General features: G+C 70.1%; 194 protein-coding genes, 1 pseudogene and 1 riboswitch. Of the genes and pseudogenes, 86 read left to right on the forward strand and 109 right to left on the reverse strand.

The window, feature by feature from the left end; translation table 11 throughout:
• Positions 1–96: 96 nt before the first annotated feature.
• From ACFWNN_RS22075 to ACFWNN_RS22100, 6 genes are all read right to left on the reverse strand, one after another.
• Positions 97–1,125, reverse strand: a complete 1,029-nt coding sequence (locus ACFWNN_RS22075; protein WP_382441792.1) for a ribonucleotide-diphosphate reductase subunit beta — start codon at positions 1,123–1,125, stop codon at positions 97–99.
• Entirely contained in the window at positions 1,122–3,464 is a 2,343-nt protein-coding gene (locus tag ACFWNN_RS22080) for a ribonucleoside-diphosphate reductase subunit alpha (RefSeq protein ID WP_382441793.1), read from the reverse strand. The genes ACFWNN_RS22075 and ACFWNN_RS22080 overlap by 4 nt, the downstream gene beginning before the upstream one ends.
• 108 nt (positions 3,465–3,572) lie before the next feature.
• Positions 3,573–3,794, reverse strand: a riboswitch (cobalamin riboswitch).
• 182 nt (positions 3,795–3,976) lie between these two features.
• Entirely contained in the window at positions 3,977–5,017 is a 1,041-nt protein-coding gene (locus ACFWNN_RS22085; RefSeq protein ID WP_382441794.1) for an aldo/keto reductase, read from the reverse strand.
• A 102-nt stretch (positions 5,018–5,119) separates the two neighbouring features.
• The gene (locus ACFWNN_RS22090) at positions 5,120–5,728 is read right to left on the reverse strand and encodes a TetR/AcrR family transcriptional regulator (RefSeq protein WP_382441795.1); all 609 of its coding nucleotides are present in this window, start codon (positions 5,726–5,728) and stop codon (positions 5,120–5,122) included.
• A gap of 46 nt (positions 5,729–5,774) precedes the next feature.
• Positions 5,775–6,176, reverse strand: coding sequence for an ATP-binding protein (locus tag ACFWNN_RS22095; protein ID WP_382441796.1), 402 nt, complete (start codon positions 6,174–6,176; stop codon positions 5,775–5,777).
• A gap of 95 nt (positions 6,177–6,271) precedes the next feature.
• Positions 6,272–7,327: a GAF domain-containing protein gene (locus tag ACFWNN_RS22100; protein ID WP_382441797.1), complete on the reverse strand. Its 1,056-nt coding sequence runs from the start codon at positions 7,325–7,327 to the stop codon at positions 6,272–6,274.
• 199 nt (positions 7,328–7,526) lie between these two features.
• Here ACFWNN_RS22100 and ACFWNN_RS22105 point away from each other — a divergent pair, with 199 nt between their 5' ends.
• Together ACFWNN_RS22105 and ACFWNN_RS22110 are read left to right on the forward strand one after the other, a co-directional pair.
• A complete protein-coding gene (locus ACFWNN_RS22105) occupies positions 7,527–8,816 on the forward strand; it encodes a cation:proton antiporter (protein ID WP_382441798.1) in 1,290 nt (429 codons plus the stop codon).
• Between the two features lie 38 nt (positions 8,817–8,854).
• Complete coding sequence (locus tag ACFWNN_RS22110) at positions 8,855–9,874, forward strand: TerC/Alx family metal homeostasis membrane protein (protein ID WP_382441799.1); 1,020 nt, start codon at positions 8,855–8,857, stop codon at positions 9,872–9,874.
• 3 nt (positions 9,875–9,877) lie between these two features.
• Here ACFWNN_RS22110 and ACFWNN_RS22115 read toward each other — a convergent pair whose 3' ends face one another.
• From ACFWNN_RS22115 to ACFWNN_RS22130, 4 genes are all read right to left on the reverse strand, one after another.
• Complete coding sequence (locus tag ACFWNN_RS22115; RefSeq protein ID WP_382441800.1) at positions 9,878–10,846, reverse strand: MsnO8 family LLM class oxidoreductase; 969 nt, start codon at positions 10,844–10,846, stop codon at positions 9,878–9,880.
• A 10-nt stretch (positions 10,847–10,856) separates the two neighbouring features.
• Positions 10,857–12,071: an MFS transporter gene (locus tag ACFWNN_RS22120; protein ID WP_382441801.1), complete on the reverse strand. Its 1,215-nt coding sequence runs from the start codon at positions 12,069–12,071 to the stop codon at positions 10,857–10,859.
• Complete coding sequence (gene lanKC, locus ACFWNN_RS22125) at positions 12,068–14,794, reverse strand: class III lanthionine synthetase LanKC (protein WP_382441802.1); 2,727 nt, start codon at positions 14,792–14,794, stop codon at positions 12,068–12,070. Before lanKC ends, ACFWNN_RS22120 begins: the two co-directional genes overlap by 4 nt.
• A 79-nt stretch (positions 14,795–14,873) precedes the next feature.
• Positions 14,874–15,038 (reverse strand): hypothetical protein, encoded by a 165-nt coding sequence (locus ACFWNN_RS22130; RefSeq protein WP_382441803.1) that lies wholly within the window; start codon positions 15,036–15,038, stop codon positions 14,874–14,876.
• 260 nt (positions 15,039–15,298) lie between these two features.
• On the opposite strand from ACFWNN_RS22130, the gene ACFWNN_RS22135 reads away from it, so the two are divergent.
• Genes ACFWNN_RS22135 through ACFWNN_RS22160 form a run of 6 tightly spaced genes read left to right on the forward strand, consistent with a single transcriptional unit; the run spans position 15,299 to position 21,508 of the window.
• Positions 15,299–16,432, forward strand: a complete 1,134-nt coding sequence (locus tag ACFWNN_RS22135; RefSeq protein WP_382441804.1) for a radical SAM protein — start codon at positions 15,299–15,301, stop codon at positions 16,430–16,432.
• Positions 16,429–17,094 carry an iron-containing redox enzyme family protein gene (locus ACFWNN_RS22140; protein ID WP_382441805.1) on the forward strand — a complete coding sequence of 222 codons (666 nt, stop codon included), beginning with the start codon at positions 16,429–16,431 and terminating at the stop codon, positions 17,092–17,094. The genes ACFWNN_RS22135 and ACFWNN_RS22140 overlap by 4 nt, the downstream gene beginning before the upstream one ends.
• Positions 17,078–17,281 (forward strand): aroma-sacti cluster domain-containing protein, encoded by a 204-nt coding sequence (locus ACFWNN_RS22145; RefSeq protein WP_382441806.1) that lies wholly within the window; start codon positions 17,078–17,080, stop codon positions 17,279–17,281. The genes ACFWNN_RS22140 and ACFWNN_RS22145 overlap by 17 nt, the downstream gene beginning before the upstream one ends.
• 9 nt (positions 17,282–17,290) lie before the next feature.
• Entirely contained in the window at positions 17,291–20,125 is a 2,835-nt protein-coding gene (locus tag ACFWNN_RS22150; RefSeq protein ID WP_382441807.1) for an AAA family ATPase, read from the forward strand.
• Positions 20,122–20,934: a S8 family serine peptidase gene (locus ACFWNN_RS22155; RefSeq protein ID WP_382441808.1), complete on the forward strand. Its 813-nt coding sequence runs from the start codon at positions 20,122–20,124 to the stop codon at positions 20,932–20,934. Before ACFWNN_RS22150 ends, ACFWNN_RS22155 begins: the two co-directional genes overlap by 4 nt.
• A 10-nt stretch (positions 20,935–20,944) precedes the next feature.
• A complete protein-coding gene (locus tag ACFWNN_RS22160; RefSeq protein WP_382441809.1) occupies positions 20,945–21,508 on the forward strand; it encodes a GAF domain-containing protein in 564 nt (187 codons plus the stop codon).
• Here the strand turns inward: ACFWNN_RS22160 and ACFWNN_RS22165 are convergent.
• The 6 genes from ACFWNN_RS22165 to ACFWNN_RS22190 form a co-directional block, all read right to left on the reverse strand.
• A complete protein-coding gene (locus ACFWNN_RS22165) occupies positions 21,477–23,291 on the reverse strand; it encodes a BTAD domain-containing putative transcriptional regulator (RefSeq protein WP_382441810.1) in 1,815 nt (604 codons plus the stop codon). The genes ACFWNN_RS22160 and ACFWNN_RS22165 overlap by 32 nt on opposite strands.
• A gap of 140 nt (positions 23,292–23,431) precedes the next feature.
• Positions 23,432–26,746: a BTAD domain-containing putative transcriptional regulator gene (locus tag ACFWNN_RS22170; RefSeq protein WP_382441811.1), complete on the reverse strand. Its 3,315-nt coding sequence runs from the start codon at positions 26,744–26,746 to the stop codon at positions 23,432–23,434.
• A gap of 151 nt (positions 26,747–26,897) precedes the next feature.
• Entirely contained in the window at positions 26,898–27,392 is a 495-nt protein-coding gene (locus tag ACFWNN_RS22175; RefSeq protein WP_382441812.1) for a cupin domain-containing protein, read from the reverse strand.
• A 35-nt stretch (positions 27,393–27,427) separates the two neighbouring features.
• Positions 27,428–28,375, reverse strand: coding sequence for a cysteine synthase A (cysK, locus tag ACFWNN_RS22180; protein ID WP_382441813.1), 948 nt, complete (start codon positions 28,373–28,375; stop codon positions 27,428–27,430).
• Between the two features lie 26 nt (positions 28,376–28,401).
• Positions 28,402–29,037 (reverse strand): serine O-acetyltransferase EpsC, encoded by a 636-nt coding sequence (epsC, locus tag ACFWNN_RS22185; RefSeq protein WP_382441814.1) that lies wholly within the window; start codon positions 29,035–29,037, stop codon positions 28,402–28,404.
• A complete protein-coding gene (locus ACFWNN_RS22190) occupies positions 29,034–29,936 on the reverse strand; it encodes a DMT family transporter (RefSeq protein WP_382441815.1) in 903 nt (300 codons plus the stop codon). Before ACFWNN_RS22190 ends, epsC begins: the two co-directional genes overlap by 4 nt.
• A gap of 204 nt (positions 29,937–30,140) precedes the next feature.
• Between ACFWNN_RS22190 and ACFWNN_RS22195 the strand changes: the two genes are divergently transcribed.
• From ACFWNN_RS22195 to ACFWNN_RS22205, 3 genes are all read left to right on the forward strand, one after another.
• Entirely contained in the window at positions 30,141–31,316 is a 1,176-nt protein-coding gene (locus tag ACFWNN_RS22195; protein WP_382441816.1) for a sensor histidine kinase, read from the forward strand.
• On the forward strand, positions 31,307–31,957 hold the full coding sequence (locus tag ACFWNN_RS22200) for a response regulator (RefSeq protein WP_382441817.1): 651 nt from the start codon (positions 31,307–31,309) through the stop codon (positions 31,955–31,957). Before ACFWNN_RS22195 ends, ACFWNN_RS22200 begins: the two co-directional genes overlap by 10 nt.
• A gap of 87 nt (positions 31,958–32,044) precedes the next feature.
• Positions 32,045–32,476 (forward strand): hypothetical protein, encoded by a 432-nt coding sequence (locus ACFWNN_RS22205; protein ID WP_382441818.1) that lies wholly within the window; start codon positions 32,045–32,047, stop codon positions 32,474–32,476.
• A 60-nt stretch (positions 32,477–32,536) separates the two neighbouring features.
• On the opposite strand, the gene ACFWNN_RS22210 is transcribed toward ACFWNN_RS22205, so the two are convergent.
• The 3 genes from ACFWNN_RS22210 to ACFWNN_RS22220 are packed head-to-tail and all read right to left on the reverse strand — an operon-like array spanning position 32,537 to position 34,954.
• The gene (locus ACFWNN_RS22210) at positions 32,537–32,980 is read right to left on the reverse strand and encodes a YkvA family protein (protein WP_382441819.1); all 444 of its coding nucleotides are present in this window, start codon (positions 32,978–32,980) and stop codon (positions 32,537–32,539) included.
• Entirely contained in the window at positions 32,977–33,639 is a 663-nt protein-coding gene (locus tag ACFWNN_RS22215) for a potassium channel family protein (protein WP_382441820.1), read from the reverse strand. Before ACFWNN_RS22215 ends, ACFWNN_RS22210 begins: the two co-directional genes overlap by 4 nt.
• The gene (locus ACFWNN_RS22220) at positions 33,629–34,954 is read right to left on the reverse strand and encodes a TrkH family potassium uptake protein (protein ID WP_382441821.1); all 1,326 of its coding nucleotides are present in this window, start codon (positions 34,952–34,954) and stop codon (positions 33,629–33,631) included. The genes ACFWNN_RS22215 and ACFWNN_RS22220 overlap by 11 nt, the downstream gene beginning before the upstream one ends.
• Before the next feature lie 59 nt (positions 34,955–35,013).
• On the opposite strand from ACFWNN_RS22220, the gene ACFWNN_RS22225 reads away from it, so the two are divergent.
• From ACFWNN_RS22225 to ACFWNN_RS22235, 3 genes are all read left to right on the forward strand, one after another.
• Entirely contained in the window at positions 35,014–35,922 is a 909-nt protein-coding gene (locus ACFWNN_RS22225; protein ID WP_382441822.1) for a DUF6891 domain-containing protein, read from the forward strand.
• Between the two features lie 85 nt (positions 35,923–36,007).
• Positions 36,008–36,949, forward strand: coding sequence for a hypothetical protein (locus ACFWNN_RS22230; protein ID WP_382441823.1), 942 nt, complete (start codon positions 36,008–36,010; stop codon positions 36,947–36,949).
• Positions 36,950–37,010: 61 nt separating this feature from the next.
• The gene (locus tag ACFWNN_RS22235) at positions 37,011–37,421 is read left to right on the forward strand and encodes a Calx-beta domain-containing protein (RefSeq protein WP_382441824.1); all 411 of its coding nucleotides are present in this window, start codon (positions 37,011–37,013) and stop codon (positions 37,419–37,421) included.
• Here ACFWNN_RS22235 and ACFWNN_RS22240 read toward each other — a convergent pair.
• From ACFWNN_RS22240 to ACFWNN_RS22260, 5 genes are all read right to left on the reverse strand, one after another.
• Entirely contained in the window at positions 37,399–40,182 is a 2,784-nt protein-coding gene (locus ACFWNN_RS22240; protein WP_382441825.1) for a BTAD domain-containing putative transcriptional regulator, read from the reverse strand. The two genes, ACFWNN_RS22235 and ACFWNN_RS22240, sit on opposite strands and share 23 nt — an antisense overlap.
• A 65-nt stretch (positions 40,183–40,247) precedes the next feature.
• Positions 40,248–40,874 carry a cation diffusion facilitator family transporter gene (locus tag ACFWNN_RS22245; RefSeq protein WP_382441826.1) on the reverse strand — a complete coding sequence of 209 codons (627 nt, stop codon included), beginning with the start codon at positions 40,872–40,874 and terminating at the stop codon, positions 40,248–40,250.
• The gene (locus ACFWNN_RS22250) at positions 40,867–41,184 is read right to left on the reverse strand and encodes an ArsR/SmtB family transcription factor (protein WP_382441827.1); all 318 of its coding nucleotides are present in this window, start codon (positions 41,182–41,184) and stop codon (positions 40,867–40,869) included. Before ACFWNN_RS22250 ends, ACFWNN_RS22245 begins: the two co-directional genes overlap by 8 nt.
• A gap of 266 nt (positions 41,185–41,450) precedes the next feature.
• On the reverse strand, positions 41,451–42,887 hold the full coding sequence (locus ACFWNN_RS22255) for a hypothetical protein (protein WP_382441828.1): 1,437 nt from the start codon (positions 42,885–42,887) through the stop codon (positions 41,451–41,453).
• Positions 42,888–42,929: 42 nt separating this feature from the next.
• A complete protein-coding gene (locus tag ACFWNN_RS22260; protein WP_382441829.1) occupies positions 42,930–43,604 on the reverse strand; it encodes a TetR/AcrR family transcriptional regulator in 675 nt (224 codons plus the stop codon).
• A gap of 53 nt (positions 43,605–43,657) precedes the next feature.
• On the opposite strand from ACFWNN_RS22260, the gene ACFWNN_RS22265 reads away from it, so the two are divergent.
• Both ACFWNN_RS22265 and ACFWNN_RS22270 read left to right on the forward strand, forming a co-directional pair.
• On the forward strand, positions 43,658–45,085 hold the full coding sequence (locus ACFWNN_RS22265; RefSeq protein WP_382441830.1) for an MFS transporter: 1,428 nt from the start codon (positions 43,658–43,660) through the stop codon (positions 45,083–45,085).
• A gap of 89 nt (positions 45,086–45,174) precedes the next feature.
• Positions 45,175–46,536: an alpha-amylase family protein gene (locus ACFWNN_RS22270; RefSeq protein ID WP_382441831.1), complete on the forward strand. Its 1,362-nt coding sequence runs from the start codon at positions 45,175–45,177 to the stop codon at positions 46,534–46,536.
• Between the two features lie 49 nt (positions 46,537–46,585).
• On the opposite strand, the gene ACFWNN_RS22275 is transcribed toward ACFWNN_RS22270, so the two are convergent.
• From ACFWNN_RS22275 to ACFWNN_RS22290, 4 genes are all read right to left on the reverse strand, one after another.
• On the reverse strand, positions 46,586–47,719 hold the full coding sequence (locus ACFWNN_RS22275) for a S1 family peptidase (RefSeq protein WP_382441832.1): 1,134 nt from the start codon (positions 47,717–47,719) through the stop codon (positions 46,586–46,588).
• Between the two features lie 161 nt (positions 47,720–47,880).
• Positions 47,881–48,978, reverse strand: a complete 1,098-nt coding sequence (locus tag ACFWNN_RS22280) for a zinc-binding dehydrogenase (RefSeq protein WP_382441833.1) — start codon at positions 48,976–48,978, stop codon at positions 47,881–47,883.
• A complete protein-coding gene (locus ACFWNN_RS22285) occupies positions 48,975–49,406 on the reverse strand; it encodes an acyl-CoA thioesterase (RefSeq protein ID WP_382441834.1) in 432 nt (143 codons plus the stop codon). Before ACFWNN_RS22285 ends, ACFWNN_RS22280 begins: the two co-directional genes overlap by 4 nt.
• A complete protein-coding gene (locus ACFWNN_RS22290) occupies positions 49,399–51,768 on the reverse strand; it encodes a LuxR C-terminal-related transcriptional regulator (RefSeq protein WP_382441835.1) in 2,370 nt (789 codons plus the stop codon). Before ACFWNN_RS22290 ends, ACFWNN_RS22285 begins: the two co-directional genes overlap by 8 nt.
• A gap of 200 nt (positions 51,769–51,968) precedes the next feature.
• Between ACFWNN_RS22290 and ACFWNN_RS22295 the strand changes: the two genes are divergently transcribed.
• Positions 51,969–52,811 carry a dienelactone hydrolase family protein gene (locus ACFWNN_RS22295; protein ID WP_382441980.1) on the forward strand — a complete coding sequence of 281 codons (843 nt, stop codon included), beginning with the start codon at positions 51,969–51,971 and terminating at the stop codon, positions 52,809–52,811.
• 110 nt (positions 52,812–52,921) lie between these two features.
• Here ACFWNN_RS22295 and ACFWNN_RS22300 read toward each other — a convergent pair whose 3' ends face one another.
• From ACFWNN_RS22300 to ACFWNN_RS22315, 4 genes are all read right to left on the reverse strand, one after another.
• Entirely contained in the window at positions 52,922–58,420 is a 5,499-nt protein-coding gene (locus ACFWNN_RS22300; RefSeq protein WP_382441836.1) for a DEAD/DEAH box helicase, read from the reverse strand.
• Between the two features lie 19 nt (positions 58,421–58,439).
• Positions 58,440–59,327 (reverse strand): hypothetical protein, encoded by an 888-nt coding sequence (locus tag ACFWNN_RS22305; protein WP_382441837.1) that lies wholly within the window; start codon positions 59,325–59,327, stop codon positions 58,440–58,442.
• A gap of 16 nt (positions 59,328–59,343) precedes the next feature.
• Positions 59,344–61,443 (reverse strand): hypothetical protein, encoded by a 2,100-nt coding sequence (locus ACFWNN_RS22310; RefSeq protein ID WP_382441838.1) that lies wholly within the window; start codon positions 61,441–61,443, stop codon positions 59,344–59,346.
• Positions 61,444–61,793: 350 nt separating this feature from the next.
• A complete protein-coding gene (locus ACFWNN_RS22315; protein ID WP_382441839.1) occupies positions 61,794–62,963 on the reverse strand; it encodes a transcriptional regulator in 1,170 nt (389 codons plus the stop codon).
• A gap of 99 nt (positions 62,964–63,062) precedes the next feature.
• Between ACFWNN_RS22315 and ACFWNN_RS22320 the strand changes: the two genes are divergently transcribed.
• Positions 63,063–64,859: an NAD(P)/FAD-dependent oxidoreductase gene (locus tag ACFWNN_RS22320; protein WP_382441840.1), complete on the forward strand. Its 1,797-nt coding sequence runs from the start codon at positions 63,063–63,065 to the stop codon at positions 64,857–64,859.
• On the opposite strand, the gene ACFWNN_RS22325 is transcribed toward ACFWNN_RS22320, so the two are convergent.
• The 3 genes from ACFWNN_RS22325 to ACFWNN_RS22335 form a co-directional block, all read right to left on the reverse strand.
• Complete coding sequence (locus ACFWNN_RS22325) at positions 64,856–65,929, reverse strand: hypothetical protein (protein ID WP_382441841.1); 1,074 nt, start codon at positions 65,927–65,929, stop codon at positions 64,856–64,858. The genes ACFWNN_RS22320 and ACFWNN_RS22325 overlap by 4 nt on opposite strands.
• A gap of 43 nt (positions 65,930–65,972) precedes the next feature.
• Positions 65,973–69,560, reverse strand: a complete 3,588-nt coding sequence (locus ACFWNN_RS22330) for a S8 family serine peptidase (protein WP_382441842.1) — start codon at positions 69,558–69,560, stop codon at positions 65,973–65,975.
• A gap of 102 nt (positions 69,561–69,662) precedes the next feature.
• Complete coding sequence (locus ACFWNN_RS22335) at positions 69,663–71,516, reverse strand: acyltransferase family protein (protein ID WP_382441981.1); 1,854 nt, start codon at positions 71,514–71,516, stop codon at positions 69,663–69,665.
• A gap of 496 nt (positions 71,517–72,012) precedes the next feature.
• On the opposite strand from ACFWNN_RS22335, the gene ACFWNN_RS22340 reads away from it, so the two are divergent.
• Entirely contained in the window at positions 72,013–72,516 is a 504-nt protein-coding gene (locus ACFWNN_RS22340; RefSeq protein WP_382441843.1) for a CBS domain-containing protein, read from the forward strand.
• An 83-nt stretch (positions 72,517–72,599) separates the two neighbouring features.
• Positions 72,600–73,883 (forward strand): SLC13 family permease, encoded by a 1,284-nt coding sequence (locus ACFWNN_RS22345; RefSeq protein WP_382441844.1) that lies wholly within the window; start codon positions 72,600–72,602, stop codon positions 73,881–73,883.
• Here ACFWNN_RS22345 and ACFWNN_RS22350 read toward each other — a convergent pair whose 3' ends face one another.
• A complete protein-coding gene (locus tag ACFWNN_RS22350; protein WP_382441845.1) occupies positions 73,884–75,086 on the reverse strand; it encodes an MFS transporter in 1,203 nt (400 codons plus the stop codon).
• Complete coding sequence (locus ACFWNN_RS22355; protein WP_382441846.1) at positions 75,076–76,041, reverse strand: helix-turn-helix transcriptional regulator; 966 nt, start codon at positions 76,039–76,041, stop codon at positions 75,076–75,078. The genes ACFWNN_RS22350 and ACFWNN_RS22355 overlap by 11 nt, the downstream gene beginning before the upstream one ends.
• Before the next feature lie 92 nt (positions 76,042–76,133).
• Here ACFWNN_RS22355 and ACFWNN_RS22360 point away from each other — a divergent pair, with 92 nt between their 5' ends.
• Complete coding sequence (locus tag ACFWNN_RS22360) at positions 76,134–76,529, forward strand: RidA family protein (protein WP_382441982.1); 396 nt, start codon at positions 76,134–76,136, stop codon at positions 76,527–76,529.
• Positions 76,530–76,582: 53 nt separating this feature from the next.
• On the opposite strand, the gene ACFWNN_RS22365 is transcribed toward ACFWNN_RS22360, so the two are convergent.
• Positions 76,583–77,071: a hypothetical protein gene (locus ACFWNN_RS22365; RefSeq protein WP_382441847.1), complete on the reverse strand. Its 489-nt coding sequence runs from the start codon at positions 77,069–77,071 to the stop codon at positions 76,583–76,585.
• A 99-nt stretch (positions 77,072–77,170) separates the two neighbouring features.
• A complete protein-coding gene (locus ACFWNN_RS22370) occupies positions 77,171–77,851 on the reverse strand; it encodes a TetR/AcrR family transcriptional regulator (RefSeq protein WP_382441848.1) in 681 nt (226 codons plus the stop codon).
• A gap of 41 nt (positions 77,852–77,892) precedes the next feature.
• On the opposite strand from ACFWNN_RS22370, the gene ACFWNN_RS22375 reads away from it, so the two are divergent.
• Entirely contained in the window at positions 77,893–79,305 is a 1,413-nt protein-coding gene (locus ACFWNN_RS22375) for an MFS transporter (RefSeq protein WP_382441849.1), read from the forward strand.
• 15 nt (positions 79,306–79,320) lie between these two features.
• Complete coding sequence (locus tag ACFWNN_RS22380; RefSeq protein ID WP_382441850.1) at positions 79,321–79,941, forward strand: NAD(P)-dependent oxidoreductase; 621 nt, start codon at positions 79,321–79,323, stop codon at positions 79,939–79,941.
• Positions 79,942–79,962: 21 nt separating this feature from the next.
• Here the strand turns inward: ACFWNN_RS22380 and ACFWNN_RS22385 are convergent, their stop codons facing one another.
• From ACFWNN_RS22385 to ACFWNN_RS22405, 5 genes are all read right to left on the reverse strand, one after another.
• The gene (locus ACFWNN_RS22385; protein WP_382441851.1) at positions 79,963–80,241 is read right to left on the reverse strand and encodes an isoamylase; all 279 of its coding nucleotides are present in this window, start codon (positions 80,239–80,241) and stop codon (positions 79,963–79,965) included.
• Positions 80,242–80,399: 158 nt separating this feature from the next.
• Positions 80,400–80,579, reverse strand: coding sequence for a hypothetical protein (locus tag ACFWNN_RS22390; RefSeq protein WP_382441852.1), 180 nt, complete (start codon positions 80,577–80,579; stop codon positions 80,400–80,402).
• A 16-nt stretch (positions 80,580–80,595) separates the two neighbouring features.
• Positions 80,596–83,697, reverse strand: a complete 3,102-nt coding sequence (locus tag ACFWNN_RS22395) for an RHS repeat-associated core domain-containing protein (RefSeq protein WP_382441853.1) — start codon at positions 83,695–83,697, stop codon at positions 80,596–80,598.
• Positions 83,698–83,883: 186 nt separating this feature from the next.
• Positions 83,884–84,498: an ester cyclase gene (locus tag ACFWNN_RS22400; RefSeq protein WP_382441854.1), complete on the reverse strand. Its 615-nt coding sequence runs from the start codon at positions 84,496–84,498 to the stop codon at positions 83,884–83,886.
• An 82-nt stretch (positions 84,499–84,580) separates the two neighbouring features.
• Positions 84,581–85,363, reverse strand: coding sequence for a PaaX family transcriptional regulator C-terminal domain-containing protein (locus tag ACFWNN_RS22405; RefSeq protein ID WP_382441855.1), 783 nt, complete (start codon positions 85,361–85,363; stop codon positions 84,581–84,583).
• A 66-nt stretch (positions 85,364–85,429) separates the two neighbouring features.
• On the opposite strand from ACFWNN_RS22405, the gene ACFWNN_RS22410 reads away from it, so the two are divergent.
• Genes ACFWNN_RS22410 through ACFWNN_RS22430 form a run of 5 tightly spaced genes read left to right on the forward strand, consistent with a single transcriptional unit; the run spans position 85,430 to position 90,354 of the window.
• Complete coding sequence (locus ACFWNN_RS22410) at positions 85,430–86,308, forward strand: SDR family NAD(P)-dependent oxidoreductase (protein WP_382441856.1); 879 nt, start codon at positions 85,430–85,432, stop codon at positions 86,306–86,308.
• Between the two features lie 11 nt (positions 86,309–86,319).
• Complete coding sequence (locus ACFWNN_RS22415) at positions 86,320–87,195, forward strand: amidohydrolase family protein (RefSeq protein ID WP_382441983.1); 876 nt, start codon at positions 86,320–86,322, stop codon at positions 87,193–87,195.
• Positions 87,192–87,650: a MaoC family dehydratase gene (locus ACFWNN_RS22420; RefSeq protein ID WP_382441857.1), complete on the forward strand. Its 459-nt coding sequence runs from the start codon at positions 87,192–87,194 to the stop codon at positions 87,648–87,650. The genes ACFWNN_RS22415 and ACFWNN_RS22420 overlap by 4 nt, the downstream gene beginning before the upstream one ends.
• Before the next feature lie 12 nt (positions 87,651–87,662).
• Positions 87,663–88,979 (forward strand): MFS transporter, encoded by a 1,317-nt coding sequence (locus tag ACFWNN_RS22425; protein WP_382441858.1) that lies wholly within the window; start codon positions 87,663–87,665, stop codon positions 88,977–88,979.
• Entirely contained in the window at positions 88,918–90,354 is a 1,437-nt protein-coding gene (locus ACFWNN_RS22430) for a long-chain fatty acid--CoA ligase (RefSeq protein ID WP_382441859.1), read from the forward strand. The genes ACFWNN_RS22425 and ACFWNN_RS22430 overlap by 62 nt, the downstream gene beginning before the upstream one ends.
• Here the strand turns inward: ACFWNN_RS22430 and ACFWNN_RS22435 are convergent.
• Complete coding sequence (locus tag ACFWNN_RS22435; RefSeq protein ID WP_382441860.1) at positions 90,323–90,934, reverse strand: TetR/AcrR family transcriptional regulator; 612 nt, start codon at positions 90,932–90,934, stop codon at positions 90,323–90,325. The genes ACFWNN_RS22430 and ACFWNN_RS22435 overlap by 32 nt on opposite strands.
• A gap of 117 nt (positions 90,935–91,051) precedes the next feature.
• Between ACFWNN_RS22435 and ACFWNN_RS22440 the strand changes: the two genes are divergently transcribed.
• A complete protein-coding gene (locus ACFWNN_RS22440) occupies positions 91,052–91,819 on the forward strand; it encodes an SDR family NAD(P)-dependent oxidoreductase (RefSeq protein ID WP_382441861.1) in 768 nt (255 codons plus the stop codon).
• On the opposite strand, the gene ACFWNN_RS22445 is transcribed toward ACFWNN_RS22440, so the two are convergent.
• A complete protein-coding gene (locus ACFWNN_RS22445) occupies positions 91,808–94,765 on the reverse strand; it encodes a BTAD domain-containing putative transcriptional regulator (protein ID WP_382441862.1) in 2,958 nt (985 codons plus the stop codon). The genes ACFWNN_RS22440 and ACFWNN_RS22445 overlap by 12 nt on opposite strands.
• Positions 94,766–94,806: 41 nt before the next feature.
• Here ACFWNN_RS22445 and ACFWNN_RS22450 point away from each other — a divergent pair, with 41 nt between their 5' ends.
• Entirely contained in the window at positions 94,807–95,670 is an 864-nt protein-coding gene (locus ACFWNN_RS22450; RefSeq protein ID WP_382441863.1) for an alpha/beta fold hydrolase, read from the forward strand.
• 110 nt (positions 95,671–95,780) lie between these two features.
• Entirely contained in the window at positions 95,781–96,617 is an 837-nt protein-coding gene (locus ACFWNN_RS22455; protein ID WP_382441864.1) for a polysaccharide lyase, read from the forward strand.
• Positions 96,618–96,655: 38 nt separating this feature from the next.
• Here the strand turns inward: ACFWNN_RS22455 and ACFWNN_RS22460 are convergent, their stop codons facing one another.
• Positions 96,656–101,101, reverse strand: a complete 4,446-nt coding sequence (locus tag ACFWNN_RS22460; protein WP_382441865.1) for an alginate lyase family protein — start codon at positions 101,099–101,101, stop codon at positions 96,656–96,658.
• Between the two features lie 203 nt (positions 101,102–101,304).
• Here ACFWNN_RS22460 and ACFWNN_RS22465 point away from each other — a divergent pair, with 203 nt between their 5' ends.
• On the forward strand, positions 101,305–102,147 hold the full coding sequence (locus ACFWNN_RS22465; protein WP_382441866.1) for a polysaccharide lyase: 843 nt from the start codon (positions 101,305–101,307) through the stop codon (positions 102,145–102,147).
• 2 nt (positions 102,148–102,149) lie between these two features.
• On the opposite strand, the gene ACFWNN_RS22470 is transcribed toward ACFWNN_RS22465, so the two are convergent.
• The 5 genes from ACFWNN_RS22470 to ACFWNN_RS22490 are packed head-to-tail and all read right to left on the reverse strand — an operon-like array spanning position 102,150 to position 107,251.
• A complete protein-coding gene (locus ACFWNN_RS22470) occupies positions 102,150–102,977 on the reverse strand; it encodes a carbohydrate ABC transporter permease (protein WP_382441867.1) in 828 nt (275 codons plus the stop codon).
• Complete coding sequence (locus tag ACFWNN_RS22475) at positions 102,974–103,855, reverse strand: carbohydrate ABC transporter permease (protein ID WP_382441868.1); 882 nt, start codon at positions 103,853–103,855, stop codon at positions 102,974–102,976. Before ACFWNN_RS22475 ends, ACFWNN_RS22470 begins: the two co-directional genes overlap by 4 nt.
• Complete coding sequence (locus tag ACFWNN_RS22480) at positions 103,852–105,126, reverse strand: ABC transporter substrate-binding protein (protein ID WP_382441869.1); 1,275 nt, start codon at positions 105,124–105,126, stop codon at positions 103,852–103,854. Before ACFWNN_RS22480 ends, ACFWNN_RS22475 begins: the two co-directional genes overlap by 4 nt.
• Positions 105,123–106,124 (reverse strand): Gfo/Idh/MocA family protein, encoded by a 1,002-nt coding sequence (locus ACFWNN_RS22485; protein ID WP_382441870.1) that lies wholly within the window; start codon positions 106,122–106,124, stop codon positions 105,123–105,125. The genes ACFWNN_RS22480 and ACFWNN_RS22485 overlap by 4 nt, the downstream gene beginning before the upstream one ends.
• The gene (locus ACFWNN_RS22490) at positions 106,121–107,251 is read right to left on the reverse strand and encodes a GntR family transcriptional regulator (protein WP_382441871.1); all 1,131 of its coding nucleotides are present in this window, start codon (positions 107,249–107,251) and stop codon (positions 106,121–106,123) included. The genes ACFWNN_RS22485 and ACFWNN_RS22490 overlap by 4 nt, the downstream gene beginning before the upstream one ends.
• Positions 107,252–107,382: 131 nt before the next feature.
• Here ACFWNN_RS22490 and ACFWNN_RS22495 point away from each other — a divergent pair, with 131 nt between their 5' ends.
• Genes ACFWNN_RS22495 through ACFWNN_RS22505 form a run of 3 tightly spaced genes read left to right on the forward strand, consistent with a single transcriptional unit; the run spans position 107,383 to position 109,749 of the window.
• A complete protein-coding gene (locus tag ACFWNN_RS22495; protein WP_382441872.1) occupies positions 107,383–108,378 on the forward strand; it encodes an NAD-dependent epimerase/dehydratase family protein in 996 nt (331 codons plus the stop codon).
• Positions 108,378–109,361 carry a dihydrodipicolinate synthase family protein gene (locus tag ACFWNN_RS22500; RefSeq protein WP_382441873.1) on the forward strand — a complete coding sequence of 328 codons (984 nt, stop codon included), beginning with the start codon at positions 108,378–108,380 and terminating at the stop codon, positions 109,359–109,361. The genes ACFWNN_RS22495 and ACFWNN_RS22500 overlap by 1 nt, the downstream gene beginning before the upstream one ends.
• Before the next feature lies 1 nt (position 109,362).
• Positions 109,363–109,749, forward strand: coding sequence for a glycoside hydrolase family 20 zincin-like fold domain-containing protein (locus tag ACFWNN_RS22505; protein ID WP_382441874.1), 387 nt, complete (start codon positions 109,363–109,365; stop codon positions 109,747–109,749).
• On the opposite strand, the gene ACFWNN_RS22510 is transcribed toward ACFWNN_RS22505, so the two are convergent.
• Genes ACFWNN_RS22510 through ACFWNN_RS22525 form a run of 4 tightly spaced genes read right to left on the reverse strand, consistent with a single transcriptional unit; the run spans position 109,710 to position 113,885 of the window.
• Positions 109,710–110,525 (reverse strand): carbohydrate ABC transporter permease, encoded by an 816-nt coding sequence (locus ACFWNN_RS22510; RefSeq protein WP_382441875.1) that lies wholly within the window; start codon positions 110,523–110,525, stop codon positions 109,710–109,712. The genes ACFWNN_RS22505 and ACFWNN_RS22510 overlap by 40 nt on opposite strands.
• Positions 110,522–111,496 (reverse strand): carbohydrate ABC transporter permease, encoded by a 975-nt coding sequence (locus ACFWNN_RS22515; RefSeq protein ID WP_382441876.1) that lies wholly within the window; start codon positions 111,494–111,496, stop codon positions 110,522–110,524. Before ACFWNN_RS22515 ends, ACFWNN_RS22510 begins: the two co-directional genes overlap by 4 nt.
• Entirely contained in the window at positions 111,493–112,896 is a 1,404-nt protein-coding gene (gene ngcE / locus ACFWNN_RS22520) for an N-acetylglucosamine/diacetylchitobiose ABC transporter substrate-binding protein (RefSeq protein ID WP_382441877.1), read from the reverse strand. The genes ACFWNN_RS22515 and ngcE overlap by 4 nt, the downstream gene beginning before the upstream one ends.
• A gap of 26 nt (positions 112,897–112,922) precedes the next feature.
• On the reverse strand, positions 112,923–113,885 hold the full coding sequence (locus tag ACFWNN_RS22525; protein WP_382441878.1) for an acyltransferase domain-containing protein: 963 nt from the start codon (positions 113,883–113,885) through the stop codon (positions 112,923–112,925).
• Positions 113,886–114,138: 253 nt separating this feature from the next.
• Between ACFWNN_RS22525 and ACFWNN_RS22530 the strand changes: the two genes are divergently transcribed.
• Genes ACFWNN_RS22530 through ACFWNN_RS22545 form a run of 4 tightly spaced genes read left to right on the forward strand, consistent with a single transcriptional unit; the run spans position 114,139 to position 118,302 of the window.
• Positions 114,139–115,101, forward strand: a complete 963-nt coding sequence (locus ACFWNN_RS22530) for a Gfo/Idh/MocA family protein (protein ID WP_382441879.1) — start codon at positions 114,139–114,141, stop codon at positions 115,099–115,101.
• Positions 115,089–116,027 carry a Gfo/Idh/MocA family protein gene (locus tag ACFWNN_RS22535; RefSeq protein ID WP_382441880.1) on the forward strand — a complete coding sequence of 313 codons (939 nt, stop codon included), beginning with the start codon at positions 115,089–115,091 and terminating at the stop codon, positions 116,025–116,027. The genes ACFWNN_RS22530 and ACFWNN_RS22535 overlap by 13 nt, the downstream gene beginning before the upstream one ends.
• On the forward strand, positions 116,027–116,845 hold the full coding sequence (locus ACFWNN_RS22540) for a Gfo/Idh/MocA family oxidoreductase (RefSeq protein ID WP_382441881.1): 819 nt from the start codon (positions 116,027–116,029) through the stop codon (positions 116,843–116,845). The genes ACFWNN_RS22535 and ACFWNN_RS22540 overlap by 1 nt, the downstream gene beginning before the upstream one ends.
• Complete coding sequence (locus ACFWNN_RS22545) at positions 116,842–118,302, forward strand: beta-N-acetylhexosaminidase (RefSeq protein WP_382441882.1); 1,461 nt, start codon at positions 116,842–116,844, stop codon at positions 118,300–118,302. Before ACFWNN_RS22540 ends, ACFWNN_RS22545 begins: the two co-directional genes overlap by 4 nt.
• Here the strand turns inward: ACFWNN_RS22545 and ACFWNN_RS22550 are convergent.
• From ACFWNN_RS22550 to ACFWNN_RS22575, 6 genes are all read right to left on the reverse strand, one after another.
• Complete coding sequence (locus tag ACFWNN_RS22550) at positions 118,292–118,648, reverse strand: hypothetical protein (RefSeq protein WP_382441883.1); 357 nt, start codon at positions 118,646–118,648, stop codon at positions 118,292–118,294. The two genes, ACFWNN_RS22545 and ACFWNN_RS22550, sit on opposite strands and share 11 nt — an antisense overlap.
• Before the next feature lie 9 nt (positions 118,649–118,657).
• The gene (locus ACFWNN_RS22555) at positions 118,658–119,584 is read right to left on the reverse strand and encodes a hypothetical protein (protein ID WP_382441884.1); all 927 of its coding nucleotides are present in this window, start codon (positions 119,582–119,584) and stop codon (positions 118,658–118,660) included.
• A gap of 139 nt (positions 119,585–119,723) precedes the next feature.
• The gene (locus ACFWNN_RS22560; protein WP_382441885.1) at positions 119,724–120,242 is read right to left on the reverse strand and encodes a hypothetical protein; all 519 of its coding nucleotides are present in this window, start codon (positions 120,240–120,242) and stop codon (positions 119,724–119,726) included.
• Entirely contained in the window at positions 120,235–121,341 is a 1,107-nt protein-coding gene (locus ACFWNN_RS22565) for a hypothetical protein (RefSeq protein WP_382441886.1), read from the reverse strand. Before ACFWNN_RS22565 ends, ACFWNN_RS22560 begins: the two co-directional genes overlap by 8 nt.
• A 16-nt stretch (positions 121,342–121,357) precedes the next feature.
• A complete protein-coding gene (locus tag ACFWNN_RS22570; protein ID WP_382441887.1) occupies positions 121,358–121,744 on the reverse strand; it encodes a FixH family protein in 387 nt (128 codons plus the stop codon).
• Positions 121,741–123,075 carry a hypothetical protein gene (locus ACFWNN_RS22575; protein ID WP_382441888.1) on the reverse strand — a complete coding sequence of 445 codons (1,335 nt, stop codon included), beginning with the start codon at positions 123,073–123,075 and terminating at the stop codon, positions 121,741–121,743. Before ACFWNN_RS22575 ends, ACFWNN_RS22570 begins: the two co-directional genes overlap by 4 nt.
• Before the next feature lie 135 nt (positions 123,076–123,210).
• On the opposite strand from ACFWNN_RS22575, the gene ACFWNN_RS22580 reads away from it, so the two are divergent.
• Entirely contained in the window at positions 123,211–124,344 is a 1,134-nt protein-coding gene (locus ACFWNN_RS22580; protein WP_382441889.1) for a sensor histidine kinase, read from the forward strand.
• Entirely contained in the window at positions 124,341–124,997 is a 657-nt protein-coding gene (locus ACFWNN_RS22585) for a response regulator (RefSeq protein ID WP_382441890.1), read from the forward strand. The genes ACFWNN_RS22580 and ACFWNN_RS22585 overlap by 4 nt, the downstream gene beginning before the upstream one ends.
• Before the next feature lie 31 nt (positions 124,998–125,028).
• On the opposite strand, the gene ACFWNN_RS22590 is transcribed toward ACFWNN_RS22585, so the two are convergent.
• The 4 genes from ACFWNN_RS22590 to ACFWNN_RS22605 all read right to left on the reverse strand — a co-directional run bounded on the left by ACFWNN_RS22590 (position 125,029) and on the right by ACFWNN_RS22605 (position 128,541).
• Positions 125,029–125,661, reverse strand: coding sequence for a hypothetical protein (locus tag ACFWNN_RS22590; RefSeq protein WP_382441891.1), 633 nt, complete (start codon positions 125,659–125,661; stop codon positions 125,029–125,031).
• Positions 125,662–125,769: 108 nt separating this feature from the next.
• On the reverse strand, positions 125,770–126,414 hold the full coding sequence (locus ACFWNN_RS22595; protein WP_382441892.1) for a response regulator: 645 nt from the start codon (positions 126,412–126,414) through the stop codon (positions 125,770–125,772).
• Complete coding sequence (locus tag ACFWNN_RS22600; RefSeq protein WP_382441893.1) at positions 126,399–127,541, reverse strand: hypothetical protein; 1,143 nt, start codon at positions 127,539–127,541, stop codon at positions 126,399–126,401. The genes ACFWNN_RS22595 and ACFWNN_RS22600 overlap by 16 nt, the downstream gene beginning before the upstream one ends.
• Positions 127,534–128,541 (reverse strand): sensor histidine kinase, encoded by a 1,008-nt coding sequence (locus ACFWNN_RS22605; protein ID WP_382441894.1) that lies wholly within the window; start codon positions 128,539–128,541, stop codon positions 127,534–127,536. The genes ACFWNN_RS22600 and ACFWNN_RS22605 overlap by 8 nt, the downstream gene beginning before the upstream one ends.
• 102 nt (positions 128,542–128,643) lie before the next feature.
• On the opposite strand from ACFWNN_RS22605, the gene ACFWNN_RS22610 reads away from it, so the two are divergent.
• The 3 genes from ACFWNN_RS22610 to ACFWNN_RS22620 are packed head-to-tail and all read left to right on the forward strand — an operon-like array spanning position 128,644 to position 130,963.
• Positions 128,644–129,201, forward strand: a complete 558-nt coding sequence (locus ACFWNN_RS22610; RefSeq protein ID WP_382441895.1) for a VanZ family protein — start codon at positions 128,644–128,646, stop codon at positions 129,199–129,201.
• Between the two features lie 39 nt (positions 129,202–129,240).
• On the forward strand, positions 129,241–129,900 hold the full coding sequence (locus ACFWNN_RS22615; RefSeq protein ID WP_382441896.1) for a response regulator transcription factor: 660 nt from the start codon (positions 129,241–129,243) through the stop codon (positions 129,898–129,900).
• Positions 129,893–130,963, forward strand: a complete 1,071-nt coding sequence (locus tag ACFWNN_RS22620) for a sensor histidine kinase (protein WP_382441897.1) — start codon at positions 129,893–129,895, stop codon at positions 130,961–130,963. Before ACFWNN_RS22615 ends, ACFWNN_RS22620 begins: the two co-directional genes overlap by 8 nt.
• Here the strand turns inward: ACFWNN_RS22620 and ACFWNN_RS22625 are convergent.
• Positions 130,938–131,519 carry a GrpB family protein gene (locus tag ACFWNN_RS22625; RefSeq protein ID WP_382441898.1) on the reverse strand — a complete coding sequence of 194 codons (582 nt, stop codon included), beginning with the start codon at positions 131,517–131,519 and terminating at the stop codon, positions 130,938–130,940. The two genes, ACFWNN_RS22620 and ACFWNN_RS22625, sit on opposite strands and share 26 nt — an antisense overlap.
• A 168-nt stretch (positions 131,520–131,687) precedes the next feature.
• On the opposite strand from ACFWNN_RS22625, the gene ACFWNN_RS22630 reads away from it, so the two are divergent.
• The 4 genes from ACFWNN_RS22630 to ACFWNN_RS22645 are packed head-to-tail and all read left to right on the forward strand — an operon-like array spanning position 131,688 to position 133,476.
• Positions 131,688–132,743 carry a M12 family metallopeptidase gene (locus tag ACFWNN_RS22630; protein WP_382441899.1) on the forward strand — a complete coding sequence of 352 codons (1,056 nt, stop codon included), beginning with the start codon at positions 131,688–131,690 and terminating at the stop codon, positions 132,741–132,743.
• An 11-nt stretch (positions 132,744–132,754) separates the two neighbouring features.
• Positions 132,755–132,898 (forward strand): hypothetical protein, encoded by a 144-nt coding sequence (locus ACFWNN_RS22635; RefSeq protein ID WP_382441900.1) that lies wholly within the window; start codon positions 132,755–132,757, stop codon positions 132,896–132,898.
• Positions 132,899–132,911: 13 nt separating this feature from the next.
• The gene (locus ACFWNN_RS22640; RefSeq protein WP_382441901.1) at positions 132,912–133,169 is read left to right on the forward strand and encodes a hypothetical protein; all 258 of its coding nucleotides are present in this window, start codon (positions 132,912–132,914) and stop codon (positions 133,167–133,169) included.
• 4 nt (positions 133,170–133,173) lie between these two features.
• Positions 133,174–133,476, forward strand: coding sequence for a hypothetical protein (locus ACFWNN_RS22645; RefSeq protein ID WP_382441902.1), 303 nt, complete (start codon positions 133,174–133,176; stop codon positions 133,474–133,476).
• Here the strand turns inward: ACFWNN_RS22645 and ACFWNN_RS22650 are convergent.
• Positions 133,473–134,834: an oxygenase MpaB family protein gene (locus tag ACFWNN_RS22650; RefSeq protein WP_382441903.1), complete on the reverse strand. Its 1,362-nt coding sequence runs from the start codon at positions 134,832–134,834 to the stop codon at positions 133,473–133,475. The two genes, ACFWNN_RS22645 and ACFWNN_RS22650, sit on opposite strands and share 4 nt — an antisense overlap.
• 83 nt (positions 134,835–134,917) lie before the next feature.
• Positions 134,918–137,038: a discoidin domain-containing protein gene (locus ACFWNN_RS22655; RefSeq protein ID WP_382441904.1), complete on the reverse strand. Its 2,121-nt coding sequence runs from the start codon at positions 137,036–137,038 to the stop codon at positions 134,918–134,920.
• A gap of 183 nt (positions 137,039–137,221) precedes the next feature.
• On the opposite strand from ACFWNN_RS22655, the gene ACFWNN_RS22660 reads away from it, so the two are divergent.
• A complete protein-coding gene (locus tag ACFWNN_RS22660) occupies positions 137,222–138,130 on the forward strand; it encodes a DUF1996 domain-containing protein (RefSeq protein ID WP_382441905.1) in 909 nt (302 codons plus the stop codon).
• Here ACFWNN_RS22660 and ACFWNN_RS22665 read toward each other — a convergent pair.
• The 5 genes from ACFWNN_RS22665 to ACFWNN_RS22685 all read right to left on the reverse strand — a co-directional run bounded on the left by ACFWNN_RS22665 (position 138,112) and on the right by ACFWNN_RS22685 (position 146,052).
• Positions 138,112–138,873: a substrate-binding domain-containing protein gene (locus ACFWNN_RS22665; RefSeq protein WP_382441906.1), complete on the reverse strand. Its 762-nt coding sequence runs from the start codon at positions 138,871–138,873 to the stop codon at positions 138,112–138,114. The genes ACFWNN_RS22660 and ACFWNN_RS22665 overlap by 19 nt on opposite strands.
• Positions 138,870–141,011, reverse strand: a complete 2,142-nt coding sequence (locus ACFWNN_RS22670; protein ID WP_382441907.1) for a discoidin domain-containing protein — start codon at positions 141,009–141,011, stop codon at positions 138,870–138,872. Before ACFWNN_RS22670 ends, ACFWNN_RS22665 begins: the two co-directional genes overlap by 4 nt.
• 164 nt (positions 141,012–141,175) lie before the next feature.
• Positions 141,176–142,189 carry a LacI family DNA-binding transcriptional regulator gene (locus ACFWNN_RS22675; RefSeq protein WP_382441908.1) on the reverse strand — a complete coding sequence of 338 codons (1,014 nt, stop codon included), beginning with the start codon at positions 142,187–142,189 and terminating at the stop codon, positions 141,176–141,178.
• Positions 142,190–142,193: 4 nt separating this feature from the next.
• On the reverse strand, positions 142,194–144,770 hold the full coding sequence (locus tag ACFWNN_RS22680; RefSeq protein ID WP_382441909.1) for a glycoside hydrolase family 3 C-terminal domain-containing protein: 2,577 nt from the start codon (positions 144,768–144,770) through the stop codon (positions 142,194–142,196).
• Positions 144,771–144,846: 76 nt separating this feature from the next.
• The gene (locus ACFWNN_RS22685; protein ID WP_382441910.1) at positions 144,847–146,052 is read right to left on the reverse strand and encodes an ROK family protein; all 1,206 of its coding nucleotides are present in this window, start codon (positions 146,050–146,052) and stop codon (positions 144,847–144,849) included.
• Positions 146,053–146,256: 204 nt separating this feature from the next.
• On the opposite strand from ACFWNN_RS22685, the gene ACFWNN_RS22690 reads away from it, so the two are divergent.
• From ACFWNN_RS22690 to ACFWNN_RS22710, 5 genes are read left to right on the forward strand one after another with little or no spacing between them, the layout of a single operon-like run.
• Complete coding sequence (locus tag ACFWNN_RS22690) at positions 146,257–147,909, forward strand: ABC transporter substrate-binding protein (RefSeq protein ID WP_382441911.1); 1,653 nt, start codon at positions 146,257–146,259, stop codon at positions 147,907–147,909.
• Positions 147,906–148,940, forward strand: a complete 1,035-nt coding sequence (locus tag ACFWNN_RS22695; protein ID WP_382441912.1) for an ABC transporter ATP-binding protein — start codon at positions 147,906–147,908, stop codon at positions 148,938–148,940. Before ACFWNN_RS22690 ends, ACFWNN_RS22695 begins: the two co-directional genes overlap by 4 nt.
• Positions 148,937–149,917: an ABC transporter permease gene (locus tag ACFWNN_RS22700; protein WP_382441913.1), complete on the forward strand. Its 981-nt coding sequence runs from the start codon at positions 148,937–148,939 to the stop codon at positions 149,915–149,917. Before ACFWNN_RS22695 ends, ACFWNN_RS22700 begins: the two co-directional genes overlap by 4 nt.
• Positions 149,917–150,798 (forward strand): ABC transporter permease, encoded by an 882-nt coding sequence (locus ACFWNN_RS22705; RefSeq protein WP_382441914.1) that lies wholly within the window; start codon positions 149,917–149,919, stop codon positions 150,796–150,798. Before ACFWNN_RS22700 ends, ACFWNN_RS22705 begins: the two co-directional genes overlap by 1 nt.
• Positions 150,795–151,784: an ABC transporter ATP-binding protein gene (locus ACFWNN_RS22710; protein ID WP_382441915.1), complete on the forward strand. Its 990-nt coding sequence runs from the start codon at positions 150,795–150,797 to the stop codon at positions 151,782–151,784. Before ACFWNN_RS22705 ends, ACFWNN_RS22710 begins: the two co-directional genes overlap by 4 nt.
• Here the strand turns inward: ACFWNN_RS22710 and ACFWNN_RS22715 are convergent.
• Genes ACFWNN_RS22715 through ACFWNN_RS22725 form a run of 3 tightly spaced genes read right to left on the reverse strand, consistent with a single transcriptional unit; the run spans position 151,746 to position 154,668 of the window.
• Positions 151,746–152,321: a biliverdin-producing heme oxygenase gene (locus ACFWNN_RS22715; protein WP_382441916.1), complete on the reverse strand. Its 576-nt coding sequence runs from the start codon at positions 152,319–152,321 to the stop codon at positions 151,746–151,748. The genes ACFWNN_RS22710 and ACFWNN_RS22715 overlap by 39 nt on opposite strands.
• Positions 152,318–152,758 (reverse strand): response regulator, encoded by a 441-nt coding sequence (locus ACFWNN_RS22720; protein WP_382441917.1) that lies wholly within the window; start codon positions 152,756–152,758, stop codon positions 152,318–152,320. Before ACFWNN_RS22720 ends, ACFWNN_RS22715 begins: the two co-directional genes overlap by 4 nt.
• Positions 152,755–154,668, reverse strand: coding sequence for a PP2C family protein-serine/threonine phosphatase (locus tag ACFWNN_RS22725; protein WP_382441918.1), 1,914 nt, complete (start codon positions 154,666–154,668; stop codon positions 152,755–152,757). Before ACFWNN_RS22725 ends, ACFWNN_RS22720 begins: the two co-directional genes overlap by 4 nt.
• A 48-nt stretch (positions 154,669–154,716) precedes the next feature.
• Here ACFWNN_RS22725 and ACFWNN_RS22730 point away from each other — a divergent pair, with 48 nt between their 5' ends.
• Positions 154,717–157,002 carry an ATP-binding protein gene (locus ACFWNN_RS22730; protein WP_382441919.1) on the forward strand — a complete coding sequence of 762 codons (2,286 nt, stop codon included), beginning with the start codon at positions 154,717–154,719 and terminating at the stop codon, positions 157,000–157,002.
• Positions 157,003–157,054: 52 nt separating this feature from the next.
• Positions 157,055–157,399, forward strand: coding sequence for an MmcQ/YjbR family DNA-binding protein (locus ACFWNN_RS22735; RefSeq protein ID WP_382441920.1), 345 nt, complete (start codon positions 157,055–157,057; stop codon positions 157,397–157,399).
• Here ACFWNN_RS22735 and ACFWNN_RS22740 read toward each other — a convergent pair.
• Positions 157,396–157,683 carry a DUF3040 domain-containing protein gene (locus tag ACFWNN_RS22740; protein ID WP_382441921.1) on the reverse strand — a complete coding sequence of 96 codons (288 nt, stop codon included), beginning with the start codon at positions 157,681–157,683 and terminating at the stop codon, positions 157,396–157,398. The two genes, ACFWNN_RS22735 and ACFWNN_RS22740, sit on opposite strands and share 4 nt — an antisense overlap.
• A 71-nt stretch (positions 157,684–157,754) precedes the next feature.
• Positions 157,755–157,961 (reverse strand): hypothetical protein, encoded by a 207-nt coding sequence (locus ACFWNN_RS22745; protein WP_382441922.1) that lies wholly within the window; start codon positions 157,959–157,961, stop codon positions 157,755–157,757.
• A 524-nt stretch (positions 157,962–158,485) separates the two neighbouring features.
• On the opposite strand from ACFWNN_RS22745, the gene ACFWNN_RS22750 reads away from it, so the two are divergent.
• From ACFWNN_RS22750 to ACFWNN_RS22760, 3 genes are all read left to right on the forward strand, one after another.
• Entirely contained in the window at positions 158,486–159,580 is a 1,095-nt protein-coding gene (locus ACFWNN_RS22750; protein WP_382441923.1) for a hypothetical protein, read from the forward strand.
• Between the two features lie 46 nt (positions 159,581–159,626).
• Positions 159,627–160,394, forward strand: a complete 768-nt coding sequence (locus ACFWNN_RS22755) for a GAF domain-containing protein (protein WP_382441924.1) — start codon at positions 159,627–159,629, stop codon at positions 160,392–160,394.
• A 125-nt stretch (positions 160,395–160,519) separates the two neighbouring features.
• Positions 160,520–161,821 carry a glycosyltransferase gene (locus ACFWNN_RS22760; RefSeq protein WP_382441925.1) on the forward strand — a complete coding sequence of 434 codons (1,302 nt, stop codon included), beginning with the start codon at positions 160,520–160,522 and terminating at the stop codon, positions 161,819–161,821.
• Between the two features lie 39 nt (positions 161,822–161,860).
• Here the strand turns inward: ACFWNN_RS22760 and ACFWNN_RS22765 are convergent, their stop codons facing one another.
• The 11 genes and pseudogenes from ACFWNN_RS22765 to ACFWNN_RS22815 all read right to left on the reverse strand — a co-directional run bounded on the left by ACFWNN_RS22765 (position 161,861) and on the right by ACFWNN_RS22815 (position 173,952).
• Complete coding sequence (locus ACFWNN_RS22765; protein WP_382441926.1) at positions 161,861–162,013, reverse strand: RGCVC family protein; 153 nt, start codon at positions 162,011–162,013, stop codon at positions 161,861–161,863.
• Positions 162,014–162,110: 97 nt separating this feature from the next.
• Positions 162,111–162,545, reverse strand: a pseudogene (locus ACFWNN_RS22770) (transglutaminase family protein); the annotation flags it as partial.
• Positions 162,546–162,983: 438 nt separating this feature from the next.
• Positions 162,984–163,139, reverse strand: a complete 156-nt coding sequence (locus ACFWNN_RS22775; RefSeq protein ID WP_382441927.1) for a DUF6307 family protein — start codon at positions 163,137–163,139, stop codon at positions 162,984–162,986.
• Positions 163,136–163,456: a DUF5994 family protein gene (locus ACFWNN_RS22780; RefSeq protein ID WP_382441928.1), complete on the reverse strand. Its 321-nt coding sequence runs from the start codon at positions 163,454–163,456 to the stop codon at positions 163,136–163,138. The genes ACFWNN_RS22775 and ACFWNN_RS22780 overlap by 4 nt, the downstream gene beginning before the upstream one ends.
• A 287-nt stretch (positions 163,457–163,743) precedes the next feature.
• On the reverse strand, positions 163,744–164,427 hold the full coding sequence (locus ACFWNN_RS22785) for a response regulator (RefSeq protein WP_382441929.1): 684 nt from the start codon (positions 164,425–164,427) through the stop codon (positions 163,744–163,746).
• Entirely contained in the window at positions 164,424–166,994 is a 2,571-nt protein-coding gene (locus ACFWNN_RS22790) for a DUF4118 domain-containing protein (RefSeq protein WP_382441930.1), read from the reverse strand. The genes ACFWNN_RS22785 and ACFWNN_RS22790 overlap by 4 nt, the downstream gene beginning before the upstream one ends.
• Complete coding sequence (locus ACFWNN_RS22795; RefSeq protein WP_382441931.1) at positions 166,975–167,499, reverse strand: potassium-transporting ATPase subunit C; 525 nt, start codon at positions 167,497–167,499, stop codon at positions 166,975–166,977. Before ACFWNN_RS22795 ends, ACFWNN_RS22790 begins: the two co-directional genes overlap by 20 nt.
• A 3-nt stretch (positions 167,500–167,502) precedes the next feature.
• Positions 167,503–169,533: a potassium-transporting ATPase subunit KdpB gene (gene kdpB / locus ACFWNN_RS22800; RefSeq protein ID WP_382441932.1), complete on the reverse strand. Its 2,031-nt coding sequence runs from the start codon at positions 169,531–169,533 to the stop codon at positions 167,503–167,505.
• The gene (kdpA, locus tag ACFWNN_RS22805) at positions 169,530–171,167 is read right to left on the reverse strand and encodes a potassium-transporting ATPase subunit KdpA (protein ID WP_382441933.1); all 1,638 of its coding nucleotides are present in this window, start codon (positions 171,165–171,167) and stop codon (positions 169,530–169,532) included. The genes kdpB and kdpA overlap by 4 nt, the downstream gene beginning before the upstream one ends.
• A complete protein-coding gene (gene kdpF / locus ACFWNN_RS22810) occupies positions 171,167–171,265 on the reverse strand; it encodes a K(+)-transporting ATPase subunit F (protein WP_382441934.1) in 99 nt (32 codons plus the stop codon). Before kdpF ends, kdpA begins: the two co-directional genes overlap by 1 nt.
• Before the next feature lie 707 nt (positions 171,266–171,972).
• Positions 171,973–173,952, reverse strand: coding sequence for an amino acid transporter (locus ACFWNN_RS22815; RefSeq protein ID WP_382441935.1), 1,980 nt, complete (start codon positions 173,950–173,952; stop codon positions 171,973–171,975).
• Positions 173,953–174,126: 174 nt separating this feature from the next.
• Here ACFWNN_RS22815 and ACFWNN_RS22820 point away from each other — a divergent pair, with 174 nt between their 5' ends.
• Genes ACFWNN_RS22820 through ACFWNN_RS22845 form a run of 6 tightly spaced genes read left to right on the forward strand, consistent with a single transcriptional unit; the run spans position 174,127 to position 179,958 of the window.
• Positions 174,127–174,852 carry a GntR family transcriptional regulator gene (locus tag ACFWNN_RS22820; RefSeq protein WP_382441936.1) on the forward strand — a complete coding sequence of 242 codons (726 nt, stop codon included), beginning with the start codon at positions 174,127–174,129 and terminating at the stop codon, positions 174,850–174,852.
• Position 174,853: 1 nt separating this feature from the next.
• Positions 174,854–175,855, forward strand: coding sequence for an ADP-ribosylglycohydrolase family protein (locus ACFWNN_RS22825; RefSeq protein WP_382441937.1), 1,002 nt, complete (start codon positions 174,854–174,856; stop codon positions 175,853–175,855).
• Between the two features lie 32 nt (positions 175,856–175,887).
• Complete coding sequence (locus ACFWNN_RS22830; RefSeq protein WP_382441938.1) at positions 175,888–177,264, forward strand: purine-cytosine permease family protein; 1,377 nt, start codon at positions 175,888–175,890, stop codon at positions 177,262–177,264.
• Positions 177,257–178,216, forward strand: a complete 960-nt coding sequence (locus ACFWNN_RS22835) for a PfkB family carbohydrate kinase (protein ID WP_382441939.1) — start codon at positions 177,257–177,259, stop codon at positions 178,214–178,216. The genes ACFWNN_RS22830 and ACFWNN_RS22835 overlap by 8 nt, the downstream gene beginning before the upstream one ends.
• Before the next feature lie 48 nt (positions 178,217–178,264).
• On the forward strand, positions 178,265–179,212 hold the full coding sequence (locus tag ACFWNN_RS22840) for a helix-turn-helix transcriptional regulator (RefSeq protein WP_382441940.1): 948 nt from the start codon (positions 178,265–178,267) through the stop codon (positions 179,210–179,212).
• On the forward strand, positions 179,209–179,958 hold the full coding sequence (locus ACFWNN_RS22845; protein ID WP_382441941.1) for an SDR family oxidoreductase: 750 nt from the start codon (positions 179,209–179,211) through the stop codon (positions 179,956–179,958). The genes ACFWNN_RS22840 and ACFWNN_RS22845 overlap by 4 nt, the downstream gene beginning before the upstream one ends.
• Positions 179,959–180,001: 43 nt before the next feature.
• On the opposite strand, the gene ACFWNN_RS22850 is transcribed toward ACFWNN_RS22845, so the two are convergent.
• Positions 180,002–183,664 carry a S8 family serine peptidase gene (locus tag ACFWNN_RS22850; RefSeq protein WP_382441942.1) on the reverse strand — a complete coding sequence of 1,221 codons (3,663 nt, stop codon included), beginning with the start codon at positions 183,662–183,664 and terminating at the stop codon, positions 180,002–180,004.
• Positions 183,665–183,811: 147 nt separating this feature from the next.
• Between ACFWNN_RS22850 and ACFWNN_RS22855 the strand changes: the two genes are divergently transcribed.
• A complete protein-coding gene (locus ACFWNN_RS22855) occupies positions 183,812–184,789 on the forward strand; it encodes a helix-turn-helix domain-containing protein (RefSeq protein ID WP_382441943.1) in 978 nt (325 codons plus the stop codon).
• A 4-nt stretch (positions 184,790–184,793) separates the two neighbouring features.
• Here the strand turns inward: ACFWNN_RS22855 and ACFWNN_RS22860 are convergent, their stop codons facing one another.
• On the reverse strand, positions 184,794–185,684 hold the full coding sequence (locus ACFWNN_RS22860; protein WP_382441944.1) for an oxidoreductase: 891 nt from the start codon (positions 185,682–185,684) through the stop codon (positions 184,794–184,796).
• Between the two features lie 82 nt (positions 185,685–185,766).
• On the opposite strand from ACFWNN_RS22860, the gene ACFWNN_RS22865 reads away from it, so the two are divergent.
• The 6 genes from ACFWNN_RS22865 to ACFWNN_RS22890 all read left to right on the forward strand — a co-directional run bounded on the left by ACFWNN_RS22865 (position 185,767) and on the right by ACFWNN_RS22890 (position 193,585).
• Positions 185,767–186,339, forward strand: coding sequence for a dihydrofolate reductase family protein (locus ACFWNN_RS22865; RefSeq protein ID WP_382441945.1), 573 nt, complete (start codon positions 185,767–185,769; stop codon positions 186,337–186,339).
• Between the two features lie 85 nt (positions 186,340–186,424).
• Positions 186,425–186,994, forward strand: a complete 570-nt coding sequence (locus ACFWNN_RS22870) for a TetR/AcrR family transcriptional regulator (RefSeq protein WP_382441984.1) — start codon at positions 186,425–186,427, stop codon at positions 186,992–186,994.
• A 14-nt stretch (positions 186,995–187,008) separates the two neighbouring features.
• A complete protein-coding gene (locus ACFWNN_RS22875; protein ID WP_382441985.1) occupies positions 187,009–188,955 on the forward strand; it encodes an ABC transporter ATP-binding protein in 1,947 nt (648 codons plus the stop codon).
• A 75-nt stretch (positions 188,956–189,030) separates the two neighbouring features.
• Complete coding sequence (locus tag ACFWNN_RS22880; protein WP_382441946.1) at positions 189,031–190,683, forward strand: pentapeptide repeat-containing protein; 1,653 nt, start codon at positions 189,031–189,033, stop codon at positions 190,681–190,683.
• An 83-nt stretch (positions 190,684–190,766) separates the two neighbouring features.
• On the forward strand, positions 190,767–191,705 hold the full coding sequence (locus ACFWNN_RS22885) for an NmrA/HSCARG family protein (protein ID WP_382441947.1): 939 nt from the start codon (positions 190,767–190,769) through the stop codon (positions 191,703–191,705).
• 89 nt (positions 191,706–191,794) lie between these two features.
• Positions 191,795–193,585, forward strand: coding sequence for a BTAD domain-containing putative transcriptional regulator (locus tag ACFWNN_RS22890; protein WP_382441948.1), 1,791 nt, complete (start codon positions 191,795–191,797; stop codon positions 193,583–193,585).
• On the opposite strand, the gene ACFWNN_RS22895 is transcribed toward ACFWNN_RS22890, so the two are convergent.
• Positions 193,555–194,538 (reverse strand): helix-turn-helix transcriptional regulator, encoded by a 984-nt coding sequence (locus ACFWNN_RS22895; RefSeq protein WP_382441949.1) that lies wholly within the window; start codon positions 194,536–194,538, stop codon positions 193,555–193,557. The genes ACFWNN_RS22890 and ACFWNN_RS22895 overlap by 31 nt on opposite strands.
• 94 nt (positions 194,539–194,632) lie before the next feature.
• Here ACFWNN_RS22895 and ACFWNN_RS22900 point away from each other — a divergent pair, with 94 nt between their 5' ends.
• The 6 genes from ACFWNN_RS22900 to ACFWNN_RS22925 all read left to right on the forward strand — a co-directional run bounded on the left by ACFWNN_RS22900 (position 194,633) and on the right by ACFWNN_RS22925 (position 198,358).
• Positions 194,633–194,980, forward strand: coding sequence for a nuclear transport factor 2 family protein (locus ACFWNN_RS22900; RefSeq protein ID WP_382441950.1), 348 nt, complete (start codon positions 194,633–194,635; stop codon positions 194,978–194,980).
• Positions 194,981–195,082: 102 nt separating this feature from the next.
• The gene (locus ACFWNN_RS22905) at positions 195,083–195,439 is read left to right on the forward strand and encodes a hypothetical protein (protein ID WP_382441951.1); all 357 of its coding nucleotides are present in this window, start codon (positions 195,083–195,085) and stop codon (positions 195,437–195,439) included.
• On the forward strand, positions 195,436–196,317 hold the full coding sequence (locus ACFWNN_RS22910) for a WXG100 family type VII secretion target (RefSeq protein WP_382441952.1): 882 nt from the start codon (positions 195,436–195,438) through the stop codon (positions 196,315–196,317). Before ACFWNN_RS22905 ends, ACFWNN_RS22910 begins: the two co-directional genes overlap by 4 nt.
• On the forward strand, positions 196,314–196,757 hold the full coding sequence (locus ACFWNN_RS22915) for a hypothetical protein (protein ID WP_382441953.1): 444 nt from the start codon (positions 196,314–196,316) through the stop codon (positions 196,755–196,757). Before ACFWNN_RS22910 ends, ACFWNN_RS22915 begins: the two co-directional genes overlap by 4 nt.
• Positions 196,758–196,780: 23 nt before the next feature.
• Positions 196,781–197,737 (forward strand): acyltransferase domain-containing protein, encoded by a 957-nt coding sequence (locus ACFWNN_RS22920; protein ID WP_382441954.1) that lies wholly within the window; start codon positions 196,781–196,783, stop codon positions 197,735–197,737.
• Between the two features lie 45 nt (positions 197,738–197,782).
• The gene (locus ACFWNN_RS22925; protein ID WP_382441955.1) at positions 197,783–198,358 is read left to right on the forward strand and encodes a dihydrofolate reductase family protein; all 576 of its coding nucleotides are present in this window, start codon (positions 197,783–197,785) and stop codon (positions 198,356–198,358) included.
• Here the strand turns inward: ACFWNN_RS22925 and ACFWNN_RS22930 are convergent.
• The gene (locus ACFWNN_RS22930) at positions 198,345–199,298 is read right to left on the reverse strand and encodes a glycoside hydrolase family 6 protein (RefSeq protein ID WP_382441956.1); all 954 of its coding nucleotides are present in this window, start codon (positions 199,296–199,298) and stop codon (positions 198,345–198,347) included. The two genes, ACFWNN_RS22925 and ACFWNN_RS22930, sit on opposite strands and share 14 nt — an antisense overlap.
• A 94-nt stretch (positions 199,299–199,392) precedes the next feature.
• A complete protein-coding gene (locus ACFWNN_RS22935; protein WP_382441957.1) occupies positions 199,393–201,606 on the reverse strand; it encodes a glycoside hydrolase family 9 protein in 2,214 nt (737 codons plus the stop codon).
• Positions 201,607–201,916: 310 nt separating this feature from the next.
• Here ACFWNN_RS22935 and ACFWNN_RS22940 point away from each other — a divergent pair, with 310 nt between their 5' ends.
• Genes ACFWNN_RS22940 through ACFWNN_RS22960 form a run of 5 tightly spaced genes read left to right on the forward strand, consistent with a single transcriptional unit; the run spans position 201,917 to position 207,357 of the window.
• The gene (locus ACFWNN_RS22940; protein ID WP_382441958.1) at positions 201,917–203,200 is read left to right on the forward strand and encodes an ABC transporter substrate-binding protein; all 1,284 of its coding nucleotides are present in this window, start codon (positions 201,917–201,919) and stop codon (positions 203,198–203,200) included.
• Positions 203,200–204,162, forward strand: coding sequence for a carbohydrate ABC transporter permease (locus tag ACFWNN_RS22945; RefSeq protein WP_382441959.1), 963 nt, complete (start codon positions 203,200–203,202; stop codon positions 204,160–204,162). The genes ACFWNN_RS22940 and ACFWNN_RS22945 overlap by 1 nt, the downstream gene beginning before the upstream one ends.
• A 2-nt stretch (positions 204,163–204,164) precedes the next feature.
• The gene (locus tag ACFWNN_RS22950; protein WP_382441960.1) at positions 204,165–204,986 is read left to right on the forward strand and encodes a carbohydrate ABC transporter permease; all 822 of its coding nucleotides are present in this window, start codon (positions 204,165–204,167) and stop codon (positions 204,984–204,986) included.
• Complete coding sequence (locus ACFWNN_RS22955; RefSeq protein WP_382441961.1) at positions 204,983–206,302, forward strand: GH1 family beta-glucosidase; 1,320 nt, start codon at positions 204,983–204,985, stop codon at positions 206,300–206,302. The genes ACFWNN_RS22950 and ACFWNN_RS22955 overlap by 4 nt, the downstream gene beginning before the upstream one ends.
• A gap of 53 nt (positions 206,303–206,355) precedes the next feature.
• The gene (locus ACFWNN_RS22960) at positions 206,356–207,357 is read left to right on the forward strand and encodes a LacI family DNA-binding transcriptional regulator (RefSeq protein ID WP_382441962.1); all 1,002 of its coding nucleotides are present in this window, start codon (positions 206,356–206,358) and stop codon (positions 207,355–207,357) included.
• A gap of 18 nt (positions 207,358–207,375) precedes the next feature.
• Here ACFWNN_RS22960 and ACFWNN_RS22965 read toward each other — a convergent pair whose 3' ends face one another.
• The 4 genes from ACFWNN_RS22965 to ACFWNN_RS22980 all read right to left on the reverse strand — a co-directional run bounded on the left by ACFWNN_RS22965 (position 207,376) and on the right by ACFWNN_RS22980 (position 210,067).
• Entirely contained in the window at positions 207,376–207,990 is a 615-nt protein-coding gene (locus ACFWNN_RS22965; protein ID WP_382441963.1) for a cysteine hydrolase, read from the reverse strand.
• A gap of 56 nt (positions 207,991–208,046) precedes the next feature.
• A complete protein-coding gene (gene cynS, locus ACFWNN_RS22970; RefSeq protein WP_382441964.1) occupies positions 208,047–208,490 on the reverse strand; it encodes a cyanase in 444 nt (147 codons plus the stop codon).
• The gene (locus ACFWNN_RS22975; protein WP_382441965.1) at positions 208,490–209,650 is read right to left on the reverse strand and encodes an NAD-dependent formate dehydrogenase; all 1,161 of its coding nucleotides are present in this window, start codon (positions 209,648–209,650) and stop codon (positions 208,490–208,492) included. Before ACFWNN_RS22975 ends, cynS begins: the two co-directional genes overlap by 1 nt.
• 150 nt (positions 209,651–209,800) lie before the next feature.
• Positions 209,801–210,067 (reverse strand): UBP-type zinc finger domain-containing protein, encoded by a 267-nt coding sequence (locus ACFWNN_RS22980; RefSeq protein WP_382441966.1) that lies wholly within the window; start codon positions 210,065–210,067, stop codon positions 209,801–209,803.
• Positions 210,068–210,124: 57 nt separating this feature from the next.
• Here ACFWNN_RS22980 and ACFWNN_RS22985 point away from each other — a divergent pair, with 57 nt between their 5' ends.
• Together ACFWNN_RS22985 and ACFWNN_RS22990 are read left to right on the forward strand one after the other, a co-directional pair.
• Positions 210,125–211,792, forward strand: coding sequence for an FAD-dependent oxidoreductase (locus ACFWNN_RS22985; RefSeq protein ID WP_382441967.1), 1,668 nt, complete (start codon positions 210,125–210,127; stop codon positions 211,790–211,792).
• The gene (locus tag ACFWNN_RS22990; RefSeq protein WP_382441968.1) at positions 211,792–213,204 is read left to right on the forward strand and encodes an ATP-binding protein; all 1,413 of its coding nucleotides are present in this window, start codon (positions 211,792–211,794) and stop codon (positions 213,202–213,204) included. Before ACFWNN_RS22985 ends, ACFWNN_RS22990 begins: the two co-directional genes overlap by 1 nt.
• Before the next feature lie 4 nt (positions 213,205–213,208).
• Here ACFWNN_RS22990 and ACFWNN_RS22995 read toward each other — a convergent pair whose 3' ends face one another.
• Both ACFWNN_RS22995 and ACFWNN_RS23000 read right to left on the reverse strand, forming a co-directional pair.
• Complete coding sequence (locus ACFWNN_RS22995; protein WP_382441969.1) at positions 213,209–216,196, reverse strand: BTAD domain-containing putative transcriptional regulator; 2,988 nt, start codon at positions 216,194–216,196, stop codon at positions 213,209–213,211.
• Between the two features lie 65 nt (positions 216,197–216,261).
• Positions 216,262–216,825, reverse strand: a complete 564-nt coding sequence (locus ACFWNN_RS23000) for a M15 family metallopeptidase (protein WP_382441970.1) — start codon at positions 216,823–216,825, stop codon at positions 216,262–216,264.
• Between the two features lie 236 nt (positions 216,826–217,061).
• On the opposite strand from ACFWNN_RS23000, the gene ACFWNN_RS23005 reads away from it, so the two are divergent.
• On the forward strand, positions 217,062–218,405 hold the full coding sequence (locus ACFWNN_RS23005) for an FG-GAP-like repeat-containing protein (RefSeq protein WP_382441971.1): 1,344 nt from the start codon (positions 217,062–217,064) through the stop codon (positions 218,403–218,405).
• 51 nt (positions 218,406–218,456) lie between these two features.
• On the opposite strand, the gene ACFWNN_RS23010 is transcribed toward ACFWNN_RS23005, so the two are convergent.
• From ACFWNN_RS23010 to ACFWNN_RS23045, 8 genes are all read right to left on the reverse strand, one after another.
• Positions 218,457–219,062 carry a hypothetical protein gene (locus tag ACFWNN_RS23010; RefSeq protein ID WP_382441972.1) on the reverse strand — a complete coding sequence of 202 codons (606 nt, stop codon included), beginning with the start codon at positions 219,060–219,062 and terminating at the stop codon, positions 218,457–218,459.
• Between the two features lie 2 nt (positions 219,063–219,064).
• Positions 219,065–219,754: a hypothetical protein gene (locus ACFWNN_RS23015; RefSeq protein WP_382441973.1), complete on the reverse strand. Its 690-nt coding sequence runs from the start codon at positions 219,752–219,754 to the stop codon at positions 219,065–219,067.
• Positions 219,751–220,887, reverse strand: a complete 1,137-nt coding sequence (locus tag ACFWNN_RS23020; RefSeq protein WP_382441974.1) for a WXG100 family type VII secretion target — start codon at positions 220,885–220,887, stop codon at positions 219,751–219,753. The genes ACFWNN_RS23015 and ACFWNN_RS23020 overlap by 4 nt, the downstream gene beginning before the upstream one ends.
• Positions 220,884–221,207: a hypothetical protein gene (locus tag ACFWNN_RS23025; protein ID WP_382441975.1), complete on the reverse strand. Its 324-nt coding sequence runs from the start codon at positions 221,205–221,207 to the stop codon at positions 220,884–220,886. The genes ACFWNN_RS23020 and ACFWNN_RS23025 overlap by 4 nt, the downstream gene beginning before the upstream one ends.
• Before the next feature lie 10 nt (positions 221,208–221,217).
• Positions 221,218–221,694: a YbaB/EbfC family nucleoid-associated protein gene (locus tag ACFWNN_RS23030; protein ID WP_382441976.1), complete on the reverse strand. Its 477-nt coding sequence runs from the start codon at positions 221,692–221,694 to the stop codon at positions 221,218–221,220.
• 99 nt (positions 221,695–221,793) lie between these two features.
• A complete protein-coding gene (tatA, locus tag ACFWNN_RS23035; RefSeq protein ID WP_382441977.1) occupies positions 221,794–222,054 on the reverse strand; it encodes a Sec-independent protein translocase subunit TatA in 261 nt (86 codons plus the stop codon).
• A gap of 142 nt (positions 222,055–222,196) precedes the next feature.
• Entirely contained in the window at positions 222,197–223,360 is a 1,164-nt protein-coding gene (locus tag ACFWNN_RS23040; protein ID WP_382441978.1) for an LLM class flavin-dependent oxidoreductase, read from the reverse strand.
• A gap of 109 nt (positions 223,361–223,469) precedes the next feature.
• The gene (locus tag ACFWNN_RS23045) at positions 223,470–224,540 is read right to left on the reverse strand and encodes a lysyl oxidase family protein (RefSeq protein WP_382441979.1); all 1,071 of its coding nucleotides are present in this window, start codon (positions 224,538–224,540) and stop codon (positions 223,470–223,472) included.
• Positions 224,541–224,795: the final 255 nt, after the last annotated feature.

Genomic DNA, 224,795 nt, shown 5'->3' on the forward strand with positions numbered 1-224,795 from the left:
GGCCCGCCCCATTGGGGTCCGGGGCTGGGGGGGTGCTATCCGGTAGATCACCCCAATAGGCCGGGGGCCCCCGGCTGGGGCCCCCCCGCCGGACTCCTAGAAGTCCTCGTCGAACGCGACGGTGCCGGTCACGCCCACCTGGTAGGCGGAGACGCGGCGCTCGAAGAAGTTCGACAGCTCCTGCACGTCCTGCAGCTCCATGAACGCGAACGGGTTCTTGGAACCGTAGATCGGCTCGATGCCGAGCACCTGCAACCGCCGGTCGGCGACGTGCTCGAGGTACGAGCGCATGTCCGCCACCGACATGCCGGCCACGCCACCGCCGAGCAGGTCGTCGGCGAACTGCACCTCGGCGTCGACGGCCTCGCGCAGCATCTGCCGCACTTCCTCGTTCAGCGACTCGTCGAACAGGTCGGGCTCCTCGCGGCGGACGGTGTCCACCACGTCGAACGCGAACGCCATGTGCATCGACTCGTCGCGGAACACCCAGTTGGTGCCGGAGGCGAGGCCGTTGAGCAACCCGCGCGAACGCAGGAAGTACACGTAAGCGAAGGCGCCGTAGAAGAAGAGGCCCTCGATGCACGCGGCGAAGCAGATCAGGTTGAGCAGGAACGAGCGGCGGTCCTCGCGGGTGCGCAGCTCGGTCAGCGACGAGATCGAGTCGATCCACTTGTAGCAGAACTCGGCCTTGGCGCGGATCGACGGGATCGTCTCGACGGCGGCGAACGCGTCGGCGCGGTCGTTCTCGTCGGGGAGGTAGGTGTCGAGCAGCGTCAGGTAGAACTGGACGTGCACGGCCTCCTCGAACAGCTGCCGCGACAGGTAGAGCCGCGCCTCCGGGGCGTTGACGTGCTCGTACAGGTTGAGCACCAGGTTGTTCGCGACGATCGTGTCACCGGTCGCGAAGAACGCCACGAGCCGGTTGACCAGGTGGCGCTCGGCCTCCGAGAGCTTGTTCAGGTCGGCGAGGTCCGAGTGGAGGTCCACCTCCTCGACGGTCCAGGTGTTCTTGATGGCGTCGCGGAAGCGTTCGTAGAACAGCGGGTAGCGCATCGGCCGCAGCGTGAGGTCCATGCCGGGGTCGAGCAGGGCGTTCTTGCGGGCGGTGTTGGACAGGGCGGTCACTGGCAGGCCTCACACGATTCGGGGTTTTCGAGGGAGCAGGCGATGGCTTCTTCCGACGCGACGGTCGGGACGCTCACGGTCGCCTGCTGGATGCGCGTCGCCGGACGGGAGCGCAGGTAGTACGTGGTCTTCAGCCCGGCCTTCCAGGCGTACAGGTACATCGAGGAGAGCTTGCCGATCGTCGGCGAGGCGACGAACAGGTTCAGCGACTGGCTCTGGTCGATGTACGGGCCGCGCGCGGCGGCGAGTTCGATCAACGCCTTCTGTGGCAGTTCCCAGGCCGTGCGGAACAACGAGCGCACGTCCTCGGGCAGTTCGCCGAGGCCCTGCACCGAACCCTCGTCCTGCTTGAGCCGGTTGCGGATCGCGTCCGTCCACAGGCCGCGGGACTTCAGCTCGCGCACCAGGTAGGAGTTGATCTGCAGGAACTCGCCGGAGAGCGTCTCGCGCTTGAACGTGTTCGACACCTGCGGCTCGATGCACTCGAAGCAGCCGGCGATCGAGGCGATCGTCGCGGTGGGCGCGATCGCGATCAGCAGCGAGTTGCGCAGGCCGTGCTCGGAGATCCGCTCCCGCACGGAGGCCCAGCGCTCGGTCTGCGTGGGCGTGACGCCCCACAGGTCGGGCTGCAGGTCTCCCTTGGCGGCACGGGTCTCCGCGAACGCCGGGTGCGCGCCGGCCGACGAGGCCAGCTCCGCCGACGACTCCAGGGCCGTCAGGTAGATCTCCTCGGCGATGCGCGTCGACAGCTCACGCGCCTCAGCGGAGTCGAAAGGCAGGCGCAGCTTGAAGAACACGTCCTGCAGGCCCATGACACCGAGACCCACCGGGCGCCAGCGCGGGTTGGAGCGCGCCGCCTGCTCGGTCGGGTAGTAGTTGATGTCGATCACGCGGTCGAGGAACACCACGGCCGTGCGGACGGTCGAACGCAGGCGGTCCCAGTCGATGCCGGAGCCGACGACGTGGGCGCCGAGGTTGACCGAGCCGAGGTTGCAGACCGCGGTCTCGGAGTCGTTCGTGACCTCCAGGATCTCGGTGCACAGGTTCGACAGGTGCACCACGTTCTCCGGCGACGCCGTCTGGTTGCACGTGCGGTTCGCGGTGTCCTTGAACGTCATCCAGCCGTTGCCGGTCTGGGCGAGCGTGCGGATCATCCGGCCGTAGAGGTCGCGGGCCTTCACCGTGCGGACGGCGCGGCCGGCCTCCTCGGCGCCCCGGTAGGCGCGGTCGAACTCGTCGCCCCACAGGTCGACGAGCTCCGGCACCTCGTCCGGGTCGAACAACGACCAGTCGGCGTCCGCCTCGACGCGGCGCATGAACTCGTCCGGGATCCAGTTGGCCAGGTTGAGGTTGTGCGTGCGGCGCGCGTCCTCACCGGTGTTGTCGCGGAGCTCCAGGAACTCCTCGATGTCCGGGTGCCACGTCTCCAGGTACACGCAGGCGGCGCCCTTGCGGCGGCCACCCTGGTTCACGGCCGAGACCGACGCGTCCAAGGTGCGCAGCCACGGCACGATGCCGTTGGAGTGGCCGTTGGTGCCGCGGATCAACGCACCGCGCGAGCGCACCCGCGACCACTGCACGCCGATGCCGCCGGCGAACTTCGACAGCCGCGCGATCTGGGCGTAGCGCTCGTAGATCGACTCCAGCTCGTCCTTCGGCGAGTCGAGCAGGTAGCACGACGACATCTGGGTGTGCTGGGTGCCGGAGTTGAACAGCGTCGGCGAGCTGGGCAGGTACGCCAGCGACGACATCAGCCGGTAGAAGTCGATCGCCTCGGCCGCGGTGTGCGAGAGCCCGCACGCGACGCGCAGCAGCCAGTACTGCGGCTGCTCGATCACGAACCGCTTGGACGGGTGGCGCAGCAGGTAGCGGTCGTAGACGGTGCGCAGGCCGAAGTACTCGAACCGCCGGTCGCCGTCGAGGTCGATCGCGTCGTCGAGCTTGCGGGCGTTGGCGGCCACGAACTTCGCGGTCGCGTCGCCGATCAGGCCCTCGGCGTGCCCCAGCGCGATGCTCTGGCTGAAGGACTGCACGCCCTGACGGCGCACCTCCTTCTCGATGAACGCGGCCAGCAGGCCCGCGGCGAGCTTGGAGTACTCGGGTTCCTCGGCGACCAGGGCGGCCGCGGTCTGGATCGAGAGCTTGTCCAGCTCCTCCGTGGTCGCCCCGTCGTAGAGGCCGCTGATCGTCTTCGTCGCGACCCGCAGCGGGTCGACGTCGTGCAGACCGACCGTGCAGCGCTCCACCGCGCGCACGATCTTGTTCAAGTCGACCGGTTCGAGTGAACCGTTGCGTTTTTTGACGCGCATGGTGGTGGTGACTGTGTCGACCGCCGTCACAGCTCTCTCCTCGCGAGCTCGGTGGCCACGAGAGCAGCGAGGAGTGAACGGGCGCGCGCGACCGCCACGTCCTCCCGCCCTCCCTCGGGGCCTCGGACGCCCGCACGCAGGCGCGTGCGGGATGCTGGCAGGTCTTCGGACTCACGGGCGTGCCCGGTGATCGATCACCGAGGCGCCTACCGGCCGTCGCTTCCCAGACACCCTCGTCCAGTGCTTCCTGACGGCTTTCGTTCCCGTTCACCGCTGCGGGGCAGTCCCGGAATCGCACCGGGTTCCCTCTTGCGACGACCGATCTGGATGATCGGCCGAACCAGCTTCGCGACACAATACATGGGCGCGATCATGAGACGCACACCTACATGTAGTGGGCGTGTCGCCCGGTTGGAGCAGCGTCCCGGACGTGCCGGAATCGCCCCGCCGACGACGGTGGAGACGGCAGGGCGAACCCGGTTGATCAACGCAGGTGGCAGGCGTTGAACACGGTCCGCCCCACCCCGTCGCCCGCGCCGGCCTCAGCCCTGCGGGACCGGACCCCGCACGGCCGCGGAGTAGTCGTTGATCCACTTGGGGTACACCGGGGCCGGGGCGCTGATCGCGTCCAGCTCGGCGAGGTCCTTCTCCTGCAACGGGTTCTCGACGGCGGCGAGGTTGTCGCGCAGCTGCTCGACGGTGCGCGCGCCGATGGTGACGCTGGTGACCGCGGGCCGGGCGAGCAGCCACGCCAGCGCGACCTGCGGCATGCTCGTGCCGTTGCGCTCGGCCACCTCGCGGACGACGTGCACGATCGGCGCGGCGGCGGACGGGTCGACCGGTGGAATCGCCTGAGAACTCTTCGAACGTCGCGCGGAAGTCTCTTCGGTCTTGCCCTCGGCGTCGAACTTGCCGGTCAGGTATCCGGCGGCGAGCGGGCCCCAGACGATCAGGCCGATGTTCTCGCTCTCGACCATCGGCAGGATCTCGGCCTCCAGGTCGCGCACCAGCAGCGAGTAGTGCTCCTGCAGCGCGACGAACCCGGACAGCTGCTTGAGCGCCGAGATGCCGAGCGCCTTGGTGACCTGCCACGCGGGGAAGTTCGCGGCGCCGATGTGCCTGATCTTGCCCTGGCGCACGGCGTCGTCCACCGCGCTGAGCGTCTCCTCCAGCGGCGTGATCGGGTCGGTGTTGTGCAGCTGGAAGAGGTCGATGTGGTCGGTGCGCAACCGGCGCAGGCTCGCCTCGATGCTGCGGGTGAGGTGCACGCGGGTCGCCCCGAGGTCGTTGGGGCCGGGGCCGGACCGCGCCATCGCCTTCGTCGCGATCAGCACCTGGTCACGCCGCCCGGTGAGGATCTCGCCGAGGTGCTCCTCGGACTCCCCGTCGGCGTAGACGTCGGCGGTGTCGATCAGGTTCACGCCCGCGTCCAGCGCCTCGTCGACGAGGCGGCGCGACTGCGCCACGTCGAGCGCGCCGACGGCACCCCAGATCGGGTGGCCGGTGGCGCCGCCGAACGTCATGGCGCCCAGGGACACCTCCGAGACCCACAGGCCGGTCTTGCCGAGTGTGCGGTACCGCATCTGTCGCTCCTCCATTTTTCGGACACCGTGTCCGACAACATGTCCGACTTTACCCCCGAACGGAGCACACCAGCGGTGTGGAGGGCTTCGGAGCGTGAACTCTCAGGGGCGGCGGAACGCGCCGTACCACTGGTTGGCGGCGAGCTCGCGGGCCACGGCCAGGTCGGACTCGGGCCCGTGCGTGGCGACGTGGTGCGCGATCACCCGCATACCGCCCCACACGATGATCTCGGCGCACGTCTGCGGCACGAGGTCGGCGGACGTCCGGCCCGCCTCCCGCTCCTCTTCGAGCATCCGGGTGAGGTTGTCGGCGAACCGCTGCACGGCCGCGTTCCACACGTCCCGGATCTCCGGCTCGTACCCGGACACCTCGGTGACGGCGGCGAGCAGGTGCGCGCGTTCGCGGTAGAACGCGAACACCTCGACGTGCGCCCGCGTGACCGACGCCAGGTCCGGCGTGACGGTCCCGGACGCCGCGAACGCGTCCCGCCCGAGGTTCTCGGTGATCCGCCGCATGACGTCGGTCTTGTCCCGGAAGTACAGGTAGAACGTCGACCGCGCGATGCCGGCCGCGTCCGCGATGCGCTGCACCCCGAGCTCGGTGAACGCGGTGCCGTCGCGCAGCAGCCGTTCGGTCGCCCCCAGCACGGCGGCCTCGACCTCGGCCTGGCGTTCGGCCTTCCTGGACGGTCGGCGGGTGATGGAAGCCACCGGCCGATCGTAGTCAGTCCGGCTCGCGCCGCTGGTCAGAGGGTTGTCACGGGCACGGCACGACGGCGAACACCGTCTTGCCCCCGCCGGGGCGCAGGCTGGTGCCCCACTTGCTGGTGGCGCTCTCGACCATCACCATGCCCCGGCCGCGGTTCTCGCCCAGCCGCGAGTGGCCGTAGACCGGCTGGGTCGCGGAGTCGTCGTCGACCTCGACTGTGACGACGCACGGCTCATCGGTGCGGAACAGGCGCAGGCGGCCGCTGCCGGTCGTGTGGTCGAGAACGTTGCTCACCAGCTCCGTGACGACCAGCTGCACGTCATAGAGGTGGTCCTCGCCCAGGTCGGCCAGCAGCGCGGCGAGCTCGTGTCGCAGCCCGGTCAGCACGACGTCGCGCGGGACGTGCAGGTCCACGACCAGGCGCTGGGCGTGGTCACCGGCAAAGGTCACGTGCGTTCGGGCCTCTCACGACTGTCGCCTAGTGCGTTCGACGATAGCCGTTGCCCGATCTCGGGCGTGTCAAACATCTTTCTGCCGATGGAGTTTCAGCGGTGGACGTAGCCGGCGAGGCCGCCCAGCTCCTCGCTCGCGATGAACACCGACCGCACGTGGATCAGCGCCTCCTCGACGTGGGCCGGGCAGCCCCAGGCCGCGTCGCCCCACGAGTCGGCCACCTTGATCTCCGCCGGGGCGTCGCAGCCGCGCTGTCCGCCCAGCTCACAGCGTTCGGGGTGCGGGGTCCGGGACTGCGCGGCCGCCGCCGTCCGCAGCCGCTCCGTCTCGCTGTGGTGCCGTTCGATCGCCAGGGCCGCGGTGTCGGCGAAGACCTGGATCAACGCCCGGTCGGTGTCCTGCGGGCTGCGCGGGGTGCGGTGGTACATCGCGAACGTGCCCAGCAGGGCGCCGTCTCCGCCGAGGATCGGGGTGGACCAGCACGCGCGCAGGTCCGCCCGCTCGGCCAGGTGCCGGAAGTCGGTCCAGAGCGGGTCGGTGGTGATGTCCGCGGTGATGACCGGCTCGCGGCGGTGGGCCGCCGTGCCGCAGGAACCGTTGCCCTCCGCGGCGGCGATCCCGTCGATCGCCTCGTTGTAGAAGTCCGGGAGGCTGGGGGCGGCGCCGTGCCGGAGGACGCCGTCCGGGGTGGCGAGCAGGACGGAGGCGACCAGGTCCTCCGGCGCCAGGTCCTCGATGCAGCGGGCCATGCCGGCGAGGACGTCGGTCAACGGTGCTCGGCGGGCGATCTGCTCGAGCAACGCGCGATGCTCGGCCATCAGCCGTTGCGCGTGCCTGAACTGAGTGGTCTCCACGCCGATCACGCGCACACCGGCCCGGTCGGCACGGGGTGCGCAGGTGAGGTCGAAGACCTTCTCCCGCGCGTCCTGACCTTCCCCCACCACCACCCGGACGTCGTGGTCGGTGCGGGGCCTGCCAGTGCGGTGGACCTCGTCCACCAGATCGGCGAGCGCCGCGCCGTCACCGAACAAGGCGTTGAACGCCGGGTCCGCCGTCTCGATCCCGTCCGGTGTGAACGCCGCGAAGACGGTGGTGGTCTGCCCGAACAGGGCGCGCAGGTCGTACTCCCGCATGCCTGACGCACTCATGGCGTTGTTGCCTCTCGCCATGCGTCACGGGCACTCTGCTTGACCTGGACGCGGTCTCCTGTGCCCGCTCCTCGGCGGGTGCGCGCACATCGTACGCAGCCCCGGCGCACGACCGGCAGGCGACCACCCCGGTCCACAGTAGACGGTTAGGGCGGGGGTCCACCGGGTACCTCGGTCTGATCGGACTGAAAGGCGGACCGTGGATCCCGCTCCCCTGCTCTACACCGGCGCGGGTCTCGCAACGCTCGCCGCCGCGCTGCTGCCGCGCCTGCTCGACCGGGCACCGGTCTCGATGCCGATGCTCTTCCTCGGGGCGGGCGCGCTCACGTTCGCGGTCGTGGAACCGTTGCCCGACCCCGATCCCGTCGCGCACAGCGGTGTGCTGCTGCACCTGGCGGAGGCCTGCGTGATCATCTCGTTGATGGGCGCCGGGCTCGCCCTCAACCGCGCGGTCAGCCTGCGCGGGTGGGCGACGACGTGGCGGCTGCTGGCGATCACGATGCCGTTGTCGATGCTGCTGGTGGGACTGCTCGGCTGGGGCGCGCTCGGACTGGGGGTGGCGGGGTCGGTGCTGCTCGCCGCGGCACTCGCGCCCACCGATCCGGTGCTGGCGAGCGAGGTGCAGGTCGCGGAACCCGCCGAGCACCCCGAGTCCGACGAGGACGAGGCGCGGTTCGGGCTCACCTCCGAGGCGGGGCTGAACGACGGGCTCGCGTTCCCGTTCACCTACGCGGCCATCGCGATCAGCACGGCGGGTGCGTCGCCGTGGTTCGGGCACTGGGTCGCGGTGGACCTGCTGTGGCGGATCGGGTCGGCCGTGGCGATCGGCTGGGGTGCCGGGTGGTTGCTGGGCAAGCTGTTCTTCTCGGCGCCGTCGGCGAAGTTCCGGCTCGCCGAGCACGCCGAGGGGTTCGTGGCGATCGCCGCGACGTTCCTCGCCTACGGGCTCACCGAGCTGGCCGAGGGCTACGGGTTCATCGCGGTGTTCGTGTGCGCCTGCGCGATCAGGGCGGCCGAGCGGCACCACGGGTACCACCAGGTGCTGCACCGGTTCGTCGAGCAGATCGAGCGGATGCTGACGGTGCTGATCGTGTTCCTGCTCGGCGGCGCGGCCGTGACGGGGCTGCTGGCGGGCACGGGCTGGCGCGAGGTGCTGGTCGCGGCGGCGATCCTGCTGGTCGTGCGGCCGGTGACGGGCTGGATCGGCCAGCTCCGGGGCCGCACTGGACCGCGCGAACGGTCCGTCATCGCGTTCTTCGGCGTGCGCGGGATCGGGTCGCTGTTCTACGTCACCTACGCGCTGCAGAAGGGTGAGTTCGCCGAGCAGCAGCACGCGTTGTGGCGGGTCGTCGGGCTGGTCGTGATCGGGTCGATCGTGCTGCACGGGCTGTCGGCGTCGCCGGTGATGTGGCTGCTCGACCGGCGACGGGAGGAGAAGGCCGTGGCGCGGCACGGTGACAAGGGGAAGGCGAACCGCACGCCGGTATGAGACCGCGCCCGCCGGGTATCCCCCTGGCTGGAGGTGACATGAGCACCGAGCTCGACATCAGCCTGCTGACCTGGGCCTGCACCATCGGCTTCATCGTGGCGCTGCTGACCGTGGACCTCGTCGTCGCGGCGAAGCGGCCTCACCACGTCGGGCTCAAGGAAGCCGCCGTGTGGTCGGTGGTCTACGTGGCCATCGCACTCGGGTTCGGCGTGTGGTTCACGCTGCACTACGGGAGCGGGCCCGGCACCGAGTACTTCGTCGGCTACCTGGTCGAGAAGAGCCTCTCGGTCGACAACCTCTTCGTGTTCGTGATCATCATGACCACGTTCGCGGTGCCCGACGAGCACCGGCACAAGGTGCTCACGTTCGGGATCGTGCTGGCGTTGCTCATGCGGGCGATCTTCATCGCGCTCGGCGCGACGCTGCTCTCCTTGTTCTCCTTCGTGTTCCTGCTCTTCGGGTTGTTGCTGATCTTCACGGCGGTGCAGCTGTACCGGCACCGCGACGAGGACCCGGACATCGAGAACAACGTCGTCGTCCGGACGTCGCGCCGAGTGCTGCCGCTGACGGACGACTACCGGGACGGCAAGCTCCTCACGCACGACGACGGCAAGCGGGTCGCGACGCCGTTGTTCCTGGTGCTGGTGGCGATCGGGACGATCGACCTGCTGTTCGCGCTCGACTCCATCCCCGCGGTCTTCGGCATCACCGCCCAGCCGTACGTCGTGTTCAGCGTGAACGCGTTCGCGCTGCTGGGGTTGCGGGCGTTGTTCTTCCTCGTGCAGGGGCTGCTGGACCGGCTCGTGTACCTGTCGGCGGGGCTGTCGCTGATCCTCGCGTTCATCGGGGTGAAGCTGATCCTGCAGTGGCTGCACGAGGACGTGAGCCAGAGCGTGCCGGAGATCCCCACGCTGCTGAGCCTCGTGGTGATCGCTGTGGTGCTGGCGGTCGTGACGGTCGCGAGTCTCCTCAAGACCCGGCGCGACCCGAGTGCCAAGGCGCGGCCGGGGTCGTTGCGCACGCGCCGGAACGAGGAACGTTCCGAGTCGCGCCGGTGAGCGTCAGCCGACGGCCAGCCGGGCCCGCGCCACCGAGCGAAGGGTCCGGCTGCGGCCGATCCCGGTGTGCTCGAACGGCACCAGCATCATCTCGTCCGCGCCGAGCCGGTCCGCCAGCGCGTGGATCTCGCGCATCACGGTCTCCGGGCCGCCGCGGATCACCTGGGCGTCGTCGAGGGCCTGCCCGGCGAGGTGGCGCAGGCGGGTCTCGAGGACGTCGGCCCCTTCGCGCCGTTGCACCTCGCTCAGCGCCACGGCCATCGCCTCGTCCTCGGCGAGCTCGTCGGTGTCCGCGCAGACGACGTTGACCGAGGCGATGAGGTACGGCGTCTCGCCCTGGAACGCCGAGCGGTAGCGGTCGACGGACGCCGGACGTGCCTTGGTCGCGCCGAGGTGGTGGCCGTAGACGAACGGCAGCCCGCGTTCGGCGGCGATGCGCGCGCCGTTCTCGCTGGCGCCCAGCACGAACAGCTCCGGCGGGGCGCTGATCCGCGGTGACATCGGCAGCGCGGCGAACTCGTGGTCCTCGGCGAACGAGTGGTGCAGCCAGCGCGCGAGCTCGTCGATCAGCTCCGGGAAGTCGGCGGTGGCGCGCGGGCTGCGGCGCAGGGCCCGGTCCAGCGCGGTGCTCGCGGTGTTGCCGCCGGACGACCGGCCCACGCCGAGGTCGACCCGGCCGTTGTGCAGTGCCTGCAGGACCGCGAACTGCTCCGCGACGACGAGCGGTGCGTGGTTGGGCAGCATCACGCCGCCCGAGCCGACGCGCAACGACGTCGTGGCCGCGGCGATGTAGGCGAGCAGGACGGCCGGCGAGCTGCCCGCCGTCGCCGGGGCCGCGTGGTGTTCAGCGACCCAGAAGCGGTGGTAGCCGTGCTGTTCCGCGGTCCTGGCCACCTCGACGACGTCGCGCAGCGACTGCTCCGGCGTGCGGCCCGGACCGACCACGGCGAGGTCGAGCACCGACAGTTCCATGGCAGGTCTCCTAGTGGCTCGGCGTGGGCACGAGAAGGGCGATCAGGGCGAGGGCGCCCAGACAGACGGCGAAGAGTCCCGCGGTGGCGGAGAAGGTCAGGTGGGCCAGCACGAGTCCGGCCAGCCCCGGCCCGAGTGGTTGCAGCAGCTGGGAAGCGAAGCTGCTCGCGGCCGTCACCCGGCCGTAGACGTCCTCCGGCACGGCCTTGGCCATGATCGTCGCGAGCACCGCGCCGATCACCGGGGTGAGCAGGCACAGCGCGGAGAACGCCGCCACGAACGGCACGGTGCCGCCCCCGGACCAGGCGAGTACGAGCAACGCGGCGCTCAGCACCGGACCGGCCATCAGCACGACCCGCAACGAGACCCGCTTCGCGACGTACGGCGCCAGCAACGACCCGGCGAGGCCCGCCAGCGCGGCCGAGCTCATCGCCACGCCGACCGCCGCCGCGCCACCGGGTTGCGTGGCCGCGCCGAGGATCAGGGCGTAGCTGAGCGCGGAGAAGACCAGGTTCAACAGTGCGAAGTAGACGGACGACTGCCGCAGGAACCGGTCTCTGACCACGTATTTGAGCCCCGCGCTCACCTCGGGCCAGAACTTCTCGCGCGTCGCCGACGTCACCGGGGCCGGGGTGCGGGCCAGCAGGAAGATGCACCAGGCCGACACGGCGAACGTGACGGCGTTGGCAGCGAAGGGAATCCACGGCCCGAGCGCGATCAGCACACCGGCGACGGCGGGCGCGGCGATGCTCGCCCCGTACATCCGCGCCTGGTTGAGCGACACCGCGTGGCCGAGCTGATCGGCGGGCACGACCCGGCGCACGACCTTGTTCTGCGCGGGCCGGAACGCCTCCAGCGCGACGGCCGACACGACCACCACGAGCAGCGCCACCCACAACGGCAACCTGCCCGCCAGCAGCCACACCGCCGCGACGGCGACCACGGCGAGCCGCGCCAGGTCGCTGACCAGCATCAACGCCCGTGAGTCGGAGCGGTCGGCCAGGTAGCCCGACGGCACCCGGACGACCATGCCGACGACGAGCACCACCGTGCCGATCAGCCCCGCCTCCGCCGGACCGTACCCGGCGGCGAGCAGGACCAGCGGCAACGCGAGGCCCGCCATCGCCGAGCCGAAGTCCGACAGCGCCTGTCCGACCCACAGCAACCGGAACTCCCGGTTGCGCCGCAACGGCACCTCGGCGACGCCCTCCTCGACGGCGGTCATCGCGGGTCTCCGAGCAGGTCGTCGAGGACGAAGTTCAGGTTGGTGCGGGCGCCGGGCGCGGTGCGGCGGAACCGGTCGAGGAACAACGCCACCCCGGCCGAGCCGGTGGCGAGGTCCGCGCTCTCCCGCAGGGTCTGCTCGCCGGGGAACACGATGCCCTCGGGGCGTTCGGTGGCGCTGCACAGCACCGCCGCGGCCGCCCGTTCCGCTTCGCCCAGCAGGTCCGGGTCGCCGAGGAACTCGTAGGCGTCGAGCAGCGTGTTGCCCATGCCGGCGACGCCGTGGAACAGCTGCGGGAACACGACGTACTTGCGGCGCACGTCCGGCAGCAGCTGGTCGATCCGGTCGCGCCACCCGCCGGTGACGTGCTGGTAGCGCAACGCCGTGGTGAGGATGCCCGCGGTGCCCTCGTCCCAGTAGGAGCGCAGCACCTCGGTTGGGCTGTCCTCTGTGGACACGACCGGCGGGAACGTGAACAGGCCGCTGGGCGTGTACTCGCCCTGGGCCAGGTCGAACTCCAGCGCGGCCTCCCCCAGCGCGAGGACCTCGGCGTCGCCGGTGGCCTGGTGCAGCGCCAGCAGGAACATCGCGATGCCGGACGCGCCGTAGCCGTAGCCGATGGGGATGTCGCCCTCGGGGCCGGGCCAGTGCGCGTGGTCGTCGTCCCTGATCGCGGTGTCGGCGAGGTGTGCGCCGATGCTGACAGCGCGATCGAGGAACTCGTCCAGGCCGGTGTCGCGCCACAGCCGCAGGCACGCCATGCCGTGGCCGGCCGCGCCGATCAGCACGCCCGGTTCGGTCAGCAGCAACGGGTGGTCGGCGCTGCCCCGGAGCGTGGCGATCGCGAGGTCCTGGAACCCCATCGCCGACTGGGCCCAGGCGACCCCGGCCGTGCCGTAGTAGAGGCCGGGCGGGATCATCGGGTGCGCGGTGGAGCGTTGCAGCGTCCAGCCGAGCAGCTCGTCGGGGACCTCGCCGCGGATGGTGTGCAGCGCGAGGAGCGTGCCGTAAGCGCCGTGCGCCACCGAGAGCGGGTTGGTCTCGAACACCAGCAGGTCGCACGGGAAGAGCCGGTCGTCGCGCTGCGGGGTCGCGGTGTTCAGCACGTAGTCGGCGACGCCGTCGAGCGTCTCCTCGATCCGCTTGTGCAGCCTGACGCTCGCGGCCTTCTCCGGGACGGCGCGGACGGCCAACGGGGGCGGCTGGGTCCAGTTCGTGCCGAACGGGAGGTCCAGCAGGCGTTGGCGCACCACGGCCGGGTCGGGCAGTTCCGCGTTCTCGTCGTAGAGGTCGCTGATCAGCTCGACCAGCTCGACGGGCAGGTCGAGGTCGGCCGCGGCCTCGGCGAACAGCCTGCGCGGCACACCCTGGTCCATGACGTCGGCCTGCTGGCACATGAGCACGCAGGACAGGATCACGCCACCGAGCGCGTAGTAGTCGGTGCGCCGGTCGCCGCGACGGGCGGCGAGGCTCCGGCGCGTCACCATGCCGGGGGTGCTGAGCGCGGCCCCGGTGTCGATGCCCTCGTGGAACGCCGACTCCAGGTCGATGATGCCGATCCGGTCGCCCGGCCCGACGATGATGTTGGTCGGCGAGATGTCGCCGAGCACGATGCCGCGGTCGTGGCTCGCCGCGATGGCGTCGGCGATCTGCACCCACATGTCGCGGAACCGCGAGTAGTAGTCGGTGAGGCGGCCGGGCGTGAGGTCGAGGCCGTAGATCGGGTTCTCGACGATGCTGAACCGCCCGATCGGCGTGCCCGGCAGGTACTCCTCGACGAGGTAGGCGTGTTCCCACTCGGTGAAGTACGCGATGGGCTTCACGAACAGGCCGGTGTCGGCGAGGTCGGTCAGCAGGTCGTACTCGTGCTTGAGGAGCTGGACCGCGTCCACGCCGTTGGGGCCGACCTCGACGCCGGGGCGTGCCTCGCGCAGCACGATGTCCGCGCCGGTCTCGGTGTCGTAGCCCTTGTACACGCCGCCGCGGTTGCTCTGCAGGAAAGCGCTCTCGACGACGACCCGGCCGTTGGCGAGCGCGGTCTTCTTGTCCTTGGCGGGCTTGGCCTTGACCGGCTTGGCCTTCGGGCCCGGGAACGGGTCCTCCGCCCACTCCGGGACCGTCCAGTAAGGAGTGCGGACGTCCGGGACGCGGGTGCCGTCCGGAGCGTTGATCATCAGCTCCTTGACGCCGTGCGGCGTGAGCCGGAAGAAGCTGCGGAAGCCGCCGTAGCGGTAGTAGACGACCCTCGAGCCGGGGAACCTGCGGTCCGACAACAGGTACGGGCCCTCGAAGCCGTCGAGCGCGCGGGTGAGAGCCTCCCCGACGGCGTGGAACTCGGCGGCGTCCACCGGGTAGACGGTGATGAACTTGCCGCTGGAGCCGCGCGGGAACGACTTGCCGTTCGCCTCCTGGACCGCGGCCGGGTCCATCAGGAACTTGAACCGGACGCCGGCCTCCAGCAGGACGGGCAGCGCGGCCCGCAGCACCTCGGCGGAGTTGTGCGAGGTCGCTGAGGCGTGCAGCTTCCAGCCCTCGCCCGGCATCGGCACGTCCGGCGGCTCGGAGATGATCCAGTGCCCGCGCCTGCTGAGCTTCCACTCGGCGGGCATCACCGCGCGGTACTCGCGGAAGTGCTCCGCGGTCGGCGGACGTTGCGTGAAGTCCTCGAACCACCTGGGGTGGTGCATCATGTAGGACACCACCGTCTCCCAGCCGACCTGCATCGCGCTCCTCCGTCCGGTGGTGTTCTCGGGTGTTACCGCGTGGCCCGGGACGAGCCCGGGCCACGCGCGATGCCGTTCGTCAGCAGCTGGCGCCGCCGCAGGAGCTGCAGCTGAAGGCGGGGCTGCTGTAGCCCGGCGCCCCGTCTGCGTCCAGGGACTGCAGGCCCAGCACGTCCGCGCTGTGGGCCTCGACCTCGTCGGACTCGGTCTCTTCCGGCTGCGGGTTCGCGGTCTCGTCAGACATGGTTTCTCCCTGGTGCGATGGGGACTGGGTTTCGTCCCGGCCGCTCGGCGGTCGGCGACGGGGCAAACGCTAGGAACGCCCGCCACGAGTTCGGTATGCGAACGGTTAAACCGCTGTGGCGCATGGGTTTTCCTGTTTTCTTGAGGCTGTTTCCTTGTCCCTTGTGGACTCTTTGACAGCCCCCGCCTGCGCTTATACCGAACTCAAACCGCCCGGCAGGCGACCGCCCCAGACTCGGAGCAGGACGAGGAGGTGGGCGGATGCGGCTGGCCGAGATCATGGCGCTGCGCCAGGACGTCTGCGCGGGTGTCCTGGTGACCCTGACCGAGCGGTGTCCGCTGCACTGCGCGCACTGCTCGTTCGCCGCGGGCCTGCGCGGCCGCCACCTCGACGCCGAGCACCTGCTCCGGTTCGTCGGCACGTTCGACCAGCGCCGCCCGCCCCAGATCCTGATGCTGACCGGCGGTGAACCGTTGCTGCGCCCCGATCTCGTGACCCGGACGGCCTACGCGGCCAACGCGGCGGGCACCAGAACCGCCGTGCTGACCGGAGCCTTCTTCGCACGCGGCGGCGACCTCCCCGCCCCGATCCGCCGGGCCGCCCGCGCGGTGGACCACTTCTCGCTCAGCCTGGACGTGTTCCACGAACAGGAAGTGGCCCGCGCGGACGTGTTCGAGGTGCTGCGGGCGTTGCTGCGCGACGGCACCGCGACGAGCCTGCACGTCACCGGCAGCGGTGCGGACGACCCGTACCTGGCCGAGGTGACCGCGCAGGTGGAGGCGGAGTTCGGCGAGGACGTGCCGATGCTGGTGGCCGGCGTGCAACCGATCGGCCGGGCGGCCTCGTGGGCTCGGGCCGTCACGGCGGCCGACGACTCGGTGGCGCCCTGCGCGACGGCGGCGTGGCCGGTGATCGCGGTGGACGGCGTGGTGGTGGCGTGCTGCAACCAGGACGTGGTGGACGGGCGAACGCGGCCGGATCACCTGGTGCTGGGCGACATCGCGACCTCGGACTGGGCTTCCGTGCAGGAACGGGCGCAGGAACGGCCGATGCTGCGCATGGTCCGCACGGTGGGGCCGCTGCACATCGCCACCCGCGCGACGGCGAGCTGCGCCGCCTTCACACCCGCCAACGGCACCACCCTCACCCAGCCGACCCCCACCGGCACCCCCGTCCCGCCCGCGCTCACCTCGCTGGCGCCCACCGACTACTGCGGCACCTGCCACCTCCTCTCCGACTCCCCCGCCGCCCTCTCCTGGGCCAGCCGCACCGGCTCCGGTCCCGTCGGCGAGCTGCTCCAAGCCGCCGCCCTGCACGACTCCGGCGACCCCCAAGCCCTGCTGCGCCGGCACGGCATCCCCCGCTACGCCCATCTCGTAGGCGGTGAAGCATGAGCGTCGACCTGCACCCGATCCTCGAACTCGTCACTCCCACCCTGCGCCGTAGCGCGGCCGCCCTCTGGCAGCCAGAAGGGCTCCGCGAGCGCTACCGCCGGTACCTCTCCGAGATGCACGCGGTGATCAGGGCGTCGGTTCCGTTGATGGAACTGGCCTTCGCCCGCAGCACCGGCCCAGACCCGGTGAGCCAGCGGCTGCGCGCCTACCTCCCCGAGCACATCGAGGAGGAGCTGGGCCACGACGACTGGCTGCTCGACGACATGCTCGTCGCGGGCCTCGATCCGGAGGCCGAACGGCTGCGGGCGCCGTCGGTGCAGGTCGTGCGGCTGGTCGGGCCGCAGTACTACTGGATCAACCACGGCCATCCGGTCGCGCTGCTCGGGTACATGGCCGTACTGGAGGGCAACTCGCCGTCGCCCGGTCTCGCCGGACTGCTCGCCCACCACACCGGGCTGCCGCACGAGGCGTTCGACACGGTGCGGCACCACGCCGACGCAGACCCCGGCCACAGCGACGACATCTTCGCGGTGCTCGCGGAGCTCGACCTCGACGCCGCCCAGCGCGCGGCCGTCCGTGCCAGTGCGCTGCACACCGCTGCCGCGCTGATCGACCTCTTCGACCACCTGACCAGGGAGGCCCGCAGTGAGCTCCGAGTTTGACACCAACCTCGACGCGTTGGCAGCAGCAGGTTTCCCCGTCGACTCCTGCACCGACGAGCAGCGCGCCGTGTTCGGCGAGCTGTCCGGGCAGGAGCTGGAGCTGATCCTCGACATCAAGCGGCGGCTGGACGAGGTCGAGCCCGAGGTCCAGGCCCATTCGGTCGTCGCGGGCGCGGCGTTGTTCTAGGGGGATGACGTGGAACAACGCAAACTCGTGACGGTCCTGTTCTGCGACCTGGTCGGCTCCACCGAGCTGTCCGGCATCCTCGAACCCGAGCTGCTGCGGTCGGTCGTCCTGCGTTACTTCGACACCGCGCGCGAACGGATCGAAGGCCACGGCGGCACGGTCGAGAAGTTCATCGGCGACGCGGTCATGGCCGTCTTCGGCGTGCCGGTCGTGCACGAGGACGACGCCCGCCGCGGCACCGCGGCCGCCCTGGACATCATCGCGGGCCTGGACGAGCTCAACATCGACCTGGAGGAGAGCTTCGGCTGCCGCCTGGCCGTCCGGATCGGCGTCAACACCGGCGAGGTCGTCGCCACCTCCGCGGTGGGCGCCAACGAGAACCTCGTCGCCGGCGAGGTCGTCAACGTGGCCGCGCGCCTGGAGCAGAACGCGGGCCCCGGCCAGGTGCTGATCGGACCGGTCACGCGCGCCCTGCTCGGCTCGGCGGCGGACGTCGAGGAGGTCGGCGCGCTGGCGTTGAAGGGAAAGCGCGACCCGGTCACCGCCTACCGCGTGCACGCCGTGCAGACCCACGCCGACCGCACGCTGCCGTCGGACGTGCCGTTCGTCGGCAGGACGGCCGAGCTCGCGCTGCTCGCCGACCGGTGGGCCGAGGTGCTGGACGGGCGCGGCCGGCACCTGACGATCAGCGGTGAGGCGGGGATCGGCAAGACGCGGCTGATCCGGGAGTGGTTGCCCGCCAACGCCTTCGTCGGGGCCGGGCGGTGCCACCCGTACCGCGACCAGGCCAGCCTCGCGCCGCTCGCGCAGGCCCTGCAGGGGATCCTGGACGCGGCGGAGGTGAGAAGCGGCGAGGCGCAAGAAGGCGTGACCGGCACCGGCCCCACCCACCAAGATGCGCGAGGCGGCGCGTCCGGCATTGGTCCCAGCCCCGCGCTCCAGGTCCTCCGGTCCGGCCTCCTCAAGGACGGCGCACCCGGCCTCTCCGCCGACGCCACCTTCCACGCCGTCGCCACCGTCCTCACCGACCTCGCCACGAAGCACCCCGTCGTGCTGGTCATCGACGACCTCCAGTGGGCCGACCGCACCCTCCTCGACGCCGTCACCCACCTCGCCGAAGCCCTCAAGGCCACCAGGGTCATGCTCGTCTGCGCCGGCCGCGGCCTCACCGACGCCGCCGTCACCCTGCACGTCACTCCCCTCACCCCCGACGAGTCGGCCCGCCTGGCCGCCGAACTGGTGCCGGTGCAGGCTCACGGCCCCTCGGTGCTGGACCGCGTGATCGACCGCGCCGAAGGCAACCCGCTCTACCTCGAACAGCTCGTCGCCATGCTCGAAGACGGCGCCGACCCCGACACGTTGCCGGTCACCGTGACCGCGGTGCTCGCCGCCCGCATCGACGCCCTCGAAGCCCCGGACCGAGTCGTGCTGGACGCGGCCGCGGTGGTGGGCAGGCAGTTCGCGGCACGCGAAGCCGCCACACTCGCCGAGTCGGACGCCTCCGTCGGCGAGCTGATGCGGCGCGGCCTCGTCGAACCCGTCGCCGCCCTGGACTACCGGTTCCACAGCGGACTGCTCAGGGACGTGACGTACAACGGCATCAGCAAGCGGCGGCGGGCCGACTGGCACGAGCAGCTCGCCTCCCAGGACGCCACCGGGCACCACCTCGAACAGGCCTACCTGCACCGGCACGGGCTCGGCATGCGCGACGCCCACACGAGCGACCTGCGCAGCCAGGCCGCCCGGGTGCTCGCCGGCGCCGCCCGGACCGCGCTGGACCGCGCCGACCTGTCCTGGGCCGAGAACCTCGGCAGCCGCGCGCTGGCCCTGTCCAAGAACGAGGACCCGTGGTGGGCGCAAGCCGCCCAGGTCGTGGCCGAGACGAGGATCGCCACCGGCCACGACGCCACCGAGCTGCTGAACCAGATCATCGACAACGGCGACGCGACCGCTGTGGCCCACGCCCGGCTCCAGCTAAGTGCCCGGCCGGCCGAACGGGCGGAAACCGCACGCCACACCCTCGCGACGTTCGAAAGCACCGGCGACCACCTCGGCCAGGCTCGGTGTCTCATCCGGATCGCCCAGGACCAGCAGCTACGAGGCGCCCACGCGGACGCCGAGAAGCTCCTGACCACCGCGCTCCACCACGCCGAGGCCGCACCGGAACAGGCCGTGGCGCTCGGCGCGCTGGGCATCTCGCTCTGGCACGGCCCGGTCCCCGCCCCGGAAGCCGCCCGCCGGTGCCGCGCGCTGCTCGCCGAACACGACCACGACGTCGTCGCCCTCACCCTCAGCTACCCGCTGGCCAACCTCCTGGCCCTGCAAGGCGAAGACGCCGAGGCACAGCAACGACTCAACGCCGCCGACAGGTTCGCCCGAGAACTCGGCTACGCGGAGGCCGCGATCGTCGGCCCGCTGTTCGCCGCCGGGGTCGAAGCCCTGGCAGGCCGACTGGACAACGCCGAACGCCTGCTGCGGGACACCCTCAGCCGAGCCACCGGCATCCCGGACCTGATCGCCACCACGAACCGGGAACTCGCCAGAGTCCTTCTGGGCCAGGGCAAACCGGCCGAGTTCACCCCGGCCGACGACCTGGCCACGCCGGAGGCCGCCGACCAGCTCGGCATCCAGGCCCTCATCGCGAACGACCCGGAACTGGCGCGAGAAGCCGTCGCGCGAGCGGTGACCACCGAGTCGCCGATCACGCAGGCCATCGCCTACCTCGACCTGGCCACGGTCAGCGGAGACGAGCAAGCAGCCGAACGTGCCGAGGAGTTGTTCCGCGGCAAGGGACACGTCGTGGGTGAGCGCCGAGCCGCCCGACTCAGGAAGGCGGTGCGGTGACCCGCACACTCAGCTGGGGCCTGCGCAACCAGGGCCCCGACGACATCGGCGTCGACGCCATCGCGCTCGACCAGGTCACCCCCGAGTGGGCCTACGGAGGCTCGACCGGCGCCGGTGTCCGGGTCTGCGTCGTCGACAGCGGGGTCGACGGCGAGCACCCGCTCGTCGGCCCCGTCACGAGCTCGCACGAGGTGGTCAAGGGCGAGAACGGCCCGGAGGTGCGGCCGGCCGAGCACCACGACACGTGCGGCCACGGCACGGCGTGCGCCGGGATCATCCGCCAGATGGCCCCGGACTGCGAGCTGCACAGCGTGCGCGTGCTCGGCGAACGGTTCTCCGGCAGCGGCGACTTCCTGCTGACCGGCCTGAAGTGGGCCGTGGAGCAGGGTTTCGACGTCATCAACATGAGCCTGTCGACCACCCGCACGAAGTTCGCGCAGGACCTGCACGAGCTGGCCGACGAGGCGTACTTCCGGCGGTCGGCGATCGTCGCGTCCGCGCACAACACGCCGGTGGTGAGCTTCCCGTGGCGGTTCTGCTCGGTGCTGTCGGTCGGCAGTCACCAGGAGTCCGACCCGGATCTCTACCTGTACAACCCGGCGCCACCGGTGGAGTTCTTCGCCATGGGCCGGGACGTGGTGGTCGCGTGGCCCGGCGGCGGCACCGCCCGCACGACCGGCAACAGCTTCGCGACGCCCCGGATCGCCGGGCTGGCGGCGTTGATCCTCGCCAAGCACCCCGGCCTGACGATCTTCCAGCTCAAGACCGTGCTGTACCTGGCCGCGGCGAACGTCCGCACGGAGAAATGAGGTTCTGGCCGTGACACTCGACGTCTCACCGGCTCCCGGCGGCACCCGCGCGCTGCTCCAGTCGATCGTGGAGGTCGCGAGGGCGATCTTCGGGGCGGCGGCGAGCTCGGTGTTCCTGCTCGACGACGCGGCGGGCGAGCTCGTCTTCGAGGCCGTCGCCGGCGAGGGGCAGGACTTCCTGGTCGGCACGCGCATCCCGGCCAACCGGGGCATCGCGGGCTGGGCCGTGAGCTCCGGGCAGGCGATGATCGTGGACGACCTGCGGGACAACAACACGTTCGCCCGCGACATCGCCGAGTCGACGCAGTACGTGCCGAACGCCCTGATGGCGGCGCCGTTGCTGGCCGACGGTCAGGTGCTCGGCGTGCTCCAGGTGCTGGACCCCGCCGAGCAGAGCCGGTCGGACCTCGGCGACCTCGACCTGCTGGCGTTGTTCGCGAACCAGGCCGCGACCGCGTTGCGCGTCGCGAAGGGCTGCGCGCAGTGCGGGCCGGAGACCGACCCGCTCGCCCGCATCGACCCCGACGAGCTGGTGGACGTCTTCAGGGACTTCCTGCGGCATCGGCATGGATGAGGTTCGGACGCGGGAACGGCACGACCGTCGCTTCCCGCTCCACCACCTCCCGCAGCAGCCAGTAGGTGGCCGCGGGCATGTCGTAGCTGGCCTCGCAGGCGACGACCTCGGCGTCCGGCGCGGTCAGGACGTTGGCCTCCAGCAACGACTCCAGCAGCAGGTCCTCCGAAGTGGACAGTCCGGTCAGCGCGGCGGCGACCAGCCCGTGCCCGAACGGCGGCGGGGGCAGCTCGGCGATCCGGTGGCACGCGGCCCGGTGCTGGTCGGTGAGCCCGCGGTACCAGCGGGTCAGCCGGTCGCGCAGGGTCAGCCCGCCCACGGCCAGTTCGTCGAGCACCCGGCGCTGGTCGGTGAGCCGGTCGGCGAACTCGGCCAGCGCGAGGTGCCGCAACGCCGCGAGCTTGGCCGCCGCGATCCGGATGGCGAGCGGCGAGCGCTCGCAGCCGTCGAGGATCCGGCGGACGGCGTCGCGGTCGGCGAGCACCCGGCTCGAACCGACGACGCGGCCGAGCAGCTCGCGGCTCTCCGCGTCCCCCAACGGCGGCAGCGGCACGCGCAGCACCGACTCCAGGCCGCTCAGCCACGTGCTGCCGGCCACGATCACCGCGCTGGACCCGGATCCCGGCAGCACCGCGCGCACGACGTCCTCGTGAGCCGCGTTGTCCAGCACGATCAGCAGCTTGCGGCGGGCGATCCAGCGCCGCCACCGGCCGAGCGGCTGCGGCCCGGCGTCCTGGCCGGAGAGGTCGAGCAGCTCGGCGAGCACCCGCTCGGCCGGTTTCGCGGTGCCGTCGTCCGCCGCGAGGTCGACCAGCACCTGGCCGTCGGGGAACGCGTCCCTCAGCCGATGCGCGACGTGCACGGCGAACGCGGTTTTGCCGCTGCCGACCGGCCCGGACACCAGCACGACGTCGAGCCCGTGCGGGCTGGTGAGGTGCGCGAGCACCTGTCCCGTCTCGGCTCGCCGTCCCACGAAGTCCGGCACGTCGCGCGGCAGCTGGTTGCCCGGCGTCTGCCCACCGGCCCGGTGCGCGGGAACAGCGGCGCCGTCGAGCAGTTGCCGGTACACGGCCGACAGCTCGGGCCCGGGGTCGACGCCGAGCTCGTCGGCCAGCGTCCGGCGCACGTGTTCGTAGTGCGCCAACGCCTCCCGCACGCGCCCGGCCGCGGCGAGCGACCGGATCCACGCCGCGCCGAGGCGTTCGCGCAGGGCGTGCGGCCGGACGTGCTCGGCCAGGCGGTCGAGTGCCTGCTGGTGGTCGCCCGCCGCCACCGCGAGCTCCGCCCAGTCCTCCAGCACGACGAGGAACAACTCCTGTCTTCGCCCCAGCTCGGCGGCGAGGCCGGGTTCGTCGGCGAACTCCGCCAGCGGTCGCTGCCACAACGCGATCGCCTGCCCCAGCAGGTCCGTCGCGGCCTCGGTGTCCGCGCCGCGCAACAGCTGCCGGCCCTGCCGGGCGAGCGCCTCGAACCGCAGCAGGTCGCACTCCCCCGGCCCGAGGCTCAGCCGGTAGCCGTTGCCCGCGTGGCACAGCCGGTCGCCGAAGACCCGGCGCAGCTTGGAGACGTAGACCTGGAGGTTCTTCCCTGCTGTACGGGGCGGCGAGTCACCCCACAGCGCGTCGAGCAGCTCCTTCACCGACACCACGCAGTTCGCCCGGCACAGCAGGTGCGCGAGCAGCAACCGCTGCTTCGGGCCGCCGATGTCCGCGAGCCTGCCGTCGTGCAGGACGGTGAACACGTCGAACGTCCTGCACTCGACGGAACCCGGTGAATGAATCACGTCATCGTCCCTTCTTCCCGGTCGAGGATCACGGGACGGGATTGGGACGACGTTGGACCCGGATTGGGGCGGCCCCGGATCAGCTCTGCGGCCGAGGCTTCCGCGCGCGGCCGGACCAGCGCGGTGGGCCGGCCGCTCGCTCACACCAGCTCGGCGATCCGCGCCTCCGACCGTTTTCGCCACGTCTCGCACCCCATGGCCGCGTTGTGCCGCATGCCCCTTCCCAGCAACCGCAACGCCAGGTCCACCTCGCCGGCGGTGGCGGCGATCTCGCCGAGGAAGTGGTCGATCGACCCCCAGCACAGGATCGCGGACCCGGTCGTGACACTGCGCCCGGAGTACCGCATCAGCCTGTCCAGCGCGTACCGGCAGGACTCGGCGTCCCCGCACAACGCCCAGGTGTACGCCCGCAGCACCATCTGCATGAGCCACAACCAGTCCTTCGGCGGCTCCGGCAGCACTCCGGCCGGCGGGCAGTTCCGCCGCGCCGCCGCGACATCTCCTTGCAGCGCCTGCATCAACCCGAGGTGCTCGGCGCTCACCGGGCTGCCCGGCACGTTCCGGCTCGCCAGCACCCTCTTGGCGTCGGCGAACCTGCCCTCGTCGATCAGCCACGACATGAGCTGCGCGACGATCGCCGGTTCGGAGCCCCACACCGTCTGCCGGTGCAGCTCGAACACCTGCTCCGACAACCGCACCGCGGCCTTGGTGTCGCCGGACAGGCCCGCGCGCATCGCCGTCCACCACCGCAGGTGCACGTCGACCTCGGGCAGCTGCATGAGCTGGTTGGCCTCCGCGCACGCGTCGATGTCGGCCTGCGCCGCCCGCATGTCGCCCGCCTCCAGGAACGTCAACGCCCGGCGCAGCTTCACCCGCGGTATCCAGTCCGCGCCGATCTCGGGCAACGCGGCCAGCTCCACCTGCTCCTCGACGATCCGGTGACGTTCGTCCAACGTGTCCGCGTGCCGGATCGCCTGGTGGCGCAGGTGCAATGCGCGCATCAGCAGCACGGGATCGCCGAGCCGGCGGGCCATCGCGACGGCCGTCGCGGACGGCTGGTCGGCCTCGTCCACGTCGGGCCCGGTCTCGAAGTACCGCTCGGTCGCCATCGCCGCGAGCGACAGGCACCGCAACGGCGAATCCTCCTGCGGCAGTTGACGAACCGCCTCCCGCAGGGCGTCCAGCACCGTGTGCTCGACCACCCGGTAGTCACGCATCGACCAGAACGACTCGGTGCTGTAGGTCGTGGCGGCGAGCGCAAGCGCCTCGGGATCGCCCAGCCGTCCGGCGACGCCTATGGCCCGCCGCAACACCGCCGACGCCTGTTGTTGCAGTCCCGCACGGCAACTCGTGCGTCCCAGCCGCACCAGCACGTCGAACAACCGGCGGGTCTCGTCGGTGGTGCGGGGCGCCGCGTACCGATCGACGACGTCCACGACCGAGGCGAGCACGGTCGCCGCGTGCTGGTAGGCGTGCACGCGTTCGGCCCGGTCCGCCGCCGCCCGACCGGCTTCGATCGCCTCCTCCGCGTGCCCGACCGACGCCGCCTCCAGCCAGTGGAACGCGACGACGTCCAGCGCGTCATCCCCTTGCGCCCGCTGGGAAAGCACCCGCGCGATGGTGGCGTGCCAGTGCGCCGAACGCAGCTGCGACACCGACGAACGGACGGTGTCGCGCACCAGCGCGTGGCTGAACCGGTAGTGCCCCGGCGTCGCGCCCTCGGCCACCAGGCCCCAGCTCAGCGCCGCGTCGAGGACGTCCAGCAACGGAGCGGCCGACATCCCGGCGACGTCCGCCAGCACGTCGGCGCGGAACTCCTCGCCGATCATCGCCGCCGCGACCAGCACCCCACCCGCCTCGCCGGGCACGCTGCGCAGCCGGTGCTGGATCAGGTCACGCGTGCCGTGCGGCAACACCTCGGCCAACGAACCCGGCGCCACCTCGGACAGCAACCTCGCCAGCTCCACGACGTGAAATGGGTTTCCACCGGAACGCTGGTAGACCACCCGCGCCGCGTCGGGCTGCCCGCCGTCGGGCCAGTCGGCGAGCACCTCGTCCACCTCGGCCTCGGTCAGCCGCCGCAACGGCCAGCGCGTCGCCCAGCGTCCGGTGAGCTGCGCCAGCAGTCCCGCCACCGGCTCGGTCAGGTCCGCGCCGTCCCGGCTGGCCGCGAGCAGCAGCAACGGCAACTCGGGCAGCATCGTCGTGAGCACCCGCAGCACCGCGACGGAATCCGGGTCGGCCCAGTGCAGGTCGTCCAGGATCAGCAGCACGGGACGACGCCGCACGGCTTCCGCGACCACCTCGGCGATCGCGCCGTGCAGCCCGCTCTCCCGCGGCAGTGCGGCCGATCCGGTGTCGAGCAACGCGCCGAGCCCCACGCGATCAGCCAACGCGCGCAGCGGTTCGTCGCCCTCGAGCACCGCCCGCAGCACCGACACCCACGGCCAGAACGCCGGCGCGCCCTCGCTGTCCGGGCACCGCCCCAGCACGACGGTGAACCCGAGCCCGCGCCCCATCGCGGCCGCCGCCTCGGCCACCCGCGTCTTGCCGATCCCCGGTTCGCCGGTGACCAGGAACAGTTGCCCCTGCCCGGTTTCCGCCGCCGCGAACGCCTGCCGCAGCGACCTCAACACGTCCCCGCGACCGGGCAGGATCTCCTGCGTCACCACCCGAACGGGGGTGCTGACGAGGTCGAGTGTCTTGTCCTGGTGGAGGATCGCCTGCTCCAGATGCCTCAGCGCCGCCCTCGGTTCGATGCCGAGCTCGGAGACCAGCGACCGGCGCGCGTCCCGCAACGCCGTCAGCGCGTCGGCCTGCCGCCCGCTGCGGTAGAGCGCGAGGGCGAGCATCTCCCATCGGCGTTCCCGCAACGGTTCCGCGGCCACCAGCAGCCGCAACGCCACCGCGGCCTTCGCCGGCTGCCCGACGGCGAGCTCGGCGTCCGCGTGGTCCTCCTGGGCGGCGAGCCGCAGCTCCTCCAGTTCGGCCGCCGCCGTGGCGGCGAACGGCTCTCCGGCGAACTCACCGAAAGCCGGGCCCTGCCACAGTTTCAGCGCGATTTCGAGAGACGTGAGCGCATCGGTCGCACGCCCCTGCGCCCGTGCGGCGGCAGCGGAGCCCACCAAAGCACGGAACCGCACCGCGTCGAACTCGTCCGGCGAGACCAGCAGCCGATAGCCCTCGGGAGACGTGGCCAGCACGGTCTCCGCGGCGCGGGGCGCCCGGTTCGGTTCCAGTGCCCTGCGCAGGTTCGCGACGTACGCCCGCAACGTGCCCACGGCCGTGGCCGGTGCGGAGACACCCCAGACCGCGTCGATCAGGCGGTGCACCGCGACCGCTGATCCGGGCTCGACCAGCAACGCCGCCAGCACCCGCCGTTGCTTCGGGCCGCCGAGGTCGATGCCCCGGCCTTCCTGGTACGCCCCGACCGCCCCGAGCACCGTCCACCACATGATCACCACATTAATCACGTGAATCGGCAGGAACACTGCGCCAAAAGATGCTTGCTCGCAGCGAATCCGCGCGCCTCTGCGGCCGTTTGCCGTCTCATTTCGTCACGGGCCGTCCACCGGATGTCCACAGTGGACGGCCCGCGACCACCTTTTAGTGCCGGCCCCAGTTGGGGACGTCGTAGCCGTTCATCGTGACCTCGAACTGGTCGTACTTGGCCATCAACGCCAGCAGCTCGTCCTCGTTGGGCTTGTTGCCGTCCGCGTACATCTCGGCGAGGCCGCGGAAGTACTCCTCGCGGTTGAGCGCGGGGGTGAAGATGATGAGCATGGTCGCCTGGTCCTTGTACGGGTTGTGGAACCCGTGCGACATCCCCATCGGCACGTTGACGTAGGTGCCGGGAGGAGCGGCGAACGACTTGCCGTCGAGGTGCAGCTCCACCATGCCGTGCAGCACGTAGAACGCTTCGAGCTGCTCGTTGTGCACGTGCGGCGAGGCGCCGGGGGCGCCGGGGGCCATCCGGTGCTCGTACAGGCCGAGGCGCCCGTCCGTCTCGCTGCCGCGCGCCTTGAAGGTGGTGTGGGTGGTCGTGCCGATCTGCACCGACTCGCCTTCGCCGGGCAGCAGGATGTTGGCTACTTGCGTCATGTCAGTCACTCCTGGTTGGTGGCGTGCTTTCGGTGCTACGCGTTGTCTTCCTGGGTGAACCATGAGAGGTACCGCTCCCCGGTGTCCGGGAAGACGGTCACGATGTTCTTGCCGGCGTACTCGGGCCGTCCGGCGAGCACACGGGAGGCGTGCGCGGCCGCTCCGGACGAGACACCGACGAGCAGCCCGGCCGTGCGGGCCAGTTCGCGGGCGGTGGCGTAGGCGTCGTCGTTCGACACCGTCAGCACCTCGTCGATCAGGTCGACGTCGGTGGTCGGCGCGACGAACCCGCCGTTGAGGCCGGGGATGCGGTGCAGGCCGCCCCAGCCCTGGCTGAGCACCGGCGAGCCCTCGGGTTCCACCGCCACGACGCGGATCGCGGGGTTGCGTTCCTTCAGGTACTTCGCGGTGCCGCTGAGCGTGCCGCCGGTGCCGACGCCGCAGACGAAGACGTCGATCTCGCCGTCGGTGTCGTTCCAGATCTCCGGGCCGGTGGTGGCGTAGTGCGCGGCCACGTTGTCGGGGTTCTCGTGCTGGCAGGCGAACCACGAGCCCGGCCGTTCGCGGGAGATCTCCTCGGCCTTGGCGATCGCCGCGACGTAGCCCTCCTGGTACGGGGTCAGCACGATCTCCGCGCCGAACGCCCGCAGCAGCTGGATGCGTTCGCTGGTCGCGCTGTCCGGCAGCACGATCACGCATTTGTAGCCGCGGGCGGCGGCGATCGAGGCCAGGGAGATGCCGGTGTTGCCGGAGGTGGCCTCGACGATCGTGCCCGACCCCCTGGTGAGCTGGCCGCGTTCCTCCGCACCGTTGATCATGTAGAGGGCGGCGCGGTCCTTCACGCTCGACAGGGGGTTCGCCATCTCCAGCTTGGCGTGCAACCGCGCCGTGGTGACGCCGAGGTCGAGCCGGACGATCGGGGTACCGCCGATGAGGTCTACGAGTGAGTGGGCGAGAGGTCGTCCGGTGAGCTGCCGGGTCATCGCAGGGTCTCCGATTCAGTTGGATGTCACCAGGTCGGGAACACGGCTCCCTTGTGCCTCGGTGTGGTGGCGACGGGGTGACGCACCCTGGCCGCCTTCACCACGCCGCGCGTCGACTTGAGCGCGGGCACGGAGAACGGGGCCAGCACCCGCGAGTCGGCGGGGACGTCGCGGATGACGAGGGCCTGGGCGCCCACCACGGAGTCGTGGCCGACGGTGATCGGGCCGAGCAGGGTCGCGTTGGCCCCGACCACCACCCGGTCGCCCAGCTTGGGATGCCGGCGCGACCCCTCGGGCCGCTGGTTGTCGTGCCACCACCCGACGGCGCCGAGGGTGACCTGGTGGAAGATCGTGACGTCGTCGCCGATGACGACGGTCTCGCCGATCACGACGCCCGCGCCGTGGTCGATGAAGAACCCCCGCCCGATCGTCGCGCCGGGGTGGATCTCGATGCCCCCGGTCAGCAACCGGGCGAGCACCATGACCAGCCGGGCGGAACGCCGGTGCCCGCTCAGGTGCAGGCGATGCGAGATCCGGTGCCCCCAGATCGCGATGATCGTCGGGTGCAGCAGTGCCTCGCTGCGGGAGAGGATCGACGGATCGCGGTCCATGACCATGTCCAGGTCGGCGTGGATCGTCCGGCGCACCGCCGCCGGGTTCACCGGACCGCTCCCGCGTTCTCCTTGCGCAGCTGCCCCAGCCGGTTCTCCGCGTACGCCACGCCCACCAGCACCACGAGGCCACCGGCGATGAGGTTCCAGGTGATGTGCTCACCCAGGAACACCACGCTGACGAGCACCGCGAACACCGGCACCACGTAGTTGACCGCGGACGCCGTGGTCGCTCCGACGTCGCCGATGAGGCGGAAGTACAGCACGTAGGCCAGGCCGGTGCTGAGCAAGCCGAGCAGCACGATGCTGAACGTCACCGGCCCGGTGAAGTCCGGCGTGCGCCAGTCGAGGAACGGCGTGACGACCGCCTGCAGCACCGCCGCGGACACGAGCTGCGACGCGGCCAGCGCGAGCGGCGCCAGCCCCAGCGGCGACAGGTACTTGCGGACGTACACGAACCCGATCGCGTAGCTGATGGCCGCGCCGAAGCACGCCATCCGCCCGCTGAGCGAGCCGAGCGACTCGTGCCACGGCCCGATCAGCAGCACCACGCCGACGAACCCGAGCGCGAGCCCGACCGCCTTGCGCGAGGTGGCCCGTTCGGACGGCAGCGCGGCCGTGGCGAGTCCCAGCGTGAGCAGCGGGGTCGCGCCGATCAGCACGCCCGCGATGCCCGCGCCGGTCGTCTTCTCGCCGTAGGACAGCAGGAGGAACGGGATGACGTTGCCGAACAGGCCGGCGGCCGCGATGTGGCCCCAGATCTGGACGGATCTGGGCAGCGCGACCTTGCGCAGCGCCGCGATCGAGAGCAGCACCGCCGCGCCGAGGATGAGTCTGCTGAGCACGAGTTGTCCCGGTGTCAGGCCTTCGAGGGACACCTTGATGAAGGTGAAGCTGCTTCCCCAGAGCAGCGCCAGCAGCAGGAAACGCGCGACGGATGCCTTGTCCATTGCTTCTCGATTCGGATCATCTGTCAGTAGTCGTTTGGATACTTCAGCAGAGCGGGCTAGTGGCGTGGTGGAGCCCGGGACACGGTTGCCCGCACGCACGGCCGATGGCTCCAGTTCGCGCGGGGACGACGGACCCACATGCGGTTTCCCGCCTCCACCAAAGGTCGGAACCGCGGCGCCCGTCTGATCCGTAAGCTGCCGACCGTGCCGGTGTTCCGTGACTCCTTCTCCCTTTTGTCCGCTACTTTCCGTCGCTGGCACCGCATCGGCACCGATCTCATCGCCGCCGCCGGCGGCCTGCTCGTGTGGGGCGCGATGGCCGCGTGGGCGCTCACAGGCGCGCATCCGGCCGACGTCGTGACCACCACGCTGACGATCGATCTCGTGGTCGGGATCGGCGTGGTCGGCCTGCTGGCGGCCCGTCACCGGGCTCCCCTCGCCGTCGCCTGCCTGACGGCGGCGCCGATCGGGGTCTCGGTGTCGAGCTTCGGCGCGACGTTGATCGCGATGGCGGCGATGGCCACGCGTCGGCGGTGGTCCTGGGTCGCCGCGACCGGTTCGGTGTGGTTCGTGTCGTTGTTCCTCGGCACGGTCGTGTACGCGCCGTACGCCGTCGGGTTGCGCGTCACGCCCTCGGCCGTCGCGATCAACCTGCTGCTCGGGTCCGCGTTGTTCGTCGCCGCGGTCGCCGCCGGGTACTACGTCGGCATGCGCCGCGATCTCGCGGAGGCGATGCACCAACGGGCGTTGGCCTCCGAACGGGAACAGGCGCTCGCCGCCCGCACGGCCGAACGGACCCGCATCGCCCGCGAGATGCACGACGTGCTGACGCACCGGATCTCGTTGGTGGCGTTGCACGCCGGGGCGTTGACCTACCGCGACGACCTGACCCGCGAGCACGCGGCGGAGACGGCGTCGATCATCCACGGCAACGCGCGGCTGGCGCTGGCCGAACTGCGGGAGGTGCTCGGCGTGCTGCGGGCCGACGAACCGTCACCGCCCACGCTCGCGGAACTGAGCGCGTTGCTGGCGGACGTGCACGAGGCCGGCGGCAAGGTCTCGCTCGACACGCGTGACCTGGGCTGTGCGCTCGCGGACGTCCCCGAGTCGTTGTCGCGCACGGCATTCCGCATAGTGCAGGAGTCGCTGACCAACGCCCGCAAGCACGCTCCGGGCGCGGTGGTCGAGGTCCGGCTGTCCGGGGGCGTGAGCCTCGATCTGAGCGTCCGCAACCGGATCACGGCCCCGAGTCCCGCCCTGCCGTCGGCCGGGGTGGGGTTGCGGGGCCTCGAAGAACGGGCCGTGCTCGTCGGCGGAGTGCTCACGACCTCCGCCGACAACAACGTGTTCGAGGTCAGGGCGGAGTTGCCGTGGCAGTGATCAGGGTTCTCGTGGTCGACGACGACGCCCAGGTCCGCGCCGGCCTGAGAACGGTGCTGGGCGGCGCGAACGACGTGCTCGTAGTAGGAGAGGCCGGTGACGGACAGGAAGCCCTGAACGTCACGAACAGCACCGTGCCCGACGTCGTGCTGATGGACATCCGGATGCCACGCATGGACGGCGTGCGCGCGACGACGAGGCTGCGCGAGAGAGGAACACCGGCCCGCATCCTGATCCTCACGACGTTCGACACCGACGAACTCGTGCTGGCGGCGCTGAGAGCCGGCGCCAACGGCTACCTGCTGAAGGACACCCCGCCGGCGGACGTGATCACGGCGATCCGGCGGGTGGCGGCGGGCGAACCGGCGTTGTCCCCCAGCGTCACGACCCAGGTGATCGCCGCCGCCGTCCGCCCGAACGACCGGCGGCTCACGGCCCGCGCACTCCTCGCGAGCCTCACCGCCCGCGAACGCGACGTCGCCGTGTTGATCAGCGACGGCCGCACCAACCAGGAGATCGCCAAGGCGCTGCACATGGGCATCGCGACCGTGAAGACCCACGTGGGCAACGTGTTCGTGAAGTTCGGCGCGACCAACCGGGTGCAGGTCGCCCGCTGCGTGCACGACGCGGAACTGGGCTGAGGAGGCTCCGACTTTGGTCTGAGGCGCGGGCCTCCGGCGGACAGCATGATCGTTCCAGAGCCGCCGAAGTCCCCAGAAGGAGCCAAGATGTCCAAGCTGTTCACCCGCCTGCGCGCCGTCGTGCTGGCGGGCGTGTTCACCGCGGGTGCGATGACCGCCGTCGCCGCCCCCGCCTCGGCGTTCGACGGCTGGGCCTGCACCGTCCCGAGCGGCCACACCTACAGCAAGGTGGAGCGGAGGGTGAACACCTGCGGCACGGGCTTCATGCCCTACTACTACGTGCGTCAGCCCGCGAACAACCTGATCGCGTGCACGCTGCCGTCCGGCTTCACCTACGACCTCGTCGACCGCTCGTCCGACTGCAGCACCTCGGGTCTGAGCCCGAGATACCGGCTGAAGACTCCGGCGGTCGGCCTGTGGGCGTGCACGCTGCCGAGCGGCTGGACCTACACGGCGTCGCAGCGCACCTCGGACTGCTCGACCTCAGGCCTGGGCTGGCAGTACCGCCTGGCCAGGTAGTGCGAAGGGGCCCGTGCCGAGAGAACACGGGCCCCACTGCTCCTGGTGTGCTGGTGGTCATCAGGGCGTTGTCGTGCCCTCCGGCGGACCTTCCGGCCGCAACCCGGCGAGGCGGGCGACGGCGGCAAACCCGTCATCCGTCCCAGGCCAATGAGCACGAACCGCGGCAATCCCCGCACGCCGGACAACGCCCCGCAGCACGGCGGTCACGATGATCGCGTCGTCGGCGTACCCGAGCACGGGGATGAAGTCCGGGATGAGGTCGATCGGCAACGCCAGGTAGACCATCAGCAACCACAGCCGGACGCGCACCCCGTGCGGCAGCGTCCTGTCCCCGGCAAGCCGGCGTACGAGCCGCAACACGTCGGGCAGCAACCGCACCGCCTCGCGCAACAGCCCACCGCGCGGCCGCACGACCACGAGGCCGATCAGCAGGACCAGCCAGGTGACGACCAGGGCGATGCCGGCGCCGATCAGCAGGTCCCACCAGAACGACCCGGTCACGTCTTGTCCGCGAGCCGCTCCACGTCGGTGATCTTCCCCGCGACGATCAGCACGTCCCCGGCGTTCACCACGGTCTCCGCGGTGGCGTAGGTGAACCCCTCCCCCGGCCGCTTCACCCCGACCACCGTCACGCCGTACTTCGAGCGCAACCTGCTCTGCCCCAACGGCTGCCCGATCGCCTCCTGCGGCGGCCGCGCCTTGATCATCGCGTAGTCGTCCTCGAACTCGATGTAGTCGAGCATCTTGCCGGTGACGACGTGCGCGACCCGTTCGCCCATCTCGTGCTCGGGCAGCACGACGTGATGGGCGCCGATGCGTTCCAGGATGCGGCCGTGCTCGCGGCTGATCGCCTTGGCCCAGATGTTGGGGATCTCGAAGTCGACCAGCACCGCGGTCGTCAGGATCGACGCCTCCAGGTCGGTGCCGATGCCGACGACCGCCCGCTGGAACTCGTCCACGCCGAGCTGGCGCATGACCTCGGCGTCGGTGGTGTCGGCGACGACGGCGTGCGTGACGTCGTCGGCGTGCCGCTGCACGAGCTTCGGGTCCGAGTCGATCGCCATGACCTCGACGCCCTGCGCGACCAGTTCGAGCGCGAGCGAGCTGCCGAAGCGGCCCAGTCCGAGCACGACGACGCGGGATGACTGCCTATCCGACAATGGGTCGCTCCTCGGGTAGTTCGTAGCGCCGCCGGCGTTCCCGCAGCGCCAGGGCCGACACCAGGGTGATCGGCCCGACCCTGCCGATGAACATCAGCACGATGATGACCAGCTGCCCCGTGACGTTCAGCTGCGGGGTGATCCCGGCGGACATGCCGACGCCGCCGAACGCCGCCGTGGTCTCGTAGAGCACGTCGTCGAGGCTGAACGTGCTGGTCGCGAGCATGATCATGGTCCCGGCCATCACCACGCCGACGCCGAGCAGCGCGACCGTGACGGCCTGGCGCTGCACCTCCGAGCTGATCCGGCGGCCCATGACGTGCACGGTCGGCTCGGCCCGGACCTCGGCGAGCAGCACGAACGCCAGCAGCGCGAACGTCGTCACCTTGATGCCGCCGGTGGTGCTCGCGCTGCCGCCGCCGATGAACATCGCGATGTCGTTGACGAGCATCGTGGCGGGCTGCAGCTGGGCCACGTCGACGGTGTTGAACCCCGCCGTGCCGGGCATGACACCGTGGAACAGCCCGATCAGCAGCTTCTCCCAGAAGCCGTACGGCCCGAGCGTGCCCGCGCGCCCCCACTCGACGACCAGCACGGTCAGCGTGCCGAACGCCATGAGCCCCAGGTAGACCGGCACGGTGATCTTGGTGTGCAACGACCACCGCTTGCGGTGGCGGCGCAGGAACTCGAACAGCACCGGGAACCCCAGCCCGCCGGTCACCGACAGCGCCATGATCGGGAAGCACACCCACGGGTCGGTCGCGTACCTCATGAAGCTGTCCGGGTAGAGCGCGAGGCCGACGCTGTTGAACGCCGAGATCGAGTGGAACACGCCCGAGTACAGCGCCCGGCCGAACGACTCGCCGTAGCCGAGCCAGAAACGCAGCGCGAGCAGCACCGCGCCGATCGCCTCGACGACCAGGCTGATCACCACCACGCCGGTGACGACCCGGCGGACCTGGCCGAGGTTCAGCGTGTTGGTCTCGGCCTTGGCGGTGAGCTGCATGTGCAGGCCGAGCCGGTGCGAGACCAGCAACGCCAGCAGCGACGCGAGCGTCATGATGCCGAAGCCGCCGACCTGCCACAGCACCAGCAGCACGACCTCGCCGAACCCCGACCAGTGCGACCCGGTGTCGACCACCGCGAGGCCCGTGCCGGAGACCCCGGAGACGGCGGTGAACAGCGCTGTCATGAACCCGGTCATCTGCCGCGTCTCGGCGGAGATCGGCAGCATCAGCAGCGCCGTTCCGACCGCGGTGGCGGCCAGGAAGGCGAGGACGACGAGGCGGGCGGGGTGCCGCCACCCGGTGATCACCGCGACAGCCTAGATCGTCCATCCCGGACATGTCGGACGGCCGGGTTAGAGTCGCGGCCATGCTGCAGATCGTGGTGGAGACCGAGAACTGGGAGCGGCACGTCCGCCCGTCCGCCGAACAACTGGCAGACCTGGTGCGGCGCGTCGGCGGAGAGGACGACCGGTTCCTGGTCCTCCAGCGCGTGCCCGACCGGCCGAACGTGTTCGCCCAGATCTGGCACGAGAACGGCGGCCCGTACAGCGTCGAGCACCGCGCCGGCGACCGGCAGTTCGAGACGTCGACCCCGGACCTGAACGCGGTGATCACGGTTCTCACCGGCTGGGCGAACGACGACGCGGGCTGGGACGGCGCGCTGGCCTGGGAACCGCTGGACCTGCCCGCCGCCCCCGAGGTCCCGCCGCTCGACCTCGCCGACGACGAGCTCCGGCAGCTCGAAGACCGCGTCCGCGCCGAACTGGCCGGCGGCTACACCTCCCGCGTCAAGCTCGCGGAGCTCGCCGAGGAGTACCTGGTCGACGGCGACCGCAGGCCCGTCTCCCCCGAGCAGGCGCGGGCGCTCGCCGACCGGTTGTGGGTCGAACGCGTCGAGCAGCAGAGCGCCTGGCAGGGCGAGACCGACCCCGAACGGATCACCCGCGCGTTCGCGGCGCTGGACGGCAGCGGCATCACCGCCCGCGAGAACTTCACCTGCTGCCGCACGTGCGGCCAGGACGAGATCGGCGCCGAGGCCGCGCCGGGCGCGCGCGGGTTCGTCTACTTCCACAACCAGTGCACCGAACACGCCGCGGCGGGCCACGGGCTGACGTTGCTCTACGGCGGTTTCGACGGCACGGCCGACACGACGACGGCGATCGGTGACGAGGTCGTGGCCGCTGTCCGCGCGGTGGGCCTCACCGCCGACTGGGACCGCGACCCCAACCGGACGATCACCGTCACGCTCGACTGGCGCCGCCGGCTCGTCGGCTGACAGCACGGGACAACAGCACGACAACCTCGCCACAACAGCACGCCGGTACTTCTTCGGTCGTCAGACCACAACCGAGGAGGACATGGTGAAAGCCAAACTGGCAACGGTGCTGGCGGGGCTGCTCGCGCTCGCGACGCTCATCGCGCCGGCCGTGAGCGCCACGCCGTTCCAGCGCGACGTCTTCGTGCGCGACAACGTGAGCGACGTCGGCAACGAGCCCAGCACCGGCAGCATCTACTACAGCCCGGACATCAAGGTGTGCCACACGCCGGTGCCGTGCGCCGTGTCCCAGAACCCGATCGTGGGCGTCAACAACTACGTCTTCGTGAACTTGAGACGCAAGCCGGGCGGCATCGGCAACATCGACGGCGCCCTGTACCTGTACCGCAGCAACCTCGGTGGCGGCACGGCGTGGCCGGGCGGCTGGACCTTCATCGGCGTCAGCGGGGCGAGCGTGCCGGTGGCCGGCACCACCGTGATGATCACCTGGGCCGGCGCGAACGTGCCCGGTCCCGCGCACTTCTGCCTGCTCGCCCGGTGGGTGTCGAACGCCGACCCGATGACGTTCGCCGAGGGCCCCAACACCCAGCTCAACGCCCAGCGGAACAACAACATCGCGTGGCGCAACGTCGACTCGGTGCGGGTGCGGCCGTTCGAGCCGATCAAGGTGCCGTACACGATCGGCAACCCGGACCGCGGCGACGCACGGCAGGCCTTGCTGATCGAGGCGCCCCGGCCGTTCGCGGGCACGGTGACGTTCGACCTCGGCCAGGAGCTGACCGCGCGCTGGAAGCAGGCCGGGGGCAGGGCCGCCGGCGTGAAGCAGGTCGGCGAGACGCAGTTCCAGCTGGCCGACGCCAAGGCCCGCTTCGACGGCATCGTGCTCAAGGGTGAGGAGCGCGCCGAGATCGCGCTGACGTTCGAGACCGACCGCGAGGCCGGCCCGGCGGAGTTGCACGTGCGGCAGCTCGACGCCCAGGGCGCGGACCTCGGCGGCGCCCAGTACCTGATCAACGAGAAGGACTGAGTATCAACCCCGGTGGGTCCGTCTCCGTTACTCGGAGACGGACCCACCGAAAGGGTTGTCAATGAAGACCATCATGGTGTTGTTGCTGCTTCTGCTCGGGATCGTGCCCGCGCACGGAGCAGCGGACTGCCAACCGCCGGACTGCCCGGTCGTCGTCGACGCGATCGACGGGCCGGTGCACGAGTCGGCGGACTCGTACACGGCGACACTGAAGCTGCGCAACGGTCCGGCCAAGCAGGACGTCGAGGTCGGGTACCGGTTCGTCGACGGCACCGCGAAGCTGGGTGAGGACTACTCCGCGGCACCGCGCGGCACGGTCACCATCAAGGCGGGCGAGAGCCAGGGCGGCGTGCCCTACAAGGTGCTGCGGGTGACCGGCCAGGAGAAGAAGTTCACCCTGGAGATCACGTCGGTGAAGCAGGGCCAGATCGGCAAGCGGGTCGCCGTGTTCACGATCGCCGGCAAGAGGTGAACAGCCTGACCGCGTGAGCCCAGTGCCTCGCGGCCTCGGTCCACCGCCCGTTCCGGCCGTCCAGGTCGGCGAACGTGCGGTGGACCAGGGCCTGTTCGAACTCGTCCGGGGCCTGGGTCCGCGCCTGGAGCGCCTCGGTCAGGTGCGCGCGGGCCGCTTCCCGTTCGTCCAGGGCCAGTTCCGCCTCGGCCAGGTCGCGCAACGTCGAGGCCTCGCGGTGCCCGTCGCCGAGGTCGCGGCAGACCTCAAGGGCGGCAGCGAGGTTCTCCTTGGCAGCCTTGGGGTCCTTCAGGGCCAGCTGGGTGACGCCGAGGCCGGTCAACGCGTCCGCTTCGAAGCGGCGGTCGGCGATCTCACGGCTGATCTTCAGGGCGTCGCCGAAGTAGAGCAGCGCCGGGGCGAGGTCGGCGAGCCGGTGGAAGGCGTCGCCGAGGGTCATCAGCGTGGCGGCCTCCAGTCGCCTGTTCTCCTTGGCGCGGAACGTGTCCAGCGCTTTGAACAGCGGAGCGGCGGCCTGGTCCGGCCTGCCCATCCGGACGTAGGTGTAGCCGAGGTTGCGGCGGGCGAGCGCCACGCCCACCTCGTCGCCCGCGGCGCCGTGCACGTCCATGGCAGCCTGGTAGGACTTCACCGCCTCGCCGAACGCGCGGAGCCCCGAGTGGGCGTTGCCGATGTTGTTGTGCAGCCTGGCTTCCCCGCGCAGGTCGCCTGCCTCCCTGGCCAGCTGGAGCGCCTGGCCCTGCACGATCATGGCCTCGGCGATGCGGGACGTCATCTGGAGCGCGATCCCCTGTCCGCGCAGCATCTCGGCCTCGGCGCGCTGGTCGCCGAGCGCGCGGGCGGCGTCGACGGCGTGCTCGCACTGCTCGACGCGGGCGGCCCAGTTCCCGCGCGCCTCGAAGTAGCTCGTCAGCAGGTACGCGAGCTGCCAGGTCTCGCGGTGCAGGTTCTCCCTGGCCGCCAGGCGGATGACGTGCAGGAGGTTGTCGCGCTCGGCGTCCAGGTAGGCGAGCACCTCGGCCCGGTCGTCGCCGAACGGCAGGTCGTCCGAGGGCTGCCGGCTCACCAGGTCGTGCCGGGGGTTGAGCACCTGCCCGGCCGCGTGGGCGACCGTCAGGTACCGGTCGAGCAGGCGGGCCACGCCGTCTCCGAGGTCGCCGCTCTGCCGGGCGAACAACCGGATGAGGTCGTGCAGCGCGTACCGGCCGTTGCCCGTCTCGCTGACGAGGTGGGACGCGACGAGCTCGTCCAGGCCCGGCCCGAGGGCGTCGGCGAGGTCGGCGGGGAAGCTCGCGCCGGGGTGTTCGCCGAGGACGCGGAACAGGCCTGCGGCCTGCGGGCTCAGCGTGCGGTGGGCGCTGGCGAACACGGTGCGGACCGTGCGGTCGTCGCCGTCGACCGACAGCACGTCCAGCGGGTCGTTGCGGGTGAGCTCCCGGACGAGGTCGGCGATCCTGCGGCCCGGCCGGATCGCCAGTCTGGCGGCGGCGATGCGCAACGCGAGCGGCAGCCGTCCACAGTGGACGGCGAGGTCGGCGGTGGCGGCGGCCTCGGCGTTCGTCCTGCCCTCACCGAGGATTCCGGTCAGCAGGTCGCGTGCCTCCTCCTGGCTGAGCAGGCCGAGGCTCACGGTGTGGACGGCGTGCCGGGTGCCCAGTGCCGACAGCGCGTCGCGGCTCGTGATCAGCAGCAGGTTGCCCTGGTCGCCCGGCACGAGCGGCAGCACGTCGCGCGCGCGCCGGACGTCGTCGAGCAGGATCAGGATTCTCTTGCCGTGCAACAACGTCCGGTACAGCGGCGCGGGGTCGGCGGGCATCCGGTCCGCGGGGACGCCGAGGCTGTGCAGCATCTCGGTGAGCGCCTGGGCGGGCGTGAGCCGTTGCAGGTCCAGGAACACCTGGCCGTCGGGGAACCGGTCGGCGACGCGCCGCGCCCACTCGACCGCGAAGGCGGTCTTGCCCACCCCGGCGATCCCGGAGACCACGACGATGGGTGGCAGGTTCTCGAGTTGTTCGAACTCGGCCGAGCGTCCGGTGAAGTGGCCGGCACGGGCGGGCAACTGGGCGGGTTTCGCGCTGTGCAGCAACGGATCGCGCCGCAGGATCGCGGTGTGCAGCGCCGTCAGCTCGGGTCCGGGATCGACCCCGAGGTCGTCGGCGAGCCGCTGTCTGAGCCGGCGGAACACCTCCAGCGCGTCGGCGTGCCTGCCGTCGTGGTGCAACGCCCGCATGAGCAGCCCGGCGAGCCGTTCCCGGGTGGGATGGCCGGCCACCAGCCGTTCGAGCTCCTCGATGGCGTCGCGCTGCTCCAGCCGCTCGCCCCAGAACGTCTCCAGCGCCGTGATCCGCTGCTCCCGCAACCGATCGATCTCCGCGCGCCCCCACCCGAACAACTCGGTGCCCGCGAGCGGCTCGCCGCGCCACAGGCTCAGATCCCTGGTGCGGTCGAACGCCGCCGCGTCCACGTTCGCGTCGAGCTGGTACCCACCGGGCTTGGTCATGAGCGCGCCGGGCATCCCGCAGTCCGCGAGCGCCTGCCGCACCCGCGCGACGTGACTGTGCAACGACCGCACGGCCGTGCGCGGCGGATCGTCTCCCCACAACACGTCCACAAGGCGGTTTATGGCAACAGGCGTCCCGGCGTTGAGCGCGAGCACCGCGACGATGCTGCGCTGCCGCGCCCCGGTGAGCACCGCGGTCCCCTGCGGGCCCCGCACCTCCACCGGCCCGAGAATCCGCACCTCACCGTCAGTTGGCCGCACATCGCGTTACGTTAGACCGCGGCTTTCGCTGGTCGTAGCGCTGAACGTGGGACGAAACCGGCAATTCAGCAGCAGTGGTGCCCCCGCCACGCCTCGCGCCCCTCTTTCAGCGCGACGGCCGCGATCACCAGCGCTGCCAACGGGTCCGCCCACCACCACCCGAACAGGCTGTTCACCACCAGCCCGACCAGCAGCACCGCGGACAGATAGGTGCACAACAACGTCTGCTTGGAGTCCGCCACCGCACTGGCCGACCCCAGCTCCCGCCCGGCCTTCCGCTGCGCGTACGACAACCACGGCATGACCAGCAACGAGACCGCGGCCAGCACGATCCCGACCGTCGAGTGCTCGGCCCGTTCCATCTGCACCAGTGCGGTTATGGACTCCACGCCCACATACGCCGCGAGCGCGAAGAACGACACGGCGATCACCTTGAGCGCGGTCCGTTCCCGCTTCTCCGGATCCCGCCCGGCGAACTGCCACGCGACCGCCGTCGCCGACGCCACCTCGATCACCGAGTCGAGCCCGAACCCGATCAGCGCCGTCGACCCCGCCACCGTGCCGGCCGCCAGCGCGATGACCGCCTCGACGACGTTGTAGGTGATCGTGGCCGCCACGAACATCCGCACCCGCCGCTGGAGTGCGAGCTTCCGCTCGCTGACCGGCGCGGGCGCACAGCAGGCGTCACTCATCGGCGCAGTCCGGTCCGGGCTCCACAGCCAGCACGACGTCCACGAGCGCGCTGATCGCCACCTTCAGATGCGGATCAGCGAGCTCGTACCGGACCTGACGACCCTGGTAGGTCGCGACCACGAGACCGCAGCCCCGCAGACACGACAGGTGGTTGGACACGTTGGACCTGGTCAGCTCCAGCGCCTCGGCCAGCTTCGCGGGATAACCGGGCCCGTCGAGCAGGGCGATGAGGATGCGGCACCGGGTCGGGTCGGCCAACGCACGGCCGAGCCTCGCCAGTGCCGCCTCCCGAGTCTCACAGGTCAGCATGCGTCGAACAGTACAGCCTTTGCTGAACTATTCCTACGGACGGACGCGGTCCGTCGCGCAGCCGACCAGGAGCACACCCAGTACGGCTGCGAGCACGTGGTCACCGCTGAGCGCGCACACGCCAGCGAGTGTGATCCAGAGCACAAGCCTCATGCGTTGAGGTTAGGGACCGTACGACGGTCACCGCATCTCATTTGGGAAAGGCTTGATAGTCCCTTAAGCGAAACTGCAAAGAGAACCCGATCGCAGCCCGCTGACCAGCCGCTTCACTTTCTCGGGTCGGTGGCGAGCCCCGCGATCACCTCGTCCGCCACCACTTCCGGTTCGCGCCCCGCCACGTCGATTCCCAGCCGATACCTGCCGTGCGCGTCGGCGAACCTGAACTCGGCGAGGTCCGGACTCTCGAAGGTCGACCAGCAGAAGCCGTCGCCGCACTCCCACCTGCCCAGGATCGACGGATCGGCCCGCAGCCGTTCGGTCACCAGCCGCGCCACCGTCCGAGCGGGCCACTCCCAGCTGTGGTCGTTCGTCACCCGAGCGACCTCGCGGTCGTAAGCGGCCGCGTCGAACCGGAAGTCGCCGGGCAGCCGCCGATCGAACAGGCACTTCCAGTCGCGCCACGCGACCTCGTCGCCTTCGCGCACGATCGTGACCCGCAGCTCCTCGTTGTCGTTCTCGTCCAGCACGATCTCGCGCGGCTCGGCCGTGGCGGCCAGGCGCGGGATCAGCTGCTCGGGCGAGTCGGCACGCCAGCAGCCGAACACCCGCGCCGCGATCGGCACTCCGTCGATCACCACCCTGGCCTCGGCCGCGCTCACGGGGCCCGGCGGCGACGTCACGACCCGCACGGCGAACCCGGACGGCGGCACGTCGAGCGCCGCCACCCGCAGGGCCGCCCAGGGGTCCGCGGGACCCAGCTCCTCGATCCAGGCCGACGCGACCTCCTTCATGGCCGCCACCAGGTCGACGCGCTGGTCGCCGAGGACCAGTGCGGCGTAGCCGGTCGCGACCTCGTCGGCGAAAGCGGTCAGCGCGACGAGACGTTCGGGAGTGGGCGGCCGGAGGTGGGCGAGTGCGACCCAGCGCCGGCAGGCCGCCACCGCGTCCGGGTACTCGTGCAGCACCGAGTAGCCGTGCGTCCGGGACATGCCGTGGAGCAGCCTGCCCGCCTGGTCCCACAACCGGTCCGGCACGTCGAACTGGTCCAGCAACGCCAGCAGGTCGTGCGCCTCGGCAACGCGCCGAGCGACGCTGCCGTCACCGCAGTGGGCCCGCACCCAGTCCGCGATCCACGGATCGGGGTGGGTGATCAACGGGCGGATCACGAGGTGCCGCTCACCGGCGTCTTCCGCGAGCTGGATGGCGGTCCGTTCGGCACCGGGGACGCGCAGCAGCACCCGGACGGCGAACCGCGACAGTGCCGGCGCCCGCGCGAGCGAGACGATGTCCTGAACGTCGCCGGGTTCGGCAGCCCCGTCCAGCAGCTTGAGGCCCAGGAGGCGGAGCCGGTCGTCGGTGCCGCGGGAGATCAGCCAGCGGGCCGCGTCCAGCAACGGAGCCATGGGTTCGAACCGGCCGCCGAAAGCGGTGGTCTCGATGCCGCGCACGTCGGGGTCGAGGGCGACGATCTCGTCGTGCAGCCGTCGCGGATCGCCGGTGTACCGCACCAGGAGGGCGAGCAGCTGCTCGCGCGGCTCCGTCATCGGGCGGAGGAGAACTCGATTCTCTTCGTCATGATCGGAACCCTACCCGAGCCCGTCGAGCATCAGCCGCAGCGCGAACTCGAACCGCTCGTGCCCCTCCCCCGAGTTCAGGGACGAAGCGTGCGCGGTCACCAACGGGAATCGACTGGCAGGCAACATCTCCAGCCGCGCGAGCATCTCCGACCGGTCCACCGAGCCGCGCAGTGACGACTCGAAGGTGTACGCGCTGACATACAGCAGCACCGCGTCGATCGTCCACGCCGCCTTCCGCGGTTCGACCCCTCCCGCCACGAACAACGCGAGCAGCCCCTCGGTCATGCGGAGCGTGTCGAGGTTGGCGGGCGGCGCGTTCAACGCCGCCCGCGCGATCCCCGGATATCGCAGGAACTGGTCGCGCAACTGACCGCACACGTCGACCACCTGCGAGCGCCAGCCCGCAGCATCCGGCGCAGGCAACGTGATCTCCCGGCTGAGCGTGCCGATCAGCAGGTCGTCGAGGTCGGCCTTGTTGCGCACGTGGGCGTAGAGCGACGCCGGTCCGGTACCCAGGGCGGCGGCGACGCGGCGCATGGTCAGCGCGTCGAACCCCTCGGCCTCCACCAGCGCCAGCGCGGTGCCGACGATCCGGCCGACCGTGATCGGCTCCTTGCGCGCCGGGGCCGAGTCCAGCGCGGCGATCTGCGCGGCCCACTCCTCGCGGGACGAGTTCCTGCTCATACCCGCCACCCTACCAGTTGACCCGAACAGTGTTCGTGAATAGAACAGTGTTCGTGACTACTTACGACCTCGCGCAGCTCGGACTGCGCTCCCCGCGGTCGCTGCGAGAGGCGTGGATCGCCCTCGCCGGCCTGTCCGCCGTGTTCCTGTTCGAGATGCTCGACAACTCGATCCTGAACGTCGCGCTGCCCACGATCGGCCGCGAGCTGCACGCCTCGACCACGGCCCTGCAGTGGGTCTCGAACTCCTACGCCGTCGTGTTCGGCGGCCTGATGCTCGTATTCGGCGCCGTCGCCGACCGCTACGGCCGCCGCCGCGTGATGCTGGTCGGCCTGGTCCTGCTGGGTCTCGCCAGCCTCGCGACCCTGTTCGTCACGTCGGTGGCGGGCCTCATCGCCGTGCGGTCCGTCATGGGCATCGCTGCCGCCATGACTACGCCGGGCTCGATCGCCCTGGCGTTCCGCCTCTTCCAGACCGACGACCTGCGCGTCCGCGCCATGACCCTCATCTCGACTGTGGGCCTGGTCGGCCTCGCGATCGGGCCGCCGCTCGGCGGCTTCCTGCTCGCCGTCGCCCCCTGGCAGGCGTTGCTGCTGATCAACGTCCCGATCGCCGCACTGGCGTTCCTCGGCATCGGCCGCGGCATCCAGCGCGACGACGACCTGCACCGCGACCCCGCCGACTACCTGGGCGGCGCGCTCGGCACGGCCACCATCGTCCTCGCCCTCGTCGTGCCCACCCTCTTCGCCGAGGGCCACACCTGGGCCGCGACGGCCACCGCAGCCCTGACCGTCCTCACCGCTGTGCTGTTCGTGGTGCGGCAGCGCACGACGAGCCACCCGTTGCTCGACCTGAAGCTGGTCAAGCACCCGCTGGTGTCGAGCGGCCTCGCCTACAAGGCCGCGACCGGGCTGGCGGCGGCCGGCCTCACCTACCTCGTCACGCTCCAGCTCCAGCTCGACTGGGGCTGGTCCCCGGCACTCGCCGCCGCCGGCATGCTGCCCCAGGTCGCGGTGCTGATCGCCGCCGGTCCGGTGGTCAACCGCTTCGTCGGCCGGGTGGGCCTCGACCGCGCCGTCTGGCTGGGCGCGCTCGCGGTCGTCGCGGGCTTGGCCGTCTACGCGACGCTCGGCCGGCTGAACTACGTGCCGGTCGCCGCGGCACTCGTCCTCGTCGCCATCGGCATCCGCGTGGTCGGCGCGGTCGCGGGCGTGAACGTCCTCAAAGGCCTGCCGGAGAACCGGACCTCGATCGGCGCCGCCCTGGTCGACACCGCGTCCCAGGTGACCTCGGCCGCCGGTGTCGCCGTCAGCGGCACGGTGCTGGCGGTGCTGTTCGCCGGTGGCATCGCGCAGCCGGGCTGGAGTGCCGAGCAGACCGGGCAGTTCGAGAGCGCCGTGACGATCGGCGGCTTCGCCCTCACCGCGATGGCCGCCGCACTCGTCGTCTGGGCGTACTTCCGGGCGCGGCGTGCGCAGTAGGACGAATTGCTCCGGAAAGTTCTTGCAACGCTTTGCCCGGTATGCACCGGAGTGCTACGAACGGGGGACCCTGCACACAAGGAGACAACGTGGTTTCCTCGGTTTCGCGCACCCTTCTAGCGGTGCTGTTGATCGCCGGACTGTCCACACCGGTGCAAAGTCTTGCGGCGCCACCAGGCGCCAAGGACGTCACCGTCACCCTGTTCCAGTGGCCGTTCTCCCGGGTCGCCTCGGAGTGCACGAACGTCCTCGGCCCCAAGGGCTACGGCTACGTCGAGGTCTCCCCCGCCACCGAGCACATCCAGGGCCCGCAGTGGTGGACCAGCTACCAGCCGGTCAGCTACAAGATCGCGGGCAGGCTCGGGGACGAGAACGCCTTCCGGAACATGGTGACCACCTGCCACAACGCGGGGGTGAAGGTCATCGCGGACGCGGTGATCAACCACATGAGCGCCGGCTCGGGCACGGGCACCGGCGGGTCGGGCTACTCGAAGTACAACTACCCCGGCTACTACAGCGACTGGGACTTCCACGGGTGCCGCACGCCGATCAGCAACTACCAGGACCGGTACAACGTCCAGAACTGCGAGCTGGTCAGTCTGTCCGATCTGGACACCGGCAGCGACTACGTGCGCAACACCATCGCGGCGTACCTCAACCGGTTGATCTCGATGGGCGTGGACGGGTTCCGCGTCGACGCGGCCAAGCACATCCCGGCCGCCGACATGGCCGCGATCAAGGGGAAGCTCAGCAACCCCGGCATCTTCTGGGTGCACGAGGTCATCTACGGCGCGGGCGAGGCCGTGCAGCCCGGCGAGTACACGGGCTCCGGTGACGTCGACGAGTTCCGCTACGCCTACGACGTCAAGCGGATCTTCCAGAACGAGAACCTGGCCTACCTCAAGACGTTCGGGCAGTCGTGGGGCTTCCTGCCGTCCGGCCAGGCACGGCCGTTCGTCGACAACTGGGACACCGAGCGCAACGGGTCGACCTTGACGTACAAGGACGGTTCCACCTACACGCTCGCGAACGTGTTCATGCTGGCGTGGAACTACGGTGCGCCGCAGGTGTATTCGGGCTACGAGTTCACCGACAAGGACGCCGGGCCGCCCGGCAACAACGTGTGCTTCAGCGGCTGGAAGTGCCAGCACCTGTGGACGCAGATCGCGAACATGGTGCAGTTCCGCAACACCGTCGCCGGCACGGACGTGAACAACTGGCAGGACAACGGGTTCGACCTGATCGCGTTCGGGCGCGGCAACAAGGGCTTCGTGGCGATCAACCGCGAGACGTTCGCGGTGACCCGCACGTTCCAGACCGCGCTGCCCGCCGGGAGTTACTGCAACGTCCAGGAGAGCGGGTGCGTGCGCGTCACGATCGACGCCAACGGCCGCTTCACCACCACGCTCGGCGCGGGCACGGCGCTCGCGCTGCACGTGAACGCACGCTGAGCGATCACCGGCTGGCCACCGTGCGACACGGTGGCCAGCCGGGAGTTTTCTAGGCGGTGTGCAGCCTCAAGCCGTAGACGTTGAGGATCTCGTTGATCGGCTGGAACCACGTGCGGCCGCCGCTGGTGCAGTTGCCGTAGCCGCCGGACGTGACGCCCTGCGCCTGGTCACCGGTGATGAACGAGCCACCGGAGTCGCCACCCTGCGCGCAGACCGAGGTGCCGACCATCTGGTAGACGGCGCCCTGCGCGTAGTTCACGGTCTCGTTGCGGCCCTGGATCACGCCGCAGTGCCACTGGGTCGTGGAACCCGAACGGCAGACCGAGGTGCCGACCGGCGCCTCCCACGAACCGCGGACCAGCGCGTCCGGCACCCGGCCCCAGCCGAGCACGACCGGCACGGTCCACCAGCCGCCGCCGATGCGCACCCACGCGTAGTCGTTGCCGGGGAACGACGAACCGGCGAAGTTGCCCTGGAAGGACCGGTCCCAGCCGTAGACGGCCGCGCCGCCACCGCCGCAGTGGCCCGCCGTGACGTAGCCGCCGTGCACCGAGAAGCCGATGGAGCAGCGGACGTTGCCGGTGTAGTACGGGTCGCCGCCGACCGTGCCCGCCGCGAAGGTCTGCGGCTGCTGCACGCCGTCGGTGTTGACCGTGATCGAACCGAGCTGACGTGCCTTGTCCAGGAACGACGCGACTTCGGCGGTCTGCTTGCCGGCCTCGACGTTGATCACGACGGTGCCGGTGCGCGCGTCGGGCTTCCAGCTCGCGACCGCCGCCGGCACCGCACCGGTCGCGGACAGGGCGTCGAGCTTGTTCTTCTGGGCCACCATCGACCCGGACGAGCGGCTGACGACGACGGACTCGGCGCCGGTGGCCTCGACCTTGCGGGCCGCGGCCTTGTCGGTCACGGCCACGACCAGGCGGTTCTTCGCCTCGTCGAACCAGCTGCCGGCGTACGACGTGCCGGCCTCGCTTTCGGCGCGCGGCGCGATGAGCGACGCGCGCTGTTCCTTCTCCAGACGCAGCCGCGCCTGGGCCTCGGTCAGCCCGAACGCCGAGCTCATCGCGGTGAGGAGGCCAGGTGACATTTCCTTCTCCGACGCCTGTGCAGGCGTGGTGAAGGTGGTCCCGACCAGCACGAGTGCCAGCGCGGGCACGATTCTGGGCATGGTGAAGCGCATGCTCTTCTCCTTGTCCGGCAGGGATCGCTACCCGCCCCGTTGCGGGGAGCGACGAACATGAGAGCGCTCTCACCGTGACGCACGGAGTCCTCGGTGGTCAACAGCTGACACCGGAACTGTCCTGCCCGATTCGTGCCCGTGTGGGCCGAATCGGGCAGCTCTCACATCACCACGACCTGCCGGACCGCCTCCCCGGAGGCGAGCTTCGCGAACCCGTCGTTGATCTCGGGCAGGCGCAGGCGCCCGGAGAGCAGGCCGTCCACGGGCAGCCGTCCCGCGCGGTAGAGGTCGACGAACCTGGGCACGTCCCGGCGCGGCACGCACGAGCCGAGGTAGCTGCCCTTCAACGTCCGTTCCTCGGCGACCAGGTTCAGCGCGGGCAGGCTGACGGTCCGGTCCGGGTGCGGCAGCCCGACGGTGACCGTGGTGCCGCCGACGGCCGTCGCGGCGTAGGCCTGTTCGAGCACCGCCGCGACCCCGGTGGTGTCGATGACCTTGTCCGCGCCGCCGCCGGTCAGGTCGCGGACGGCCTGGACGACGTCGGACCCGCCCGCGGCCTCGTGCGTCGCGCCCAGGGAGAGCGCGAGCTTCCGCTTGTGCTCCACCACGTCCACGGCGACGACCTGGGTGGCACCGGCCGTGACGGCCGCGAGCACCGCCGCCAGGCCGACCCCGCCGAGCCCGAAGACCGCGACCTTCTCCCCCGGCTTCACCTCGGCGCTGTAGAACGCGGCCCCGGCGCCGGTCAGCACGGCGCACCCGAACAGCGCGGCGATGTCGAGCGGCAGGTCGGCGGGGACCAGCGTGGCGGAACGGTCCGAGATCACCGTGTACTCGGCGAACCCGGACACGCCGAGGTGGTGATGCGGGCGCGTGCCGTCCGGCAGGGTCCACCGCCGTTCGCCGCTGAGCAACGTGCCGTCACGATTCGCCAGAGCGCCCGGTTCGCACAACGCCTGACGGCCGGACGCGCACCGGCGGCACGCACCGCAGGCGGGCACGAACGACAGCACGACGTGGTCGCCGGGACGGAACTCGGCGTTCGGGCCCGCCTCCACGACCTCGCCCGCCGCCTCGTGCCCGAGCACCATCGGCAACGGCCGCACCCGCGAGCCGTCGATCACGGACAGGTCGGAGTGGCACAGGCCGGTGGCGTGCACGCGCACCAGCAGTTCGCCGGGACCGGGCGGGTCGAGTTCGAGGTCCACGACCTCCAACGGACCGCCGACGGCCGTGAGCACCGCACCTCGCGTCTTCACGCCACCACCAGCCCTTCCATCGCCGTGCGCAGATCTGCCGGGATCTCGACGGGCTTGCGGGTCGCGCGATCCACGAAGACGTGCACGAAGTGGCCTTCCGCGATGACGTCGTCCCTGTCCTCGAAGAAGAAACCGACCTCGTAGCGCACGCTGGAGCGGCCGAGGTGCCCGATCCGCAGCCCGGCGTCCATCGCCTCGGGGAACGACACGGAGGCGCGGTAGTTGCAGTGGGACTCCACGCACAGCCCGATCTGCTGTCCGGCCTGGATGTCCAGCCCGGCGCCGATCAGCCACGTGTTGATCACCGTGTCCATGAAGGCGTAGTGGACGACGTTGTTCACGTGGCCGTAGACGTCGTTGTCCGCCCACCGGGTCGGAATCCGCTGCCAGTGCCGGTACTGCTCGCGCACGCAACCTCCATCAGTCATCGAGTCTCCTGGTGAGCTCGACCCTCGACCGCACGCCGAGCCGCGCGAAGATGTTGCGCAGGTGGTGCTCGACGGTGCGGTGGCTCAGGAACAACCGGGCGGCGACCTCGCGGTTCGTCGCGCCCTCGGCGACCAGCCTCGCGATCTGCGCCTGCTGCGGCGTGAGCGCGGGGTGGTCCTTGGGTTCGGTGGAGTCGCCGGCGGCCCGCAGCTCGGCGCGGGCGCGGTCGACCCAGTGATCCGCCTGGTAGGACTGGAAGATCCGCACGGCGTCACGCAGGTGTTCGCGCGCCGCCTTGGGCTTGCGGCCCCGGCGCAACCGGTTCCCGTACAGCAGTTCGGTCTTCGCGAGCTCCAGCGCCGTACCGCTGGCGCGGTGCAGCCGGATCGCCTCCTCGAAGTGCTCGTCGGCGGTGCCGGGTTCGAGCAGGCCGTGGCAGCGGTGCGAGAGCGCGAGCCGGGCCGTGCTTCCCGTGGCACCGGCCCACTTCTCGTACGGCTGCAACGCCCTGTCCCCTGTGGACGGACGGCCGCACGCCACCGCGGCCTCGACCACCTGGGGTGCCGCCATGACCTTGATGCCCGCGTGACCGGGGTTGAGCCGCAGCCGGTCCAGCGCGTCGGCGGGCCGGTCGCGGGCGAGGTCGACGCACGCGAACGCCCACGCGCCGAACGTGCTCGGCCGGATGAGCCCGCGCTGGGTGATCTGCTCGGTCGCGGTGTCGATGCGGTCCAGCGCCGTGTCGGCGTCGCCTCGCAACGCCGCCAGCAGCGCGAGGATCGTGAGGTGGTCGACCACGGCGTTGTGCTGCCCGATCGCGGTCGCCGCGTGCACGCCCTCGGTCGCCGCGTTCAACGCCGCCGCGTGCTGGTCCAGCAGCAACGCGGACAGCGCCCGGTAGACCAGCGCCCACGGCACCAGCGCGGTGAACCCGGTCTCGCGCGCCGCCGTGACCGCGCTCGTGGCCATCTCGTGCGACCGGGTGGCGTCGCCGAGCACGTAGGCGGCCTGGCTGGCCCAGATCCGCGCCTGCGGTCCCGGCACCTGCTCCGCCAGGTCGACGACGGTGCGCAGCGCGGGCAACGCCTCGGCGTGCCGGCCGTCGAACGTCGCCAGCATGCCGGTGAGGTGGTCGAGCGTGAGCCGGGTGGCGGCCGGTTCGTCGGGCTGGCACAGGTGGCGGGCGAACTCGGCGACCGCGGTGTAGCGGCGCAGGTCACCCGCGATGCTGGCGGCCTCGCCCGCGAACCCGAGCGCCGCGACGGCGAGCACCCTGCGCGTTCCGGCCAGGCCCTTCGCCGCCCGGATCAGCCGGTCCGCGGCGACGTCCGGGAGACTCTCGCCGAGGTCGATGCCGCCGACGACGAGGTCCATGAGCGCCCTGAGCTCGGGCGTGTGGGTCATCCGGGTCGCGGTGCGCAACACGGCCCTGGCCCGGTGCGGCGCGCCGTGGGCCCAGTGGTCGGCCGCAGCCTTGAGCAGGGCGTGCGCCTTGTGCTCGGGGTCGGTCGTGAGGCTCGCGGCCCGGTCGTGGTCACGGGCGGCGCGGGCGAAGTCACCACACCTGCGCGCGTGTTCCGCGTGGTCGGTCAACGTCAGGGCGAGGTTCTCGTCGTGGCTGGTGACGGCCTGGTGCCACGTCCGGCGCGCGCCTGGCGGGAGGGACTCCGCGAGCGTCGCGTGGGCGTGCCTGAGCAGGGCGCGCGGCACGTCGGCCAGCAGCGCCGACCTGACCAGCCGGCGCGGGTCGAACAGCGGACCGGCCTCGGTGACGGCGTCCAGGTCCAGGGTCTCGGGGTCGATCTCCTCGTCCACCGCGGCCAGCGCCACGACGTGCCTCGCCTCGGGCGACAGCGCGGCGAACCGAGCCCGCCAGCGCTGCCGGAGCGAACTGGAGTCCGGCAGCCGTTCCGGGGCCGGCGCGATGCCGCCGAGCTGCGCGGACGTGAGCGAGCCCGCCAGCTCGACCAGGGCCAGGGGGTTGCCGCAGGCGAGGTCGGTCAGGTCGGCGGCGAGGGTGGCGGGCAGGCCGGGCACGAGGTCGTGCAGCACCCGCACGCTCGTGGCGGCGTCCAGCGGGTCGAGCGCGATGCCGGGCAGCCCGCGCGGCTCGCCTTCGGTGGCGATGACGAGCGCGGCGCGCGTCCGTTCGACGTCCCGGGCGAGCTGGAGCAGCTCGTCGTCGATCTCGGGGACGTCCACGCACAGCAACGCGTCGTAGGTGTCCTTGATGGCGTTGAGCAGCGCGGTCTTGCCCGCACCTGCCTCGCCGTGCACGACGATCGCCCCACCGCGCCCAACGCGCGCACGGTCGACCAACGCGTCCACGGCGACGCGCTGCCGCTCTCGGCCACGCAGCATCGGCCCAGTCTTATGGCGGCACCGGCTCCACCGGAAGAGGGAGGGGCCAAATTCACCTACCACCGTTAGTTTTGCCATCGAAGCTGTTCACCGAGACCGGTGGTTGCACCGATGCGCACCGCTCGCCCGGGGTTGCAGGGTCGAGACCGTTCCCCCGTTCCCTGCCGAATGAGGTGTACAACGCCGTGCAACTCCGCACCCTGCTCCCCGTCGCACTGTCCCTGGTACTCCTGGGCGGCGGCACGTTCGCCCAGGCCGCGGCCAACCCGTACGAACGAGGCCCCGCCCCCACCAACTCGAGCATCGAAGCCTCCCGCGGCTCGTTCGCCGTCTCGGAGACCTCGGTGTCCTCCCTGGTGAGCGGCTTCGGCGGCGGCACGATCTACTACCCGACCAGCACCTCGGCCGGCACGTTCGGCGCGGTCGCCATCTCCCCCGGCTACACCGGCACCCAGTCGAGCATCTCCTGGCTCGGCCCGCGCCTCGCCTCACAGGGCTTCGTCGTCTTCACCATCGACACCAACACGATCTACGACCAGCCCGACAGCCGCGCGTCGCAGTTGCTGGCGGCGCTCGACTACCTCACCGGCCAGAGCAGCGTCCGCAGCCGCATCGACTCGTCACGCCTCGGCGTGATGGGCCACTCGATGGGCGGCGGCGGCACCCTGCGCGCGGCCAGCCAGCGCCCGGCCCTGCAGGCGGCGATCCCGCTGACGGGCTGGCACACCACCAAGAACTGGTCGTCGGTCCGCGTCCCGACCCTGGTGGTCGGCGCCGAGAGCGACTCGGTCGCCCCGGTCTCCTCGCACTCCGAACCGTTCTACAACTCCCTGCCGTCCACTTTGGACAAGGCGTACCTGGAGCTGAACAACGCCTCGCACTTCGCCCCGAACTCGTCCAACACGACGATCGCGAAGTACAGCATCTCGTGGCTCAAGAGGTTCATCGACAACGACACCCGCTACGAGCAGTTCCTCTGCCCGGCTCCGGGACGCAGCACGCTGATCGAGGAGTACCGCGACACCTGCCCGCACTCCTCCTAGATCACCGAGCACGGGTCGCGGCGTCAACCGAGCGCGGGGCGCCGCGGCCCGACCTCGCGCTAAACAAACGGCGGCGGGGGCGAATGCTTCGTCCCCGCCGCCGTGTTGGGCTATTGCTGAGAATCCAGCAACTCTTCGCACATCATTGCCACACGCCCTGGGTCCCGGCCGAGGGTAAACGTGTCAATGAAAACGACCAAGGCTTCGGGATACCTGGCTTTGACGAACTCGTGCGTTTCGGCGAGCCGTGGCGCCACCATCAGGTCAGACGCTTCAAACGGATGCCGGGCAATCACCACGCATCTGCCCGCGTAAGGATCGTCGTACACAGCCGCTGCCGCAGCTGTACCTTCGATCATCGTCGCACCGTACGCGTCCGCCCACTGCCCAAGCGCTCTCGCGTCGGAGCCGAATCTAGTAGGCAATCCACGACCCATGAGCAGCCCGAACAGGTCGGAGGCCAGCCGCCAATCAAGCAAGGCGTGGTACGCCATGTTGCCATAGTCACGGAGACAGCGGTAACACGACGAGTCGCACTCAGCAGCATGCGACTCCTGCGCAAGCTCATTGAGATATCTCTCGATGTGACTGAGGAAAGTTGGCAGCACAGCCTCACTTCCCAGATGCGTGCTGAAGCCAGCACCGTTCTCCAGGGTATCCGCGATGAACGCGAACGGAAGCGGAGTGCCGTTAGTGCTTCCTGCGTAGATTCCTGCATTCAGCTCGCGAGGCTCAACATCCAGCAACGCCGCTGCCGTGGTCCGCAGCAAAAACGCAAGCGAGTACCACGCACCACGTCGCCCATCGACCAGGTCTCTTGCACCGGAAGGCTGTCGCCTGCTGACTGACAGGTCCAATCTCACACCGTGTTGCGGTGAAGCTGAGCCTTGAGGTCCCAGGAACAGGAGATCCGTGGGCTGCACCGCGCCAAGCGCAACTTCGAACGGTTCGCCCTCACCAGCCGCCTTGGGGTGCAGAAGGCCGTTCTCGATCGCCTCCACGGAAACGTAGCCGCCCCAGTTGGCCCAGTCGTCGTGCGCGGCAGCGCGCAGCGCGAACAACCGGCCACCGTTGTCGTTGATCACAAATCGTCTGCCGTGACCGGAGTACACCGTCGCAGCTTTGTGTTGAACCTGCGTGAGCTTTGCCAGATCGGTGTGTGCTCGCGACGAGATGGATTTGGGAGTCCACGCGAAGTTCCCATCGAAGTCACGTTCTTTGCCCGCGCGGAAACCGAGCGGCTCATGCAATGGCATTGAGCTGTAAACGCCTCGTTTCGCGCCACATTGCGGACAATCAGATTGGTCATCATCCCTATTCGCGTCAGGCGCCGTCTCCACGAGATACGAGCACGATCGGCACACGCTGATCATTCGCTTCGGTCCTAGCGGATGATCCTCCGGCTGCGGCTTCGGGCGGACCGGCCTGAACGCAGTGATTCCCACGACCGCATGCACCTTGCCGTCGCGAACGACCTCGCTCAAAGGCGAGAACTGCCCTACGGCCATCGCGAGGTCGCGATCGATCACGCCGCGCGGCGGCCAGGGATACGCCTTCTTCGGACGTTCCAAGTGCAAGTAGCGGACGCTCGAGGGAAATCCGAACATAGGCAGCACCCCGTGACCCGCAAGGCGCTGGCTCAGCTCGTGATGTCCAGCCGGGGAGTTGACGGCCGCATCCACGACGGCGATCAGAGCACCAGCGCATTCTCGTGCGACCTCCGCCGAGCGAACGGCGAACGGCGTCCGGATCGCAAGCGCGGTTGCTGCCCGCTCGACCAGCCCGGTGTTCTGACGCAGCCAACGTTCCAGTTCAGTGCGCAGTCGCGGCCAGTCAGATACAAGCCCGAACTGCCCGTGCACGTTGTTGGTGAAGTCGAGAGGGCGACCGTTCTGAGCAGCGCCGGAGAAGATCTCCCCCATGGCAAGCCGCAGCACTTCGCTACGCAGCGAGCGGATGTAGATCTCGTACCGGTCAAGCGTTAGGTAGGGCTTCGGAGTCTGATCATTCGTGATCGCTTCTGGCCGGTCGAAGTAGTACTCGTCATGGCTGCGGCCGCGGCACACGGTGAGCGCCACTGCGACTGGGGTATCGCGCCGCCCGGCGCGACCTACGCGTTGCTGGTAGTTGAACCTCGTAGGTGGCATGTTGCCGAGAACGACGGCTGACAACGCACCAATGTCGACGCCGGCCTCCATCGTGGTGGTGACCGAGAGAAGGTCAACGGCATCAGGCAGCTCGTGCTCGTCCCGTTCGAGGAACACCCCCTGGAATCTGGACTGGCGAGACTGCGCATCCACTCGATCCGTCTGCCCCGTGAGCTCCGCGCAGTTCAGCCTGAACCGTCCGTCACCTGAGATGACTTTCCAGGCGTAGTAGTCGTCTTCTGGCTGCAACGAAGCAGGTTCAGCGGGGAGAGGAACCTGACACTTCGTGCACAAGCCGCATCCCAGAGTCAGATGCTTTCGCTGGCAAGCTGTACAAGTCCACACGGCTTTTGATGCCGCCCGCAATGTCACCTTGTGCGGATCGATGACGTAGTCGCGGACAGCGTCGTTCAATCTGCTGGACACGATGCTGCGGAGATCGTCTTCAGACGGACCGCCACGTCCGTCAATCGCGCGCCACAGGCTGCGCAGCCTGCTCGTGGGCTCAGGCCTTCCGTCTCGCATGCCGTCGAAGCGCCTCTGGTCAGCTAGCACTCGAAGCGACGCCCGAGCGTAGGCCGTTGACGTGTCCGGCGAAGCGTCTGGCGGAGCCACGTCGTCGGCCGCGGCCAGCCAGCCCAGACCGAGAGACTCGAAATCCCTGCCACTTCCCGAGAACAGACCGTTGAGCATCTCGTCCATCAACGACTGGGCGATGCTTCCGAACAACATCTGCTGGTCGACGCTCAAGCCTCCGCGAGGCCTGGGCGGCTTCGCCTCCCAGTCGTACAGTGTCGTCCACCGCACCGCACTGACGCCCCGTCCCGCCTTCTGAAGGCTGGGTGCCGGGCCACCAGGATTGATCCCCATCGACAACAGATCGTCAGACAAGGCGCCTGACAGCTCGGCGAGCGTGAGGGGCCGGGCGAGTTGCGCCATGAGCACTTCAGCCCGCTCTTCAGTACCGTTGCCCTCCCAGATGTCTCGCAACTCGTTGAACGCAGCGGAATCCCGTTTCCGAACCCGCTCCATCGCTTCACGCACGTCCGGGGTGCGGGCCCCGTCAATCACGTACTCTCGGGCTAGCTCCAGATCGCGAACTGAATCCGCTCCCTCCCGCAGGTGGGTGTAGAGGAGCAGTCGCAGCAGGTCTTGGTAGTGGCGGAGCCCCAGCCCAGCGGACAGCTTCGCGGCATCCTGCCGGCTGTCCGTGAACACGATCACCTTGCGTTCAGCTTCAGCGAGATCCGCCGCCAGCTCAGTCGTCAGAACCTGGTTGATCTTCTCAAAACCGGTGCGCATGCCTCGGATCGGCGAACGTTGCCTCCGCCTGTCGGTCAGCGGGAGTACACCGGCGCCCGCGCCGAACTTGATCTCCCAGTCGTCGCCGCACGATGGACAGCATTTGGGGTACGGACTGAGCACCTCAGGGCCAACCCGGGGCTTGCCGTGCTTGTCCCGGGCTGAGATGACGTGGAAGCTCCAACCAGTGAAACCGTCTCGACCGTTGCGCAGTTCTCCCTTTCCCGGATCGAGCACGCTGCGGCGAAACTCGAAGCGGACCGAATTCCGATCAGCGGTCCACTGGGCGTCATCGATCTTTGTGAGCGCTGCCGCAGGATTGGGCCAATACACCAGGTAGTTCGCCGCTGTGCGGTCGAGCCTGACCTGGTCAGGCAGCTTCTCCAGGTCTGGAATGTCGGCGAGGAGCATGGTTTCCACGGTTCCTCGCTGAGTCGCACCCGATGGCGCGAATCCGCCCAGCAGAACGTCGCCGCAGTTCTGGCAGTACAACAGTTCGAGCACCCTGGATCCGCACGTACACCTCGACACGGGCCCGGCGTAGACCTTGCCGATGGTTCGGCCCGTGTATCTGCCCCCTGGGATGGCTGAGCAATTCGGGTCGGAGCATGCCCACATTCCAGGTACGTTCCGGAAGAACAGGTGTGCCCTCAGGCGCGGATCACCGAGCTGAGGCTCGTCAGCGAGTTCCTCGAGCATCCTGCGCAACGCGAAGTCAGCGGTCTCGGGCTCTACGCCCGGGAAGACACGCGCAGCCAGCGTGGCCGCAGGCTTCGCGAGAGCGGTTAGACCCCCTTTGTCATCTGGTTCGTAGAACGACCGGCGCAGTGCATCCACAAGACCAAGCTCGCGAGCCAGCGGAGCAACCTGGCCAGGCACCGCCCCTGAAACTTTGACGGCATGGGCCAGAGTCCCGGCAGCCCCCTCAGGGGGTTCGACTGTGTTGCCCGCAATGAACTCGAACGAGTTGCCGTCGACGCCGAAGAAGTCCTGAAGGTAGTGCTTGTCGCGCTCGGGAACGAGCGAAGCACTCGCTGCCAGCACGCGGAGTTGCTCCGGCCGTTCGTCCAATCCCAAGCGGCTCTTCAACGTCCGGATCAGGTATGCGACCTCTGTTCCCGCAGTACCCCGATACATGTGGAGCTCATCGACGACAAGTGTGAACCGGTTGTCCACGCTCTCGTCGAGCCACTTCCTGGTTGATTCAAAGAAGTGCCCGTCGCGTTCGCGGAGCAACATCACGTTCAACATGGAGTAGTTGGTGATCAGAATGTCCGGCGGCGACGCGGCCATGTCCCAGCGCGAGCGCATCTCAGCTCCGTCAAGACGCGGTACGAAGTACTGGATGTCGTCGGAACCTCGCTTGACCGACTCCTTCTGCGCCTGTGCACCTCGCATCTCGGTTTCCGTGAGATACGACCGCAAATCCGCAACCGCGAGGTCGTTGTCGGACGACCCGGTTACGGGTGTTGTTCCCGTGTATCGGCCGAAGTAGAACCGATGACCGCGGCGATTCGCGTCAAGCCATGCACGCGCTGCATCGCTGTCCAGTGCCTTGCGGAGCCTTGTGAGCTGATCGTCCACAAGAGCGTTCATGGGGTAGAGGATCAACCCCCTGACAGCAGCAGTGCGACCTGTTTCACCCTTCCGCTGCTCAGTGAAACCTTGAGAGCTCATGTGCCACCAAGGCTTCTGCGGCCGCGCCGGGCCACCCTGCCAGCGCCTGGATTCTTCCAGAAGACTTGCCAGCAGCGGCAGAAGGAACGACTCCGTCTTGCCAGAACCGGTGCCTGCGGTGATCACCATGTTCTGACCGCGCGTCAGGCCGGCGCTCAGAGCCTTCTCCTGGTGCGCGTAGAGCGGCCGACCGGCTGGAATCAGGCCAGCGCTCGCGAACTCCGCGAGCTCAGGCGGGGCACCAGCAGCTGCGGCCGAATCCGCGAGGGACCGCTGAGCGGTCAGGTATTCAGGGCGCAGCTCCAGCAGCGGCAACCTGTAGATGCCACCATCACGATCAAGTAGATCGCGTCGTTCCTTCTCCAGGCGGCGGTCTGCGAGTCCGAAAGGGGTGTCGTAGTAGCTCAGGTAAGCCTCACGCAGACGCTGGAACGTTCCCAGCGAGCCGAGGTGACGCTGAGGATCATCGTTCGCAGAGGTCACTCGCTACTCGCTTTCCGGTTCATCCTGTCACTTCCAGCTTCTGTTCCAGCGATTCGGCGATCTGAGTCGCTACGGCGCGAGGGACGTTGCTGTACCTGTAGGTCTGCGCGGCCTGATTGAGCACAGGAGCGAACCCGCTGCACAACGTGGCGGCCCTGGCTTGCAGCACGGGAAGTGGAGCGATCCTGTCGACGAAGAGGGCACCGGCGTCAACACGGCCCCGGCCGCTCTCAGCTCTCCACCTCAAGACTGACGTGCTGCGTTGAGCAAAGAACATGTAGGTCCCAATGGCCCGATCACAGTGGTACCAGGTGCCGTCGCGACGATAGAGATGTACCAGCCTGTTGCCGATGCGCATCCGATACAACCCGTCGCGAGCGGGAGTCGCCGGGCTGAACTGCCCACTCAGTTGCAGTTGCTCCAAGTCAGCCACGTTCACCGATGGTGGAGCTGCCGGCGAACCAAGCTTCAAGGGCACCAGAACGTTGGCCAGTCGCACGGCTGCACAACCTCCGTAAACGACACCCGATCTGCGAGCAATCTCTGGCAGCGTCGCCACATCGTCGAACTGGACAACCCACGAGTCTGGAGCGGCCAGCATGCCTTCGCCAGCCTCCGCTTCGACCACGAAGAGGGAGACTTCGGTCTCCTCCAGCTTCTCCTTCAAACCCTTTGGCCTTGCGCCAACAACGACCGCAGTACCGTCCGCTGCGGGCAACCTTGCGATGACAGGAGGAGCGACTGCCCAACGATCAAGGTCCCACCGGATCTCTGCATGCGCCAGTGAAGACAGGTCACGCACCCACTGTCCGGTTGCGAACGAGTTCGCGTTCCGATCAGACGTGCGCGCGAGCCAGCTGACCTTCTCACGTAGCTCCCGGATGCTGCCCGCGGACGTCTCGGTCATCCATCGAAGCATCAGGTCAGCGTCCACAGTGGCGGCCCCATTGCAACATGTACTGACCCCACAGCGGGTCAGCGGACACACTCTGATCGGATACACGTGCCCACAACGAAGCGGACACAGGATCCAGGTAGCTGAGCGAAGGCGGCAACGCCCGCAACAGGCGGATCTGCCAAACTTCGCCTCTTCGTTGGGCCAGCCAGACTGCCGACCGGCCGAAGCTCACCTCGAAGTAGTACGGCGCGATGCCAGTAGCCCTCTCCAGGACTTCAGCGGCCTCCGGCTCTTCCACTCGGGTGCACGCTCCATCCGCGTGCAACAACCATGTCTCGTCTTGACCGCGGCGGGCGAGCACGGGCTCCACGTCTGCTGGCCCCTGGATCACGGCACCACAGACTTCGAATTGATCTTGTTGATCGGAGGGTTCAGCATTCGCATCCCAGCCAAGTTCGCCCCAGCAAGGCTCAACTCCACCAGGTTCGGCGTCGACGACGTGAAACGTGAGCACTATGTCCCCGACCCTCAGCTCATGGGTCCCAGGAGCCAGCGGGCCGATACGCCGCAGCGAGATCGGCAATCCCGAGGCACTGAACGGCGGGTGTTGCTCAACACCGTCAAGGGCCGCTGTCGCAACGCGGCCCTCACCGGTGAAGGGAAGAAGGAGATCGGGTTCAGCACCACTGAGATACGCGGCCTGCGTTACCTGCCGTGCTAGCCGCAATCCGTTCTTCAGCTGCGGACGAACCACTGGAGCCGGACGCACCGCGTCGGTGCGCAGCAAGGCGGTCCCCTCCAGGGCAGCACGAAGGCGGTCCGCATCGTCGAAAACGACACGGCTGAACAACTTCCACCCTGGCATCAGGGACGCCCCGCCAGTGCTGGGCAGCACCCGCCAACCTTCCTGGGCAGCTTCTGCAAACACGCGCCTGATACTGGTGGCAGCATCACCACGTGCCGCAATCAAGTGCTCGGCACCGAACTCCACCGAATGACGCGAGAGCCAGCAGCCCGCGTCAGGATCCTCAGAAAAGACAATGACGTCAGACGGAGAGAACTTAGCCGCACAGTGGCTCCCCACCAACGTTATCTTCTGGATCGGGTACCGGCTCGCGGCAGGCAAGGACCTGTCCAGCTGGTACAACGAACTGTAGGGATCCCGTTCAATCTTAACCTCGAACGCCTCGCCCGCAATCTCGCCCTGCAGCACGTCCTCGTCGATACCATCCGCCGCGCTAATAGCCCAGTCTACCCGCTGCCGATGGATGTTGAGGCACAGCTTGAGTTCGAGGCGGCGAAGACCTTCCGAAGTGACTACCCGCCCATCCCAGTTGTCAGCGAGTCCGACGAGCAACGGGCCCATCAGATCGGCTTGCGCCTGATCACGGGCCATCTTGCAGAACGCCTCACTGAAGCCGCGCGGCACCGACATCCACATACCCAAATAGGACAGCAAAGAGGTCGCGTCAGGCGCCCCCGCCGCACTCACGTTGAGATGCGAGAAGAACAGCGTCAGCTTCGCCCTGTCAGATTTCCTCAGTACCGCTTGCGACAAGGGAAAACCTATTCGGGAAAGCCCTGGATGATCACGGATGGTCGAGATTCCGCGCTCACCACCTGAGACCTTGAGCCAGCGATCAAGCAGCTTCCACATGCCGGAGACTTCCTCGAAGGAATCTACCACCGCCGTCCGAACGGCCGCCATCGCCTTCTGCTCCACATTCGGCACCAGAACCTGTGCCATGCGAGTGTAGAAGTTGTGCGCGGCAATCTCGGGCTCGCGGTGCATGCGAGAAGCAGCAAGAACAGTAAGCGCAAGAAGCGGCAACGTTGGGGGAGGACGCATCTGATCGCCCTGCTCCCATATCTTCTGCATCCGGAGAATCTGCTGGAAGATGCGACGTCCCCCAGACAGGAACAACAACTCAGCCACCGCTGCTGCGAGTGAAACTGCAGGCTGAGCCGTACCCGGCGCGAGGCGCGCGAGCTCATCGTCATCCACGAACAGGACGACAGGGGTATTCGACCGGCCGAAGAACGCATCCGCGAACAACTGTTGCCAATAGCCGTAATCGGCCTTCCGCACCGCGGTTTCCGCTCCACGCGCCTCTAGCGACAGCACCTAGCCACGCCTCCCCGAGTCCCCAACCGCGTGACACCGACATTCAGGCGGACTAACCGACGTCACGGAATTCGCCGTCGGTAGCCGTCAGCTCACTAGCTGCAACCTCACGATTCCGCCCGCGGAACCACCCAGCAAGCACGCACCACCCATCGCTCTTGCGCTGACTTTCGGCGGCCAACGCGCCAGCGTTACAGCGCTATGAAAGTTTCTGCCTCGAAGTTGGGTCCTAGCCCCAAGGACAGTCGCTACAGGCCACGCCCTGGCAGTGCACAGCAGCCCAGCGTGAGACTCGATTCCAAATCAACCGGAATCATGGTCATCAAGTCGATGGTCTGCATAAGGAAACTTCAGTCGACCACGGACATCCGCACGTCGTCCGACAACCGATAGGGCCTCGTCTCCACCAACGCGCCGAGCAGCCGTCGCAGCCGGGACACCTCCGCCCGCACCGTGACGACGTGCTCGGCGTCGCCGTACAGCGCGTTGCTCAACGCCTCGGCGGACAGCCCCACGCGTCCGGCGCGGTGCAGCAGCACCAGGATCTCGGCGTGCCGGCGGGTGACCGTGCGGCGCCATTCCGCGTCACCGCCGGACAGCCACACCTGGGGAGTGCGGGTCAGGTCGAGTTCGAGCAGCACAGACCGATCCGCGGAGCACGGCCGGATGACCCATCCCCCGGCCAGCCGCTCCGGGGTGCAGGCTCCGAGGCCGGGCACCGCGAGGGGTTGCCCGGCCACCGGAGCCGCGATCCGCGGCCCCACCGCCACACCGTGCGAGGCCGCGACCCAGCCGTGGTCGTCGACGATGAGCGACGGACCGGTGAGCAACGCCGAGGTCCGCAACCGGTCGAGGCGTTCCTGGTGGTAGCGCCACAACCGCGACTCGGCGAGCATGCGGCCGGTCTCCACCAACGCCCCGATCGCCGGGTGCAGCGTCAACGCGGGACCGCTCACGTCGATCACGCCCAGCAACGCGCCGGTGCGCGGGTCGTGGACCGGGGTCGCGGTGCAGTACCACGGGTGCTGGCCCTGCTCGAAGTGTTCGCCCGCCAGGAGTTCGACCGGCGCGGCCTCGGCCAGCGCGGTGCCGATGGCGTTCGTGCCCACACGGCCTTCGGTCCAGTCGGCGCCTTCGAAGAACCCCAGGGTGTCGGCTCGGCGGCGGACGGCGGGGGTGCCGGAGCGCCACAGGATGACGCCCTCGTGGTCGGTGACGACCAGCAGCAGTTGCGAGGCGTCGGCCAGCCCGCCGACCACCGCACGCAGGTCCGGGACGACCTCGCGCAACGGCGACTCCTCCTGGCGGCGGGCGATCTCGGCCTCGCCGAGCCAGTCGCGGGTGTTGACGCCGTCGGCGCGCAGCCCCAGGTCCAGCACGCGGTTCCAGGAACGGGAGACGAGGGCTCGCGGGCGCAGCGAGGAGCGACTGCCCGCGATGACCGCGTCGTGCATGCGCACCAGTTCGCGGGCATACGTGGGCAGGTGCTGTCCGGGCGGCACTGCCCTGGGCACGCTCACCGGTCGAGCATGACCCAGGCGTGCAATCCGGTGCAACGGTTTCGCCGAAGCGCGGCGAGGAGGTGAATCGGGGCCAGGACGAGCGACGAGGAGTGGCCGATGACGCAGACCGTGGAACGCACGGCGCAGGCTCGGGTGAACGCCTGGCTGGAACAGTTCGAGGCCGCCCTGAAGGCACGGGACGTCGACGCCGCCGCCGGGTTGTTCGCGACCGACAGCTACTGGCGCGACCTGGTCGCCTTCACCTGGAACATCAAGACCGTCGAGGGCCGCGAAGGGGTCGCCGACCTCCTCAGCGCGTGCCTGGACGGCACGGACCCGGAGAGGTTCCGCACCACGGAGACGCCGACGGAGGCGGACGGCGTCGTCGAGGCGTGGCTCGAGTTCGAGACGGCGGCCGGGCGGTGCCGCGGGCACCTGCGGCTGAACGACGAGGGCGCGTGGACGTTGCTGACGAGCCTGTACGAGCTGAAGGGGTTCGAGGAGTGCAAGAAGGACACGCGCCCCAAGGGCGTGCGGCACGGCGTGATCGAGGACCGCCGGTCGTGGGCCGAGGAACGCGAGCGGGAGAGCGAGGAACTCGGGTACGACCAGCAGCCGTACGTCGTGGTCATCGGCGGCGGGCAGGGCGGCATCGCGCTCGGGGCACGGCTGCGGCAACTCGGCGTGCCCGCGCTCGTGCTGGAGCGCAACGACCGGGCGGGCGACTCGTGGCGCAAGCGGTACAAGAGCCTCTGCCTGCACGACCCCGTCTGGTACGACCACCTGCCGTACCTCCAGTTCCCCGACAACTGGCCGGTGTTCGCGCCGAAGGACAAGATCGCGGACTGGCTGGAGATGTACACCCGCGTGATGGAGGTCCCCTACTGGACCCGGTCCGAGGTCAAGGAGGCGACCTTCGACGGTGCACAGTGGACGGTCACGGTCGACCGCGACGGCGAAACCGTGACGCTGCAACCGAAGCAGCTCGTGTTCGCGACGGGCATGTCCGGCAAGGCGAACGTCCCGGTGTTCCCCGGCGCCGACGAGTTCGAAGGCGACCAGCACCACTCGTCGAAACACCCCGGCCCGGAGGCCTACGCCGGACGCAGGGCCGTCGTCATCGGCTCCAACAACTCCGCCCACGACATCTGCGCGGCGCTGTGGGAACACGGCGCCGACGTCACGATGGTGCAGCGCTCCTCGACGCACATCGTGCGCTCGGACTCGTTGATGGACATCGCCCTCGGCGACCTCTACTCCGAACGCGCCCTCGCCGCCGGCGTCACGACCGACCGCGCCGACACGATCTTCGCCTCACTGCCGTACCGCCTCCTCCCGCAGTTCCAGATCCCGGTGTACCAGCAGATCAAGGAACGCGACGCGGACTTCTACGCCCGCCTCGAACAGGCGGGCTTCGACCTCGACTGGGGCGACGACGAGTCCGGCCTGTTCATGAAGTACCTCAGGCGAGGCTCCGGCTACTACATCGACGTGGGCGCCTCGGAGCTCGTCGCCGACGGCAAGATCAAGCTCGTCCGCGGCCAGGTCGACCGGCTCACGAAGAACACCGTGGTGCTCGCCGACGGCACCGAACTGGAGGCCGACCTCGTCGTCTACGCCACCGGCTACGGCTCGATGAACGGCTGGGTCGCCGACCTCGCGGGCCAGGAGATGGCCGACCGCGTCGGCAAGTGCTGGGGCCTCGGCTCCGCCACCACCAAGGACCCCGGCCCGTGGGAGGGCGAGCAGCGCAACATGTGGAAGCCCACCCAGCAGCCCGGCCTGTGGTTCCACGGCGGCAACCTGCACCAGTCGCGCTACTACTCGCTCTTCCTGGCGCTGCAGCTGAAGGCGCGCTTCGAGGGCCTGCCGACGCCGGTCTACGGCCTGCAGGAGGTGCACCACCTCGGCTAGAGGCCGGAGCGCACGTACAGCGCGCGCAGCTCGGCCCGTTCCACCGGCAGACCGGCCTGCTGGAACCACCGCCGTCCACCGACGAAGGGGTTCCAGCAGCGGTCGTTGGCCAGCAGCATGGAGGTCAGCCGTTCCTGGGCCGCGGACAGCGTTCCCGGCCAGCCGTCCGGGAACGCCCGCACGACGAACGGACCCCAGTCGTCGCTGTCGAACCCGTTCGAGGTCATCACCAGGCCGATCGCGAGCTCGGCCACGTCCTCGAACGCGGTGGTGCGACGCAACAAGGCAGCGATCAGCGCCGCCCGCACCTCGCCGTCGAGCGGCTGGGGTCGCAGCGAGGCGACCCCGGCCGGATCCCGGAGTGCGGCCACCACCTCCGCGAGCGCGGCGGGGTCGTCGTCGTAGGCCGCGGTCAACGCCGCGCACGCCCGCACGCCGGGATGGTCGTCGTCCAGGAACGTCCGCACGCCCCACCCGCCGAGCCGCACCGCCACTTCGGCCCTGACCTCCGGCGCACCATCCACTGCGGACTCCAGCAGCAACCGGGCGGTCTCCGGTCGATGCGCCACGAGTTCCGGGGCCGCCAGCAGGTGGCTCACGGTCGTCAGGGCCTCCCGCCGGACGTCCGGATCGTCGTCGCCCAGCAACGGCACGACCAGGGCATGCAGATCGGGACGGATCGTGCGACAGGCGTTCACGTCCTCGTCGTCCTCGCCGTGGTCGTAGGCCGCCGACGAGGCGACCTGGCCGAGCCACTCGAGCAGCGCCGCCAGCAGCGGTCGTTCGCGGTCGTCCCACGGCAGTGCGCTCTCGCAGGGAAACCGCACCCGCGGATCGTCCAGGACCGCCGCCACGAAGAGCGCGGCGGGCGCCGTGGCCGAGTAGATCGAGCCCTGGTGCAACAACCCGCCGTCGAGGTTCGCGAGCGCGTTCCCGCACGCCTCCGCGTCCAGGCTCAGCAGGTCGAGGAGCACCGGCGGCACGTCCTCGGCGCTGCCGTACGCGTGCTCAAGACCTGCCCAGTCGGTGTTTCGCAGGATCGCCTCGGCGGGGTGCACGGGACAGATCATGCAGGGTGGGGTGCCCCGCCCCCGAGCGGGGCACCCCGGTTCCCTACCGCACCGCGTAGGCCCTGGTGTTCGTCTCCGTCACCGAGTTGCCCAGCAGGTCGACCGCCTTGGCCCGCAACGACGCGAAGCCCTTCGGCCCGGCCGGGATCTCCAGCTTCCCGTTGCCGTTGACCCTGACCCGCTGCCACGAGGCGCCGTCGTCGAACGACACCTCGACCTCCAGCGACCGGGCCTTCGCCGCGGCGACACCAGGCTGGTGCGCGACGGACACCGTGCCCCGCACCGCACCGTGCGCGGTGTTGTGGTCGTCGAGCTCCAGCGCGTACCGGATGTCCAGCAACGGCAACGCCACCCGCTCGTCCGTGCCCGACCGCGTGTGGAACCTCCACTCCGACCGCACCTTCGGCGACAGCGCGGGCGTCATGTTGCCCGTCGGCCGCGAGGCCTCGGTGGTGAGCGTCAGCCAGCCGGGCCCGGCCGGGATGTCGTACGACCCGAGCGCCGGACGGTCACCACGCGCGATCTCCCTGCCGTCCTTGGACACCACGGTCGTGCCGGAGTTCGACGGGTTGTACGAGCTCACCGTGCCGGGGTCGCTGTCCGCGAACATGGGCACCATCAGGCTGATCCGGTCGCCCTTGCGGTACGCCCACGGGATCGGCCTGCCGTCCTCGGACGACACCGGCTGCGTGGTGAGCTCCGGCCCGAACGGCGCCGCGAACACCCGTGACGTCCGCTTCTCCCCCGCCTTCAACGGCACCGGCGACGTGATCTCCACATGGCCCAGGTCGCCGTTGTCGAGGAACGAACCCGAGTCGAACAGGGTCACGCCGGCGCCGGGGCTGACGTAGTCGGTGCGGCGCTGCGGCCACTTCGACTCGACGTCCGCGCCGGCGCGCATGCCGCCGAACGTCCACGACGCGCTGCCGAACCGGTAGGTCTCGGCGGGCATGGTGTCGATCAGCCTGCGCTCGAACCGGCCGAGCCGCGACTTCGCGTACTGGAAGTCGTACCCGCCGGGCAGGCCCTTCACCTCCTCGGCGAGGAAGTACGAGACAGGACTGTTGGGGCGCACCGACATCGTGGCCTCGACCGTCCGTTGCGTCATCAGGTCCTGGATCCTGCGCAGCTCGGCAGCATTGAAGACGAGGCCCAGGGGCAACGCGGGGATCGCGCCGCGGCCGTCCTCCATCGTGGTGGTGAAGTGGGAGAGCACCGCCCGCGCGCCGCGCTGCTTCAGCAGGTCGACCCCGGCGGCGACTTGGCCGTCCGGCGGGAACACCGGGTCGTCCCAGTTCTTCGGCGTGATCACCGCGATGGCGCCGGAGACGTCGCCGGCGGCGTCGATCGAAGCCCTGTCGGCCTCCCCGACGGCGACGAGCCTGCCCGTGTACGTGCCGGAGAAGTCCTTGGCCCACGGGAAGTACGTCTCACCGATCTCGAACCCGCCCGCGCCGGCGATCGTCGTGAGCGCCCACGGGTGGTTGAAGTAGCTCAGGTTCGTCAGCGACAGGCCGCGCATCGCCGGTGCGGCAACGCTGTACAGCCGCGCGCCCTCCCTCGGCACGCCACCGCCGCGCACGATGGCCGCCCCCTCCAGCGGTCCCGACTCGTCGGGGTCGGAGACGAGCCCGAAGCCGCCGCCGAGCTGTGCCCGTGCGTCCGGGTCGTCCACGCCCACGGTGACCGGTCGGCCCGCCTTGGTGTTCGCGTCGATCGTCGTGTCGTTCGCGACGTCCGCGCGCTGGGCGAACATCGTGTCGCCCGCCGTGAAGTCGCTGATGTAGCCGATCACCCGGTAGGTGCCGCGAGGCACGGTGAAGGTCGCCACGTCGGTGTCGGTGAAGGCCTGGTAGCCCACGCCCGTCCGCTCGTCCTGCGCGATCACCAACGACTGGAACGGCGTGCCCGACCTCGACGGCACCTTGACCGTCAGCGTGCGGCGCTCGGCGTTGAACTGCCCGGTCACCGGCGTCGTCAGCACCACGTCACCGGCCCGCGCGAGCAGCGCGCCGGTGACCTCTCCCGGCGGCTGTGCGCCAGGGCGCGCGACCAGCTCGACGACCGTTGTCCCACCGGCGGGGACGACCACCGACTTGGGCACCGTGAAGAGCCCGTTGTTGTTGGTGTCCAGCTCCAGCGCCAACGTGACCGGCGCGGTGCCGGAGTTGACGTACCTGATCTCCCGCTTCGCCTCGGCGGAGCCGTAGAGGGCGCCGAACCCGGCCGTGCCCTCGACCCGGACCTGCTGCGCCACCGCGCGGGCGACGTCGAGCCTGCCTGCACCCTGCGCGAACGTGGAGATGCCCGGCAGCCGCTTCGACGACCCGATCAGCGCGTTCTTGATCTGCTCACCCGTCCAGTCCGGGTGCTGCTGCGCGAGGATCGCGGCGGCACCGGCGACGTGCGGCGACGACATCGAGGTGCCGGAGACCTGCGCGTAGTTCGTGCCCACCGCGAACTGGTCCCACGTCCCGGCTGCGCGCGCGGCGACGATGTCCGTGCCCGGCGCCGAGATCTCCGGCTTCAGGCCGAAGTCGCCGTACCGCGGTCCCTGGCTGGACGTGAGGTTCAGCCGGTCCTGCTTCGTCACGTTCGCCACGCTCAGCGCGCGGTCGGCGGCGGCCGGGGAGCCGACGGACTCCCGCCTGCCGCTGTTGCCCGCGGCGACGACGAACAGCGTGCCGCTCGACTCGGACAGCTCGTTGATCGCCTGCGACATCAGGTCGGTGCCGTCGCCAGGGCCGTTGCTGCCGAGGCTCATGTTGACGACGTCGGCGCCCTGCTCGACGGCCCACCGCATGCCGTTGACGATCCAGTCCTCGCGGCCGCCGAACTCGCCGAGCACCTTGCCCACCAAGAGCTTCGCGCCCGGCGCGACGCCCTGGTAGCGGCCCTGCGACGCGGCACCGCTGCCCGCGATCGTGCTCGCGACGTGCGTGCCGTGGCCGTCGGTGTCCTGCACGCCCTCGCCGGTGAAGTCTGCGGAACCGTCCACAACGGACTTGAGGTCGGGGTGTGCCTGGTCGTACCCGGAGTCGAGCACGGCGACCTTCACGCCGTCGCCGCGGAACCCGGCCTGCCACGCGGCGGGCGCGCCGATCTGCTTCACGCTCTGGTCGAGCGAGGCGCGCACACGGCCGTTCAGCCAGATCTTCTCCGGGGCGGCCAGGCGGGCGGCGCCGCGATCGCGCCACCGTGCGGCGGCCTCGGTCTTGGGGATGTAGACGGCGTTGACGGCCGAGGTCAGCGCACGGGCGGCGGTGCCGGTGACGATCGTCGGCACGGCCGGTTCGGTGCGGTCGTCGTAGCCCTGCTGGACGAGTCCGGTGACGTCGAACAGCCTCGGGTCGAGCTTGCCGGCCTGGAGGTCGGCGACGGCGTCCTGCGGCACGACGTGGTCGTGGCCGTTGAGGCGGTAGCGCCACGCCCGCAGCTGCTCGCGGCCCGGGGCCATCCGCACGTTCGACACCTGGTCGCCCGTGACGTTGACCCGGTCGCCGGTGATCAGCGTGACGGTCCCCGGAGTGCCCGCAGCCTGAGGTGCGAGCTCGTCCGCCCCCGCAGGTGTCGCCGCCGTGAGCGACACGAGGAGCGCCGCAGACAGTGCGGCGCTTCGTTTTCTGTACATGCGCTTCCTTTGGAGCAGGGAATGATCCCCGAACCTAGGGCGCCCGATTCATCACGTCTGCGATCTTCATGACCTCTTCACAACAACCGGGACTTTCACGGTTTACGCGCCGGTGACCGAGTCCAGCGCCGCTTCGACGGCTTCCGACATCGAGCGCATGTACGTGGCGCTCACGTGGTTGTCGTCGAAGTTGACCAGCAGGTCGCCGATCACCGGCGGGCACTGCTGTTCGGTGCAGAGCTGGTCGCTGAAGTCCAGGAACGACACGTTGGCGGGCACGTCGAGCGCCGCGTAGGGCGGCACGGGCGCCAGCAGGTCGGCCCTCGGCGCGCCGCAGCGGTCGACGGGGCCGTGCACCTGGACGCAGTCGAGCACCGAGAAGCTGTAGCGGGGGTTGTCCCGCACCGCGATCACCGGGATCTGCTCGGCGTCGAGCTGCTGCCAGCGCTCGACGAAGCCCGGCGGCGTCACCTCGGTCAGTCCGACCTGGACGTTGCGGCTGGCGAGGGTGAAGACGAAGTCGGGGCGCAGCGCGACGATCTCGGCCGCCGCGCTGTCGTTGAACCGCACGCACGACACGTCCTCGGGGTTCTTCTCCGACCGCGTGGAGAACGGGCACGCGCCCTTCAGCATGGTGATCAGTTGCCAGCCCCGGCGCTCGGCGATCGGCGCGAACGCCGCCACGTACTGCTGGATGTGCGAGTCGCCGACGAGCACGACCCGTTTGGAGGGAGGGCCCTCCACCGGCCCGTAGCAGACCTCGAGGTCCTCGTCCGGCTTCTCGCAGCGCTGGCCGTCGAGCGCGGCGAAGTCCGTGGCCGCGACCTGCGCGGCGATCTCCTTCGGTCCGCTGGGCTGGATGACCCAGGCCGCCGTCAGCAACGCCACCAGCAGTGCGGCCGTGATCGTCCGCGCCCGCAACCTGGACCTGCGCACGGGTTCCTCGACGAGGTGGTGCGTGGCCGCCGCGAGCACCAGCGACGCACCGATGATCGCCACCCCGTCCGTGAGCCCGACCTCGGTGCGGCCGGACACCACGAGCCAGCCGACCAGGATCGGCCAGTGCCACAGGTAGAGGGCGTAGCTCAGATCCCCCAGGTACCGCAACGGCGCCGCGGCGAGCAGCCGGTCCGCGCCGAACGCGCTGCCGCTCGTACCCGCGGTGATCACGGCGGCAGCACACGCCGTCGGCCACAACGCCAGGTAGCCGGGGAAGCCCGCGCCGACGTCCAGCACGATTCCGCAGACCACGAGCCCCAGCAGGCCCGCCCACCCGAGCACCGTCCTCAGTGGACGCCCGAGGTCGATGCGCGAGATGACGATCGCCAGCAGCCCACCGAACGCGAACTCCCAGATCCGCGTCGCCGTGTGGAAGTACGCCAGCGGCTGGTCGACCGCCGTGAGCCACACCGAGAAACCGAAAGACAGCACGAAAACGGCCGACAGCACAGCTAAGAGCGAACGCCTGAGCAGCGTCACCACCATGACCAGGAGTGGCCACAACAGGTAGAACTGCCCCTGGATCGACAACGACCAGAAGTGCTGCACCACGCTGGCCTGCGCGTGCTGGGCGTAGTAGTCAGTGGAGTCCGCCGTCAGCTGCCAGTTCTCCAGGAACAACGCCGACGCCACGATCTCCCGCACCGTCTGCGCCCACCGGTTCTCCGGCAACCACCACGCCGCCGCGGCCAGCGTCACCCCGAGCACCACGAACGCCGCGGGCAGCAGCCTCTTGGCCATCCGGCTCCACACCGCGCGCAGGTCGAGCCGCCCGCGCCGCGTCGCCCGCACGAGTTGCCCGGTCACCAGGAACCCGGAGATCAGGAAGAAGACGTCCACTCCGCCGGAGACCCGGCCGAGCCACACGTGGTAGACCACCACGAGCAAGGCGGCGACGGCGCGCAGACCCTGGAGTTCGGGACGATAGGTCCGCTCCGGCGCCGAGGCGCGCGCCATCGCATCGTGTTCACTTGCCAGCACGCCTGCGAGGCTGACGACTCACCCCCGCCCGCGTACATCCGTGGCAGCACCCAAATCCGGTCTGCGCCATCCCGTCAGGTGGACGGAAGTTGAGCAACCGGACGGATCGCCCGCAAGCGCACGAACGGGAGATCGTAGGAGGTGCCAGACCTCACGTCGAGGAATCCAGCTCACCGAAAGGCGAACTCCTGCCGCACACCACGGACCGCCCCACCCGTCCCCGCATCCGTTCTCGCCGGCCGCTGCCCTGGGTCTTCCTCGGCGTGGCCCTGGCTCTCCTCACAGCCGGCATCGCCGCACCCCACGCCGTCGTCCTCGCCGCCGGCCTCATCGTCGCCGGACTGATCGGCCTCGACCGCCGCCACTGACCCCTACATGCCCGGAACGCCCGAAATGGGTGTTGCACCCGATGGTTCCGGAACGCCGTCCCGCACAGACTTCCACCGACACCTGGCTGGAGACGGGAGGCGCCATGTCCACAGCGGGACTCGCCGGACGCACCGAACGGGCTGATGCCATGCAGGCACGCGACATCGCCATCAACGTCCCGACCGTGACGGTCGACGACCCGATCACCAAGGCGGTGCGGGTCATGGCGGTCAACAGGCTGCCGGGACTGATCGTGGTGGACGACCGCGCGCGGCCGTGGACCGTGCTGCCCGGCACGCAGGTGCTGCGGCTCGCCGTGCCGCAGTCCTTTCAGGAGGATCCGGCGCTGTGCCGGGTCGTCGACGAGAGCAGCGCCGACCTGTTCTGGATGGAGCTGACCGACCGCACCGTCGGGGACGTGGCGCCGAACCAACGCGCCAAACCCGCGACCGTGCGCGCCGACGCGACGTTGCTGGAGGTCGCCGCCTTGATGGCGCGCCAGCACAGTCCGCTGGTGGCCGTGGTCGACGAGGCGGGAACGCTCGTCGGTGCGATCACCCTCGACCGGCTCATCACCTCGCTCGCCGTCTACAGCGGCGAGGACTGAACCCCCACCTGACCATCTGTCCCCCGTCACCGCCGGCGCGCTGAACTCGCGCCGGCGGTGACACCCATCGGGTTGGGAGATCCGTGAGCGCCGCACTCGCCCTGACGATCTTCCTCGTCGCGTTCTTCTTCATCGCCACGGAGAAGGCGAACAAGGTCAAGGTCGTGCTCGTGGCCGCCGGGCTGATGGCCGTGTTCGGCCTGGTCCCCGGTTCCGAGGTGTTCTACTCCGAACACGCGGGCATCGACTGGAACGTCATCTTCCTGCTGTTCGGCATGATGATCATCGTCGGGATCGTCAAGCAGACCGGCGTGTTCGACTACCTCGCCATCTGGGCCGCCAAACGGGCGCGCGGCCGGCCGTACCGGCTGATGGTGATGCTGATGATCATCACGGCCATCGCGTCGCCGTTCCTCGACAACGTCACCACGATCATGCTGGTCGCGCCGGTCACGATCGTGGTGTGCAACCGGCTGCGGATCGCCGCCCAGCCGTACCTGATCGCCGAGGTGCTCGCGTCCAACATCGGTGGTGCGGCCACGTTGATCGGCGACCCGCCGAACATCATCATCGGCAGCCGGGCCGGACTGTCCTTCATGGACTTCCTGGTGCACATGGCACCGATCGTCACGGTCGTGTTCGTCGTGTTCGTGCTGCTGACGAAGGTGCTGTTCCGCAAGTCGTTCCAGTACAACGCCGAGCACGTCGAGTCGATCATGGCGTTGCAGGAGCGGCGGGCGATCACCGACCCCGCGATGCTGCGCCGGTGCCTGATCGTGTTCTCCGGTGTGGTGCTCGGGTTCGGCCTGCACTCGGTGCTGCACCTCGACCCGGCGATCGTCGCGCTGGTCGGCGCGGGCGTGATGCTGCTGGTGACGCGGGCGGACGTGAACGACGTGCTGGCCGAGGTCGAGTGGCCGACGCTGACGTTCTTCATGGGCCTGTTCATCATGGTGGCGGGCCTCGTGCACACCGGCGTCATCGAGACGATCGGCACGTGGGCGATCTCCGCGTTCGGCGACAACCACTTCGCGGCCGCCTCGGCGTTGTTGTTCGGTTCCAGCGTGCTCGGCGCGTTCTTCGACAACATCCCTTACGTGGCAACGATGGCGCCGGTGGTCGAGGGCATGGTCGCCGGGATCCCCGATGCCGCGACGGGCCAGTCGCTGTGGTGGGCGTTCGCGCTGGGCGCGGACTTCGGCGGCAACGGCACTGCGGTCGCGGCGAGCGCCAACGTCGTCGCGCTCGGCATCGCGGCCCGGGCAGGCCACAAGATCACGTTCTGGCAGTTCACCCGCTACGGCATCGTCGTGACGCTGGTGAGCACGGCGATGGCGTGGGGGTACGTGTGGCTGCGCTACTTCTGATCACGCGGCGCGTCGCAGGACGGGCGACGCCCAGGCCCAGCCCACGCCTGCCAGCAGCACCGCGAGCCCGGCGCCCAGCCCGGCTCGCGGGTCGCCCGCCGCCACCGACACCGCGCCGGCCAGTCCCGCTCCGAGCGGCTGGCCGAGCCCCCACGCCACCATCCGCGCGGTCGTGTTGACCCGCGACTGCAGCTCGTCCGGGCACACCTGCTGCCGGTAGACGATCCCGTTCATCACCACGACCGCGCCGGTGATCCCCCAGCAGGTCGCGGTCGCGCACAACACCAGCCAGTGCCCGCTGACCAGCACGAGCACCCCGCCCAGCAACGACAACGGCAACCCCGCCAGCGCCACCCTGGCGTTCCCCCACCTCTTCGTGACCCTCGGCAGCAGCCGGGACGCGATGATCGCGCCGAGCCCCCAGCAGGTGAACAACGCGGACAGCCGCAGGTCGCCCTTCGGTGCCACGCCGAGGACCTGGTCGGCGAACGGCACGAGCACCGCCATCCACGCGCCGGACGCCACCGAGTGCGTGGCGCCGACGAGCGTGAGCAACCGGATGACCGGCTCGCGCCACACGAACCGGAGGCCTTCCCGCACGTCCGCGACCAGTTGTCCGGCGCCCTCGACCTTGCGCGGGGTCGCCATGCTGCTCGTGATGCCGCGCAACAACATCACCGCGCCCACGGCCGTCAGCGCGTTCACCGCCAGCAACGCCGCCGGGGACACCACCGCCACGAGCAACCCGGTCACCCCGGGCACGATGAGCTCCACGGCCGTGGTGCGCCCGGCGAGGGTCGAGTAGGCGGCGGTGAGGTTCTCCTTGCCCACCAACGCGGGCAGCGCGCCGAAGTTGGCGGCGCTGGAGAACACGAAGGTCGACTGGGTGGCGAACCCCGCCGCGACGACGTGCGGCGCGGTCAGCCCGTCCAGCAGCCACGCCAGCGGCACGCTGAGCAGCACGGCGGCGACGGTGAACTCCATCGCCACCATCATCTTCCGGCGGTCGAGCCGGTCGGCGAGGGCACCGGCGGGCAGCCCGAACACCAGGTACGGCAACGCTTCCGCAGCCGCGACGGCGGACGTCCAGCCCGCCGAGCCGGTGAGCTGGTAGACGAGCACCGGCAGCGCCACCACCGCCACGACCGCGCCGATGCCCGACAGCACGCGGGCGTTGAGGTACCGGCTGAAGTCAGCGTCCATCGGACTCCTCGTACCGCGCGGCGACGGCCAGCGCCCGTTCCCTGAGCGCGGCCCGCAACCACTGCGGCTCCAGCACCTCCACCCCGGTCGACGACCGCCACACCGCCCACTCGGCGTGCCGCGCGTCCTGGAACGCGACCTCCAGCACGCCGGCGTCCTCGGCGAGGACCGCGACCGCCGTCCCGACCAGCTCCTCCCGCCGTTCCGGACGCACCTTCAACCGGACCACGACCTGGTCCTCCCCCGCGCGGAACCGCGTGCTCCGCTCCTGCCAGGCCCGGTCGAGGTCGACGCGGTCAGGCCGTTGCGCCGGTTCGTCCAGCTCCTGCGCCGAGACGATCCGCGACAACCGGTACGTCCGGTCGGCGCCGTCCCGCGTGGCCAGCAGATATCCCTGCTCCCGCACGGTCACGAGCCCGATCGGATCGACCGTGCGCCACTGCGGTTCCGCGTCCTTGGCCGCGTACCGGATCCGCAACCGCCGCCCGCCGAACACCGCCCGCCGGACCTCGGCCACCACGTCGTCCGGCAACTCCTCCTCGGTGGAGCGCCGGGCCAGCAGGTCGATCTCGGGGTCGATGAGCAGCCGTTCGGCTGCCCCGGCCGCCGTCCGCCGATAGCTCTCCGGCAGCGCGTCGACCACCTTCAACACGGCCGACGCCAACGCCGACCCGAGCCCGAACACCTGCGCACCCCGCCGCGACCCGGCGACCAGCAGGGCGAGCGCCTCGTCGTGGTTGAGGCCGGTCAGCTCGGTCTGGAAGCCGGGCAGCAGCGCGAACCCGCCGTGCCGCCCGCGTTCGGCGTAGACCGGCACACCCGCCGCGGACAACGCCTCGATGTCGCGCAGCACCGTGCGCGTCGACACCTCGAGCTCGCGGGCCAACGCCGTAGCCGACAGCCGTCCGTGCCGCCGCAACAGCAGGACCAGCGAAACCAGACGGTCGGCACGCATCCCCGAAACCCTACGGCAATACATGACACAGGACGTCGTGTATTGCTTGCGAGGCTACGACGGTCCTCAAAGAAGAAGGAGTCGTTGTGGCAGTGGAACGAACGCCGGTCAACCCGTGGCCGTGGTCGGCGCAGCTGGGCTACCACCAGGGCGAGGTCGTCACCGGCCAGACCCGCACGCTGTACTGCGCCGGACAGACCTCGATGAGCGCCGAGGGCAAGCCCGAGCACGCCGGCGACATGGCCGCGCAACTGTCCCTGAGCCTCGACAACCTGGAGGCGGTGCTCGCCGAGGCGGGCATGGCCCTCACGAACCTGGTGCGGCTCAACGTCTACACCACCGACGTCGACGTGCTGTTCCAGCACTACGGCGTGCTGGCCGGTCGGCTCGGCCAGGCGCGGGTGTCACCCCCGACGACCATGCTGGGTGTGACCAGGCTGGCGCTGCCGGAGCTGATGGTCGAGCTGGAAGGCACCGCGGTGGCGTGATTCCCCGGCGGCCTGGCTCCTGCCAGGCCGCCACTGGGAGAGGACGCGCTCGCTCAAGGCTTCTGCAGCAGCTGCGGCCAGAAGATCGTCAGCACCAGGATCACCAGCGCGGCCGCGCCGAACAGCGAAAGCCCGACGGACCACGTCTTGAACCCCGGCATGCGCTCGAACACGGCGAACACTCCGAACGCGTCGCGGGTCCGTTCGCGCCTCTGCCGCCAGACAGACCCATGTGCCAGGCTGTCGCCGTAGTGCTCACGCTCGTAGTCCCTCAGCCAGTGGGAGTCGGTGATCTCCGCCTGACGATGCCTCGTGAACAGGTGCAGAGTCAGAAAGGTGATCAACATAGAGAGGACGCAGGCGATGATCCGCGCGGTGGATCGGGTGTCCGCACCGAGCGCGATCGAGAACAGGAACGCCTGCGCCGTCACGGTCAGGACAGGGACCTGCCAGAGCATGTTGTCGAACTGAGTCCGCCTCGCCGCGACGGCCGCGTACACCTCGGGCATCGCCACGCGGCCCGTCGATTCGTTGGCTGACACCGTGCCTTCTGAGTCGTTGGCCACGAACAGACGTCGGCCGAGTGGCGACAATCGTTAGCTCTCCCAACTGAGAGCTGAGTTCGTCGGCGAACTCAGCCCTCAGCCCGACGAACGCGTGGGCGCCAGGACGCCGTCCAGCAACGTGTCGATGAGCCACGCGCTGCGCTCCTCGTGGCTGCCGCGCACGAAGAGCGCCGACCCGAGCGCCGCCACCGTCGGGTGCCGCTCGGGATCGGCCGAGTCGAGCGTGGTCACGAGGTCGCTGAGGTCCTGCTCGCCCCGTTCCCGGCGGCTGTCCCACTCCGCGACCGCCGCCGTGGCGTGCTGGAGCAGCAGGTCCGTCGCCCGTCCCGCGGCCTCCGGCGGCACCCCCGCCGCCGTCAGCAACCGCATCAGCACCTCGATCAGGTCGAGGTAGTGCGGCCCGTCCGGCCACACGAACAACGCCGGCCGCGCGATGCCCGAGTGGTCCGCCAGCATCGCCGAGTAGTCGGCGAACAGCCGGTGCAGCCGGTCGCGCCAGGGCTCCACCCCGTCCCAGGACAGGTCCAGCGAGGCGATCAGCCGGTCGATCAGCAGCGCGCTGAGCTCGGTGGCGTTGCGGACGTAGACGTACAGCGACGCCGGCCCCGTGTCCAACGCACCCGCGACCCGGCGCATCGTCAGCGCCTGCGCGCCTTCGGCCACCAGGATCGCCATCGCGGCGTCCACGATGCCGTCCCTGGTCAGAGCGGGTTTCGCCGGCCGCTCACGGCGGCTGACCGGCGTTTGTCGTGCCATGTGATCAGCCTATCACCACCTCGAACGGGATCGTGACGAACATGTTCGTTACGATCCCGTTCGAGACCACACTCGAAACCCCGAAGCGCACGATGGTGCTGACGCTCGTCGTCGTCCTGCTCGCCGACGCCATGGACCTGATCGACGCGACGATCTCCAACGTCGCCGCGCCATCGCTGACCGCCGACCTGGGCGCGGGCCCCGGCCTGATCACCTGGCTGGGCGCGTCCTACGCGCTGGCCCTGGGCTCACTCCTGGTCCTCGGCGGCCGCCTGGGCGACCGCTTCGGCCAGCGCCGCACGTTCCTGACCGGCCTCACCGGCTTCGTCCTCGCCTCCGCTGCGGCAGGCCTCGCGTTGGGCCCGGAGATGCTCATCGGCGCCCGCGTGGCCCAGGGCGCGTTCGGCGCGTTGCTCATCCCGCAGGGCATGGCGATCATCACCTCGACGTTCCCGAAAGACGCGCTGCGCAAGGCGTACGGCCTCTTCGGCCCGATGCTGGGCATCTTCGCGGTGGCCGGCCCGCTGCTCGGCGGCGTCCTGATCGACGCCGACCTCTTCGGCCTGGCGTGGCGCCCGATCTTCCTGATCAACATCGTGGTCGGCGGCGTGGCTCTGGCCCTGGCCTTCCGCTACCTGCCGACCGTCGAGCCCGACCGCACCGCGCGCATCGACCTGGTGGCCGGCGGCCTGCTCGCCACCTCGCTCTTCAGCCTGCTGTTCGGCCTGATCACCGGCGCCGAACACGGCTGGGACGCGCTGTCGATCACGGCAACCGCTCTGGGCGCCGCGCTCTTCGCCGCCTTCTGCCGCCGCCAGACGCGCAGCGACCAACCCCTCCTGGCCCGCTCGCTGCTGTCCAACCGCGGCTTCACCTCAGGACTGGTCATGGGCCTGCTGGTGTTCGCGGCGTTCAGCGGCCTGATGTACGTGATCTCGCTGTTCTTCCAGCTGGGCCTCGGCTACTCCCCGACCACGACGTCGCTCAACCTCATCCCGCTCACCGTCGGCATCATGGCCGGCTCCGGCGTCAGCACCGCCCTGGTGCCGAAACTGGGCCGCAAGATGGTCGTGGCAGGACTCCTCACCACCCTCGCCGGAACCGCGTTCCTGCTGCTGGTCGTGAACGCAGAAGCAACCTGGTGGCACAACGCCATCGCGACGACCGTCATCGGCCTCGGCGCCGGCATCTGCTTCAGCACGATCTTCACCTTCGCGCTGGGCGACGTGGAACCCCACGAGGCCGGCGCCGCCAGCGGCTCCCTCAGCGCCGTCCAGCAGGTGGCCAACGGCATCGGCTCCGCAACGGTCACCAGCGTCTTCCTGGCCACGACCACCGCCGCGGGCACCACCACCGCCATGACCACCACGCTCCTGACGGTCGGGGTCGTCATCCTCGCCTGCCTGGCGGCCGTCCCGCTGCTCCCCCACACCGCCGCCGCCGACCACCACTGACCTCAGGAGAGCACCATGAGCAAGCTCGTCATCTTCGGCGCGAACGGCGCCACCGGCCACGCCATCGTCGAACAAGCCCTCAACGCGGGCCACACCGTCCGCGCCGTGGTGCGCACCACGTTCCGCGCCGACCTCCCCAACCTCGAAGTCTTACGAGGCAACGTCCTGGACCCCGCCGACGTAAGCGCCGCCATAGCCGGCCAAGACGCCGTCATCTCCGCGATCGGCCCGTCCGGAAGCCGCGCCAACGGCCTGTACTCCACCAGCGCACAGCACTTCGTGACGGCGATGCTGGAGGAGAACGTCGACCGGATCGTCGTGCTCTCCTCCAGCGGAGTGCGCCACGGCGACCCTCACCACCCACTCTGGTACCGCGCCGTCGCCCGCACGCTGATGCGCGAGCTCTACGGCGACATGCGCGCCATGGAGCACATCCTCGAAGACAGCGGACTGAACTGGACCGCCGTGCGCCCGACCCGCATCGTCGACACACCGGCCACCGGGACCTACCGGGTCGGTGACGCCGAGAACCCCGCGGGCGGCACCGCGATCAACCGCGACGACCTCGCCCGGTTCGTGGTGCAGGAGACGATGGAGGACCGGTGGTCACGGAGCCGTCCCACGCTGGCGCACTGACCACGAAGCCGGCGCAGAACGTCAAACCGTGATCACGCACCCCTGGTGGTCGCGGTCCGCCGCGTCCTCGTCGTCGAACCAGTGGCCGTCCGGCCCGAGGTAGCGGAAGCACAGCGTGGTACCGCGTGCGACGACGACCGAGGCGGTGCGGCTCCCGTTGGAGCGAGCTCGGAGTGCGGTCGTTCCCGGAGTCCAGTCGTTGAAGTCACCGACCACGCTGACGGGCCCTGGGGGCTCGTGCCGGGGAAGCGCCCACGTCACTCGCACCTGCTGATCTTTGGTGTGCAGGATCCGGATCATCGACTCGTAGTTCCTTCCGCACTTCTTCGGCCGTCTGGCGTTCCAGACTGCCGCCGAGCCGCGACCGCAGGCGCAGCGACGCGCCGCCCACCGGGCAAACCCCCTGATCGAGTGGCGTGGCCTCGGGGGTGAGCGTGAGCGCCCACCCCCGAGGTCTTCTACCGCCTGCGTGTCCCGAGACTCAGCACGGTGCCGGCGATGACGGCCGCCACGACCACCGTGATCAGAGTCGGGACGCTGACGGTGAGCTCACCCGCTCGCAGGCTGGGCAGCAACACCCCCAGCAGGACCAGAGCGAGCACTGCCACGCCGGCCAGCCACGCCGTTCTGCGATTCATCGTTCTCCTCTGCGTTTCAGAGTGCACCGAGCACCGCGCCGCCGGCACACGCGCCCGCGGACTCACCGAGCCCCGTCGTCTGTCCGTTGATCGTGTTGGTCACGACGTTGGACACCGTCTCCTTGATGCAACCGCCGGCGGCCACACCGCCGATGGCACCGCCGACCGGCGTGACGTAGGGCGAGATCGCGGTTCCGAACGACACGCCGACCGCCAGTCCGAACAGACCGCCGACGGCGTCCCCCGCGAAGTCCGCCCACCCGTAGGCGCCGGTGGGGTCGCTCTTGTTGATCGGGTCGCCCTGCGCGTAGTTGTAGGGGTTCGCCTCCTGGCCGGTGGGGTCCGGGGAGCGGAAGCGCGCGTACGCGCTGTCGTACACGCGGTAGCCGAGCAGGTAGTGACCGCGCTGCAACTGGTACGCCCCGAGGTAGCGGAACGGGTTGGACGTGGCCGCGGCGCCGGTCGCGGTGACCGCGCCGTACGGGGCGTAGGTGTACTCGGCGGCGAGGTTGCCGGACGAGTCGACCAGCCCCAGCACGCTGCCCTGCTGATCGGTGACGGCGCCGAACCTGGCCCCGGCGGCGTCCTTCAGCCCGACCAGCAGGCCGTTCGGGTCGCGGGTGTAGCTGGAGCGCTTGCCGTTGTCCACGGTCTCCGTTACCCCGAGCGCCGTCCTGGTGAACGCGTGCGTGGTCTGGAAGCCCGTGCCCGACTCGGTGATGGAGCCCGGCTGCGTCTGGTCGACGGTGTCGAACTTGAAGTCGAGCACCTTCGTCGCACCGAGGTTGCCGGTGAGCACCTGGTTGGTGGGGCTGAAGGTGAAGCTCGAGTCCGGGTTCGTGGTCGACGCGTAGTTGCCCGCGCCGTCGAACGACACGGCCGTGTCGTTGATCTTCGTGTACTGGTCCGCCGCGTTGACCTGGTAGGTGCGTCCCTCACCGCTGAGCAGGTTGGTGGCGAGGTCCAGGTCGTAGTTGCCGTTGCCCGCGCGCGTCAGGCGTCCGAGGGCGTCGTAGGTGTAGTCGGTCGTGACGCCCTTGACCGTCTTCGAGCGGATCTTGTCGGTGTCCGTGCCGTCGGGCTTGGTGTAGCTGTAGCTCGCCGTGAACACCGCGGGGCTGCCGGGCTTGGCGACGTTGATCGACTTCCAGCGGCCGGAGTTGTCGTAGCCGGTGGTCTGCACCGCCCCGCCGGGGAAGCTGGTCGTGGTGCGCCGGTCCGCGTCGTCGTAACCGAAACCCGTTGTGCCGCCGTAGGAATCCGCCAGCGAGGTGAGCCTGCTCGCCGCATCGTAGTTGTAGGTGGCGGTGCCGGTCGGGGTCGTGATCGTGCGGATGTTGCCGATCTTGTCGGAGGAGTACGACACGACCTCGCCACCGCGCGTGACCTTGGTCAGCCTGTTGGACGGGTCGTACTCGAGTGCCCGCGTGGCGTTCGAGGTCTGCGTGCCGGTCAGGTTTCCGTTGGCGTCGAAGGTGTTCGCCTGCAGCGTCGTGGCGCCGCGTTTGATCGTGATGACGCGGTCCATCTGGTCGTAGCCGTAGTCGATCTTCACGCCGTTGCCGTCGGTGACGCTGGTGAGACGCGACAGGGAGTCGTAGCCGTACCGGGTCGGCTTGGCGGGCGCCGGCGGCACGACAGCGGTCAGGTTGCCGAACCGGTCGTACTCGTACGCCGTCGTGGCGCCCTTGCCGTCGGTGCGGGAGCCGAGCAGGTTGCCGAAACCTCCGCGATAGCTGTAGGTCTGCACGTCGGCGTTCAAGCCCACCGAGCGCACCTTGGTGACGTTGCCGCTGGAGTCGTACTCGGACGTGATCTGCTCGCCCGAAGACGTGGTGACCTGGGTGGGCAGATGCGGGTTCTGCGCGTCGGTGTAGCCGACCACGTTCTTGGCACCGGTCGGCAATGAGGTGCCGACGAGGTTGTTCAGCGTGTCGTATTGATAGGTCGTCGAGTGCGACAACGCGTTGGTCGCCGAGTTGACGTCGCTGTTGGCCGTCCACGTCGTCGACTGCGCGTGCCCGAGTGCGTCGGTGGCCTTGGTCTGCCTGCCTTCGCTGTCGAACTCGTGCACGGAACTGCGCTCGTTCGCGTCGGTGACGGTGGTCTTGCGCGCGCTGAGGTCGAAGTCGTACTTCGTGGTGGCGGTACCACCGGCGATCGGCACCGTCAGCGACTCGACCAGGGAGTTCTTCCACGTCACGGTGTACTTGCCGCCGCGCGCGTCGGTGATCGACGTCAGGTTGCCGTCTACGTCGTAGGTCACCGAGACCGGCTTGCCGTCACGGCCCGCGAACCGGGTCAGCCTGCCGGAGTCGTAGGCGAACTGGCCGAACGTGAACCCGGACGGGTCGGTGATGGACTCGACCGCACCGGTCTCGTCACCCGCGAACGTCGTGACGCGCCCCTGCGAGTCGACGATCGACGCGATCTCGCCGTCCGCCGTGTACCGCATGGAGTTGCTGTGCCCGTTGCGGTCGGACTGCGACAGGAGCCAGCCGTCCGCGTTGAACGTCCAGGTCTCCTTGGAGTTGCGGAAGGCGAGGTTGTACTTGTCCCCCTCGATCTTCTCCAGCGTGGCACCGAGTCCCGGCGCGTCGGCGAAGGTGCCGTCGGCCCGCTGGGTGAACGACACGCAGTACCCGTTGGGTCCGTACAGCTCCATGCTGCCGTTCCACGCGACGAGCCGGACGGCGGGGCCGCTGTTGAGCTGCCAGTTGCCGAACGAGTTCCGAGCCCAGTCCTGGCTGTTGTAGACGTGGTTCACGGACAGGTTGAGCCCGGTGCCCTTCAGCGTCAGGTCACGTGCGGTGACCATCAGGTTGCCGCTGTGCAGGTTGACCGCGAGTTCGAGCCGGTCGCTGATCCGGTGCCGTTCCATCGGGTACGACGGCAGGGATCCTGGCTGGTCGAACGACGTGCAGGTGATCGTCCTGGGCCCTCGTTCCCCCGCTGCGCGAGCGGGTGGCGGACCTCCGACGGCGGTGCGGTTGACGTTCGCGGACGGGACCCACTCCCGCGGCGCCTCCGCGGACGCCGCTGGGACGATGCCGCCGGCGAGCAAGACCGCGGCGGCGAACAAGGACAGCTTTGATCCACGCAAGACGTGGCGTCTCATCAAATCCCCCAGACCACGCCAGGCACCCCCAGGCGCCTAGCGGACCGCCGGGTCCCCCAATGGCCCCGGCGATCTTGAAGCAGCGTCCGGGTTCCCCGCCCGCACAGCCCGAAACGCGGACCACTCGAACGGCGCAACCGCGCGCAGGAGCCGTCCAGACCGGACCACGATCGCCGAGGCCCTCCCTCAGCCCAGACCGATCTGCGCGAAGAACGTCTGGTTGTCCCAGAACAGGAACTCCTCGTCCATCGTGCCGCGCCGGTTCCACAGCCCGATCGTGGCCATGTTGATCGCGTACTTCTTCCCGGTCGGCGCGATGAACCCGCCCCTCCCGTCGGGCATGGGCCGCGTGAACGTGCCCTGCATGACCCCCGCCACCGCTGTCAGGCCGCCGTTCGCCACCCGCAGGTAGTGCGACTCGATGCGGGTGTCGGGCGCCCACACGAACAGCGCCTTCAGGTCCTCGATGTGCTTGTCGATGCCGTCGGTGTAGTGGCCGTCGGGCCAGTGCACGCGGATGTTGCGGGCGTGGCTCTCGCCCAGCCGCGCCCACTTCTCGTGGCTGAAGACGTCGAAGTCGAGCTCGTCGAACGTCTTCAGGTTGTCGCGTTCCTCCCTGGTCAGGTCCTTGACGAACGGCGGGTTCGGCACCCGCGTCGTGGCCGGGTCGGGCAGCGGCGTCCACGGCGAGTAGCCCGCCGGGGCGGCGGCTTCGGCCACGCCGCCGGTGACGGCGGCCAGGGCCATCGCACCGAACGCGGCGGTGCTGCCCTGCGTGATGAGCGAGCGTCGGTTGAGCATCTCGGGCACCTTCCTCTGGTCTGGTGCACGAGAGTTTTGCACTAACTTTTCGTTAGCGCTATCCCCTGGATGGCGTTGTGATCTAGCTAGCAGGGATCGACTCGATGACTCCCTCGGCGATGGGGGTAGCGGTCTCGGCGTAGCGGGTGGCGAGGGTCTGGAACAGCTGCTCGGCCTCGATCGCGGGCCAGTCGCGGTCCAGCAGTTCGGCCGGCAGGTGCGGATCCTGGCGGACCAGGTCGAGCCAGTCGCCGTGCAGCAGCAGTTGGCGGGCGAGGTCGTCGGGCGCGTCCAAAGGCTCGCGCCAGCGCGCCAGGAAGTCCTGGTAGCGGGCGCCGATCGCGGCCGTGTCGAACGCCCGGCGCGCCAGGTCGGCGGCCTCGGTCGGCTTCGCGTGCTGCGCCGTGAAGACCGTGACGTTCTCCGCGAGCGACTCGACCAGCGCGGTGACGTCCCGCGTGCCCGGCGCGATCCACAGGCCGTTCTGCACCGGACCGAAGCCCGCCCACTGCAGTTGCGAGCGCAGGTCGTGCCGTTCGCCTCGGCGGCCCTCGGGCAGCGAGAAGCCGACGAGCGTCCAGGTGCCGTCCCAGTCCCTGTTCACCGCGCCGCGCTGCCAGATGCGCTGCTCGCCGTCGCGCAGGACGTCCGTCGCGCGCGGCGTCAGTCCGAAGTAGACCTTGCGGCCGTTGCGGCGCTTGGCGAGCAGGCCTCGTGAGGTCATGCGGGTCAGCGTCGAGCGGACCGCCTCCTCCGAGACGTCCACGCGCCCGAAGACGTCGATCACGCTGCCCGAGTAGACCGCGATGTCGCGGCCGAACACGTACAGGCCCAGGAAGTTGAGCATCAAGGACTGGGGCGTCACGCTGCTCACGATACATGTTGGGCAGCATCTAGACGAGCGTCACGATAGTGCCCTACTTTGGGTGCCATGAAGCTGACGGGAAAGGTCGCGATCGTCACCGGTGCCGGCCGCGGACTGGGCAGGGCCTACGCGGAAGCCTTGGCGCGCAACGGCGCCAGCGTCGTCGTCAACGACGTGGACGAGTCGGTCGTCGAGCTCGCCGAACAGATCGCGGGCGTCGCGGTCGTCGCCCCGGTCGGGCCCACCTCGACCGCCGACCGGCTCGTCGCGGCCGCCGTCGAGGAGTTCGGGCGGCTCGACGTGCTGGTCACCAACGCGGGGATCCTGCGCGATCGGGTGCTGTGGAAGATGACCGACGACGACTTCGACGCGGTGATCGACGTGCATCTGCGCGGCACGTTCACCTGCGCCCGCGCGGCAGCGGTGCGGATGCGCGAGCAGGGCACCGGCGGCAGTCTCGTGCTGGTCTCCTCCCCCGCCGGTCAGCGCGGCAACTTCGGCCAGACCAACTACGCGGCCGCGAAGGCCGGAATCGCCGCCATGGCACGGACCTGGGCGTTGGAACTCGCCCGCTCCGACATCACCGTGAACGCGATCGTGCCGGTCGCCGCGACCGAGATGACGAGGACGATTCCGGCGTTCGCGCCGTTGATCGAGGAGTCCGAACGGACCGGTGAGCCGTTGCCCGCGTGGCTGCGGCGCGACGAGGGGCTCGGCACCGTCGAGGACGTCGCCTCGCTGGTCGTCCACCTGGCCTCCGACGCCGCGAAGGGCGTGACGGGGCAGGCGATCGGCATCGGCGGCGACCGGCTCGCGCTCTGGTCGCACCCCGCCGAGAAGCAGGTCCAGTTCGCCGACGGGGGCTGGACGGCCGACGGGATCGCCGCGCACTTCGCGGAGTTCGAGCCCGAGAGCTACGGCATCCCGGCACCGGTGGCGCCATGAACGTTCCCAAAATGAACGTGGACAGCCTCGTCGCGATCGACGTCCACACGCACGCGGAGATCTCGCGCGACGGCCACAGTTCCCTCAGCCCCCAGTTGATCGAGGCCTCGGCCAAGTACTTCAAGACCGCCCACAGGCAGCCGACGATCGCCGAAACGGCGGAGATCTACCGCGCGCGGAACATGGCCGCGGTGATCTTCACCGTCGACGCGGAGCACGCCACCGGCCACCCCCGGATCTCCAACGAGGAGATCGCCGCGTCCTGCGCCGAGCACGCCGACGTGCTGATCCCGTTCGCGAGCGTCGACCCGTGGAAGGGCCGCGCCGCCGTCCGGGAGGCCCGCAGGCTGGTCGAGGAGCACGGCGTGCGCGGGTTCAAGTTCCACCCCAGCCTGCAGGACTTCTCGCCGGACGACCGGATGGCGTACCCGCTGTACGAGGTCATCGAGGAGCTCGGCGTGCCCGCGCTGTTCCACAGTGGACAGACCGGGATCGGCGCCGGCGTGCCCGGTGGCGGCGGCATCAGACTGAAGCACTCCAACCCGATGCTGGTGGACGACGTCGCCGTGGACTTCCCGCACCTGCGGATCGTGCTGGCGCACCCGTCGTTCCCGTGGCAGGACGAGGCGCTGGCCGTCGCGACGCACAAACCGTTCGTGCACATCGACCTGTCCGGCTGGTCGCCGAAGTACTTCCCGCCGCAGCTCGTCCGGTACGCCAACACGTTGTTGCAGGACAAGGTGCTGTTCGGCTCGGACCACCCGGTGATCACCCCGGACCGCTGGCTCGCGGACTTCGCGAAGCTCGACATCGCCGACGACGTCCGCCCCAAGATCCTCAAGCTCAACGCCGCCCGCTTGCTCGGACTCGTGAAGGAGGACGCGTGACCATCTCCGTGCAGGGAACCGCAGAGCTGAAAGCCCTGGCGGGCAAGAACCTCGGCCACACCGACTGGCTGCAGATCGACCAGTCGCGCGTCGACACGTTCGCCGCCGCCACCGACGACCACCAGTGGATCCACGTCGACCCGGAACGCGCCGCCGCCGGGCCGTTCGGCGGCACGATCGCCCACGGCTACCTGACGCTGGCGCTGCTCATCCCGTTGATGACCGAGCTCCTGGACGTCTCCGGCGTGCGGATGAGCCTCAACTACGGCCTGGACAAGGTGCGCTTCCCCGCGCCCGTGCCGGTCGGCGCCAAGATCCGGCTGGCCGGACGGGTCGACACCGTCGAGGACGTGCCGGGCGACGGCGTGCAGCTCACCGTCGACTTCACCGTCGAGATCGAGGGCGTGGCGAAGCCCGCCTGCGTCGCCCGTGCCGTCTACCGCCACTACACATGAGGGTGTGAAGTCATGGCGCCAACAACGCAGTTACGCCGTGCCGTCGCGTCGAGCTTCCTCGGCAGCGTGATCGAGTACTACGACTTCCTGCTCTACGCCACCGCGTCCGCGATCGTGTTCAACAAGGTGTTCTTCTCCGAGCTGGACCCGCTGGTCGGCACGATCGCGAGCTTCGGCACGTTCGCCACCGGCTACCTCGCCCGGCCGCTGGGCGGTGTCCTCTTCGGACACTACGGGGACCTGCTGGGGCGCAAGAAGATGCTCGTGCTGACCATGAGCCTGATGGGTGTGGCGAGCTTCTTCATCGGCCTGTTGCCGACCTACGCGCAGGCGGGCTGGCTCGCGCCGGCCGGACTGATCCTGCTGCGGGTCGTGCAGGGCATCTCCGTCGGCGGCGAGTGGGGCGGCGCGGTGCTGATGTCGGCCGAGCACGCCACGTCGCGGCGCGGGCTATGGGCGAGCTTCACCAACGCGGGCGCGCCCTGCGGCATGGTGCTGTCGACGCTGGCGCTGACCGGCACCGCCGCCCTGGTCGGTGAGCAGGCGTTCCTGGAGTGGGGCTGGCGGGTGCCGTTCCTGCTGAGCCTGGTGCTGCTGGGGATCGGCCTGTTCGTGCGGCTCAAGGTCGAGGAGACGCCGGTGTTCCAGGCCTCGCGCCGGCGCGGCTCGATGCCGTTGCTGGACGTCCTGCGCAACCACCCGCGCACGCTCGCCCTGGGCATCGGCGTGGGGCTCGCGGCGTTCGTCGCGCAGTCCACGCTGACGACGTTCGTGCTGGCCTACGGCGTGCAGGCGGGTGAGAGCCGGCAGATGATCCTGAACGCGCTGACGTTGTCGTCGGCGCTCGCGGTGATCGGCATCATCAGCTGGTCGGCGGCGTCGGACCGGTTCGGGCGGCGGCCCGTCGTGCTGGCGGGCGCGGTGCTGATGGGGGCGTTCGGGTTCGCGTTGTTCCCGTTGGTGGACAACGGATACGTGGTGATCGCGCTGGTGCTCGGCCAGGCGGTGATCCACCCGATGATGTACGGGCCGCTGGCCGCGCTGTACAGCGAGCTGTTCAACACCGGCAGCCGGTACACGGGCGCGTCGCTCGGTTATCAGCTCGCGGGGCTGGGCGCGGGGCTCGCGCCGTTGCTGTTCGCGCAGGTGCAGCGGTCGGCGGGCACGGGCGCGATCCCGTTCATCCTGGCGGCTTTCTGCGTGCTCACGGTCGTGTGCACGGTGGCGTTGCGGGAGACCAGCAGGACCAGCCTGACGGGAGACGGGGATGCGGAACGCGGGACTGGGCAGCTGGCCACACCGCCGCGCGCGCATGGCGCCGAAGCGTGAGGCGCTGACGTACGAAGGGGTTTCGGTCTCGTACGGCGCGCTGGCGGTGCGCACGACCCGGCTGGCGTGGCAGTTGCGGTCGCTGGGCGTGCGGCACGGCGACCGGGTCGCGTACCTCGGGCCGAACCACCCGTCGTTCGTGGAGACGATGTTCGCCGCGCACCAGCTGGGCGCGATCTTCGTGCCGCTGAACTTCCGGCTCAGCCCGGCGGAGATCGACTACCAGTTGACCGACTGCGGCGCGTCCGTGCTGGTGCACGCCCCGGCGCACGTCGTCTCGCACCCGCGGGCGGTGTCCTTGTCCTCGTACGAGGAGTTCCTGTCCCTCGGCTCCGCCGAGCCGTTGGACGAGCCGGTGTCGGTCGACGACGTGGCGCTGATCCTCTACACGTCCGGGACCACCGGCAGGCCCAAGGGCGCGATGCTCACGCACGCCAACCTCCTGTGGAACACGGTCAACCTGATGATCGGCGTCGACCTGCGTTCGGATGACGTCGTGCTGGTCACCGCGCCGTTGTTCCACGTCGCGGCGCTCACCCAGACGCTGTTGCCCTCCTTCGTCAAGGGAGGGCACAGCGTGATCACGTCGCGCTGGGACGTCGCCGAATGCCTGTCGCTGATCGAGAAGTTCGGGGTGACCTGGATGTTCGGGGTGGCCACGATGTACGGCGACCTGGCCTCGGCACCGTCGTGGCCCTCGGCTGACCTGTCGTCGTTGCGGGTGCTGCTGTGCGGCGGGGCGGCCGTGCCGGACTCGCTGATCCGGTCGTTCCAGGACCGGGACCTGGTGTTCTGCCAGGGGTACGGGCTCACCGAGACCGCGCCCGGCGCCACGTTCCTCGAAGCCTGGGACAGCGTCGCGCACGCGGGGTCAGCGGGTCCGTGCGTGTTCCTCGGAGACCTGCGGCTCGCGTCGACCGGTGAGATCGAGGTGCAGGGCCCGAACGTGACGCCGGGCTACTGGAACGACCCGGCGGCCACGGCGGCGGCGTTCACCGACGACGGCTGGTTCCGCACCGGCGACCTCGGCCGGCTGGCCGACGGGCACCTGTACGTGCTGGACCGCCTGAAGGACATGTACATCTCGGGCGGGGAGAACGTCTACCCGGCCGAGGTCGAGAACGCGATCGCGGCCCATCCGGACGTGGCCGAGGTTGCTGTCGTCGGCGTGCCGGACGAGCGTTGGGGCGAGGTGGGCAGGGCGTTCGTCCGGCCGCACGACGGCGTTGCGTTCGACGTTTCGGCGCTGCGGGAGTTCCTGTTGCCGCGCCTGGCTAAGTACAAGATCCCGGTGCACGTGGAGGTGGTGACCTCGTTGCCGCGCACGGGGTCGGGCAAGGTGCTCAAGCCCGCCTTGCGCCGGCTGCCTCTCTGACCTCGTGCCGGGCGAGCAGCGTGTGGACTGCCTCGTCCACCGCGTGGGCCATGGCCTTCTCGGTGGGCGACCAGTTCATCAGCAGCATCCGCGGCCAGAACGCGAAGTTGGAGATCATGCCGAGGAACTGCGTCGCGGCGAGCACCGGGTCGGCGACGTCCAGCGTGCCCTCGTCGTGCTCCTGCTTCAGGTAGTCGCGCACGGCGTCGAAGAAGGGCTGCTTGCCGAGCTTGAACTGGGTCTGGCCGAGCTCGGGGAAGCGCGGCGCCTCGGCGATGACGATGCGGAACAACGCGACCATGCCCGGCCGCGTCAGCAACGCCACGTACCGCCGTCCCAACGCGGTCAGACCCGCGCGCGGGTCACCGGGCTTCGGCGTGAGCGCGCCCTCCTCCGTGCGCCAGTAGTCCGTGACGATGGCGTCGAACAGCTCGGCCTTCGTCGGGAACTGCTTGAACAGCGTCGCCTTCGACACCCCGGCCGCGTCCGCGATGCGCGCGAGCGACGTCTTGTCGTACCCGGACTCCAGGAACAACCCGGTGGCGGCGTCGACGATCGCCGCCCGCTTCTGCTCAGCCATGCGCTCGTGGTAGGTCGGCACACCCCCATTCTGCCATGAGGTGAGTCACTTGACTCACCATCAGCCAGCTCGCTAGCGTTCCGAGGTGAGTCACTCAACTCATCACTCGGAGGAACCATGCCCCGCTTCGACGGCCAAACAGTGCTCGTCACCGGCGCGACCAGCGGAATGGGCGCGAGCCACGTCCGCGGCTTCCACGCCGCAGGAGCCCAGGTCGTGATCGCCGCCCGCGACCACGAGGCCGCCACCGCGTTCGCCACCGACCTGGGCCCCTCGGCTTTCGCCGTGCGCCTGGACGTCACATCCGAACCGGACTGGACCGCCGCACTGGACGAGGTCTCGTCACGCTTCGGCCCGCTGTCCGTGCTGGTCAACAACGCGGGCACGCAACACCCGGCAGCCCTGATCGAGGACACACCAACGGAGGTCTGGGACCGCACCCTGGCGGTGAACCTCACCGGCCAGTTCCTGGGCATCAAGCACGCCACCCCGTCCCTGCGCGAGGCGGGCGGCGGTTCGATCATCAACATCGCCTCGACCATGGGCAACGTGGGCCAGGCCTATTACGCGCCCTACGTGGCGAGCAAGTGGGCCCTGCGCGGCCTGACCCGCACCGCAGCCCTGGAACTGGGCCGGGACAACATCCGCGTGAACTCCATCCACCCCGGCGTGGTCGCCACCCCGTTGATCACCGAGTCCCTGGATGGCGGCCCCGCGATCGGTGACCTCTACTCCCCCGCCCCGTTCGCCGTCCCGCGCCTGGGCACCCCGGAGGAGGTGACCGCCCTGGTCCTGCACCTCGCCTCCACCGACGGCGCCTTCGCCACGGGCGCGGAGTTCGTCCTGGACGGCGGCCTGCTCCTGGGCCCGGCCCTAGCGGCCTAGGTAGTCCGCCACCGCCCCGAACGTGAACAACCCAGTCCCCGCCACGAGCTCACCCGAGGCAGGCGCCAACACCCGACGGGCCCGCTCCACCAGCCCGTCATCGCCCAACCGGACCGCCGCCAGGTGCAGCAAACACCCGCGCACCTCGGCCAGCAGATCCGCCGGCCCGTCCGGCAACGCCCGCGCCGCGACCAACGCCTCGTCCGGCGGCAACACCAGCGGCGCCACCCACTCCCGGTGCGGCCCCCAGTCGTCGTCGAGGTCCACAACGGACGGTCCGTGCAGGCTCAACAGGGCCAACGGCAGCAGTCCGCGTTCCATGCCCCACATGCCGGTCCCGCCCGTACGACCGGCCGCGGCCCGATAAGCCTTGTCCGCCTTCACCTTGTCGCCGGCAGCCGCCAGCTTCAACGCCGCATACCACTCGGTGAACACGCCAACCAACGGCAAGTCGTGCCGCGCGGCCAGCTCATCGGCTTGGCGCGCGTGGTCGTCGGCCGTCTCGAAGTCGGCCAGGGCTGCATTGGCCTGAACCAGGATCAGGTGGCCGAGGACCTCGTGGGTCACCAGGTGGTGCGCGGCAGAAATCGCGACCAGCTCACGACCGATGGCGGCACGCTCGGGAGCCAGGCCGGCGCGGTGGAAGGTGTGCATGAAGCGGGCGTTGAGGGCGAACGCCAGCAGGGCCGGGTCGCCAAGATCGCGGGCGATGGCCTCGGCCTCGATGGCCTCCGGCAGGCGGGCGCCGGTGCCGCGCTCCTCCATGGCGATGGTGGCGAGCAGGCGGGCGCGGGTGGCGGTCGGGTCGGGGAAGGCGGGCAGGGTGCGGAGGGCGGCGGCGACGAGTTCGGCGGAGTGGGCCGGGTCGTCGTTGGTGGTCCAGATGCCTGGGACGTCGAACGAGCCGATGACCTCGGCCACCGCACTCGGGTCAGCCGCGAAGCCGGTGGCGGCAGCAGTGCTGTGAGTGGTGGCAGCGGGCGTGGTGGCGACGGTGGTCGGTGTGGTGGCCAACGCGGCAGTGGTGGGTGCGGTGCTGGTGGGTGCGGTGCTGGTGGGTGCGGTGGCCAGGCGGAGGGCGGCTGAGCGCTGCTCGCGGGCCGCTTCCAGGTCGCCGCTCACCGCCAGCGCCCTGCCCAGCCCCGTCAGCAGGCCGACCCGGTCCTCCCCCGCAGCCGTGATCGCCGCCCTCCACAACCCCACCGCCTCGCGTGGCGATCGCGTCGCCTCCGCCGCCCCTGCCAGCGCCCGCACCGCCGCGTCACCCCGGGCACCTGCCTCCAGGTAGTGGTGCGCGAGCAGGGAGACCTCGTCCGGGCGTAGCGACTCCAGGGCCGCCGCCACGTCCGCGTGCCAGCGAGCGCGGCGGGTCAGCGACACGTCCTCGTAGATGGTGTCCCTCACCAGCACGTGCGTGAATCGGGCGCGGCCCGGCGCCTGCTCCGCCACGAAGCCGGCTTCCAGCGCCAGGTCGAGTGCGTCGAGCACGTCCGAACCGGCAACGGCCGACAGGAGGTCCACGTCGATGTCGCGGCCCAGCACCGATGCCTGGCGCAGCACCGTCACCGACGTGGCGGGCAGTGCGGCCAGGCGGTGGCGGATCACCTCCCGCACGCCCGCGGGCACGCCGAGGGTGCCTTCGGCGGCGAAGAGGCGGGCGAGTTCCTTGGCGTAGAACGGGTTGCCACCGCTGCGCTCGTGGATCGACTGCGGGTCGACCGCCGACGTGATCGGCCTGACCAGCTCCGCCACCGAGTCGGAGTCCAGGCCGCGCAACGGGACCCTGGTCGGTTCGGCGCGGGCCAGGGCTTCCAGCGGGACGGTGACCCGGGAGGTGGCGACGATCAGCACACGGCCGGCGAGCCTGGCAGTGGTGAACGCCGCCAGCACGGCCAGGGTCTCCTCGTCGGCCTGGTGCAGGTCGTCCAGCACCACGAGCACGGGAGACGCCGCCTCCACCGCGGCCACCACGGATCGGCGCAGGTGGAAGCGGTCGGTGGACTCCAGACCAGACCCGAGTGACTCCACCACCTGTTGCCACGGCCAGGCCACCGGGGCGTCCTCGGGGCAGCGCGCCCAGACGGCGGTCCAGCCGAGCCTGGTGGCGAACGCCTCGGCCAGCGCGGTCTTGCCGACGCCGGCTTCGCCCGTCACCAGGGCCAGGCCGAGTCCTGCGGCGGGGACGGCCGAGAACAGCGCGGCCAGCTCCGCCGAGCGGCCCACCAGCGGTGACGGCAACGCCAGGCGCGGTGACTGGGCGAGGATGTCGGCCTCCACCGCACGGAGTTCCGGGCCTGGATCGACGCCCAGGTTCTCGGCCAATGCCCGACGCGCCTCGCGCACGGCTTCCAGCGCGTCGCCCTGCCGTCCCTCCCGGTACAGCGCGAGGGCCAGCAGGCTCCACGCCTTCTCGCGCCACGGGTGGTCGGCCAGGTGGGCGCGCAGGTCGGCCACGACCTCGGCGGAACGGCCCAGGTCCAGCAGGGCGGAGGCGCGGCGTTCCCCGGCCAGCAGGCGCAGTTCGGACAACCGCGAGATCTCGGCGCGGGCCCAGTGGAAGTCCGCGAACTCGACGTAGGCCGGGCCGCGCCACAACGCCAGAGCACTGTCCAAGGCGGACAGGTCGCCGCCGAGCAGCGACTCGAACCGCCAGGCGTCGACATCGGAAGCGAGCAGTGCATAGCCGGCACCGGACGTGACCAGCAAGGACGAAGGAGTCCTGGGTGGACGGTCGGGTTCGAGGGCCTTGCGCAGGGCGCCGACGAAGGTCTGCACCGTGCCGAGCGCCCCAGACGGCGGGTCCTCCCAGAGGTCGGCCACCAGCACGTCGACCGGGACCACGCGGCGGCGCGCCACCAGGAGGCGGGCCAGCACGGCGCGTTGCTTCGGGCCGCCCAGCCGGGCGGAGCCGGCGGTCAGCGGGCCGAGCACGCCGAAGGTCACCATTCGCTGATTCGTTGCTGATCGGGCCGGCGCACAGTGGCCGCGTGAACCACGAAACCTTCGACTACCAGCGCGTTCAGGTCTCCGGCGGGATCGAGCTGAACGTGGCCACGACCGGCGGCGGGACGCCCGTCGTGCTGCTGCACGGCTTCCCGCAGACCCACCTCATGTGGCGGCACGTCGCCGCCGACCTGGCCGCCGATCACACGGTGATCATGCCCGACCTGCGCGGCTACGGCGACAGCGACAAGCCGCAGGACACCGGCCTCACCTACGCCAAGCGGACGATGGCCCAGGACGTCGTCGACGTCACGAAGGCGCTGGGCCACGACAGGTTCGCGCTGGTGGGCCACGACCGGGGTGCGCTCGTGGGGTTCCGCGCCGCACTCGACCACGCCACGACAGTCACGCACTTCGCCTCGCTCGACGTGCTGCCGACGCTGGACATGTGGGACGTCATGCGCGGCACGTCCGCCGCCGTCGGCTTCCACCTGTTCCTCATGGCCCAGCCGCCCGGCCTGCCCGAACAGCTCATCGGCGCCAGTCCGGACGCGTTCTTCGGCCACTTCCTCGACGCGTGGGGCGCCGCGCCGTTCCCGCCGGAGATCAAGGACGAGTACCTGCGGGCGAGCCGCGAGGCCGTCCCGTCCATCGTCGCGGACTACCGGGCGTCGGCCACGATCGACGTCGAGCACGACACGCAGGACAAGAACGCGGGCAACCAGCTGCAGATGCCCGTGACCGTGCTGCAACAGGACTGGGGCGCGGCCCTCGGCTTCGACGCGAAGCGACTGTGGAGCGCGTGGGCGGCCGACCTCGACCACCAGACCGTCCCCTATGGACACTTCATGGCCGAGGAAGCACCACACGAGATCGCGCGCACGATCCGCGACCTCACCAAACGATAATTCCTGCGCATACAAGGAAATTCATTCCATTGACCACGCGCTGAAGCCGTGCCGATACTGGGCGTCGGAAATGGTCCATACCATTTGCCGATTCCCTGTGAGGAGACTCGATGAGGAGAATTTCCTTGTTATCGCTGGCGGTCTGCGCGGTGGTCGGCGTGCAGACCGCCCCCGCGGCCCAGGCCGCGACGCTCACGAACACCTTCGAACGACCCGCCGGTGGGAGCGCTTACACCAGGGCGGAGTGGGCGAAGGACGGTTTCTCGTCCACGTTCGACGTGGGCATGGGCAGCCGCACGATGATCGACACGGCGCAGAAGAAGTCCGGTGCCAAGTCGCTGCGGGTGTTCTACCCGGCCGGCAAGATCAGCCCCGAGCTGTCGGGCGCCTCGGCGGATCTCGCCGTGCCCAAGGCGCGGGAGTACTGGCTGCGGCAGCACGTCCGGTTCTCCCCCGACTTCAGCTGGGGCGGCACGGAGTTCGGCGGCAAGATCGGCCTCGGCCTCGCGGGCGGCAAGCGCTGCTCGGGCGGTCAGGGCTGCGACGGCTACAACGGCTTCACGGTCAGGTTCGCGTGGGGCCGCGACGGCAAGGCGATCCTGTACTTCTACCACATGGGCAAGACGGGGAAGTTCGGCGATTCCTTCCAGCTCAGCCCGAACGGCAGCGGGTACTCGTTCCCGCGCGGGCAGTGGATCGAGCTGAAGATGCGGGTCCGCGTCAACACCGTCAGCGGCAGCACGGCGAACACCAACGGCGAGGTCCAGGCGTGGGTGAACGGCGTCCCGGCGGGCACCCGCACGGGCCTGCAGTTCGTCCGCAACGCCGACCAGATCAACTTCGCCTACTTCTCGTCGTTCTTCGGCGGTGACCGGCAGACGTTCGCACCGACGCGCAACTCGTACATCTGGTACGACGACGTGCGCGTGCAGACAAGTCCGCTCTGAAAGAAAGGCCGGGACTCGAAAGAGCCCCGGCCTTTCACCTATCCGACCGTGAACGTCACCTTCAGCAGATCGCCGTGCCGGGTGACCGAGCTGACCGGCTGGTTGTTCAGCTCGACGGTGCGGACACCAGGTGCGTGCACGGTGATCGTCACCGGCCCGCGGTCCGCCGGGCGCCCGACGGCGAGCCGCAACGTGCTCCCGTCGAACACCGCGGAGGCGTTCTCCAGCTTCTTCGACGCCGTGAACCACGTGCGGCCGTCGACCTCGACCGACTGCCGGCCCAGCACGTCGATGCTCAACGGCGTCGAGCCCGCCCGGCGCACCAGCGCGTACCCGCCGTCGTACAGCACGTCGTCCCGCCGATCACCGGCCAGCTGAACGCGAACGTGCCCGTCCCGCACCTGCTCGGCGGACACGATCGCACTGGCAGCGGCCGCCGACCGGGTCTCCAGCAAGGTGGTGAACCGAGTCGCCGTCTCCTCCCGGCGAGCCAGCACGAACGGGATCTGCTTGCCGTCGGTCGCGAGCCCCGGCCCGGTCGCCTGCACCAGCCGTGTGGAAGACGGTTCCAACGCGCGCATCGACAGCACCGACTGCGGCGTCTTCCACTCCGCCTGCCACGCGGCACCGGTGCCTTCACCGACGACCCGGAGCTCGTCGTACCCGAAGTCCTTGTCGGCGGGGTCGAGCACGCACGTCCCGCACGCGGGCGGCGTCATCGCGACCCCCGACACGCTCAGGTCGCCGAGTCCGTGCCACGACTGGTCGAACCGGTGCGCCGACGAGCCACGAGCGTCGAAAACGTCCACTGTGTACTCGTCGGTCATCAGGGCGTTGCGCCGCAACGACACGTCCGGCATCGCCGCGTACGGCCTGTCCGCGCGGGCGTCGACCACCTTCAGCCGCGGCGTGGTGCCGAAGAACTCCAGCGCGCCGCGGATGTTGCGGTCCTGGCTCTTGCCGTCGACCACGACCGTGTTGTGCGACACCGACTCCCGGTACCAGTTGTTGGTCAGGTCGGCGTTGTCGGCGCCGTAGATCTGGCCGAGGTCGGTGGACTGGAGCGCTCCCCCGCCGACGACGTCGAGGTGCAGCTTGTCCGCGTGCCCGTGGGTGCCGCCCGCCACGCCGTGATCAAGGCGCACGGCGTTGGCCTGGAACGGATCCACCGCGCCGGAGAAGCCCAGCCGCACGTCGTCGAACAACGCGACACCCGCCGCGTTCTCCACGACCAGCGAGATCCGCGCGGCGATCGCGTCCTTCGGCACGTCGGCCTTCAGCGTCCGCGACTTCCACCCGAGCAGGTCGTGGAACGTCACGGACACCGGCTGAGTCGTCCCACCGGGTCCGGCGAAGGACAGCTCGATCCGGGCACCACCGCCGGGCTTCACCGGCAGCAGCGGCGAGAACGTCCGCGCGTCCAGCTGCACCGACGACACGTTACCGCCGGTCACGGGCACGTCCACGGTCCAGGCACTGCGGTTCAGGCCGCCGGTGATCTTCGCCGACGACGAGCCGCGGTACGGCACCGGCGACAGTTCCGCCGCTCCCTGACGGGTCCACCCGCGCCCCGCGTCCTCGAACCCGCCGGACCCCAGCAGGTCGTCCGCGAACAGGTCGACGTCGTCGACCGTGACGTCCCCCTTCACCGACAACCTCACGGCGCGAGCCAGCGGCGGCACGGCCAGGCCGGTCTCCCGAGCCGCCCACGCGCCGTCGACGGTCAGCGATCCCCGGCCGACCTCCCAGCGGTCGTTCAGGAACACCGCCTCGATGCTGCCCTTGCCCTTCGTCATCGCCTGCAACGTCAGGTGCGCGAGCCGCGTCCCGTCCAGCGGGAACGTCTGCGACGCCGCCCCGACCAGCCGACCGTGCGCCACCCTGCCGCCGTCGAGCTTCCAGTAGGCGGGCTTGGCACCGTCGGCCAGCGACGCGTCCGAGAAACCGGGGTTCGGCACGAGGTTCACCGCGTCGGACGACCGCAGCACCGTCTCGCCGAGACCGCCGAACGTCGCGCTGGGCTGACGCGGCCCGCTCAACCGGGGCAGCGAGTCCACGCCGAACCGCAGCGCCCAGCGGTCCGCGCGCGGCCGTCCGAGGTTGTCGTAGGCGTAGGACAACCCCGTCGCGAAGTCCCGCGAGCCGTACTCCGCGTAGGCCCACTCGGCCATCGCGGCGAAGCTCGGCCCGAACCGGCGGCCCCACGTGCCACCGTCACCGGCCGCCGGGATGGTCAGGTCCGGGTACAGGTACGGTAGCAATGTCGTGTGCATCGACCGGAAGCGCTCGTCGGTCGTGTAGTCGCGTTCGCCCAGGTTGCGCGCGGAGATCGCCAGCGAGGTCAACGCCTGCAACGCGTACACGTGGTAGCTCGCGGCGCCCTCCCACCACCAGCCGTCGGCCAGCCGGGCCTTGTTCAGCAGGAACTCGGTGCCCATCTCGGGATCGTCCAAAGCCCACTTGCGCAGACCTTCGTCGCCGATCGCGGAACCGACACCGTGCACCGCCGCGACCGTCCAGGCCTGGAAGTTCGACGTCACCGTCGGATAGGCCTGCACGAGCTCGGCGAGCGGCTTGAGCAGGTTGAGCGAGATGTCCACCCGGTCGGACTCCGGCAGCACCTCGCGGATCAGGTCGTAGCCGTCGATCAACCCGATGGCGGCCACGGCCTCGTCCAGCGACTGGTAGTGCACCCGGCCGTAGAGCTGGTTCATCGGCACGGACAGGAAGCGTTCGGCGTAGTAGGCCAGGACGTCCCGCGCCTTGTCCGCGTACCGCCGGTCGCCGGTGACGCGGAACGCGAGCCCGAGGTCGGCGACGGCCTGCGCGGCGTTGTTGTGCCAGATCTCGATCCACGCGGCGTCGAGCAGGTCACCGGTGTAGGACTTGCCGTCGATCGGGCAGCGGTGCAGCTTCGGCGAGGCGTAGTTGAACTCCAGCGACGTGTTCGTGCCGGGACACTTGAAGTTGCCGCTCCAGCCGCCGTGGTTCACCGGCTGGTCGAGCGGCCGGGTGAGCCACGCGTCCGCCTCGGCCTTCACCACCGAGTCGAACGCCTTGCGCGCCCAGTCCTGCCCGGCGATCCGCTGCTTCAGAGCGTCCAGCTGGGCCGGCGTGCTGTAGACCCGCGGCGCACCACCGGGCGAAGTCGCCTCGGACGCCGTGAAACCGGCCTGCTGCACCAGGGTCGCGTCACCGGCGGGCGTCGCCGTCAGCACGGTCGACGCCCCGGCGGGCACCTCCACGGAGACCACAGTGGACTCCCCCGGCTGGAGCACCGGCGTCGTGGCCGCGACCGAACCGGGACCGTCGACCGCAAGCTGGAACGAGTCGGCGACGGCGCGGCGGTTCGTGACCGTGGTCAGGAACTTCGCGGACGTCCCGGCGGCCGCGCTCTTCGTCTGGCTGTCCGGCGCGATCCACGGCGACTCGGGCGTGACCCGCACGTCGTCGACCCACGCGGTGCCGGTGGCGTTCTGGATCGCCGGGATGATCTGGAGCTTCGTCATCAGCGGCGGCACCCGGAACGTGCCGGAGATCGTCGTCCAGACCCGCGAACCGGTCAGCACGCCGTTGAGCAGCCCGGACGCGGCGTACACGCTGGCGCCGGCCGCGTCGGTGTAGAGGAACCCGACGGAGACCCGCAGCCCGCCGGGGAAGTCGGTGTAGTCGGCGGTCTCGACCCGGTCGAGCTTGACCTTCGCCGACACGTGCACGACCGGCCACGTCCGGTGGTCGAGCGGCACGGTGACGAAGCCGCCGATCTTCTGCGTCGGCGAGGCGTCGATGCGCAACGACCTGGTGCCCTGGAAGGCGGTCTGCGTGTCGACCTTGTAGGTGGCGCTGAGGTACGGGGTGCACCAGGCAGGCGCCGGACAGGCCTCTGTGGACGGTGAGGTGAGCTCGAAGCCGGGGTTGTTGACCAGGTTCACCCACGACTCGGCGCGCACGGTGAGGTCGTCGAACCGCACGGTGCCCTTCGCCCGGTCCAGCGCGACCGACAGGAACGCCGACACGGTTCCGGCGGGCACGGTGTGGACGTCGGCGCGGTCGGCCCAGTCCTGCGTGCCGGTGAGGTTGACGCCCTTCCAGGTGCGCTTGCCGGTGGCGTCCACGAACGCGATGCTGATCTTGGCCGCGTTGTCGGCGGTGGCGCCCTGCACGACGTTCTCCAGCCGCACCCGCCCGGCCACCTTCACCGAGCTGACGCGCCGCACGTCGAGCGCGAACGACGCCGAGGTCGCGCCCTCCCAGGCGGTTCCGGCGGCCGAGGACACGACGAGCGCGCCGGCCTCCCGCTTCGCCCCGGCCGAGAGCGTCCACGACGTGGTGGCGTTCTCGAAGCCGCCGCCCCGCAGCAGCTCGTGCGCGACCGGCGTGTCCGGCGCCGGCGGTCCGGGTGCGGCCGAGGCGGTCGCACTGGTGGCGACGGCCATCGCCGCCACCACCGCGAACACCTGCAAAACCGCGACAGGCTTTCTCATCGGGTTCCTCCAGAATTCATTCCACGAGACAGAAGGAATTGCGCGACGCTCGCACCTGGCCGGAATACTGCGACATCACAGAAGCCCAGTCAATGCCCGGGTTTCACCCGCGGAATCATTCCCGGAATGACTCCGCCACACATTGACTCACCGCTCTTGACGTGGCGATACTGCCCAAACCCTCGAACGAGTGGAGGAAGTGCATGCGAACAATGAGGTTGCTCGCGCTTTCGAGTTGCGCGGCCATAATCGCGTCGACCATTGCCGCACCGAGCGCGATGGCGGCGGCCTTGAACAACTACTTCGAAACCCCGGCGGCGGGGTCGTCCTACACCCTGTCGAAATGGGCGGCCGACGGCTGGAACGCACCCTGGCACCAGGGCCTCGACACCCGCACCTACGTCGACTCCAGCGTGAAGCGCAGCGGTTCCAAGTCGCTGCGGGTCACGTATCCGGCGGGCAAGTTCGGCCCGGCGGACTCCGGTGCCCAGGCCCCGTTCGCGATTCCCCGGGCCCGGCAGTACTACGTGGCCCAGTGGGTGCGGTTCAGCCCGGACTTCAGCTGGGGCAACACGAACTTCGCCGGCAAGGTGGGCGTGGGTCTCGGCGCGGGCGCGTCCTGCTCCGGCGGCATCCCGTGCGACGGCTACAACGGCTTCACGTCGCGGTTCATCTGGCGCAGCGGCGGCAAAGCGGCGATCTACTACTACAGCATGGATCACGCCGGCCAGTACGGCGACTACCGCGACCTCTCGCTCGACGGCAAGCCCGTCTACTACCCGCCGGGCCAGTGGGTCGAGATCGTGCAACGGGTCAAGGTCAACACCGTCACCAACGGCAACGCCAACCCCGACGGCGAGATCCAGGTGTGGTTCAACGGTCGCTCCGCCGCGCTGATCACCGGCATCAAGTTCGTCCGCAACGGCGACCTGATCGACCGCGCCTACCTGTCGTCGTTCGCCGGCGGCGGGGACGCGACGTTCGCGCCGACCAGGACCGGCTACATCTGGTACGACGACCTGCGCGTGAACACGAACCCGATCTGAGGTCATTTCACGCTCCCGGCCGTGAGTCCTGACCGCCAGTACCGCTGCAACAGCAGGAAGGCCAGGACGAGCGGCAGCAGTGCGAACATCGATCCGACGACCATCAACGGGTAGTAGTCCGGGTCGATGTTCGCCAGCGAGTTCCAGCTGTACAGGCCGAGGCTCACCGGATAGAGGTTCTGGTCGGAGAGCATCACCAGCGGCAGGAAGAAGTTGTTCCAGATCGACGTCAGCTGGAACAGGAAGATCGTCACGTACCCCGGCGCGAGCATCCGCAGCCCCACGGACGCGAAGCTGCGGATCTCCGTCGCGCCGTCGACCCGTGCGGCCTCCAGCACCTCGTTCGGCACGTAAGCCGCCGAGAACACCCGCGCCAGGTAGACGCCGAACGGGTTGAACAGCACGGGGATGATCACCGACCAGACCGTGTTGGCCATCCCCGCCGCCGACGCCATCAGGTACAACGGCAGGGCCAGCACCGCGGCCGGCACCATCACCGACACGAGCACCAACGCGAACAGCTGGTTCTTGCCCGCGAACGAGAACTTGTCGAACACGTACCCGGCGGCCGTGCTGATCAAGGCACCCACAGCCGCACCGCCGACCGCGTAGAGGATGCTGTTGAGGTACCAACGGCCGTAGATGCCCTTCTCCTGCGTGAACAACCCCTTGACGTTGTCCATCAGAGCGAAGTTCTCCAGCGAGAAGAAGTCCGAGGCGAACAGCGCCTCGGTGTCCACAGTGGAGGCGAGCAGCAGCCACACCAGCGGCAGCAACGCGTAGAGCGCTCCGACGCCGATCACGACGTTCGCGGTCAGACGGCCGGTCATGCCTTGCCTCCCCTCGAAGCACCCCGCGTGACGGCGAACGACAGCAGGCAGCACACGATCAGCAGCAGCACGGAGGCCGCCGAGGCGAGGCTGTGGTTGTTGCGCGCGAAGGCCGCGTCGTAGATGTACATGTTCGGCGTGAAGCGCGGGCCGATCAGCGGCGTGACCTTGCTCAGCAGCATGGGCTCCGTGAACAGCTGCAACGCGCCGATCACGGTGAAGATCAGCACCGTCACGACCGTGCCCCTGATCAGCGGCACCTTGATCGTCAGCGCCGCGCGCACCGGGCTGGCGCCGTCGATCGACGCCGCCTCCAGCACTTCCCGCGGCACCGCGCGCAACGCCGCGAAGAAGATCACCGTGGTGTAGCCGAGGCCGCTCCACAGCGCGATGTTCACCAGCGACGGGACGACCATCTCCAGCCCGAGGAAGTTGACCTCGACGTCGAGCCCGCGCATCAGGTCGATCACCGGCGAGATGCCCGGCGTGTAGAGGTACAGCCAGAGGACCGTGGCGATGATGCCCGGCACGGCGTGCGGCACGAACAGGATCGTCTGGCTGAGCTGCCGGAACCGCACCACGCCCGAGTCGAACAGCAACGCGAGGGACAGCGCGCCGCCGAGCACCAGCGGGATGAACACGGCCGAGTACAGCAGCGTGACGCCGACGCCCTGCAGGAAGCTCGGGTCGGTCAGCACCACGCCGTAGTTGCGCAGGCCGACGAACGCCGTCCGGCCGTTGCCGAACCCGAGCCCGGTGTGCGAGCGGGCGAAGAAGCTCAGGTAGACGGCGTACAGCGTGGGCGCGAGGAACACCACGGCCAGCAACGCGACGAACGGGCCGAGCAGCAGCGTCAGAGCCGACCGTTGCCTGGTCACGAGCGCCTCACCGCCAGGCCGAGGCTGCGCATGTCCGGCAACGTCTCCGCCTCGGCGTCGCGCAGCGCCTGCGTGATCGTGGTGCCGTACGGGATGCGCGCCAGGCCGTGGTGGATCGACGTGGCGGTGGACTGCATGCGCGGTCCCCACATCCAGTCGCCGTGCTGGAGGTCGTACTGCCCGGCGGCGAGCCCGTAGAGGTCCTGGCCGCCGTAGAACGTGGTCTTGAACTGCGTCGACGCCGGTCCCCACAGCTTCGGCGACGCCGGGAAGAGGCTCGACCGGCCGCTCGACAGCCGCGCGACGATCGCCTTGGGCGAGGTCGACATCCACTCGATGAACCGCATCGCACGGTCCTTCCGAGGGCTGTCGGCGGTGATCACGTGCAGCGACGCGCCGTCCCGTCCGACCGACGGCCGCGCCGGATCCCATTGCGGGACAGGGGCGATCCGCCACTTCCCCGCGCCGCCGGGTGCCGACGACGCGAGCGCCGCGACGCCCCAGACGCTGACCAGGTGGGCGGCGACCCGTCCCTCGGCCAGCGCCGCGAGCCACTCCTGGCTGCTGCCGGGCGCGAGGAACAGCAGGTCCTCGGCCAGCAGCGACTGCCAGTACTCGGCGGCCCTCAGCGAGCCGGGGTCGGTGAAGTTCACGACCCACGAGTCGCCGTCGACCCCGAACCACCGGCCGCCGGTCTGCATGACGTGCGCGGCGAACAGGTTGTAGCCGTTGGGGTGGAACGAGGTCAGGTAGACGTTCCGCGCCTTCAACGCACGGGCGGCCTCCCGGAACTCGTCCCACGTCGTCGGCACCTCCACGCCGTGCTCGCGCAGGAGGTCCTCGCGGTAGAGCATCAGCAACGGCGGCAGGTCGAGCGGCACGCCGTAGACGCGCCCGCCGAACGTGGCGCCCGACCACGCGACCGCGCCGAGATCGTCCCGGAGCCCGGCGCTGACCAGGTCGGTCACGTCCGCGGCCACGCCGTCGAGGGCGAACATCGGCAGGTCGGCGTCGGCCATCGACACCACGTCCGGCGCGTTCCCGGCGCGGGCTGCGTTCGAGAGCTTGGCGTTGCCGCCGGCGAACCCCGACGTCACGGTCTCCAGCACCACGGGCTCACGCGGGTTCCGTGCGTTCCAGGCGTCGACCACGGTGTTCGTGCCGCGCAACGACGACCAGAACGTCAGCGGCCCGTTCGGATCCTTTGTGGACGAGCACCCGGCGAGCACCGTGAGCCCGGCGGCGGTGAGCAGACCGCGCCGGCTGATCACGGACGTACCGCCGGGCGGGGCACGTCGACGGGGTTGCCGCGATCCGCCGCCTGGTAGACGGCGAGCGCGGCCGACACCACCGACCGCCCGTACGCGCCGTCGACGTACTCGCCGTCCCCACCCCGGGCGGCCGCGACGAAGCCGTCGAGCTGGCCGCGGAAGGCGGCGCGCAGGTGTGCGGGGCTCGCTCCGACCAGCGTCGTGATGTTCCCGTCGCGCAACAACAACAGGCCGTCGCTCGCGCTCACCCGCAGCGTCACCTCGGGCATCACGACGTCGGTCTCGTCGTAGTACGGCGTCCCCCTGCTGGTCAGCACGACGCTCGCGGTGACGCCGTTGGCCAGTTCGATCAACGCCAGCGAGTCGGTCTCGACGTCGATCCCGTCCCGGCCGCGCACCACGCTGCTGACCCGCCGCACGGTGCCGCCGCCGAACCACTGGATGCGGTCGAGGCCGTGCGTGCCGACGTTCAGCACGATGCCGCCCCCGGCGAGCACGGGGTCGAAGAACCAGGCGGGGCGCGAGTTCGGTTCGTAGTGCGCGGAACGGCGGTGCGCGATCAGCAGCGGCGCGCCGAACTCCCCGGACGCGATCAGCGCGCGGGCCTCCCGCGCCACGGGGTCGAAGTGGATGACGTGCGCGACGGCCAGCAGCACGCCCGCGTCGCGGCAGACCTCGATCATCCGCGAGCAGTCCTCGACGGTGGTCGCCATCGGCTTCTCCACCAGCACGTGCAGCCCGGCCTCGGCGGCCTCCACGACCTGCTGGGCGTGCAACGCGTGCGGCGTCGTGATGATGACGGCGTCGAGGCTCCCCTCGGTGATCATCGTCCGGTAGTCGTCGTACACCTCGACGCCCGGTGCCGCGAGCGCCTCGGCCGCCTCGCGCCGCACGTCGCAGATCGCCGTGATCGCGTATCCGTCGGCACCGGCCGCCGCACGGACGTGATGCGCGCCGACCGCGCCGGCGCCCAGGAGTCCGATCCGGAATGACGTCATGTTCCCGCTTTCTCGTGAAGCACCGCCGCACCGCAGGACGTCCTGACGACGAGCCGCGGCTGGATCAGCACCTGTTGGGACGGAACGCTGCGGCCACCGTCGATGCGGTGGAGCAGGAGCTGGGCGGCGAGCGCGCCCACTTCGGTCTTGGGCGGCGAGACGGCGGTGAGCGGCACGTCGCCGACCTCGGCCACCTCGTCGTCGTAGGCCACCACGGCGAGGTCGCCCGGCACCGACAGGCCGAGCCTGCGGGCGGCGACGATCAGCGCGGCGGCGTCGCGGTCGCCGTGGCAGAACACCGCCGTGACACCGGACTCGACGCAGCGCCGGGCGTAGGCGGAGATGTCCTGGGCCTGCCAGAGCAGGCGGCACGAGGTGGCGGCGGCGTCGACCTTCAGCAGTTCGACGGCCTGCTCGAACCCGGCCGCGACCTGCTCGGACGTGCCGGTGCTGACCCGGCCGAGGAACCCGATCCGCTGGTGCCCCAGCTCCTTGAGGTGCCGGACCGCCTTGCACACCCCGCCCGCGTGGTCGGTGCCGACGAACGTCGTGGGGTCGTCCGGCTCGGGCGACGGCGGGCGTCGTTCGGCGAGCACGTACGGGACCGGCAGGTCGCGCAGACCGTCCACGTAGGACTGCGGGTCCTCCATGAGGTGCAGGCTCGGCACCAGGAGCAGGCCCTGCACGCCGGTTTCGAGCATCGTGCGCAGCTCGTCGCGTTCGACGTCCAGGTCGTACTTCGAGCACACCAGCACGACTCCGACACCGGCTCCGCGCAGGACTCGTTGCAGCCCGTCGATCACGCGCGGGTAGTAGTAGGTCGTCGACGGCACCAGCACGCCGACGAGCGGCCGTCCGGTCATGATCGGCGCCGACTCGGAGCGGACGAACGTGCCCGCGCCCTGCCTGCGCAGCACGATCTGCTCGTGCACGAGCTGGCCGACGGCCCGCCGGATGGTGTTGATGCTGACGTTCAACGTCGTGGCGAGCTCGCGTTCGACCGGCAGCTGGTCGCCCGGCCCCCACACCCCGTCGGCGATGTCCTTGCGCAGACGGTCAGCCGCCCACTGCCATTTCGGGCGAGCGGAGGAATGAAGGAATGAATCCTCCGATTCAGCTGATGTCATGCCGGGAAGAATGACTGATGATGCTCCTTGCCGCAAGAGGTGACCTGTGATTTTGTGTGCACAGACCACATCAGGCCAAAAATTCATTCCTTTCAGAGAATGAATTCGTACCTTGCCAGGAGTGCGCCCTCATGAATGAGGCAGACCTCGAAGAAGAACTCAGCAGGCCCTCGCCCGCGCTGGTCGCGGAGGCGGCCGGCTGGGGTGACGTCGTCGTGCTCGGCGCGGGCGGCAAGACGGGCTCGGGCATCGCCGGCATGGCCCGGCGCGCGGGTTCGGGCGTCGTCCACGCCGTCTCGCGCTGGTCCGATGAGGACAGTCGCCGGCGCGTCGAGGCCCAGGGCGTCTCGGTGGTCACGGCCGACCTGTCCGACCCGGCAGCGGTGTCGGCGCTGCCCGACGCCGACACGGTGATCTTCCTGGTGGGCGCCAAGTTCGGCACGTCCGGCGCGCCCTCGCAGGCGTGGATGACGAACACCGTGCTGCCCGCGTACGTCGCCGAGCGCTACCCGAAGGCGCGGATCGTCGCGCTGTCCACCGGCAACGTCTACGGCATGACAGCCCCGGTCGGCGGCGGCAGCGTCGAGACCGACGAACCACACCCAGACGGCGACTACGCCATCACGTGCCACGGCCGTGAGCAGGTCTTCACCCACGCCGCCCGCACGCGCGGCACGCCCGTGGCGTTGATCAGGCTCAACTACGCCTGCGAACCCCGCTACGGCGTCCTCGCCGACCTGGCCCGGAAGCTGCTCGACGGCAAGCCGATCGACCTGACCACCGGCGCGGTGAACGTCGTCTGGCAGCGCTACGCCAACGAGGTCGTGCTGCGCAGCGTCGCGCACACCTCGGACGCGCCGTTCGTGCTGAACCTGACCGGTCCGGAGACCGCCTCCGTGCGCTCCATCGCGGTCCGGCTCGCTGCACGGCTCGGCGTCGAGGCCACCTTCACCGGCTACCTGCCGGAGACGTCGCTGCTCAGCGACGCGACGACGTGCCACGAGCTGTTCGGCTACCCGGATCGCACGCTGGGGCAGCTGATCGACCTGCAGGCCACGTGGCTGCGGGACGGCGGCCCGACGTGGGCCAAGCCGACGAAGTTCGAACGACGGGACGGGCGGTTCTGATGGACTTCGAGACAGCCGCACTGCTGCGCCGCGGCACGGTGATCCCCGCGCACCCGCTGGCGTTGGACGAGCGGCGCACGCTGGACGAGGACCGGCAACGGGCCCTCACCCGCTACTACCTGGAGGCGGGGGCGGGCGGGCTCGCGGTCGGGGTGCACACGACCCAGTTCGAGATCCGCGAACACGGGCTCTACCGGCCGGTGCTGGAACTGGCAGCGGACGAGATGACCTCCCAGAGGCCTTTTGTGCGCGTGGCCGGTGTCGCCGGCCCCACCCGCCAGGCCGTGGCCGAGGCCGAAGTCGCCCGCGAACTCGGCTACGACGCCGTCCTCGTCTCCCCCGGCGGCCTCCCTCACCTCACCACCGACGACCTCCTCGACCGCAGCGCCGCCATCGGCGAGGTCCTCCCCACCATCGGCTTCTACCTCCAGGAAGCCGTCGGCGGCCGCTACCTCCCCCGCGACTACTGGCGCCGGCTGACCGACCAGCCGAGCACCGTCGCCGTGAAGGCCGCCCCGTTCGACCGCTACCGCACCTTGGAGCTGGTCCAAGGCGTGGCGGACTCCGACCGCGGCAACGAAGTGGCCCTCTACACGGGCAACGACGACAACATCATCAGCGACCTGCTCACCCCGTTCCACGTGCGCGGCGGCGTCCGCAGGTTCGTCGGCGGTCTCCTCGGCCACTGGGCGGTGTGGACGCGCTCGGCCGTCCAGATCCTCGACGACGCCCACGCCGCCGTAGCAGGTGACCACGCAGCCCGCGCCCGAGTCGAGGCCCTCAACGCCATGTGCGTGGACGCCAACGCCGCCGTCTTCGACGTCCGCAACGACTTCCAGGGCGTGATCGCCGGCGTGCACGAGGTGCTCAGGCGCGACGGAATCCTCAAAGGCATCTGGTGCCTCGACCCCGGCGAGACGCTCTCCCCCGGCCAGGCCGAGGAACTCACCCGCGTCCAGACCGCCTACCCCGGCCTGCTCTGACATGGCGATCCGCAGGCAAGGCAAGGAACCCCGCCGACGCACCGGCGAGTTCGTGCTGCGCGACGGCATGAGCATCCGGGCGATCGGCAACGCGCAGGAGGCCGCGCGCCTCCTGCGCGCGCACGTCCGCGAGACCACGGGCATCGTGCTCGGCAACTCGCCGGACGGCATCGTCATGGTCACGCACGAACCGGCCATGCGCGGCCTCGGTGAGGACGGCTACGCCCTGCTGGTGAGCCCGAACGCGGTGATGCTGCGCGCGGCCACTCCAGCAGGGCTGCTGAACGGGGTCGAGCAGTTCCGCCGGCTGGTGTCAGCCGGCGGAACGGTGCCCGCGACCGACCTCACTCACTTGACCGCCCCGGCCGTGGCGCCGGCCTGGATGTAGCGCTGGAAGCACACGTACGCGAGCAGCACCGGCAGCATCGCGATGGTGAGCCCGGCGAACAGGCCGCTCCAGTCGCTCTGATATCCCTGCGACGTCGACAGAGCCGCGAGTCCCTGTGCCAGCACGTAGTTCTCCGGGTCCGGGTTGAGCACCAGCGGCAGCAGGTACTGGTTCCACAGGCCGAGGAAGTTGAAGATCGCGACCGACACCAGGCCCGGTCGTGCCATCGGCAGCATCACCCGGAAGAACACGCCCCAGTGCGTGCAGCCGTCGATGAACGCCGCCTCGGCGATCGCGGACGGCAGCGTGCGGAAGAACGCGTGCAGGAAGAAGATCGTGAACGGCGTGGCGAACGTCGCGTACACGAGGATCAGCCCGAGTTTCGTACCCAGCAGCCCCATTTGTTCCACGGTGAAGAACAACGGCACGAGGGCCAGGAACGTCGGGAAGAACTGGGACGTCACGAACAGGTAGTAGACGAACCTGTTGCCGGGGAAACGATAGCGGGCCAGCGTGTAGGCCGCGATGCCGCCGAAGAGCATCGTCAGGAACAACGCGCCGCCGACGACGATCACCGAGTTCAGGAAGTACTGCCCGATCGACGCCTCGTTCCAGGCGCGCCCGAAGTTGTCCCAGCGGATCTCGGCCGGCACGGTCCACGGGCTCGACAGGATCTCCGCGTCCGACTTGACCGAGCTCGTCACCGCCCACAGCAGCGGGAACGCCGTGACGACCGCCCAGAACCCCAGGGCGAGGTGCAGCGGGAACCGTTTCATGCCAGCTCCGTCCGGTTCTTGTTGCCGCGCAACGCCACCAGCGCGAACACGAGCGTGCCGAAGAACAACGCGACGCCCATCGCTGAGGCGTAGCCGAACTTGCCGTACTCGAACGCCGTCCGGTACAGCGACAGGCCCATCACCTCGGTGGCGCCGTCCGGCCCGCCCGGTCCGACCGTCATGATCTGGACCAGCGCGAACGCGTCCAGCGCGACCATGCCGAGGTAGACGAACGCCACCTGGACGTTGTCCCGCAGCAACGGCAGCGTGATCCGCCGGAACGTGGTCCAGCCCGACGAGCCGTCGATCAGCGCGGCCTCGAAGATCTCCTTCGGGATGCCGTCGATCGCGGCGCTGAACAGCACCATGTAGAAGCCGACGCCGGACCAGATCATCACCGCCATCACGGCGAACAACGCGAGCGACGGTTCGGCGAGCCAGCTCCGCGCCAGCCCGTCCAGGCCGATCGCCCGCAGCACGCCGTTGATCAGGCCGTTGTTGGGGTTGTAGGCGAAACCCCACAGCACGGCCACGATCGCCACCGACAGCATCTGCGGGAAGAAGAACACGATCTCGTAGAACCGCGAGCCCCGCACGCCGGTGCGGCCGTTCTTGCCGCCGCGCTGGATCATGGTCGCGAGGAACAGGCCGATCCCGATCGTCGCCGCGGGCATCAGCAGCAACAGCAGCAGGTTGTTCTTGATCGCGTCGAGGAAGAGCGAGTCGCCCGCGAGCCGGGTGAAGTTGTCGAACCCGACGAAGTCCGCCTTGCCCGCGACGCCGTTCCAGTCCGTCAGCGACAGGTAGAACGCCTGCGCGTAGGGAGAAACGACGAAGACGACGTGGAGGACCAACGCGGGTGCGAGGGCGCCGATGACGAACCCGTACCCGCGGTTGAGCCTGCGGCGCTTGCGCGGCACGGGCGGAGCGGGCGCCGCTGCCCGCTCCGCCGGCCTGGTCAGCACGCTCACTTGCGCTCGTACTTCTTGATGCTGGTGTCCTTGGCGAGGTCGTCGGCGGCCTTCTGCACGCGGTCGACCCACTCGGCCGGGGTGATCCGGCGCGTCACCAGCTCGGCGACGGCGTCGTCCACGGCCTTGGTCAGCGTCGGGTACCAGATGCGGTGCCGGTAGTTGATCGTGTCGTCCCCTGCCTTCTTCACCGCCTCCGCGACCGAGCTCAGCGCCGGTGACATCGTGAGGCCGTCGGTGGCGCCCTTGACCGCCGGCAGGGTGCCGACGGACTTCGCGAAGTCCTTCATGGCGTTGCGGGAGAACAGCATCCGCAGGAACTCGAGGCCGCCCGCGACGTTCTTGCCCTGGCTCGGCACGAGGTAGGCCTCGCTGCTGGCCGCGTGGATGGCGTTGGTCTTGAGCTTGCTGTTCCCGAGTGACGGCACCGCGCCCATGACCATGTCGAACCCGGCGGGCGTGACGGACTTCTGCTCGGCTTCGAGCCACGAGCCGCTGGGGATGATCGCGGCCTTGCCCTGGCACCACGCGGCCTGCGCCTCGGTGTGCGACAGGGCCTCCGAGCCCTGCATGAGGTAGCCCTTCGCGGACAGCTCGGTGATCGCCTCCGCGGCGGCCTTCACCGACTCGTGCCGCCAGGCGTTGGGCTGGAGGTTGTCGATGGACTTCAGCAGGTCCATGCCACCGCCGCGGACCGCCATGACCAGCAACGGGTCGGTCATGTACTCGGGGAACTTGCCCTGGTAGGTCCAGGGCGCGACGCCGGTCTTCTTGATGTCCTCGCAGAGGTCCAGCATCTCCTGCCAGGTCTGCGGCCACATCCAGCCGTTCTTCTCGAACAGCGGCTTCGAGTACCAGAGGCCCCAGGCGGTGTAGGCGTAGTTGAAGCGCACGAACGCCCCGTCGTAGATGCCGTCCTCCACCACGCCGGGCAGCAACGTGTCGCGCAGCTTGACGTTCGGGTCGTCCCACGACGGCGAGTCGAGCAGCTTCTCGAGGTTCTCCAGCTGCCCCGACTGGTTGAGCGCGGCGATGTCGAGCCGGCCCGCGCCGGTGTTGTTGACGACGTCCGGCGGGTTGCCCGCGACGAACCTCGGCCGCAGCGTGTCGCCGACCTTCTGGATGCCCTTGTGGTCGATGACGGCGGCGCCGAACTGCTTCTTGTAGACGCCTTCCGCGGCGAGCACGTAGTCGTCCCCGTAGGCGCCCTTGAAGACGACGACCTCCAGCGGGGCGTCTGCCTTGACGCCGAACGGGTTCGTGGCGCTCTTGTCGCCGGTGCTCTGCGTCTGGCCGCCGTTGCCGCCGGCGGTGACGCACGCGGCCAGCGCGGGTGCGGACAGGCCCAGCACGACGGCCGCTCTGAGCATGGTGCGCCGCGAGATCTCGGTGGAGGACATGGCGGGGTCCGTTTCTTCTTGTGGGGTCAGGGAAGCGCGAGCCAGCCGCAGCCCTGGCGCCAGTGGCCGCCCGACTGGAGGTGGCCGACGATGGCGCGCTGCAACGTGGTCTCTTGGGCGAGTGCGGCGAGATCGCCGGTGCCGGGCGGGAGGTGGTAGACGAACTCCAGGACGTCGCTGTCGCAGTCCGGCGTCGGTCCGAACGCCGTCCAGCGCCGTTGGAACCGGACGATGTTCGAGGTCTCCGGCAGGTGGTCGGCGAGCTGCGGGTCGAGCAGCCACGAGCGGCACGTGCCGTGGTCGTAGCGCTCGTCCGGGAAGTGGGCCGCGAAGAACGGCCTGGCCCGGCGGAACGACTCGTCGCACGCCTCCGGTGTCATCGGCCCGTCGCCGGGGATGTGCACCTCGAGGACGGGCGTGCCCTCCTTCGGCCCGCTCTCGCTCTCGGCCCGGTACTCGTCGACGGTGAGGACCGCGCGGTCGAACTGGAGCCTGCCGAGGCGGAAGAGCGTGCCGCGGAAGTGCCGGACGAGCCAGCCCTGCCGGTCGAAACCGCCCTGGTCGTAGTACTTGCGGTAGCTGACCACCTTGGCGCCGAGGTCCTGCACGGTCGCCGCGGTGACGTCGAACGGGATGGCGAGCCTGCGGTGCAGCGCGAGCAGCGACGGCAGCGCGAGCAGGAAGAGGTGGACGTAGAAGTACCGGCCGGCCTCCTCCAGCTCGGCGGGCGCGTTCGGCCAGTCGATCTCCCGGCTGGGGATCGGGTCCGGCGCGTACAGGACCTGGTGGCACCGCAGCAGCGCTTCCCACAGCTCGGGTGTCCTGTTCGGACTCGGCAGCGTCGCCAGCACGGCGTGGTGGTCGGCGTCCGGGACGCCGAGCAACGCGAGCCGCCTGCCGGCCTCGTCCTTCGTCACCGGCTCCAGGTCCGGGACGTCGGCCTCGGGCTGTTTCAGCAGCGCGGCGAGCCAGTCGCCGGTCTCGCTCATGGCGGCACCTGCTTTCGGAGATTCCTTCCCCGAAAAGGGAATGAATATGGCGTGTCTTGCCCTGGTTCGGCACATCATTATGTGTGACCTCCTGCACGTCAATGATTCTTCGCAGGTCACACGAACAGCTGAAGAATGACTACGGTGCGCTCATTCCCCCAGGTCCGAGGCTTGCCGTGCGTGAGGATTCATTCCTTCGAGAGCGGATTCATACCGTTGACTCGGCATTCCCCTCCGCTTTTGAATGGACCGCATGCCCGATCCCGTTCTCCGGCTCGCAGTGGCCGGGGCAGCGCATCCGCACGTCGCCTACGTCCTCGACGAACTCCCTCTCCGCACCGACGTCCGGCTCGTCGGCGTCAGCGATCCCGACCCGTCGCTGGCCCGCTCGCTGGGCGTTCCCACCTACAGCGACCACCGCTCGTTGCTCGCCGCCGAACGGCCTGACGTCGTTGTGGTGGCTGGTGTCTACTCCGAGCGCGGTGCCGTCGTGGCCGACTCGCTGCGCGCCGGCGCCCACGTGCTGGCCGACAAACCCTTGTGCACCAGCCTGTCCGATGTGGACGCGATCCGCCTGGCGGCGGACGAGACCGGACGTGTCGTCTCGTTGCTGCTGGAGAAGCGCGGCTACCCCGAGACGCTGGCCGCGCGATCGTTGCTCTCCGCCGGGACGCTCGGCGCGTTGACGCTGGTGGCGGCCTCGGCGCCGCACAAGCTGAACCGGGACCGGCGGCCGCCGTGGTTCCTCTCCCCGGACACCTACGGCGGCGTGATCGGCGATCTCGCCGTGCACGACATCGACCTGGTGCTGTGGTTGTCGGGTGCCTCGGAGGGCACGGTCAGCGCGGTCGGGGGCCGGTGGCACGGCGCCGTGCTGCTGCGCGCGGGCGACGTGTCGGCGACGATCGAGGTCAGCTGGCTGACCCCGGCCTCCGCTCCCTGGCACGGCGACTACCGGATGCGCCTCACCGGCACGTCCGGGACCGCGGACCTGTCGTGGGCGCGCTCCGAGCTCGTGGTCGAGACGCATGACCGTCCGCTGTGGACTGTCCCGCTCCCCGATCGCGAACGGCCTGCCGCCGCAGCGCTGGACGCCTTCGTGGCCGGCGTGGAACCCCCGATCGGCACGGCGGCGAGCCTGCTGGCGACCCGGATCGCGTTGCTGGCCCAGGACAGCGCGAACAACGAGGGGGTGGTGCACCGATGGGCGGCCTGAGGTTCGCGCTGGTGGGAGCCGGGGTGATCGGCGAGGTGCACGCCCGGCTGATCGCCGCCACCGGCTCGTTGACCGCGGTCGTGGACAACGACCTGGAGCGGGCGCGGCGCCTCACGTCGGCGTTCGGCGGCACCCCGCTGACGTCGCTGACCGAGGCGTTCGACCTGGTCGACGCGGTGAGCGTCTGCCTGCCGAGCGGTGCCCACGCCGACGCCGCCGTGCTCGCGTTGCAGGCGGGCAAGCACGTCGTGATCGAGAAGCCGATCGACATCACGCTGGCCGCGGCGGACCGGATCATCGCCGCGGAACGCGCGTCCGGCCGTACCGCCGCGGTGATCAGCCAGCGCCGGTTCCAGCCGGAAGCCGTTGCGGCACATCGGCTCGTGACCGGCGGTGGCCTGGGCCGGATCACCTCGGGGATCGCCGAGTCGACGTTCTGGCGGCCCCAGTCGTACTACGACGCCAAGCCGTGGCGCGGCACGTGGGTGATGGACGGCGGCGGGGCGTTGATGAACCAGGGCATCCACGCGGTGGACCTGCTGCTGTGGCTGATGGGCGAGCCCGTGGAGGTGCTGGCCCGTGCCGCGTGCCTGGCCCACGACCGGATCGAGGTCGAGGACACCGTCGCCGCCGTGGTGACGTTCGGGAGCGGCGCCCTGGGCACGATCACCGCCACGACCGCCGCCCACCCCGGCCACCCCGTGCGCGTGGCGGTGCACGGCGACCGCTCCAGCGTGGTGATCGGCGAGGGCGACTCCCTCGACGTCGCCCATCTGGCCCAGTACACCGACTTCTTGGAGGCCGTCCAAGACGGCCGTCCCCCGCTGGTGACGACCGCGGACGCGCGCCGAGCACTCGCCGTCGTGCTGGCCGTCTACGAGTCCGCCCGAACCGGCACCCCCGTCGCGCTGAACGGAGACCACTAGTGCGCATCGGCATCATCGGCACCGAGAACAGCCACGTGGACCACATCATCGAGCACCTGGCGGCGGGTCCGTCGCGGGTGGTGGCGATCAGCGGCGGGGACACGCCGCGCAACAGGGCGTTGCAGGCCAAGGGGTCGCTGGACGTGATGGACGGACACGACGATCCGCTGCGCCTGGTGAACGCTCCAGAGGACCTCTTGGGCCTCGTGGACGCGGTGGTCGTGGCCGACCGGCTCGGCGATCTGCACCGCGCGCACGCCGTCCCGTTCCTGCGCGAGGGCCTGCCGGTGTTCGTCGACAAACCCCTGGCCTGCACCGTCGAGGACGCCTCCGCGATCATCGCCGAGGCTGCGGCCCACCACGCCCCGCTGACGTCGTTCTCCGCCCTGCGCTGGCTGCCCGCCGTCGAGGCCCTTGCCTCCGCAGGCCCGTTCCGCCGGGTGACGGCCTCCGGGCCGGTCGACCCGGCCAGCCCGTACGGCGGCATCTTCTTCTACGGCATCCACCCGGTGGACGTGGCTCTGCGGCTGGCACCCGGCCCCGTCCACTCCCATGAGGTGACCCGGCTGCCCGATCGCATCGTCGTGACCGCCGAGGTCGGCAGCACCGAGGTCGAGATCAGCCTGATGCTCGGCGACGCCCCGTTCACCGTCTCCGCCGACTCGGCTCGTCAGGTGCTGGAGCTGGACGAGCACTACTTCGTCCCTGGCCTGGAGGCGTTCCTGACCATGGCCGCCACCGGCACGGCACCCATCGGCCACGACGACCTGCTCCGCCCGATCCAGCTGCTCACCGCCACCGCGAAGGCCATCGCATGATCATCCCCAAGCCCCGGCACCTGACCCGCTCCCCCGGCACCTACCGCCCGTCCGTGATCGCGGCGTCCGGTGACGCCCTCGCCGCGGCCCGGCTCCTCCAGTCCTCAGTGGACCTGCCGCTCTCCCCTGACGGCGACATCGTGCTGGAGGCGTCCGGGGAGGGCGAGGCCTACACGCTCTCGGTGACCGAGTCCGGCATCCACCTGCGCGGCTCCACCGCGGGCCTCTTGCACGCCGTCCAGTCGTTGCGCCAACTGATGTCCCACGGCCCCGACGTCCCGTTGGTGGAGATCCGCGACGAACCCCGCTTCGCCTGGCGAGGCGTCATGCTCGACGTGGCCCGCCACTTCCAGCCGGTGTCGTACCTGCACCGCCTGGTCGACCAGATCGCCCTGTACAAGTTCAACGTCCTGCACCTGCACCTCACCGACGACCAGGGCTGGCGGATGCCGATCGACCGCTACCCGGCCCTGACGTCGACCGGCGCGTGGCGCACCGAGAGCATGATCGGCCCGGCCGGCGGCACCACCTACGACAACACCCCGCACGGCGGCGCCTACACGAAGTCCGAACTGCGCACCCTGGTCTCCTACGCGGCAGCCCGCGGCGTGACCGTGGTCCCGGAGATCGAGATGCCGGGCCACGCCCGAGCCGCCCTGGCCGCCTACCCGCACCTGGGCAACTTCCCGTCGCGCACCCTCCCGGTGTGGACGGGCTGGGGAGTCTCCGAAGCGCTGTTCGGCGTCCAGGACACCACCTTCACCTTCCTGCGCGACGTGCTCACCGAGGTGATGGAGGTGTTCCCGTCCCCGCACATCCACATCGGCGGCGACGAATGCCCCACCGCCGAGTGGCAGACCAGCCCGCAGGCCGCCGACCGCATCGCGTCCGAGGGCCTCCCGGACGCCGCCGCGCTGCACGGCTGGTTCCTGGGGAGGATCAGCGAGTTCCTGGTGTCGCACGGCCGCCACCCGATCTGCTGGGACGACGGCGAGAACCCGCACGGCCTCCCGCCCGAAGCCGCCGTGATGATCTGGCGGGACCCGAAGCACGGCCTGGAAGCCGTCCGCCGGGGCCACCACCTGGTGATGGCCCCGTTCCGCAGCACCTACCTCGACTACCCGCAGTCCACCGGCGACGAACCACCCGGCCAGCCCGCCGCCGTCGTGTCGCTGGAAGACGTCTACCGCAACGACCCGCTGCCGTCCGACTGGGACGACGAGTGCGCGGCGCGGGTGCTCGGCACGCAGGGCCAGCTGTGGACCGAGTTCGTCCGCACCCCCGAACACGCCGAGTACCTGGCGTTCCCGAGGCTGTGCGCACTGGCCGAGTCAGCGTGGTCGACCGACCTCTCCTGGCCGGACTTCCTCGACCGCCTCAGCGCCCACGCGCCGATGCTCGCCGAGATCGCCCCGCACCACCGCCCACTCGACCGGCGGTCCGGCGTCACGCCTTGATGCGGCCCTTGGTCGTCCACATGCGATAGCCCGCGGACACGGCCTCGGCCTCCGAGCGGAACGTCATGTCGCCCTTCATCCGCCGGTAGTAAGGCGAGTCAGGCGTGTGGTAGACCATCGTCTTCGAGTTGCCCTTGACCGGCAACGGTTCCGGCGCCGACTGCTTCGGGCTGGGCTGCTCGGCGATCACCACCTGCTCGGCGGCCGGGCGCGGGGCCGGCAGGGCGAGGCGGGTCTTCGGGCGTTCAGGCTGGAGACGACCTCGCACCGACAGCCACGTCACCAGGACGCCGACCGCGAAGGACACCAGGCACAGCAGGAACATCTGCGAGAACAACCAGAGCACAGGACTCTCCTAACGGACTACGACGTCGACCTGGCGCGTGGCCGGGTCGTACTCGCCGCCGGGGGCGGGACGGGTCTCGATGGCGATCAGCGCGGTGGACACTCCCTGGCCCACCAGGACGTCGCGCACCATCTCGCCGCGCGTCCTGGCCATGACGGGATCGGTGCCGTGGGCCACCAGCGTGATCGACGCGCGGGGTGCGACCAGCAGCATGCGGCCCACGCGCTGGATGAGCACGGTGCCGTGGCCCTCGTAGGCGGTGGTGCCCTGCACGAAGCGGATGGCGCCGTTGCCGTTGACCAGGCGGGAGATCGAGTCGTGCAGCGCCTCGACGTTCAGGTCGCCTGCGGTGGTGGACGGGGCCACCTCGATGCGGTCGGTGACCTGCAGGCCGTTGGCCGCCTGCCGGACGGCGTCGCGGACGGCGGTCCCGCGCTCCTCGTCCGGCACGCGGGCGGCGACCACCACCTGTCCGTTGTGGACGGTCGTGGTCACGTCGGACACCTTGGCGGACAGGGCGGCGGTGACCACCCTGCCGATGACGGCGGGCGGGATCGGCAGGGTGCCGCCGAGTCTCAGCGCGGCGGTGACGCGGTGGCCGTCGGACTGCACGGCTTCGATGAGCGCGCGGCGTTCGGCGTCGTCCGCGACCGCGCCGGACACCAGGATCTCGCCGCCGCGCACGGCCACGAGGAGCTGTTCCGGTTCGGCCTGCCGCACGTCCGCGCTGCCGACGCCGGAGACGTCGGACACCACGGCGCGCACGGCGTCGACCGACCGCGGCGACACCTCGCTGACCACGACGGACCGGCCCTCCACGGCGACAACGCCGTGGTAGCCGGCCTTTCCGAGCGCCGCACGCACTTCCGCGTGCAGGTCCCGCTCGATGCCACCGCCGTAGACGAACACGCCGGTGGCGGCGAGCAACGCGGGCACGAGGAGCCCGCCAATCCAAACCGCGTGAGGCAAACGCACGGCGAACTGGCTACCGAACCTCGGACGCGGAAATCCAGCTCGTTCAGCCTTTCGGGCGGAACCTCACCCGGTCAGGTGGCCGGGTGAGGTCCGCATCGGTTCAGTCCACCACGGTCCGCGTCCGGCGCCACGCGATCACGATCAACGCGATCAGGCCGAAGAGCGGGATCGTGCTGACCGCCCACGACAGGCCCATCGGCGGGCCGGGCTGTTCCATCACCTGGAGGTTCTTCAGCTCACCGGTGCCGGGTCCGGCCGGACCGTCGACGTCGAACTTCATCGACCAGCTGCCCTGCTCGGGCAGTGCGAAGATGTCGAGCCCCCACACCTCGCGCTTGCGGGGGTGCCGCGCGAGCGGGCTGTCGTCGGCCTCCACGCCCTCCCGGAACAGGGTGAGCGTGCCCTTCTTGCCGTCGATCCCGTTCTCCGGCGCGAAGGTGAAGTCCAGCGACTGCATGGCCTTCACCGGCCACGTGCTGAAGCCGATCGTCAGGTCGTACGGTCCGGCCTGCACCTTCTCCGTGTGCACCACGTTGACCGGTTCGAACGCGAGGGCCGGGGAAGCCAGCCCGAACAGCAGCGCGGCCGTGCCCGCGAGTGCCAGCAGAGTCTTACGCATGGCGGTTTTCCTTTGCTGGTGCGAGGTGACGGAGCATGTGGCCGAACCGCCTGCCGAGCATCCCGGCCAGCGCGCCGAACACCGCGCCCGCGACGACGGTGGCGATGTAGCGCTCGGCGGCCGGGAACCCGGCGCCGTAGGTGATCATCCGCTGCACCGGCGCCAGCGCCGTGATGATCACGCCGCCGACGACGCCCACGATCCACGCCGGCACACCGCGCAGCAGTTCCACCGCGACCGCGACCAGCAGCAGGCTCATCGGGATCATGTTCGGCAGGCCGGGAACGCCGTCGACGTAGTCGCGCAACGGCAGGCCCGTGGCGTCGGCGTAGAGCTCGGTCGCCCACGGCGAGAACCACCAGAACACCGCCTGGAGCACGGCCACCACGACACCGACGGCGAGCGCGCCGCCGCGCCGGTTGAGCACGTAGGCGCCCATGAACAGGATCATCACCGAGAAGAACGCGCTGCCGGCGCTGACCGTGTTGACCGGGCCGCCCGGCAACGCGCGCAGGCCGAGCACGGTCACCATGCTGAACGCGAGCAGCGTGCCCGCCGCGCCGGCGACGCCGTAGACGCCCCAGCCCTGGTCACGGGCGACCGCGAAGATCATGACCGCGCCGACCATGGTGATCGAGATCGACAGCAGCAGGCCGATGTGCGGCGGCGAGTCGATCACCGCGTCGAACCCGTACAGGCCGTGCCACCACTGGTCCCACAAGCCGTAGACGAGGAACAGCGCGGCGCCGATGCCGGAGACCAGGTAGCCGACGGGAGCGGAGAACGTCCGGCCGAAGACGCCGACCGCCCGTCCGCCGACGAGCGGGTCGATCTCCTTGGAGCGCTTGGCGTTCGCGGTCGTCAGCAGCACGACGGCGAGGCTCGCCAGGCCGGAGATCGCGCTGCCCGCGTACAGGAACAGGTGCGGCATCGTGAAGAACGTGTCCGGGCCGACGTCGCTGTGCCACTGGATGTCCCAGGTCAGGCCGATCAACGAGAGCAGGGTGCCGCCGAGCACGACGCTCGCCGGGACCAGCCCCCTCGGCACGGCCCGCGACGTCGACGCCGAGGTCGCCGCGGTGATGTCCGCTGTGGTCAAGGTTCTTCCTCCCCCTTCAGGTGAGCAGCAGCGGGATGACGACCCGCTCGCCGCGCAGTGACACGGTGATTTCCCATTGGCCCGGCATGGTGAGGTCGACGCCCGCGACCCGGTACCGGCCGGGTGCCTGCGCCGCCGCCGTGAGCGGGGCGAGCGCGTGGCCCATCTGCGGCATCGCCGGCTCGACCGTGACGTCGCCGTCGGCGGCGTTGCCGGAACGATCGGTGATGCGCAGGTCGAACGCGTTGCTGCCGGACCTGGTGCTGTCCGGGGTGAGCTCGAACCTCAGTCCGGTGCTCTCGGCGAGGTGCGGCTGTGCTTCGACGGTGCGCGGCCACAGCACCACCACTGCCGCGACCAAGGCGAGCACGCCCGCGACGATCGCCACAACTGAACGCTTCACTTCACAGCCGCCTTCCCCGCAGGAACGTCGACGGTCCTTGGCACGGTGACGACCGAGTAGTCGCGTTCGACCTGGATCCACACGAGGTACCTGCCCGGCAACGGGAACGAGTAGGTGAACGGCACGTCCGGCCCGTACGCGGCGACGCTCTCGTCCGGCTTGTCCGGCAGGCCCGGCGTCGGCGGGAGCATCGAGTGCACGTGCGCCCAGATCGGCGCGGTGACGGGACCGTCGGTGATCGGGCCGACGACGATCATGTGGCCCTGCATGCCCAGCCACGGCTGGAGGTCGCGCTCGCCGAACTTCGCGGTGATCGTGCTCGGCCGGCCGGCCTCGCGGATCTCCATCGCAGTATCGGCCTTCCCGTCGTGCTCCACAGCAACACCGGCACCGGCAACGTCCACACTGGACCGCAGCAGCTGCACTCCCCCGCCACGACGGGCGATCTCCGCGGCGATCGCGTGCACGCCCTGTTCGGGGTCGCGCAACCGGGCCCGGTACTCGCCGGGTGCCGTGCGGACCGGATGTAGGTGCCGCAGGTGCCCGGACGGCGACACCACCACGAGGTGGATGAACGCGCTGTCGTGCACCAGCAGGTCGTCGACCGGCCGCCCGGACGAGCCGTCGGTCAGGCTCAGCACCAGGTCCCGGCCGTCCATCCGCGGCACCAGGTTCACCGGCGACCGCGAGAAGTCCACAACGGACGTTCGCTCGTAGGGGTTCATCACGCTGTCGTAGGTCGGGTCCAGTTGGGCGCCGGGCGCCGCGACCGGCGGGATGCTCGGCGAGAGCAACGCCGCCGTCACCCCGACCGCGATCGCCGCGACCATCCCCGCCGCCGGCACGAGCGCGAACCCGGGCCTGCCCAGCACGGCCAGCAGGAGCGCCGCCAGCAGCAACAAGCCCGCCGCGATGAACCCGCCGTAGGTCGCGTTCTCCCACGGCGACGGCACCAGCGCGGGCACGACGAACGGGATCGTCGCCTCGTCGACCGCGAGCTCCCACGGTCCGGGCCGGTCCACGTACAACCGACCGGAGTAGAACCCCGGCGTAGCACCGAGAACCACCTTGGTGTCACTGGACTGCGCACCGGCCGAGCGCAACGTCAGGGACAGCTCGCCCGCCGGTGTCCCGGCGTGCGTCACGACGTCCACGTGCACCGGCCCCGGCACCTCCGCGACCCGGCGGATGATCACCGTGAGGTCGCGGTCCCCGAGGCTCTGCGCGACGTGGACGTCGGCGCCAGACTGGGCGCCGTCGGCCAGTGCGGGGGCCGCGATCGAGAGGATCGCCCCCAGCACGAGCAGCAAGGTCACAACACGTCGTTTCATCGCGACCGAACGTAGCGATCATGCGAGGCCCGGCGCGTCACTGCCGAGACGGAAATCAGGTCCCCCGCACGGGGGATCTCCGACCCCTGCGAAGCGGGAGGTTCTCAGGGACGCGATGGGGCAGGATCAAGCCCGATGGATCTGATCAAGCTGCCCCTCAAGCACCAGTCGTGGCTGGTCGCCGCCGTGTGCATGGCCGTCGACGGCGGTCTCGTGCTGCTCGACGGCGAACCGCCGGCGCAAACCGCGGTCGTACTTCTGATGACGCTCGCCGTGGACGCGATGCTCGCCGGACCCGCGCGCCTGTCCCTGTGGGTGGCCGTGGCGCAGGCGGCGGTCCCGGTGATCGTCCTGCTCTCCTGGTTCAACGGCGCCGACTCCAACGACGCCGGCCTGCTGATCGCCGGGTACCGCGCGGGAGCCTGGTTGCGCGGGGCGCCCGCGTGGGCGTCGCTCGGCGCGCTCTCCGCGAGCCTCGTGGCCGTGGTGCTCGTCAACGACCACGGCCCGCTGTTCGCCCTGCTCGTCGCGGGCAAGGGCGCGCTGCTGCCGTGGCTCGTCGGCCGCTACACCACGGCCCGGCGCGCGTACCTCGCCGAACTCGAGAAGCAGTCGGCGATGGCGGAGAAGGACGCGAAGGCGGCTGTCACCAAAGCCGTGACCGAGGAACGCGGCGCGATAGCCCGCGACCTGCACGACGTGATCATCCACCACGTGAGCGCGATCAACCTGCACGCCGGCGCCGCCCGGCTCGGCACCCCTGAGGGCAACCCGAAGCTGATGACGTCGTTGCGCGCGGTCGAGACGTCCAGCCGCGCGGCCATGGTCGACCTGCGGCACCTCCTGGACCTGTTGCACGGCGACAAGTCCGAGGGCGCGCGGCAGCCCGGCCTGGACAACATCGACGAGCTGCTCGACGGCATCCGCGCGGCGGGCACCCCGGCGCGGCTGGAGGTGCGCGGGCAACGGCGGGACGTGCCGGAGTCGTTGGACATCACGGTCTACCGGATCATCCAGGAGATGCTGACCAACGCGCTGCGGCACGGCGACTCGTCCGGCGTGACCGTGACGCTGGACTACGAGCCGGACTCGCTGATCGTGTCCGCGCAGAACGTGGCCGGGCCCGGCGACGACTCGGGGTCGGTGCGGCGCGGGCTCGTCGGCATCCGCAACCGCGCGGGCATGTTCGACGGCACGACCCGGTCCGGACTCGAGGCGGACGGCCGCACCTGGCGCACGATCGTCACGTTCCCCCTGGAGGCGTCATGACGCTGTCGGTGCTGCTCGCCGACGACCACGCGATGCTGCGGTCCGGCATGCGCGCGATCTTCGACACGCAGGACGACCTCCAGTGCGTCGCCGAGGTCGCGGACGGCCACGCGGCGGTGGCCGAGGTGGCCCGGCTGCGCCCGGACGTCGCGGTGCTCGACATCCGGATGCCGAAGCTCGACGGACTCGGTGCCACGGAACGGATTCTCGCCGATCCCGGCAACCGCACGAAGGTCCTACTGCTCACCACGTACGACACCGACGAGTACGTCTACCGGGCACTGAAAGCGGGGGCCAGCGGGTTCCTGCTGAAGTCGTTGCCGCCGGAGGAGCTGATCTCGGCGGTGCGGGTGGCGGCGCGCGGGGACGCGTTGATCGACCCGTCCGTCACGCAACGGCTGATCGCGCGCTTCGCGGTCAGCCTCGCCCCTCCCCCGACGCCGCCCGAGCTGGAGCTGCTGACCGCGCGCGAACGCGAGGTGCTCCAGCTCGTCGCGGCGGCGTACAGCAACGCCGAGATCGCCGCCCGGCTGCACGTCGGGGACGAGACGGTCAAGACGCACGTGTCCCGCGTGCTGGCGAAGCTCGGCCTGCGGGACCGGGTGCACGCCGTGGCGTACGCGCACATGAACGGGCTGGTGCAGAACCGCTGAGCCGCGGGGACCCCTCGTCGTACCCCGCGGCTCAGCTCTCCCAGACCACCGGCGACTTGCCGTAGTCGCCGCGGTTGTACTCGCCGGCCGTGACCGCGAGACCGTCCGGTGCCGCGGTCAGCACGCAGGTCTCGTAGGTCTCGCCGGCCGTCTTGAACGTCCTGGGGGCGCTGGTGGAGTCGCACTTCGGGGTGTCACCGCTGATGATCACGCCGGTGCCCTTGCCGTCGGTGCCGAGGCCGCGCAACGAGACCGAGGTGTAGCTGAGGTCCGTGCCGCTGAGGTTCTCGACCTTGACGCGCAGGTAGAACGGCGTGACGTTCTTGGCCTTGTCGCCGAACTTCGCCAGGTCCTCCTTGGCACCGGCCTCGATGGCGGTGAGCGTGACGGCGATCGTGCCGGTCTTGTCCCCGGAGGCCATCGGGAGGACGGCGCGGGCGCCGACCTTGAGCTTGGTGCCGGGGGCGGTGATGTCGCCGCCCGCCGCGACCGGGGTGTCCTTCTTCGAGGTGCTGGTCGGAGTCGTCGGGCTCTCGGACGTCGTTTCGGCTGTCGTGTCCGTTGCGGCGACGGGTGATCCGGTGGTCTCCGAACCGCAGGCCGTCAGCAGCAGGCCTGCTGTCGCGACGGCGGCGAGGAACAGGGGGCCACGGGCGTGCGTCACTGGTGGAACTCCATCCGGCTGCGGAACCTGGGGATGCCCAGGAGGCTAGGCCGGATGCCGCAACGCCGGTATCGGTCGTTCACACCACAGGGTTGGGCCAGCGCGGCGCTAGAGGTCGTCGAGACCGATCAGGCCGTCCTGGATCGCCCTCGCCACCAGTGCCGCCTTCGTCGGGGCCTGCCTGCCGATCGCCGCGTACTTGACCCGGATCCGCTCCAGGTGGGAGTTGACCGTGCTGAGCGTGATGTTCAGGCGTTGCGCCACGAACTCCTTCGACTCCGACTGGAACCACTCGACCAGGACCTCGGTCTCGCGCGGGGACAACGCGGGCCGCGTCTCGGACCGGTCTCCCGCCAGCGCGCCCGCGAGTGCTGGGGGCGTGTACGACTGGCCTTCCGCGGCTGCCTTGACCGCCTGCACGAGGTGGTCGGCGCCCTCGGCCTTGGTCAGGTAACTGAGCGCGCCGATCTCCAGGCACAGCAACGCGATCTCGTCGTCGGAGCGCATCGAGTAGACGATGACCTTGCGGCCGTCCTCGACGAGCTTGCGCAGTTCCGCGGTGGCCGGGGTGACGCTCTTGAGGTGCAGGTCGAGCACGACGACGTCCGCGGTGGCGCCGGGGCCCTGCCACGCCACCTCGGGTTCCTCGCCGGACGCCACGAGGTCGATGTCCGCTGTGGACAGCCAGTGCGCGACGCCCGCCCGCACCACGGGGTGGTCGTCGACCAGGACCGCCGTCACGCCGTCCGCCATCGCGCCTCGCTCCTCACCAGTCCGCTGTGGACACTCGTCTCGACCGTGACCCGTTCCGGCCTGGCCGCTTCCGGTGGGGTGTGCGGGGCGTCCGCCACGACGGCCACGCGCACCTCGGTCGCGGTCCGCAACAGACTCACCTTCGCACGCCCCTGCGCGACGGCCAGTGCCTGGGCCATCGGCGCGACCAGTTCTCTCCGGATCTCCGTCGGCACCGGGGTGGCCGTGCCGCTGACCGCGAGCTGGACCACGACACCTCGCCGTTCGGCCACGTCCACGCACGCCGTGAGCTCGTGCAGCAACGGGTCGGGCACGTCGTCGTTCTCCGCGAACAACCGGCGCAACTGCACCGCGGCCACCGAGCACCGGAGCCTGGTCGCCGGATCCTCGACGCCGGCCCGTTCGTCGGCGAGGTCCGCCAGCAACGGCAGCAACGCGCCCAGCTGCCCCTCGAACCCGGCGCGCAGGTCCTGTTCCCGCCGGCGGGCCAGCTCCGCACGGGTGCGGGCGGCGTCGTGCTCCGCCGCGGCCTCGGCGGCGAGCCGGGCGTCGCGGTGCAGCACGCGGGTGATCACCAGCACGCCGAGCTGGAAGCTGGTGCCGCTGAGGATCACCACCCCGGCCGTGCCGACGTCGCCGTTCCCGTCGTGCGCGAACCACGCGACGCTGAAGCAGAGGTGCGCGGTCAGGGCCGCGACCAGGGCGGCCGGGCGTTCGACGAGGACGAGCAGCAGGTACCAGCCGACCAGCCCGAAGCCCCAGTCCGCCGGGCCGAACGACGCTCCTGGCGGGAGGGCCGTGGTGGCGAGGACCGAGGCGGCCAGGGGTGCGCCGGCCAGCCAGGTGGGGACGGTCGGGAGGCCGGCGACGACGTAGGCGCCGACGGTGGCGAGGACGGCGGTGAGCAGGACGTAGGCGACCCAGGAGGCTGGGCCGTGGGGATGGTCGATGAGCTGGGGCAGCATGAGGACGAGCTGGATCGCGAGGACCACGACGAGCAGGACTCGCCGCGTGATGGTGAGCACCGCGTCGTCAGCCACGCCGCCACCCGCGGGCTCGCCGCCGGTCACTCCCACGAGCAGCCGACCGGTCGCTCCCACCGCATCGCTGCCCCTGCCGTCAGCCACGCGGCCACTCCAACCGCACGCTCGTCCCCCGCCCCGGCGCCGAGTCGACCACGGCCGTCCCGCCCACCGCCGCCATCCGCCCGACCACCGACCCCGTCAACCCCCGCCGGTGTTCCGGCACGTCAGCGGGCTCGAACCCGTGTCCCTCGTCCGCCACGACCACCACCCCCGGCGACACCACGAGGTCCGCCCGCCCGGTCCCCGCGTGCCGCTCGACGTTGGTCAGCAGCTCCCGCACCGCCCGCACCAACGCGAGCGCCACCCCGGCCGGCACCGGCACGACCGAGGCCTCCACCCGCACCTCGACCCCGGAGTCCCGCGCCACCGCCGACAGCGCGGCCCCCAGGTCGACGGTCCCCGGCACGTCCCGTTCGGCCAGCACCACCAGGTCCCGCCGGGCCTGCGCGGCCACCTCGCCCGGGTCACCGCCGTGCGCCGCCATCAGGAACGTCGACGCGGCCGTGTCGTGCAGCAACGCCAGGTACTCGCGCTCCCGTCGTCCCTGGTCCAGGGCGACCGCGGCGGCCCGGCTCTGCGACGCGGCCCGTTCCCGCAGCGCGTCGACCCGCCTGCTCGACCGGCGCAGCAACTCGTAGGCGAGGCGCGCGAGCACCGACTCCAGGATCGCGCGCACCAGCACGCCCGGCCCGGTCGTCACCACCTGGACGGCGAGCAACGCGACCGTCGCGGGCACGGTGACCTTGAGCGGCCACTGCCACTGCCAGGTGATCAGCGTGGTGGTGAGGACGGTCAGCACCCACTGGTCGGCGTCCGCGCCCAGCAGCACCGACAGCACCACGACCCGCAGGAACGCCACCGGCAGCGCCACGCGGGGCAGCCGGAAGTCGGCGACCGTGCTCAGAGCGACCACCGCGAACAGGCCCCAGCCCAGGGCCGAGTTGAGCGAGAACGCGCCGAAGAGGCTGATCAGCGCGACGCCCGCGCCGCGAACAGGCCCCGCGAGACGCGACACGGTCGCAAGCAGTCTCGCCTCCAGCACGCTCGCATTCTGCACATATCGTCCACGTATACAAAAACGCGTACGCCCCGGCAACGCGCGCGCGGCTTCAGTGAAGGCTTCACGACCGGAACTGGAGAGAGCGTGCTCAACACCTGGCAGGAGTGGGTCGGAACGGAGACCGGGGTGGTGCTCCTCTCCGCGATGGCGCTGCCGGTCGCCGTGCTGACGGTGCCGTTCCTGGCGCTGTACCGGAAGCACCGCGAGACCCGGCACCCGTGGCGGACGGCGCTGGCCGACGTCGGGATGGTCTACGGGACGGTGCCGTGGGTCTGGATCATCATGCTGCCGGGCGCGGAGCCGGGAACGGCCGGCGAACTGAGCCTCGTGCCGTTCGCGGACATCGCCGACCTCGTCGCGCACGGCGACAAGGGCCAGATCATCGGCAACATGCTGGTGTTCGCCGCGCTGGGATGCTTCGCGCCGCTGCGGTTCGCCGCGATCAGGTCGGTGTGGCGGGTGTTCCTGCTCGGGGCGGCCTGCTCGGCGTCCCTGGAGGTGCTGCAGTTCGTGCTGATGCTCGACCGGGTGTCCTCTGTGGACGACGTGCTGCTCAACGCGACGGGCGCAGCGCTCGCCTCCGTGCTGTCCCTGTTCTGGTGGCGGGCGAACGCCGAGGAACGGCACCTGGTCGCGGTCTAGATATGCCGGCGATATGCGGCGCTGCCTAGGCTGGCCCGCATGCGCGTGCTGATCGTGGAGGACGAACCGTTCCTGGCCGAGGCGGTCCGGGACGGGCTGCGGCTGGAGGCGATCGCCGCCGACATCGCGGGCGACGGCGACACGGCGCTGGAGCTGCTGAGCGTCAACTCCTACGACCTCGCCGTGCTCGACCGCGACATCCCCGGACCGTCCGGGGACGAGGTGGCGCGCCGGATCGTGGCGTCCGGCAGCGGCATGCCGATCCTCATGCTCACCGCGGCGGACCGCATCGACGACAAGGCGTCGGGCTTCGGGCTCGGGGCCGACGACTACCTCACCAAGCCGTTCGAGCTGCGCGAACTGGTGCTGCGGCTGCGCGCGCTGGCCCGCAGGAGGGCTTACGCGCGGCCGCCGATCAGCGAGATCGGCGGGCTACGGCTCGACCCGTTCCGGCGGGAGGTGTTCCGCGACGGCCGGTACGTGGCGCTGACCCGCAAGCAGTTCGCGGTGCTGGAGGTGCTGGTCGGCGCGCAGGGCGGGGTCGTGAGCGCCGAGGAGCTGCTGGAACGGGCGTGGGACGAGAACGCCGACCCGTTCACCAACGCCGTGCGCATCACGGTCTCGGCGCTGCGCAAGAGGCTGGGCGAGCCGTGGCTGATCGCGACGGTGCCGGGAGTCGGGTACCGCATCGATGCGTAGACCGCCCGGCCTCAGCGCCCGCCTGAAGCTCACGCTGAGCTACGCGGGCATCGTGATCGTGTCCGGCACGGTCCTGCTGGTGCTGGTGTGGTTCTTCCTGCTCCGCTACCTGCCGGACAAGCCGCAGGGACTGCTGTGGACCAGCCCCAACCGGTTCCTGCTCACCCGCATCTTCGGCCGCGTCGCCGCCATCGCCATGGTCGCGCTGGTGGCGTTCGGTCTCCTCGGCGGCTGGCTGCTCGCGGGCCGCATGCTCGCGCCGCTGACCAAGATCACCGACGCCGCCCGGCTGGCCGCGGAGGGCTCGCTGTCGCACCGGATCCGGTTGCCGGGCAAGGCGGACGAGTTCCGCGCGCTGTCGGACGTGTTCGACACCATGCTGGAACAGCTCGAGTCGCACGTCGCCGAGCAACGCCGGTTCGCCGCCAACGCCTCGCACGAGCTGCGCACGCCACTCGCGATCTCGCAGTCGTTGCTGGACCTGGCGCGGCAGGACCCGGCCCGGGTCGACGCCGAACTGCTCGACCGGCTGCACACCGCGAGCCGCCGCGCGATCGACCTCACCGAGGCGTTGCTGCTGCTCAGCCGGGGCGAGCGCGGCACGTTCCCGCGCGAACCCGTCGACCTCTCGCTGATCGCCGAGGAGGCGGCGGAAACCCTGCTGCCCCTGGCCGAACAGCGCGGCGTCGCCCTCGACGTCACCGGCTCGAACACGACCACGACGGGATCGCCGGAACTGTTGCTGCGCGTGGTCACGAACCTCGTCCAGAACGCGATCGTCCACAACGTCCCCGGCGGCTCGGTGACCGTCAACGTCGAACCGCAGCACCGGGCGTGCGTGCTGCGCGTCGAGAACACCGGCAAGGTCCTGCCGCCCGACCTCGTGCCGACGCTCGCCGAACCGTTCCAACGCGGGTCGCGCGTCCGCACCGACGATCACGCCGGTGTCGGGCTGGGCCTCGCGATCGTGCACAGCGTCGTGCGGGCCCACGAGGGCGCGCTGGACCTCGCGCCACGCCCGGCAGGCGGTCTGCGCGTCACGATCCGGCTGCCCAGCGCGTGAGCTCCGGCCCGATCTCGGCGAAGAACGCCGACTTGGCGCGGGTGTAGTCGTCGTAGTCCTGCGCGTCCGCGTGGTCGCCGGCGAGCCCGCGCTTGATCTCCTCGTAGCGCGCGGCCTGACCGGGATTCGCGCGCAGCCAGTCGCGGAAGTCCACGACGAACCGCGCGAACGGCGAGTCGTGCCGCCGGACGTGCAGGATCACCGAGTCCGGCACGTGGAACAGCCGCTTCTCGTAGACGGCGTCGTCGTGGTCGCCCGGCCGGCGCGCGTCCCGGTACACGCCGGGCGAGTCCGGCCGCGAGCCGTGCGCCGGGATGAACGGCGTCGGCGCCAGCAGCGCGGCCAGGTCGTCTGACGGGGGCAGGTCCGGCAGGCACACCTGGAGATCCACGATCGGCTTCGCGCCCAGGCCCGGCACGGACGTGGACCCGATGTGCTCGTAGGCGAATCTCTCCGCTCCGGGCAGCGTCGCGAACGCCGCGCGCACCTCGTCCAGGAGGGCGTGCGCGCGAATTGGCCAGGCAGGGTCGTACTCGACGATCACAGCGGAGGGCATGTCCCCCACCTTAGGCCGATCGGGGAGGTCGCCTTCCGGCCCTTTCCCGTTACAGCACCACTTTGCACAATCCATCAATTCCCCGGATGCGGCGGAGGCTTTCGACCCTGGGGCGGTAATGCATTCCCGGCGCACGATTGTCAGTCTGCAAGCGACGGGGAGACGAAGATGACCGAACCGAAGGACGGGGTGTCCGGGAGCGGCCAGTTCCGCGTCGGCCCCGAACTGCTGACCGGATTGATCGAAACGGGCGGGCAGGGCGCGAAGGCCGTCCAGTACACCGTGGTCGACGGGGCGCCGATGGTCGAGGGCGACATCGTGCTCACCCTCGTCCGGGAGGGCGAGATCAACGCCGCGGGTGTCATCATCCCCGGTCAGCAGTTCCGGTGGCCGGGCGGGCGGGTGCCGTTCGAGATCGACCCGGCCCTGCCCGACCAGGCCCGCGTGCACAACGCGATCGCGCACTGGGAACGCAACACGCGCATTCGTCTCGTGCCGCGCAACCCGGCGGACAACGCTCACCGGAACTTCATCCGATTCCGGCCGGGCGACGGCTGCAGCTCCCCCGTGGGCATGCGCGGAAACCAGCAGAACATCACGCTGGCGGCGGCGTGCGCGACCGGCGCGACCATTCACGAAATCGGGCACAGCGTCGGCCTGTGGCACGAACAGAGTCGTGAAGACCGGGGCAACTTCGTCACGATCGACTTCACGAACGTGCTGCAGTTGAACGCCCACAACTTCAACCAGCACATCACCGACGGCGACGACGTCGGCCCGTACGACTACCACTCGATCATGCACTACTCGCGTCGCGCGTTCGCGATCGACACCAGCCGCGACACGATCACGCCGACCCAGAACGTGGAGATCGGCCAGCGCGAGGGCCTCAGCCCCGGCGACTGCGCCGCCGTCCGCACGATGTACAGCGGACTCGAACCGGCGGCGGTGTTCCGCGGCGTGCAGTTCACCGGCTCCGTCCCCGCCGGCGCCACGAAACGCTGGTTCACCCACAGCTGGCCCGCCCACTGGTACGTGCTGTGGACCGTCGTGCCGACCGCGCCCGTCGTCGACGGCGCCGCGCAGGTCGAGTGGACGACGCAGGTGACCCGGCAGTCCGGCGGGCTGCTCAAGTACTTCCTGACCATCACGAACCTGACCGGTGGCCCCGTGGAGATCGAGGCCCGCTACGACGTGCTCGGCTGGTCGCCGAACGCCCTGTGAGAGGAGCACCCGTGAGCGCCGACTTCGACGGCGGACCCGCCCCCGCTTCGTTGGACGACCTGACCGAGACCCTGAGCGTCCCTGACGACGCCGGTGTCGCCGACGTCCCGCTGGAGGCCGAGGACGCCGGCCCCGCCCCGGACCCCGAAGCGTGAAGGGAGACCCGCGATGCGACTAGGAGTGCAGTTCCGCGGACAGGTGCCCGGCGGTACGTCGCGGCGCTGGTTCACGCACAGCTGGCCGGAGGGCTGGCGGGTCGTGTGGATGGTGGTGCCGACGTGGCCGATGGTCGACGGCAACCCGCAGATCGAGTGGAAGGTGCAGGTCGACCGGCAGGCGGCCGGACTGCTCAAGTACTTCATCGAGATCCGCAACCTCACCGGCGGCCCGGTGGACTTCGAGGCCCGCTTCGCCGTGCTGAACTGACGGCGTGCGCGGCACCGTCGTGATCCCCGCCGGCACCCCCGCGTTCGGGCGGGCGGTGCTGCGGGTGCGCCTGCTCGACGTCACGCTCGCAGATGCCGCGGCGGTCACGAAAGCCTCGTACGACAGGGAGTTCGAGAGGCTGGGCGCGGACGAGCAGCGGGTGCCGTTCGAGCTGGACGCTGAGGGCGGGGACGTCGCCGCGCACGTGGACGTGAGCGGCGACGGACGGGTGAGCCGCGGAGATCTGGTCACGACCAGGGCGGTCGAGGCGGTGGAAGGGGTCGAAGTGCCGGTCGAACTCGTCTAAACCCTGCCGAGCAGGTGACGTGCGGCCTCGAAGTCCCTCTCCCCCACCAGGAACTCCCGCAGCGCCTGCTCCAGCTCGTCCCCGTGCACCGTCCCGTCCCCGTCGTGGTCGAGCTCCCGCAACGCCGCGATCAGCTCGTGCCGGCGCGGGCTGTGGTCGAGCAGCCGCACGTACTCGTCCTGCCGCACCTCGCCGTTGCCGTCGCGGTCGATCAGCCGCCGCACCACCGCCGCCACCGCGCCGTACCCGCGTTCCCGGTCGGCCTCGCCGGGATACGCCCGGTCCGCCAGCGCCACCGCGTACGCCGCCTCGGTCACGCTGCCGTCCAACGGTGTTCCGGTCGTCACCGCCAGCTGCTCCCACCAGGAGCGGAACGCGTCGTGGACCGCGTCCTCGTCCTTCTCGTCGAGGTCGAGGTGAGTGCTGAGCTCCCGGGCCATCGCCAGCAGGTCGCTCCACCGCAGCACGCCGTCGCCGCTCTGGTCCAGCACCGCGCGGAAGAACGACTCCGGCGCCACGACCGCGGCGGGCGTCTCGCTCGCCCGGATCGAGGCCGCCGCCAAGGGCAGGTACCGCCACGGTTTCGGCAGCAGGTCGGTGACCATCCGGACGGCCAGGTGCAGGCCGCCGACCACCAGCGAGGAGCCGGGCACCGAGACCAGCCGCAGCCGTTCGCGATAGGCGCGGGGCAGCGTGGCGGTCGTGGCCTGGACGACGGTGGTGACGGCCGCGAAGCGCACCGGTGTCCACACCAGGTCCGGGATCGGCACGCCGAACGGCGGCGGAAGGCGGTAGACGCTGCCGGACAGCAGGTCCCGGACCGTCGCGTTGTCCTCCAGCACCTCGGCGACCACGTGGTCGAAGTAGGTCTGGAACTCCGCGGGCGTCGCGGGCAGGTCCTCCTCGCGCAACCCGAACTGACGGCCGACCCGGCACCACTCGTCGTAGAAGCGGCCGGTCTCCTCCGAAGACAACGGTTCGCCGCCGAGCCGTTGCATGGTCAGGACCGCCTCGAACAACGTGAGGTGCACCCACGCCCTGGCCGCGGTGTCGCCCGCGTCGTACGCACGGCCGTGGCCGTCGGTGCCGTGCATGCGGCGGTGAAGTCGTTCGAGGCGGGCGAGCTCACGGCGTTGCTCGGCGGCACTGCCGTAGACGTAGGTTTGCAGGCTTTCGAGGGTGCGCAACAACCTTCGCCACGGCCGTGCGTTGTAGACGGAGTACTCGGCGACGGCGGCACCCACGGCGGGATGGGCCGCCTGCAACACCAACGCCCGGTGCATCACGGTCAGGAACCGCCACTGTCCCAGGCGTTCCCACGTGCTCGACCCCGGCCCCAACGCCACGTCGACGGTCATTGCGCCGAAGCTAGTCATGACATTGGGGCCGGAGAACGACATTCACCTCATGCGGGCACGGATTCCACCCGGTCGTTTGGATCTCAACGCCGGTACACGCCGAACTCGTACAGCGAGTAGCCCCAGCCGGTGCCGCGCTGGGTGGCGTGCATCCGCACGTACCGGCCAGATGCCGTCACGTCGATCGAGTCCACGCCCCCGTTCCCGGTCGTGGTGCCGTACACCGAACGCCAGTTGTTGCCGTCGTCGGACACCTGGATCTCGTAGGCACGGCCGAAAGCGCCTTCCCACACCAGTTGCACGTGCTGGAACGTCGTCACGGCACCGAGGTCGACGCTCACCCACTGCGGGTCGGACCAGTCACTCGACCAGCGCGAACCGATGTTGCCGTCGACCGCGTTGGACGGCGGGTACGGCGCGCCGTCGCCGACCTGCTGGTACGACGAGGCGGTGGCGGGCCTCCCCTGCGCGACGTTCGTGCCCGCCGGTTGCGGCGCGACGACCCGGACGGACTTGGTCTCGATGCCGATGTTGCCGCGGCCGTCCTCGGCCATGACGTAGACCTTCCACACGCCGAGCCGGTCGGGTGCGGTGACGGTGAGGCGGTTTCCGTTGACCTGCACGGGCGCACCGGCCAGGCCGCCGCTGTTGTCGATGTACTTGCTGTTGAAGGCGGCTGACCAGGTGATCGCGTCACCGTTGGGGTCGGAGGCGGCCACGTCGATGTTCAGCGGAGCCCCGGCCGCGATCGTCTGCGGCAGGTTCATCGCGGAGATCACCGGAGGCGTGTTGGACGGCGTCGCACCACCGAACGCACGCTGCACCGCGTAGAACGACAACCGCTTCTTGCCCGCAGGCGTCAGGTTGAACCACACCGCACCGAAGTCGTACTCCGTGCCGTAGTGGAACAACGTGCCACCGAACGAGACGCCCGTGTGAGCCGTGATGCAGTTCCAGGCCTGCGTGTACCCGTCGCGCTTCTGCACGTCGGTCGGCTCGGCCGGAACACCGTTGGCGTCGTTGGGAACCTCCCACTCACCGGCGGGTCCGGCCTCGGTGAGGATGTACGGCTTGGTGTAGCCGCCGTCGATCCAGTCCTGGCGGACCTTGCACACGTTGCCGTAGGAGTTCACCGAGTACAGGTCGAGGTCGGGGGCGTGCGCCTTCAGGTAGACCCAGGCGCCGGTCCACGCGTCGGTGTTCGTGACCGGATGCGTGGTGTCGATCGCGTGGATCGCCCGAGCAGCCTCATTGATGTACTTGGCGTACTCGACGCGCTGCGTCTCCAGCTCGGCGCCGGAGTAGCAGTTCTGCAGGCCGAGGATGGACTCGTTGCCGACGTTCCACATGAGAACGCCGGGGTGGTCCTTGTAGGTGGTGACCCACTGCCGGATCTGCCCGAGCATGTCCGCCTTGTAAGCCGTGTCGGTCACGTAGTTCACGCAACCGCCCGATCCAGGACCGCCACCGGGCTGCAACCAGAACCCGTTGATCACCCGCAGTCCGTTGGCCGCGGCCGCGTCGAGCAGCGGACGGGTCGACGCGTCCGTGCCCCACGTGCGCAGGGTGTTGACGCCCATCGACTTCAGCTCCGGCATGTACCGGGCCGCGTCGGCGGCCGGTGGCCCCCAGGTCAGGCCCTTGACCGTCCACGGCTGGCCGTCGACGGTGAGCTGCCAGTTGCCCTGCGAGCCGGTCACGCGTACACCGGAACCGGGCTGCGGGTTCGAGCCGCCCTGTTCGCCGAACACGCGGAACTCCCACAGCGAGACGCCGTAGCCGTTCGCGCGCTTGGTCGCGTTCATCCGGACGTACCGGCCGATGCCGGACACGTCGAAGCCCTGGTTGCCGCCGGTGCCGCCGGCGACCGAGCGCATCGTCGTCCACGAGTCGCCGTTGTCGGACACCTGGAGCTGGAAGTCGGTCGCGTAGGCGCCCTCCCAGTCCAGCTCGACGCGGGTCACCGTCGAGGACGCGCCGAGGTCGACGCGCAACCACTGCGGGTCGCTCCACGTGCTCGACCAGCGCGTTCCCGGGTCGCCGTCGACCGCGGCCGTGGCCGGGGTGCCGTAGCCCTCGGTCGTCGACGCGGTGACGGGTTTGCCTTGGGACAGCAGCGAGGGCGCGGCACTGACCGTGCCCGGCACGACTGCGAGTCCCACCAGCACGGCGATGACCGTGCCGGCAGAGCGGAGGCGGTACATGGCGTCTCCTGCAGGGGAATCGAGGGGTTGAGGTGCGGGAGAGCGCTCTCCCAACCCCGGCGGCGAATGTTACGAACGGACTTCGGCGATGTCAACCTGGCCCCTTGACACCTCGCGGCACGAGCGGGACTCTTCTTGGGAGAGCGCTCTCCCAGCCGGTTCCCCATCGGCAGGAGGACACAGTTGTCCCGAAAACTAAGCGCGCTGGCCGCCGCGGCCGGCCTGATCGCCGCCGTGTTCGCGGTGGCGACCCAGTCGGCCCAGGCCGACGACTACGTGAGCCACCACGAGTTCCAGGCGAACTGCTCCTTCGCCACGGACCGCCCGGACGACCCGATCGTCTTCCCCGGCCTGCCGGGCGCGTCGCACCTGCACACCTTCCTCGGCAACAACTCCATCAACGCGAACAGCACCAACGACTCGCTCCGGCAGGGCAGCACGAACTGCATCACCCCCGACGACAAGTCGGCGTACTGGTTCCCGTCCGTGCTCAACGGCGACCAGGTCGTGCGCCCCACCGGCAACCAGGTCGTCTACTACAAGTCGGGCATCCTGCGGTACCAGGACGTCCAGCCGTTCCCGCCGGGCATGCGGTTCGTGGTCGGCAGTCCCACCTCGACGCTGGAGCAGTTCCGCGACCACCCCGGCGCGATCGAGGGCTTCGAGTGCGGGGACAGCGCCAAGAACTGGGACATCCCGTCCTGGTGCGCCCCCGGCAGCCAGCTCAACGTCCGCTTCCAGGCCCCGAGCTGCTGGAACGGCCGTGATCTCGACTCGGCGGACCACAAGTCGCACATGGCTTATCCGGACCGCGCCACGCTCGTCTGCCCGCCGTCGCACCCGGTGGCGGTGCCGATGATCGAGTTCAAGATGGCGTTCCCGGTGTCCGGGGACATGTCGCGGGTGAGGCTGTCTAGCGGCCGCGGCTACACCTGGCACTACGACTTCATGAACGCCTGGGACGCGCCCACTCAGGCCGCGCTCGTCCGCCACTGCATCAACGGCGGTCTCCAGTGCGACCCGCGTGGCTACGACCAGTACAAGCCCCACCGGGGCGCCGCGCTCGGGCCGGACTACCGGTTGCCGCGGTGACCTTCCGGGGCTGACAACGTGGTTCCCTCGACGAACTCGCACGCGATGAGCTCGTGAGGACGCTTCTGGGGCAGGCGGGCCAGCAGGTACACGGCCCGCCTGCCCGTTTCCCATCTCGGCACGCGCAGTCCGGTGAGGCCCAGCAGGTCGGTCTCCGGCACGTCGAGCGTCAGCACCGAGAGTTCGCCTGGAACGGACATGCCCCGGCGACGCGCCGCACGGACGAGTGCGGAGGCGTCGTCGGGGTGTTCTGCGATCACGGCCGTCACGCCGATGCGCACGAGCTGGTCGAGCCACACGGCCGGCGCGTGCAGTCCTTTGACACCACAGGCTTCCGCTGCGGCGCGGAACCCGTGCAGGCGTTCGGCGGAGGCCCTGCCGCTCGGCAGTCCGATGTAGACGACCTGCTGATGGCCGAGCGCCGCGGTGCGCGCGACGAGATCGCGCACGCCCGCGGCGTAGTCGACGTCCACATAGGGGATCTGTCTGGAGGTGCTGTCCCGTCTGCCGATCGACACGAACGGGATCGCGTGGTCGGTCAGGCAGGCCAGGTCCTGCTCGTCGGCGGTGCGGTCGAGCAGGACGCAGCCGCTCAGGGCCACGTCCCGGGTGTCCACGAAGTCGAGATCGGCGCACAGGAGCAGGCCGCTGCCCGCCCTGTGCGCCGCGTGTCCGATGCCCGCCAGAGCGGGCGTGCTCTCACCGGGCAGGGAGTCCCGGGAGAGCACGCCGATCAGACTCACGGATAGTTCACCAGGTAACGGACCTGGTTGGCGGTGTTCGCCACGCCGCCGACACCGTTGATGACGTTGGCGATCGTGCCCACGCCGCCGAGCGACACGGTGACCAGGTGGGTGAAGCGCACGCCGGACCGGTTGGGCGCCTCGAAACCGTTGTCGGTGACGATGCTCGGATCGGCCTGGTTGAAGGCGTACACACCGACACCGTACGCGTCGTGCGTGGTGACGTTGTCGGCGACCTTGTACCCCGCCCAGCCGCGCTTGGAGCCGTTCATCCAGGCGGCCTGGTTCGGCGGGTCGTACGGCAGCTCGTTCTGGTACAGGTAGACCTTGCCGCCGTTCGCGTTCCACACCAGGTTGTGCTGCTGGTAGTGCTCCACGAACAAACCGTACGCGATCACGTTGTCGCCGTTGACGACGACTCCGTTCTGGCCGGGGTTCGCGGTCCAGCTGACGCCCTCACCGTGGTCGGCCCGCCACACCCAGGTGTGGTCGATGATCGTGTTGCGGCTGTTGACGCGGAGGCTCGTCGTCGCCTTGCCGGCCTGCGACCCGCCGACGCGCAGGTACACGTCGTGCATGGACGTCGGGTTGGCCGCGTGGTCGGTCGTGGTCGAGTCGCCGATCTCCAGCAGCACCGGGGAGTTCTGCACGCCCGCGTCGACGAGGAAGCCCGCGAGCTTCACACCGTCCACATCGGACGTCGTGAGCGCGGCCTTGCCGGTGGTCGGCGTCAGCGTCGCGAGGCCGAGGCCCAGGACGACGGTGTTCGGCCGGGTGACCCGGATGGTGTCGTCGAGCTGGTGGATGCCCGGCGTGAGCAGGAGGTTCTTGCCCTGCTGGAGAGCCGCGTTGATGGTCGCGGCCGGGGTGCCGGGCTTGACGATGAAGAAGTCCGCGAGCGACATCGAGCTGCCGGGGTTGCCGTTCTCCCAGCTGGTGCCGCGCGAGTTCTGCCGCAGGGACGGGACGAACACGCGGTACTCACCGTCGTTGGTGAAGTAGAGGTAGGGCTTCTCGCGCGTGACCGGCGAGGTGTCGACGGTGGTGTGCGACGGGTTCGGGAAGTTGTTCGGGGGCGCGCCCTGGGTGCCGGCGAAGACCATGTTCCAGACCGAACCGGCCCAGCCGCCCGCCAGGTTGCTGTTGCGGGTGAGGAACTGCTGCTGCGACCCCGAGATGACGGTTCCGTCGATCTTGCTGTCCACGATCAGACCACCGCTGGCCCAGCCGTCGTAGCCGTTCCACAGGTGCTGCTGGCCGCGCAGGTGCATGCGCCGGTACGCCGTGGCCTGCGAGACGGCCCAGCGTTCGACCTGGTTCGCGGGCAGCGTGACGGACAGGTTCTCCGCTCCGCGCCAGAAGTTCTGGGTGGCGTTGCCGAGGTTGTTCGGGTCGCTGCCCTGCTGGAGCCAGTCTGCCTCGACCCTGATGTGGCCGTTGATGTTCACGTCGTCCGGCATCAGGCCGAGACCGGCGATCTGGGTGTAGAAGCGCAGGTTGACGTCGGCGTTGTAGGTGCCGGGCTTGAACAGCACGGCGTGGCGCTGCGGGCCGAACTGGTTCGTCTTCATCTGCGCGGAGATCGCGTCCAGGCGCGACTGCATCTCCGACTGCGACGAGCCCGGTCCGTAGACGTACACGTTCGGGCCGAAGTCGGGGTTGCGCGGGTCGGTCGGCGTGACGCCCGGGACGTCCGGGGTCGTGGCGTAGACGCCCAGCTCCCACAACGAGTAGCCGTAGCCGGTGCCGCGTTGCGTGCCGTAGACCCTGAGGTACCGGCCGGAGCCGGTGACGTCGAGCGACTGGTTGCCGCCGGTGCTCGTGGTCGTGGAGTAGATGTCGCGCCACGAGTTCGCGGCCGCGGTGTCGGACACCTGGATCTGGAACGCCTTGCCGTGCGCCGTTTCCCAGTTGAGGGCGACGCGGCAGACCTGCTGGGTGGAGCCGAGGTCGACCTGGAGCCACTGCGGGTCGGCGAACTGCGAAGACCAGCGCGTTCCGGTGTTGCCGTCGACGGCGGCACTGGCGGGAGTGCCTCCACCCTCGACAGAAGAGGCCGAAGCTGGTTTGTTGAGTGCGACGTTGGTGGTGCCGCACGCGGCGGCTCCGGCGGGGAAGCTGATGCTTGCTGTGGTCACGAGACACAAGGCAGCGGCCGCGACACCGGCCGCCCTGGACAGGGGAGAGCTCATGAGCCTGCCTGACACCTTTGGGGCGAGTGAGCCCGAACGGTGACGCCCGTGGCACCGGGCGTCGGGAGAGCGCTCTCCCGCAGATTAACGCGCGATGACGGACAGGTCAATCACGCGGACGCCCTCAGCACGAGTTCCGGTTCAAAAATGATGGACCGCGGCCGCTCCTCGGGATCGTCCAGGGTCCTGAGCAGCACTTCCGCCATCTTGGCCGCCATCTGCTCGACGGGCTGACGGATCGTGGTGAGCGGCGGGCGACAGGCCGCGGCGGGCGCGCTGTCGTCGAACCCGACCACCGCGACGTCGCCGGGAACGCGCTTTCCCGCAGCTTGGAGCACCTCCACGGCCCCCTGGGCCATGAGATCGTTCGCCGCGAACACGCCGTCCACCTCGGGGTACTCGGCGAGCAGCCGGCGCATCGCCCTGGCGCCGCTGTCCGCCGTGAACCCGCCCTCGACCGCCGGCACGTACGGGAAACCGTTGCGCGCCATCGCATCCCGGAACCCGGTCAGCCGGTCCTGGCTGGCGAGCACGTCCAGCGGCCCGGCGATCGCGGCGACCCTGGTGCGCCCGATGGCGGTGAACCGGGCCGCCGCCAGCCGGCCGCCCGCCTGGTGGTCGAGGTCGACGAAGCTGACCGGCAACGGCCTGCCTGGCCGCGCGTAGAGCACCGCCGGCACCCCGGCCTCCAGCAGCCGGTCGGGCAAGGGTTCGGCGGCGTGCGTGGTGACCAGCAACGCCCCGTCCGTGCTGCCCTGCTTGAGGAACTCGACCACCTCGACGCGCGCGTCGTCGGTGTCCGCGAGCATCAGCACCGGGTGCACGCCGTGGCCGCGCAGGAAGTCGACCACTCCCGCCGTCACCCGGCCGAAGAACGGGTCGACGAACACGTCGGACCCGCCGCCCGCACCGGAGATGATCAGCGCCACCGTCCCGGTGCGTCTCGTGACGAGCGACCGGGCGGCGTGGTTCGGCGTGTACCCGGTCCGCTCGATGGCGTCGCGCACCGTCTCCTGCAACGACGGGTCGACGTTGCGCGTGCCGTTGACGACGCGGCTCACGGTCGCTCGGGACACCCCGGCGACCCTCGCGACGTCCTCCAGCGTCGGGATGCCCCTGATCATCCGGCTACCGGGGCCTCAAGACGTGCCTGGCCTGGAGCCGGATCCGCGTGGTCCCCGCATCGGGTCCGATGTGGACGGTGAACCCACCCGCCTCCGCGACCCACTCCCCCGCCCAGTGCCGGGTTGCCTGCACCGGAACCTCCACGACCACCTCGACGGCCTCCCCCGGATCGGCCTCCACGACCGCGAAGCCCCCCAGCCACCTCACCGGTCTGGGCACCGCGCTCTCCTCACGGGACAGGTAGACCTGCACCACCTCCCGCCCGCGCCTGCGCCCGGTGTTGCGCAGTTTCACCCGCACCGCGCCACGTTCGGACCTCGCCTCCTGGTAGTCCCAGGTGGTGTAGCCGAGCCCGTGCCCGAACCAGTACGCGGGCGCCACGTCGTGCGCGGCCCACGCCCGATACCCGATGTCGAGCCCTTCGCCGTACTCGAGCTTCTGGTTGTGCGGCAGGAAGTCCGCGACCGGCACGTCGATCTCGTGCGCGGGCCACGTGGTGGGCAGCCGCCCGCTGGGTTCGCGGTCTCCGAACAGGACGTCCGCGAGCCCGTTCCCACCCTCCTGCCCGGGGAACCAGGTGAGCAGCACAGCGGCGGTGTCATCCCGCCACGGCAACAGCACAGGCCCACCCGAGTTCACCACGACGACGGTGTTCGGATTGGCCAGGCACACGGCCGTGACCAGCGCGTCCTGCTCCCCCGGCAACGCGAGGGTGGCGCGGTCGCGCCCCTCACCCTCGATCGCGTCGGTGGTGCTGACGACGACGATCGCGACGTCACTCCGGCTCGCCGCCTCCACCGCGGCCCTGAACTCCACTTCGGCGTCCGGGATGGGCGGGTCGGCGGCGAGCAGCGAGGCCATCCCGCTGTCCTCGCCCAGCTCGCGCCGGGCGACCAGCTCGACCTGCGTGCCTTCGGTGAGCTGCACCTCGACCTGGTGGTGGGGCGGACGAAGGTGCTTCACGGCGGGGTCGTCGGTGTCGACGGGCTGGTGTTCGTCCAGCACTCTGAGGCCGTCGACGTCCAGGGTCAGCCGGCCGTAGCCCGCGACCGCGAGCCGCCACGGTCCGGACTCCGTGACGTGCAGGGTGGTGCTGATCTCCAGGGTCTGCGCGCCCGGGAGCTCTTCGGTTTCGAGGATGCGGCCGGTGAGGCGGTGCTCGCGGAACAGCTCGCCGTCGTCCTCGCCGAGTACGCGGACCAGGACGGGTGCGCCGACCGGGGTGGGCTCGTCGTCGATGCGGACACCCGGCGCGTGGACCACCTCGGCTCGCGCGGAGAGGACGTCGAGCAGGGAGTTCTCCGCGGATGGGTAGAGGCCGGAACTGCCGCCGCCCTGGACGCGCGGAGTGGCGGCGCCGGGGCCGATCAGGGCGATGGTCCGGCCGGGGTGGAGGGGGAGGATTCCGTTGTTGCGCAGGAGAACGGTGCTCGCCGCGACCGCTTCACGGAGAAGACCGATGTCGGCGGCGGCCGCTTCGCGGAGCAGGGCGAGGTCGGAGGAGGGGGAGGTGCGGTCCGCTCTGCCAGACGCCTCCGCGCCCTCGCCTTCCAGCACGTCGGCGGACGCCCCCGCCCACTCGCCCTCCCGCACCTCGCCTGGCTCTCCTGAGCGCTCGCCCTCCCGCACCCCGCCAGGCTCCCCCGCCCCCTCGCCTTCCAGCGCCCCACCGCCCGAACCGTCCCCGCCTTCTGCGGCCCCTTCCAGCGGCCCACCCCCGCCTTCCAGCGCACCCACCCGCGCGGCCAGGCGCAGCAGCCGGAGCACCTTGTCGTCGATCGCGCTCTCCGCCACCTCCCCCGCCTCGACCGCCGCCACCAGCAGGTCGCCCCACGGCCCCCACGGCCCCGGCATCGAGAGGTCCTGTCCGGACGCGGCCGACGCGACCGTCGTCCGCACCGCACCCCAGTCCGACACCACCACCCCGTCGAAGCCCCACTCGTCCTTCAGCACCTCGCTGAGCAGCGGGTTCTCCGACATCGGGTGGCCGTTCACGCCGTTGTAGGCCGACATCACCGCCCACGCGCCCGCCGCCACGACCGCCTCGAACGGGGCCAGGTAGAGCTCGCGCAGCGGGCGGGCGGCGACGCGGACGTCGTGGGTCAGGCGGTCGGTCTCGGTCTCGTTGGCGACGAAGTGCTTCGGGGCCGCGGCGACGCCTCGGGATTGGACGCCATCCACGTAGGCGACGCCCAGCCGTGCGGTGAGGAGCGGGTCCTCGGAGAAGCACTCGAAGTGGCGGCCGCCGTAGGGGGTGCGGTGCAGGTTGAGGACCGGGGCCAGCAGGACGTCCACGCCCTTGCGGCGGGACTCGAGGGCCAGGAGCGCGCCCAGGCGGCGGACCAGGTCCTCGTCCCAGGTGGCGCCCAGGGCCGTGGGGGACGGCAGGGCCAGGGACGTGCGCCGTTCGTCCCAGCCCGGGCCGCGGACTCCGGCCGGGCCGTCGGAGAACGTCAGGGCGCGCAGGCCGATCGACGGTTCGGCGCTGGTGCGCCAGACCGAGCCGCCGGACAGCAGGCGCACCTTGGCGCGCAGGTCCAGCTTGCCGACCAGCTTGACCAGGTCGTGGTCGTCGTGCACGGAACCTCCTTGGAGAGCGCTCTCCAAAGAGTCGGGGTGGGGGCCCTCCGCTGTCAATGCGGCGGAAGGTCCCTTCTCAGCCGACCCGGCGAGCGGCGCGGGGGTCGGCGCCGGTGTCCAGGAGCTCCGCCAGCGGGAGGGTCGCGGCACCGACGGCGACCGCGTCCGGGCCGGTCAGGGCCAGTTCGATGCGGACCTGACCGAACGGGTGGCGCAGCGCGTGGGAGGCCGTCGCGGCGATGATCTCGTCCAGTTTCGAAGCACCGAAAGCGAGGCCCGCCCAGCCGCCGAGGACGACGCGTTCCGGGTTGAAGAGGTTCACCAGGTTCGCGATCCCGGCACCCAGATAGCCCACCGACTCGTCCACCACCTGGCGGGCCACGGCCGAGCGGGACCCCAGCAGTTCCCCCAACGCCGACTGCTCGTCCAGAGCGAGATCCTCACCGCGCAACGACCGGTACCGGGCGAGCATCGCCTCCGCGCCGGCGTAGGCCTCCAGGCAACCGAGAGCTCCACAACGGCATCGCCTGCCGCCGAACGCGATCGTCGTGTGGCCCCACTCCCCCGCGTTGCTCGTGGCACCCCGGTGCACGACGCCGCCGGTCACCACCGCGATCCCGACCCCCGACCCGACCAGCGCGATCACCGCGTGCCGAGCGCCGCGGCCCGCGCCGAACCACATCTCGGCCTGCCCCTGGGTCTTCGCGCCGTTCTCCACCAGCAACGGCAGGTCGACGCCCGCCGCGCGGATCATCTTCTCCAGCGGAACGGCGTCCCAGCCGATGGTCTGCGCGTGCACGACGGCCGACGCACCCTGCTCGACCGTGCCCGGCACGCCGACGCCGACACCGAGCACCGATGACGCCGCGACACCGGCCGCGTCCAGCACCTCCGAGACGCCCGAGGCGATCAACGAACTGACCGGGCCGGGCTCCAGGGAGGTCAGCCCTTGATCCACAGTGGACAGACAGGTCATGGCCAGGTCGAACAGCTCGACCTTGATCCCCGTCTCCCCCACGTCGACCCCGATGACGTGCCCGAACGCGGGGTTGACCCGCAGCAGCACCCGAGGTCTGCCGCCGTCCGAGTCGACCGACCCGGCCTCCACCAGCAGACCCTCGTCGAGCAGCTCGCCGGTGATCGTGCTGGCGGTCGCCGGGCTCAGCCCGGTGGCCGCGCTGAGCTGCTGACGGCTCTGCGGGCCGTCCAGGAACAGGGCCGTCAGGAGCACCGACCGGTTCTGCCGGCGGAGGTCCCGCACCGTAGCCCGAGTACGCACCATGGCCGCCGAGGTTAGTTCGCGCCTAAAAATAAGCCTCGGGTCGTGACCTCTTCGTTATTGACTTGCGCAAGAGGTCAGGCGTCTACTCTACGGCGACCAGAGGGCCACCACGGCCTCACCCGCGATGGCACGCGCGGTCACCTTCTCCCCAGCGCTCACTTGATTCTTCTCGCTTTCGTTGGAGAACAAGGAGTTTCCATGAGAATGAGGCGTGTTTGCGCTGCCGTCACCGCGACCGCCCTGGCGTTCACCGGTGCCTGTTCAGCCACAAATCCAGGCAGTGGGGGCAACTCCGCGGGCGTGCTCAACGTGGGCATGCCGAACGGACCCCAGACCGAGAACAACAACCCGTTCCTCAACTCGTCGGCGTCCTCGTCGCTCGGCTACCGGCGGTTGCTCTTCGAACCGCTCGCCATGGTCAACGAGGTCAAGGTGACAGACCAGCCGAAGCCTTGGCTGGCAACGAAGTTCACCTGGTCGGAGAACTACCACAAGCTGTCGCTCACCATCCGCGACGGCGTCTCGTGGTCCGACGGCAAGCCGCTGACGGCCGAGGACGTGGCGTACACCTTCGAGCTCCTCAAGAAGAACCCGGGGCTCAACATCGAAGGCGTGCCGTACCAGGACATCTCGTTCTCCGGCAGCGAGGTCACCGTCGGCTTCCCGAAGTCGCAGTTCGTCAACCAGAAGAAGATCCTCGAGCAGTTCGTGGTGCCCAAGCACCAGTGGTCGACGTTCGCCAACCCGTCGACCGAGACGTTGAAGGACCCGATCGGCAGCGGCCCGTACACGCTGAAGTCGTTCACCCCGCAGACGGTGACGCTGTCGGTCCGGGACAAGTACTGGCAGGAGCTCCCGAAGGTCAAGGAGCTGCGCTACACCTCCTACAGCGACAACAACGCGCAGACCAACGCGCTCGCCACGGGCGCCGCGGAGTGGAGCTTCGTCTTCATCCCCAACTACGAGGCCGCGTACACCAGCAAGGACCCGCAGAACCACAAGCTGTGGTTCCCGCCGGTGCTCGGCGTGCACGGACTCTGGTTCAACACCAAGAACAAGCCGTGGGACGACCCGGCCCTGCGCCGCGCCGCGAACATGGTCGTCAACCGCGACGACATCTTCATGCAGGGCGAGGCCGGCTACTTCTACCCGAAGGTCGACAACATCACCGGCATCCCGACGCCCGCCGGTGAGTCGTTCATCGCCCCGCAGTTCAAGGACAAGAAGGTGACCGTCGACGTCGAGGGCGCGAAGAAGGCCCTGACCGAGGCGGGCTACACGTTCGACGGCAACACCTTGAAGGGCAAGGACGGCGCGCCCGTCACGATCACGCTCACCGTCCCGTCCGGGTGGTCCGACTACGTCACCGACCTGGAGATCATCAAGGACAACTTCTCCAAGATCGGCATCAACGCCACGGTCAACCTGCAGAACGCCGACGCGTGGACCAAGGCGCTCGACGTGGGCGACTTCGGCGCCGCGATGCACTGGACCAACAACGGCCAGACGCTCTACGACATCTACCAGTCCATCATGGACGGTGCGCTGTACAAGCCGATCGGCACCGCCGGTGTCAACGGCAACTACGGCCGCTACGAGAACCCCGCCGCCACCAAGGCGCTCGACGACTTCGCGAACGCGGCCGACGAGTCGGTGCGCAACGCGGCGTTGCAGGAGCTGCAGAAGATCTTCGTGCAGGACATGCCGGTGATCATCACGTCGGCCGCGAACGGCGGCGGCCAGTACAGCACCAAGAACTGGGTGGGCTGGCCGAGTGACTCCGACCAGTACGCCCCCGTTCAGCCGACCCTCGAAAACGCCCTCGACATCGTGCTGAAGCTGAGGCCTGCCTCGTGACGGCCGAGGCAGCGCCGGCGGTCTCCGGGACGGTCTCTTCGGAGATCGTCCTGGAGGCCGACGGCCTCACCAAGCACTTCCCCGTCAGCAAGCCGTTCGCGCGCACCAAGAAGGCGGTGCGCGCGGTCGAGGGAGTGTCGTTCCAGCTGCGCAAGGCGAGCGTGACCGCGCTCGTCGGCGAGTCCGGTTCGGGCAAGTCGACGGTCGCGCGCCTGCTCGCCCAGCTCTACCCGCTCACCTCCGGCGAGATCCGGCTGCACGGCGCGAACGTGGCCGTGAAGAGCAGTCTCACCCGCGGCCGCAAGTTCCGCGCGTACTGCCGGCGGGTCCAGATGATCTTCCAGGACCCGTTCGCCTCGCTGAACCCCGTGCACACCATCCGCTACCACCTCACCAGGGCGCTCACCATCCACGGCAACCGCGGCGACGACCTGGAGACGTCGCTCGCGGACCTGCTGACCCGAGTGCACCTGACGCCCGCCGAGCGCTACCTCGACCGGTACCCGCACGAGCTCTCCGGCGGGCAACGGCAGCGCGTGGCGATCGCGCGGGCGCTGGCGGCGAGCCCGGAGGTGCTGCTGGCCGACGAACCGGTGTCCATGTTGGACGTCTCGATCCGGCTCGGCGTGCTGAACCTGTTGCGGGACCTGAAGGAACGCCTGCACCTCTCGATCCTCTACATCACGCACGACATCGCGTCCGCACGTTACTTCGCGGACGAGACGATCGTGATGTACGCGGGCCAGATCGTCGAAGGCGGCGACAGCGAGACCGTCACGCAACGGCCGGCGCACCCGTACACGCAGTTGCTGATCGAGTCGGCCCCAGACCCCGACCGCCCGGCGGTGGAGGACAAGGACGGCGGGTTCGGCGAGCCGCCGTCGTTGATCGAGCCGCCGCCGGGCTGTCGGTTCCACCCGCGCTGCCCGTTCGCCAAGGACGTCTGCCGCACGGACGTCCCGCCGCGGTTCGAACTGGGTGACGGGCACTTCGCCGCCTGCTGGCTCTACGGCGAGAAGGAGGCGTCGTGAGCTACCTGCTCAAGCGGATCGGCTTCTACCTGCTCACCGTCTGGGCGGCCGTCACGATCAACTTCTTCGTGCCGAGGATGATCCCGGGCGACCCGGTGCAGGCGCTGATCACCAAGCAGCGCGGGCAGATGACGAGCGAGGCCGTCCGGTCGTTGTACGTCCTCTTCGGACTGGACAAGAACGAGAGCCTGGCCAGCCAGTACTTCTCGTACCTCGGCCAGCTGCTGCGCGGCGACCTCGGGATGTCGTTCACGTTCTTCCCGAGCCCGGTGGCGGACGTGATCGGCGACGGCCTGCCGTGGACCGTCGGCCTGGTCGGCATCACGACCGTGATCGGCTTCTTCCTCGGCACGGCCGCGGGCGCCCTGGTGGGCTGGCGGCGCGGCACGTGGGCGGACTCGCTCATCCCGGTCACCACGTTCGTCTCGTCGATCCCGTACTTCTGGCTCGGCCTGGTGGCGATCGCGCTGCTCACCGGGCCAGGGAGCTTCTTCCCCGCGTCCGGAGCGTACGAGATCGGGCTCGTGCCGAACTGGGACTGGCAGTTCATCGGCAGCACCGTCCAGCACGGCCTGCTGCCCGCGTTCACGATCCTGGTGTCGTCGGTCAGCGGCTGGATCCTCAGCATGCGCAACATGATGGTGACGGTGTCGTCCGACGACTACGTGACCGTGGCGCACGCCAAGGGCCTGCCCGAACGCCGGGTCATGCTCGCCTACGCCGCCCGCAACGCGTTGCTGCCCAACGTGTCCGGCTTCGCGCTGGCACTCGGGTTCATCGTCGGCGGCACGCTGCTGGTGGAGATCGTGTTCTCCTACCCCGGCCTCGGCCTCCAGCTGTTCCAGGCCGTGGGCGCGAAGGACTACCCGTTGCTCCAGGGCATCTTCCTCATCATCACGCTGTCCGTGCTGCTGGCGAACCTCCTCGCGGACGTCGCCTACCTGGCGCTGGACCCGCGCACCCGCAGGGAGGCCTGATGCGGCACAACCCCAAGGCGCTGGCCGGGCTCGTCGCGCTCGGCGTGTTCGCCGTGCTGGCGGTCGTCGGCCCGTGGCTCGCGCCGTTCGAACCGTCGGCACGCAGCAACGCCCTGCTGCAACCGCCGTCGTCGGAGCACTGGTTCGGCACCACCCACCTCGGCCAGGACATCTTCAGCCAGGTCCTGGCCGGCACCCGCAGCGTCGTGTTCGTCGGCGCGGTCGCGGGCGTCGTCGCGACCGTGCTGTCGGTGCTGGTCGGCGTCACGGCCGGGTACCTCAGCGGCTCGGCCGGCGAAGGGCTTTCCGCGCTGTCCAACGTGTTCCTGGTGATCCCGGCGCTGCCGTTGATCGTCATCATCACGTCGTCGCTGCCCGAGACGAGCAACCTCACGATCGCGCTGGTGATCGGCCTGACGTCGTGGGCCTGGAACGCCCGCGTGCTGCGGGCGCAGACGTTGTCGCTGCGGCGCAGGGACTACGTGGAGGCGGCGCGAGCGAACGGCGAGTCGACGTGGCGGATCGTCCTCTTCGAGATCCTGCCGAACCTGTACGCCGTGATCGCGTCCGGGTTCGTCGGCACCGTGCTGTTCGCGGTGATCTCCGAGATCACCCTGGCGTTCATCGGCGTGTCCGACGCGGGCGGCTGGAACTGGGGCACGGTGCTCTACTGGGCCCAGTCGCAGCAGGCGCTGGCCCAGGGCGCCTGGTGGTGGTTCGTGCCGGCCGGTCTCGCGATCGCGTTGCTCGGCACCTCGTTGTCGCTGGTCAACTTCGGCATCGACGAGTACGTCAACCCGCGTCTGCGCTCCCGGTCGTCCCTGCGGGGCGTGCGCATGCGCGTCGGCTTCACCCCGGTGCTGACCAAGGAGTCGTCATGAAGGAACGCATCCTCGACGTGCGGGGGCTGAACGTCGGCTACGGCCTGGGCGACGACGCGGTGCGCGCGGTCCGCGACGTCGACCTGACCCTGCACAAGGGCGAAGTGCTGGGCCTGGCCGGGGAATCCGGCAGCGGTAAGTCCACTTTGGCCTACGGCATGACCAGGCTGCTGCCACCGCCCGGTGTCGTCACGGGCGGCGAGGTGATCTACCACCTGGACGACGGTTCGTCGGTCGACCTGCTGCGGCTGCCCGACGCCGATCTGCGGCGGCTGCGGTGGTCCGAGATCGCCATCGTCTTCCAGGGCGCGATCAACTCGCTCAACCCGGTGCAACGGATCTCCACGCAGCTGATGGACGTGCTCAAGGCGCACTCCCCGCGCACGCCGCACCGCACCCGTCAGGACCGGGCGCGGGAGTTGCTCACCCTGGTCGGCATCGCGACGGACCGGCTGCACAGCTACCCGCACCAGCTCTCCGGCGGCATGCGGCAACGGGTGATGATCGCGATGGCGCTCGCCCTGCAACCCCGCGTGGTGATCATGGACGAGCCGACCACCGCGCTGGACGTGGTGGTGCAGCGGCAGATCCTGCGCACGCTGGTCGACCTGCGCGAACGGCTCGGGTTCTCGGTCGTGTTCATCACCCACGACCTGTCGCTGCTGGTGGAGTTCTCCGACCGGATCGCGATCATGTACGCGGGTCAGGTGGTCGAGGAGGCACAGTCGGCCGACCTCTACCGCACTCCCCTGCACCCCTACAGCGACGGGCTGCTGCGGTCGTTCCCCGCGTTGAAGGGACCGCGCCGCGACCTCGCGGGCATCCCCGGCTCGCCACCGGACCTGCGGATGATGCCGACCGGCTGCGCGTTCCACCCGCGCTGCCCTCGTGCGCTGGACGTGTGCGACAGCCAGACCCCCGCTCTCGGGCAGAGCAGGAAGGACCGGTCAGTGGCCTGCTGGCTGCACCCGGTCGCGGTGCCCTGACCAGGCGCGGAACGCCGAGAAGCAGGCGTTCGCCGCCTCGCCCGCCGCCGGGACGCCGGTGGCGGGCAGGGCGGCCTCCGCCATCGCGGCGAACCGCCGGAACCTGCGCCGCGCGTCCCCGTCCCCGCCGAAGAACGCGACGGGCACCGGCCCGAGGGCGTCCGCGACCCAGCGCGTGATCACCTGGCCGCCGAGCCGCGCGCCCTCGACGACGTACAGCGCGCCGATGAGCGCCGGAAGCGTGCTCACGTCCGGTGGCGTCGATCGTGGCATCGCGCTGATCCGTTCCGCGCTCCAGCCGAGTCCACTCAGGTCTGAACGGAGATGTGCCGCGCCGGGTAAGAGTTCCCAGGGCAGGCCGTGCCTCGTGATGGAGTCGGCCAACGCCGGTTCGAGCGACTCGTGGAACCCGAGGAAGGTCGCCAGCAGCTCCTCGTACCGCGTGAGCGAGATCGCGTCCGGGCCGAACCCGAGGTCGTCCTCCAGCGCGAGATGAGCCGCGCGGGTCTCGGTGCGCAGGAATGCCAGCAGCGTCATAAGTCCGTGCTGGGACGCACGAAGTCGTTGGTGTGCCAGTAGTCGACGGCGCCCTGGAGCACCGTCCGGAACAACGTGAAGTTCACCGGCTTGTAGACGTAGCTGTCCGCCCCGGCCTCGTAGCACCGGTCGATGTCCGCCGACGTCGTCGAGGACGTGAACACGACGACGATCACGCCCTTGAGCCGGGGATCGGGGTCGGCGCGCAGGTCGGTGAGCACGCGGTAGCCGTCCACGCCCGGCATGTTCAGGTCGAGCAGCACCAGCACCGGGAACGGCCGGGTGGCGTCCCGCAGCCGGTCCGCGACCTGGTCTCCGTCGGGGAGGAAGTCCAGCACGAGCTCCGGGTGCGAGCGCGAGAGGGCGCGCTGGATGGCCTCACGGTCCTCGTCGCTGTCCTCGACGACCAGCACGACCTGTTCCTCGCCGGCCGTCACAGGACCTCCCACCACGTCTCTTCCCCTCGGTGGAACTCGACCCGCGCCCACTCGGCGTCGCCGTCCACGGTGACCCGCACGTCGCCCGGTTCGAGCGAGGTGGTGAGGCGGTCCACCGGTCTGCCCAGCGACCGGACGGCGGCGAGTGCGGCCTCGATCGCCTGGTCCGCCGGGAGTGTCGTGTCGAGCGCGCGGTCACCCCGGTACCGGATCAGCAGCACGGCCGCGTCGTCGTCCACGGCGTACCGGCCGTCGCCCGCGACCAGCGTGCTCGCCATCCGCGGCAACGGGAGGTCGTGCAACGCCGCCAGCGTCGGTTCCAGGTCGGTGTCGCCGAAGAACGCGCCGTCGGCGTCGCGGGCCTCGACCAGCCCGTCGGTGAAGAGGATCACCGCGTCGCCGGGCCGGAGCACGTGGTCCGCCGGGGTGAACGTCAGGTCGTCGAGCACGCCGACCAGCTGGCCCCGGCAGGTGGTCTCCTCGACACCGCCGTCCCTGCGGATGATCACCGGTGGCGGGTGGCCGGCGGTCAGCGCGTGCATCGGCAGCCCGTCCGGTCCCGCCGTGCCGAACGTGATGGTGGCCAGCGTGAGGAACTTGCCGACCTCGTTGCGCAGCATCTTGGCGTTGAGCAGGCGCACCGCGTCCTCGGCCCGGCCGCCCTCCTCCAGGATGGTCTCGACCGTGTGCCGGGCCAGGCCCGTCAACGCCGCCGCGGCCGCCCCTCGGCCGCAGACGTCGCCGATGAGCGCGGTGAAGCCGTCCGGCTGCCGGACGACGCCGTAGAAGTCGCCGCCGACCTCCAGCAGGTGGCCCGCGACGTTGTAGCCGGTGGCGATCTCGACGCCGGGCAGGTCCGGCAGCACCGACGGCAGCAGGTGCAGCTGGAGCTCCTCGACCTCCGCGCGCCGCTGGCCGTAGAGGGTGGCGTTGTCGATGGCGAGCGCCGCCCGTGCCGCGATGTCGCGCACGAACTCGCGGGTGGGCACGCGGCGCGCCCCGGAGCGGTGGAAGAACGTGAGCACGCCGAGCACCCGGCCGCGAGCGCGCAGGACTGCGCTGGTCATCAGCTCCAGGCCCACGTCGGCGGGCAGCAGCGACTCCATCGCGTCGATCTCGTCGCCCGACTCCTGCACCCCGGCCCACCGGCCGTGCCGCAGGTGCTCGTTGAGCAGGCGTTCCCGGCGCACGTCGACGTGGGCGGCCGCGATCTGGACCAGTCTGTCGTCGCGCTGGACGTGCACGGCGGCGCCGTCGGCGAGTCCGGGCACCGCCATCCGCACGACCGCGCGCAGCGTCTCCTCGACGTCGAGCGACCCCGCCAGCCGCAGCGACACCTCGGCCAGCACCGCGTCCGCCGCCAGCCGCGTGTCGAGCAACGCCTGGTCGGCGATCCGGTCGTCCGCCGCGATCACCACGTCAGCGATCTGCCCGAGCGCGGTCGCGATCTGCCCGTCCCGCGGCGCGGCGTCCAGGGTGACGAGCAGCAGGCCCCGGTCGCCCTCGGCGGCGCGGAACGACGCGGCCACCACGGCCAGTCCGCCGACCTCGCGCATCCGTTCGGCCAGTGCCGGGGCGAACGCCGCCACCTCGTCGACGGTGAGGTCCGAGATCTTCGCCTGGCCGACGTCCCGCGTCACGAGTTCGGGTGACTTGGCCACCCACGGCCGGACGTCGGCGGACAGGCCCGCCGGGCCGCTCAGCACACCGTGGTCGTGGTCGGCCCACCGCACGACCGGCACGTCGCCGGCCGGGACGATGCGGGCCCCGAGCACGCCGCGAACGTGCGGCAGTTCCAGGAGCCCCAAGTAGAGTTCCTTCGCGAAGACCTTGGTGCTGCCCGCCGCGAACGCGGTCCGCCACAACGCGTGCAGGAGGTCCGGCCAGGTCGGTGCTTCTCGCTCGCTCACGCGGCCCGGCACCTCCTTTCCGCACGTCCACCGGGAGCAGGAACGAGTATGCACGACGATCAAGAACGTCCCGGTACCGATGAGGGCGCGCTGGGGGCCGAGTGGGCCGAGATCGCTCGGGCGGAGGCCGAGGCGGGCACGACGTCGTTCGACCTCACGGTATGCCTGACCGAGCCGATTCACCTGCTGGGAGGCATCCAGTCCTACGGCGCCCTGCTCGCGGTGGACGGCGCGGGCGTGATCGAGGTCGCCAGCGCGAACACGACGGCCGTGCTCGGCGTGGCGCCGGAAGCGCTGCTCGGCACGCCGGTCGAGGCGCTGATCGGCGCGGACGGCGTCGAGGCGGTGCGGTCGACCCTGGAGGCGCCGACCGGGGACCGCGGACTGGCCGGGCTGGAGCTGCGCGGGGGCCACTTCGACGTCACGGTCTACCGCGCGGACGGCAGGACGGTGCTGGAGTTCGAGCCCCGGCCCGCGCAGGAGGCGTTCCGGTTCTCCCAGTTCTTCCCGCGTCTGCGCGCCTCGCTGACCAAGCTCCAGCACGAACGGACCGTCGTCGACGTGTGCGCGTCCGCGGTGGCCGAGATCCGCGCGCTGACCGGGTACGACCGGGTGGTGGCGTACCGGTTCGAGGGCCAGGCCGGTCCCGGTGAGGTGATCGCCGAGTCGGTGGCGGACGGGCTGGAGCCGTGGCTCGGGCTGTGGTTCCCGGCGACCGACATCCCGCCGCAGGCCCGGCGGCTGTACGAGCGCAACTGGATCCGGGTGATCCACGACGTGGACGATGCCACGGCCACGTTGGTCCCCCAGGTGCTGCCGGGCACGTCGGCGCCGCTCGACCTGTCCGACTCGGCGTTGCGCACGGTGTCGTCGTTCCACCTGGAGTACCTGCGCAACATCGGGGTGGCGTCCTCGATGTCGGTGTCGTTGCTGCACTCCGGGTCGTTGTGGGGGCTCATCGCGTGCCACGGCATCGCTCCGCGCCGGCTCGACCCGGAGGTGCGGTCGGCCTGCGAGTTCTTCGGCGTGACGCTGTCGCTGCAGCTGGCCGCGCTGGAGGAGGCGCAGACCTCCCGGGCCCGGCACGACACCCGCACGGCGTTGTCGCGGCTGGTCACCGAGCTGAGCACGGACATCACCCAGTCCGTCTCGACCAGCGTCGACCTGCTGCACGAGCTGATCGACGCCCAGGCCGTCGTGCTGCGGCTGGAGGGTGCGACGACCGTGGTGAGCGGCGACCGGGAGGCGTTGCTGCCCGCGTTGAGCGCGTTGTGGGACGTCGTGCCGCCGTTGAACGCCGGTGAGGTGTGGAGCACGGACAACCTCTCCGCGCACGCCGACTCCCTGGCAGCGCACGCGGAACACCTCAGCGGGGTGCTGGTGCTCGCGCTGGCCAGCGGCACGGACGACCTGATCGCCTGGGTGCGCCCCGAACGCCGGGCGAGCCGCACGTGGGCGACCGACCCGAGCAAGCCCGTGCAGCTGGGTGAGCGCGGCGAACGCCTCACGCCGCGCGGCTCGTCGGCCGTCTACCAGGCCGTGACGCGGGGGTACTGCGTGCCGTGGACGGCCACGGACGAAGCGGTCGCGAGCGAGTTCGGCCGTGCCGTCACCACGATGGTGCTGCGCCACCACGCACGCCTGACGACGTTGAACGAGGAGCTCAGCCGCGCGAACCGCGACCTGGACACGTACGCGCACGTGGCAGCGCACGAGCTGAAGGAACCCCTGCGCGGCATCTTCAACTCCACGGCGTTCATCCGCGAGGACGCCGACGACCTGGACGACACGACCGTCCGCCGGCTCGACACCGTGCAGCGGCTGGCCCAGCGGATGGACGAGCTGATCAACTCCCTGCTGCACTTCGCCCAGCTGGGCCACGGCGCGTTGCGGCGCTCCGACCTCGACCTGCGCGACGCCGTGCTGGCGGCCCTGGAGATCGCGGGCCCCAGGCTGACCGAGCGCGAGGTCGAGGTCGTCCTGCCCCCGCCGGGCCAGTTGGTGTGGGCAGACCCCGACCGGCTGTCCGAAGTCCTGGTGAACCTGCTGGTCAACGCCGCGAAGTACGCCCGCGCCGAGGCGCCGCGCACGGTGGAGATCGTCTTGGACGGCTCAGCGGTGCACGTGCGGGACAACGGCATCGGCATCGCGCCCGAGCACCGCACCGAGGTGCTGCGGCTGTTCCGCAGGCTGCACAAACGTGACGCGCACGGCGGCGGCCACGGCGCGGGCCTCGCGATCGTGCACCGCATCGTCGAACGCCACGGCGGTTCCGTGCAGCTGCAGGCCACGCCCGGCGGCGGCACCACCGTGGTGTTCACGCTGCCGCGCTGAAGTTTCCATTCGTCCAAGGCGGGTGGCCCCGCCCGCTGCGACCATGGCAGGCATGGCTACCTGGGACGACGTGGTGATGATGGGCACGCGGCTGCCGGAGGTCGAGGAGTCGACCTGGTACCGCACGCCGTCGCTGAAAGTGGCGGGCAAGGGCTTCGCGCGGCTGCGCAGCGAGGCCGAAGGCGGCCTGGTCCTGATGTGCGGCCTGGACGAGAAGGCGGCGCTGCTGGCGTCCGGCGACCCGGCGTTCTACACGACGGCGCACTACGACGGCTACGGCGCGATCCTGGTCGACCTGGCTTTGGTGGACCCCGGCCAGCTCGCCGAACTGGTCGAGCAGGCATGGCGAATCAAGGCCCCGGCGAAGGTGCGCGGGGCGTTCGACCGCTCGGCCTAGTCCTGGTCCTGGTGCGCGCGCCAGGCCCGCACGGCGAACCAGCCGAACACCGCGAGCACCATGGCCGCCCCGAGCCCGATGAGCACCACGGAGCCCACCGACACCCCGGCCATCACGACGACCAGGCCCGCCACGTAAAACGCGAGCACCCCGCCGAGAACCAGGGTCCGCCGCGGCACCCTGGGCGCGGGCCGGTTGAGCTTCGCCGCGAACTTGGGGTCGTCCTCGGCCAGTCTTCGCTCGATCTCTTCGAGTTCGCGCTGCTCGTGGTCCGGCAGTTTCACGTCCGGTCCTCCCGGTGGATCGCTGGGCGTTCACCAGAACCAACGCACGAAACGGCCCGAGGTTCCCCTCTCTACCGGTCCAACCACAAACCGGCACACACGGCCACCGCCGCCAAGACCATCACCGCTTGCGTCACGCGCAGCTTGAGCACGAGTCCTCTGGCCGTTCTCGGCAGTGTCGGATCATCCCTGACCAGCGCGAACGCCAGCAGGAAGGCCGCCGACCCCACCAGCAGGGACGCCCCCGCGAGCACCAAGGCGCCGCCCACTCCATGCATCGCAACCACCAACTCGTCGCCAGGCCGGTGCGCGTGGCCAGTCCTCACCGCACTCGATCACTTGCGAGCATATGGCTATTGCTAGATAGTGGCGATAATGGGCCGCGGCAGTGGGTGCTCCGACAAGCAACCCGACTGCCGGAGCGTGTCCTCGGGAACGAGGGCACGCTCAGCGGTCCGTGAGCCGTTTCGAGGCCCTCCCGCGGTTCCGGCGCGGGCATCACGCGAGTCGGGTGTCGCCCCGCACCTCGCAAAACGTGAGACAGTGGACATCTGCACCGCCTCCCGGTCTCCGCACCGGCAGGCGCGCCTTCATCCCGGCGCGGACGCCGCCTCATCCAGGCGCGTTTCACCGCTCTCGGAAGCCTCACTCCACGCCCTCACCGGGCTCGCGCACGACCCCACAAGGGAGACCTCCCATCACCATTTCGGCGCTCTCGCCGGCCACGGCCGCTCCCCGCACGCTCACCGACATCTACGGTCCGGACATCTCCGTCTGCGCCCGTCCCGCGCAGGAGCCCGCGGTGCCGCCGGGCAGGCACCGCACCATGCGCGACGTCCTGTCCGCCCGGCCCCTCGCCGTCGCCGCCGGCACGCCCGTCATCAGCAGCGCGGGCGGCACCGAACCCAACCTGATCGCCACCCTGCGCGAAGGCGGTCTGCCGGTGTGCACCGACACACGCGAGTTCCGCACCGAGGCGGAGTTCGCGTCCCGGGTCGCCGAGGCGCTCAGCGACGGGCTGCGCCTGTCCATGGAGTACCCGCAGCCTGCCGATCTGGGGCCCGACGAACGGTCGGTGAAGAGCGCGGAGCTCGTCGGGTACCTCAACAACAAGGCGAGCATCAGCACCTTCGTCGACCCGCGCTTCCAGGCTCGCCGCCAGATCGTCGCCACCGGCGACCTCGCCCAGGCCGCGCCCGCCGAGAAGTCCTGGGTGCTCAAAGCCGCCACGAACGCGGCCCACGGCGCGAGTCTCGACGTCTACCTGCACCGCGCCGGGGACCTGGTGTGCCTGCCCGCGTTCACCGACCTCCTCAGCGAGGTCGTCGTCGAGGAGTACCTGAACATCCACCGCAACTGGGGAGTTCAGCTCTACGTCGCCGCCGACGGCCTGGCCCGTCTGCTCGCCGTCACCGACCAGCGGATCGACGCGGACGGCGTCTACACCGGCGGCCGCTTCGGCCTGGTCATGCCGCTTCCCGCCGACCTGCTCGCCGAGTGCCTGGCGATCGCCCAGCGCGCCGCCGACGTCGGCTACCGCGGCATGTGCAGCCTCGACTGCGCCCAGACCCACGACGGCAGACTCGTCATGCTCGACCTCAACTTCCGCATCACCAGCGGCTCCATTCCCCTGCTGGCACTGCAAACGGTCCGCCCCGACGCGCTGGACCGCCTGTCCGAGTCCACGAAGCTGACCACCACGGCCCCCATCGCCGCACTTCTCGCCGCCCTGCGGCCCGCGCTGCTGGGTGGAGGACTGCTCGTCACCGGCGGCCACGACACCCGTCGCACCGACAACCCGGTCAAGCAGACCACGGTGCACCTGATCGTCTTCGGCGACGATCCCGGCGACGTCACCGCTCGCCGCACCAAACTGGAGAACATGTACAACCACTGACGCACGGGCGGCGGCACACCCCGGACGGCCAGGACAGGAGCGGTTGATGAGCGGCGGGGCACCTTCCAGAACGGAGCGGGAGTCCCGGCTGCTCCGGGCGTTCGTCGAGCTGGCCGACACGCTCGTCGACGACTACGACGTGGTCGACGTGCTGCACCGGCTGGTGGACCACTGCGTTCAGCTCCTCGACGCGCAGGCGGCCGCGTTGATGCTCTCCGACCGGCGCGGCGGCCTGCGCGTGATGGCGTGCTCCTCCGACCGGACGCGGATGCTCGAACTGTTCCGGCTCCAGGCGAGCGAAGGACCCTGCCTCGAATGCGTCCACACCGGAGAGCCGGTGCTGATCGCGGACCTGGCGACGACCACCGGCCGCTGGCCCCGCTTCGCACCGCTCGCCCTCGAGGAGGGATTCGTCTCCGCGTACGCGGTGCCGATGCGGTTGCGCCGCGAGACCATCGGAGCGCTCAACCTGTTCCGGCGCGAAGCAGGCTCGCTGAGCGAGGAGGACCTGCTGGTCGTGCGGGCGCTGGCGGACACCGCGACGATCGGGATCCTGCAGGAACGCGCGATCCGGCGCGGCGAGGTCGTCACCGAGCAGCTGCAGACGGCGCTGCACAGCCGGGTGATCATCGAGCAGGCCAAGGGTGTGCTCGCGTTCGCCGGGAACCTGGCGATGGAAGAGGCGTTCCAGGCGTTGCGGGGGTACGCACGCGGCCACAACCGCCGCCTCGCGGACGTGGCGCGGGAACTCGTCGCCGGAGAGCTGCGTCCGGCCGAGCTCCTCGCGGTGCGGCCGCGATCACGCAGCGGATGACCCGTCACCATCAGCCACATCCGCTGGGCCGGGCGCCTCGGAGCCGCTAGGCTCGGTGTGGCTGTCTGACGCAGCCACACCGCCCTGCCCCCGCGGTCTCATCACCTCGTCGTGAGGAGAACACCGTGGCCGCCGGTGACCAGGGAATCCCGTTCGACCGGATGAGGATCGCCCTCGTCTCCGAGCACTCGAGCCCGCTGGCGGCACCCGGCGCGTTCGACTCGGGCAGTCAGAACCTCCACGTCGCGGAGCTCGCGACCGCCCTGGCCGCGCTCGGCCACAAGGTCGCCGTCTACACGCGGCGCAATGATCCCCATGTGCCACAACGCGTGCAGACCTCGGGCGGCTACGAGGTGGTGCACGTGACCGCCGGTCCCGCGGTCAGGATGCGCGGAGACGACGTCCTCGACCACACCGGGGACTTCGTGCAGTTCCTCAAGCTCGCGTGGAAGGCCCGCCGCCCCGACGTCATCCACGCCCACGGCTGGCTGTCCGGCATCGCCGCCGTGCTGAGCGCACGCCACACCCAGGTGCCCGTGGTGCAGACGTTCCACCGGGTGAGCACCACTCCCCCGCAGCACCACCGCGTCAACGGATCGACGTCCACCAGGCGCACGGCCGTCGAACGGCTCGTCGGCCACGAAGCCGCCCGCATCGTCGCGACCTGTGAAGCCGAGGCCCGCGACGTGCTCGGCATGGGTGTGGACAGGTCGAAGCTCTCCGTCGTGCCGCGCGGTGTCGACCTGAACCTCTTCTGCCCCCAGGCCACCCGTGTCGAACGGCTGCAGCCACGCCGGGTCGTGTCGATCGGCAGGGTGATGCCGCGCAAGGGTTTCGAGGAGACCATCCGGGCTCTGTCCACAGTGGAGGGAATCGAGCTGGTGATCGCCGGTGGCGGCACGCAGGGCGACCTGCGGGACGATCCCGAGACGAGGCGGCTGATCGCGCTGGCCCAGTCCGTCGGGGTGGTGTCCAGGCTCGTGTTCGCGGGCCACCTTCCGCACGCCGAACTGCCCGTCCTGCTGCGGTCTGCGGACGTGGTCGTGTGCGCCCCCAGACAGTGGTCGTCGGGCTGCGCGGCGCTGGAAGCGATGGCGTGCGGCGTCCCTGTCGTCGCCACCTCGGTCGGCGGGCACACCGACTCCGTGGTGGACGGGGTGACCGGTGTGCTGGTGCCTTCGGGGAAGGCGGACGGAGTCGCCAAGGCGCTCCGAGGTCTGCTCGCGGACAGCACCCAGCGAACGCTGCTCGGCGCGAGAGGACAGGAACGCGCGCGGGCGCGGTACTCGTGGCACCGCTGCGCCGCGGACCTCGTGCGGATCTACACCGCGGTGTCCGGGAGACACGCGGCCGGAAACGGCGGGAAAGCCCGCACCTCTCGTTCCACGAGGGCCGACGGTCTCACTCCGAAGCGCGACCTCCGTTAGCCCGGGGAACGTCCACGTCGCCGCGCTTGCGGCCGCCTGTCAGGAGCAGATGCACCGTCGCGCCAGTGCGGCCGCCACCGTGGCGGTGCAGTACCGCACGCCGAGCCGGTCATGCTCCTGCCACGGATGCGGGCAGACGTCGCAGGTGACCACGGGGTCGACGACGACGATCAACGGTTCGGCCATGGGCATGGGAACACTCCTGTGCAGAGGTGGGACGGGAATTTCAGGAACTCCGGACGGTGCACGGCCTCGCCGTGCGGGACGCGGTCCGCGCGGAGCGCTTCGGTCAGCACCACCGCGGCACGACCACCAGGTCTTCCGCCGCGTGCACGACCATGGACTCCAGGACCGGGCCACCGAACGTGGTGACCATGGCGACGTCAGCGGCGTCCCTGCCTCGTCCGATGACGACGCGGCCCTTGCGGGGCGTGTTGTTGCGCGGGTCGAAGGTCCACCAGCGGTCTCCGAGCCAGACCTCCATCCACGCCGCGAAGTCCATCGGCGCGTCGGCGTGCGGCACCTCGACCTCCGGCAGATAGCCGAAGACGTACCGGGCGGGGATGTTGAGCGCACGGCAGAACGAGATCGCCAGGTGCGCGAAGTCGCGGCAGACCCCGATGCCGGCGGCGTTGACGTCCGCGGCGGTGGACAACGAGGTGGAGGTGCCGTAGCCGAAGCTCAGCGATTCGTGGACGTGCCGGCAGATCTCCCGCACCCCTGCGGTAGCCGGGCGGCAGTGCGCCGAACCTCGACCAGGCCTCGTCGCCGAGCACGTCGGACAGGCAGTAGCGGCTCGGCAGCGTGTACATCAGCACGTCGCTGGGCAGATCACCGGGCGGGGTCTCCGGTGCGTCGGCGTCGACCTCCTCGGTCCGGTCGGGCGTCACCGCCCGCGCGCTGTAGTTCACAGTGGACAGTCCGGCCGGCAGCACCAGGCGTGCGAACCAGTTGCCGTAGAGGTCGAAGTAGTGCCGCACCGCGACATCGGGTTCCACGGTCAGGCGCTCGTCGCTCACGCGCACGTCGCCGTGCCGGTCCGGGCGCACGAGGAACACGGCCGGCGTGGAGACCTCGGACCGGTAGGTGAACGCACAGCCGACGCGGAGCATTCGGGGTGCCCGCGCCGGCTGTGCCTCGCGGCCGTGGTTGCGGTGCGAGGTCAACGAACGCGCTCCGGGATGTGGTCGAGAGCGCGTAGCACGTGCACGGCGAGTTCGAGGGCGGCCTGGTCACCGAGTCCGGTGCGGCTCGTCACCACGTCCTGCACCGTTTTGAGCCGGCGTTCGTACGTCGTCAGGTACGGCGGTGCGGTCATGGTTTACCTCGTGCCTTCTGCCGGGGCCAGAACCCGCTGCGACGGATGCGCACACCGCCGACCGCGACCTGCCGCGGCGCCGTCTCCCACTCCGTCAGGTCGTCACTCACTCTCGGGTTGTCGCCCAGCCGAACTGCCGGCACCGCGAGCAGCACCGGCAGTTCGGCGGCGAGGTCCCGGGTGCGCGGCCACCGGGCACCGTCCACGTGCCCCGTGGTGGGCGCCTTCGGCCGCAACCGCAATCGCAGCGGATACCGAGGCTGCACACTGCCCCTGGGGGCTGGTGGGGCGTGGAGGAAGTGCGGAGCCGACGTCATGCCGGGACTCCCGTCTCCGGCCGAGAACGACCGGGTGGTCGCCGGGCACGACATGAGCTTGACCGCTCACGCACAAAAGTTCCCGACGAATTCGACACTACACGCCCGCAGCCGTGATCCACCGAAATCGTCCGGATTATTTTCCCAGGCCAGCTGCCGGATCAACAGCCGAACGAACACGCCCTTGAGCCATTCAGACCTGAAACAACCCGACCAAAAATCGAGCAGCGGAGCAAAAACGAACGAAATTCGTTGCCCGGCGGCGAACCGGGACGTTTCACCTCACCTCAGGCCTGGAAGCGGTAGCCCATCCCGGGTTCGGTGATCAGGTGCTGCGGGTGCGAAGGGTTCTTCTCCAGCTTGCGCCGCAACTGCGCCATGTACACCCGCAAGTACTGCGTCTCGTTCAAATGCTTGGGCCCCCACACCTCCTGCAACAACTGCTTCTGCGTCACCAGCCGGTCCGGATTGCGGGCGAGGATCTCCAGAATCCCCCACTCCGTCGGCGTGAGGTGCACCTCGCGCTCGCCGCGGTGCACGCGCTTGACCGTGAAGTCGACGGTGAAGGTCGACGTCTGCACGACGGGTTCGTCCGGCACGCGCACGGTGGTGGCCTTGCGGCGGACGGCCGCGCGCAGCCGCGCCAGCAGTTCGTCCATGCCGAACGGCTTGGTGACGTAGTCGTCGGCGCCCGCGTCGAGGGCCTCCACCTTGGCGGCGGAGTCGGTGCGGGCCGAGAGCACGATGATCGGGACCGAGGACCAGCCTCGGAGGCCCGCTATGACGTCCACGCCGTCCAGGTCGGGGAGGCCCAGGTCGAGGACCACCACGTCCGGTTTGCTCTCCACGGCGATGCTCAGGGCGGTTCTGCCGTCGTAGGCCGTCATGACGTTGTAGCCGCGGGCGCTCAGGTTGATCCTCAGGGCGCGCACGATCTGCGGTTCGTCGTCGACCACCAGCACCGAGGTCATTCGTGGTTCTCCTTGTGCACCGGCAACGAGATGACGACGGTCAGGCCGCCGCCGGGGGTGTCCTCGGCGGTGATCTCGCCGCCCATCGCGTTGGTGAATCCCTTGGCCACGCTGAGGCCCAGGCCCACGCCGGGGGTGGCGTCGCGGTCGCCGAGTCGTTGGAACGGGGTGAAGACGCCGGCCAGCGCTTTCTTGTGCAGGCCCGGGCCGTGGTCCACGACCCGCAGTTCCACGAACGAGCCGTGGGTGCTCGCCCGGACGGCGATCTCCGGTTCGTCGTGGGTGATGTGGCCGTCGCCGTCCACGTCGACGCTGCGGCGCGGGGTCATCCGGCCGTGGCGCAGCGCGTTGTCGATGACGTTGGCCACCACGCGTTCGAGCAGGCCTATGTCCGCGTCGACCGCGGGCAGGTCCTCGTCCACGTCGACGGTGACGGTGCGGCGTTCGTCGACGGCCGACATCGCCCTGGCGACGACCTCGTAGTAGCCGACCGGGCGCAGGATCGGGGCCACGGAGCCGGTGGCGAGGCGTGAGGAGTCGAGGAGGTTGTCGACCAGGCCGTTGAGGCGGTCGGCGGATTCCTCCACTGTCTCCATCAGCTCGCCGACGTCCTCTTCGGACAGTGTGAGGTCCCGGTCGCGCAGGCTGCCGATGGCCGCTTTGATCGACGTCAGCGGCGTGCGGAGGTCGTGGCCCACGCCGGAGAGCAACGCCGTGCGCAGTTCCGTCGTCTCGACCTTGCGCTGGGCGTCGCGCGTCTCGTCGGCCATTCGCTGCTGCCGCAACGCCATCAGCGCCTGGCCCGCTGCCGCTTCCAGCACGCGCTGGTCGCTCGCCGGCAACGTCCTGCCGCGCAACGCCAGGTGGATGTCGGTCGTCACGGCGATGTCGGCGTCGGCCTCGTCCGGTTCGTCGCACGGCCGGGCGCCGACGCACGCGACGCGTTCCCAGTCGGTGCCTCGTTTCTCCAGCAACGCCACCGACTCCAGGCCGAAGTTCTCCCGGATCTTCTCCAGCAGCCGGGCCAGCGGGTACGGCGAGGTGAGCACCGTCCTGGAGTACGACGCCAGCAACGCGGCCTCGGTGCGGGCACGGGCGCCCTGCTCGGCCAGCCGGGCCGCGCGGTCGACCACCAGGGCGACGATCGTGGCCACGAGCACCATGGCCACCAGCGTGATCACGTTCTCCGGCGAGTTCACCGCCAGGCTGTAGTACGGCTCGGTGAAGAAGTAGTTCAGCAGCCCGGCACCGAGGAACGCGCTCACCAGCGCGGGTCCGAGCCCGCCGATCAACGCGACCACGCAGGTGGCGAGCAGGAACCCGACCAGGTCGGTCGAGTAAGTGATGTCGTCGCGCCAGAACAGGCCGAGCACCGTGGTCGCGGCGGGCAGCAGCACCGACGCCGCCCAGCCCGCGAGCTGCCGGGACGGGCTCAGCGCGTTGCGGCCGATCTTCCAGCGCACCCCGCGGTGCGACTCGTCGTGCGTGACCATGTGCACGTCGATCGCGCCCGACTCCTGCACCACCGACGCGCCGATGCCCTCGTCGAACGCCCGCGCGAGCCGGGACCGGCGCGAGGTTCCCAGCACCAGCTGGGTCGCGTTGACCCCGCGCGCGAACTCCAGCAGCGCCGTCGGCACGTCGTCCCCGACGACCTGGTGGAACGTGGCGCCGAGGTCCTCAGCGACCCGGCGGCACTTCGCGATCAGCTCGGGCGTCGCGCCGCTGAGCCCGTCGCCGCGCAGCACGTGCACCACCAGCAGTTCCGCGCCCGCCCGCAACGCGATCCGGCGGGCACGACGGATCAGCGTCTCGCTCTCGGGCCCGCCCGTGACCGACACGACGACCCGCTCGCGCGTCTCCCACGTGTCGGTGATGCGCTGCTCGCTGCGGTAGCGCTGCAACGCCACGTCGACCTGGTCGGCCACCCACAGCAACGCGAGCTCCCGCAACGCCGTGAGGTTGCCGACCCGGAAGTAGTTGCCCAGCGCGGCATCGATCTTGTGCGCGGCGTAGACGTTGCCGTGCGCGAGTCTCCGCCGCAGCGCTTCCGGGGTGATGTCGACGAGCTCGAGCTGGTCGGCCCGGCGCACCACCTCGTCCGGCACGGTCTCCTGTTGCCGCACACCGGTGATGCGTTCGACGACGTCGTTCAGCGACTCCAGGTGCTGCACGTTGACCGTGGACAGGACGTCGATGCCGGCTTCCAGCAGTTCCTCGACGTCCTGCCAGCGCTTCTCGTTGCGCGAACCGGGCACGTTGGTGTGCGCCAGCTCGTCCACGACGGCGACCTCGGGGGCGCGGGCCAGCAGGGCGTCGACGTCCATCTCGGAGAAGTCGACGCCCCGGTGCCGGAACTCCCGGCGCGGCAGGATCTCCAGGCCGTCCAGCAGGTTCCTGGTCTTCTCCCGGCCGTGCGTCTCGACGAGGCCGACGACCACGTCGGTGCCGCGCTCCCGGCGCCGGTGAGCCTCGCCGAGCACGGCGAAGGTCTTGCCGACACCGGGAGCCGCGCCGAGGTAGATCCTCAGCTCGCCGCGGCGCCGCTCAGGCCGCGTCGAGGGCACGGTTGAGCGCCGTCACGTTGACGGTCTTGGTGAACGTGCCCTCGGTCGCGGCCGCCACCAGTTCCTTCACCTTCTCGACCGGCAGTCCCGACGCCCTGGCCACGCGCGGGATCTGGATCTCCGCGTACGCCGGGCTGATGTGCGGGTCGAGACCGGACGCCGACGCGGTGACGGCGTCCTGCGGCACCTGGTCCTCCCCCACGCCCTCGCGCTGCGCGATCTCCGTGCGGCGCTCGGCGATCACCTTGGTGTAGTCCTCGTTGATCTCGCTCTTGTTGGTGCCACCGGACGCGGGCAGCGTCGCGGCGGACGGGCGCGGCACGAAGTACTTGTCGCCCTCCCGCACTACCGCCACCAGCGACGTGTTCGCCGCCTCGGCGTTGCCGTGCAGGCCGGGGACGCGCGAGACGCCCCACACGACGGCCGGGTACAGCACGCCGAGGATCACCGTCAGCGCCAGCAGGACGCGCAGTCCCGCCCACGCCTGCTTGAAGAAGTTGTCCATGGTTCAGCCGATCCCGGGGATGAGTCGCACGAGCAGGTCGATCAGCCAGATCCCGGCGAACGGCGTCACGACGCCGCCCAGGCCGTAGATCAGCAGGTTGCGCCGCAGCAGCGCGGAGGCACTGGACGGCCGGTAGCGAACACCCTTGAGCGCCAACGGGATCAGCGCCACGATCACCAGGGCGTTGAAGATCACCGCGGAGAGGATCGCGGACTGCGGCGTGGCCAGGTGCATGATGTTGAGCTTGTCCAGCGCCGGGTAGATCGCCGCGAACATCGCGGGCAGGATCGCGAAGTACTTCGCCAGGTCGTTGGCGACGGAGAACGTCGTCAGCGCGCCCCGCGTGATCAGCAGCTGCTTGCCGATCTCCACGATCTCGATCAGCTTGGTGGGATCCGAGTCCAGATCCACCATGTTCCCGGCCTCCTTGGCCGCGGACGTCCCCGTGTTCATGGCCACGCCTACGTCGGACTGCGCGAGCGCGGGTGCGTCGTTCGTGCCGTCACCGGTCATCGCGACGAGCCGGCCGCCCTCCTGCTCCTTGCGGATCAGGGCCATCTTGTCCTCGGGCTTGGCCTCGGCGAGGAAGTCGTCGACGCCCGCCTCGGCCGCGATCGCCCTGGCGGTCAACGGGTTGTCGCCGGTCACCATGACCGTGCGGATGCCCATCGCGCGCAGCTCGGCGAAGCGTGCCTTCATGCCGGGCTTCACCACGTCCGACAGCCTGATGACCCCGAGCACCGCGTCGTTCTCGGCGACGACGAGCGGGGTGCCGCCGTCCGCGCTGATCTGGTCCACGATCTCGCGGGCCGTGTCGGTCAGCTCGAACGCGGACGCGGCGCCCTTGCGGATGCTCCGGCCGTCGAGGTCGATGCCGGACATGCGGGTCTGCGCCGTGAACGGCACGAACTCGCCGGTCTTCTCGTGGTCGGTGGCGGGTGCGCCGCCCGCGAGCGCGAGGATGCTGCGGCCTTCCGGGGTGTCGTCGGCGAGGCTCGCCAGCCGCGCGGCCGCCACCAGCTGCTCCTCCGACGTCGGGCCGACCGGGATGAACTCGGTCGCGCGCCGGTTGCCCCAGGTGATCGTGCCGGTCTTGTCCAGCAGCAACGTGTCGATGTCACCGGCCGCCTCGACGGCCTTGCCGGACGTCGCCAGCACGTTGCGCTGCACCAACCGGTCCATGCCCGCGATGCCGATCGCGCTGAGCAACGCGCCGATCGTCGTCGGGATCAGGCAGACCAGCAACGCGGTCAGCACGACCACCGACTGCTCGCCACCGGAGTAGATCGCGAACGGCTGCAACGCGACGACCGCGAGCATGAAGATGATCGTCAACGTGGACAGCAGGATCGTCAGCGCGATCTCGTTCGGCGTCTTCTGCCGTTCCGCGCCCTCGACCAACGCGATCATGCGGTCCACGAAGGACTCGCCGGGCTTCGTCGTGATCCGCACGACGATCCGGTCCGACAACACGGTCGTGCCACCCGTGACCGCACAACGGTCGCCGCCCGACTCGCGGATGACCGGCGCGGACTCGCCAGTGATCGCCGACTCGTCGACGGTCGCGATGCCCTCGACCACATCACCGTCGCCGGGGATCACCTCCCCCGCCTCGACCACGACCAGGTCACCGATCTTGAGCTCGGTGCCGGCCACGACGTCGCCGTTCACGAGCCGCGCGACGGCGTCCTTCTTGGTCTTGCGCAACGACTCGGCCTGCGCCTTGCCGCGGCCTTCCGCGACGGCCTCGGCGAGGTTCGCGAACAGGACCGTGAACCACAGCCACAGCGTGACGGCGATGGTGAAGACGCTGGGTTCGGTGACCGCGAAGACCGTGACCAGCACCGAGCCGACCCAGACGACGAACATGACGGGGTTGCGCAACTGGTGGCGCGGGTCGAACTTGCGCAGCGCGTCCGGGAAGGACTTCAGGAGCTGCTTGGGGTCGAAGACACCGGCGCCGACCTGGTGGCCCAGGTTCTCGGCGTGCCGGTCGCGGATCTCCTCCGGAGTCCGCTGAAGTGTGCCGGTCACAGCAATGCCTCCGCGATGGGACCGAGTGCGAGAGCGGGAACGAACGTGAGCGCGGCGACCAGCACGACGCTGGCCCCGAGCAGGGTGGCGAAGAGCGGCCCGGTCGTGGGCAGCGTGCCCGCCGTGACCGGCACCTTCTTCTGCGCGGCCAGCGATCCGGCGAGCGCGAGCACCGCGATGATCGGGATGAACCGGCCGAAGAGCATGCACAGGCCGAGCGACGACTGGAACCAGTCGCTGGTCACCGTGATGCCGCCGAACGCGCTGCCGTTGTTGTTGGAGGCAGACGCATAGGCGTAGAGGATTTCTGAGAGGCCGTGTTCGCCGGGGTTGTTCAGCGCCCCTTGCGTACTGGGCAGAATCGCCGCGATGCCGGCGCCGATCAGCAGCACGGTCGGCATAGCGAGGATGGACACCGCTGCGGCCGTGACTTCCTTGCGCCCCAGCTTCTTGCCGAGGTACTCGGGCGTGCGGCCGACCATCAATCCCGCCAGGAACATCGCGATGATCGCCATCACCAGGATGCTGTAGAGCCCCGTACCGACACCGCCGGGCGTCATCTCGCCGAACAGCATGTTCAGCAACGTGCCGCCACCGCCGAGGCCGGTGTAGCTGTCGTGCCACGAGTTGACCGCGCCGGTCGACGTGCCCGTGGTGGAGTTCGCGAAGAGCGCGCTGGCGGCGACGTCGAACCGGAGTTCCTTGCCCTCCAACGGCCTGATGCCGTTCGCCTCGGCCGCCCAGATGACGGCGAGCATCGCTCCCCAGATGGTGCCCATGACGCTCAGCAGCACGTACCCCTGCTTCTTCTGGCCGACCATCTGCCCGAACGTGCGGGTCAGCGCGACCGGGATCACCAGCAGCAGGAAGATCTCGACGAGGTTGCTCCACTCGTTCGGGTTCTCGAACGGGTGCGCGGAGTTCGCGTTGAGCACACCGCCACCGTTGGTGCCGAGCTCCTTGATGGCCTCCTGGCTGGCGACCGGCGCGTTCGCGATGGTCTGGCCGTCGACGTCCACACCGGACTTGAGGCTCATCGTGACGCCGAGCGCGATCAGGATGAGCGCGAAGACGAACGCCAGCGGCAGGAGGATCCTGATCGTGCCGCGGGTGAGGTCGACCCAGAAGTTGCCGAGCCGGTCGGTCTGGTGGCGCACGAAGCCGCGGATCAGTGCGACCGCAACAGCTAGCCCGACGGCGGCCGACACGAAGTTCTGCACCGTCAGGCCGATCATCTGGACCGTGTGGCCCATGACGGCTTCCGGCACGTACGACTGCCAGTTCGTGTTGGTGACGAAGCTGATCGCCGTGTTGAACGCCATGCCTTCCGGCACGTTGCCGCGGTCGAAGTCGAACGGTAAGACCGCCTGGATCCGCTGAAGCACGTAGAGGAAGACGATGCCCACGAAGCTGAAGCCCAGCACGCCGTACGCGTAGGTGCTCCACTTCTGCTCGGCGTTCGGGTCGATGCGGGCGAAGCGGTAGATCGCTCGTTCGAGGCGGGAGTGCTTTTGTGGTTCGGCTTCTTGGACGCGGAACACGCGTGCCATGTAGTCGCCCAGCGGGCGGTAGGCGACCGCCAGTGCTGCTACGAGGATGCCGACCTGGATGAGGCCGGCCACTAGGGGTGACATCAGAACTTCTCCGGCCGGACTAGTGCTACGAACAGGTAGACGATCAGCGCGAGGGCGAGGGTGCCCGCGATCGCGTTCGCTATCAGACCGGTGCTCACAGCTTCTCCAGTCCGCGCACGGTGAGTCCCAGGATTAGGAAACTCACGATCAGCAGCAACGCGTAGGCCAGGTCGGCCATGGCGCGCTCCCTTCCGACTTCAACGATGTGACCCTGACGCCGGTGAGCGTGCATCAGGGGAAGTCGCAGGTCAGCGCTGTCTGACGACACCTTGACACCGGGGGTGCGTTCCTTGACGGGATCTTGACGCGGTGGGATCTGGGTCTCACCCGGTTGGGCCGTGTCGGGTTACGCGACGTGATTTCGGCGTGCCCGTCGTCACCCGATGTGGGCTCTTCGGCCTGTCACCTTTGGGCAGGTGGTTGCGTTCGACGCAAAGACAACTGCGGACGAGCGTGGTCGAGTCATCGCCGCTGCGCGACGATAGAGATTGGGGCTTGACTTCGGGGCCCTTGCGAGGCGCTCATCGGCCGGAAAGGCCGGGCTCAAAAGCGCCCGGCCGAGCTCTCGAAGCTAGCACCTCGCACCCAAAGTCAAGCCCCAATCTCTGTGCAGCGTGGCTGGGTTTGTGCAGGTACGTCACGTCATTACCGGTTGCCGTGGTGCGCCCAGGAAGGACGCCTCGCCTTCGGCATTGCGTTGAGGCAAGGAAGCTCGGCTGCGCCATTGCCGTACGCGCGCTCAGACGGGCTCGCCTTCGGCATCGCATGCCCTCAAGCCATTACTACTTCGCCCCGGCCGCTGCCCTCAGCCGCCCACGTGGATGCCCGGCCTGCGTTCGGGGTCCGGTTCGCTCGCCCTGATGATCTCCCGCACCACCGGCGCCGTGTCGCCGCGACCGAGGAGCAGGTAGCGGAACAGGTGGCCCAGCGGGTTGCCCTCGCTCCACGCGAAGTGGCAGTGCGGGCGCACGCCCGTGCAGTCGCGCAGGGCCAGCAGGATCGCGGCGATGGCGTTGGGGGCGGCTGGGCTGTCGGCGCGCAGGATTCGGTGGCCGTCGACTTCCACGCCGCGCACCTGGAGCACCTCGCTGAAGTCCGACGGGTCCACCACGTCGATCTCCAGGAACAGCACGTCCGCGGTGCCGGGCACCGGGTTCATGCCGCGTTGTTCGGCCTCCTTCTCGGCGTATTCGGCGGCGTCGCCTGCCTGGCGGCGGTTGGCGATGATCGTCACGGCGCCGTCGTGGGCGAGCGTGTCGGCCACGAAGCGGCGGGCGGTCTCGTCCAGTTCGATGTGTTCTACACGCAGTTCGGTGGTTCGGGTCACGCGGGAGACCAACGAGATCGCGATGATGCCGAGGATGAAGAACAACGAGATCGTGAGGCCGTCGGGCTTCTCGATCACGTTCTCGACCAGGGCGTAAAGAAGGATGAGGGTCAGGACTACGAAGGCGATGGCTTTGCGTTGGCGGCGTTTGGCCGCCGAGATGGCCACGGCCACGGAGGCGGAGACCATCATGGCCAGGATGCCGGTGGCGTAGGCGCCTGCCTGTGCGTTGACGTCGGCGTTGAAGACGATCGTGACCAGGATGCAGATCACCGTGTAGACGATCACGACCGGTCGCACGGCGCGGGACCACTCCGGCGCCATGCCGTAGGACGGGAGGTAGCGCGGCACGATGTTGATCAGGCCCGCCATCGCCGAGGCACCGGCGAACCAGAGGATCAGGATGCTGCTGATGTCGTAGGCCGTGCCGACGCCCTCGCCGAGCAGTTCGTGGGCCAGGTAGGCGAGCGCGCGGCCGTTGGCCTCGCCGCCCGGCTTGAACTGCTCCGCCGGGATCAGGACGGTGGTGACGAAGCTGGTGGCGATCAGGTATACCGACATGATCAGCGCTGCCGCCGTCAGCAGTTTGCGGGTGTTGCGGACGCGGTCCGCCAGCCGTTCCTCGGCGGTCCCGCCTTTGGACGCCACCAGCGGCATCATGCTCACGCCGGTCTCGAAGCCCGACAGGCCCAGCACCAGCAACGGGAACGCGAGGATCGCCGGGCCCACCGCGCCGGTGATGCCGCCGCTCGCCGTCAGGGCGTCCAGCCACCGGTCGAGCACGACCGGTTCGGACAGGACCCGCGCGACGCCCGCTACCACCACCACGGCGTTCAGTGCCAGGAAGACCGCGACGAGGGGGATCGCCACCCCTACGGCCTCGCTGAAGCCGAGGAGGAAGACGCCGCCGAGCACGAGCAGCAGCACGACGGTCACCGTGACCTCGTGGCCGTGCAGAAAGCTTGGTGCTAAAGGGTTTTCCAGCAGGTGCACGGTCGCGTCCGCTGAGGACAGGGTGATCGTGATGATCCACGACGTGGCCACGAACCCCAGGAGCACGAGCACGAACAGCTTGCCGCGCCAGAACGGCAGCAGGTTCTCCAGCATCGCCACCGAGCCCTGGCCGTGCGGGCTCTCCTTCGCCACCCGCCGGTACATCGGCAGCATGCCCAGCAACGTCAGCGCCACGATCAGCAAGGTGGCGAGCGGCGACACGGCTCCGGCCGCGAGTGCCGCGATGGCGGGCAGGTAGGACAGCGTGGAGAAGTAGTCCACGCCGGTCAGGCACATCACCTTCCACCACGACTGCGGCGCCGCGTGCGCCTCGCCGCTCTCCGGGCCCACCACCGGCTGCACCCGGTGCTTCAACAGCCACCGTCCCAGCCCCGTCGCGGGGGCGGCCGGGCGCACCGGGCTGTCCACGCGTTCGGGTATGGCGAACTGCGCCGTTTCGGTCATGCCGGTGCCCCCGTGGTGATGTGCAGTCATTTGGGAACGAGTCAACTTCGCGTGAAGTCCGGCCCTCGTAAAGGCAGGAGGGGTCAGGCATCAAGATCGCGTAAAAACGGCCGCGGCGTTCAGGTGACACACGAAGGGCTAGCCATACAGGTACCGGACAGGTACGGTCCAGGTATGGACAAGCAGAGCCGCGGCCGATCGTCGCTCAAACGCCAGGAGGTCGCCGACCGGCTGCGCGAGGCGATCCACTCGGGCGAGCATCCGGCCGGCACACTGCTGCCCGGCGAGAACGAGCTGGCGCGGCGGTTCTCCGTCAGCCGCAGCACGATCCGCGGCGCGCTCGAAGGCCTCGCCCGCGACAACCTGATCGAGACCCAGACCGGGGTCGGCTCGTTCGTCACGTTCGACGGCCGGTCGCTCGACGAGTCGCCGAGCTGGGGCCTCGCGCTCGCGATGACCGGTGTCCACACCAGGGCCGAGATCGTGCGCGCGGAGCGGGTGGTCGATCCCGACCTCGCGGCCACGGTCGGTGCGGGTGCCATGGAGTTCCTGGCGCTAGACCGGATCCGCAGGCTCGTGGGTGACGGCACCGCCGTGTCGCTGGAACGCAGCCGGGTGCCCGCCGTCGGCGCGCTGCGCCACGTTCCCGAGCGCGGGCTCACCGACGACTCGCTGTCGGAGACCATGACCGCCTCGGGGCTGGTGCCGGCGCGCGGGGACCAGTGGATCGCGGTGGCGGCGCTGGGCGAGGCCGACGCGCGGCTGCTCGGGCGGGAGCCGGGCGAGATGTTCCTGCACACCACGCGGATCGCGCGGGACTCGGACGGGAACTTCGTCGAGAAGGTCGTGAGCTGGCTGGATCCCCAGCGGTTCCGGCTGCACGTGAGCTTCGGGGGCTGAGGTGAAGAGCAACGCGCTGGGTGCGTTCTGGGGACTGGCGCTCGGGGACGCGCTGGGGATGCCCACGCAGTCGATGTCCCGCGCCGAGATCCTCGCCGACTACGGGCCCATCACGGAACTGAAGGATGCCGGACCTCGGCAGCGGATCGCGCACGGCATGGTGGCGGGATCGATCACCGACGACACGGAGCAGGCCGTGCTGCTCGCCGAGCTGCTCGTCGAGAGCGACCGCGTCGTCGACCCGATCGAGCTGGCGCGGCGGTTGCTGGCGTGGGAGGACCGGATGCGCGAGCGCGGTTCGCTCGACCTGCTCGGTCCGTCCACGAAGGCGGCGCTCGCACGGCTGGAGGACGGCGTGCCGGCGGACGAGGCCGGCCGCAACGGCGCCACGAACGGCGCGGCCATGCGGATCACACCGGTCGGGATCGCCGCCGACGCCGCTTACCTGGAGTCCTTCGTGGACCTGGTCGCGCACACCAGCGCGCCCACGCACAACACGGGTCTGGGCATCGGGGCCGCTGCGGCCGTGGGTGCCGCGGTGAGCGCCGGGGTGGGCGGGGCGAGCCTGCCGGAAGCCGTCGAGGTCGCGATCGCGGCGGCCGACGAGGGCGGGCGGCGCGGGCACTGGGTGGCGGGCGGCACGATCGCTGCCCGGCTGCGCTGGGCACTCCCCTACCTCAAGTCGCTCGACGTCAACGCCCGGGAAGAGGCGTTGATCAACGTCGTCGGCACGTCCGTCGCCGCGCAGGAGTCCGTGGTCGCGGCGCTGGCCCTCGCGGCGCTGGCCGACGACCCGTGGGCCGCGCTCTGCCAGGCCGCGAGCCTGGGCGGGGACACCGACACCATCGCTGCCATGGCGGGCGCGGTTCTCGGTGCGGTGCACGGGAACGAGGTCTGGCCCGCCGATGCGATCACGACCGTCCGCAACGTCAACGAGCTCGACCTCGACCCGCTCGTGAGCCAGTTGCTCGACCTCCGCGAAAGGCCGCTGAACCGACCCTGAAGCGTTTCCACCACCGTCGTCTGGAGACAGCCATGTCCACCACCACCCGCGGCGCGCTGAGCGCCGTCGAGCAGCGCGGGATCGAGCCCGTGCCGAACGCCGACCGCAACGGCAACCCCCTGCAGCTGTTCTGGGTGTGGTTCGCCGCCAACATCTCCATCCTCGGCCTGCCGCTGGGCGCCACGCTCGTCGCGTTCCAGTTCCTCAACGTCTGGCAGGCGCTGATCGTCGCGGCAGTGGGCGCGGCGGGGTCGTTCGCGGTGGTCGGCGTCGTCTCGGTGGCCGGACGGCGGGGCGGCGCGCCGAGCATGACGTTGTCCCGCGCGGTCTTCGGCACGCGCGGCAACGCCGGGCCGACGCTGGTCGCCCTGGCGTCCCGCCTCGGCTGGGAGACGGTGAACACCACGACCGGCGCGTTCGTGCTGCTGTCGTTGTTCACGATCGCCTTCGGCACGGGCTCGGACGCCAAGTCGGTGCCGGTGCTCACGATCGTCGCGATCGCGATCTTCGAACTGTGCACGCTGCTCGTCTCCGGACTCGGGCACGCGGCGATCCTGGTCATCCAGAAGTGGGCGACGTGGATCTTCGGCGCGCTCAACGTCGTGGTGGGCGTCGTGCTGGTGGCCACAGTGGACTGGACCGCCGTCGCCGCCATGCCGGCGGGCCCGGTCACGGCGGTGCTGGCCGGCATCGGCGTGATCGCGGGCGGCACGGGCATCGGCTGGGCCAACGCGGGCGCCGACATGGCCCGCTACCAGAAGACCAGCGTCCGGGCGGGCCGGCTGATCAGCGCGAGCGCGGCCGGTGCCGGCATCCCGCTGGTGCTGCTGATCGGTCTGGGCGCCCTGCTCACGGCGGGCGACGACTCGCTGGCGTCCGCCTCCGACCCGGTCGCCGCGATCCGCGACCTGCTGCCGTCCTGGATGGCCGTGCCGTACCTGATCGCGGCGTTCGGCGGGCTGCTGCTGTCGAACCACCTGTCGGTCTACTCGGCCGGGCTGACCACGCTCACCCTCGGCGTCCGGGTGCCGCGGGTGTACGCGGTGGCGCTGGACGTGACCGTCACGTTCCTCGGCGCGATCTACTTCATGCTGCTGGCCGACAACTTCTACGGCCCGTTCATCGGCTTCATCTCGTTGCTGGCCATCCCGATCACGGCCTGGCTCGGCGTCTTCCTCGTCGACATGATCAAGCGCCGGCACTACGACCCGGCCGGGCTGCTCGACATGTCGCGGCAGGGCGTCTACTGGTACCGCGGCGGCGTCGAATGGCGGGCGACCACGGCGTGGGCCGTCGCCCTGGTCATCGGATACCTGTTGCTGGCCAACGGACTCAGCTCCATCGGCTGGATCGTCACGTTCGTCGTGGCCGCGGCGGGCTACTTCGCCCTGGGCGGTGCCCGTGACTGAGCCCAGGCTGATCTCGACCGGCAACGTGATCGTCGACCTCGTGCTGACCGTCGACCACCTGCCGGAACCGGGCGGCGACATCATCGCCTCGGGGTCGCGGACGACCGCGGGCGGCGGCCTCAACACCCTCGTCGCCGCCCAGCGCGCCGGGCTGCCCGTGGTGTTCGCGGGCCAGTACGGCACCGGCCCGATGGGCGACGTCGTGCGCGCCGCGCTGGCGGAGAGCGGCGCCCAGATCGTCCAAACAGGACTCGACGACGTGGACAGCGGCTACTGCGTCGCCCTGGTCGACGCGACCGCCGAACGCACGTTCGTCACCACCGTCGGCGCCGAAGCCATGCTGACGCGCGCGGACCTCGACCGCGTGCCCGTCACCGAGCACGACCTCGTGCACGTGTCCGGCTACAGCCTGGCCCACCCGGTCAACGCGGCCGCCCTGACCGGGTGGCTGCCCACCCTGCCCGCCGGCACGAAGGTGATCACCGACCCGTCCCCGCTGGTCGGCGACCTCGACCCGGCCGTCCTCGGCCCGGTCCTGCTCCACACCGACGTGCTGAGCGCCAACGCCCGCGAGGCCACGATCGCGACGGGCCTGGCCGGCGCCGAGGCCGCCGCGGCACTGGTGGACCGGATCCGCCCCGGCGGGCTCGTCGTGGTCAGGGACGGCGCGGCGGGCTGCTGGCTGGCAGGCGCCGGTCAGGAACCCCTGCGGGTACCGGGTTTCCCGGTGCACGCCGTCGACACCAACGGTGCCGGCGACGCGCACGCAGGGGTGCTCGCCGCAGGGCTCGCGGCCGGTCTGAGCGCTCCGAGGGCCGCCCGCCGGGCCAATGCGGCGGCCGCCATCGCCGTCACCCGCACCGGTCCGGCCACCAGCCCGACCAGCGCCGAGATCGACGCGTTCCTGCGCGCCTCCGGCGACGGTGGCGCGATCCTTCAAGACAGCAGGTAGCAGGCGGCCTAGCGTTGTCCCCGACCGGTTCGGAAGGGGGTGACGCGGGTGGACGAGTTCGCGAGCGGGGCCTTGGTGGCCGCCGTGCGGAAGTCGCTCGCCGGGCAGGGCATCCCTGTTCCAGCCCAGGACTCGACGGGCGCCGCGCTGGCACCGGGACAGAACGCGCTGGTGCCGCTCGGCACCAAGCGGGCGTTGCTGGCCGATGTCGCGCGGAAACACGGCCTGCTGCCGTTGCTGCGGGTCGGCCAGGTCCTGCCGACCCTGCCGCCCGACCCGGCCCTCTCCGCCCTCACCGCCGCCACCACACCCGGCGACCTGTTCGAACGCTGGAACCGCCTGGAACGCTTCGTCCACTCCCGACACCGCGTCGAAGTGCACGAGGTGTCCACGACCCACCTCGTAGCCGAACACGTCGGCCGAACCTCCCGACCCGAGCCCGCGGAAGACGCCGTGGTCCTCGGGGTGCTGGTGGCGTTGCTGACGATGATCGGCACTCAGGAGGTCGCGGTCACCCTCGAACCTCACGGGCAGAAGGTGTTCGCGGACAACCACTTCACCGCCCCGGCGGCCGACCACGGCACCGCTCTCTGGCGTTTCGGCTGGTCGTCCGTCCCCCTGCCTGCACCCGCCCGGCAGGACATCCGCGTCGACCACCTCGACCTGGCCGAGCGCGCCCACCAAGTCCTGTCCGCCGACCTCCCGGCCCGCTGGACCGTGCAGTGCCTCGCGGCACACCTCGGCCTGTCCCCGCGCACCCTCCAGCGCCGCCTTCAGCCGGACGGCGGCTTCGCTGCCGTGCTCGCGACCGCCCGTGCCGACGCCGCCGCGGACCTGCTGATGAACACCGCGCACCCGCTCGGCGTCGTGGGCTTCGCCTGCGGCTACACCGACCAGCCGCACCTCACCCGTGAGTTCCGGCGGCGCACCGCCATGACCCCGGCCGCGTACCGCACCGCGTTCGCCCGGCCGCCAGAGAACGAGGCCACCGCATGAACCTCCACGACACCACCGCTCTCGTCACGGGCGCGACCCGCGGCATCGGCCGTCACCTCACCCGGCACCTGATCGCCCACGGGGCGCGAGTGGTCGCCGTGGGACGGGACCAGGATCTGCTCGACGAACTGGCGGCCGAGCACGGCGAGGTCCACCCGTGGCAGGTGGACCTCGCCGACCCGGCCGCGGTCGACGCCTTCGTCACCGAAGTGGCACAACGACATCCGGGCCTGTCGGTGGTGGTCAACAACGCCGGCGTGCAGACCCTCACCGACTTCCTCGGCGACGACGACCCGGAAGCCCTGCGGCCCGTCCTCCGACGCGAGATCGCGATCAACTTCGACGCCGTCGTCGCACTGTCCACCGGCCTGCTGCCGCACCTCCGCCGGCATCCCGAGGCCGCCGTCGTGAACATCACCAGCGGCCTCGCCCTGGCGCCCAAGCGGTCGGCGCCGGTCTACTGCGCGACCAAAGCCGCCGTCCGCACGTTCAGCCGGGCACTGCGCTACCAGTGCCAGGACGCCGCGCCTCACGTCCGGGTGATCGACGCCGTGATGCCGTTGGTGGACACCGAGATGACGCGTGGACGCGGCCGCGACAAGATCAGCCCGGACCAGGCCGCGAGAGCGGTCGTCGACGGCATCGTCGCCGGCACCGACGAGATCCACGTCGGCAGAACCCGGCTGCTGCCACCACTTCTGCGACTCTCCCCCGCGCTCGCCCACCGCGTCCTGCGCGACAGCTGACCCGGTGGCGGCCCGGCCCTGCGCCCGGGCCGCCACCGGGGTTTCAGCGGAGGCCGACCGCGCGGATCACCGTCTGGGAGACGGTGTTGCCCGCGGAGTCGTCCCCGCTCACCCGCAGGGAGGCGAACCGCGCCTTCCGGGGTGCGTCGAAGCGGTACTGACCGCCGTGGTCCTGCAGCCGCGACCAGGTGGCGCCGTCGTCGTACGACACCTCGACCCGAGGCTTGCCCGGCTTGCCACCGCCCCCGACCCGCACGTCGGTCAGGCCGACCGACACCGCCGCCCGCTGCTCGACGGTGATGCCGAACCTCGCGTCCCGCGACACGGTGCCGTCGCCGTCCGCCTGGAGTCCATAACGGACCTGGAGCAACGGCAGCAGCTCCCGCGTCCCGGCCACCTTCGGCGCGGCCGAGTTGAACGACCACGTCGTGGTGGTGGCGGACGAGTACGGGCTGACCGTCGCGTCGCGCTTGTTCTCCACGACGAGGCGGTACCGCTGGGACTCGGCCTTGGCCAGGTCGGCGTACATGATCAGCCCGTTGGCGGAGCTGCCCAGTTTCTTGTCGCCCTGGTACAGGGTGGTCGTCTGCGAAGCGCGCGACCAGTCCTGCATCGACCCCGCGTGGTCGGCGTTGCCGTACCCGGGAACGTCCACGCGCAGCTGGTTGTCCGTGCGGGCCGGGCCGAGGTAGTTGTTGTTGAGGTACGGGCGCTGGACGGGCTTGAACCACTCGTCCTTGGTGACGCTGGTGGCCACGTACTTGCGGCGGACGCCCCACTCGTTCAGGACCCCGTCCGTGACCTCGTGGCCCCACCGGTTGTCGCCGTCGGTGCTGACCCAGTCCGTGCGGCGGGTGCCGATCGCGACCGGGACGTAGTTGCCGATGCCCCACTCGGTGTACGCCGGGTAGTCGTACCTCCACTCCTCACCGCGTCCGGCGGGTGAGGTGGCGGCGAAGGTCTCGTCGATGCGGGCGAGGGTCTTCTTCGTCGCCTCGACCACCATGTTCCTGGGCAGGTCGTTGTGCCAGGTGTGCACGAGGTCGTAGACGTACGACGGGACGGGGTGCGACTCGGCGCGCAGTTCCGCGCCCCTCTTCCCGGCCTGGGCGATGAGCTTCTCGCCCTCGTCGGTGCTGAGCATCGCGACGTCGATGGTGGTCGCACCGAAGGACAGGCGCTGACGGCCCTGCCTGTCGTTGGCCACGAGCAGCAGCTTCGCGCCGGCGTCGGCCGCGGCCTTGGCCAGTGCGGCCGGGGTGACCGCGTCCGTGCGGCGCACGACGACGGCGTTGCCCCACGCGTTGACGCCCTTGTAGTTCGTGCCGTCCCCGGCGAAGACGAGCCCGAGCGACCGCGACCCGTCGCTCAGCGGCGTGACGCCGGACTGCCGCAGGACGTCGGTGTAGTCGTCGCCGCGCACGGACACCGCCAGCGGAGGCTGTTCCTTGCGCCAGCGCGCGCCGAGCACGAAGTCGCCGTGCGTCACCTTCTCCTGCGGCTGGACCCACAGGCTGTCGACGGTGGCCGTGGCGAGCCCGAAGTCGTGCCAGCGGCCGTCCGGGTGCAGCATCCGGGAGTACTCGAGGCGCAGGTAGCTGGCCGTCGAGTCCTGCGGGGTCGTCTTGTCGACGAGCCGGACCTTGGTGGCGTCGAACGTGATCGTGGTGTCCTTGTCCAGTGTGAAGTCGGGATCACCGAGCAACGCGAGGCCCTGCGAGCTCGGCCCGTGTGCTCCGCGCACGCCCGTGATGCCGAGCGCCGAGTACTGGTCCTTCGGCAGGTAGAAGCTCGCGCTGCCGTCGACCGCGACGGGGATGGGGTTCGGGTCGCCCGCCCGCAGCATGATCACGAACAGGAAGCCGGGGGCGCCGGTGGCGTCCTTGACGTTCAGGGTGATCCTGTGGCTGAGCCCGCCCAGAGAGACGGCGGTGTGCGCGGCGAGCACGCCACCGGGTCCCTTGGCGAGGACCTGGCCGCTGAGACCGTCGGACGGAGCTCCCGGGATCTTCGGGTCGAGCGTCAGGGTGACCTTCGCGGTGCCGTGCGCGGGAACCGTGACGCGCTGCGCTGAGAGCGTGAAGACACCTTGCGGCACACCGGGTGCGTCGAGCGACAGGTCGAGGTCCACCGGTGCCGCGCCGAGGTTGGTGTAGGTCACCGGGCGCTGCACCGCGGCGGGCTCGTTCTGCCCGGCGTACGCGGTGGCCGTGGCGAACACCCCGGCGCTCGCGGCCGCCGCCACGTCCACGCGGCCGCTGCCGGCCTGGAACGCGGTGTAGGAGGGAGTCCGCTTGGTGGTGCTGGTCAGCAGGTCCTTCAGCTGTGCGCCGGTGAGTTCCGGGTGCTTCTGCGCGAGCAACGCGGCCGCGCCGACGACGTGCGGCGTGGCCATCGAGGTGCCGCTCATGGACTGGTAGTAGCCCTCGCCCGGCGCGTGCTGCGAGCGCGCGGCCGAGATCTCGACGCCGGGCGCGGAGATCTCCGGCTTGAGCGCGCCGTCGCCGACCCTCGGTCCCTGGTTGGAGAAGTAGGCGAGCTCGTCGCGCGAGTCCACCGCGCCGACGGTCAGCGCCGCGTCGGCGGCACCGGGCGCGCTGACACTGCCTGGCCCGCCCTCGTTGCCCGCCGCGATCACGAACAACGCGCCGGTCTGCGCGCTGAGCCGGTTCACCGCCTGCGACAACGGATCGGTGCCGTCGGACGGCCCCTGGTTGCCCAGGCTCATGTTGATGACCTTGGCGCGGGCCTCGACAGCCGCCCACTCCATGCCGGCGAGGACCTGGGAGTCGGTGCCGGAGCCGGCGTTCGACAGCACCTTGCCGATGTGCAGGCGGGCGTCCGGGGCGACGCCCTTCTCGGTGCCACCGGACGCGGCGCCGGTGCCCGCGATGGTGGACGCGACGTGCGTGCCGTGACCGTGGACGTCCGTGACGTCCTCGCCCTCGATGAAGCTGCGAGTGTCTACGATCCGGCCCGCGAGGTCGGGGTGGGTCGTGTCGACGCCGGTGTCGAGGACGGCGACGTCGACGCCCTGCCCGGTGTCACCACCGGCCCAGACCGCGGGCGCGCCGATCTGCGCGACCGACTCGGCGAGGTCCGGGTACACCTTGCCGTCGAGCCAGATCCGCTCGATGCCGTTCGTGAACGCGGGCTTGGCCGGAGCGAGCGATGACAACGTTGTCTGGTTGCTGGTGACCGACGCCCAGAAGTCCTTCGCGCGGTCGTGGTCCGCGGTGACGGCGGCCCCGCCGACGCTCGCGAGTGGACGGACCAGTTCGGCGCCGGCGGGCGCGGCGTTCGCTCGGAACCCCTGCTGGTCGACGTAGGAGACGATCAACGGGAGGTCGTCGCGGTGTGCGTCGTCGAAGCCGTCCGCGATCAGGTCGGTGACGTTGAACAGCCGCCGGTCGAGCTTGCCGCCGGCGATGTAGGACAACGCGGAGTTCGGGTAGACGTACACGTCTCCCGCCGACTCGAGGACCCGCGCGTCGACGGGTTCGCCGTCGGGGCCTTCGACCGAGACGGTCTGGCCGGAGGTGTTCACCTTCACGACGTCGCCGGTGATCAACGTGACGGTGCGGACGGGCTCGCCGGACCGTCCCGCCGGGACGGCCGGATCGGCGTGGGCCGGGGTGATCGGGATGAGCAGGGACGCGAGACACCCGGCCGTGACGACGGCCCGGCGCTTGCGGGAGGTTCTCACCGACGGAGTCCTCTCTGTACAAAGGGTGGCGGTGCTGCGACGCCTGGGTGGCCGAACAGTGCCAGTCGGCAACTGTCGGCCACAAGATGGTGGTTGGCCATTCACTGCCACCTGGCACAACCTGGACAATTCCTGTACGACTGTCGGATGGAACTCGCCGTACTGGGGTTGTCCGCCGACGAGGAACGGGTCTACGAAGCGCTTGTCGCACAACCCGGTTCGACCGCGGCGGCACTCTCCGACCACCTGTCGACGCCGGTGCAGCGCACCCTGACCGCACTAGCGGCGAAGCACCTGGTGAGCTGCAGCGGCCGCCCGTCCCGGTACGTGGCCGCGCCCCCGGACATCGCGATCAACCAGCTCGTGCAGCTGCGCGAACGGGAGCTGAGCGCCGCCCGCGCGAAGGTGCACTCGTTGTCCGAGGTCCACCGCAGCGCGCACCGGACGAGCCCCGAGCTCGTCATCGAGCAGCTGACCGACCGGGAGACGATCGCCGCGGCCGTCGCGCACCTGGAATCCGAGGCACGCCACCAGGTCCGCGTGTTCGACACCCCGCCGTACTACGAGAGCCCCGGCGGCGAGGGCGCCGCGCGGTTCACCCAGGAACAGATCACCCGGCACCAGAACGACGGCGTCACGCACCGCGTGATCTACAGCCTCGACGCGGTGAACTGGCCCCGAAAGCTCGAAACGGACATCCTCCCGGCCGTGCAGGGCGGCGAGCTGGCCCGCACGCGCCGCAGCCTGCCGATCAAGCTGATCATCCGGGACGACCAGGACGCCCTCATCCCGTTCGACCTCAGCCGCAGCGGCCTGCAGGTGGCCTACCTGGTCCGCCGCTCCCCGCTGCTGACCGCGCTGGAGGCGTTGTTCGAGGGCGAGTGGGCCCAGGCCGCACCTCTCGACGTGGCCGCGCCGGACCCCGGCAACAGCACGCTCCCGGACGACGAGACCAGGGCGCTGCTCACGATGATGATGGCCGGGCTGACCGACACGGCGATCGCCCGCGCGAACGGCTGGAGCACCCGGACCACGTACCGCCGGCTCCAGCGGTTGATGAACGAGCTCGGCGCGTCCTCCCGGTTCCAGGCGGGTTCCCTGGCGGAGCGCCGCGGCTGGTTGTGAGCCGTCAGGGCTGAGCGGTCAGCGGGAACGTCACGCCGGTGAGCCGTTCCGACGTCTCCCACAACCGCCGCGCCAGCACCGGGTCGCTGGCCGCCGCCGACCGCCCCACCAGCGTTGGGTGGCCGTGCAGCTCGAACCGCCCGTCCGGCCCGACGTAGCTCGCACCCGGCACGTCCTGCGTGGCCGCGTACAACGACGGCAGCGCGCCCTGCTGTTCGGTCTGCGCGAAGTGGCGCCCGACGAAGTTCGCGACCTTGACCAGGTAGGGGTTGCGGCCCTTGGTGCCCAGGTTGCTCGCCGTGTAGCCGGGGTGCGACGCCACCGCGAGCACCGGCGACCCCACCTCCCGCAGGCGGCGGTCCAGTTCGAGCGTGAACAGCAGGTTCGCGAGCTTGGAGCGGCCGTACGCCTTCGGCGGCGTGTAGCGGGCGAGGTCCAGGTCGTCGAGGTCGAGCACGCCCACCTTGTGCGCGCCGGAGGCCACCGTCACCACCCGGCCGGTGATCGACGGCAGCAGGAGGTTGGTCAGCGCGAAGTGGCCGAGGTGGTTGGTGCCGAACTGGAGCTCGAACCCGTCCGCCGTGCGGCTGAACGGCGTCATCGCCACACCGGCGTTGTTGACCAGGACGTCGATCTCGCCCTGCCAGCCGTCGGCGAACGCGCGCACCGACGCCAGGTTCGCCAGGTCCAGCTGCCGCACCTCGGTGGTGCCGGACAGCCCGGCCGCCACCCGCTCACCGGCCGCGACATCGCGCACCGCCAGCACCGTGCGCGCCCCGGCCGCGGCGAAGGCCGTCACGGTGCCCCTGCCCACACCGCTGGCGGCCCCTGTCACCACGACCGTGCGCCCGGTCAGGTCGGGAAGATCCGCGGCGGCCCACCGGTGCGTCGTCATGATCGCAGTCTAGGCAGAGGCCCCTGTCGAAACGGGCCCCGCCCGATCGACGCAGTGGTGAGACCAACGTCCCGGAGGAACCATGGCACTCGTCATCTGCGACATGTCGATCTCGCTCGACGGCTACGTCACCGGCCCGAACGCGAGCCGCACCACCCCGTTCGGCGACGGCGCCGGCGGCCTGCACGACTGGATGTTCGAGAAACCCACCGACTCCGACCGCCAGTACCTGGAGGACGCCATCGCGCAGTGCGGCGCGATCGTGATGGGCCGCACGTCGTTCGACAAGACCGTGAACGAGTGGGGTCCCGGCGGCCCGCTGGCCAGCGCGCGCAGCTTCGTGGTCACCCACCACGCGCCCGAGGGCCACGCGGACTACACCTTCGTCGCCGACGGGGTTGCGAGCGCGATCGGGCAGGCACGGGAGGCCGCGGGCGACAAGTGGGTCGGCCTGCACGGCGCCACCGTCATGCAGCAGGCGCTGCCGCTCGGCCTGGTCGACGAGATCTACGTGCATGTGGTGCCGCTGCTGCTCGGGGGCGGCACGCCGTTGTTCGCCTCTCTCGGGTCCGCGATCCGGTTGGAGCGCATGCCGACACCGCACTCCCCCGCCGTCGACCACCTGCGCTTCCGGGTCGTGAACCAGGCCGGGTGACCTAACTCATTTGACGGAGTGAGCGCTCACTCCGCATCATGGGCGCATGACACCAGCACCCGAGACCCGGCGTCGAGCGCCGGGCATGAGCGTCGAAGAGCGGCGCGCCATGATCGTGCACGCGGTGCTGCCGCTCCTGATCGAGCACGGCGCCAACGTCACGAGCAGCCAGATCGCCCGTGCCGCCGGCATCGGCGAAGGCACCATCTTCCGCGCCTTCAAGGACAAGGACGAGCTGCTCGACGCCTGCACGGCCGAGGCTCTCAAGCCCGACCACGTGCTCGACGCGATCGCCGAGATCCCCGTCGGCCAGCCGTTGGAGGACCGGCTCGTCGAGGCCGCCGAAGCACTCGGCGCGCACCTCGAACGCATGGGGGCGCTGATGAGCGCCCTGCACGCGTCCGGCCGCGTCAAACACCGCGATCCCGGCAGCCCGCGCAGGGGTGGCCGCCGCGAGTCGATGGCCGCCATCCGCGGCGCGATGGTCGAGTTGTTCGACCCCGAGAAGGACCGGCTGCGGCTGCCACCCGAGCAGCTCGCCGGTCTGTTCCTGACCCTTCTGTTCGGCGGCCGCAGGCTGGCGTCGGACGTCGAAGCGCCCACCACGCGCCAGGTGGTCGACTTCTTCCTGCACGGCGCTGTGGAGGCTGAATGATCCCGGGCGGAGGAATGGAGTTCGCGCTCGGACGGCGCAACCGCCGCCGGCGCGCGTCGACGGTGCCGGACAGCGGGCTCACCGGGCCCGTCGACATCCCGGAACCGACTCAGGACGACGAACCGAAGGACCTGCGCTCGCGGTTCAAGCGCGTGCGGACATCCGTGGCGGGCACGGTGCGCGGCCTGCCGAAGGTCGCGCGGCTGACCTGGCAGGCCAGCCCGACCCTGACGATCGTGCTGGCGCTGATCACGTTGCTGGCAGGACTTCTGCCGACCGTGACCGCGTACATCGCCAAGCTGTTGCTGGACTCCGTCGTCGCGGCGATCCAGGGCACCGGCACGACCCGCGACATCGTGAACGTCGCGTTGTTCCAGTTCGGCGTGCTCGCCGCGACCGCCGTCAGCAGCGCGTTGACGTCGATCGCGCAGTCGCTGCTGCAGGAGCGCATGACGCTGACGATCCGCCATCGCGTGATGGCGCACGCCAGCGACCTGCACCTCGCCTACTTCGAGGGCTCGACGTCGTACGACATGCTGCGCCAGGCCGCGCAGGAGGCGCCGACGCGTCCGCTCGCGATGATGAACTCCGCGCTGGGACTGCTGCGCACGCTGATCACGTTCAGCAGCATGATCGCGCTGCTCGTCGCGATCAGCCCGCTGCTGGCCCTCGTCGCGTTGCTGGCGCCGATCCCGGCGTTCATCTCGCAGTCGAAGTACGGCTCCCGCGCGTTCTGGCTGACGTTCATGATGTCGCCGATCAAGCGGCGCATGGACTACCTGTCCTCTTTGGTCACGACGGACACGTACGCCAAGGAGACCAAGCTCTTCGGGCTCGGCCCGTACTTCGTCGACCGGTTCCGCCGGCTCGGCACCGTGGCCTACGAACGCTCGCGGAAGCTGACCGTCAACCGCAACATCAGCTCGACGTCCTGGGGCCTGCTCAGCACGGCCGCGGGCTCGGCGATCACGCTCTACATCGCACTCGAAGCGGTGGGCGGCCGCCTGACCCTGGGAGACCTGGCGCTGTACACGGCCGCCGCGGCCTCGGTGCAGGCGTCGGTGTCGGGCCTGTTCACGGCGTTCTCGGGGATGTACGAGAACAACCTCTACCTCGACACGCTGTACAAGTTCCTGGACACCAAGCCGGAGATCACCGCACCCGCCGAGCCGCGCCCGATGCCGTCCACAGTGGAGGGACACATCGAGTTCGACGGGGTGACCTTCAGCTACCCCGGCGCCGCGGAACCGGCGCTGGACCACGTGAGCTTCGAGATCCGCCCCGGCGAGACCGTGGCAGTCGTGGGCCGCAACGGCGCGGGCAAGTCGACGTTGTTCAAGCTCCTCTGCCGCCTCTACGACCCGACCGGCGGCCGCATCCTGCTCGACGGCGTGGACATCCGCGAGTACGACCCGGTCGCGCTGCGCACCCGGATCAGCGCGATGTTCCAGGACTACGTGACGTACCAGGGCACAGCAGCCGAGAACATCGGCCTGGGCGACCTGACCCGGCTGGAAGACCGGCCGCACATCGAGGACTCGGCCCGCCGCGCCGGCGCCGACGAACGGATCGAACGACTCCCCCGCGGCTACGACAGCCCGCTCGGCCGCTGGTTCGACCAGGGCGTGAGCCTGTCCGGCGGCGAGTGGCAGAAGATCGCGCTGGCCAGGGCGTTCCAGCGGGAGGCGCCGATCCTGATCCTCGACGAACCGACGTCCGCACTCGACGCGCAGGCCGAGCACGACCTGTTCGCCCGGCTGCGCGAGCTGTCGGAGGGCCGGACGACGCTGTACATCTCGCACCGGTTCTCGACCGTGCGGCAGGCCGAACGCATCCTGCTGCTGGAGCACGGGAAGGTCGCCGAGTACGGGACGCACGAGGAGCTGATGGCGGCCAAGGCCGGGTACGCCGACCTGTTCACGCTGCAGGCGCAGGCCTACCTGGACGAGGTGCCCGGCTGACCTGGTGACCGTCCGATGGTGCCGTCACACCATCGGACGGTGTTGCACTGAGCGATCTTCTGACGAACTAGGAACATGACCACCACTGGATCCGGGCCTGGTTCACGATGGCGCCCGAGGGGGCGGCCCGCGTCCGGCGACCGGTTCCCGTGGCTCGGGCTCCTGGTGGGACTGGCCGCGCTGATGGCGGTCGCCGGCGGCGCGCTGTGGTTCACGTTCGACTGGCTCGCCCGAGTGGCGTCGGTGAAGGCCGACCAGAACGCCGCCATCCAGGGCAAGGACTACGTCACGGCGATGCTCGACGCCGTCAAGATCGCGCTGAGCATCGTCGCCGGCGGCGGCGCCCTCATCGCGCTGTACCTCGCCATGCGCCGGCAACGAACCGCCGAACGCGACCTGCGCGCACGGCTGGACGCCCAGGTCCACACCGAGGACGACGCCAAGGCACGCCGAGTCACCGAGCTGTACACCAAAGCCGCCGATCAGCTCGGCTCCGACAAGGCACCGGTGCGGCTGGCCGGTCTGTACGCGCTCGAACGCCTCGGGCAGGACAACCCCGACCAGCGCCCGACGATCGCCAACCTCTGGTGCGCCTACCTGCGCATGCCCTATCTGGCGGCCCCATCGGTCTCTCCCCGCCCTGGATCGCCTCGGCCACTGCCGCGCGGACACCGGCGAACCGTGATCCGGCACTCAAGACCTGCCGAAACCTCACCCAAACCCGCGACGGCGCAGGCCGAGGCGGTGCTGGAACGCGACGTGCGCCTTTCCGTGCAACGCCTTCTCGCCAAGCACCTCCGGCCACCCGAACACGACCACGACCACAGCAACTACTGGCCGGAGATCCCGGACCTGGATCTCACGGAAGCGCTGCTGATCGATCTGGACCTCAGTTCGTGCGTCCTGCCCGTGGTCCGCATGGATCGGGCGGCATTCTCCGGAAACACCGACTTCCGCGGCACGACGTTCAGCGGCGCGGCCTGGTTCGAGCGCGCGACCTTCACCGGCACCGCGCGCTTCGCCGGCGCGACCTTCGCCGAAGGCGCGGTTTTCAGCGGGGAGACGTTGACCGCGGCCACGTTCAGCGGCGCCACGTTCGCCGACACCGCTCAGTTCGACAACACGACGTTCATCAAGACCGCCGCGTTCAGCGGCGTCACCTTCACCTTTTCGACGTTCGGCGGCGCGAGATTCATCGGGACAGCCCGCTTCGACAGCGCCACCTTCGCCAAAGCCGCGCAGTTCAACCGAGCCACGTTCACCGAATCAGTGTATTTCTCCAGCGCCGCTTTCACCGACTCCGCTGTTTTCGACAGCGCCACGTTCGTCAGTGGTGCCGCGTTCATCAACACGCAGTTCACGACTGCGGTGTTCATCGACGCGCAGTTCTCCGTGGCCAGATTCGTCGGCGCGTGGTTCACCGACGCGGCCCAGTTCGACAGCGCGCAGTTCACCGGCTCTGTCTTGTTCGACAGCGCGACGTTCACCGAGGTCGCGCAGTTCGGAGGCGCGAGGTTCTCTGGCACGGTCTCGTTCGACAGGGCCATGTTCGGCAGCGACACCACGTTCGGCGGCGCCTGGTTCGCCTCGGTGGCGAGCTGCACCGAGGCCACCGTACTCAGCAGCGGAGCGGAAGCCCTTTCCTCCGACTGGCCGCCAGGCTGGACCTGCGCCGTCGCCGAACAGACCGGCGAAACCCTGCGGCTGGTGCCCGTTCCAACTGGATGAGGCGTGCATCAGACGTGCACAGGACGCCAACGTCGCAGGACTTCCATTGGGGTCAGACATCCCGTCAACCCCAAGGAGTCCCGATGACCAGCAAGAAGATCATCGCAGTGGTCGGCGCCACCGGACAGCAGGGCGGTGGCCTGGCCCGCGCCATCCTCGACGACCCGGACGGCGGGTTCGCCGTCCGGGCGCTGACCCGCAACGCCGACTCCCCCGCCGCCAAGGAACTCGCGGCGAGCGGCGCCGAGGTCGTGGCCGTGTCCGTAGACGACGAGGAGAGCCTGCGCACCGCCCTCGAAGGCGCGTACGGGGCCTACTTCGTCACGGCGTTCTGGGAGTACAACGACGTCCAGCGCGAGCAGGCGCAGGCACGGGCCATGGTGAACGCGGCCAAGGCGGCGGGCCTCCAGCACGTGATCTGGTCGACGCTGCCGGACACCCGCGACCACCTGCCGGCCGACCGCGTGCCGACGTTGCACGGCAGCTACAAGACGCCGCACTTCGACAGCAAGGCCGAGATCGACGGCTTCTTCCGCGAGGCCGGCGTGCCGACCACGTTCCTGTCCACCACCTTCTACTTCGACGCGTTCCTCGACTTCTTCCGGCCGCAGCGGGGTGCGGACGGCAGGCTGGCGCTCGCGCTGCCGATGGGCGACAGCCCGTTGCCCGGCATCGCGTCGGAGGACATCGGCCGCACCGCCTACGGGATCCTCCAGCAGGGCACCGGCCTGGTCGGCGAGACGATCAGCGTGTCCGGCGAGAACCTGACCGGCGCCGAGTACGCCGCCAGGTTCACCGCGCAGCTCGGCGAGGAGGTCGCGTACTTCCCGATCAGCGCCGAGGACGTGCGCGCGAGCGGGGCGCCGGGGGCCGACGACATCGCCAACATGTTCGTCTTCTACGCAGAGCACGCGGAGTTCTTCGCCGGCGCGCGCGACCCGGAGTTCGTGCGGACGCTCAACCCGCGCCTCAAGGACTTCTCCACGTGGCTGGCCGCCAACGGCGACAAGTTCGCATCCTGACCCACGGTCAGCGGTGCGCGCGGAGGGCGCAGGAATACCGGCTTCGCAGCTGCGGTTGTGCGACGTGAGGCTGCGGAGAGGAATCGCCAGTGCGCGAAGGGTTGCGGTTCGAGGTGCTCGGACCGGTGCGGGCGTGGCTGGGCGAGACCGAACTCCCGCTCGGGCCACCCCAGCAGCGCGCGATCCTCGGCATCCTGCTCCTGCGCGGCGGCCGCGCCGTCACGCCTGACCAGCTGATCACCGCCGTGTGGGGTCCCGAGGCACCTCCGGCGGCGACCGGCATGATCCGCTCCTACGTCTCCCGCCTGCGCCGCGTGCTGCCCGCCGGTGTCATCACGTCCGTCGGCGGCGGGTACGCGTTGCCGCCGACCGGCCTCGACGCAACCGACTTCAGCCGCCACCTCGCCGAGGCCCGCACGGCCACGACCGCCACGGCGGCCACACACCTGCGCACCGCGCTGGGGCTCTGGCGGGGTGTCCCGCTCGCGGGCGTCAACGGCGACTACGCCGAGTCCGAACGCGTCCGTCTCACCGAACAACGCCTCGCGGCGATCGAGGACCTGGCCGCCGCCGACGTCGAACTGGGCCGCCACGTCGAAGCCGCCGACGCACTGGACGAGGTCATCGCGGCCGAGCCCCTCCGCGAACGCCCGCGCGAGCTGCTCATGCACGCCCTCTACCGCGCCGGGCGCCAGGCCGACGCACTGGCCGTGTTCACCGACGTCCGCCGCCGCCTCGACGAGGAGCTCGGCCTGGAACCCGGCCCCGAGCTGCGCGAGATGCAACGCCGCATCCTCACCTCCGACCCGGCACTCGTCCGCGAGCAGCCAGCGCACAGCCGCCACCCCGCCCAGCTGCCACCGGACCTGCCCGACTTCACCGGCCGGTCCGAGCTGATGCCCGGCCTCGCCGACGCGCTGACCCCGGCGGACGCGAGCGTGCCGCTGATCGGGCTGGAAGGCCTGGCCGGCGTGGGCAAGACCGCCCTGGCCGTCCACATCGGACACAAGGTCGCCGCCCGCTTCCCCGACGGCCAGCTGTTCGCCGACCTGGGCCGCACCACCGACCCGTTGTCCGCCCTGCTCCGCGCCCTGGGCCACACCGACCTGCCCGCCTCACCGGCAGAACGCGCGACCCTCTGGCGTTCCAGCACCGCGGGCAGGCGGCTGCTCGTCGTGCTGGACAACGCCCGCGACACCCACCAGGTCCGCGCGCTGCTGCCCGGCACCGGCGGCCCGGCCGTGCTGATCACCGCACGTCAACGGCTCTACAGCCTCCCGTACGGCCACTGGCTGCGCCTGACCGGCCTGCGCCCCGACGAATCCTTGGCGCTGCTGGAAAAGCTGGTCGGCGACCGCGTCCGGCGCGACCCCGACACGGCCCGCGCGCTCGTCTCCCGCACCGCCGGACTCCCCCAGGTGATCACCGGCATCGGCACCCGCATCGCGTCCCGTCCGGAGTGGACGCTCCCCGACGCCGTGGCCCGCCTCGGCAAACCCCGCGAGGGAGCGGTGGTGCTGCCACCGGAGTGCGCGGTGATCGAGGAGCCCTTCATCTCGGCCCTCGACGAGCTCGCTCCCGCCCAGGCACGCGCGTTCCGCCTGCTCGCGATCGGCGACGGCCCGGACATCACCCTGCCCGCGGCGGCCGCCGTGCTGGACCTGCCGACGCGCGAGGCGGCACTGCTCGTCGAGTCGCTCGTCGACGTGCACCTCATCGCCTCGGCGGGCGGTGACCGGTACGTCTACCCGGAACCAGTGCGCCACTTCGCCCGCGGCCGCGCCTACACCGACGACGGCCCCGAGGCGTACCAGGAGGCGCTGACCAGGCTCGTCCGGTTCTACAGCGCTCAGCGCGACGGCGTGCCGGCAGGCGCCTGAGAGCCGTAGAGCTCGGCGATCGCTTTCGCCTGCCCGGCAAGGGCTTCGCGTGCCTCCTCAGGCGCGAGCACCTCCACCCCGGCCCCGAACGCCAGCAGCATCTCGACCGCGCGCACCGAGCGGAACCGCAGCTCGACCTGACTCCACCCGGACCGCGACGCCGGAACTGGGCCATCGAAGAGCTCTCCCTGGTGCACGCGCAGCAACAACGCCAGCACGTCGTCCCGCACCAGCGCCGTGACCGCCACCAGGGACGGAAGATCGTCGATCCGGCGCCGCAGCTCCTCCCAGACGTCGTCCAGCTCCACCCCGGCCCGGCGCCGCACGGGTTCGGCGACCACCACGACCGACTGCGCCCGGTCGACGCGGTAGAGCTGGGGAGCGCCCTCGCAGTCGGCGACCAGGTACCAGACGCCCGCCTTGTTGACCAGGCCGTACGGGTCGACGGTGTAGGTGCGCACGCGGTTGTCGCGGCCGTGCCGGTACCGCAGCCGCAACCGCCAGTCGGCGAACACGGCCCGTTGGAAGACCTCCAGGTCAGAAGAACCGGGTGCACCACGCCACCGCACGGGGTCGATCAGCACGCGCCTGCTGGTCAGGTCGGCGCCGCCCTGGTGAGGCGCGGGCAGCGCGGCCATCACCTTGCGCAGCGCCGATCCCAGGGCCTGACCGAGGCCGAGGTCGGCGTGCGCGGAGCCGGCGAGCACGACGAACAGCGCGCGGGACTCGTCGGCGGTGAGGCCGGTGACGTCCGTGTGGTAGCCGGGCAGCAGGGCGATGCCGCCCTGGGGGCCGCGCACCGTGTAGACCGGCACGCCCGCCGCGGACAGGGCCTCGAAGTCGCGCATGATCGTGCGCGCCGACACCTCCAGCCGTTCGGCCAGGTCGGCGGCGGACAGCTGCCCGTGGGTCTGCAGGAGCAGCAGGATCGAGAGCAGGCGGTCGGACTTCATGTCAGGAAATCTCCTCCACCTATATGACAGGAGATGACATATACGTCCGTCAAGACTGTGGTTCATCGAGATCCGACGAGAGGAACCACCAGTCATGACCGCGCTGAAGATCGCCGACGAGTACGTCAAGGCCTGGACCGGCGGCGATGCCGAGACCGCGTTGAGCTTCGTGGCGGACGACGTCGTGTGCGAGGCACCGACGGGACGCATCGAGGGGATCGAGGGATACCGTCAGTTCCTGGCGCCGTTCGTCGGCAGGCTCACCAGGGGTGAGGTCCTCGACGTGCTCGGGCGCGACGACCGTGCCGTGACGGTGTACTCGATCGACCTGCCGTTCGTTCAGAACGTGCACGGCACCGAGTACCTCACCGTCACCGACGGCAAGATCAGCCACGTGATCAGCGTGTTCGACATGGCGCCCATGCTGAAGGCGCAAGGCTGAGCCATAAGGAATCTCTATGTATCGCTTGGCGTGTGGCGACGACTTTCCCAATTGAGCCGAATACGACGGAACCACACATTGGAGTCAGACGTCATGCCCGCCATGGGAGAGAGATTCCACGTCGAGCCGGATGAGCTGCGCGGGTACAGCGGCCTGCTCGAACGTCAGGCCGAGCACTTCCTGACGATCAGGGAGCACGCGATCGAGAAGGGCGGCGACACGTCCGGGTTCACCGGGCTGCTGTCGCTGCTCGACCCGGTCGTGATCGGGGTCGCGCAGCTCTACGGCGAGACGCTCACCGCGGCCAACCAGAAGATGGCGCAGGACGCCGAGTCGCTGGTGAAGTCCGCTCACGCCTACGAGAAGGCGGACCAGGTGGGCGTCTGCCTGATCGACACGGCGGCGGGCACAGCCGAGGCCCCGTCGTGGCTGGGCCGGTACCTGGGGCTGGGCGAATGAGCGCCGGGGTCTGCAACGGGTACCAGGACGTCGAGGACCCGGCCGTCGCGTTGCGCGCCGCGCCCGAGGACCGGCCCGGCAGGCAGACGGTCAAGGAGCTGATCGAGGCGGCGGGCTGGAAGATCCAGGGCGTCAACTGGATCTACCAGCAGGTCACCGGCGACGACCTGGTGCGCGACCTGGTCATGCCGCTCGCGGGCGACTTCGAGAAGATCGACGCGAACGCCGCCGCGTGGGACCGCATCGCCAAGGCGCTCGACAACGTGCGGCACAACGTCAACAACGGCATCGAGGAGCTCTCGCCGCACTGGGACGGCGGCGCGGCCCAGAGCTTCGAGAACCGCATGCGCCGCACGTGGACCATCGCGATCGAGTGGGACTCGCAGATCGCGAAGTTCATCGGCGACCGCTTCAAGAACATGGCGAGCTCCTGCCGTTCGGCCGCGAAGCTCGCGCTGACGTTGCTCGACAAGATCTGCGACAAGCTGATGAAGGCCGCGATGACGGCGTGGATCCCGCTCGTGGGCTGGGGCCGTGCCGTGTGGATGGTCTACGACGTGGTCAACATCGTCGACCAGGTCCGCAAGCTCATCCAGTCGATGCAGACGCTGATCGAGGGCGTCAAGGGCATGATCAACGGCATCAAGCTGATGGGCACCGCCCTCGCGCGCATCCCGGACGTCCGCGACGTCAACGACTTCTTCGACGTGGTCGACGCGTGGCAGGACGGCAAGGAGAAGTTCGGCGACGGCGCGTCGGCCGCGGGCAGCGGCGCGTGGGGCGTGGCCAAGAGCGGGTACAAGGGGCGCAGCAAGTTCAACGAGGCCGCGAAAGAGGAACGCTGGGCCGACAAGGCCACCTCGGGCGGTGCGGAATGACGTTCCCGTACGAGAGCGCCCGCCAGCAGTTGCAGGCCTGGCAACAGGATCTCGACGCGCGCGGCGCACAGCTGGAGAAGGTCGCGCTGGAGGCGTCACGGGTGCAGAGCCGCGGCGGCGACCTCTCCCCCGCGGACATCGCCGAGATCGAGAAGTTCGCGAAGTCCAAGGACGCGCCGAACGCGTTGAAGGACCTCCAGCGCAAGGTCGACTCGGGAGCGCTCTCCTGGCAGGACATCGCGTCCGGCCGGGCCGTCCACGATCCCGAGGTGCAACGCGCGATGCAGACCAGCATGCCGTCGCTGAAGCGCGCGTACACGGGAATCAAGGAGGGCCAGAACCTCGACGAGATCGTCGCGGCCGGTCAGCAGCGCGCCCGGCCGTCGCGCGGCGACTACGACGACGACCTGCCGAGCGACTTCACCGAGGACGCCTTCTAGCGCGCGTCGGTAGGGTCGTGCTCGTGGAGCTGAAGGAGACCGCCACCCTGCTCGGTGTTCCCTTCGAGGAACTGGACCGCGTGCACGACCTCGCCGGCGACCGGCCGTCCGCTCCCCTGCCCGCCCGGGCCGAGGCGCCCGCGCTGCTCGCCCGGCTCGGTGTGCCTCCCGAGGACGCCGCCGAGGTCATGGCGGGCTGGCCCGGCTCTCCACTGTGGACACCGGAGCTGGACTGGTTGCTGGACCGCTCGATCGCGTTGGTGCGCGCCGACCTCGGTGGCGCCGACTGGCTGCCGCCGGGTCCGGAGCTGCCGCGCGACCGCGGTCCCGCGTGGCGCCACTTCTACGTGTACCTCTACCTGGCACTGGTCGACGTCGTGCGCGGCTATCACCGCGACCACGGCATCTCCGACGAGGTCTCGTGGACGACCCTCGCGGACCTGGGCCGCAACCTCGCGGTCGACCGGCGCATGCGCGGCGAGGGCTGGCCGGTCATGCAGAGCTGGCTGACGCTGCACGCGCGAGGAGGCGTGTACGAGCTCGGCCGGGTGCAGCACCAGCGCGGTGGGACCGCTCTCTCGTTGCACGTGCCGGATGCCGGGCCGCTGACGCCGGAGGCGGTCGACGCCTCGCTCGACGAGGCTCGCGCCTTCTTCCCGCGCCACTTCCCGGACGAGCGCTACACGGCGTTCTCCTGCGGTTCGTGGTTGCTCGACCCGCAACTGCTGGAGTACCTGCCCGCGGACTCCAACATCATCCGGTTCCAGCGGCGGTTCGAGCTGGAACCCCACGAGGAGCTGGAGGGGATCGACGCGGACGTCGAGGTGCTGCGGTTCGTGTTCCGCACCCTGACCACGCCGCTCGACCGCCTGCCGCGCCGCACGCTGCTCCAGCGCGCGATCCTCGACCACCTCGAAGCAGGTCACCACTGGCAGTGGCGAGTCGGAAAGTTTTCGTTCCAGGTGTCGAAACCGGGGTAGACCGTTCGTACAGGGGGTGACTTCGACTTCCTAAGGGGTGCGGTGATGCGTTCTATCTCGGCGACGATGTTCATGACGCTCGACGGCGTGGTGCAGGGTCTGGGCCGCCCGGACGAGGACACGCGCGGCGGTTTCACCCACGGCGGGTGGGGTGCGGCGTACAACGACGAGGTGCTGGGCGCGGAGATGGGCAAGGGCATGGCGCAGAGCGGCGCGATGCTGTTCGGGCGCCGCACGTGGGAGGACTTCATCGGCGTGTGGGCGTCGGCGACCGACGGGAACCCGTTCAGCACGCACATGAACGCCGCGCGGAAGTACGTGGTGTCGTCGAGCCTCGCCGACGCCGGTGCGTGGGAGAACTCGGTGCTGCTGCGGAACGTCGACGACGTGGCCGCGCTGGACGAGGAGCTGTCGATCATCGGCAGCGCGGCGCTGGTGCGGTCGTTGCACGCCGCCGGGTTGATCGACGTGTACACGCTGGTGATCCACCCGCTGACGCTCGGCACCGGCGCGCGCCTGTTCGACGGGCCCGCGCCGGTGACCGAGTTCGAGCTGACCAGCAGTGTGACGACGCCGAAGGGCGTCATCGTGGCGACCTACGGGCGGGTCACGTCCCGTTGATCAGCCGGACGGCCAGGTCGGGGTTGAACGTCCCGGCCGGGGTCGTCGGCGCGATGCCGCACGGCCCGTCGGACACGCCGGGGGTCTTCACCCACAGCAGCATCTCGGCGCCGCCGCCGGTCTGGGCGGTCACCCCGAGCTTCGCTCCGGCCGGGTTGCACCAGCCGTTCGGGTCGGAGTTGCGCCCGTTCGCGTTGCGGCTGGTGTCGATCACGAACGGCTTCGCCGCGGGCAGGAAACCGTTGACCTGGTTGGCGTACGTGATGGACTGGCTGGTCGTGTAGTAGTTGGACACGTTGACGGAGAACCCGCGGATGTTGGCCACGCCGGCTTCGTTCAGCCGGTACGCGATGGTCGACGGGGTGCCCCAGCCTGCGTTGCCCGCGTCGAGGTAGGCGTAGGTGTTGGGCGCCTTGGCCTTGAACTGCTCGGTGGCGTACTTGAGCAGGCCCGCCATCTCGTCGCGTTGCGCCTGGGTCAGGCAGCCGTAGGCGGCGAGCGCGTCCGGTTCGATGATCACGACGGCGGGTTTGGCGCCGATCCCGGCCGCGAAGCTCGCGATCCAGGTCCGGTACGCGCCCGCGCTGCCCGCGCCGCCGCCGGAGTGGCCGCCGCACGCGTCCCGGTTGGGGATGTTGTAGGCGACCAGGACGGGCAGTTTGTCCTGGCCGTCGGCGGCGCCGGTGTAGTTGGCGACCGTCGAGGCGATGTTGGCGTCGTTGCCGAACCAGCGTGCGATCGGCTTGGTGCTGATGGAGTTCTGGATCTGGGTGCGTCGTGAGTCGTTCGGGTTGTTCTGCACCCAGGTGGCCGGGGCCGAGCCGGGGTTGACGTACCAGCCGCTCGTCATGCCGATCGGGCTGGCTGCTGTGGCAGGGGTGACAGGTGACAGCAGCAAGACCGCGCAGAGGGCGGCTGTGGAACGGACAATCCACCGCACTGTGGATCTCCTCTCGGACGGGGACCTTTCCTCTCACCCGCCACGGGGTCCCCGCCCGCACGACGCTGTGCGGGCGGGGAGGTGGCGGGAGTTCTCAACGGGTGTCGGCGAACGCCGCGACCCAGGCGAGCGCGGAGTTCCAGTTGATGGCGACCTCGTTGGTCGACCAGGAACCCAGCTCGTCGATGTAGCACTTCGCGGGGGCGCAGCCGGGCAGGTTCTGCTGCGCGACCGGGTCCTGCAGACCGGAGTTCGGGCCGCCGGCGAGTGATCCCGCGGGCGGGTTGGGGTAGGCCGCGTTGACCGAGTGCGCCCAGTGCCGGTGGTGCTGGTTCTTGCTGGCCTGCTCGCCGTAGCCGCTGACGAACGACTGGTTGAGGCCGTTGCGGCCGAGCAGGTAGTCCATCGACTCCAGCACGCCGTCGCTGTACTTGCGGTTCAGCGTGGTGTCGTAGGCCATCGCCATGATCATCGACGCGGTGAGCGTGGCGCTCGTGGAGCCCCAGGCGTACTGGCCGTCGGCGGGCTTGGACGGGTTCGGGTAGCCCTGGGACTTCAGGTCGCGCAGGTGGCCGTCGGCGACGTTGATCAGCCGGGCGCGGGCCGTGATGACGCGGTCGAGCGGGAACTTGAGCGGCAGCCGCATGATCGTGAGGTCCGCGAGTCCGCCGGTGTCCTTCCAGGAGAACCCGGCCGAGGTGAGCTTCGTGGTGACCTTGCTCAGGTACTCGCGCTTGCCGGTCGTCGCGTAGAGCTCGGCGCCGGCCCAGGAGAACTCGTCGGTGACGTTCGTGTCGTCGTAGGCGCCGCCGCCGACGCTGTCCTCGTCCGGGGCGTACTTCGCCGGGTTCGCCAGCGCGGCCTTCCAGGCGGTCTCGGACGCGGCCAGGCATCTGTCGGAGAACGCGCGGTCCCAGACCTTGAAGACGCGGGCGCACTGGGCACCGGCCGCGGCGAGGTTCAGCGTGGCGGCGGTGGACGGGGCGTGCAGGTACCGGGGCTGCGGGTCGTTGCTGGGCAGCATCGGGTGCCCGGTCCAGGCCAGGTCGTGGATCTTGTGGTGCGCCATGCCCGCGAGCGGCTGACCGGCGGGGACCTGCATCTTCAGCAGGAACTCCATCTCCCAGCGCGCCTCGTCGAGCACGTCGGGCCGCCGGTTGTCCTGCTCGGGGATGCTGAGCAGGCCGTCGCGGATGCCCTCGATGTCGAACGTGTAGAGCGAACGCTCGTAGGTGTCCATCAGCTGCCACGCGGCGAGCGCGCCGTTGACGACGTACTTGCCGTGGTCGCCCGCGTCGTACCAGCCACCGCTCACGTCGAGCCGGTAGTCGCACTCCCCCGGCAGGCAGGGCACCGAGACGTCGCCCTGGTTGGGGGCGACGCCGACGTGACCCGCGGGCCGCGCGTAGGCGTCACCGACGTACTTCGCCTCGATCGGGGTGCCGCTGCGGTTGTGGTAGAAGTACGCCAGCGAGTCACGTCGTAGCTGGTCGTAGGGCTTGTCGGTGATGTCGAACGGGTAGCTGCTGTCGGTGCCGACAGTCAGGCTGTAACCGCTTCCAGCCTTCTTGAACGACGAGAAGTCGGCGATGTGCACGTCGTCGCGCGTCATCGCGTCCTTGCCCTTGACCTGCGTCTTTCCGGTCTGGACGACCGCACCGGAGGCGTCCTTGAGCTGCCAGTCGAGCGGCGTCGCAGAGCTGCTGACGATCGAGGCGCGCTTGGTGCCCGCCGTCGGGTACGCGTACTGGTTGGTGCGCACGGGCGAGCCGTAGTCCCAGCCACCGCCGGGCGGGACGATTCCGCCGGTCAGCGACACGTCGTCGATGCACAGGGTGTAGGGCTCGGCGGACACGCCACCGGCCTGGATCGCGACCTGACCGCCGGTGCGGGTGGCCACTGTGGACGTTCCGGTGAACTCGAACGTCTTCGGAGTGCTGGTGAGCGCGGCGGGCTTGTTGAGCACGGTGGTGCTCGGCGGGGAGGCGAGCGCGACCGCCGCTCTGACCGTGACGTTCTTCGTCGCGGTGGCGGTGAAGCGCAGCGTGTAGGGCTGGCCGGCCTCGAGCGGGACGTCGTTCTGGCCGATCATCGCGGTCCACGGGTTCGCCGTGCCGCCGGGGATCTGCGCGCACAGCCTGCCGTCGGCCACTGTGGACGGAGCGATTCCGCTGCTCCACCAAGGGTTCTTGACGGAGTCGAACGTGCCGTTGAGCACCCGCTCGTAGGCCTCGGCCGCATTGGCGGAGGGCATGAGCGCACCTATCAGGACCAGCGGGAGGCCGACCGCGGTCAGCCTGGTCTTCACGGACATACCGGAGCCCTTTTCGGTTCGAAGGTCTACCGGCACGACCGCAGCGTCGGAGCGAATGTTCACCCACCCGACTCGCGGTGTCAACGACCCGCCGTCATCGAAACGAGATCCGGGCCAGGTCTTCCCATCCCGATGAACTCGTGGTTACAGTCCTGTAAGCGCTCACAGTCTCCCCCGATCCCGCTGGGCGCACACCGGCCGAAGCCGCAGCGTCGCAGCAGGTGAACGGTGTTCCAGGGGTCCGCGAAGCGATCAGTTTCAGCCGTTAGCGCTTGCGGACCATCCGCCGACTGGAGGTTCTTCGATGGGTGTTCGACCAAGGCGCGCACTGCTCGCCACAACACTGCTCGGCTCGCTCGTGGCCGTGTCCGCGTGCGGTGGCGGCGCTGCCGATTCCGCGTCGGGGGACGTGACGCTGATCGTCAAGACGTTCAGTCAGTTCGGCTACGACGAGCTCTACAAGGAGTACGAGGCGAGCCATCCCGGCGTGAAGATCAAGGAGGAGAACATCGGCAAGCTCGGCGACTACACGCCGAAGCTGCAGCAGTGGCTCGCCACAGGCAAGGGCGCGGGCGACGTCGTGGCGATCGAGGAGGGCATCCTCTCGCAGTTCATGGCGAAGCCCGACCAGTTCGTGAACCTGCTCGACCACGGCGCCAAGGACCTCTCCGGCAACTTCCTGCCGTGGAAGTGGCAGCAGGCGTCCACTTCGGACGGCAGCAAGGTGATCGGCCTCGGCACGGACGTCGGCGCGCAGGGCATGTGCTACCGCAAGGACCTCTTCGAGGCGGCGGGTCTGCCGGCCGACCGGGAGGCGGTCGGCACGCTCTGGCCCACGTGGGAGAAGTACCTGGAGACGGGCAAGCTGTTCAAGTCCAAGAAGCCCGACATCGGCTTCTACGACTCGACCGGCAGCGTCTACCTGAACATGCTCATGCAGTCCGGTGACCACACCTACTACGACGCCACGAACAAGCTCGTCATCGACTCGAACGCGGCCGTCAAGGACACCTGGAACTCGTCGATCGAGATGGTGAAGGCCGGGCTCTCGGCCAACATCGAGCAGTGGAGTCCGCAGTGGAACGCGGGGTTCAAGAACGGCACGTTCGCCACGATCCCGTGCCCGTCCTGGATGCTCGGCACGATCGAGAAGCAGGCGGGGCCGGAGAACAAGGGCAAGTGGGACGTCACCCGCGTGCCCGGCAACGGCGCGGTGCGCGGTGGTTCGTTCCTCGCGGTGCCGACGCAGAGCACGCACCAGAAGGAGGCCGCCGAGCTCGCGAAGTTCCTGACCAGCGCGAAGGGTCAGACCGCGGCGTTCAAGGCGAAGAACAACTTCCCGTCGTCGCCGCAGGCCATCGACGACCCGGTGGTGCAGGAGTTCAAGAACCCGTACTTCAACGACGCGCCGGTCGGCAAGATCTTCGGTGACAGCGTCAAGGCTTTGAAGCCGGTCTACCTCGGCCCCGGCAACAACGCCATCGGCGACCGCGTCGGCAACGCGCTGCTCGCCGTGGAGCAGGGCAAGCTCCAGCCCGACGAGGCCTGGGCGAAGGCCGTCGACGACGCGAAGCGCCTGGCGAAGTGATGGTCGACCTGAAGTCGCGTCCGGTCGCCCGCAAGGCGGCCGGGCGCACGCCCCCTGAGCGACCGCGGCTGCGGGACCGCGTATCGCGCGTCGAGGTGCGGTGGTCGCCCTACCTGTTCATCGCCCCGTTCTTCGTGATCTTCGCGGTCTTCGGGCTGTTCCCGCTGGCCTACACGGCCTGGGTGTCGTTGCACGACTGGGACATCACCGGCGCGGGCGCGTTCGTCGGGCTGGACAACTACGTCACGTTGTTCGCGGACCCGGACTTCTGGAACTCGGTCTACAACACCATCGGCATGCTCGTGCTGGCCACCGTGCCACAGCTGCTGATGGCGCTGGTGCTCGCGAGCCTGCTCAACCAGCGGCTGCGGGCCGTCACCTTCCTGCGGATGGGCGTGCTGCTGCCGATCGTCACCTCGGTGGCGGCCGTCGGCATCGTGTTCAGCCAGATCTTCGACCGCGACGCCGGCCTGGTGAACGGCCTGCTGGGCCTGGTGAACGTGGACTCGATCGACTGGCGCGCGGACAAGTGGTCGTCCTGGGCCGCGATCTCGACCATGGTCAACTGGCGGTGGACGGGCTACAACTCGTTGATCTACCTGGCGGCCATGCAGGCGATCCCGCGCGACCTCTACGAGGCGGCCACTGTGGACGGTGCGGGCAAGATCCGTCAGTTCTGGAGCATCACCGTCCCGAACATCCGGCCCGCCATCATCTTCACCGTCGTCATGTCCACGATCGCGGGCATGCAGCTCTTCACCGAGCCGTTGATCTTCGGTCAGGGCAGCTTCGCGATCTCCGGCGGCAGCCTGCGCCAGTTCCAGACGGTGTCGATGTACATGTTCGAGAAGGCGTTCCGGGACTTCGACTACGGCTACGGCTCGGCCGTCGCGTGGATGATCTTCCTGCTGATCACGCTGCTCGGGGTCGTCAACTTCCTGATCACGCGGAGGTCTCGGTAGTCATGCGGAAGACCCAGCCGTTGCTCTACGCGACCCTGCTCGTCGGAATCGTCCTGTCGGCGTTCCCGCTGTACTGGCTCTTCGTCGTCGCGACCCGCTCCAACGACGTCGTCGGCGACTGGCCGCCGCCGCTGGTGCCCGGCGGGAACCTGTGGGACAACCTCGGCAGGCTGTTCGCCGCCGAGGACGCGAACTTCCTGCTGGGCCTGGGGAACTCGCTGCTGACGTCGGCCGTCGTCACCGTGTCGGTGGTGTTCTTCTCGGCGCTCGCGGGGTTCGCGTTCGCCAAGCTGAAGTTCCGCGGCCGCAACGGACTGCTGCTCGTCATCCTGGCCACGATGATGATCCCCGTGCAGATGGGCATCATCCCGCTGTACATGATCATGGTCGAGCTGGGCTGGCAGAACCGGATGGAAGCGATCGTCGTGCCGTCGCTCGTGTCGGCGTTCGGCGTGTTCCTGATGCGGCAGTACGCCTCGCAGGCCGTGCCGGACGAGCTGATCGAGGCAGCTCGGATCGACGGCTGCGGCACGTTCCGGATCTTCTGGTCGATCGTGCTGCCGGCGTTGCGGCCCGGTGCCGCGGTGCTCGCGCTGACGACGTTCATGGGCACCTGGAACGAGTTCCTGTGGCCGCTGGCCGTGCTGGAGGCGGACAACCCGACCGTGCAGTTCTCGCTGTCGCAGCTGTCCACCACCTACTACACCGACTACACGCTCATGTTCACCGGGGCGCTGGTCGCGACCGTGCCGTTGCTGCTGGTGTTCGTCGCGTTCGGCCGTCAGATCATCGGCGGCATCATGGAGGGGGCGGTCAAGTCATGACTTTCGGACCCGGTTTCCTGTGGGGCGCGGCGACGTCCAGCTACCAGATCGAGGGAGCCGCTTCTCTCGACGGCCGCCTTCCGTCCATTTGGGACACGTTCTGCGCGGCGCCGGGCAAGGTCGACGGCGGCGACACCGGCGCCGTGGCGGCCGACCACTACCACCGCTACCCCGAGGACGTCGCGCTCATGCGGTCGCTCGGGCTCGGCGCCTACCGGTTCTCGATCGCGTGGCCCCGCGTCCAGCCGCTCGGGTCCGGCGCCGTCGAGCAACGCGGCCTCGACTTCTACCGCCGTCTCGTGGACACGTTGCTGGACAACGGGATCCAGCCGTGGCCGACCCTCTACCACTGGGACCTCCCGCAGCCACTGGAAGACCTCGGCGGCTGGCCGGAACGTGACACCGCGCTCCGGTTCGCCGAGTACGCTGAGCTCGTCCACGACGCTCTGGGCGACCGCGTCACGCACTGGACGACGCTGAACGAACCGTGGTGCTCGGCGTTTCTCGGCTACGCCACCGGCAGGCACGCGCCGGGCCGCCAGGACCCCGCGGCGTCCATCCGCGCCGCCCACCACCTGCTGCTGGGCCACGGCCTCGCCGCCCGAGCCATGCCCGGCGCGTCCGTCGGCATCACGCTCAACCTCACCCACGTCACCGCCGGCTCGGGTTCGGCCGAGGACCTCGACGCGGCGCGCCGGATCGACGGCCTGCAGAACCGCCTGTTCCTCGACCCGGTGCTGCTGGCCGAGTACCCGTCCGACGTGGTGGCGGACCTGGCTCCTGTTACCGCGTTCGACTTCGTGCAGGAGGACGACCTCAAGAACATCGCCGCGCCGCTCGACTTCCTGGGCGTCAACTACTACTCCCCCATGCTCGTCGGCCACGGTTCCGCGTCCGGCCCGTCCGCCTACGTCGGCTCCGAGCACGTCAGCCACCTCGACGGCGGCCGCGCCCGCACGTCGATCGGCTGGGAGATCGACGCCCGCGGCCTGCTCGACCTCCTGCTCCGCCTGGACCGCGACTACCCCGCGATCCCGTTGTACGTCACCGAGAACGGCGCCGCGTTCGACGACGAGATCCACGACGCCGAGCGCATCGCCTACCTGGACGGCCACGTCCGCGCCTGCGCCGACGCCATGGCCCGTGGCGTGCGACTGAAGGGCTACTTCGCCTGGTCGCTGCTGGACAACTTCGAGTGGTCCTACGGCTACGCCCAACGCTTCGGCCTGGTCCACGTCGACTACCAAACCCAGGAACGCACCCTCAAGGACAGCGCGCACTGGTACGCCGCCCTGATCCGGCGTGGCGGACTGTGAGCGCTTACAGAGTTGCTACGCTGCCAGCACGCCGACGCACAGGGGGACCCACGATGACCACCAGACCTCCGACCCTGGAGGAAGTGGCGCAACGCGCGGGCGTCTCCACCGGCACCGTGTCCCGCGTCATCAACAACGCCCGCCACGTCAGCGAGAAGTCACGCCTGGCCGTCCAAAGCGCCATCGCCGACCTGGGCTACGTCCCCAACACGGCGGCCCGCTCCCTGGCCACCCAACGCCGAGGCGTGGTCGTCCTGGTCATCTCCAGCGACGACCCGGCCCTCTTCGCCAACCTCTTCTTCGCCGAAGCCATCACCGGCGTCAACGCGGCACTGGAAGAAACCGACCTCCACCTCATGCTCCTGCTGGCCGCCTCCCCCCGGGGCCGCGACAGGTTCGCGCAGGTCATCCAGTCGAGAGGCGCCGACGGCATCATGCTCCTGGCGCTGAAGGAGAACGATCCGCTCTCCAAGATGGCGGAGGACAGCGGCCTGCCGGCAGTCCACGGCGGCCGCTCCCTCGACAAGCCCCCGCAGTGGTACGTGGACGCCGACAACCGAGGCGGCGCCCGCACAGCCGTGGAACACCTCATCGCCCAGGGCCGCAAGAACATCGCCACCATCACCGGCGAACTGGACACGCACGCCGGCATGTCCCGCTACATGGGCTACCGCGAAGCCGTCGTCCTAGCGGGTCTGAGTGATGGGCGCGTCGCCCACGGCGACTTCAGCGAACCCAGCGGCGCGGCGGGCATGAAGCTGTTGCTGGAGAACCACCCCGACCTGGACGCGGTCTTCGTGGCCTCCGACGCCATGGCCACCGGCGCGCTGACCGTCCTGCGCGCCGCCGGCAAGCGCGTACCGGAGGACGTCGCGGTGGTGGGCTTCAACGACATCGTGACGGCCCAGCACACCCAGCCGGCGCTGACCACCGTCCGGCAGCCGATCGAGGCGCTGGGGCGGGAGATGACGCGGATGCTGATCAGGCTGCTGAACGGCGAGCAGCCGACGTCGCTGATACTGCCGACCGAGCTGATCGTCCGCGACTCGGCCTGAAGCACCCGCGTCACCCGGTCAGGCCAGCGCCGCGATCACCTGCTCCGCGCTCACCGGGACGGAGAACATCGGGTAGTCGTAGGTGAGGGCGTTGTCGTGCTCGGCCACCGACGTCGCCGCCACGCAGTCGGTCAGCGTGATGACGCGGTAGCCGTTCTCGTAGCCGGTGCGCATGGTCGACTCGACGCAGCAGTTCGTGAGGAACCCGCCGAGCACGATGGTCGTGATGCCCTTGCTGCGCAGGATGAAGTCGAGGTTGGTGCTGGCGAACGTGTCCAGCCCGCGCTTGCCCTCCACCACGATGTCGCCGGGCTGCGGGGCGAGCTGGTCGGTGATGGCCGCGCCCCAGGAGTCCTTCACGAACGCGTTGCCGTCCACGACGCCCTTGAGGATGCCGTACGGGTGTGCGGAGATCTCGTTGTAGCCCTGGGCGAACGTGATCGGCGCGTGCATGATCGTGGCGCCTGCCCTGCGCGCGGCGTCCACGACCGCGATGGTGTTGCCGAGCATTCCCGTCTTGTCCATCACCTCGGACACGGCGCCGTGCAGCACGCCGCCCTCGCTGGTGAAGTCGTTCTGGTACTCGATCAGCACCACCGCGGTCGTGGCGGGGTCCAGCGTCAGTTCGCTCATGTGCCCATCGAACGTCGGCCGCCCGTGCTGCGGCAATCACCGAACCGGGTGTTCGGTCACCACTGGTAGGGCAGGAACTTCCCGTCGAGGGTCACGACCACGCGGTCGCCCGCCGGGTCCTCGACGCGCTCGACGTTCATCCGGAAGTTGATCGCGCTCATGATCCCGTCGCCGAACTGCTCGTGGATCAGTTCCTTGATCGTCGGCCCGTAGACCTGGATGACCTCGTAGAACCGGTAGATCGTGGGATCGACCGGCACCGCCGTCTCCAGCGCTCCCCGGAAAGGTTGTGCCACCAGCGCCGCTACCTCCGAGGTGGAAAGCTCCAGCAACGAGCCCGCTGCGGAGGCGACGTCGGCCGGCACCGGGTGCTGGCCGAGCAACGCCGCGGTCGTCCACACCAGCGGGCGGTCCAGGGCGTCCGCGATCGCCGACCAGCTGAGGCCCAGCCGTGCCTTGGCGGCCAGGACGGCCTGTCCCGCCTCGGTTTTCGCACTCATCAGCTGTTCGTCGAGTACGAGTGCGCGCCGGTGCCGGCGAGCTTGCCGCCGTCGACGATCAGGTACTCGTCGCGGATCGGCGTGCCGGCGAAGAACGACTCCAGGATCTCGCGCGTGCCGGCGGCGTAGCGGGCCTGCGCCGACAGCGAACTGCCCGAGATGTGCGGGGTCATGCCGTGGTTCGGCATGGTGCGCCACGGGTGGTTGGCGGGCGCGGGCTGCGGGAACCACACGTCGCCCGCGTAGCCGGCGAGCTGGCCGCTCTGCAACGCCCTGACCACGGCGTCGCGGTCGGCGATGCGGGCGCGGGCGGTGTTGATCAGGTAGGCGCCGCGCTTCATCGTCGCGATCAGCTCGTCGTCGAACAGGCTCTCGGTCTCGGGGTGCAGCGGCGCGTTGATCGTGACCACGTCGCAGTGCGGGACCATGGCCGCCGCGCTCTCGTGGAACGTCAGGTTGTACTCGCGCTCGACGCTCTCCGGCAGGCGGTGGCGGTCGGTGTAGTGCAGGTGCACGTCGAACGGCGCCAGCCGCTTGAGCACCGCGAGGCCGATGCGACCGGCGGCGACCGTGCCGACGTGCATGCCCTCGACGTCGTACGAACGGGCCACCGCGTCGGCGATGTTCCAGCCGCCGTCCAGCACGATCTGGTGCGACGGCACGAAGTTGCGCACCAGGTTGAGGATCGACATCACCACGTGCTCGGCGACGCTGATGGAGTTGCAGTACGTCACCTCCGCCACGGTGACGCCGTGGGCGATCGCCGCGTCCAGGTCGACGTGGTCGGAGCCGATGCCCGCCGTCAGCGCGAGCTTGAGCTTCGGCGCGCGGGAGATCCGCTCCTTGGTGAGGTACGCGGGCCAGAACGGCTGGGAGATCACCACGTCCGCGTCGGCGAGCTCCTGGTCGAACACCGAGCCGTCGCGGTCCTTGTCCGAGGTGACGACGAGCGTGTGCCCCTGGCTCTCCAGGTACTGCCGCAGGCCGAGCTCACCGGACACGCTGCCGAGCAGGTGGCCCGGCGTGAAGTCGACCGCGGACGGCGTGGGCAGCGTCTGGCCGCCGGGATAGCCGTCGAGGTGCGGCAGGCCGTCCCTCGCGTAGGTCTTCGGGTAGCCGTCGACGGGGTCGTCGTAGAGGACGCACAGGACCTTCGCCATTGCAGGTCTCCCTTGCCGGATGGGGTCGTGGTGGAACGTCTACGACCTTGCTCCGGCGGTGACCCGGGTGTCCAAACGAACGTTTCTATCGCCTGATAGCCCGCGTCTATCAGGGCCCGCCACCACAGGCGACGGGCCTCCCGAGAGCCGTCAGACGAGCGTGTTGTCCACGAAGCACCAGCGCCAGGTCTCCCCCGGCTCGAACGAGCGGATGATCGGGTGGCCCTCGTCGGCGAAGTGCTTCGAGGCGTGCTTGGCGGGTGAGGAGTCGCAGCACGCGACCTTGCCGCAGCCGAGGCACAGGCGGAGGTGCACCCACCTGCCACCCACGGCCAGGCAGTCCTCACAGCCCTCCAACGTGGACGGTGCGGGCTCGGCTCCGAGCTCGGCGACGTGTGCACAGGTACTGGTGGTCACGGGCACGACGTTACCTCTGTTGCGGACATCGACAACTTCTGGTGTTTGACTGGACGCATGACGACTGCCGGTCGCGTCGCGCGGCCTTCGATTCTCACGGTGGACGACGACCCGGCCGTGTCCCGGTCCGTGGCGCGCGACCTGCGCCGTCAGTACGGCGAGCACTACCGGATCGTGCGGGCGGAGTCGGGAGCGCAGGCGCTCGAGGCGTTGCACGAGATCAAGCTGCGCGGCGAGGAGGTCGCGGCGCTGCTGGCCGACTACCGGATGCCGCAGATGAGCGGCATCGAGTTCCTCGAGCAGGCGATGGACGTGTTCCCGCAGGCCAGGCGGGTGCTGCTGACGGCGTACGCGGACACCGACGCGGCGATCCAGGCGATCAACGTCGTGGACCTCGACCACTACCTGCTCAAGCCGTGGGACCCGCCGGAGCAGAACCTCTACCCGGTGCTCGACGAGCAGCTGCGGGCCTGGGCGGTGAGCGACCGGCAGCCGCCGCAGCGGGTGCGGGTGGTCGGGCACCGGTGGTCGCCGCGGTCCTACGAGGTGCGGGACTTCCTGGCGCGCAACAGCGTTCCGTTCGTCTGGCACGCGCTGGAGGAGCCCGAGGCGCAGTGCCTGCTCACGGCGGCGCACCAGGACGGGTCGACGCTGCCGGTCGTGGTCACGGCGCAGGGCAAGGCGCTGGTGGACCCGTCCGACGCGGACCTGGCCGCCGAGGTGGGGCTGACCACGCAGCCGTCGGCCGACTTCTACGACCTGATCGTCGTCGGTGGCGGGCCGGCGGGACTCGGCGCCGCGGTGTACGGCGGGTCGGAGGGGCTGCGGACCGTCCTCGTGGAACGGATCGCGACCGGCGGCCAGGCGGGCACCAGCAGCCGCATCGAGAACTACCTGGGCTTCCCCGACGGCGTGTCCGGCGGGCAGCTGACCGAACGCGCCCGCAGGCAGGCGGTCAAGTTCGGGGTCGAGCTGCTCACCACCCGGGACGTCGTCTCGCTGGAACGCCGCGGCTCCGCACGCGTGGTGAAGTTCGGCGACGGCACGGAGCTCGCCGCGCACACCGTCATCCTCGCGACCGGCGTGTCGTACCGGCTGCTGAACGCGCCCGGTCTCGGCGAGCTGACCGGGCGGGGCGTCTACTACGGCGCCTCCACCACCGAGGGCCCGAACTGCGCCGGTCAGGACGTCTACCTGGTCGGCGGCGCGAACTCGGCGGGTCAGGCGGCCGTCTACTTCTCCGGGCACGCGAACAAGGTCGTGATCCTGGTGCGCGGCGACTCGCTGGAGCAGTCGATGTCGCGGTACCTGATCGACCAGCTGGACGCGATCCCGAACGTCGAGGTGCGCACGCACACCGAGGTCTGCTCCGGCACGGGCGACGACCACCTGGAGACGCTCACGTTGCTGCACAACAAGACCGGCGAGCGGACGACGGTCAAGGCGAGCTGGCTGTTCGCGTTCATCGGCGCCGCCCCGCGCACCGACTGGCTGGACGGCACACTGGAACGAGACGACCGCGGCTTCCTGCTGGCTGGCCCCGACCTCGGCACCACGCCGCCCGGCTGGGACCTCGGCCGGGCGCCGTACCACCTGGAGACGAACGTGCCGGGCGTGTTCGTGGCGGGCGACGTCCGCGCCGACTCGGTGAAGCGCGTCGCGTCCGCCGTGGGTGAGGGCGCCATGGCCGTCACCCTGGTCCACCGCTACCTGGAGAGGTCCTGATGGACAGGCTCACCACCGCGGAGCTGCGCGAACTGTTCCTGTTCGAGAAGCTCGACGACGCCCAGCTGGAGTGGCTCGCGTCGCACGGCCACATCGAGACCCGCGAGGCCGGCACCCCCGTGCTGACCGAGGGCGAGCCCGCGACGTGCTTCTTCGTGCTGCTGGAGGGCACGGTCGCGCTCTGCCGCACGATCGGCGGCCAGCGCATCGAGGTGAGCCGCAGCGAGCAGCGCGGCTCGTACTTCGGCGCCACCCAGGCGTACCTGGAGCTCGACCAGCCGACCTACCAGATGACCGTCGAGTCGATCACCGCCACGTCGATGCTCCAGTTCGACGCCGACGAGATCGGCCCGATGATCCGCGCGTGGTTCCCGATGGCGATGCACCTGCTCGAAGGCCTGTTCTGGGGCATGCGCAACACCCAGGCGACCGTGGGCCAGCACGAACGCCTCACCGCCCTCGGCGCGCTGTCCGCGGGCCTCACCCACGAGCTCAACAACCCGGCGGCAGCCGCCGTCCGGGCCACGGCCGCCCTGCGCGAACGGGTCGCGGGCATGCGGCACAAGCTCGCGCTGCTGGCCCAGGGCGCGCTCGACCCGGCCGAGCTGCCGGCGTTGGTGAAGCTGCAGGAGAAGGCGGTCGAACGGGTCGCCAAGGCCCCGAAGCTCAGCCCGCTGGAGACCAGCGACGCCGAGGACGAGGTCTCCGACTGGCTCGACGACCACGGCATCAACGGCGGCTGGGAGCTCGCACCCGTCCTGGTCGCGGGCGGCCTCGACGTCGAGTGGCTGGAGACGTCGCTGCGCCCGTGCTCCGCCGCGATCACCGGGTCGGCCGTCTACTGGCTGCGGTACACGGTCGAGACCGAGATGCTGATGAACGAGATCGAGGACGCCACCACGCGGGTGTCCACCCTGGTCGGCGCGGCCAAGCAGTACTCGCAGATGGACCGCGCGCCGTTCCAGGTGGTCGACGTGCACGAGCTGCTCGACTCCACGCTGGTCATGTTCGGCGGCAAGCTCGGGGACGTGCAGGTGGTCAAGGACTACGACCGCACGCTGCCGCGCATCTCCGCGTTCGCCGGCGAGCTCAACCAGGTGTGGACGAACATGATCGACAACGCGCTGAGCGCGATGGGCGGGTCCGGCACGCTGACCGTGCGGACGTTCGGGCAGGACCACCTCCTCGTGGTGGAGATCGGCGACACCGGGCCCGGCATCCCGGCGGAGGTGAAGAGCCGCATCTTCGAACCGTTCTTCACCACCAAGGCCGTGGGCGAGGGCACAGGGCTCGGGCTGGAGATCTCGTGGCGGATCGTGGTCAACAAGCACCACGGCGACATCCGGGTCGAGTCGGTGCCGGGTGACACGCGGTTCCAGGTGCGGCTGCCGCTGGAGGCTCCGGCGAGCTAGGCGGTCACAGGCCCTCCTTGTCCTCGCGTGACCCCCTCGCGTGGAACACGGTCCGCGCGCGGGCGAACGCCGCGTCGGCCAGGTCCGTCTCGCCACGAGCCTGGTGCAGCTGCGCCAGGTCATGCTCGGTGCGGGCCCTCCACAAGGGCGTTTCCATGACGTCCCACAACGACATCGCGGCGTCGAGGTAGTCCTGGGCCAGGTCCAGCCGCCCCTCGGACAGGTGCAGCTGGCCCAGGACGCGCAGGGTCGCGGCCTGGCCCCAGCGGTCGTCGTGGGCCTGGACGGTGGCGAGCGCGGCTTCGAGACGGGGCAACGCTTCCGCCGCGAACCCAGCGCGCAGCTGGGCTTTGGCGTGGGCTCGGACGGCGTAGGAGTGCATGAGGTCGTCGCCCAGTTCGGCGAAGATCGTGGCGGCGTCGGCGCAGGCGGCCATGGACTCGGCGTAGTCACCGCGGGCGCGGTGGTAGAGACCCATGCTGCGCAACGAAAGCGCGACTCCTCGCCGGCTGCCTGCGCGCTGGTAGGCGGCGAGGGAGTCGGAGAGGTCAGCCAGCGCTGCCGGGTAGTCGCCGAGTTCCAGGTGGACGGAGCCTCGGATGCGGAGGACCTGGCCGATGCGGACCTGGTCGTCCAGGGCCTGCGAGAGGGTGGCGGCCTGGCTGAGGAAGTGCACCGCTTCGGTGAGGTGGCCCGGTTCCCGGCAGGCGACGCCCATGCCGGCCAGGGCGGCGGCCTGGCCCCGGACGTCGTGCAGGTTGCGGCAGAGGCTCAGGGCCTCGCCGAAGAGCTGGCGGGACTCGGCGAAGCGGTCCTGGGCGTAGCGCAGGCCCGCGAGTTGTGCCAGGACGTCGGCTTCCACGGCCGGGTCGCCAGTGTGGTGCGCCGACGTCATCGCCAGCGCGATCAGGCGGTCGCGGAGGTCCTTGCGGCTGGTCACCTGTTCGATGGCGCTGTGGGCCGCCACGAAGTCGCAGACCTGGCGGTGCAGGCCGGTGGCGGCGGCGCGTTCGACGGCCACGGCGAGGGCCGGTTCCTCGCCGTGCATCCAGGCGTCCAGGTCGACGGGCAGGCGGGCGGCCATGTCGGCGATGTCGTCCGGGTCACGGTGGCCCGCGGCCGGGTGCCAGGTGGACTCCGCCGGCGGGTTCTCGCTGGTGGTGCGGCCGAGCAGGGCGATCCAGCCGTCGAGCACGCGGGCGGTGGAGGCGGTCAGCTCCGCGGGTTCGTCGGCCTCGGCGCGTTCGCGGGCGTAGAGGCGGACCAGGTCGTGCAGGCGGTAGCGCAGGACGCCCGCCGCGTCGGCGCCGGACAACGTCGCGAGCTGCGCGTCGACCAGGACCTCCAGCACCTTCTCGGCCTCCGCCTCGGAGGTCTGGAGCATCCAGCTGACGACCCACGTGGAGAAGTCGGGCAGGCCCAGGTGCCCCATGCGGCCCAGGGCGGTGCGCGCGGCGGCGTCGAGGGCTCGGTAGCTCAGCGAGATGCTGCTGCGCACGGCGAGATCGCCCGCGGAGAGTTCGTTGAGGCGGCGGCGTTCGTCGGTCAGGCGGTCGGCGAGGACCTGCAACGGCAGCCGGCGTTGCGAGGCGAGGCGGGCTCCGGCGATCCGCAACGCCAGGGGTAATCGTCCGCAGGCGTCGACGATCCGGCGGGCGGAGGCCTCCTCGCCGGCCAGCCGGGTGTCGCCGGCGATCCGGGCCAGCAGGGCGTGCGCCTCCTCCGGCGTCACCAGGTCCAGCTCGGTGAACAACGCGCCGGCCAGACCGGCGAGGCGGTCGCGCGACGAGATCAGCACGGCACATCGGGCGGCGCCAGGAAGCAGTGGGCGCACCTGTTCCTCGGACGCGGCGTCGTCCAGCACGACGAGAACCCTGCGGCCGGACAACAAGGTCCGGTAGAGCTCCTGGCGTTCCTGCGTCGACTCGGGCAGCTGCGCGGTCTCGATGCCCAGCGCGCTCAGGAACCGGCCCAGGATCTCGCCGGGCGTCGCCGGAACGTCCGAGGTGCCGCGCAGTTCGGCGTACAGCTGGCCGTCGGGGAACGACCCGCAGGCGTCGTGCGCGGCACGGACCGTCAGCACGGACTTGCCGCACCCTCCTTGTCCGGCAACGACGTGCACGGCCGGCGCCTCGCCGGAGAGCCCTTCGGCGAGCGCGGCGAGCTCGCGGACCCGGCCGGTGAAGTCGGCGGGCGACGCGGGCAGCTGCGCGGGCACCACGGCGGCCTGGGCGACCGGGGCCACCTCGGCCGGGACCAGCTCCAGCGTGCCGCGCAGGATCGCCGAGTGGATGGCGACGATCTCCGAACCCGGCTCCACGCCCAGTTCGTCGACGAGCGCGTCCCGTCCCTCGCGGTAGCAGGCCAGCGCGTCGGCCTGCCGTCCCAACCGGTAGAGCGTGACCATCAGCTGGCCGCGCAGCCGTTCGTTCGCCGGGTGCCTCGTCACCGCGCCGGTGAGCTCGGCGAGGTGGTCGACCCGGCCGAGACCGAGTTCGGTGGCGAAGCGTTCTTCCTGCACGGACACGAAGAGCTCGTCGAGACGCCTGGCCTCGCCGCGCAGCAACGTGTCCTGCAACCCGGACAGCGCCGGGCCGCGCGACAACGAGACCGCCTCGTTCAACAGCCGTGCCGCCGCGCTGTGCTGACTCTCCTGCTTCGCCTGGGACAGCAGGAGAGCGAGGGCGTCGGCGTCGACCCGGGCGCCGTCGAGGCGGACCAGGTAGCCGGGCGAGCGGGACTGGATCACGTCGGGGGCGCCGTGGTCGGCCAGCGCCTTGCGCAGCTTGGAGACGTACGTCTGGATCAGCGACCGGGCGCTGGTGGGCGGGTCCTCACCCCACACCAGTTCGACGAGCCGGCTCGTCGAGACGACCTTTCCCCGTTCCAGCACCAGTGCGGCCAGCAGCACCTGCGGCTTGAGCCCGCCGAGCGGTACGGACGTGCCACCGATCACGGCCTCGACGGGGCCGAGCAACCGGAACTCCAGCAAGACGATGCGACCTCCCAGGTGTCACCGAGGGAAGTAGATCAGATCGCCCGGCCGTTCGGGCAGGTTCAGGGCGATGCCGGTCCGTACCAGGCTTGCGGGGACCCGGTCAGGTACGCCCAGTACCGGTCGCCGTAGGACCAGTGCCACCACGCGCCGGGGCAGTTCACCAGTCCCGCCCCGCTCAACGCCTCCGCCAGGACGTCTCGGTTGTGGCGTGCCTCGGCCGTGTAACCGCTCTCCGTCGTGACGGCGTTGACCGCCCCCAGGTCGAGCTCGACCTCGTCCACGGTGCACAGGGTCACGTCGACCGCGGCGCCCGCGACGTGCGGCGACCCGAACCCCGAGGCGGCCGGCTCGAACGACCTCGGCAGCGTCAGGGGCCGGTACCCCTCGACGACCAGCAACCGGAACCCCTGCGGCAGCAGGGTTTGCGCGGTCACGAGCCGGTCCACCACGCCGATGCGCAACTGGGCGTACCGGCCCTCGTCGTCGGCGAAGCGGCCGTCGAGCCGGAGAGCCGCGACGGTGCGCAGGTCGACCAGGGGCTCGTCGCGTTCGCGCACCGGGATCGCCGCGACCGCGGGATCCGACAGCGACACCTTCTCCAAAACCTGCTCCTCCTGCTTCACGCGTGGTCGCCCGAGGGTGCCCGCGGGTCCTGGAATTTTTCTTTAACGCACCGAACGCCGTCCGGACGCGGTCTGTTGATCCGGGTGGCGCACCCGTCACTGCGACGACGCGTCCGCCACCGTGTTCTTCCAGCGGATAAAGGATTCCTGAACCATCTTGAAACCCCGCCTGGCGACCTTGGTTCCTGTCAGCGGCACGGCCACCACCGAGCCGCCCCAGTCCAGAGGGAGATCCCGTGAAGAAGTCAGGAATCCGGATGCTCGCCGCCGCGGTCGCCATGATGTCCGGCGCGCTGCTGATGGCGCCTCCTGCCCAGGCCGCCCCGACCAGAGACGGGATCGTCACCGTCGCGGCCGGCCAGATCGGCGGCTCGGCGTGCAACCCGGGCTACTTCAACAGCTGTGGCATGGCGTGGTGCGCGGAGTTCGCCCGCTGGGTGTGGGACCGGGCGGGCGTCTCGGACCTCAAGGGCCTCGACGGCTGGGCGCAGTCGTTCAAGACGTACGGCACGAAGCGCGGGCTCTACCACTCCCGATCAAGCGGCTACAAGCCTCAACCAGGCGACGCGATCGTCTTCGACTGGGACCACAGCTCCGGTGACGACCACCCGATCGACCACGTCGCGATCGTGACGAGCTCCACCAGCTCCCGCGTCTACACGATCGGCGGCAACCAGGGCGACGCGAGCAGGGTCACCCGCGCCAACTACAGCCTCTCGAACGGCGACATCGACGGGTACATCTCCCCCGCGGGCGTCGGCAGCGGCGGCAGCGGACCGGAGGAGAAGGCCGGGCACAGCGTCACCGGCGACTCGTACCACGACCTGGTGGCCCGCAAGCCCGACGGCACGCTCTGGCTGTACGCCAACAACATCATCCGCGACAACGGCGACGCCTACAGCGCCACCCGGCAGATCGGCCAGGGCTGGGGCAACCTCGACATCATCCCGGCCGACGTCACCGGTGACGGCTTCACCGACATGGTGGTCCGCAGGACCGACGGCACCTTGTGGCTCTACGCCAACAACTACATCCGCGACAACGGCGACGCCTACAGCGCCTCCCGCCAGATCGGCCAGGGCTGGAACGTCTTCGACAAGATCGTCGGCGCGGACGTGACCGGCGACGGCTTCACCGACCTCGTGGGCCGCAAGCCCGACGGCACGCTCTGGCTGTACGCCAACAACTTCGTGCGGGACAACGGCGACGCCTACAGCGCGGCACGGCAGATCGGTCAGGGCTGGGGCAACCTGGACATCTACCCGGCCGACGTGACCGGTGACGGCTTCACCGACCTGGTCACCCGCCGCACCGACGGCACCCTGTGGCTCTACGCCAACAACATCATCCGCGACAACGGCGACGCCTACAGCGCCTCGCGGCAGATCGGTCAGGGCTGGGGCAGCCTCGACATCGTCCCCGCCGACGTCACCGGCGACGGCTTCACCGACCTCGTCGCCCGCCGCACCGACGGCACGCTCTGGCTCTACGCCAACAACTACATCCGCGACAACGGCGACGCCTACAGCGCCTCCCGCCAGATCGGCCAGGGCTGGAACGGCTTCAACACGATCGTCTAGTGACGTGATCCCAGGGCGCGTCCGGCTCCGGCCGGGCGCGCCCTTCGTCGTCTACAGGTTGGCGTGGGCGGTGCGGACCGACTGCTCGGCCTGCGGGTCGCGGAAGTCGAACGCGGACCCGTCGGCGAACTCGATCCGCACGAACCACTCCGGCTCGACCTGCCGGCCCAGCGGCACCGCCACGAACCTGCGGGCCGCGCCGACCGGGGCCTCCCACCAGGTGACCAACGGCTCGGGCTGGGGTTCGCGGGACCGGCTGAACAGGCCGCCGCCTCCGGGCGCCAGGACCTCACCCTCGACCACGAGCGCGAGCCGCTGGTTGCTCAGCAGCAGCCAGCACTCGTCGCGTCCGGCGGTGAACAGGTCCGCCCACCGCACGGAGATCTGCTCGGGCCCCCGTGCGTGCGCCCAGCCCCACACCGCCGGGTCGTGCGCCCACTCGTCGTTGCTGAACCGCCCGCTGCTCACGGCGGCGGTCGGCAACGGCCACTCGGGCTCGGCGATGGACGCTTCCGGAACCGCCGTCACGACCGCGTGCGGGGCCTTGCCCGCCGAACCGATGTGCCCCTTGCGTTCGACGGCCCACACGATCTGTTCACCGGCGCGAGTCCAGTGCTTCTGGGCGATCTCGGCGAGCTTGACCCTGTCCCTGGGCATGATCACCCCTGTCCGTTGGCCATGGCGAGCAGGCGCCGCGCGTTCTCCGGCGACGGGGTGAGCACGTCGAGACCGGAACCGTCCACGAAGGACACGCGCAGGGCGTGGACGTCGCGGATCTGGTACTGCCTGGGGAGTTTCCGCTCGGCGAGCGCGACGGAGGCGATGTGCGCGCGTGCCACCTCGGCGACCGTGGTGACGTCGGCGGTCTCGATCGGCACGTGCGGCGCGTACGGGCTCTTCGTGCTGAACACCTCGCGGGCGCTCTTCGCGAAGCCGCTCACCCGGCCCAGCAGGCCCCTGTCCTCGGGTTCGGGCTCGGCGGGTTCCTCGACCAGCGCCACCCTGGCGAGCCTGCCCGGCGTCAGCACCAGCCACGAGACTCCCGCGACCGGCTGGCCGAGCTGGGTCGCGGTCACGGCCGGCTGCGGTCCCCAGGCCACGACGTGCGGGATGTCGGCACCGCCGTCCTCCGGGCCGCTGCCCGCGAGCGCGGCGTCGAGCACTCCCGCCGCCGCGTTGCCGAACGCCCCGGCCACCTTGCCCAGGCCGCCGCGTTCCGGACGGCCCTGCCAGTCGAGGCCCTTCAGGTCGAACCTGATGCTCGCGACGTCAGTGCCGACGCACAGCAGGACCGGTTCGCCCGCCTGGCACCAGGACTGCCGGAGGGCGAGCACGCCGTCGAGCTTCACCAGTCGAACCCGCGTTCCTGAGCGTCGCGACGCTCCTCTTCGGACGGTTTGTTCTGCGCGGCGTCGTACGCCTCCTGGCTGCCGAACTTGATGGCGCCGTCGACCGCTGTGCTGACACCGGCGTCGAACAGCGCGCCGGTGATCCTCGTCTGGCCGCCGAGCGCACCGGTGAGCACGGTCTGCGCGACGTTGCTCGCGAGCGCTCCCTCGCCGGTGACGCCCTGCATGAACCGGTTCGCCGTGGTCGAGGCGAGCGAACTGCCGTCGGCCCTGGTGAGGACGTTGACGATCGGGTTCGATCCGAGGTGACGGCCGGCGAACTGCTGCGCCATGTTGCCGCCGCGCAGGCCGTTCATCCGCTGGATGACCTGGCGCAGCGGGCCGCGCAGCCGGACCAGCAGCTTCTCGATCTGCTGCACGGCCTTGAAGAGCTCCATCTGAAGCTTCGACACGCGCATCGTGATCCGCACGCCGGTGCTGCCGACCTGCACGGTCGTCGTCGCACCGGCCGCCGCGACCGAGCCGCCCGCGGTGATCCACGACGCCGCGAGGGCCGCGAGCCACTGCACGATCAACCCGATGATCAGCTCGGTGAGCACCTGGATCACGAACTCGACGAACATGTCGAAGAGCTCGGCGATCGTCTCCAGGGTCTGCTTCAGGCCGCGGATGTCCTCCGCCAGCGCCTCGACGCCCCCGGCGAACTCGCCGACCTGCTTGCGGAAGCCGTCCCCCGCCGCACCGACCCACATCTGGGCGGTGGCCGCACCGCGCTTCTTCTCCGACTCGGCGACCTCGTCGAGCCACTTCGCGACCTCTTCCCAGCCCTCGCCGGTCGCGCGCATCTGCTCGGGATCGCCGATGGCCCACTCCGCGAGCTCGATCAACGGGCTGAGCACGATCGACACGAGGAAGCCGAGTCCGTTGTCCAGCAACGCCTGCCCGGGGCTCGCGAGCGTCTGCAGCAGCTCCAGCCGGCCGGAGATCGTCGCGGCGGTCATCTGCGGCGGCGACGTGGCGTCGGCGAGGTCGGAGATCGCGCTGTAGGCCGAGCTGCCGCGCCCGGCGGCCTGCTCGAACGCGTTCTTCTGGTCGCCGTCGTTGAGGTCGGCGAACGTGCCAGGCCCGCTCATGAGGCCCCGAGTCCCTTGCCGAGCTGCCCGAACGCCTGGTGCAGCCCTTGGTCGACACCCTTGTACACGTCGAAGGTCTCTTGCAGCTGCTCGCCGGTCTGCTTCAGGAAGCCCTGCGCGTCCGTCGCGAGCTGCTGACACTCCTGCAGGCTCTTGAAGTACCCGCTGGAGAGCCCGACCGCGTCGCCGATCGGCCCGAAGCACTGGTCGTCTACCCGTGCCTGTTCGAGCAGCTTCGCGAGCGCGCCGAACTTCTCCGCGAGGCTGTCGCTGCCCTTCGCGAACGCGGTCAGCGCGTCCGGCTGGATCTCGAAGTTCACCTGGTTCCCCCTACCTCAGGTACGTGCTCGGCGGTTCCTCGTCCTCGGCCTGTTCTCGGACCGGCCGGTTCCGCGTGGGCTGTGGCGGCTGCGGTGCCTGGGGCTGCGGCGGGCCGGGCGGCGGGGGCGCCGAGGGCATGATCGGTTCGACGTTCGACGCGAGCATGCCGTCCTTGAACTGCTGCAGCTGGTCGCCGAGGATCGGCGCCACGGCCTGTTCGAGCTGCTGCGCGGCGTTCTGCGTCGCCATCCGGATGGCGTCGAGGATCTCCTGCTGCAGCTGGACGTGCGAGCGGTTCATCGCGTTCGGCGCGAGCTGCAACCCGAGCACGGCACCGGACGTGGCCGCGGTCACGGTGACCGCCCCGTCCCGGCTGCGACCGACACCGCGCAGGTCCTTCATGGCCTGCTGCAACGCTCCGGCCTTCTTCGCCTGCTCCTCGAACGAGCGCATGAGCGACTGCATCCGCTCCTGGCGGTCTGTCACGGCACTTCCCCCGAAAGTCCATCAATCACTGCCCGACGCACGCTACGCGATCACCCGCATCGCGTTGCGCGCGTTGGGGACTTTCGCCGCGAACTCGCGTCAGCTTGCCGGATTGCTGCCCCTCTGGGCGTTCTTGAGCTGCTGCTGGAGGTCGTCGATCTGTTGCTGCAGCTGGGCGACCTGCGTGGGCGCCGCCGTCGTGTCGGCCTGCGTCTCCTCCTGCAGGCCCGCCGACTCGGCCTTGAGGATCTTCGCCGAGCGGCCGAGTGACCGTGCCATCTCCGGCAGCTTCTTGCTGCCGAACAACAACACGATGACGACGCCGATGATCAGCAGTTCGGTTGCGCCGAGGTTGCCCATGAGCTCACTTCCTCCGGTTGTGCCCGACCTCGACGATAGCTTGCGCCACAAGGAGATCGGGCACCGGCAGCAAGGGGTCAGAACGTCCATATCGGACGTTCGGGTGGATGCCGGGACAGAAGCGGAGGACCTGCTCGACGGCTCAGTCCTGGTCGAACTCCGGGATCAGCTCGCCGATCAGCCGGATGCTCGTCATCACCTCGTCGGCGCCGATCGGCCCGATCTGCTGGAGGCACATCAGCCGGTCGATCCCGAGGTCCGCGTAGGCGCGCAGCTTCTTGCGGCACGTGTCGGGGCTGCCGACGATCAACGACTGCTGCGCCGACAGCACCTCGAACAGCTCGTCCTCCGGCACGTCCTCGCCCTGGATGATCCGGCCGATCACCAGCTGCGCGTCCGTGGGCGCGGCGTCGACCTCGGCGCGCAGGAACTCGGCGGTGAGGCCGCTGTCGCCCGCGGCCAGCAGGTCCTGGTGACGTTGCATGGTCGCGGCGAACTCGGCGGCGGCGTTGAAGAAGCGCAACGCGGTCACGGTGTACCAGGCGGCCGCCGCGGCCGCACCGTTGCGCATGGCCTGCTCGTCGGTCTCGGCGCAGTGCACGAAGGTGAAGTAGGCGACCTGGTTGTTGACGAACGAGCCGACGGGGTCCGTGCACTCGGCGGCGGCCGCGCGGTAGAGGTCGATCATGCGGGCCACCCGGTCGATGGACTCCCAGATCGTCGTGCCGAGCACGCCCACACCGCGCCGTCCGGCCTCCTCGAACGACGTCGGGGACGCGGCGGCCTGCCACAGCGGCGGGTGCGGGCTCTGCAGCGGCTTGGGGATGATCGAGACGTCGTCGATGTCGTAGTGCGCACCGCTGTGCGAGAAGCGGTCGGTGGTCCACATCTTCGGCACCATCTCGAACGCCTCGGCGGTCTGGGCGCGGGCGTCGGCGGGCTCGACGCCGAAGAGGTTCCACTCGGGGATCGTCGAGCGGGTGAGGCCGAGCTCGACGCGGCCGCCGCTCAGGTGGTCGAGGGTGGCGGCGCGCTCGGCGACGCGGATCGGGTGGTTGAACCGGCCCGGCGCGAGCACGGCGGCGTGGCCGAGCCGGATGTTCGAGGTGGCCTGGGACAGCGCGGCGAGCATCAGCTCGGGCGCGGACGACAGGCTGAACTCGCCCGCGCCGTGGTGCTCGACCTGCCACCAGCAGCCGTAGCCCAGCTCGTCGGCGAGTCGTGCCTGGTCGAGGGCCTGTCGGAAGCGGAACTCCTCGGGAGCAGGGCCGGGGTTCTGGATCTCGTTGAACAGGTCGATCTTCATCGGCACACCCTCACCTCGTGCGGACACCAAGGCTGATGTCTCCGAGAGCGACCGACTCGTTACGCGGGGAATACAACTCGCCCGGGACGGAGCAACGCCGTCCGCCGGGTCATTCGCAGGCGCAGCAACAGCAGCTCGGGTCCGTCCCGCACTCCGGCCTGGCGGGGGCGGGCTCGTGGATCGGGCCGCTGCGCGCGGCGAGTCCGGTGTGCTCGGCGAGTCCGGCCTGCCTGGCCTGGTCCGTGCAGCGGTCGGTGCCGGGACAGCTCTTGAGCAGGGTGACGGCCGGGGCCTCCCTGATGACGGGCGGCCGGCGCTTGGCGCCGCCCGGCCACTGGACGGAGATCGAGACGGACGAGGAGTTGTTGTCGTAGCGGGACTCCACGAGCGTGCGGTCGGAGTTGACCGTGTTGACGAGGTCGTAGGTGCCCGACGTGACGTTCGTCAGGTCGAGCCACTGGAAGTCGACGCCCTTGCGGTAGTCGTCCCCTTGCCCGACGGAGATGCCCTCGAACATCTCGGTGGCGTCCGGGTCGTTGCGGCCGCAGTTGCTCTTCCTCAGGCGTTCGGCGAGCAGGCCTTCCGGGCTGGCCGCGTCCCGCTGCGCGCCGGGCAACCGGTCGGCGTCGGCGGTGCGGTAGCGGTCGCCCAGGCAGAAGCCGTTCTTGCGGTCGGCGACCACCATCCGGCCGTTCGGGGTGCGCAGCTGCATGCGGGCGAACCCCATGAGGTGCCAGTGCAGGTGGGTCGGGGTGGGCTCGTAGTACATCGACGCGGCGGTGGCTTTGCGGGCGTCGTCGAAGGTCGCCGGGATCTCGGCGCCTCGGGTGGTCTGGAAGGCCTGGCGGACGGCCATGTCCGTGGAGTTCTTGTTGGCGCGGCGACCGTGCAGCAGCAGGGGGCCGTCGCCGGCGTTGTCCATGGCGGTGGTGAAGCGGATGCGCACGGCCTTCATGTCGCCGGAGGTCAGGCACTCGCCGTTGGGGGCTTTGGCGTCGGCCACCGGGCACACGTCCCAGTCCCGGCAGAGGGACGGGTCGCCGGTGTAGCCGCCGGGGCAGCCGACCGGGGCTTGGCGGAGGTCGGGGAGCAGTGGGCCGGCCGCGATGGCCGGGTGCGTCAGCGCTGCGGTGAGGGTGAGTGCGCAGGCGGCCGCGCTCCACGTCTTGCCAGAACCCATGGGGCACAAGGCTAGGGGTGGGAGGTGGCGGCACCCCCATTTCTCCGCGAGGTGTACCTGGGTGAGTGAACGGGCGTCGGGGTGCGGGTGCCGGTTTCGTTGGTTGGTTGCGGTTCCAGCGGGGTTGGTTGCGTTTGGTTGGTTGGGCTGCGGTTGCGAGAGTTGGTTGCGCGGGTCTCGACGAAAGACCTGGGGTGTGCGATTTGGGGGTTTAATATGGGCCCGTTCGAGGGGCACAAACGGCCGGAAAAGACG

Source organism: Lentzea sp. NPDC058450 (genome assembly GCF_042721395.1).
Lineage (GTDB): Bacteria > Actinomycetota > Actinomycetes > Mycobacteriales > Pseudonocardiaceae > Lentzea.

Excerpts from the sequence above, each read along its gene's own strand:
- ACFWNN_RS22815 (WP_382441935.1), bottom strand. The coding sequence starts at position 173,952 with ATGACCGAAACGGCGCAGTTCGCCATACCCGAACGCGTGGACAGCCCG.
- ACFWNN_RS22435 (WP_382441860.1), bottom strand. The coding sequence starts at position 90,934 with ATGGCTGAGCAGAAGCGGGCGGCGATCGTCGACGCCGCCACCGGGTTG.
- cynS (WP_382441964.1), bottom strand. The coding sequence starts at position 208,490 with ATGAGTGCGAAAACCGAGGCGGGACAGGCCGTCCTGGCCGCCAAGGCA.
- ACFWNN_RS22460 (WP_382441865.1), bottom strand. The coding sequence starts at position 101,101 with ATGAGAAAGCCTGTCGCGGTTTTGCAGGTGTTCGCGGTGGTGGCGGCG.
- ACFWNN_RS22785 (WP_382441929.1), bottom strand. The coding sequence starts at position 164,427 with ATGACCTCGGTGCTGGTGGTCGACGACGAACCGCAGATCGTGCGCGCC.
- ACFWNN_RS22355 (WP_382441846.1), bottom strand. The coding sequence starts at position 76,041 with ATGCGTGCCGACCGTCTGGTTTCGCTGGTCCTGCTGTTGCGGCGGCAC.
- ACFWNN_RS22525 (WP_382441878.1), bottom strand. The coding sequence starts at position 113,885 with ATGAGCGAGACCGGCGACTGGCTCGCCGCGCTGCTGAAACAGCCCGAG.
- ACFWNN_RS22235 (WP_382441824.1), top strand. The coding sequence starts at position 37,011 with ATGAAGACCATCATGGTGTTGTTGCTGCTTCTGCTCGGGATCGTGCCC.
- ACFWNN_RS22335 (WP_382441981.1), bottom strand. The coding sequence starts at position 71,516 with ATGGCGCGCGCCTCGGCGCCGGAGCGGACCTATCGTCCCGAACTCCAG.
- ACFWNN_RS22655 (WP_382441904.1), bottom strand. The coding sequence starts at position 137,038 with ATGTACCGCCTCCGCTCTGCCGGCACGGTCATCGCCGTGCTGGTGGGA.
- ACFWNN_RS23020 (WP_382441974.1), bottom strand. The coding sequence starts at position 220,887 with ATGAGCGGGCCTGGCACGTTCGCCGACCTCAACGACGGCGACCAGAAG.
- ACFWNN_RS22885 (WP_382441947.1), top strand. The coding sequence starts at position 190,767 with ATGACCAGCAAGAAGATCATCGCAGTGGTCGGCGCCACCGGACAGCAG.
- ACFWNN_RS22945 (WP_382441959.1), top strand. The coding sequence starts at position 203,200 with ATGGTCGACCTGAAGTCGCGTCCGGTCGCCCGCAAGGCGGCCGGGCGC.
- ACFWNN_RS22730 (WP_382441919.1), top strand. The coding sequence starts at position 154,717 with ATGCACGACGATCAAGAACGTCCCGGTACCGATGAGGGCGCGCTGGGG.
- ACFWNN_RS22875 (WP_382441985.1), top strand. The coding sequence starts at position 187,009 with ATGGAGTTCGCGCTCGGACGGCGCAACCGCCGCCGGCGCGCGTCGACG.
- ACFWNN_RS22350 (WP_382441845.1), bottom strand. The coding sequence starts at position 75,086 with ATGGACGCTGACTTCAGCCGGTACCTCAACGCCCGCGTGCTGTCGGGC.
- ACFWNN_RS22465 (WP_382441866.1), top strand. The coding sequence starts at position 101,305 with ATGCGAACAATGAGGTTGCTCGCGCTTTCGAGTTGCGCGGCCATAATC.
- ACFWNN_RS22765 (WP_382441926.1), bottom strand. The coding sequence starts at position 162,013 with ATGCCCATGGCCGAACCGTTGATCGTCGTCGTCGACCCCGTGGTCACC.
- ACFWNN_RS22625 (WP_382441898.1), bottom strand. The coding sequence starts at position 131,519 with ATGCCCTCCGCTGTGATCGTCGAGTACGACCCTGCCTGGCCAATTCGC.
- ACFWNN_RS22575 (WP_382441888.1), bottom strand. The coding sequence starts at position 123,075 with ATGAAACGACGTGTTGTGACCTTGCTGCTCGTGCTGGGGGCGATCCTC.
- ACFWNN_RS22585 (WP_382441890.1), top strand. The coding sequence starts at position 124,341 with ATGACGCTGTCGGTGCTGCTCGCCGACGACCACGCGATGCTGCGGTCC.
- ACFWNN_RS23040 (WP_382441978.1), bottom strand. The coding sequence starts at position 223,360 with ATGAAGATCGACCTGTTCAACGAGATCCAGAACCCCGGCCCTGCTCCC.
- ACFWNN_RS22330 (WP_382441842.1), bottom strand. The coding sequence starts at position 69,560 with ATGTACAGAAAACGAAGCGCCGCACTGTCTGCGGCGCTCCTCGTGTCG.
- ACFWNN_RS22735 (WP_382441920.1), top strand. The coding sequence starts at position 157,055 with ATGGCTACCTGGGACGACGTGGTGATGATGGGCACGCGGCTGCCGGAG.
- ACFWNN_RS22755 (WP_382441924.1), top strand. The coding sequence starts at position 159,627 with ATGAGCGGCGGGGCACCTTCCAGAACGGAGCGGGAGTCCCGGCTGCTC.
- ACFWNN_RS22390 (WP_382441852.1), bottom strand. The coding sequence starts at position 80,579 with ATGAATCGCAGAACGGCGTGGCTGGCCGGCGTGGCAGTGCTCGCTCTG.
- ACFWNN_RS22595 (WP_382441892.1), bottom strand. The coding sequence starts at position 126,414 with ATGGCGGACGGCGTGACGGCGGTCCTGGTCGACGACCACCCCGTGGTG.
- ACFWNN_RS22400 (WP_382441854.1), bottom strand. The coding sequence starts at position 84,498 with ATGCTCAACCGACGCTCGCTCATCACGCAGGGCAGCACCGCCGCGTTC.
- ACFWNN_RS22485 (WP_382441870.1), bottom strand. The coding sequence starts at position 106,124 with ATGACGTCATTCCGGATCGGACTCCTGGGCGCCGGCGCGGTCGGCGCG.
- ACFWNN_RS22745 (WP_382441922.1), bottom strand. The coding sequence starts at position 157,961 with ATGCATGGAGTGGGCGGCGCCTTGGTGCTCGCGGGGGCGTCCCTGCTG.
- ACFWNN_RS22495 (WP_382441872.1), top strand. The coding sequence starts at position 107,383 with ATGAATGAGGCAGACCTCGAAGAAGAACTCAGCAGGCCCTCGCCCGCG.
- ACFWNN_RS22820 (WP_382441936.1), top strand. The coding sequence starts at position 174,127 with ATGGACAAGCAGAGCCGCGGCCGATCGTCGCTCAAACGCCAGGAGGTC.
- ACFWNN_RS22250 (WP_382441827.1), bottom strand. The coding sequence starts at position 41,184 with ATGCTGACCTGTGAGACTCGGGAGGCGGCACTGGCGAGGCTCGGCCGT.
- ACFWNN_RS22715 (WP_382441916.1), bottom strand. The coding sequence starts at position 152,321 with ATGACGCTGCTGGCATTCCTGCGCACCGAGACCCGCGCGGCTCATCTC.
- ACFWNN_RS22580 (WP_382441889.1), top strand. The coding sequence starts at position 123,211 with ATGGATCTGATCAAGCTGCCCCTCAAGCACCAGTCGTGGCTGGTCGCC.
- ACFWNN_RS22110 (WP_382441799.1), top strand. The coding sequence starts at position 8,855 with ATGAGCACCGAGCTCGACATCAGCCTGCTGACCTGGGCCTGCACCATC.
- ACFWNN_RS22870 (WP_382441984.1), top strand. The coding sequence starts at position 186,425 with ATGAGCGTCGAAGAGCGGCGCGCCATGATCGTGCACGCGGTGCTGCCG.
- tatA (WP_382441977.1), bottom strand. The coding sequence starts at position 222,054 with ATGGGCAACCTCGGCGCAACCGAACTGCTGATCATCGGCGTCGTCATC.
- ACFWNN_RS22135 (WP_382441804.1), top strand. The coding sequence starts at position 15,299 with ATGCGGCTGGCCGAGATCATGGCGCTGCGCCAGGACGTCTGCGCGGGT.
- cysK (WP_382441813.1), bottom strand. The coding sequence starts at position 28,375 with ATGACCCGGCAGCTCACCGGACGACCTCTCGCCCACTCACTCGTAGAC.
- ACFWNN_RS22690 (WP_382441911.1), top strand. The coding sequence starts at position 146,257 with ATGAGGCGTGTTTGCGCTGCCGTCACCGCGACCGCCCTGGCGTTCACC.
- ACFWNN_RS22510 (WP_382441875.1), bottom strand. The coding sequence starts at position 110,525 with ATGAAACGGTTCCCGCTGCACCTCGCCCTGGGGTTCTGGGCGGTCGTC.
- ACFWNN_RS22880 (WP_382441946.1), top strand. The coding sequence starts at position 189,031 with ATGACCACCACTGGATCCGGGCCTGGTTCACGATGGCGCCCGAGGGGG.
- ACFWNN_RS22375 (WP_382441849.1), top strand. The coding sequence starts at position 77,893 with ATGTTCGTTACGATCCCGTTCGAGACCACACTCGAAACCCCGAAGCGC.
- ACFWNN_RS22415 (WP_382441983.1), top strand. The coding sequence starts at position 86,320 with ATGAACGTGGACAGCCTCGTCGCGATCGACGTCCACACGCACGCGGAG.
- ACFWNN_RS22500 (WP_382441873.1), top strand. The coding sequence starts at position 108,378 with ATGGACTTCGAGACAGCCGCACTGCTGCGCCGCGGCACGGTGATCCCC.
- ACFWNN_RS22255 (WP_382441828.1), bottom strand. The coding sequence starts at position 42,887 with ATGACGGAGCCGCGCGAGCAGCTGCTCGCCCTCCTGGTGCGGTACACC.
- ACFWNN_RS22100 (WP_382441797.1), bottom strand. The coding sequence starts at position 7,327 with ATGAGTGCGTCAGGCATGCGGGAGTACGACCTGCGCGCCCTGTTCGGG.
- ACFWNN_RS22710 (WP_382441915.1), top strand. The coding sequence starts at position 150,795 with ATGAAGGAACGCATCCTCGACGTGCGGGGGCTGAACGTCGGCTACGGC.
- ACFWNN_RS22320 (WP_382441840.1), top strand. The coding sequence starts at position 63,063 with ATGACGCAGACCGTGGAACGCACGGCGCAGGCTCGGGTGAACGCCTGG.
- ACFWNN_RS22455 (WP_382441864.1), top strand. The coding sequence starts at position 95,781 with ATGAGGAGAATTTCCTTGTTATCGCTGGCGGTCTGCGCGGTGGTCGGC.
- ACFWNN_RS22845 (WP_382441941.1), top strand. The coding sequence starts at position 179,209 with ATGAACCTCCACGACACCACCGCTCTCGTCACGGGCGCGACCCGCGGC.
- ACFWNN_RS22855 (WP_382441943.1), top strand. The coding sequence starts at position 183,812 with ATGGAACTCGCCGTACTGGGGTTGTCCGCCGACGAGGAACGGGTCTAC.
- ACFWNN_RS22115 (WP_382441800.1), bottom strand. The coding sequence starts at position 10,846 with ATGGAACTGTCGGTGCTCGACCTCGCCGTGGTCGGTCCGGGCCGCACG.
- ACFWNN_RS22860 (WP_382441944.1), bottom strand. The coding sequence starts at position 185,684 with ATGACGACGCACCGGTGGGCCGCCGCGGATCTTCCCGACCTGACCGGG.
- ACFWNN_RS22140 (WP_382441805.1), top strand. The coding sequence starts at position 16,429 with ATGAGCGTCGACCTGCACCCGATCCTCGAACTCGTCACTCCCACCCTG.
- ACFWNN_RS22445 (WP_382441862.1), bottom strand. The coding sequence starts at position 94,765 with ATGGTGACCTTCGGCGTGCTCGGCCCGCTGACCGCCGGCTCCGCCCGG.
- ACFWNN_RS22830 (WP_382441938.1), top strand. The coding sequence starts at position 175,888 with ATGTCCACCACCACCCGCGGCGCGCTGAGCGCCGTCGAGCAGCGCGGG.
- ACFWNN_RS22900 (WP_382441950.1), top strand. The coding sequence starts at position 194,633 with ATGACCGCGCTGAAGATCGCCGACGAGTACGTCAAGGCCTGGACCGGC.
- ACFWNN_RS22685 (WP_382441910.1), bottom strand. The coding sequence starts at position 146,052 with ATGGTGCGTACTCGGGCTACGGTGCGGGACCTCCGCCGGCAGAACCGG.
- ACFWNN_RS22675 (WP_382441908.1), bottom strand. The coding sequence starts at position 142,189 with ATGATCAGGGGCATCCCGACGCTGGAGGACGTCGCGAGGGTCGCCGGG.
- ACFWNN_RS22425 (WP_382441858.1), top strand. The coding sequence starts at position 87,663 with ATGGCGCCAACAACGCAGTTACGCCGTGCCGTCGCGTCGAGCTTCCTC.
- ACFWNN_RS22225 (WP_382441822.1), top strand. The coding sequence starts at position 35,014 with ATGCTGCAGATCGTGGTGGAGACCGAGAACTGGGAGCGGCACGTCCGC.
- ACFWNN_RS22620 (WP_382441897.1), top strand. The coding sequence starts at position 129,893 with ATGCGTAGACCGCCCGGCCTCAGCGCCCGCCTGAAGCTCACGCTGAGC.
- ACFWNN_RS22950 (WP_382441960.1), top strand. The coding sequence starts at position 204,165 with ATGCGGAAGACCCAGCCGTTGCTCTACGCGACCCTGCTCGTCGGAATC.
- ACFWNN_RS22530 (WP_382441879.1), top strand. The coding sequence starts at position 114,139 with ATGCCCGATCCCGTTCTCCGGCTCGCAGTGGCCGGGGCAGCGCATCCG.
- ACFWNN_RS22990 (WP_382441968.1), top strand. The coding sequence starts at position 211,792 with ATGGACAGGCTCACCACCGCGGAGCTGCGCGAACTGTTCCTGTTCGAG.
- ACFWNN_RS22940 (WP_382441958.1), top strand. The coding sequence starts at position 201,917 with ATGGGTGTTCGACCAAGGCGCGCACTGCTCGCCACAACACTGCTCGGC.
- ngcE (WP_382441877.1), bottom strand. The coding sequence starts at position 112,896 with ATGTCCTCCACCGAGATCTCGCGGCGCACCATGCTCAGAGCGGCCGTC.
- ACFWNN_RS22630 (WP_382441899.1), top strand. The coding sequence starts at position 131,688 with ATGACCGAACCGAAGGACGGGGTGTCCGGGAGCGGCCAGTTCCGCGTC.
- ACFWNN_RS22430 (WP_382441859.1), top strand. The coding sequence starts at position 88,918 with ATGCGGAACGCGGGACTGGGCAGCTGGCCACACCGCCGCGCGCGCATG.
- ACFWNN_RS22395 (WP_382441853.1), bottom strand. The coding sequence starts at position 83,697 with ATGAGACGCCACGTCTTGCGTGGATCAAAGCTGTCCTTGTTCGCCGCC.
- ACFWNN_RS22955 (WP_382441961.1), top strand. The coding sequence starts at position 204,983 with ATGACTTTCGGACCCGGTTTCCTGTGGGGCGCGGCGACGTCCAGCTAC.
- ACFWNN_RS22380 (WP_382441850.1), top strand. The coding sequence starts at position 79,321 with ATGAGCAAGCTCGTCATCTTCGGCGCGAACGGCGCCACCGGCCACGCC.
- ACFWNN_RS22535 (WP_382441880.1), top strand. The coding sequence starts at position 115,089 with ATGGGCGGCCTGAGGTTCGCGCTGGTGGGAGCCGGGGTGATCGGCGAG.
- ACFWNN_RS22910 (WP_382441952.1), top strand. The coding sequence starts at position 195,436 with ATGAGCGCCGGGGTCTGCAACGGGTACCAGGACGTCGAGGACCCGGCC.
- ACFWNN_RS22245 (WP_382441826.1), bottom strand. The coding sequence starts at position 40,874 with ATGAGTGACGCCTGCTGTGCGCCCGCGCCGGTCAGCGAGCGGAAGCTC.
- ACFWNN_RS22640 (WP_382441901.1), top strand. The coding sequence starts at position 132,912 with ATGCGACTAGGAGTGCAGTTCCGCGGACAGGTGCCCGGCGGTACGTCG.
- ACFWNN_RS22305 (WP_382441837.1), bottom strand. The coding sequence starts at position 59,327 with ATGACCGAGACGTCCGCGGGCAGCATCCGGGAGCTACGTGAGAAGGTC.
- ACFWNN_RS22325 (WP_382441841.1), bottom strand. The coding sequence starts at position 65,929 with ATGATCTGTCCCGTGCACCCCGCCGAGGCGATCCTGCGAAACACCGAC.
- ACFWNN_RS22085 (WP_382441794.1), bottom strand. The coding sequence starts at position 5,017 with ATGCGGTACCGCACACTCGGCAAGACCGGCCTGTGGGTCTCGGAGGTG.
- ACFWNN_RS22975 (WP_382441965.1), bottom strand. The coding sequence starts at position 209,650 with ATGGCGAAGGTCCTGTGCGTCCTCTACGACGACCCCGTCGACGGCTAC.
- kdpA (WP_382441933.1), bottom strand. The coding sequence starts at position 171,167 with ATGTCACCCCTAGTGGCCGGCCTCATCCAGGTCGGCATCCTCGTAGCA.
- ACFWNN_RS22370 (WP_382441848.1), bottom strand. The coding sequence starts at position 77,851 with ATGGCACGACAAACGCCGGTCAGCCGCCGTGAGCGGCCGGCGAAACCC.
- ACFWNN_RS22260 (WP_382441829.1), bottom strand. The coding sequence starts at position 43,604 with ATGAGCAGGAACTCGTCCCGCGAGGAGTGGGCCGCGCAGATCGCCGCG.
- lanKC (WP_382441802.1), bottom strand. The coding sequence starts at position 14,794 with ATGCAGGTCGGCTGGGAGACGGTGGTGTCCTACATGATGCACCACCCC.
- ACFWNN_RS22285 (WP_382441834.1), bottom strand. The coding sequence starts at position 49,406 with ATGACTGATGGAGGTTGCGTGCGCGAGCAGTACCGGCACTGGCAGCGG.
- ACFWNN_RS22340 (WP_382441843.1), top strand. The coding sequence starts at position 72,013 with ATGTCCACAGCGGGACTCGCCGGACGCACCGAACGGGCTGATGCCATG.
- ACFWNN_RS22410 (WP_382441856.1), top strand. The coding sequence starts at position 85,430 with ATGAAGCTGACGGGAAAGGTCGCGATCGTCACCGGTGCCGGCCGCGGA.
- ACFWNN_RS22275 (WP_382441832.1), bottom strand. The coding sequence starts at position 47,719 with ATGCGCTTCACCATGCCCAGAATCGTGCCCGCGCTGGCACTCGTGCTG.
- ACFWNN_RS22205 (WP_382441818.1), top strand. The coding sequence starts at position 32,045 with ATGTCCAAGCTGTTCACCCGCCTGCGCGCCGTCGTGCTGGCGGGCGTG.
- ACFWNN_RS22650 (WP_382441903.1), bottom strand. The coding sequence starts at position 134,834 with ATGACCGTCGACGTGGCGTTGGGGCCGGGGTCGAGCACGTGGGAACGC.
- ACFWNN_RS22170 (WP_382441811.1), bottom strand. The coding sequence starts at position 26,746 with ATGTGGTGGACGGTGCTCGGGGCGGTCGGGGCGTACCAGGAAGGCCGG.
- ACFWNN_RS22780 (WP_382441928.1), bottom strand. The coding sequence starts at position 163,456 with ATGACGTCGGCTCCGCACTTCCTCCACGCCCCACCAGCCCCCAGGGGC.
- ACFWNN_RS22795 (WP_382441931.1), bottom strand. The coding sequence starts at position 167,499 with ATGGACAACTTCTTCAAGCAGGCGTGGGCGGGACTGCGCGTCCTGCTG.
- ACFWNN_RS22130 (WP_382441803.1), bottom strand. The coding sequence starts at position 15,038 with ATGTCTGACGAGACCGCGAACCCGCAGCCGGAAGAGACCGAGTCCGAC.
- ACFWNN_RS22895 (WP_382441949.1), bottom strand. The coding sequence starts at position 194,538 with ATGAAGTCCGACCGCCTGCTCTCGATCCTGCTGCTCCTGCAGACCCAC.
- ACFWNN_RS22915 (WP_382441953.1), top strand. The coding sequence starts at position 196,314 with ATGACGTTCCCGTACGAGAGCGCCCGCCAGCAGTTGCAGGCCTGGCAA.
- ACFWNN_RS22545 (WP_382441882.1), top strand. The coding sequence starts at position 116,842 with ATGATCATCCCCAAGCCCCGGCACCTGACCCGCTCCCCCGGCACCTAC.
- ACFWNN_RS22490 (WP_382441871.1), bottom strand. The coding sequence starts at position 107,251 with ATGACATCAGCTGAATCGGAGGATTCATTCCTTCATTCCTCCGCTCGC.
- ACFWNN_RS22560 (WP_382441885.1), bottom strand. The coding sequence starts at position 120,242 with ATGCGTAAGACTCTGCTGGCACTCGCGGGCACGGCCGCGCTGCTGTTC.
- ACFWNN_RS22775 (WP_382441927.1), bottom strand. The coding sequence starts at position 163,139 with ATGACCGCACCGCCGTACCTGACGACGTACGAACGCCGGCTCAAAACG.
- ACFWNN_RS22965 (WP_382441963.1), bottom strand. The coding sequence starts at position 207,990 with ATGAGCGAACTGACGCTGGACCCCGCCACGACCGCGGTGGTGCTGATC.
- ACFWNN_RS22905 (WP_382441951.1), top strand. The coding sequence starts at position 195,083 with ATGGGAGAGAGATTCCACGTCGAGCCGGATGAGCTGCGCGGGTACAGC.
- ACFWNN_RS22960 (WP_382441962.1), top strand. The coding sequence starts at position 206,356 with ATGACCACCAGACCTCCGACCCTGGAGGAAGTGGCGCAACGCGCGGGC.
- ACFWNN_RS22865 (WP_382441945.1), top strand. The coding sequence starts at position 185,767 with ATGGCACTCGTCATCTGCGACATGTCGATCTCGCTCGACGGCTACGTC.
- ACFWNN_RS22925 (WP_382441955.1), top strand. The coding sequence starts at position 197,783 with ATGCGTTCTATCTCGGCGACGATGTTCATGACGCTCGACGGCGTGGTG.
- ACFWNN_RS22705 (WP_382441914.1), top strand. The coding sequence starts at position 149,917 with ATGCGGCACAACCCCAAGGCGCTGGCCGGGCTCGTCGCGCTCGGCGTG.
- ACFWNN_RS22290 (WP_382441835.1), bottom strand. The coding sequence starts at position 51,768 with ATGCTGCGTGGCCGAGAGCGGCAGCGCGTCGCCGTGGACGCGTTGGTC.
- ACFWNN_RS22615 (WP_382441896.1), top strand. The coding sequence starts at position 129,241 with ATGCGCGTGCTGATCGTGGAGGACGAACCGTTCCTGGCCGAGGCGGTC.
- ACFWNN_RS22440 (WP_382441861.1), top strand. The coding sequence starts at position 91,052 with ATGCCCCGCTTCGACGGCCAAACAGTGCTCGTCACCGGCGCGACCAGC.
- ACFWNN_RS22190 (WP_382441815.1), bottom strand. The coding sequence starts at position 29,936 with ATGGACAAGGCATCCGTCGCGCGTTTCCTGCTGCTGGCGCTGCTCTGG.
- ACFWNN_RS22470 (WP_382441867.1), bottom strand. The coding sequence starts at position 102,977 with ATGACCGGCCGTCTGACCGCGAACGTCGTGATCGGCGTCGGAGCGCTC.
- ACFWNN_RS23010 (WP_382441972.1), bottom strand. The coding sequence starts at position 219,062 with ATGCCCAGGGACAGGGTCAAGCTCGCCGAGATCGCCCAGAAGCACTGG.
- ACFWNN_RS22120 (WP_382441801.1), bottom strand. The coding sequence starts at position 12,071 with ATGACCGCCGTCGAGGAGGGCGTCGCCGAGGTGCCGTTGCGGCGCAAC.
- ACFWNN_RS22505 (WP_382441874.1), top strand. The coding sequence starts at position 109,363 with ATGGCGATCCGCAGGCAAGGCAAGGAACCCCGCCGACGCACCGGCGAG.
- ACFWNN_RS22385 (WP_382441851.1), bottom strand. The coding sequence starts at position 80,241 with ATGATCCGGATCCTGCACACCAAAGATCAGCAGGTGCGAGTGACGTGG.
- ACFWNN_RS22985 (WP_382441967.1), top strand. The coding sequence starts at position 210,125 with ATGACGACTGCCGGTCGCGTCGCGCGGCCTTCGATTCTCACGGTGGAC.
- ACFWNN_RS23045 (WP_382441979.1), bottom strand. The coding sequence starts at position 224,540 with ATGGGTTCTGGCAAGACGTGGAGCGCGGCCGCCTGCGCACTCACCCTC.
- ACFWNN_RS22175 (WP_382441812.1), bottom strand. The coding sequence starts at position 27,392 with ATGACGCAAGTAGCCAACATCCTGCTGCCCGGCGAAGGCGAGTCGGTG.